Raw genomic sequence first — 230,686 nt, 5'->3', positions numbered from 1 at the left:
GGCAATAATTGTTTCAACCCCTGAGCGGGTGGCTATATCGGCAGCGGTAATTTTGGTACTCATTCCTCCAGTACCTAAGCCTGTTGAACTACCTCCGGCAATTTGGCGGATTTCAGGGGTGATTTTTTCAACCACCGAGAGCAATTTTGCATCAGGATTAGAGCGGGGGTCGGCACTAAATAAGCCTTCTTGGTCAGTTAATAAATAGAGTTGATCTGCTTGTGCCAGAATCGCAACAAGGGCGGAGAGGTTGTCGTTATCGCCAACTTTAAACTCTTCGGTAGCGACCGCATCGTTTTCATTAATCACAGGGATAATTTTTTGAGCGAGTAGGGCGTCTAGTGTATCGCGGGCATTTAAAAAACGCTCACGATCGTCCAGATCTGCTCGGGTGAGCAACATCTGCCCAATGTGAATATTATAAATATCAAATAAATTTTCCCAAACTCGAATTAACTGACTTTGCCCAACAGCCGCTAACATTTGCTTTGAGGCAAGTGTTTTAGGCAATTCAGGGTGCCCTAAATAATCACGACCAGCGGCGGCGGCTCCCGATGTTACTACGATCACTCGGTGGTATTTGTGTAGTTCGGCAATCTGTTTCACTAATTCTAACATATACGGACGGCTTAAACTTTTTGTGCCGTGGGTAAGTGTGCTGGTTCCAAATTTAATCACAATCGTTTTTGACATAATCCATTCACTTTCATCTAAAAAAATAATGCTATCAAAATTATCATTTTTAAGGTGTAAAATCACGTTTAATTTGATATAAAATGAAGCCAATACGCCATAAAATGGAGATAAAATGAAAATTAGTGTTATTGTGGCAAGAACGCAAAATAAGGTTATTGGTAAAGATAACCAAATGCCGTGGCATTTACCGGTAGATTTAGCATGGTTTCGTCAAAATACAGTCGGTAAGCCGGTGATTATGGGGAGAAAAACTTATGAGTCTATTGGACGTTTATTGCCGAAACGCCCGAATATTATTCTTTCCCGTTCAGATTTTGCAGTAGAAGGTGCTTATACGGCAAAGTCTATTGAACAAGCGGTCGAATTAGCAAAAAGTTTTGCAAATAGTGAAGAAATTGTGATTATCGGCGGCGGCGAATTGTTCAAACAAGCAATGCCAACGGCAGACACCCTTTATTTGACTGAAATTCAAGCAGAGATTGAGGGTGATACCTTCTTTGAATTTGATGAAGAAAATTGGCAACCGGTTAAAGAAATATGGTCAGAAGTAGATGAAAATAACCCTTATCGTTGCCATTTTATGTTGTTAAAAAGGAAATAGTGTTCAATTACTCAGCAATTAAAAACAAAAATGTGAACGCAAACCTTTGCTATTTTTTAGCCTAGATACAAACTGAGAAGGAATCTTTAAAATATAGAGAGTTTAATTTTATAATTTAAGGAGACCCTATGGATTATGTTGAAATTTTAGGTTACGTTGCAATGGTATTAGTGGCGATTTCCTTTTTATTAAAGGATGTGATTAAGCTACGTTTGGTTAATTCCCTCGGTTGTGCCTGCTTTGTAATTTATGGATTATTAATTGGCTCTATTCCGGTTACAGGATTAAATGCGTTAGTCGTTTGTATCAATCTATACTATATTTTCAAAAGCAGTCGCTCAAATAGCATTGTAAATTCGTAAATTTTCTATAAAAAAATACCGCTTGTACCTTGTAAATCTAGGGTAAGCGGTATTTTTTATGCTTTTTAGAGATTGCCTAAAATATCTAATGCATCACTAAGTTTTTTCACGGTGAATACTTCCATATCTTTAATCGGTTTTTTTGGGGCATTGCCGTAAGGAATAATTGCTCGTCTAAAACCGTGTTTGGCTGCTTCGCTGATTCGTTCTTGTCCGCTGGTAACCGGACGAATTTCCCCAGCCAGCCCCACTTCACCAAATATAACTAAATCTTGGGGCAACGGGCGATTGCGGAAGCTGGAGATTAAAGCTAAGATCAATGCCAGATCTGCACTGGTTTCTGTTACTTTCACACCTCCAACCACATTGACAAACACATCTTGATCCGACATTTGCAACCCGCCGTGGCGGTGTAAAACGGCAAGTAAAAGTGATAGGCGGTTATGATCTAACCCAACTGCCACGCGTCGAGGGTTAGCCAGCATTGAGTGATCAACAAGTGCTTGAATTTCCACTAACAATGGTCGAGTACCTTCCCATAATACCATGACCGAGCTGCCCGGAGTCTGTTCTTCGCTGCGGCTTAAGAAAATAGCAGAGGGGTTTTTTACTTCTCGTAAGCCTTGTTCTGTCATCGCAAAAACACCAAGTTCATTAACTGCGCCAAAACGGTTTTTTTGGCTACGCAAAGTACGGAATCGGGAATCAGCTTCACCTTCTAATAGCAAAGAGGCATCAATTGCATGCTCCAACACTTTTGGACCGGCAAGTGTGCCGTCTTTTGTCACATGACCTACCATAATAATAGCAACTTGGCGGGTTTTCGCATAACGAGTCAGAAAGGCGGCGCATTCACGTACTTGAGAAACGCTACCGGGAGAGGATTGAATATCGGCAAGGTGCATAACTTGAATTGAGTCAATTACCATAATCTTTGGCTTTTCTTGATCGGCAATATTACAAATATGCTCAACAGAGGTTTCAGATAACATTTTAAGATTTGCTGTCGGCAAACCTAAACGATTAGCCCGCATAGCGACCTGCTGTAGAGATTCTTCCCCTGTTACATAAAGAGTCGGGATTTGTTGTGCTAATCCACACATCATTTGCAGTAAAAGGGTACTTTTCCCTGCACCCGGATGACCACCGATAAGAATAGCAGAGCCGGGAACAATTCCTCCTCCTAACACTCGGTCAAGTTCATTAAAGCCACTGCTAAAACGTGGTACTTCTTGTAAACTAATATCGGCAAGGGTTTGTACTTTACCTGAGGTTTCACCTGCATATCCGCTAAAGCGGTCAGATTTAGTTGATTCTTTGCTCGAAATTAAGCGGACTTCGCTGATTGTATTCCAAGATTTACACTCTCGACATTGTCCCATCCAACGAGAGTACTCTGCACCGCAATCATTACATACATAAGCCGTTTTAGGTGCTTTTGCCATTTTTTAATCCTCAATCTTTCAAATTTTCCAAAATTCTAGCAAATAAAACTGTATGGATAAACAGAAGGAAATATTATTTTTTCGATCTGCATCGAAAAATTAAATTTTGCTACTCGAAACTGATGAGAAAAGTTTGCACACTCTGGTTGCCACAATATGTTGGTTCGATTAATAGGGAACTTATTATGCAAAAAATGACATTTTTTCGACCGCTTCAACCTGCGTTTACTTTAATTGAATTGATGATCGTCATTGTGATTATTGCCATGTTAGCAACTATTGCCATTCCGTCATACAATTCATATACACAAAAGGCCGCGTTATCTGAATTATTGCAGGCTTCAGCTTCATATAAATCTGATGTTGAATTCTGTATTTATAACACAGGAGCATTGACTAACTGCTCGGGCGGTTCAAATGGTATTCAAGCGAATAAAACTGCCATCAGTGAAACTAAATATTTGAATTCTATTAGTGTAACTAATGGAGTCATTACAGTAACAGGAAAAGGAGCAGTAAATGGATATGGTTATAGTTTAACGCCGAGTTACAGTAATAATACGATTAGTTGGTCTGCAAGTTGTTCGGGTAAAGATACCGGCTTATTTCCTGCTAATTTCTGTTCTGCTAAGCCACAAACTACACCAAATGGCTAGTTGAATCATTGAGGAAATTGAGATGGAATATGTTGTAACCGATTTAAATAGCCAAGTGTTATTTGAAATCTCAGCAGAACAATGGCAGAAAAACTGCAATGATAAGCAAATTTTATTGCGATATTTAGCTGTGCCTTTGCGGGAAGATGAAAATATATTATGGCTGGCAATTGATGATATGCAAAATCTTAGCGCTTGTGAGATCTTCGCTTTTATTGCACATAAACAAATTGAACCTGTTTTGATTTCCTCTGATGAATTAAAATTTTTACTTAATGCGCTTTCTCCTGAGCAGAATATGCAACACGGAGAAATGTATGAGGAAAAAGCAGGGTATTACAGCTCAAATGAAAATGAGCAACACGATATTCATGACCCGATCATCCAAATTTTAGATACCCTTTTTAAATTCTGTTTACAGAAAAATGCCTCAGATATTCATTTAGAGCCACAAAAAGAGAAATTACGTGTACGACTGCGTATTGATGGAGTTTTGCATCTGTATAAGACTTTTTCACAAAGTTTATCCAGCCGCATTATTTCACGTATTAAATTATTGGCAAAATTAGATATCAGTGAAAGCAGACTGCCACAAGACGGACAATTTCATTTTAAAACACAGTTGGCAGAAACCTTAGATTTTCGTGTTTCCACACTACCTACTCATTGGGGTGAAAAAATCGTACTCAGATTACAGAAAAATCAACCTACTCATTTTGATTTTCTGGATCTCGGTTTTAGCGAAAGTCAAAAAAACACCTTACTGAACGCATTGCAGCAGCCACAAGGCTTAATTTTAGTTACCGGCCCAACGGGGAGTGGTAAAAGTATCACACTTTATAGTGCGTTGAGCTATTTAAACAGTAATGAAAAACATATTTTAACGGCAGAAGATCCGATTGAAATTGAAATCGAGGGGATTATTCAGACCCAAGTTAATCGTGGGATTGAGCTGGATTTCAGCCAGCTTTTACGCACATTTCTCCGGCAAGATCCGGATGTCATTATGTTAGGAGAAATTCGAGATGAGGAGAGTGCAGAAATTGCTCTCAGAGCAGCACAAACGGGGCATTTAGTGCTTTCAACCTTACATACCAATGATGCTCCTTCTGCCTTTGAGCGTTTATTGCAATTAGGTATAAAAGAGTATGAATTAGAAAATTCACTTTTGTTAGTGGTGGCACAACGTTTATTACGGCGACTTTGTGTGAAATGTGGCGGAGCGGGCTGTGAGCATTGTTATCAAGGATATAAAGGCAGAATTGGCGTTTATCAACTATTTAGTCGAACAGCAAAAAATTTTGAAAAAATGACCGCTTGTTTAGATTTCGAAAGTTTGCAGGAAAGTGCAAAGGAGAAATTAGCAGCAGGAAAGACCAATCAAGCTGAAATTTTAAGGGTATTAGGGAATGCTTAAAATTTATGAATACCACTGGAAAGCCGTTGATCGTTTTCAGCAAAAACGTTACGGCAAGCAGCTGGCAGGTAGTCGGATAGCACTAGAAAATAGCCTGATTGCTAAGGGATATCATCAAATTCGTATCAGTCGTAATTTTGTGCTGTCGCAAAATCCAAAAAAGGAAGAGGTAAATCAGTTTCTATCGCAACTTGCCTTATTGGTTAATTCAGCAATTCCGTTTAAACAAGCGTTATCGATGATTTTACAAAATTGCCATAATATTCGACTTTATCAATGGCTGGCTGAGCTAATTCAATTGATTGAACATGGCTATACTTTTTCACAATCGCTGCAAAAGTTGGATAAATTTATTACGAATCAAGAAATCCAATTGATAAGAATGGGGGAACAGAGTGGGAAGCTAGGTATAATTTTGACAAATTTAGCTAAAAGCCGAATGAAATCAGAAAAGCTTGCGAAAAAAGTGAAGAAAATTTTATTTTATCCTGTGATTGTATTATTGATTTCACTCGCACTTTCTATCGGTTTATTGGTGTTTATCGTTCCTCAATTTGCCGAGCTTTACGGCTCAAAAGCAAAAAGCTTACCTTTTATTACAGATGTGCTATTTGGGCTTTCCCGTTTTTTGCTGGAACAGAAAATAAGTTTACTGGTTCTGCTGCTACTAGCGGTTATTTTTTTCCTGTTTTTTGCAAATAAACTTAAATTCTTGCGGCTGCTAAAAATGCGATTACTGTCTAATATGCCTGTATTTAGCAAGATTATTGCGCATTCCCGCATTGTATTTTTCAGCCAAAATCTCTCTCTAATGCTCAATGCTCATATTCCGTTGGAAATGGCATTAAATTCATTTTTATCTGAAAAGAGTGATGATCCGATTTTACAATATGAAGTTCAATGTATGCTGGATTTATTAAAGCAAGGTTATCGATTTTCAGAAGGTATAAACCCAACAGTGTTTGGCTCGGATTTGGTTCAAATGATGGATATTGGTGAGAAAAGCGGTAATTTAGCAAAAATGGGCGAGCATATTAGCGAGATTTATCAGCATAAACTAGATTACCAAATAGATATTCTCTCCCAATTGTTAGAGCCTGTGCTGATGTTAATTATGGGAATAATTGTTGGCACTATTATTATTGGTCTGTATCTACCAATTTTTGATATGGGCAACCTGATGGAGTAGAAAATGTGGGTGATTTTCTCAATTTTTGCCGCATTTTATCTGAAAGCGGAAATTCCCAAATTTACAAAGCGAACCAATCAACAGATTTATCAAGATACCGCTTCGTTAGTTAATCTTGATTTTTCAGAACAGCACTTTTTAGCAAAATCAAAGCTTCGGCCCAAACAAAGCCAATGGGCGAATCTCTTTTTTGTGCTTTTCCCGTTGATAACTTTGTTTTCCGAAAGCCCGATGGTGGTTGGCATTTTTATTTTGCTTTGTTTTTTATCGCTACTGGATATCTGCTATTACCTTGCCGATCTGCGCGCGATTATTTTGATCTTCCTACTGGTTTTAGTAGAAACGCTAACTAACTTTCATAATGAAACCCTGCTTTTTACCCTCTTATTTTGCATCTTTATCACCATTTTTTCGCAAATTATGTTTAAAAAAGAAACCTTCGGCTCAGGTGATATGCTACTGTTATGTGCGTTATCTCCCCTGTTTGAGTCGGAAAAAATGCTATTACTGATGCTAATTGCAAGCCTGCTTGGGATTTTTACTTATGGGCTTTATTGGCGATGGCATAAGAGAAAACTCGAAAAACTGCCTTTTATTCCTTTTATAAGTATTGCAACAGCGATTGTATATTTAACTTGAAAATATAATTTATGACTTATAAAATTGAGGGGTTAATGCTTCTCTTAGCTGAGTAAGAATTTAAAACTTATGTGAATAAGTTGGAGAGTGAAAATGAGTAAACTAACAACTTTAGATGGATTTATTGCCGAATTACCAAAAGAAAGGCAAGACAAAATTCATCAAATGACTGAAGAACTAATTTTAGAAGCCGGACTTTCTATGCTGCGTGAAGATCTGGACATTTCCCAAAAAGAGCTGGCTAAAGCATTGGGCGTTTCTCAGCCTGCAGTTGTTCAGATGGAACAGCGAGGTAATGATATTAAACTTTCTACCTTAAAGCGTTATGTGGAAGCAATGGGTGGCAAGTTAAGCCTTGCGGTGCAAATGCCGACAGGTAACAGCCGAATTTTCAGAATTTAAGGACAAGCGATGACTTATGTTGTAGGGCTAACAGGTGGAATCGGCAGTGGTAAAACTACAGTTTCTAATCTCTTTGCCGAGCTAGGTGTGGAAATTATTGATGCGGATATTGTCGCCCGCCAAGTGGTAGAAAAAGGCTCGCCACTATTAGAAAAAATCGCTGAGCGTTTTGGAGAGTCCATTTTAACTGCTGAAAAAGAGCTAGACCGCAATGCACTTCGCCAAATTGTATTTAACAATGAAGTGGAAAAAGATTGGCTGAATAATTTGCTTCATCCAGCTATTCGAGAAGAAATGGTAAAAAAATTGGCAGAATCGACCGCTTGTTATGTGATTTGGGTTGTGCCACTTTTAATTGAAAACAAACTTACTGAATTTTGCGACCGTATTTTAGTTGTCGATGTACTTCCTAAAATTCAGTTAGAGCGAGCAGCCAAGCGCGATCAAAATAAGGTAGAGACCATTCAAAAAATTATTGCAGCCCAAGTTAGTCGAGAAGAACGATTAAGCTATGCCGATGATATTATTGAAAATAATGAATCACTCGAACAAGGTTTAGCAAAAATTCAGCAAAAAGTTAATGCATTACATCAGCAATATTTAGAATTCGCTAAAAATAAGGAACCTCAATGTCAGAAACTATCGTAAATTGCCCAACTTGTGAAAAAGAAGTAGTATGGAATAAAGAAAGTAAATACCGCCCGTTTTGTAGTGAGCGTTGCCAACTCATTGATTTGGGTGATTGGGCAGCGGAAAAACACTCTATTGCCAGTGTTGAAAATGAGGTATTTAGTGAGGAATTGGAACGTTACTAGGCTAAGCAAAGTTAGCAGAAAAACGGGCTAATTCTTGCCAAATTTCATCACTAAATTCTTGTTTTACTTTACGCTCAAGTTCAGCTAATTGTTGGATAAGGGCGTAAAGTTTTTTATAGCTTAAGCGTTGGACAACTTGAGTGTAGAAAGGGCGGCGGTTTTGCCAAATTTTCAAGCGGTCAAATTCTTGGCGTAAATTACCACTAAATAACGGCTGATTGCTTGAGCTTATTGGTGTTGGAGAGCGTGTGATTTCAAGTAAAATCATTAGCTCTTTTTGCACAATTCTTAATAAAACCACTGCTTGCACATCTTCATTTTGGAGATGTTGCAAGATGCGTTGAGCTCTCCCGATTTTTCCTTCAAATAAAGCATCTATCCATTGAAACGGGGTAAATTGTGCTGAGTGTTCAACAATTTCTTGCGCGCGGTTTAGGCTGATTTTCCCATCTGGAAAGCGTAATTGAAGCAGTTGCAATGCTTGCTTTAAGGCTAGTAAATTCCCCTCATAGCTGTAGCAAAGAAGTTGATTAGCTTCATTTTCGAGGCTTAAATTCATTGCTTTTGAGCGGTTAGAGAGCCATTGAGGTAATTTTCCGATTTCCGGTGTTTGGCAGTTTATCTGGATTAGCTGTGGCTCAATTTGGCTAAACCAAGCCTGCTTTTCCATTGTTTTGGAAAATTTAGGTAAATGAATGATCAAAATTAGATCACTATGGCTTAAAGCACAGAACTCCGCAAGTTGTTTAAATTGTGTGGAAGTAGGAGATTCCGGGAAATTAAATACGATGATTTGACGTGTAAAAAATAGCCCGATAGATTGTGCTGATTCAAAAAGAGTTTCCCAGTTAGTTTCATTATTAATGCTAACTTCTTGTTTTTCATCAAACCCTTGAGCGCGAGCGGCGTGTACGATGAGATCTTTTGATTCATTGACTAAAAGGAGATCACTGCCTGTAAGTAAATAAAAGGGCTGTAATCCTTTCTCTAGTGTGAATTGAATAGTTTCCGGGAAAATCTTTTGCATGACAGGCTCTAAAGAACCCCTCTTTCTTGAAGAGGGGATAAAATTATCTCGCTTGTGAAAGTGCTTTTTTTAAGCTCGCCATTTTGATGATCAATTGGCGAGAGGCTTGTTCATACATGTCTTTCATAATCATCTCTTTTTCTGCTGATTTTGCCAGCGCTGCTCGAGAGTCATCAAAGAATGTACGATGCACAGAAACTTCTAGTGGGTATTGCCCTTTATTTGGAATATCCGCAATGGCTTCGACATTTAGAGTCAAGATTTTTTCCGCTTCACGAGCTTGTTTAAACACAGAGACCACTTTGCTGTCTGTTGATGTTGAAACAAGACGGAGCTTTGTAATGTTGGCATTACTTGGCACTAATTTTACATCACTGAGCTGGAGCTGCGTGCGTAAAATACGAGACATTTCGCTATGCTGGTCGGCACTTTCAAATGTCAGTGTTCTGAGCGATTCAGGTAACACTTCATTATTTTTGAAATGCCATCCGCAGGCACTTAGTGCTAAAGCGGATACAAGAATAAGTTTTTTAAACATAGGGTTTCCCTTTTATCAATCTTCTCTCCCATAAAGGGAGAGGAGATTTATTATGCTTTAACCGCAAAGCTTAACATTTTAAATGGAATGTAGATTTCTTTCACGATTTCTTGACCGTCTAAGAATTTTGCCACATTCGCATCGGCTTTTGCGATTGCTTTGACTTCATCTTCGGTTGCAGTAGCAGAAACGGTAATCTTACCGCGTACTTTGCCGTTTACTTGCACTACAACGAGTTTTTCATCTTCAATCATTGCAGCTTCATCCGCTTGAACCCAAGGAGCGAAGTCAATGGTTTTTTCGTTACCAAGTGCTTGCCATAGTTCAAAACAGATATGTGGTGTAATTGGATAGAGCATACGCACAACCGCACTTAAAGCTTCTGACATTACCGCTTTATCTTGATCTGATTCAAGAGGTGCTTTAGTTAGCTTGTTCATTAATTCCATCACTGCAGCAATAGCTGTGTTGAATGTTTGGCGGCGACCAATATCATCAGACACTTTAGCAATGGTTTTATGCACATCACGGCGTAGCTCTTTTTGTGTTTTGCTTAACGCATTTACATCCAATGCAGCAGTTGCCGGATTTTGAGTGTATTCATACACTAAATTCCAAACACGCCCTAGGAAACGTTTTGCACCTTCCACACCAGACTCTTGCCATTCAAGCGTCATTTCTGCAGGAGAAGCGAACATCATAAATAAGCGAACTGTATCAGCACCGTATTTTTCCACCATTTCTTGTGGGTCAATACCGTTATTTTTCGATTTTGACATCTTCGTCATGCCGCTATGAACTAATTCACGGCCTTCCGGATCAGTTGCTTTAATAATGCGTCCTTTCTCATCACGCTCTAAAGTTACTTGCGTTGGGCTTACCCAAATACGCTCGTTCGTTGGGCTAGTGTAGTAGAACGCATCGGCAAGCACCATACCTTGGCAAAGCAGCTTGGTTGCCGGTTCGTCAGAATTTAAAATACCTGCATCACGCAATAATTTGTGGAAGAAACGGAAGTAGAGCAAGTGCATAGTCGCATGCTCAATACCGCCGATATATTGATCGACCGGCAACCAATAGTTCGCTTCATCTGAATCTAACATTCCTTCATGATATTGCGGGCAAGTGTAGCGTGCATAATACCAAGAAGATTCCATAAAGGTGTCGAAAGTATCGGTTTCTTTTAACGCAGGTTTGCCGTTATAAGTGGTTTTCGCCCATTGTGGATCAGCTTTAATCGGGCTTTGTACGCCGTTCATCACCACATCTTCCGGCAGAATTACCGGTAAATCTTGTAGTGGAACAGTGACGACTTCACCCTCTTCGGTCGTCATCATTGGGATTGGTGCGCCCCAATAACGTTGGCGAGAAACGCCCCAATCACGCAAACGGAAGTTGACTTGGCGTTTGCCCACACCCATTGCTTCTAATTTATCGGCAATTGCATTGAATGCCGCATCAAATTCTAAACCGTCAAATTCAGCAGAATTGACTAATTTACCATGTTCGGTAAAGGCAGCTTTGCTAAAGTCCCATTCTGAGCCATCAAGCGGTCGAATTACTTGATTAATTTGCAAATTGTATTTTTGAGCGAACTCAAAGTCACGTTCATCGTGAGCCGGCACCGCCATTACCGCACCTGTTCCGTAGTGCATTAACACAAAGTTAGCCACCCAAACCGGGACTTCTTTACCGGTTAATGGATGGATAGCGAACAAGCCGGTCGCCATGCCTTTTTTCTCCATGGTGGCAAGTTCAGCTTCTGCCACTTTGGTATTTTTCGCATCACGAATAAATTCGGCTAATTCAGGATTGTTCTCCGCTGCCAGTTCTGCTAATGGGTGAGCCGCTGCTACAGCTACATAGCTCACGCCAAAGAAGGTGTCTGGACGAGTGGTGTAAACAGGTAGAGTTGCATTTGAACCTGCGATTTTAAAGGTGATTTCTACCCCCTCAGAACGCCCGATCCAGTTGCGTTGCATAGTTTTAACTTGATCCGGCCATTGCGGTAGGTTATCTAAACAATTTAATAATTCTTCAGCGTAGTCGGTGATTTTGATAAACCATTGCGGAATTTCACGCTGTTCCACAGGCGTATCACAACGCCAGCAACAGCCTTCGTGAACCTGCTCGTTTGCAAGCACGGTTTCATCGTTCGGACACCAGTTTACCGTTGAGGTTTTTTTATACACTAAACCTTTTTTATAAAGTTCGGTGAAGAACCACTGCTCCCATTTGTAGTATCCGGGGCGGCAGGTAGTGACTTCACGATCCCAATCGTACGAAAAGCCCAACATTTTGAGCTGACCTTTCATATATTCGATATTTTCATACGTCCATTTTGCCGGTGCGGTATTGTTTTTCACCGCAGCCCCTTCTGCCGGTAAGCCGAACGCATCCCAACCCATTGGTTGTAAAACGTTTTTGCCGATCATACGCTGATAGCGAGACACTACATCACCAATCGTATAGTTACGCACGTGTCCCATATGTAATTTACCTGACGGATACGGCAACATAGAAAGGCAATAATATTTCTCTTTGTTTACGTCTTTGACTGCTTTAAAAACTTTGTTTTCTGCCCAATAGTGCTGAACTTTCGATTCAATTTCACTTGGGTTGTATTGTTGTTGCATAAAATCTAACCTTGCTTTGAATTAGTTAAAAAATTGCTGTGATGATACCGCAAAAACGTGTTTTTTTGAATGGTAAGCGGTCGAATTTACAAGGTTTTTTGCATATTTTTGCGATCTGCTTCGAAAAATCAATGAATGATAAATGAGAAAGAATGGAACTTTAGTTATCATAGTTTGAAGTATTTTTGTAACAACAAAAAATATTGATTTGGTTGAATGATGATGCTATAAGTGACGAGGTTCATCACAAATGAAATTGGAATATGATGAGCAAAAAAGTATAAAAATGCTTTAGAAAGAGAGCTGCCTTTTTCAATGGTGAAGGATTTTGAATTTGATACGGCATTTATTAAACAAGATTTACGCAATGAATATAGTGAGATCAGATACCAAGCTTTAGGGTTAATTGGAACTTGATTGTACGCATTAGTGTTTTGTTTGAGAAATGATTGTTGTTAGAGTCATTAGTTTTAGAAAAGCAAATTCAATAGAGAGCGCAATTTATGAGAAAAACAGAAAACCAGATTATAGATAATGAAAATCCACAATGGACACAGGTTGATATTGATAATTCTCTGACCTTTCAAGAAATGCTGGCCGATTTGCAAGCATTGGTAATACAATCACAAATCAAAAAAAGAGGCAGACCGTTAAGCCAAAATAAAAAGGTGAGTGTGACGATTCGTTATTCATCAAATGTTATTGATGCTTTTAAAGCAACAGGTAAGGGCTGGCAAAGTAGAATGAATAAGGTGTTGGAAGATTATATTGCTCAGCATTAATTTATAGAAAAAGCGAATCCATTAGGATTCGCTTTTTTATGGTAATTTATTTGCAATTATTTAATTAAGCCGCAATCACTTCCAAACCACCCATATATGGTCTTAACACCTCTGGCACAGTAATTGAACCATCAGCATTTTGGTAGTTTTCTAAAACTGCCACAAGTGTACGTCCTACCGCTAAACCTGAACCGTTTAAAGTATGCACTAAGCGGGTTTTCTTATCGCCTTTAGCTTTGCTGCGGGCGGACATTCGGCGGGCTTGGAAATCCCACATATTTGAGCAAGAAGAAATTTCACGGTAAGTGTTTTGCGCCGGTAACCAAACTTCTAAATCGTAGGTTTTAGTTGAACCAAAGCTCATATCACCAGAGCAGAGTAGCATTTTGCGGTATGGTAAGCCTAAAAGTTGTAACACTTTTTCAGCGTGGCCGGTTAATTCTTCCAATGCTTCCATTGATTTTTCAGGAGCTACAATTTGCACTAGTTCCACTTTTTCAAATTGGTGCATACGGATTAAACCACGTGTATCACGTCCGTAAGAACCGGCTTCTGCTCGGAAGCACGGCGTGTGGGCGGTGTAGCGTAGTGGCAATGTGTCTTCATCAATAATTTCATCACGCACTAAGTTCGTTACCGGTACTTCAGCGGTTGGAATTAAACCAAATGGGCGTTGCACTTCGTTTGGATCTTGTCCGGTTAATGGTTGTGTATGGAATAAGTCTTCACCAAATTTTGGTAATTGACCTGTGCCGTAAAGGGTGTCGTGATTGACTAAAAACGGCACGTTAGTTTCTACATAACCGTGTTGCTCGGTGTGTAGATCTAACATAAATTGGGATAATGCACGGTGTAAGCGAGCTAATTTACCTTTCATCACCACAAAACGGCTAGCGGTTAATTTTACGCCGGCAGCAAAATCTAAGCCGTTTAAGTTTTCGCCAAGAGCAACATGATCTTTCACTTCAAAATCAAATTGACGAGGCTCACCCCAGCGGGCAACCTCTAAGTTTTCGCTATCATCTTTGCCGATTGGCACTTCCTCTGCCGGTAAGTTTGGTACAGATAAAAGCAAATCGCGGATTTCATTTTGTACTTTGTCTAATTCAGCTTTGGTACTATCTAACTCATTACCCATTGAATCTACTTCGGCTAATAGGGCTGAAATATCTTCACCACGTGCTTTTGCCGCACCGATATTTTTCGAACGAGCATTACGCTCTGCCTGCAATGTTTCGGTTTTCACTTGCAAGATTTTACGTTGGTCTTCAAGGTTTTTTACGCGTTCTACATCTAAAATAAAGTTACGTTTAATTTTGAGAGTTTGGGCAACTTCTTCTAGGTTTGTACGGAGCAGATTTTGGTCGATCATTTTATGTTCCTTAATTTAGAAAATTGGGTTTTATTTACACTCTTCCACAAAGGGAAGAAGGGTATTTACCCACGATTTGCATTTTTCATAATACGTTGTTTAGCGACTTGCCATTCGCGGTCTTTTATATCCTCGCGTTTATCGTGCAATTTTTTACCTTTAGCTAAGCCGATTTTAACTTTCACCCAGGCATTTTTCCAATACATCGATGTTGCTACTATGGTATAGCCTTCACGGTTTACTTTACCGAATAGGGAGTCTAATTCGCGTTTATTGAGCAACAGTTTGCGGGTCCGGGTTGGATCTGAAACAATATGGGTAGATGCCATATTCAATGGTGTAATCATCGCCCCGAATAAAAAAGCTTCTCCGTTGCGGAAAATGACATAGCTATCGCCGATATTCACTTTACCTGCACGTATCGCTTTAACTTCCCAGCCTTGTAGTTCAAGTCCTGCTTCAATTTCATCTTCAATAAAATATTCGTGTCTGGCACGCTTATTTAGTGCAATCGTATTGGATGCTACTTTTGGTTTTTTTGCCATAATCTTTAAAATTGTCAGAAAAATTCTTTAGATTCTACCTCAAACCGCTTGAACAGTGAACCACAAAACCACTGCAAGCGGTTGATTTTAGCGAAAGATTTGCAAATTTTTAGCAAAACTTCACCGCTTGTCATCTAAAATTGCTATTCAAATCGATCTGCCAATAAAAATTGTAAGACCGAATCTATGCGTAAATGGGGAATAGATTGATTAAATTCCAACGGTTTAGGTTCAAATTGGTCGAATTCAAAACGGTTAAATTGCCAGTAGTTTTTATCCGGTAAGCGGCTTGGTACTGAGCCGGGGTAGAGAGTCACTTGTTTTTTATCGCTGGAACGAATACCTCGGATCGCTTTAATTGTTTTACCATTTTGAGTCACGTTCACTGCATCTGTTGCTTGAATGGCGGAAATCGCTAAATAGCCGGTTTCAATGCCATCAAATTCAGCGTGTCGACCGCCTTCTTGCACTAATTGTCGCATCAGGCTTTCCAAATTCGGTAGTTGGTCGCTCGTAATGTGGTCTGCTTTGGTTGCAATAAAGAGCAGTTTATCTATATTGGATGAAAATAGACGGTGGAACAGAGAGCGGTTGCCGTAATGAAAATGTTTGAAAAGCTGCTGTAAGCCTAGTTTCATTTCCATAAATTCATGATAGCCATAGTTTAACGGGGTTAAGCAATCGGCAAGAATCACTTGTCGGTCAAATTGTGAAAAATAGTCCTCATAAAAAGGTTTCACAATTTTTTGCTGATAATGTTGATAGCGTTTTTTCAAGGTGTGGAATGTGCTGTTTCGATCGCTTTGTTCTAATTTTTCCCATTCCGATTCGTTTAAATTCAGCAGCGGAAAAAATTGGAATACCGGTGCTCCTTTGGCATGTTCGGTTGGCAGCACAAAACGCCCCGGTTGAATATATTGCATTCCACGGGCTTTGCATTCAAGCAAATAGCTGGTGTAGGCTTGGCTCAGTTCAGCAAGCTGATTTTCATCGGCTTTTGCAAAAAGATCGAGATTTTTGACCGCTTGTAGCCACGGTTGAGCAAGTTCTGCACGTTCCTCTTTATGCACGCTTTGTTGGGTTTGCGACCACTCTTTAAATGAGAGCGAAAGCAGTGGTAAATCAAGTAACCATTCTCCGGGGTAGTCAAAAATATCTAAATAAAGCGTACCGGTTTCTTTAATGTGACGAAGTAGAGAATGTTGGCGTTGGTAGCGAATGGCAAGGCGAATTTCGCTAATACCTGTGGTGGAATCGGGCCAGCGTGGAGGTTGGTTTTCTAAACATTGACGATTTTTATCGTACTCAAAGCGAGGAATGGTTAAATCGCCCTGTTCGACTCGTTTGACAGACAGAATCTGTCCTTGTCTAGCGGGAGCAAACAGATTTAAATGCGGGGTGCCGTCTTTGCCGATATGTAAAAGTTGATCGACAAAGCTGGTAATAAAAGCGGTTTTCCCACTGCGGCTTAAACCTGTTACCGCAAGGCGTAAATGGTTATCTAGCCCGCGTTGGACAAAGTTATTGAGTTTATGTTGAATTTTAGAAAACATTTTGCAAAATTTATTGATAAAATAACCGCTTGATTATACAACGTTGTGATGTGGTGTGAAATGAAAAACCAAAATCAAGCTGAAATTGAGCTAAAAATCATGCTGGATCAGCAAAATGTACCGCTAATTGAAAATTGGCTGAAAACGGTAACTGACTTTCCGTGTCTTTCTCATAGAACCGATTTACTCGGCAATACTTACTATGATACACCGAAGCTGTTTTTTGCCTCACAGAAAATGGGCTTGCGTGTGCGAACGCAAAATCGTGAATTTGAGATAACGCTAAAAACTAAAGGAAATATTGTGGGGGGCTTGCACATTCGCCCGGAATATAATTTGTCTTTGCCGAATAATCAGCCCGATTTTCTGGCATTGGTTGAAAAGTTTGATTTACCGTTTGAGAATGCAGATGAAATTGCTCAAAACTTACAAGCGATTTTTAGTACCGATTTCACTCGTCAAACTTGGTTATTCCAAGTGGGCGCATCTCAAATTGAAGTTGCTCTTGATCAAGGATTAATCCAAAATCAATCCGCACAAGAGCCTATTTGTGAACTGGAGTTTGAAATCAAACAAGGTGAACTGGCGGATCTTTTTGCTTTGGTGGAAGCAATACCGAAAGCAGATGGTATGTGGCTAAGTAATTTAAGCAAAGCCCAGCGTGGCTATTTGAGTGGACAAGCGGTTAAATTTGAGCAAGAAATGGCAAAAGCCTTACAAGGTGAAAATAGCAAGAAATTAGAACAATTATTGGCTGATTTTATCCGTATAGCGGATGAAAAAGCAGATATTCTTGAACGTTTTAATCAATGTACTCATCAAAATTTAATCTCTTGGAAGCATGCTAGAGAATGGGTGAAAAGTAAAAACTACCTGATTTCCGGTTTAGCGGATTTAAAGACTATAATTTAGCATAAAGCCACAGATTGATGTCTGTGGCTTTGTCTTATTTTACAATTTCAAATTCTAGACCTTTAAAAATGTAGTCATTAATTTGAACTTCCATTTTATATTTACCAATTGGGTCAGTTTTATCAAAACCCCAGCAGCGGTTTATGTTTTGGTTCCCCATATTATTGATTTCAGTCACAATAGTGTGATTCTTTTTATCTGGAGATGAGTCAATTTTTGAGCCCGGTGAAACTAAAGTTAAGGTATTAGGTGCATAGAAAGCTTCAACTACCATAGTTTTATTTTGCACAGGCAGATTGACGCTACTCCAACAAAGTCTACTCTGTTTTTTGCTGATAGAAAGTGTGTTGCCGGTAATTGGTCTGGCAATTTGACCGCTGACATCGAAAACTTGTAATACAACACTCGGTTTACCCTCAAACGGTTTAGGCTCGGTTACTTTTTTTTCTGCCGCGGCTGTACTGTAATTAGCTGCAATCGCTAATGTAAGTGCTATCCATAATTTATTCATTTTTTGTCTCCGGGGTTTGATACTGTTGGCGTAATTTATTGGCGATAAGCTGAATTGCCTCTCCGGCACTTACACCTTCTGCCATCAGTTTTTGAATTTCTTCCACAGCAGCTTGTTGCTGTTCGTGCGTGAGTGATAGAAGTGAATTATCCATACAATCCTCGTTTTTGTCTAATAGTATTGCGTAAAGTTCCAGTCAAAAAATGTAAAGAGTCGCTGCCATTGCTCATCAAGCGGTGCAATTATCTCAATTTTTTGCAAAGTTTTTGGATGCTGAAAGTGCAAGCTGTATGCATGCAACATCAAGCGATTGACATTCGCTTTTTCTGATAAGGCCCGATTTTGGTGCAAGTCTCCATATTTTGAATCCCCTATAATCGGGTGGAACAAATGTTTCAGATGGCGACGAAGCTGATGTTTTCGCCCTGTTTGTGGGAAAAGTGCCACCAAGCTATAACGAGCGGTTTGATGTTTTCCTGCCGGATAAGGCATTTCAACGGTGGCTAAGCCTTTGTAATCGGTAATTGCTTCTTGGGCTTCTTTTTCTTGCGAAAATTTATCTGCGATTTTATCTAAAATCACCTTTAGCGGATAATCAATGCGAGCCTCGCCTTGCAAATACCCCCGTACGATAGCTAAATAGCTTTTCTGTACTTTATGCTGCTCAAATTGCTCACTCATTAAACGTGCAGTTTCGCTGTTTAAGGCAAAAAGCAGAACGCCTGAGGTGGGACGATCTAAGCGATGAACGGGGAAAACATGTTGTCCGATTTGATCTCGCAAGGTTTGCATCGCAAATACCGTTTCGTGTTTATCTAACCAAGAGCGGTGGACTAACATACCTGCAGGCTTGTTGATGGCGATCAGTTCATTGTCGTGGTATAAAATCTCTAATGTCATAATATGTTAAGTATAAGCGTAATTTATCAAATCTCCCCTTCCCCTCTTTAGCAAAGAGGGGAAGGGGAGATTTGGCAGAATAAATTGGCGAAGTGAGGGATAAATTAATCTTTCAGCAATATTTCTAATTTTAATATAGGCCCACAAATCGCTTGCAAATATGCTTCATTTTTCAACGCTTCTTCCAAATAAGGCGTTATCGCAAAATTACGCGGTAATTCGGCATTAGCATCTAAAAGTGCTTGCATTCTTGGAATAAAAATCCATTGTAGCCATTGGGTAGGGCTTAAGGTTTCTACACAGAAAGGTTGCGGATTTGCCATCGCTTCTAAACTTGGCGGTGCACTTTCCCATAGATTATGCAAACGCATGGCAATCTCTAAATCAGATAAATATTGTTTAACTTGGGATTTCATCTTAGTTTCGTCTTGTTAAATTTTGTTTTTTGGGTTAAAACTATGGCTATTTAAAAGAGCGGATTCTACCACTCAATCTTATTTCTCTCTAGGAATTTATATGCAAAACATAAAAGATAGCCAACCGACTATTCTACAAAAAATCGTACAAGATAAAGCCATTTGGGTCGCACAAAAACAGCGAGATTTTCCGTTAACTGAATTTCAACAAAAAATTACACAAAGCGATCGAGATTTTTATGCCGCATTAGCGAAAGGAACTCACCAAGTACCGGCCTATATTTTAGAATGCAAAAAAGCCTCACCATCGAAAGGTTTAATCCGTTCGGATTTCAATTTAGATCCCATCGCACAGATTTATTCAAAATATGCCGCTGCAATTTCAGTGCTGACTGATGAGCAATATTTCCAAGGGGATTTCCGCTATATCGACCAAGTCAAACGCCAGACTACGCAGCCGATTTTGTGTAAAGATTTTATGATTTCATCCTATCAAGTCTATCTTGCTCGTTTTTATAATGCGGATGCGATTTTATTAATGCTTTCGGTGGTAGATGATGAAACTTACCGTGAACTGGCAGACCTGGCACATTCTCTCGATATGGGCGTATTGACTGAAACCAGTACCGAGTCGGAATTTGAGCGGGCGTTGGCATTGGGGGCGAAAGTGATTGGCGTGAATAACCGTGATTTGCACACGCTCACCATTGATATGAACCGCATTATTCGTTTGGTGGAAAAATATCAAAGCCAAATTCCGTCCGATGTTTGTTTGATTTCCGAATCGGGTATTAGCGATCACTATCAAGTGAAGAAAATCAAACCTTACGCCCACGCCTTTTTGATCGGCAGTAGCTTAATGAGCAATACGGATTTAGAGAATGCGGTGCGTGCAGTGATTTTCGGGGAAAATAAAGTGTGCGGTTTAACTCGTGTGCAAGATATTCAGGCTGCTTATGCACAAGGGGCGTTATATGGTGGTTTAATTTTTGCCGAAGGCTCACCACGCCAGCTTTCGTTACGTCAAGCACAGGAATTAGTGGTGAATGCACCGCTGCGTTATGTGGGCGTTTTCCAAGATCAAGCGGTCGAATTTGTTGAAAAAATTGCAAAACAGTTAGGTTTATTTGCAGTTCAATTACACGGTTCGGAAGATGAGTCTTACATTGCTTCGCTTTCTGAAAAATTAGGCGAAGGTATTCAAATCTGGAAAGCACTATCGATAGATATTGAGGCTGAAACTTTTGCTTTTAATGATAATGCTAAAGTAAGCCGTTATGTGTTAGACAGTAAAAATGGCTCGCAACAAGGCGGTACAGGCAAAACTTTTGATTGGTCGCTTATCCCTCAACAACTCAAGCAAAAAGCGTTATTAGCGGGTGGAATTAAGCTAGAGAATATTGAAACAGCACTAGCACAAGGCTGCTTAGGACTGGATTTAAATTCCGGTGTAGAAAGTGCCAAAGGTGTAAAAGATTTGACAAAATTGACCGCTTGTTTTGAGAAAATTATTCGAGCCTAGTTTTTCAAATTGAATTACTTTATGCTAGAATTGTGTTGGCATAAACCATTTACTAACAATAAACGAGGATTAAGTATGGGAACTTTTGGTTATTCAATGATGACAGTTGTAGGCGCTCTCGGTATGATCGTATTCATTGCCTATAATATTTTCTAATATTTATGTTATTGATTTAAAGCACGGAAAATCTTCAGGTTTTCCGTGTTTTGTTTTGGGGGATATGATGACTAAATTAACTTTTGCTTCACTTGCTTTTAATGGGACTGATACACCGATTTCCGAGCAGTTTGATGATATTTATTTTTCTACCCAAGATGGATTGGCAGAGAGTCAATATGTATTCCAACAAGGAAATCAACTTTGGGAAAAGTGGCAAACCCATCCAAGAGAAGCCTTTGTTATTGCTGAAACCGGTTTTGGCACCGGCTTGAATTTTTTGGCGGTGGCAGAGAAATTCCAACAATTTAGAACTGAGTTTCCGCACAGTATCCTGCAACGCCTTTATTTTATTTCTTTTGAAAAATACCCTTTAAAAGCGGTGCAATTGCAACATCTTCATCAAAATTACCCACAATTTGCAAAAAATTCACAAATTTTGACCGCTTGCTGGCAGCCTCGTCAAGTTGGGTGTCAGCGTTATCATTTTGAACATATCTATCTGGATATTTGGTTTGGCGATATGGCGGATAATTTACCGCAATTAGGTGATCTTTATAACAATAGTATTGATGCTTGGTTTTTAGACGGCTTCTCACCGGATAAAAACCCTGAAATGTGGAGCGAAAATTTGTATCAGCAGATGTTTCGTTTAAGTTGTAACGGCGGCAGCTTTGCCACTTTTACTGCCGCAAGTGCGGTGCGGAAAGGCTTGCAAGCAGCTGGATTTCATGTTTATAAGCGAAAAGGATTTGGTAAAAAACGGGAAATGCTTTGGGGCGAAAAACCGCTGGAAAGTGTAAGCGTTCCGCCCAAATATCCTTATTTTTATGGAAAAAATGAGTGCGAGCAAAATGATATTGCCATTGTTGGTGGTGGGGTGGCGAGCTTTTTTGTGGCATTGTCTTTATTGGAAAAAGGCAAAAAGGTAACGCTTTATTGTCAAGATGAAGCTTTGGCAATGAATGCTTCGGGAAATTTACAAGGGGCGATTTATCCACAGTTAAGCGATGATGATGAACGCAATGTGCGTTTTTATATCCACAGTTTTGATTATGCTTTGCAACGATTAGCTCAATTAGAAAATTTGATTGAGTTTGAGCATGATCTTACTGGTGTGGTGCTGTATGCCTATAATGAGAAAACCGCGAAAAAATTAGAAAAAATGGCTGAGCAGACAGCAGATGACACACTGTTAAAATTGTGTACTGCAGAAGAACTGAGCGAAAAATTAGGTTTAACGGTACCAAACGGTGGGGCATTTATTCCTCAAGGCGGCTGGTTATCGCCGGTGCAATTTGTGCGTGCCGGTTTTGCTTTATTAGCAAGAAGAGGCTTGAAGATTGTATTAAACCACAAGGTGGAAAATTTAACCTTTGATGAAGGTAAATGGCATTGGACTACCCATAGCGAAAATTTCTGCCATCAAACGCTGGTCTTGGCAAATGGGCATACCTTAAATGAATTTAATCAAGCAAACGGTATTCCGCTCTATCCGGTACGAGGGCAGGTAAGCCATATTCCAACCAATAGCCGGTTGCAAAAATTAAAATGTGTTATTTGCTATGACGGTTATCTAACGCCTATGTCGAAAGCAGGGAGCCATTGCATTGGAGCAAGCCACTTGCGTGATAATTCAGAAACTCATTTTAGTATGGTGGAGCATCAGGAAAATATTGCAAAACTTCAGCAAAATTTGACCGCTTGTGAATGGACACAAGGCATTGATTTATCTCAACATTCAGCTAAAGTTGGTATCCGGGCATCATTGAGGGACCGTGTGCCGATGGTCGGTGTTGTACATCATTTTGAGCAGCAAAAATTACAATATGCTAATTTGTATAATCAATTAAGACGAAAACAAGCAGTCGAAAATGCGGAAATTTTTGCAAATTTATATATGGTCAATGGGTTGGCTTCTCGTGGGTTAACAACAGCACCATTATTAGGCGAATTGCTGGCAAGTCTAATTGCTAACGAGCCTGTGCCAATAAGTGAAGAGATTTGGCATAATTTAAGCCCGAATCGTACTTGGCTAAGAAAATTACTGAAAGGATCAAACGTTGATTAAAAAGAACCCCGAGATAATCGGGGTTTCGTTTTAGCGGATAATACCACGTGTTGAGCGTTTGAAAAATTGCAAGAAAATCGCAACTGCCGGCTCGGTAGCAGCAAGTTGCTCGATTTCTGTCAAGCACTCTTCTAATGTTTTACCGCTAGAATAAATCAGTTTGTAGGCTTTACGAATAGCATGGAGCGTTGGTTTATCAAACCCTCTGCGTTTTAAGCCTTCAAGGTTAATACCAAATGGGCGGGCATGGTTGCCCTGTGCCATTACATAGGGTGGTACATCTTGACTAACCATTGAGCCACCGCCAAGCATAACGTGTGAACCTACCACTACGAATTGGTGGATAGCAGACATTCCACCGACAATGACGAAATCATCTAGCGTTACATGACCGGCAAGGGTACCGTTATTGGCAATAATACAACGATTACCGATAGAGCAGTCGTGAGCAATGTGGGTATTGATCATAAATAAGTTATCATCCCCGATTTTAGTCACTCCACCACCTTGAACGGTACCACGGTGGATGGTTACGCTCTCGCGGATACGATTACGATTTCCGATCACCACTTTGGTCGGCTCACCTTGGTATTTTAAATCTTGATTAATTTCACCAATGCTGGCGAATTGGAAAATATGGTTATCTTCACCAATTTCAGTTACACCGTTGATCACTACATGTGAGTGAATTTTCGTTTTTGCTCCAATTTTGACATCTTTGCCAATCACAGAAAATGGACCGATCTCAACTTGAGCACCAATTTGGGCACCATCTTCAACAATAGCAAATGGGCTGATTTTAGCAGTTGAATCAATTAGACGCATAGCTTGCTTGCTCCCTTAGGCTGAAATAAATTATTTACGACGAGCACACATTAAGTCTGCTTCGCAAACTAATTTGCCATCAACAAATGCTTTACCGGTAAATTTAGTAATGCCACGTACTTCTTTTAAAAACTCAACTTCAAGTTCTAGTCTGTCTCCCGGTACAACCGGACGTTTAAAGCGGGCATTATCAATAGCAGCAAAATAATAAAGCTCATCTTCACTTAATTTTCCGTAAGTTGCAACGGCTAATACTCCTGTCGCTTGTGCCATTGCCTCAAGAATTAATACACCCGGGAAAATCGGTGCATGTGGGAAGTGACCCGTAAAGCAAGGCTCATTAAAACTCACGTTTTTGATTGCTTTTAGCCATTTCCCCGGTTCGTAGTCTGTTACACGATCTACTAATAGGAATGGATAACGGTGAGGTAACATATCCATAATTTCAGTTACTTCAATAATTCTTGCTTCACGATTTTCGGTTGTAATTTCTGTCACTTTAAAGACCTCTAAGTAAAAACTAATCGTTAAAACGTTTTTCTAACGATTTTAAGCGTTTGTTCATTTCATCAATATTCATTACTAAAGCAGCTGTTTTTCGCCATTCTTTATTGGTTTGTAATGGAATACCTGATGAGTAAATTCCTTTTTCTGTAATTGGACGCATCACCATTCCCATGCCGGTAATAATGGCTCCATCACAGATCTCCATATGTCCGTTGATAACACTTGCACCACCAATTTGGCAGAAACGACCAACTTTTAAACTTCCTGCCATAATTACACCACCGGCAACAGCTGTACCAAAGCCGATGTGAACATTGTGTGCAATTTGGCAAAGATTATCAATAATTACATTATCTTCGATTACAGTTGGATCTAATGCCCCGCGGTCAATACAGGTACAAGAGCCGATTTCCACCCGATTACCGATAATCACACCACCTGTTTGTGGTATTTTAATCCATTGTCCTTTATCGTTAGCGTAACCAAAACCATCGCTACCGATAACTGCAGAAGATTGAATTAAACAGTCTGAACCGATTTGTACGTTGTGGTAGATAGAAACATTTGCCCAAAGTTGGGTTCTTGCTCCAATTTTACTGTTTTTACCAACAAAGCAGCCTGCACCAATGATAACATCATCGCCTAATTCCACCCCACTTTCAATGACAGCATTAGCAGCGATAGAGACATTATTACCTAATTTTGCCTCCGGAGAAATAACAGCATTCGGATGAATTCCGTTTGCAGCTTTAGGAGTAGAATCCATATATTGTGCTAGTTTAGCATAAGCTACATAAGGATTATCTACAATAATCAGATTTTGATCTTCACGGCAAAATTCAACATCAGCCGGGCTTACAATAATGGCTGCTGCATTACAAGCGGTCAAATTTTCCCGATATTTTACATTTGAAATAAAGGTAATTTGCGAGCTGCCAGCTTTATCTAAAGCAGCAATACTTTGAATAGCCAAATCGGCGTTACCCTTAAGAGTACCGCCGATATGCTCCGCCAAATCAATTAAACGGAAATTTGCCATTATTTTTTCACTTCTTCTGGTTTAGATTCTTCCGCCTTTGCTTCAGCCGGTTTTTCTGTTGCAGGTTGTGCTTCAGGTGCCGGTTTCTCGATTTTAATTTCAGGGTGTTTTTTAACGATCGCGTCAAGCACCGCTTCGGTGATGTCTTTGCTTTCATCTTCAGCGTATAACGCTACTTGTGGTTGAAGCACTAAAGTGTAACCTTTAGATTTTGCAATTTCTTTGATAGTTGCATTAACTTCATCTACTGCTTGTTTTTGCGCATCTTGTGGATTTACGCCACCATTTTCTTTGTTAGCTTGCTCAATTTTCTTTTGGAATTCATCAGCACGCTTTTGGAATGCTTCCGCTTTTTTAGCGAAATCGGCTTCACGTTTTTGGATAGCAGAGACTTTATTTTGGAACGCATCTGCTTCTTTTTGGATAGCAGTTTGACGAGCTTGAATCTCTTTTGAGCGTAAACGTGGGGCTTCTTTTTCCAATGCCGCTACTTTTTTCTTGATAGAGGCTTCTACTGTTTTTTGTTCATTTTGTAGCTTTTGTGCATCCGCATTGATTTTGTCTCGTTCTGCGGTTAAGGTTTTATTTTCTTCTGCTAATTTTTTATCTTCTTCAGCAAATTTTACTTGGCTTTCTTTCATGAATTTATCAAATTTTGCAGAGGCATCTAATAATACCGGGTGGTTTTGTAATACATATGCAGGGTCAACAAAGCCGATTGTATCAGCTGCAGTTGCCATACCTGTTGCAGTGCTTAAAGCGGCAGTTAACGTTGCAATTTTAAATAGTTTCTTCATGTTTTTTCCTTAATTTACCTTTAATAGAAGCGGTTAAATTTTGGCAAAATTTTACAATTTAACCGCTATGATTAATTTAGAATGAGCTACCAATGTTAAATTGGAATTGCTCAATTTCATCACCTTCATATTTACGAATTGGTTTCGCGTAAGAGAAAGAAAGCGGACCAATTGGAGACATCCATTGGAATGCTATACCTGCAGAGGCTCTAACACGTTTGAAATCACCGTAGTTAGGAAGCATTGGATATTCATCTTTTTTCCATTTGGTATTCCAAGCACTTGCTGCATCAACAAATAGAGATGTTCTGACGTGATGTTGATATTTTTCACTCACAAATGGAGTTGGAGTGATTAATTCTAAGCTTGCTGTCGCTAAAGCATTACCACCGATGACATCGCCATTTCTATTACTGAATGAACCATCTTTATAATAAATAGCTTGAGGTCCAATCGCACCGTAAGCAAATCCTCTTAATGTGCCGATACCGCCTGCTGAGTAAAGCTGATAGAATGGCACTTCTTTACCGCCGAACCCGTTAGTGTAGGCAATACCGGCCTTACTTGAAATTACCCATTTATGCTCGCGGTTTAACGGGAAGTAATTTCTGAAATCAGCACTGACTCGGTAATACTTATTGTCAGAACCCGGAATCGTAATTTTACCATTAATACTTGCAGTTGAGCCTTCTGTTGGGAAATAACCTCTATTTAAGTTGTTATAGTTCCAGCCTAATGAAAAATCAAAATCATCTGCTTTGATTTTTTTGTAATAGTTAGTATTAGGATCAATCTCGAAATTCATTGATTTTACATATTTTTCTCGAGTGTATTCACGTGACGCATTTTTAATTTTGTCATGTGTATAACCTAAACCTAAATAATAGGAGTTGTTTTCATTCACAGGGAAACCAAGTGTACCATTAATACCATAGGTTTGACGTTTATATGAAGCAACATTTTCATTTTTAGAATTATCGTAATCTTCATAGAAGATGTTACCGCCTAAACTTACACCATCTTTTGTGAAGTAAGGCTCGGTATAGCCTAGGTTGACACTTGTACCGTAGTCATTTCGAGTACCGTTTAAGCTAATAGTAGACCCCATACCTAAGAAATTTTCTTGTTTGATTCCTGCTTGGTAGCTGATACCACTTTCGGTGCCGTAACCAATACCAAAGTTAATGCTACCTGTGTTACGTTCTTTGATTTTATAAACAACATCTACTTGGTCTGTTGTATTTTCTACATTTGGCATTGACATTTCAACGCTTTCATAGAAGCCGGTTCTCTCTAGACGAGCTTTACCTAAAGAGACTTTATTGGTAGAAAGCCACGCACCTTCTTGCTGACGCATTTCACGGCGTAGAGTAGAGTCTGCGGTTACATCGTTACCTTCAAAGCGAATTTTACGTACATAGATGCGACGGCCGGCATCAACCACGAAGCTAATTTTAACGCTGTTTTCGGCATCATTAAACTGCGGATAAATATCCACTTTTGCAGAGCCATAGCCGGCGTCACCTAAAATTTGCTTAATTTCTTCTTCAATATGAGTTAAGTCGGACTTACGGAATAATTGCCCCGGTTTAAAATCTTTGAGCAATTTATTCATTTCGGAATCCATATTGGCAGTATTACCAACGATACGCATTTCGCTGACATGATATGGTGAGCCTTCATTTAATTTATAGGTTAAATAGACTTCGGTTTTATTATCATTGAATTGTACATCAGTATCTTGGAGAGCAAATTTTGCATAACCACGATTTAAATAGAAATCTCTTAATGTTTCTAAATCTTTTTGGTGAGCAGTTTGTTCAAATTTGCTACTTTCAAAAATATTCCACCATGACACATCCGGTTGGATAGATAAATGATCTAATAGCTCATTTTCAGAGAAAGCTTGATTACCTTCAAACTTGATTGTCTTCGCTTTCGCAACCTCACCTTCATCAATCACTAATTTTACATTAACGCCACCCTCATTATTGTTGGTGACAACGGTGTCTATTTTTGCTTCATAACGTCCGGCAGAACGGTAATAGTCAAGTAAACTTTGTTTGAAAGCCTCTAATTTAGCTGCATCAAAAATTTCACCTTGATTGATAAGATTTGCTTTTAAGTTTTGTTCTAAAGCATCTTTAGGAACTGCTTTATTACCTTCAATGTCCAGTTTGCCAATAATCGGTTTTTCTGCCACTTTAATAACAAGTGTATTACCTTCGCGGCTTGCACGTACATCGGCAAAACGTTGTTGGTTGAATAAATGACGAACGACATTAGATACATCGGTATCTGTTGCAGTTTGACCGACTCTTACCGGAATGGAAGATATGATAGCTGCACCGGTTGTCGGCTGTACACCTTCAACACGAATATCTTTTACAACAAAAGGTGCAGCAACTACACCGTTTGCAATTAAAAGCGAAGAAAGTAATAATTTTTTCATTGAAATTATCCTATGGAGTTTGCAAGGTTGTTTGCGAAATTGTTTACAATCTGCATCGCAGATTGCTTATTAAAAATGAATCAGATCATTTACAAAGGCAAATAACATTAAACTGATTACAAGTGCAATACCGATTTGTTGAAATCTGAATTGTACTTTTTCAGATAATGCTTTGCCTCGAACAGCTTCAATTGCCAATAAAACCAGTTGTCCACCATCTAAAGGTAATATAGGGAATAAGTTCATTACCCCTAGATTAACACTGATTAAAGCCATAAAACTTAAGTAGTAAATCCAACCGATTTCGGCTGTCGCACCTGCTCCTTTTGCCATTGAAATCGGACCACCTAAATTTTTAATCGATAAATCACCGGTAATTAAATTGCCGATAAACTGAAGTATGGTTTGGATTAAAGACCATACTTTTTCAATACTTTTATAAAATGCACTAAGAATATCATATTTTAATTCGGTACGATATTTATCTGCAAGCGCTTCGTATGTTGGCACAATACCGATAATATACCGTTCATCTCGTTTTTCAGGCTGAAGCATTAGAGTTTTGATTTCTCCTTTTTGTTCAACTTGAAGTTCAAGTAAATTTCCTGTTTGTACCAGTTCAACTAATGTTTGCCAATTAAAAGGTTGTTGGTTCACAAGAAGAATATGATCGCCACTTTGCAACCCTGCTTTGCTGGCCGGGGATGCTTCAACAACTTGTTTAATCTCGGCACTAACTTTAGCACTTTTCGGTCGAATACCAAGAGTTGTTAGTGGATTTTCTTTTGCACCATCTACATTCCAATTGGAGAGGTCTAGCTGGAAAGAGCGTGTTTCATTGCTGTCAATTAAACTTCCTTCCAAAACGACATTTTTATTACCTACATTCCCTACTAATGCTAATCCGGCACTTTCCCAATCTTGAATATTTTGATTGCCGATTTTAGTAATTTCTAATTCGGGAATCAGTTTTGCTTCTGCTGCGATACTATTTGGTAAAATTTCCCCAATCACAGGTTTAATGGTTGGAATACCGGAAACGAATACCGCCCAATAGGCAAGTATTGCAAAAATAAAATTAGCAGCAGGTCCCGCAAAAATAATAAATGTACGCTGCAAAACCGATTTATTTGCTAAAGATTGTTCTGCTGGGGCGACGATATCTTCTTCCCCATTCCACATCTGTACATAGCCACCTAGAGGAATCAAGGAAAAAGCAAATTCAGTACCATGTTTATCTCGTTTTTTAAATAAAACCTTGCCAAAACCAATTGAAAAACGAATAACTTTCACACCACATCGGCGTGCAGCCCAGAAGTGTCCATATTCATGAACAAAAACCAGAACACAGATTAGAATAAAAAATGCAATCGTTGAAGTCATAGCTTAAAGTACAAAAAAGAAAAGAGTTGCAAAAAAAGGAATAGCTGCAGTTAAACTATCAATACGATCTAAGATGCCGCCATGTCCTGGTATTAAGTTACTGCTGTCTTTAATGCCTGCTTGACGTTTAAACATACTTTCAGCAAGATCGCCCAATACGGAAATTGCGACTGTTGCTACTGAAACTAAAATAAATGGCCCGGTTGATAATTCACGACCAAAAACGTTATTTGGGGTAAGTTGTAAGAAAACAAAGGCAATAATGCCGGATGTAAATAATCCTCCTATAACGCCTTCCCAAGACTTACCCGGAGAAACTTTCGGTGCTAATTTACGTTTACCAAATGCACGACCGAAGAAATAGGCGCCGGAATCCGCTCCCCACACTAATAAGCAAACATAGAGGAATAAATAAGTACCTTGGTATGGATTAAACGAATAGTTGTAAAAGCGTAATGCTAAAACACCAATTAAAAAAGGGATCAATGTTGCGAAACCAAATAGGAATTTGGCAACGACTGATTTTGCCCAAATATTGGCAGATTTCGGATAGCTAACTACAAGAAGCAAGGCGATAAACCACCAAATACAGCCCAAAAAGAGTAATGGGGTAGTTTCATCAGTTAAGAAACGGGCTGCACGAATGTAGTCTGTATTAGCGAAAATAAGAAAGAGTAACAGACAGATGCTTACCATAGCGACTATTGCTCGAGGAACGGGGCGTTTAATGCCTGCAAATTGTGCCCATTCCCACATTGCAGCAACAATAATAGCAGCTAATACTAATGTAAGTGGAAGAGGCGAAAGCCAAAAAATAGCAGCCAAAACGGCAAAAATCATTAAAATTGCTGAAAGTACACGTTCTTTTAACATCTTAATTTTATTTCCTTTTATTTGAACTAACAGCTACCAAAACGGCGTTCACGTTGTTGGTAAGACAAAATCGCTTGACTAAAGGTTTCATCATCAAAATCGGGCCATAATACAGGTGTAAAAAATAGCTCAGCATAAGCAATCTGCCATAATAAAAAATTGCTGATTCGCTGCTCGCCACTGGTACGAATTAATAAATCCACTTCAGGCTGATTTCCTGTAGATAATTGCTGTTGAAATAATTCCGGGGTAATTTGTTCAATAGTTAATTGATTTTTCTTCACTTGAGCAGCAACTTTTTGAGCCGCTTGAACAATATCCCTATAACCGCCATAGTTTGCAGCAATATTTAAAATTAATCCCGTATTGTTTTCGGTTAATTTTTCTGATTCCGCAATACGTTTTTGTAAGTTTTCACTAAAGGCAGATTTATCGCCAATAATATTTAAGCGAATATTGTTTTTATGTAATTTTTTTACCTCAGAATCCAAAGCTCGCATAAAAAGCGACATTAAGGCTGAGACTTCAGTTTCCGGTCTGCTCCAGTTTTCACTACTGAAAGCATAAAGTGTAAGCACTTTAATTTGATGTTTAGCTGCAAAACTTACCGCAGAACGAACCGCTTTCACACCGTTTTGATGACCAAAAATGCGTAATTTCCCTTTCTGCTTAGCCCAGCGACCATTGCCATCCATAATAATTGCGACGTGTCGGGGCATATTTTGAGGATCAAAGTTCACAGAATTTACTCGCTAAATAGATAAATAAAATAGGCATAACTATACCACAGGATGAGTCATAGTGGAATTGGCAAGCAATATTTGAAAAGGTTTTATCTCTCGATAGGCCTTAAGACGTTAAACAACAAATCGTTTTAAGGCTTATTTAAGTAAAAATAACAGGTTAAAAATTATCCTTTTGTTGGCGAAGTGCAATAAATTCAGCTAAATCGACCGCTTGCATAAAGGGGTTTACCTTCATTTCTTGCCCGATTGTGGTAGGCAAGGTCGGTTTATCTTGGGAGCGAAGAGTCTCAACATAATCCTGATATTCGCTTAATGCACAGCTTTGCGGCAGAACGACTGTTGCAAATTTCAAGTTGCTTTGGGTATATTCGTGAGCAGGATAGACTTTTACCGAATCAGGCAAGGCTTTAAAACGTTGTAGGGCTTCAAATTGAGCTTGATAATCGCCGGTGAATACCCGACCGCAGCCACCGGAAAAAAGTGAATCGCCACAAAACAGATAATCATAACCGAACAAATAGCTGATATGCCCAGCAGTATGACCGGCACTTTCCATCACTGTCACTTCATAGCTAAACAGCTTGAGGCTCTCGTTTGGGGCAACAATATTATTGGCAAATTCCGCTACTTCTGCCGGCCCGTAAACAGGCAGGTTAGGGTAATGTTGCAGGATCTCCGGCACGCCATCGGTGTGATCGTGATGGTTATGGGTCAGCAAACAAGCGGTCAAATTTAACGAATTTTTTGCAATAAAATCTAATACCGGTTTAGCTTCCGAAGGATCGACAATAATCAAATCTTGGTGTTGGATAATCGCCCAAATGTAATTATCAGACAGGGCAGGAATAGGAATAATCCGAAGCATAACATTCTCCTTATAAAAGAGAGTTCAGATAAAAGGGTGGGGCGTTACCAGCCACCCTCGGCACACGGAAATTTCAACCCAGACTGCTTTCTTCCGAACCTGATCAAGTAAGCTGAACACCATTGCGAGGAACCAATAACGCCCCATAGAATTACGCCTTAAGGCGTAAGGGTTTTTATTATAGATAAATTTTAAAATAAGACAAGACTGAATTTTACAAGCGGTCATTTTCTGGCGAAATTTTGCAAGATTTTGCTTAAAAATAACCGCTTGTAAGATAAATTAAACTTTGACTAACAATGCAACCGCTTCACAAGCAATGCCTTCTCCTCTGCCGGTAAAGCCTAATTTTTCGGTAGTAGTAGCTTTCACATTCACTTGAGCGATATCGCATTTCAAATCTTCAGCGATGGTTTGACGCATTTTATCAATATGCGGACGCATTTTCGGGGCTTGTGCGATAATAGTGACATCCACATTGCCCACTTTATAACCTTGTTCTTGTACTTGGCGATAGGCTTCAATCAATAAATCACGACTGTCGGCATTTTTATATTGCATATCGGTATCGGGGAAGAGCTTGCCAATGTCGCCTAACGCTACTGCACCTAATAGGGCATCGGTGAGAGCGTGTAGAGCGACATCACCATCGCTGTGGGCGATAAAGCCGGTGTGGTAAGGCACTTCAACGCCGGCAATCATCAATGGGCGGTTTTCGCCAAAGGCATGAACATCAAAACCGTGTCCGATACGAATCATATTATTTCTCCAAATGATGTGTTAAATAAAATTCCGCTAAGGCTAAATCTTCCGGGCGGGTAATTTTCAAATTATCGCTTCTGCCGGCAACTAATTCCGGTTGATAGCCGCTGAGTTCCATCGCTGAGGCTTCATCGGTCACACTTTGTTTTTTCGCAAAAGCAGAGGCTAGAGCCTCTCTTAAAATTTTTGCCGGGAAAAATTGTGGAGTTAACGCATGCCATAAGGTTGAACGGTCTTCTGTATGCAGAATGTGCGAACCCTCGGCACGTTTCATCGTATCCACCGCAGGGGTAGCAAGAATGCCTCCCTGTTTATTTTCGATTTGCAAAATTTTGTCTAAATCTGACCGCTTGAGACAAGGGCGGGCGGCATCATGCACTAATGCCCAAGCGCTGTCTTCAATGTGTTGTAGCGCGTTAAAGACAGAATCTGCACGAGTTGCACCACCAAAAACAATTTGTACTTTTGTCGAGTTCAGCAGATCAATATGGGCATAGAAAGGATCATCTTTTGCAACTGCGACAATCACTTTTTCAATTAAAGGATGTTCAAGAAAAAGGGAAACCGTATGTTCTAAAATCGTTTTCCCTTGTAGTTTTAGATATTGTTTCGGTTTTTCAGCCATCATTCGGCTACCAACACCTGAAGCCGGAATGACCGCAATAATCTTTCGAGTCATGGGGTTCCTTACTGCTTAGTTTTTGGCACAATACGGTAAAATACTTCGTTTTCTTTTACCATTTCACGTTCAAGTCTGGCTCGTTCTTCCAAGGCATCTACGCCGTTTTTTAAATCGTAAATTTCAGCTTCAATCAGTTTATTACGAGCAGTTAATTTCGCATTCTCTTCTTTTAGTAATGTGACTTCATGTTGAACATCTTGATAGTCACTCCAGCCGTTTTTACCGAACCAGAATGTATATTGGGAGAGCCCGAGCAGTAATGCAAAAAAAATAATCAATAAACGCATCTATTTTCTCTTGTGTGAAGTTATCTCAATGGTAAGCGGTCTGATTTTACCCTGAATTTGCAAAAAATCCTAACAAAACGTATTGTGTGTTGAGGCTGGAGTTTTAATGTGTAATCGCAATGATCTGTGATTTTATAAGCAAAATTTTACTGCCTATAATGAAATTTTTGGTTTAGCAAGTCAAAATAACTTTTAAATTTTGATGTAAGACAAATAAGCATAGATATTTTACAAATTTTTGTAATGAATTTTCAAAAATTTGAAGTATGTAACATTTTTTTTTTTAAATTTTCGTATAATGAACCCAATTTGATTTTATAACTATTATGAGGTAACCACTATGTTAAATCGTATTGAACAAGAACTTGCAGTTTTAGGTATTACAAATGTAAAAGAAATCGTTCGTAACCCTAGCTATGAGCAACTGTTTGAAGAGGAGATGAAACCCGATCTTCAAGGTTATGAAAAAGGTGTATTAACAAATTTAGGTGCGGTAGCAGTAGATACAGGTATATTTACAGGTCGTTCTCCTAAAGATAAATATATTGTGTTAGATGAAACTACAAAAGATACAATTTGGTGGACATCAGAAGCTGCTAAAAATGATAATAAGCCGATGAACCAATCTACATGGCAGAGCTTAAAAGGTTTAGTAACCGATGAACTTTCAAATAAACGTTTATTCATTATTGATGCGTTTTGTGGTGCAAGTCCGGAACATCGTATCAATGTACGCATTATTACTCAAGTTGCTTGGCAAGCGCATTTTGTGAAGAATATGTTTATTCGCCCGACAGAAGAAGAATTAAAAGATTTCAAACCTGATTTCGTGGTAATGAATGGCTCTAAAGTAACTAACCCAAATTGGAAAGAGCAAGGACTAAATTCTGAAAACTTTGTAGCATTTAACGTAACTGAAGGTGTTCAAATCATTGGTGGTACTTGGTACGGTGGTGAAATGAAAAAAGGTATGTTCTCAATGATGAACTACTTCTTACCACTTAAAGGTGTTGCTTCAATGCACTGTTCAGCAAATGTAGGTGAAGAAGGCGATGTAGCCGTGTTCTTTGGTTTATCAGGAACAGGTAAAACAACCTTATCAACTGATCCAAAACGTAAACTAATTGGTGATGATGAACATGGCTGGGATGAAAATGGCGTATTTAACTATGAAGGTGGTTGTTATGCGAAAACCATTAATCTCTCTATCGAAAATGAACCGGATATTTATCGAGCTATCCGCCGGGATGCACTATTAGAAAATGTGGTCGTGCGTGAAGATGGTACTATTGATTTTGATGATAAATCGAAAACAGAAAATACGCGTGTAAGTTACCCTATTTACCATATTGATAATATTGCAGTTCCATCGAAAGCCGGCCATGCTAAGAAAGTAATTTTCTTGACTGCGGACGCATTTGGGGTACTACCTCCGGTATCGAAATTAACGCCGGAGCAAACTAAATATTACTTCTTATCCGGTTTTACTGCGAAATTAGCGGGTACAGAACGTGGAATTACCGAGCCAACTCCAACATTCTCAGCTTGTTTCGGTGCAGCGTTTTTATCTCTACACCCAACGCAATATGCAGAAGTATTAGTCAAACGTATGGAAGCGGCTGGGGCAGAAGCATACTTAGTGAATACAGGTTGGAATGGCACAGGCAAACGTATTTCAATTAAAGATACTCGTGGTATTATTGATGCAATTTTAGACGGTTCAATCGATAAAGCGAAAATGGGTAAATTACCAATCTTTGATTTAGCGATTCCAACTGAATTACCGGGTGTGGATACAGCGATCTTAGATCCGCGTAATACCTACGCAGACCAATCACAATGGCAAGCAAAAGCGGAAGACTTAGCGGGCAGATTTGTGAAAAACTTTGAAAAATATGCGACAAACGATGAAGGCAAAGCATTAATTTCAGCTGGTCCGAAGTTATAAATCGGTAATTGTAAGTTATAATATATCTAAATCAATTTAGGACTAAACCTTGAATTAGGTTTAGTCCTTTGTCTATAGGTATAAAGGAGAAGAGAAGCAGTGACTACCTTTCAACTAAAGCTCAAGGCAAAAGATGAATTAACGCCGCATCCTACGGCACAATATTGGAGGAAATGCCAAGTAGAAGAACTATTTGATATGCCGTTTATGGATTTGGTATTTAAAGCGGCACAAATTCATCGTGAAAATTTTGATTCTAACGCGATTCAGCTTTCTACGTTACTTTCAATTAAAACCGGAGGCTGTGCGGAAGACTGTGAATATTGTCCACAATCGGCCCGTTATGATACCGGCTTAGAAAAGCAGACCATGCTTGATATTGAAACTATAGTTAACAAAGCTAAAATTGCCAAAGAAAGAGGGGCGAGCCGCTTTTGTATGGGGGCTGCATGGCGAGGGCCAAAGCCAAAGGATATTAAAGTGGTGTCTGAAATTATCAATGCGGTGAAATCGTTGGGTTTAGAAACTTGTGGCACTTTTGGTATGTTAGAAGAAGGCATGGCAGAAGAATTAAAAGATGCTGGCTTAGATTACTACAATCACAATTTAGATACGGATCCGGAACGTTACAATAAAATTATCCACACTCGTAATCATGATGATAGAATGGACACCCTCGGTAAAGTGCGTAATGCAGGGCTTAAGGTATGCTGTGGTGGTATTGTAGGCATGAATGAAACCCGTCCTGAACGTGCAGGCTTGATTGCAAGTCTTGCCAATCTTGACCCGCAACCTGAAAGTGTGCCAATTAACCAACTTATTAAAGTAGAAGGTACACCACTGGCGAATGCAGAAGATTTGGATTGGACGGAATTTGTTCGTACTATTGCTGTTGCCAGAATTACCATGCCTCGCAGTTTTGTTCGCCTTTCTGCCGGCAGAACAGCTATGCCGGAAGCAATGCAAGCACTTTGTTTTATGGCTGGGGCAAACTCAATTTTCTACGGAGATAAACTTCTCACCACTGAAAACCCGGAAGAAGATCACGATAGGCACTTAATGGATAAACTGAATTTATATCCATTGAAATATGAGTGCGATGCTTAATTGCAAGCGGTTAAAAAAGCTAATTTTTTTGCAAACAAAAAGCCTTAGCTCAAAACTAAGGCTTATTTGATATAGGGAAGGATGAAAAATTTTTCGTCCTATTATTTGTTTGCTTGTTTTAAACATTGGCCAGAATCACAGCCCGCTTCGGGGCAGGGTAGCCTTCAATGGTTTTGCTCTGATCGTTTGGATCTAAAAAATCCACCAAACTCTCATTTTCCAACCAATCGGTTTTACGCTGTTCTTCAAGGGTAGTTACTGCTTCATCTACACAACGCACATTTTTAAAACCAACTTTTTCCAACCAATTAATAAGAGCCGGCACAGACGGAATAAAATAGACGTTTTTCATTTTTGCGTAGCGATCAGCCGGTACGAGAACATCATTCACACCACCATCAATCACTAAGGTTTCCAATACTAATTCTCCACCTTTCACAAGCTGAGCTTTGAGCTGAGAGAGGTGATCAAGTGGCGATTTGCGATGATACAGCACGCCCATAGAAAAGACGGTATCAAAGGCCGCAAGCGGTTGCATTTGCTCAATGCCTAAAGGAATTAAATTTGCTCTGCGGTCGTTGCCCAGCATTTTTCTCACAGCTTCAAATTGACAGAGAAAAAGCTCGGTAGGGTCGATACCCACCACCATTTTTGCCCCTTCGCCGACCATTCGCCACATATGATAACCACTGCCACAGCCGACATCTAAAATCGTTCTACCTGCTAATGGAGATAAGTGCGGCAGTACGCGATCCCATTTGAAATCAGAACGCCATTCAGTGTCGATATGAATACCGTGCAGATGATAAGGCCCTTTACGCCAAGGCATCAGTTGTTTGAGATGATGCACAATTTGTTTGGTTTCCCCGGCGGATAAGGGATCGTTTGGAATGGATTCCACCTTATCTTTTAGGTTGATACAAGCGGTCGAATTTGGTAAAAAATCTGCAATTTTTGCCCATTTGGCATAATCTGCGTGGGTAGTTTTCTCCCATTGTTTTAACTGCAAAGGAAGTGTTTCCAACCAAGCCGAGAGGTTAGTGGTGGCAATTTGTTGATAAAAAAGACGGAAGTCGATCATAGCGTAAAATAAAATGTCAAAATAAAAGCGTTAAGCCTGAACCAAAGCACAACGGTTTTCCTTTATTAGGCTTAGCCTAAAAGCAAGGAAAACCGTATTACGAAAACGCTATTATAACAGATTAACCGGCAAGTTCAGCTCTAATAATTGCAGCTCCTTGGCTGAGCGCTTGTAATTTGCCACGAGCGACTTGGCGTGAAAGCGGTGCCATTCCGCAGTTGGTACAAGGGTAGAGTTTGTCTGCATCAACAAATTGCAACGCTTTGCGTAGGGTTTCTGCCACTTGTTCCGGCGTTTCGATGATGTTGGTTGCCACATCAATCGCACCGAGCATTACTTTTTTGCCACGCACTAACTCGATTAAATCCATTGGCACACGAGAGTTTTGGCACTCAAGCGAGATAATGTCGATTTTCGATTGTTGCAGTTTCGGGAAGCTCTCTTCGTATTGACGCCATTCGTTGCCGAGGGTTTGCTTCCAGTCGGTGTTCGCTTTGATGCCGTAGCCGTAGCAGATATGCACAGCGGTTTCGCATTTTAAGCCTTCTGCGGCACGTTCTAAGGCTGCCACGCCCCAGTCGTTCAGCTCGTCAAAGAAGACGTTAAACGCCGGTTCATCAAATTGAATGATGTCCACGCCAGCCGCTTCCAGCTCTTTGGCTTCTTCGTTGAGGATTTTGGCAAATTCCCACGCCAGTTTTTCACGGCTTTTGTAGTGGGCATCGTAGAGGGTGTCGATCATCGTCATTGGCCCCGGTAACGCCCATTTGATCGGCTTGTCGGTGTGAGCACGCAGGAATTTTGCATCTTCGACAAATACCGATTTCGGGCGAGAAACCGCACCGACTACCGTTGGCACGCTCGCATCGTAACGGTTACGGATACGCACAGTTTCACGTTTATTGAAATCCACGCCGTCTAAATGTTCGATGAAGGTGGTCACGAAATGCTGACGGGTCTGCTCGCCGTCGCTGACAATATCAATCCCTGTGGCAACTTGCTCGGCAAGGGAAACTAACAGGGCATCACGTTTGGCTTGGAGAAGTTCATCGCCTTGGAATTTCCATTCAGACCAGAGTTTTTCAGGCTCAGCAAGCCAAGCGGGTTTTGGCAGGCTACCAGCGGTGGAAGTTGGGAGAAGGATTTTGCTCATTTTTGTTTTCCTGTAAAAAAGTCGGGTGGGCGTAAGCCCACCATTGGTTATATTTCATTTGTGTGGTGGGCTTACGCCCACCCTGCATTATTTTTCGTTTAACCAAGCCTCTAAAATCGCTTTGTACGGATTGATAAAATGCGCTTCGGCATATTTACCTTGCTTGATCGCCAGTTGAGTACGCTCCACACGGTCGTATTCCACTTTGGTAACAGAGTAGTCTTGGTAGGTTAGGCTACCTTTGTACACCTGTCCCGCCACCGAGTTCGCATTGTAAATCTCCGGACGGTAGATTTTTTGGAACGCTTCCATCGTGGCAATTGTGCTGATTAGCTCTAAGTTAGTGTAATCATTGAGCAAGTCGGCATTCTCATCAAAGTAGAACGCATACGGTGCAACGGATTTTGGCGGCATAAAGTAACGCACTTTTAAGCCCATTTTCGCAAAATACGCATCGGTTAATGAATAGCTATCTTGAAGATACTCCACGCCCAAAATCGGGTGAACGTTGGTGGTTCTGGTGTAGGTGCGGGTGGTCGCTACGCTTAAACAGATCACCGGCGGTTTGCTGTATTTTGCTTTGTAGGCAGGTGATGCCAATAAATGTTTGAACAGCTTGCCGTGTAACTCGCCGTAGCCTTCCGGCACGGTAAATTCCGGTTTGTCTTTGTTGTGATCGAGCAGCAGAACGCTAAAATCGTAGTCACGCACGAACGAAGAGAAGTTGTTACCCACAATGCCGTCAATGGTTTTGCCGGTTTGGTGATCGACTACATAGGTTTTAAGCCATTCAAGTGCTGGGAAAAACTCGCCTTTGCCCTCAACGTCAATGTCCATTGAAACAATGTCTAATTTGACGGAATAACGATCCGACGTTGGGTTATCCCAATCCGCCAAATCATTGAAACGCTTATTGATCATCGCAATCGCATTTTGTAGGTTTTCTTTACGGTTTTCGCCACGGGCAAGGTTAGCAAAGTTAGTGGTTAAACGGGTGCTTTGTGCTTCCGGTTGGTAGTTTTCATCAAATTCAAGTGTGTGCACACGGCATTCAAAATTGGTTGTCATTTTTCACCTTCTTATTTTTATGTTTGTTTCTAAAGATGATTCATTGAACCATAAATTTTTGTTGAATAAAAATGATATATTTTTGAAAGGAATATGAAATAAATTCATATTCTAGGTGTGAGAATAAATTTAAGGGGCTAAGCCCCCTTGTATTTTCGCGATTATCTTGCAATCGGGTTTACTTTCGCTTTTTGCAGTTTGCGGTAAGCATTGAGTAATTTTTGATGTGCTGCCATATTTTCTAGGCTTTCATCAGAGGCGGTTAAGCCGACAAACGGATTACCGCCGGTGATTGCCGACCAAGCGGATTCCACCGCTTGAGTACCGTACATTTTCTCAAAGACACGACGATATTGCTCAGGCTCGCGGCTTTCATCTAAGAATAATTCGATAGATTGAATTAAGCAACGATAGTAGTTGTTACGTTCAGCGGTAAAGACACTTGCGTTCATATTTGCCGTCCAGTTCGCCCAGTCTAATGCTTGCTCTAAGTTGCCTAATGCAAGGTGAAGCATTGATTTTAATTCACCAATACGCAAGGTTTGCAATGCTGACCCTTTTTCAGCCACCACACCGATAAATTCACGCACACGGGTTAAATCATCAATGCCTTGCTCGTCTAGTTCATCTAATAACTCTTGATAAGTCTCAGCATCATGGTGGAAATGTGGCAGATCCAATAAAATCTCACGCCAATCCATACCCATATTGTTGTTAGCGTAAATTAAATCATCGCTTGGGTAAATGTTAGACATTCCCGGTGCTAAAATACGGCAGGCATACACGCCTAAATGCTCGTAATCCATAATATACACAGGCTGATTATGCTTATTGAAAATTGCCATCATACTATTAAATTCTTCTTCGGTGGTGCCGGAGAAATCCCAGTGTACAAATGGATAGTCTGCATCACGTTTGAAAAGATCCCAAGAAATTAGACCGCTTGAATCAATAAAATGAGTTTCAAGGTTGGCGTGATCGGCAACATCTTCATTATTAAACGATGGCGGAGCAAATACATCTAAATCTTTTAAGCTACGCCCTTGTAATAATTCGGTGACAGTACGCTCAAATGCCACTTGGAAATTCGGGTGAGCACCAAACGAGGCAAAGCAGGTGCCGTTTTGCGGATTAAATAAAATCACACAAATTACCGGGAATTCGCCACCTAACGAAGCATCGTAACAAAGAATCGGGAAGCCTTCTTGCTCTAATTTTTCAATCGAAGCCTTGATAGTTGGGTAGCCGTCAATCACCTTTTGTGGAATTTCCGGCAGGCTAATTGCTTCAGTAATAATGCGGTTTTTCACAAAACGCTCGAATACTTCGGATAAGCCTTGTACACGAGCTTCATTTTTGCTGTTACCCGCCGACATACCGTTAGATACAAACAAGTTGCCGATAATGCTCTGCGGAATATAAACAGTTTGATTATCAGATTGGCGAACATAAGGCAGAGTCACAATACCACGATCATAATTGCCTGATTGCAAATCAACTAATAATTCAGGCATTAGCTCACCGTTGGGATCAAAATATTCCCACAGGAATTCGTCCATCATCTCCGGTGGTGGAATTTCTTCATCTTCAATCGGGAACCATTTTTCGGTTGGATAATGCACGAAATCAGCATTAGCTAATTCCTGCCCTAAATAGAAATCTGCCCAGAAATAGTTGCTGGATAAACGCTCAAAATATTCGCCTAATGCTGAGGCAAGAGCCGCTTTCTTGCTCGCTCCTTTACCGTTGGTGAAACATTGTGGGCAATCCACATCACGAATATGCACCGACCATACATTCGGCACAGGGTTTAACCAAGAAGCTTCCTCAATGTTAAAGCCTAATGTTTTTAATTTATGTTGGAAAGTGGAGATACTGTCTTCAAGTGCAGCATCTTTACCGGTAATAAAGGTTTGTTCAGTCATCATTTACCTTAAAATGGATGTTTAAAAATGCGGTATTCTAACAAAAAATGAAGAGAAAAGGAGAAGTTAATTTATAAGAATTAGTTATAGGTTATTAGCTCAAAGTTTTTATATGAAGTTTGATATAAATTAATATTCTTAAGGAATATGCTATTTAATTTTTTGTATGAATGAAAGTATAATTCTATAGCTTTTATATCAATGATTAATAGGTGGCTGAATGAATTTAAAAATCTACTACGCCCACTCAACTCAAAATAATGACTATTCAAAATGGCAAACCCTCAAAAGCCACACTGAAAATGTCGGCTCTTTAGCAGCAGGCTTTGCTCAATTTTTCGGTGCTCAAGAAATGGCTTATCACACCGGGATTTTGCATGATTTGGGCAAATACAGCGAGGCGTTTGATAAACGCTTACACGGTGGGAAATCGGTGGATCATGCCACGGCCGGTGCGAAAATTGCAGAGGAGCAGTGGGGCATGGTGGGTAAACTGATGGCGTATTGCATTGCAGGGCATCATGCGGGTTTGGCCAACGGTGCGGGCGAGGGCGACAATCGGCGCACTTTAAAGCAGCGGCTGGCTTTGCAATTTTCCGATGAAATTCCACCGCTTGATGAGGTTTGGCAGCAAGAAATTCCCCTTCCTTCTCAACTTCCCTCCCCGCCGCTCAAAGCCGATTCCCATCACCCTTATTTCTCTTATGCGTTTTTCACGCGCATGCTCTATTCTTGTTTGGTAGATGCCGATTATTTGGACACCGAATCTTTCTATGCGGCAGCAGAAAATAAGCCGATTGAGCGTGGTGCTTATCCTGATTTGAACACCCTACAACAAGCCTTTCAGGATTTTCTTACGTCATTCAGACGGCCTGCCGATACGCCGCAAACCGAATCCGAAAAACGCCGTGCCAAGCTCAATCAATTACGCAGTGAAATTCTTGATTACGCCGTGGGCCAAGCGGGGCAAGAAAAAGGCTTGTTCAGCCTAACCGTGCCAACGGGCGGCGGTAAAACCTTTACTTCGATGGCATTTGCTTTGGAACACGCCAAATTGCACGGCATGCGGCGCGTGATTTATGTAATTCCCTTCACCAGCATTATTGAACAAAACGCTGCTGAGTTCCGTAAAGCTTTTGGAGAGTTTGGTGAAAGTGCAGTATTGGAGCATCACAGTACTTTTGACGACAGCAAACTAAAAGACCAAACCAGTAAAGACAAATTACGCTTGGCTTCGGAAAATTGGGATATGCCGATTGTTGTAACCACCGCAGTGCAGTTTTTTGAATCTTTATTTGCCGACCGCTCCTCACGCTGCCGCAAATTACACAACATCACAGGCAGCGTGATTATTCTTGATGAAGCACAAATGTTACCGCTCAAATTATTGCTGCCGATTATGCAGGCGATTAAAGAATTGGCACAAAATTATCATTGCTCCATCGTGTTATGCACCGCCACACAGCCAGCGGTGCAAGCCGAGCACGGTTTTTATCGCGGCTTGGAAAATGTGCGCGAAATTGCCCCCAATCCCACCGCGCTTTTTGAGGCTTTGCATCGAACCACAGTGCAGCATATCGGCAAACAAAGCGATGCCGATTTGCTTACCAAAATCACAGACCATCCGCAACTGCTGATTATCGTCAATAACCGCCGCCATGCCCGCAGTTTGTATGATGATGCCAAGCATTTGGACGGTGTGTTTCATCTAACGACCTTAATGTGTGCCAAACACCGCAGCCAAGTGCTGGCAACCATCAAAGGCCGTCTGAAAAACGGTGAGCCTTGCCGTGTGATTGCCACTTCCTTAATTGAAGCCGGCGTGGATGTGGACTTCCCATTGGTGATGCGTGCCGAAGCCGGGCTTGATTCTGTTGCCCAAGCCGCGGGGCGCTGCAACCGTGAAGGAAAAAGGTCACCTGAAGAGAGTTTTGTCTGGGTATTCCAAGCCGAAGAACAGTGGAAAATGCCGCCCGAATTGGACTTACTTTCGTCGGCCATGCGTTCGGTTGTACGGCACTATGCCGATGATTTGCTCTCGATTGAAGCCATGACGAAATATTTTTCAGAAGTGTATGAGCAAAAAGGAAAAGAATTGGACGGCAAAAACATTTTGACCATGCACCACAAAGCAGGCAACAGCTTGGATTTTCCGTTCCAAACCATCGCCAAAGAATTTCAAATGATTGAAAGCCATATGCAGCCGCTGCTGATTCCGTTTAACAAAGAAGCCGAAAGCCTGATTGAAACCTTGCACCACGCCGACCAAATCGGCGGCTTACTGCGAAAATTACAGCCTTATACGGTGCAAATTCCAAAAAGTGCGATGGATAAGCTCTATAAAGAACACAGAATCGAGCTGATTAACGCCACCACTTTTGGCGAACAGTTTTATGCGCTGATTGGCATGGATTTGTATGATGAAGTGGCGGGGTTTAGTTGGGGGGATCTGGGGTTTTTGAGGGTAGAGGGATTGATTATGTAATACAGTAAACAGACTTAACTTTTAAACACTTTCCATTAACTATTTCTTATATGAGGAATACTATTATGAGTAGATCACATCTTGTACGTATGCACATTGAAAATATTGGTTGTATTGGCAATGAAGGAGTAACAATAGAGTTGGATGATATTGTATGCCTAGTTGGTGCAAACAATGCGGGTAAAACCACTGTTTTGAGGGCCTATGAATTAGCTATTTTACAGGAGAAGTTGAATATTGAAGATTTTAATCACAATTCTAATGGGAAGCCTGCAATAGTAGAGTTATGGGTGCATATACCGGAAAATGCAGCAAATGTTGATGAAAAATGGAAAGAAAAAACTGCTGATGGATTATTGCTTGTTCGATCGAAATGGTAATGGCCAATTGAGGGAGGCAAGCCAACAAGATATACATGGGATCCTATAAAACAGGAATATTCAGAAGATGGTAAAGCAGCAGGCTTGGATAACGTATTTAATAGTCGTCTGCCTAAACCATTTAGAATAGGATCTCTGGATAATCCGCAGGAGGAGCATAAGAAATTATTGACGTTAGTTTTAGAACCAATAATTAATAAATATAGAGAGGTTATGAAGGATAAAAATTCTGAATTAAGTTCCAAGATTAGAGAGCTAACGGAATTAGCTTGTAAGCCTATATCAGATATGAGTGAAGATATTGATAAAATACAAAAAGAGATTACTAAATCATATAGTAAAGTTTTTAGTAATTCTGGTATTAATCTTAATATTGGTATAAGTGATATTGGTTTTGACCCAGAAAAATTATTATTATCAGGGTCTAGAATTGATGTTACTGAAAGTAGTAGTTCTGTTCGCTGGGATCAGCAAGGTACTGGGTCACAAAGAGCACTTTTTTGGTCTATTCTTCAGGTGAGATCTGTTCTTAACCAGATTTCAGATATTCGGAAAGAACTACAAAAGTTAAAAGCTAAAAAATCTCTCAATGCAAAAGATAACGAGAGAATGGTTATTCTTGAAAATAAGTTATCTCAGAATGTTTCAGATGAAACTTTTTTGCCTGGATATATGCTATTAATTGATGAGCCTGAGACAGCCTTACATCCTTCAGCCGTCCGTGCGGCTAAAGAGTATTTATATGGATTGGCAAATGAGGCTGGTTGGCAAGTTATGCTTAGCATACACCACCCAGCATTTGTAGATCCATTAAAAGATCATACGACCATTGTTAGGTTACATCATCTAAATAAACACGTATCCCCTAATATTTATAAATCAGATAAAATGGATTTTAATAATGAAGAAAAGGACAACTTAAAAGCATTGATGGTTTTTGATTCAAATGTTTCTGAGATCTTTTTTGGAAATAAAGTAGTTATAGTTGAAGGGGATACGGAATTTGCTTCATTTCATGAAGTGATGAATATAAATTTTGAAAAATATCCAACAGAGCAGAGACCTCTTATTATTAGGGCTAGGGGAAAGGCAACGATAGCAATTTTAGTAAAAATCTTAACCCATTTTAAAATTAGTTTTTCTGTATTGCATGATATAGATTCTCCTAAAACTGGAAGTGGAGATAGACATAACCCAGCATATTCAATTAATCAAAACATTGCTAGTGCTGTTGAAAATGCTCGAAAAGAAGGGGTTGTAGTGACTTATCGTTGTTCTTGTCCAAATTTCGAAGAACATCATAATATGAAGCTTCCAAGCAAAGACAAGCCATTTGAAAGCTGGAAGGCTGTTAAAAATGATGAAAGTATCCGAACTAGCGTAGAAAACTTGCTACAAGATTTACTAGCTGAGAATCTTAATATTCCAGAAAATGATGGTTCTAAGTACGATCAAATTTTAAGAGAATGGCTTGAGAAAAATCATAAAACGGAACCTTGTTATAAATTTGATTAGCTAGATTTATTAATTATAAATATTCACCTCCCTTCGGGGAGGTGTGGGTTAACAAAATCATAGGAGAACAAAAAATGAATCGGGTACGCCTCCATATTTGGGCAGATTATGCCTGTTTTACTCGTCCTGAAATGAAGGTGGAGCGGGTGTCTTATGATGTCATCACGCCTTCTGCGGCGCGGGGGATTGTGTCGGCAATTCACTGGAAGCCGGCCATTCGCTGGGTAATTGATAAAATTTATGTGCTCAAGCCGATTCAATTTGAATCGGTGCGGCGCAATGAATTGGGCGGGAAAATTTCCGCTTCTAAAATCAGTGGTGCGATGAAGCGTAAAAATACGCAGGAGCTTTATACATTAATTGAAGAAGACCGCCAGCAACGCGCGGCAACGGTATTAAAAAATGTGGCGTATGTGATTGAAGCGCATTGTGTTTTGACGGATAAAGCCGGCGCGGAAGACAACATAACCAAGCATATTGAGATGTTCAAACGCCGTGCAGCAAAAGGGCAGTGTTTTCAGCAACCTTGCATGGGCGTGCGTGAATTTCCTGCCCTTTTTGCTTTGGTGGATGACGATGAGCCTTTGCCATTGTGTGAATTAAGCGATGCCGAGCGCAATCGTGATTTGGGTTGGATGTTGCACGATATTGATTTTGACAATGGGCATACACCGCACTTTTTCCGCGCAGAATTAAAAGATGGCGTGATTGATGTGCCGCCGTTTTATGCAGAGGAGGTCAAAAAATGATTTTATCTGCATTGGCGCGTTATTACTCGCGTTTGGCGGCTGAAAACGATCAGATGGGCAATCCCAAAGTGCCGTCTTATGGATTCAGTGAAGAAAAAATCGGCTGGGTATTGGTGCTGAATGCAAAGGGTGAGTTGGTGGATGTAGTACCAAACTTAACCGATGCTAAAAAGCTGCAGCCGAAATTAATGAGTGTGCCCAGAATAGGAGGTTCCGACAGCAATAGTATCAAGCCAAGATTTTTATGGGGGAATAGTCAGTACTTATTGGGTGTAACCGCTAAAGAGACAAAAAATCCCGATAGAACCGCTCAATGCTATAAGGCTTTTCGGGATTATCATGAAGCTTTATTGAAGCAAACTGAAGATGAAGGTTTGGTTGCGTTAAGAAAGTTTTTAGAGTTATGGCAACCAGAGATGTTTGATAATGCGCCATGCAAAAAGGACATGTTAGATGCTAACTTGGTTTTTAAACTGGATGGCGAATCTGGATATATTCATCAACGAAAAGAGTCTTTGAGGCTATGGAATCAGCAAATAGAAGGCGAAGAAATTCCAGATGGTTTTTGTTTGCTTACAGGGCAATTCTCCAAAGTTGCAGAAAAGCACCCTGTAATTAAAAATGTAGACGGTGGAAAAGCAGAGAAAATGATTGTTTCGTTTAACAAAGAAGCATTTTCTTCATTCGGAAAAGAGCAGGGTGCAAATGCCCCTGTATCGGAAATTTCCGCGTTTGCTTACACCACTGCGCTTAATTATTTGCTACGCCGTGAGAATGGGCATTGCCTGATGATTGGCGATACCAGCACAGTTTTTTGGGCTGAAGCGGCAGAAAACGCGACACAAGCGGTCAATTCTGAAGACTTTTTTGCAAAAGTACTCACGCCGCCTGATGACGAGCAAGAAGCAGAAAAGGTCTTTCATGTATTGGAACAACTGGCAAAAGGTCGCCCGTTACAAGAAATCGCCCCCGAGTTATCGCCCGATACCCGTTTTTATGTGTTGGGTTTGGCACCGAATGCCGCGCGGATTTCCATTCGTTTTTGGCTCGATACTACCTTCGGGCAGTTGGCAGAGAATTTGGCTAAATATTGGGAAGATTTAATAATTGAGCCTAAGGCTTGGAAATCTAAGCCACCATCAGTTTGGTGCATCCTTTTGGAAACTGCACCAAAACGAAAAGATGCGAATGGCCGTCTGAAAAAATCAGATAGCAAAGATATTCCTCCGCAGTTGGCTGGAGAATATACACGAGCGATTTTAACAGGTTGTTTTTATCCTAAAACAATGCTGACAAGAATGATTGGTCGTATCCGTTCAGACGGATATATCTCTGGATTGCGTGTCGCAGTAATTAAAGCAGTAATTAACCGTAACAGTTTGTACAAAGAGGAGCTTAAAATGGGATTAAATGAAGAAACCCACGATATTCCTTATCGCTTAGGACGTTTGTTTGCCATTCTTGAATTGGCACAATCTTCAGCGTTGGGTGAATTGAATGCAGGTGTTAGAGACAAATTTTATGGTGGAGCATCCAGTTCGCCGCACAGCACTTTTCCATTATTATTGGACAACTACCGTACTCATATTTCTAGCCTAAGAAAAGGCAAAAAAGCCAAATGGGTAAAAGGAGATTCTAAAAAACTAGCAAATTGGCTTGAGGGAAAGGTGGGGGAAATTATAGGTGTTTTTGATGCTGAAACTCCGTTTCCTCGCCATTTGTCTTTAGAAGAGCAAGGGCGATTTGTAGTTGGATATTATCAACAAAGATTTAAAAAATACAGCAAGCAGGAAGATAAAAATATTCCTGATGATATTGAGCAAGCTAATTACTTGAGTGATGACGGAAATACTGAAGACGATGAAAGTTAAGGAGAAAATTATGTCCATCCAAAACCGCTATGAATTTGTTTATTTGTTTGACGTGAAAAACGGTAATCCCAACGGCGACCCGGACGCAGGCAATATGCCGCGCCTTGACCCGGAATCCAGCAAAGGCTTGGTAACCGATGTGTGCTTGAAACGCAAAATCCGCAATTTCATTGAAATCAGCAGCGAAAACCAAGCGGGCTATGAAATTTACGTTAAAGAAAAAAGCGTATTAAACCTGCAAAACAAACGTGCTTATGAAGCCTTAGGCATTGAATCAGAAGCCAAAAAATTGCCCAAAGACGAAGCCAAAGCCCGCGACATCACTGCGTGGATGTGCAAAAACTTCTTTGACATTCGCACCTTTGGCGCGGTGATGACCACCGAAGTTAATAGCGGACAAGTGCGCGGCCCTGTACAACTGGCATTCGCCCAATCCATCGACCCGATTATTCCGCTCGAAGTTTCCATCACCCGCATGGCGGTAACCAACGAAAAAGACTTGGAAAAAGAACGCACGATGGGGCGCAAATACATCGTGCCTTACGCACTCTACCGCGTGCATGGCTTTATTTCTGCCAACCTTGCAGGCAAAACAGGCTTTTCCGATGAAGACGTGGCAAAACTGTGGCAAGCCCTGCAACTGATGTTCGAACACGACCGCTCTGCCGCGCGTGGCGAAATGGCGGCACGCAAACTGATTGTGTTCAAACACCAAAGCCCTTTGGGCAATGAGCCTGCCCATAAATTGTTTGAACGCGTGAAAGTCGAGCGCGTCAATGGCGAAAGCGGCACACCGGCAACCGAATTTGGCGACTACACCATCAGCATTGATTCAGACGGCCTAAACGGCGTGGAAATTCAAGAGCTGCTGTAATGCCAAATTTGCAAAAAACCGAGCAAAACCGACCGCTTGTGGCGGAAAGCGAAGCTTTCATCGTTTCCCTTTCCGCCCTGCAACACCACGCCTTCTGCCCGCGTCAATGTGCGTTGATACACAACGAACAGGCGTGGGCAGAAAACTATCTCACCGCCCAAGGCCGCGTGTTGCATGAACGCGTTGATGGCGGCGAACCCGAAACCCGCAAAGGCGTGCGCTATGAACGCAGCGTGCATCTCTCCGCCGAACGCTTGGGGCTCACAGGCATTGCCGATATGGTCGAACACGACTTAAAAACAGGCCGTCTGAAACCTGTGGAATACAAACGCGGCAAGCCCAAACCCACCGCCATCGACGAAATCCAACTCTGCGCCCAAGCACTGTGTTTGGAAGAAATGACGGGGCAAACCATCGAAGAAGGCGCACTGTGGTATATGCAAACCCGCCATCGCGTGCGGGTGGTGTTTTCAGACGGCCTGAGAAAACAAACGCTGGACACCATTGCCCAAGTCCGCGAACTGTTAAAGAGTGGTAAAACCCCACCACCCGAATACGGCAAACATTGCAAAGCCTGCTCGCTCTTGGAGATTTGCCAGCCGAAGTTGTTGGAGAAAGATAGGTCGGTGGGGTATGTGGAGAGATTATTTGAATAAATCAGGTATTCATCTTATTTAATCATTTAATACAGGGAATTGGGCTATGCATTGGTTTGAATGCTTAATGAATAATTTAAACGAGGTAGAGCGTGAAAAGAGGACGTTTATCTTATCACTTATTAATAACCCTATTGGAATCTCGGAAACAGATATTAAAAAATACCTCCCAATCGACTTGGGAAGAAATTTATGTATGCTTAAAAAATATACTTTATCTAGTTTAAGAGATAGAAAATGTTTTGTTAGTAGGCAGATAGAAAGATTTGGAATAAATTCATATGTATTAAATAGTGAGGGGAAAGAACAAATCATTGATAATTACAAATTTATAGAAAATGATTATCGTGAAAGAATAAAGGAGGATTTGGTTAAAAACAATCTTCCTGGCTGGGATAAATTATCATATCAAAATTTAGTTAGCCTTTATGCTTTTTATGCTTTCAGTGAATTTGTTTTCTATGTTTTGTTGGGAGCTATAGAAAAATCTGGTAATAGAAAGTATAAAATAAATGAAGAATACCTAGATTCTTATAAAATGGTTTGGTTTTCTCGATACTTTGCCCAACAAAGTCATTTTTCTGATTTAATTTTTAGAAAAGAAATTAGTGGGATTGTAACCTCAAGAAATTCTGATTTATTTCATAATTTTATAGATGTGATTTTAGATAAATACATAAGTTTTCATCCGGATTATATAGAATATTTGGATTATAACGATAGTAAAATTTTTTCAGATATGAGAAGTTTGGTCGAGATAGTTTCTTTTTTATCTTTTCAACATGGTATTGATCAACATAGTGTTGAGACTATACATAACCAGAAGTTAACTATTGATAAATGTAAGTTAAGTAAATTTGGGTTTTATGAAAATGAGATTAAGCTGCTTTTTAAAGTTATGAATGATTTAGGAGTGTGTGAACATGATCGAATAGCAACGGAATTAGACAACGGCCTGATAAAAATAAATGATATTAATTTAAAGTTTGCAATTAAAACAGTTTCATCTGGTTATTTAACCAATATGAAGAAAGTGGGTAAATGGTTTGAGAATGGGTATGTTCTAAAGTATTTGAAAGATAAACTCAGTAGTGATCGATTTGTGGTAACAGATGGTGTAAATGATCCTAAAGAGAAATATGATGCAGATGTTATTATTTACGATAAGATATCTAATCTAATTTATTTTTGTCAAATTAAGCATAGAATAACTACGATACATACTTTTTTTAGAGATGAATTTAATGAGTATTGCAGAAATGAATCATTAAATCATGGCGTAGAGCAATTATGCTCATTAAGGTCAAAAATATTAACAGTAAAAGTTAGGGAACGTCTTATATCAAGGCTTGGGAAAAAAATTATTGGCAAGCTAAATATAGAAAGAAATTGTAGATTTATTCTACTACATTCTATTGAGAATCTGGATATGTGTACTAAAAATGGTATATCAATGTATGAATGGAATACTTTCAGAAACCTGCTTCAAGGGAGAATATCCTATTTTAAGAATAAAGATTTTTATAATATGGATTATAACAATGCCTTAATTGATTTTTCAGATATAAAAAATGTTCAAGATTATTTAATTAAAGAAATCCAGAAATCTTCTGATAATCTAGGCAGCACCCTTGGTCCAGCGAAAGAGTGGGAAATGTTAAATGGTGCAAGAGTTTCATTCATGTTTAATACATCTATTCGTTGTATGAATAGATCTTTCTTTACATCGAAATGGACATTTTGGGATACTCCACTAATCATTTAATATTTAGAATATTTGTACGCAAGTCACTATTTTAGTGGAGTATCAACTAAACGCAAAAGTGCGGTCAAAATCAAAGGAGTTTTCCAACCATGCGCAAGCTGCAAAATACCCTCTACATCACTACCCAAGGCAGTTATCTCCACAAAGAACGCGAAACTTTGGTGGTGGAGCAAGAGCGCAAAAAAGTGGCGCAGTTGCCGGTGCATTCGATGGGGCATATTTTCTGTTTTGGTAATGTGCTGGTATCGCTGTTTTTATTGGGGTTTTGTGGGGAAAATAACGTCAATGTCGCGTTTTTTAGCGAAAATGGCCGCTTTTTAGCCCGCTTGCAAGGGCGGCAGAGTGGAAATGTGCTTTTGCGGCGGGCGCAGTATAGACGCTCAGAAGAAACCCCGATTTCGATTGCCCGCAACATTATTGCGGCGAAAATCCAAGCATCAAAACGCGTGTTGCAACGCCGCTTGCGTAATCATGGAGACTGTGAACCCGTAGAAAATGCAATTAGCGCATTGAATATCAGCCTCAAGCAGCTGCAAAAAGCGGATAATTTAGATCTGATTCGGGGTATTGAAGGCGAAGCAGCTTCCCGATATTTTGGTGTGTTCCATCATCTTTTAAGTGATCAGTGTGGTTTTACGTTTGATGGGAGAAATCGTCGTCCTCCTCGTGATGGCGTCAATGCGCTTTTGTCATTCCTATACAGTGTTTTAGGCAAAGATATCAGTGGGGCATTGCAAGGTGTGGGGTTGGATCCGCAAGTCGGTTTTCTACATGCCGATCGACCGGGCCGAGACAGTTTGGCGCAGGATATTTTGGAAGAATTCCGCGCGTGGTGGGTGGATAGAATGGTGCTGTCGCTGATTAACCGCCGCCAAATCAAACCAGATGATTTTATTTATGAAGCTGGCGGTGCGGTGATTTTAAAACCCGAAGCACGCAAATTGATTTTTCAAGCGTGGCAAACCAAAAAGCAGGAAAAAATCATGCATCCTTATTTACAAGAAGAGGTAGAAATCGGTTTGCTCCCATATATTCAAGCGATGTTGCTTGCTCGACATTTACGCGGAGATTTGGCAGAGTATCCCCCGTTTTTAATCCGATAAGTTGTAAAAAAATCTTCAAAATTGCCCGCTTGTATTAGAGAGAATACCGCTATGATGATGCTAATTACCTACGATATTTCGTTTGACGACCCCGAAGGTCAAAAACGCCTGCGGCACATCGCCAAACATTGCCTTGATTACGGCGTACGCGCGCAATATTCGGTGTTTGAATGCGAAGTGACGCCCGACCAATGGGTCAAACTTAAACAAAAACTGCTGGCAACTTATAACCCTGAATGTGACAGCCTGCGGTTTTATCATCTAGGCAGCAAATGGCGCAATAAAGTGGAACACCACGGCGCGAAAAGGTCTGTGGATATTTTTAAAGATACGCTGATTTTATAGTATTTTTGCGATCGCTAACGGGTGGTTCTCATTAAAATGCCGTGAGGTTAGCGATTTTTATTGTTCTTTAATAATCAAAGAGTTATAAATTTTTCGTGGCACGAAAGATATTATGCTACACTTAAATAACTCCTTAGCGTTCAGGTTGGCGAATACCAGGCTCCAAAGCCTTGTAGAATAATGCTTTGAACTATAGGGAGCAGCCACCTTCGCGTGGCTGTGAGTTGAAACAGTTGGTAGATGAAAACGGCAATTTACCGTATGTGCAGCCACCTTCGCGTGGCTGTGAGTTGAAACCTAATTCATACCAATTTTCAGGGTATTCAAAACTTGGCAGCCACCTTCGCGTGGCTGTGAGTTGAAACATTTCAGAAGAACAAGACGCAATGAAAACTAATTGCAGCCACCTTCGCGTGGCTGTGAGTTGAAACCACGCAAAAAAAGCGAGGGTGGCGGTGGCGATGGTGCAGCCACCTTCGCGTGGCTGTGAGTTGAAACAGGGTTTAGTCTTTTACCAACCATTTGATTTTCAAAGCAGCCACCTTCGCGTGGCTGTGAGTTGAAACGCCATAAATCGTTTGAGGTTTAGGGTCAAAGTGTGGCAGCCACCTTCGCGTGGCTGTGAGTTGAAACCTTTATTTTAATTTACCAATTCTAACTGCCTCAACGCAGCCACCTTCGCGTGGCTGTGAGTTGAAACGTTTAATTCAAAACCTTTCTGTTGGAGTTTGAGTTGCAGCCACCTTCGCGTGGCTGTGAGTTGAAACTTGTGATCAGATTTTTGTTAGACCTTTTAAAGCTCGCAGCCACCTTCGCGTGGCTGTGAGTTGAAACCTGACGCTGTGCTTAACAAGTTGCGTAAAACAAACAGCAGCCACCTTCGCGTGGCTGTGAGTTGAAACGTTAAAGTTAATTGCAAGTCATAATTTGCTTTCTTGCAGCCACCTTCGCGTGGCTGTGAGTTGAAACACTACGTTGGGTCTTGTAGAGGGCGAATGGATTTTGCAGCCACCTTCGCGTGGCTGTGAGTTGAAACCATTTAATAGAGTTAAAAAATATACAGATTATTTGCAGCCACCTTCGCGTGGCTGTGAGTTGAAACATCTAAAACAGGCTCGAATTTTTGAGAAATAAACCGCAGCCACCTTCGCGTGGCTGTGAGTTGAAACATCAAACGAGATGAACACGGTAAAGCCGATTATACGCAGCCACCTTCGCGTGGCTGTGAGTTGAAACATTATAAACAGTATTTTGACCTAGATATGTATTGGCAGCCACCTTCGCGTGGCTGTGAGTTGAAACAGATGATTGCTCACAACGTGCCTGAGGCTAAAACGCAGCCACCTTCGCGTGGCTGTGAGTTGAAACGTTGATTCACAAATTGGGTAATCAGCAAAACCAGCGCAGCCACCTTCGCGTGGCTGTGAGTTGAAACTATGATACAAAGTGTTTCAAAATTCTGGTTACATATGCAGCCACCTTCGCGTGGCTGTGAGTTGAAACTTGTGATCAGATTTTTGTTAGACCTTTTAAAGCTCGCAGCCACCTTCGCGTGGCTGTGAGTTGAAACCTGACGCTGTGCTTAACAAGTTGCGTAAAACAAACAGCAGCCACCTTCGCGTGGCTGTGAGTTGAAACGTTAAAGTTAATTGCAAGTCATAATTTGCTTTCTTGCAGCCACCTTCGCGTGGCTGTGAGTTGAAACGTGCTAAGGAATTGACAGCAGTAGCAAACGAAGTTGCAGCCACCTTCGCGTGGCTGTGAGTTGAAACATCTACTGAATATGTGTTCCACTCATCATAAAGACAGCAGCCACCTTCGCGTGGCTGTGAGTTGAAATACGTCTCACCACTACAGATTGAGCAAGAGGGCTATGCAGCCACCTTCGCGCGGCTGTGAGTTGAAACCCGACTCAAGGCGATAAATTGCGTGCAGCGATTGGGCAGCCGCCTTCACGCAGCTGTGAGTTGAAACCACAAAAAAGGCGATACCGGCGTATCTTTAAAAGGGCTGTCGCCTTCGCACGGCTGTGAGTTGAAACAGTGTAATGGTTGTAGCAATAAATATAAAAAACGGCAGCCGCCTTCGCGCGGCTGTGAATTGAAACCTGTAGCGGACGCAGGCAGTTCAATGATTACTTTGCAGCCGCCTTCGCACGGCTGTGAGTTGAAACTGTTCCTTTCTTTTTATTTATAAAAAAATGGACGAAACTATTTTGCATTATTTTTTGTAGCAGCTTTTAGTATGGATTTCAAGATTCGGTAAGCGGTTAAATTTTTGCAAAAGTTTGTAAATCTGTTATACTTCTCTTGAGTTGGTTAGGCAATCGCTGGTTTATTGAAGCCCTTAGTGCTGTAAAGTAAAAGCCCGAAACGGGTGATAAGTGGGACAAATAAACGAGAGGAAAGTCCGAGCTACATAGGGCAGAGTGCCAGATAACGTCTGGGAGGCGTGAGCCTACGACTAGTGCAACAGAGAGCAAACCGCCGATGTACGTAAGTGCAGGTAAGGGTGAAAGGGTGCGGTAAGAGCGCACCGCGTGGGTGGCAACATTCCACGGCACGGTAAACTCCACTCGTAGCAAGACCAAATAGGAACTCAATCGGTGGCCCGCCGAGAGTTCGGGTAGGTTGCTTGAGCGTATGTGTGAATATACGCCTAGATGAATGATTGTCCGCGACAGAACTCGGCTTATCGACCAACTCACTGAATTTTGACATAGCGAACAGGGTAACTTGTTCGCTTTTTATTTTTATATGGCTGGAAAAATGAAATTAGTAAAAATATTTATTGTTGCTTGTGTTTCTTTATATGTTTCTCAAGCACTTGCTCATCCGCATTCGTTTGTTGATCTTAAAAACCGGATTATAGTAGAAGATAGTCTGTTAAAGTCTTTCCAAATGGAATGGATGTTAGATGAAATCAGTTCTTCAGAGCTGATTTACGAACTTCAAAACAGCGTAGATAAAGAGAAAACAAAAAAAGATATTACCGCTGAAATGGTGCAATCTGCTGTACAAAATCACTATTTCAGCACTTTGTATGATAGTAAAAACCAGCCGATTAAATTTACAACTAAGCCGACAGAGACCCGTTTTGATATAAAAGGAAATCGGGTTGTGTTTTATATTACCTTTCACCTAAGCAAACCTTATAATTTAAAGCAGAATCAAGCTCGCTTTTATACCTATGAGCCGAGCTATTATATTTCGATGGAATACAATAGCGCTAAGGATGTTAGCATTTCAAATACTGTCTGTAAGGCAAAATTAGTATTGCCGCAAGTTGATAGTAAACTGCGTCTTTATGCTTCAGGTTTAGACAAAAATCAATCACCGGATATACCTGAAAATGTAGATTACTCATTAGGGGCTCAATTTGCACAAAAAGTGGAGATAATATGCGAATAAATGCTAAATTTTTAGGGTGGGTAGCGGCTGGTTTATTGGCTTTTTTTGCAATTTATCAACTCTATCCGCTCATGTTATTTAAAGTGATGGAATGGCAAAAATCGTTTAATTTGCAACTTGCCAGCTCAATGAATGAATTGGGGGAAAATCAAAACAGGGCAGGTATCACCTTAGTTTTGGTTAGCTTTTTATATGGTGTCTTTCATGCGGTAGGTCCGGGGCATGGGAAATTTATTTTAAGTAGTTATCTCTCTTTTGAAAAAACAAAGCTAAACCAAGCCATGAAAATTACTTTTGCTTCTGCTTTAGTACAAGGTTTGGTTGCAATTTCACTGGTGACGGTTATCGTGGTAATTTTCACTCTGTCTCGTCAATATTTTAATGTGACGTTGAAATGGGTGGAAAGAGCCAGCTTTAGTATGATGATATTATTCGGCCTTTACTGGTGCTACCAAGTGTTTAGAGGAGTACGAAAATCAGATAAGCCGATGATTAGATCCCTTCGTCTTTCGCAAAATTCAACTAAAAAATTACCGCTTGTAACACCGAAACACCATGTACACAATGAGCATTGTGGCTGTGGACATAAACATTTACCCACTACTGATGAAATGAAAAAAGCTTCAGATTGGAAATCTCAATTAATGCTTATTTTCAGCATCGGTGCCAGACCATGTTCCGGTGCAATTTTGGTGCTTTTTCTCTCTTATACACTAAATCTCTATTTATGGGGCGTGATTGCTGCTATTACCATGGCAATAGGCACTGGTTCTACATTAACTCTGTTTGCTTATTTGGTTATTGTGGCAAGAAATAAGGCTTTTCAAATAAGCCGTTGGTATTTTTCTGCACAGATGAATCAAACATTAGTTTTATTACTGAAATTAATAATAGGTATGGCGTTAATTTTGTTAGGAGCTAGCTTATTTCATGGCAGCTTTATTGAAACTGAAAGTGGAGGCAGTTTATTTAGACGTTAATTTTTTATAGAAAAAATTAATAAAAACCATTAAAAAATCTTTTCAAAAATTGGAAACTCGCTAAAATACAACCATTTTTATTCTATTAAGAGGTCTTCATGGATTCTATTATTTCATTATTTGAAAGTATCCTTACTTGGATTGTTAATACAATTGACGGTCCGCTTTGGGATATTACAATTCTGCTGTTATTAGGTGCAGGTCTATTTTTTACTATCACAACAGGCTTTGTACAACTACGTCTTTTTCTGCAAAGTTTACGTGAAATGTGGGGTGGACGTTCTGCAGATGGTGCTTCATTAACACCATTCCAAGCATTTACAACAGGTCTTGCAAGCCGTGTAGGTGTCGGTAATATCGGTGGTGTTGCTACCGCTATTGCTTTAGGTGGGCCGGGTGCTGTTTTCTGGATGTGGTTAACAGCATTGATGGGAATGAGTTCTGCCTTTGCTGAGTCTTCATTAGCACAGTTATATAAAACGCGTGACCCAAATGGCATGTTCCGTGGTGGACCTGCTTACTATATTACTCGTGGTTTAAAATTGCCTCCATTAGCAATTGCTTTTGCTATAACGCTTATTTTTACTTTTGGCTTTGCTTTTAATGCCGTACAAGCAAACTCAATTGTAGAGGCAACACGTAACGCTTGGGAGTGGGATCCTATTTATGTGGGGATCGCATTAGTCGTAATTACAGGCATTATTATTGCCGGTGGGGTAAAACGTATTGGTCAGGTTTCTGCTCAAGTCGTTCCGATGATGGCGCTATTTTACTTAATTATTGCTGTGATTATTCTAGGTATGAACATTGAGCGAGTACCAAGTATTATTGGTTTAATTATTGAGAGTGCTTTTGATTTCTCTGCAGCAGCAGGTGGAATGTTTGGTGCTTTAGTATCAAAAACAATGTTAATGGGGATCAAACGCGGTTTATTCTCAAACGAAGCAGGTATGGGTTCTGCGCCAAACTCAGCGGCCACTTCTGATGCTAAGCACCCTGCAAGCCAAGGTTTAATCCAGATGTTAGGGGTATTCGTCGATACGATAGTAGTCTGTACTTGTACTGCGGTTATTATTTTAATGTCAGATAACTACGGTGGTGAGAGTTTAAGAGGTATCTCACTTACTCAGACTGCATTGCAATTCCACTTAGGTGAATTTGGCCTGCATTTCTTAGCCTTTATTATTTTGTTGTTCTGCTTTACTTCAATTATCGGTAACTATGCTTATGCAGAAACAAATATTCGCTACATTAAAAACAAAGCATGGTTTGTTTGGGGCTTTAGAGCGATTGTATTGTTCTTTGTGTACTTCGGTGCGGTTAGAGATGGTGGTATCGTCTGGGCGTTTGCTGATACAGTGATGGCATCAATGGCAGTAATCAACCTTGTGGCGATTTTAATTCTTGCTCCAATCGTTTGGATTATTATGAAAGACTATATCCGTCAATTAAAAGCTGGCAAAGAGCCGGTGTTTAAAATTGAAGACCACCCTGAACTTATCCGAAAAGGTGTAGATCCATTAATTTGGAGATCCAAAGAGTAAGATAAAAGGCCAAAACAAGCGGTCTAATTTGTAAAAAATATTGCAAATTAGACCGCTTGAGTTTTTAGGTATTATTTAGAAGCTCCAAACGTACCACCCCAAGAATTTTTGTTATCGAAGAATAGTCCGCCTAACTCTTTAGCATTTTCACCATAGAATTTTCCTTCTAATTCAGCGGTTGTATTGAAGTCTTTTGAAGTTGCAGAACCATTAAAACTGTTTCCGTTAATTGTTGCGCGTACACTAATAGGTTCGATTCTAGCTTCATGTAATGTACCAGAAAGTTTTTTGCTTGCAAAATCAACATCGAATGTTGCAGTACCTTTGATGTAGTCATCTTCCCATTTTTTAACATTGAGTTTGGTCTGCACCTCAGGATATACTTCATCGTCAAAATCTATAAATGAATGACCTGTATAATGTGCAGTTCCACTGGTAGGCATATTTGGAGTTGGATTCCCATTATAGAAGAAGTAATCTTTTTCTGATGGACCGCTACTTTCCTTAAGGCCAAAACGAACATCCGTATATTTACCACAGCAGGTATGTAAACGCTCATCATCTTGCCAAGTATCGGCAGGTTTCTTGGCAATTGGAATAGACTGTCCATCAACAATAATTACATTTAAGTCAGTTGCAGTAGTGAGTGCCTTTTTATGTACTTTTTCATCGAATACAAGAACTCGACCTGTACTATTATCTTTTTCTGTCGGGATAGATGCTTGGTTTGTATGCCCACTATTTTATAGATTGTCTGCATTACTGCTACCACTGCTTCCACAGGCAGAAATGATTAGGCAAGCTAAGGTTGTAACTCCGATTTTTGTGATGTTTCCCATAGGATGATACTCCGTTTGATTATAAATATAATAAGTGGTCTAATTTAAACTTATATTCCATTATAGTAAATAAAATATTAGTGTAAAAAATTTACAAAATCAGACCGCTTGATGGTTGAAGAGATAAATTAGCCTTAGCCTAAAATTTTACGCAATGCGGAACCAATCTCTGCAAGGCTTATGACAGTAGTTACGCCCGCATCTTCTAAGGCTTTGAATTTTTCATCTGCTGTGCCTTTGCCGCCGCTGATAATTGCACCTGCATGCCCCATTCGTTTACCTTTTGGTGCTGTAACGCCTGCGATGTAGCTGACAACAGGTTTGGTCACATTCGCTTTAATGAAGGCTGCCGCTTCTTCTTCCGCTGAGCCACCGATTTCACCAATCATCACAATTGCATCGGTTTCTGGATCGTTTTGGAACAATTTTAGAATATCAATAAAGTTTGAGCCGGGGATTGGGTCGCCACCGATACCAACACAGGTAGATTGTCCAAAACCTTCATCTGTAGTTTGTTTGACCGCCTCATAGGTAAGCGTACCCGAGCGGGAAACAATACCGATTCTGCCTTTTTTATGGATATTGCCCGGCATAATCCCGATTTTACATTCATCAGGGGTAATTACGCCCGGGCAGTTCGGTCCGATCATTCGCACACCACTTTCATTTAAGCGTTGCTTAACTTGCAGCATATCGAGGGTTGGAATCCCTTCGGTGATACAAACGATTAACTGAATACCGGCATCAATCGCTTCTAAAATCGCATCTTTACAGCCCGGTGCAGGTACGTAAATGACCGTTGCGGTTGCTCCTGTGGCGTTCACGGCATCTTTTACCGTATCAAACACCGGTAAGCCTAAATGGGTTGTGCCGCCTTTGTTAGGAGAAACGCCGCCCACTAATTGTGTGCCGTAAGCTAGGGCCTGTTCACTGTGGAATGTGCCTTGTCCGCCGGTAAAACCTTGGCAAATGACTTTTGTATTTTTATCAATTAAAATCGACATTGTTCCTCCTAATTTGCAGATTTTACCGCTAATTCAGCCGCTTGTTTTAATGATGCTGCCGCTAAAATACTTAAGCCGCTGTTGGATAAGATTTCACGTCCTTTTTCAGCATTGGTGCCTTCTAAACGCACAATCACCGGCACATTCACGCCTACTTCATTGACGGCTGCAATCACACCTTCAGCAATCAAATCGCAGCGAACGATACCGCCGAAAATGTTTACTAACACCGCTTTTACATTCGGGTCGGATAAAATCAACTTAAATGCCGCTGCCACACGCTCTTTGGTTGCACCACCGCCTACATCGAGGAAGTTTGCCGGCTTACCGCCATAGAGTTTTACAATATCCATCGTACCCATTGCTAAGCCTGCACCATTGACCATGCAGCCGATATTGCCGTCTAACGCTACATAGTTCAGGCTCCACTTTTCTGCCTCGGCTTCACGCTCATCATCTTGGCTTAAATCTTGTAAAGCTTTTAAATCAGGGTGGCGATAAAGGGCGTTACTGTCAATAGACATTTTCGCGTCTAAGCAGAGGAGTTGTCCTTCTTTTGTGACCACAAGTGGATTAACTTCCAATAGGGCTAAATCTTTTTCCACAAACAAGGTAGCGAGTTTCACAAAAATATCTGCGAACTGTTTTACTTCATCGCCTTTTAAGCCTAATTTAAAGGCAAGTTCACGCCCTTGGAATGACTGACCGCCAGTGAGTGGGTCGATGATCGTTTTGTGAATTAGCTCTGGTGTGTCGTGGGCGACATCTTCAATATTCATCCCGCCTGCACTCGATGCCATAAACACCACTTTTTGTGCAGAACGATCTATTACCGCCCCTAAATAAAGCTCTCTGTCAATATTGCAGGTTTCTTCCACATAAATCACATTCACCGGCTGCCCGAGGCTATCGGTTTGGAAAGTGACTAAGCGATTCCCCAACCATTTTTCAGCAAAGGCTTTCACTTCATCGGCATTGCGAACTAATTTCACCCCACCGGCTTTGCCACGTCCACCTGCGTGAACTTGGCATTTCACCGCCCATTGCTCACCTTGAAGCTTGCTAATTGCAGCCATTGCTTCCTCTGCGGAAGTACAAGCAATCCCTTGGCTAACAGGCAATCCATATTGTTTAAATATTTGTTTTGCTTGATATTCGTGTAGATTCATAGAGATTCCTCTTAGTTTATTCTGCTATTATTTAATAGCCGAATCTATCGTGTTTGCAAAATTTCAGTAAAGACTGACCGCTTGTAATATTACAAGCGGTCAAATTTTTGTATTAAATTTCAAGTAATAAACGAGTCGGATCTTCCAATAACTCTTTAACGGTCACTAAGAAGCCAACGGACTCTTTGCCGTCAATTAAGCGGTGGTCGTAGCTGAGTGCTAAATACATCATCGGGCGGATAACGACTTGTCCATCAACTGCCACCGGGCGATCTTTAATGGCGTGCATGCCTAAAATCGCACTTTGCGGTGGGTTGATAATCGGGGTGGACATTAGCGAGCCGAATACGCCGCCGTTGGTGATGGTGAAATTACCACCGGTGAGATCTTCTACCGTTAATTTACCATCACGCCCTTTTTCAGCAAGCTCTTTAATTTTTTTCTCAATGTCTGCCATGCTCATTTTATCGCAATCACGCAGAACCGGAGTCACTAAGCCACGCGGGGTGGAAACTGCAATGCTGATATCAAAATAATTGTGGTAAATGACATCATCACCGTCAATTGATGCGTTGATTTCAGGATAGCGTTTTAACGCTTCCACCACGGCTTTGATGTAGAAAGACATAAAGCCTAGGCGTACACCATGTTGTTTTTCAAATTTTTCACCATAGGTTTTGCGCAGGTTCATAATCGGCTGCATATCTAGCTCATTGAATGTAGTCAGCATTGCCGTGGTATTTTTCGCTTCGAGCAGGCGTTCTGCAATGCGTTTGCGTAAACGTGTCATTGGTACACGTTTTTCGCTGCGACTATTAAATGCGACAGTACTTACTGTATTTTGTGTAGTTGCAACTTGAGTAGCTTGAGCAAGCTGAACACGTTTTGCAATCTCTTTTTCAATATCCTCACGAGTGATTCTTCCGCCCACTCCACTGCCTACTATCTCTGAAGCTTGTAAGTCGTGCTCGGCTAATAAGCGGCGAATTGCAGGGCTTTGGTCATCGGCATTTGTATGGCTGTGTTCAATTGCGGCATATTTGCGATCAGCCGGGGTCGCTTCTGTTTGTTGTTCGATTTTTTCTTGAGTGATATCACCGGCTTGTGCGGTATTTATTTTACCTAGTAATTGCTTTGACACCACTGTCGCCCCTTGTTCTTGGCAGATTTCTGCAAGAACACCATCGTTAGAAGCCGGCACTTCTAAAACGACTTTATCAGTTTCAATTTCGACTAGAATTTCATCACGTTTTACAGTATCACCTACTTTTTTATGCCAAGTAGCGACTGTTGCATCCGCAACAGATTCTGGTAAATCAGGAGTTAAAATTTCGATTGTCATTGTTTTCTTCCTTTTCTTCGTTTTTTCTTATCTTTTCGACAAAAGAAGGCATTTTTAGAGTGTTAATGCATCTTCAACGAGTTGTTTTTGCTGTTTAGCGTGTAGAGATGGATAACCTACAGCCGGTGAAGCTGAAGCAGGTCTGCCCGCATAAGTTAATTTTGCGCCTTCCGGAATAGAGGCTTCAAAATTATGCTTACTGCAATACCATGCGCCTTGGTTAAGCGGTTCTTCTTGACACCAGACAAAATCTTTTACGTGAGCGTAAGGCTCAAGAATTTGTTTCATTTCCTCATAAGGGAATGGGTAAAGCTGTTCGATACGAATAATCGCAATATCCGTCTGATTATTTTGACGGCGTTGCTCCAGTAAATCGTAATACACTTTACCCGAACACATCACCACACGTTTGACTTGTTTTGGATCGATACTATCTACTTCGTCAATCACATTTAGGAATGTACCGTTTACCAATTCATCTAATGATGATACCGCAAGCGGATGGCGTAATAAAGATTTCGGGGTAATTGCGACGAGTGGACGACGCATTTTACGGATCGCTTGACGACGTAACATGTGATAAACCTGAGCCGGTGTTGATGGCACACAGACTTGCATATTCTGTTGTGCACAAAGCTGTAAATAGCGTTCAAGTCGGGCAGAGGAGTGTTCCGGGCCTTGCCCTTCATAGCCGTGAGGGAGCAACATAGCCAAGCCACACATTCTGCCCCATTTTTGCTCACCGGAGCTGATAAATTGGTCTATTACAATTTGTGCACCGTTGGCGAAATCACCAAATTGTGCTTCCCAAATGGTTAATGTTTTAGGGTCGGTTGTTGCAAAGCCATATTCAAAGGCCAATACTGCTTCTTCAGACAGTACGGAGTCCCATACTTGGAAGCGACCTTGATTGGCATGTAAATTAGTCAGTGGAACATAGCCTGTACCATCATTTTGGTTATGGATTACTGCATGGCGATGGAAGAATGTACCACGACCGGCATCTTCGCCGGATAAACGTACGTGTGTGCCATCATCAAGTAGAGTTGCATAAGCCATTGTTTCAGCCATACCCCAGTCGAATAATTTTTTGCCTTCATACATTTCTTTACGATCAGCGTAAATTTTTTCCACACGAGAGTGAGCTTTGAGAGATTGCGGATATTCACAGACACGTTTGGCAATCGTTAAGAAACGCTCTAACGGGAATTTACTTTCATACGGCTCGGTCCAATCGTAGTTGAGGTATTGCAACCAATCGACAGCCGCCATATTCATTTCACGCCATTCAGGTACAACTCGGTCACCATTATCTAGGGCATCACGATACAGATTGAGCATTTCAATTTCTTGCTCATTGGTTAATACACCTTCGGCAATTAAGCGATCTGCATATACCTTACGAGGTGTAGGGTGCTTTTTGATAATGCTGTACATCATCGGTTGAGTTGCTAATGGCTCATCGGCTTCGTTGTGGCCATGGCGACGATAAGAAATCAGATCAATAAAAATATCGCGTTTGAATTTTGTACGATATTCCACCGCCATTCTTGCTGCGAAAGCCACTGCTTCAGGGTCATCACCATTTACGTGAATAATCGGTGCTTGGATCATTTTCGCGATATCGGTACAGAACTCTGTTGAGCGAGTGTCGTTCGGATTAGAAGTCGTGAAACCGATTTGGTTATTGATAACAATGCGGATTGTACCACCTACTTTATAACCACGTGCATTTGCCATGTTGAGTGTTTCTTGCACAACACCTTGCCCCGCCACTGCAGAGTCACCATGCACGGTTACTGCAAGCACTTTTTCATGTGCGGTATCACGCATACGTTCTTGTCTTGCACGCACAGAGCCAATCACCACCGGACTTACAATTTCTAAGTGGGATGGGTTGAATGCAAGGGTTAAATGCACATTTTTATCGTCAACAGCAAAGTTAGATGAGAAACCTTGGTGATATTTTACATCCCCTGTACGGCTTTCATCGGCGTGTTTGCCGGCAAACTCATCAAATAATTCTGCAGGGCGTTTACCGAATACATTTACCAACATATTTAAGCGCCCACGGTGTGCCATACCTAATACCACGTCTGTCATACCTTGGCGGGCAGAGTGACGGATGATCTCTTTCATCATTGGAATGAATGCATCGCTTCCCTCAAGCGAGAATCGTTTTGCGCCGGGGAATTTCGCCCCTAAGTACCGCTCTAAACCATCTGCGGCGGTGAGTTCACTTAATAAATTGAGTTTCTCTTCTTTCGTAAAAAGTGGTTTGTTCAATACACTCTCAATTTTTTCTTGCAACCAATTACGTTGCTCAATATCTTGAACATGCATAAATTCTAAGCCGATAGGGCCAAGATAGGTTTCTTTAAGAGCATGATTTAATTCGCTTAGTTTCATCGTTTCTTTGCCGTAAACATAGCGACCTACGGTAAAAGTTTCGTCTAAGTCGGCTTCGGTAAAACCATGATATTTGTAATCTAATTCAGGTACACTAGAGGTTTTCCAGCGATAATAATTGATAGGGTCAAGCTGTGCTTCTAAATAACCACGGAAACGATGTGCATTAATCCATTGCAATAAACGAACTTGTTTGGCACTGGCTTTTGGATCGATAACGGTAATGGATTGAGGCTGTTGTTCTCGTGCTAATTTACGAAAATAATAACGGATTTGGGAATGTGATTGTTCAACTTGATTGGTATCGTGTGTCGGAAATGAATCAAATATAGCTTTCCAGCTAGCATCAACACTCTGTGGATTTACTAAATATTGTTCATAAATTTCTTCAACATAAGATTGGCTTGAGCCGCCAAATGGCGATGACTTAATCCAATCATCAAAATTGTTATATTGCATATAGACCTTACCTGATATTGGTTTGAACTTCATGCTATTATACTCCAAATTCTGATAAGAAAATGTGAACTAAGTCAGATTTTTAGACAATAATTTGCAGACAAGCGGTCATTTTTAGCAAAAAATTTACAAATTTTAAACAACTCACTGAGGCGTGTGTTTACAGTTGCACTGCTCCGGGCAGATATCACCGTGCAAATTGTGATGGTGATTATGATTATGTGAATAAAATGCAACATTTCGAGCAAATTGATCACCAAAGAAATGGATGAAACTTGGGTCATTTGTAATCACTTCAGGTGTGCCGGCACAACAGATATGTTTGTTGACACAAAGCACTTCATCAGTATTTGCCATCACGATATTGAGATCGTGTGATACCATTAAAATAGCACAATTAAGTAAAGCGCGTGTTTTATTTAATAGTTGATAGAGTTCGGTTTGACCTGTAATATCCACCCCTTGCATTGGCTCATCTAAAACGAGCAATTGCGGCCGGTTTAACACAGCTCTAGCAAGTAGTACACGTTGAAGCTCCCCACCCGATAATTTTTGCATACTGTTTTGGGCTAGATGTGTGATTGAAAATAACGATAATGCTTCTTCAATCATTTTTTTATCCGTATTGGGTTTCAGTGCTAAGAAATGAGCTACTGTAATTGGCATAGAAGGGTCTAGATGCAGTTTTTGCGGGACATAGCCAATTTTTAAGTCTTTTTGGTGAAAGACTTTTCCTTTATTTGGGGTGATTAATTTTAGCAACACTTTCAATAGTGTTGATTTGCCTCCACCGTTAGGTCCGACAATAGTAGTAATAGAATTAGGATAGATCGAAAGATTAATATTTTGTAACGCTTTTTGATCATTGAAAGAAACATCAATCTTTTCAAGAGAAACTAATGGTCTAATAGGCTTAATAGGTGAAAACGGATTAAGTTTTTGCGTTTGTGTCAGTTGATTAATTTTCATTAATATAAAAAATTTATGGATATTGAGCTAAAATTAGCTGATTTTTCATATTATGACAATAGATTAAATGAATTTTTTCTTGGTAAAATGGTCTATCAATAGATTATGTAAATTTTAGTAAATAAAAAATAGGCGAGATATATTTTGCAACACGTTATTTTAGCGAGAGATCGTAAAAAACATAAGCAACATATCAAAATAACGGTGTTTTTATTAGCTGTAGTGAGTTTGCTGGTGGGCATTGTTCTGGCATTAAAGGAACAGCCGTCGGTTGAGAGTAAAACCCAGCGCGAAAATACCCTTATTTTGGATGAGCAGGACATAAAGCACGAAGATGAAGTTGAATTAAATGTAATTGATTTACCGAAATCGGAAAATGAAGTGGGTTTTATCAGCCGTATTACCGATTTGCTTACTGAATCTGCATTAGTATCAGACGGTGAAGAACAGATTATAGATGACCAAACAGCGACATCCTATGAAGATGAGTTAATCGGTCCGGATGATGAAGTTGAAGAGAGTATTGATACGGCGGCTAAAAAAGAGCTTGAAGAAACATTGCCACAAGAGGCTGAGCAAGCTATTGGTGATTTGTTGGAAGTTGCTGATCAAGCTTTAAGAATCCAAGACCAATTTAGTTATACTGTTGCCCGTGGTGATAAATTAAAAGATGTACTGGAACAATCCGGTCTTGGGCCGAGTGTTGCTAAAGAGCTGATTAAGCAATATCCTGCATTGGCACAATTACAACCGGGTCAGCAATTTTATTGGATATTGGACAATGATGGCGAATTAGAATACATGAACTGGCTTGTTTCTGAAAAACAAGAGCGGGTTTATGAACGTAAAGCGAACGGAAAATTTGCCTATCAAGAATTTGAGAAGAAAGGTGAATGGAAATTAGATGTCGTTCGTGGCACTATCCAAGGTAGTTTTGCATCCAGCCTAAAGGCAGTTGATTTATCGGATCGTCAAATTAATCAGCTCGCGGTTGGATTACAATCACAAATTGCAACGAATAAACTTAAAAAAGGTGATAAGTTTGCAATTTTAGTTAAGCGAGAATACATTAACGGTAAAGTAACAGACTTAGGTAATGTGGAAGGTATCCATGTTATTAGCGGTAATAAAAGCTACTATGCAATTCAAGCAGAGAATGGGCGCTACTATAGTAAATATGGCGAAACGTTAAGTGGTGGTTTTGCTCGCCATCCATTGTTGTATGCCGCTCGGGTGACTTCTTCGTTTAATCCTAAACGTAGGCACCCAATTACAGGTCGTATTAGCCCTCATAAAGGAGTAGATTACGGTATTCCGGTTGGAACACCGATTATCGCACCAAGTGATGGAGTGGTTGAGCATGTTGCCTACCAAGCTAGAGGAGCCGGGCGTTATATTCGAATAAAGCACGGGCACATTACAACAGTATATATGCACCTTAGTAAACCGTTAGTGAAGCCGGGGCAAAGTGTGAAAAAAGGTGAACGTATTGCCTTATCCGGCAATACCGGTGGTTCGACCGGACCTCATTTACACTATGAGTTTCATATTAACGGAAGACCGGTAAATCCAATTACAGTAAAATTGCCTGGCTCTAGTTCGGGTATGAGTAGTAAAGAACGCCAAACATTCTTAAACAAATCTAAGTATGTAGAGGCAAAATTAAAAATGTAAGGATTCTAAATGAAGAAAAATTTTACCATGCTAGGATTAGCTTGTTTATCGACAGCGGTATTAGCATCAGATGCAAATTTAAAAAAACAACTTGAAAAAATGGGAGCAACAGAGGTTAATATTTCAGATTCCCCTTTATCTGGATTTAAAATGGCTACATCTAATGAAGGCGTGGTTTATATTAGTGAAGATGGACGTTATGTAATCCAAGGTAAAATTTTTGAGTTAAAAAACGGTAAAGCAGTAGATATTACAAACCAAGCGTTATTAGCGGAATTGAACTCTTACCATAATGAAATGATTGTTTATCCGGCTAAAAACGAAAAACATGTGATTACTGTGTTTATGGATATTACTTGCCATTACTGTCATTTGTTACATGAACGGATCAAAGAATATAACGATTTGGGGATCACTATTCGTTATTTAGCTTTCCCTCGTGGTGGTATGAATACACAAACAGCAAAACAGATGGAAGCGATTTGGACCTCTTCTGATAAAATTAATGCACTCAATGAGGCTGAAAAAGGCAATTTACCAACACAGCTTAAAACACCGAATATTGTGAAAAAACACTACCAACTCGGCGTTAAATTTGGCGTAACAGGCACGCCGAATATGCTAACCTCTAATGGTGAGCTGATTGCAGGTTATGTAGAACCAAAAGAATTGGCAAAAATGCTTGCAGAATAAGCATTACTGATTTGAAAACAAGCGGTCTGATTTTGTAAATATTTTGCAAAACGGACCGTTTTTATTATCACAAGCGGTCAATTTTTATAAATTTATTGCAATGAAATAACAAAATGGCTTAATTTGATTTTTAGTTGAGTGTCGATAAGCAACATTATTTTGAAACTTAGTCATCTTTTTTCTGCCTAAAGCGAAGTAACGAGGAGTCATATATGTGGAAAAAAACAGTGCTAGCATTATTGCTGGCAAGTAGTTATGGATGGGCAGTAGAAGCAGCAGGTAGAGAGTCTGTTAGAACGTATAATGAAAAAGAGTTAGCACAATTAAAAACAGATTGGCTGGCAGTTTATCAAAAAGAAATAGAACATGCGAAGCAGTTACGCCTTAAACAGAGAGCAAATTTTCAACAACTTAATTATTTAATTGAGAATGCTGTACTGCAAAAGAATTTATCTGCTTCTGGTGAGCAAATTATTCTGCGATTATTGGCAACATTATCCGGCTATCCATTGGAAATGGAGGCAAATTGGATGTTGTTGAATGCTAAAATAATGTTAAAACAGGCAAAAGAGAGTGATATTCATGCATTTATGCATAAATATCCTAATTCGGTCTATCAAAAAACATTACAGCAACTTAGATTTGAGCTGCTGTATCAGCAACAAAACTTTGAGGAGCTGGTGGAATATGCTAAGAGTGTCAAGCCTATCAGTCTAGCCGACCAGTGTCGTTTACTGTCAGCTCGTTATGAGCTTGCAGCCAGCAAAGCGGAAATAAATCCTGAAGTGAGCAAAGTAACTGAGAAAAATACAAAAAATACCGATCTGCTCGCTTTAGCAAATGAATTTGAACAGCTTTGGTTTGCAACGCCTAAATTAACTTCTGATTGTGCTAATTTAGAAAGCTATTGGCAAGATCAGGGCTTTAAAACAGATGAAAAAGTACGTTTGAAAGCAATTGAATTAATCAAACAAGGTGCGAATGCTGAAATTGCGAATTTAGCAGCGAATAGCACGGATGAAAATTTAAAAGCGTGGTTAACCGAGGTTTCAGCTATTGCCAATAATCCTCAAGATTTGCAAAAATTTATTGAAAATCAACCGCTTGAGGTTGCCGCTCGTGCAGAAAATAAAGCGGTAATTTTGCAGCTATTCCCTAAATATATAAAAACGCTCTCTGAAAAGTTAGAAAATCCAACATTTGAAGCATATCAGGCATGGGCAGAAAAATATCAGCTTACAGAAGCAGAAATCAAAGAATGGAAAACCGCGTTTATTAGCCGATTATTTGATAACGTAGAGCCGACTTTTCAATTATGGAGAGATGAACAAATCAAAACCTTAAATGTTGATAGTTTAACCGAACGTCGCTTGCGGATGGCGATTTGGCAACACTCTGATTTAAATGAGTGGTTATCTGTGCTTTCAAATGACGGTCAATCAAAAGCTGAGTGGCGTTATTGGTTGGCAAAAACGGAGAAAAATGAAGTTAAACGTAAGTCAATATTTGAAAAGTTAGCCCAAGAACGTGGTTTTTACCCTATGCTTGCGGCTCAGCAGCTAGGGATTGCCTATCAATTTCCTATTATAGATACGCCGAATTTGACTTCAGCAGAGCTTGATTTATATCAATCGGAATTTGAGAGGATAAGAGAATTACGCCAATTAGAGCGCTTTGAGCAGGCAAGAAATATTTGGACTTACTTCATTAAAAGCCTTTCAACTCAGTCACAACAGTTGTCGGTAATTAAATATGCTTCAGCCCAAAATTGGTATGATTTGGCGGTAGAAGGGACCATTCAAATAAAGGCATTCGAGAATATTGATTTAAGATTACCTAATGCGTATTCAGATTGGTATGATTTGGCATTAGCAGATAAAAAAATCAGCAAAACCTTTGCCCAAGCAATCGCCCGTCAGGAAAGTGCTTGGAATTTTCAGGCAAGATCGCATGCTAATGCAAGAGGTCTAATGCAAATGTTGCCGGCTACGGCAGAAAAAACGGCAAAAGACAACGGTTTGCCGTTTAAAGGTGGTGGTGATTTATTTAGGCCGTTTAACAATATAATGCTAGGGACCACCCATTTATCTGAATTAAATGAAAAATATCCCAATAATCGTATTTTAATTGCAGCAGCCTATAATGCGGGGGGAGGAAGAGTCGAACAATGGTTAAAACGTGCTAATGGTAAATTAGCCATGGATGAATTTATTGCGACTATACCTTTTTATGAAACCCGTGGTTATGTGCAAAACGTGTTAGCCTATGACTACTATTATCAAATGCTCTATACTTCAGATTCCTCTACTAAAAATGGCTTAAAAATGTTCTATAAAGAGGAGTTAGAGCAAAAATATTAAAAAAGTGCTTGCATTATTGAATGAAATATCTATAATACAGCCCATCAGACGCGGGGTGGAGCAGCTTGGTAGCTCGTCGGGCTCATAACCCGAAGGTCGTTGGTTCAAATCCAGCCCCCGCAACCAGTTTTAAGCTCACAGCTTTGGTTAAAGTTGTGAGTTTTGTTTTATAGGGTGTATGATAAATTTTGCAATTGCAAAAAAATCATAAAAACAGACCGCTTGTTACGGTTGGATGTTTTCTCACCGAGAAACAAATCGCTTAAAGCCCCACGGTTTCCCGTCTGGGGCTTTTTTGCGGAAATTGGTACAGATTTAACGTATCAAGAGCTGGTAATATACCGGCTTTTTTTGTATTTGGAGAGTTTTAATTGGCAACATTAGAGCAAAAATTAGAAGATTTAGTGTTAGATTCAATCGAAGCATTAGGTTTTGAGTTAGTTGGCATTGAATGCCAACGAGTAGGGCGTTTTTTAACAGTTCGCCTGTATATTGATAAAGAAGGTGGCGTAACGATTGATGATTGTAGTGATGTGAGCCGTCAAGTAAGTGCGATTTTTGATGTTGAAGATCCTATTGCAGATAAATATAACCTAGAGGTTTCTTCACCAGGGCTAGACCGTCCATTATTTACGACAGCCCATTATGAACGTTTTATCGGACGTGATGTGGTGATTCATTTGCGAATTCCGATGTTCGATCGCCGTAAATGGCAAGGCAAGATTAAAGAAGTCGATGGTGATTTAATTACTTTAACTGTAGAAAATGAAGATCGCCAATTCGCATTTGGTAACATTCAAAAAGCGAATTTAGTCCCCGTTTTTAATTTTTAAATTAATAAGGCAAACTAGCAATGAGTAAAGAGATTTTATTAGCTGCAGAAGCAGTATCAAACGAGAAACAATTACCAAAAGAAGCCATTTTTGAAGCTTTAGAAACGGCATTAACGATTGCAACTAAAAAAAGTCGCGATTTAGATATTGATGTTCGCGTTGTTGTTGACCGTAAAACCGGTGATTTCCAAACATTCCGTCGTTGGACTGTTGTTGAGAATGTCAATAATATGACTCGTGAGATTAGTTTAGAGGCCGCACAGTTTGAAGATCCGAATGTACAATTAGGTGATTTCATTGAAGATGAAGTTGAATCTATCGAATTTGGTCGAGTGGCTATTCAAACCTTTGGTCAAGTGATTAAAACAAAAATCCGTGAAGCGGAGAAAACTAAAATCATTGATGAGTTCCGTGCTGATTTAGGTAAGATTATTATTGCAACTGTTAAAAAAGTGACTCGTGATAATATTTTCCTTGAGTTAGTAGGAAAATCAGAAGATATCAAAGGCGAGGCGGTAATTGTACGTGAAGATATGATTCCACGTGAGAATTTCCGTCCGGGCGACCGTGTGCGTGGGGTATTATATGAGATCAAACCTGAATCAAAAGGCCCTCAATTATTTGTTACCCGAGCAAAACCGGCGATGCTTGAAGAATTATTTAAGTTAGAAGTGCCGGAAATTGGTGAAGAGGTAATCGAAATCAAAGGCGCAGCCCGTGATGCAGGTTCTCGTGCCAAAATTGCAGTAAAAACTCATGATAAACGTATCGACCCGGTCGGTGCTTGCGTTGGTATGCGTGGTGCACGTGTACAGGCTATCAGCAGCGAATTAGGTGGTGAACGCGTAGATATCGTGCTTTGGGATGATAATCCGGCACAGTTTGTTATTAATGCTATGGCGCCGGCAGATGTGAGCTCTATTGTAATCAATGATGAAGCTCACTCTATGGATATTGCCGTTGAATCTAAAAATTTAGCGCAAGCTATCGGTCGTAACGGACAAAATGTGCGTTTAGCTACACAATTAACCGGTTGGGCGTTAAATGTGATGACGGTTGAAGAGTTAACCAAGAAAAATGAAGAGGAAGATGGCAAGGTCATCAATTTATTAACCTCTGCATTAGAAATTGATGAAGAATTTGCTCAAGTATTGATTGAAGAAGGCTTTACTTCGTTAGAAGCTGTTGCTTATGTACCGGTAAGTACATTAACTGCAATCGATGGCTTAGAAGATGAAGACTTAGTTGAAGAGTTACAATCACGTGCTAAAAATGCGATTACGAAGAAAGCATTAGCAGAAGAACAAGCTTTAAAATCAGCTCAAATTGAAGAGAGGCTGTTAGCTCTGGATGGAATGGAGCGCCATATTGCATTTAAATTAGCCGAAAAACAAATTACAACCCTTGAAGAGCTTGCTGAACAAGGCGTAGATGATTTAGCAGATATTGAAGAGTTATCGGCAGAGAAAGCAGGTGAGCTCATTATGGCTGCCCGTCAAATTTGTTGGTTTAACTAATCACAGGCAAAGAGGATAAAACAATGACTGAAGAGAAAAAAACACTTTCGCTTGGTGGTGCTCGTAAAGCGAGCAAAGTTAATGCTACGACAACCAGCGGTAAAGTAAAAGCGGTTGAAGTAAAAGAGAAAAAACCGAAAATTGATGCTAAAGCGTTACAGGAAAAAGCAGAAAGAGAAGCTCTTGCAGCAAAAGCAAGAGAGGAAAAAGAAGCAGCAGAGAAATTAGCCAAAGAAAAAGCTGAAGCAGAAGCTAAAGAAAAAGCGATGCAAGAAGAAACTGCAAAAAAAACAGCAGAATCGACCGCTAGTAAAGCCCAAACTGTACTGGTAATGCCAAATACTAAGGCAAAAGAAGATAAGCCGAAAGCGACAGTTCAATCTCAGCCAAAACAAGAAAAAGCACTCGATCCTGAAAAAGAGGCGAAGCGTAAAGAAGAAGCTGAATTACGCCGTAAACAAGAAGAGCTGGCTCGTCAAAAAGCAGAAATGGAAGCAAAACGTGCAGCAGAAAATGCCCGTCGTTTAGCTGAAATCGAACGTGAAGAGACCAGTGAAAGTACGAATGAAGATTTTGATGATGATCGTTTTACTTCTTCTTATGCTCGTGAAGCAGATAGAGATAATGATCGTCGCAGCGAAAATCGTGGGCGTAACAATAAAGCTGGTGTAGCTAAGGCGAAAAAGGGCGGTCGTGAAGATGATAAAAACGAGCGTAATGCTGATCGCCGCAATCAAAAAGAAGTTAAAGGCAAAGGTAAGCATGGCAAAAAAGGTGCTGCATTACAACAAGCCTTTACCAAACCTGCACAAGTTGTAAAGGCTGATGTAGTAATTGGTGAAACCATTACGGTTGCCGAGCTCGCTAACAAAATGGCGGTAAAAGCAACTGAAATTATCAAGATGATGATGAAAATGGGTGAAATGGTAACGATTAACCAAGTTATCGACCAAGAAACAGCACAATTAGTGGCAGAAGAATTAGGCCACAAAGTTATTTTGCGTAAAGAAAATGAATTAGAAGAAGCGGTATTGGAAGACCGTGATACTGATGCGGAAAAAGTAACCCGAGCTCCGGTTGTTACTATTATGGGTCACGTTGACCATGGTAAAACCTCGTTACTCGACTATATTCGTAAAGCGAAAGTGGCAGCAGGCGAAGCAGGTGGTATTACTCAGCACATTGGTGCATACCATGTAGAAACCGATGATGGTAAGATGATCACCTTCCTAGATACCCCGGGACACGCAGCCTTTACTTCTATGCGTGCGCGTGGTGCGAAAGCGACTGACATCGTCGTTCTTGTGGTTGCAGCGGATGATGGTGTGATGCCACAAACTATTGAAGCGATCCAGCACGCAAAAGCGGCAGGTGCACCATTAGTTGTTGCGGTAAACAAAATTGATAAACCGGAAGCTAACCCAGATCTTGTAGAACAAGAATTGTTACAACACGATGTTATCTCTGAGAAATTCGGTGGTGATGTACAATTCGTACCGGTTTCAGCGAAAAAAGGGATGGGTATTGATGACTTGTTAGAAGCGATTATCTTGCAATCAGAAGTGCTTGAATTGACTGCAGTGAAAGATGGTATGGCAAGCGGTGTGGTAATTGAATCATACCTAGATAAAGGTCGTGGTCCGGTGGCGACTATTCTTGTTCAATCTGGTACACTGAACAAAGGCGATATCGTACTTTGTGGCTTTGAATACGGTCGTGTGCGTGCAATGCGTGATGAAAACGGTAAAGATATTGAATCCGCAGGCCCGTCGATTCCCGTGGAAGTGTTAGGTCTTTCGGGCGTACCGGCAGCAGGTGATGAGGCAACAGTTGTGCGCGATGAGAAAAAAGCGCGTGAGGTAGCACTTTACCGTCAAGGCAAATTCCGCGAGGTGAAACTTGCTCGTCAGCAAAAAGCGAAATTAGAAAATATGTTCAGCAACATGACTGCGGGTGATGTAGCAGAGTTGAACATTATTGTGAAAGCAGACGTACAGGGTTCTGTTGAAGCTATCAGTCAATCATTAATGGAACTTTCAACATCTGAAGTGAAAGTAAAAATTGTGGGTTCCGGCGTAGGTGGTATTACTGAAACCGATGCGACTTTAGCTGCAGCCTCTAATGCTATTATGGTTGGTTTCAATGTGCGTGCAGATGCATCGGCTCGTCGTATTATTGAAACAGAAAGCATTGATTTACGTTACTATTCTATCATTTATGAATTGTTGAATGATGTGAAAGCAGCAATGAGTGGTATGCTACAACCTGAATTTAAACAAGAAATTATTGGCTTGGCAGAAGTGCGCGATGTATTCCGTCATCCGAAATTTGGTGCAATCGCAGGCTGTATGGTAACAGAAGGTGTGGTGAAACGTAACAACCCAATCCGTGTATTGCGTGATAATGTGGTTATCTTTGAAGGTGAGTTGGAATCACTTCGCCGCTTCAAAGACGACGTATCTGAAGTACGCAACGGTATGGAATGTGGTATCGGCGTTAAGAACTATAATGATGTAAAAGTTGGTGACCAAATCGAGGTGTTTGAAATCGTTGAGATTAAACGCTCAATCTAATAAAATTAAGCCAATTTCAATGTAGGGGCGTACTATGTGCGTATGCAAGCGGTTGAATTTTTGCTAAGATTTGCAAATAAGAAACCTCAAGGACGTATATAGTACGTCCCTACTTTTTGGAGAAAAAATGTCTAGAGAATTTAAACGTAGCGACCGTGTCGCACAAGAATTACAAAAAGAGATTGCAGTTATTTTACAGCGAGAAGTCAAAGATCCTCGTGTAGGGATGGTAACCGTTTCAGATGTTGAAGTCTCAAGAGATTTAGCATACGCGAAAGTATTTGTAACCTTCTTATTTGATAACGATCCTGAGGCTATTGCACAAGGTATGCAAGGTTTAGAAAAAGCAAGTCCTTATATTCGAACTCTACTCGGTAAAGCTATGCGCTTACGTATTGTGCCGGAGTTACGTTTTATTTACGATGAATCTTTGGTAGAGGGTATGCGTATGTCTAACCTAGTCTCTAATGTGATCAAAAATGATGAAGAAAAGCATAGAGAGGACTAATAGTGTCTAGACCTCGTAAACGTGGGCGTGATGTGCATGGTGTTTTCTTATTAGATAAGCCACAAGGTATGTCATCTAATGATGTTTTGCAAAAAGTAAAACGGATTTTCCAAGCAAACAAAGCCGGACACACAGGTGCTTTAGATCCTTTAGCAACGGGTATGCTTCCGATTTGTTTGGGCGAAGCGACAAAATTTTCACAATTTTTGTTAGATTCGGATAAGCGCTATTTAGTTACCGCAAAATTAGGTGAACGTACTGATACCTCAGATGCTGAAGGGCAAGTAGTGGAAAGCAAAACCGTAAATGTAACAGAAGCGGAAATTCTAGCTCATTTAGAGCCGTTTCGCGGTGATATTTTACAAGTTCCAACGATGTTTTCCGCATTAAAACATAATGGTAAGCCGTTGTATGAGTACGCCCGAGCGGGGATTACTGTTGATCGTGAGGCCCGCCCGATTACTATTTTTGAGTTAAATTTTATTGAGTATCAAGCCCCTTATTTAACTCTTGAAGTCCATTGCTCTAAGGGAACTTATATTCGCACTTTGGTGGATGACTTAGGTGAAGCACTTGGCTGCGGAGCACACGTAACAATGTTACGCCGCACGGCAGTTGCAAGTTATCCAATTGAGGCGATGATGAGCTTGGAAAATTTGCAAAAAATTGCTGAAAATCGACCGCTTGAAGAGCTAGATAGTCATCTGTTGCCATTAGATACAGCAGTGTCAAATGTCGCTAAAATAAATTTGACTGCCGAGCAAACTAAAGCGGTAGGTTTCGGTCAAAGAGTTAAATACGAAAACCCAAATAAGATTTATGGCTTAGTACGTCTGTTTTCAGATAATGGACAGTTTTTAGGAGTGGCAGAAATCACCGATGATAATGTGATTCGCCCTAGCCGAATGATTAATTTAGCAGAATAGAAGATGAAATTGAAAATTTTTACTTTGCCGTTAACGATCATAACCTTTGCTTTGGCAGGGTGTTCTAATGATAAAGGCAGCTATTCAACTTTAGATTTGGATGCCAAATACACTAAATCACGTTCTGTGAATAATTTTAATGATTATGTGCATTTTTTGAAACAGAAAGCCGCTGGCGCGGGTGTATCGGCAAAAACTTTAAATGCTCAAAAATTTATTAATTATAATGCACGAGCCATCCAGTTAGATAAACAGCAATCTGCTCGCAAACGTGATCCAAACTCACCATTGCCTCTAGCCAATCCGAATGGGGTAACTAATTACTTAAATAAAGTGTTAACTCAAGCAAAAGTGGATCAGGCGGCAGAGCGTTGGTATGAACATAATGCACCGTTAACCCGTGCAAGCCAGAAATACGGTGTTCAGAAAGAATACATTATGGCATTATGGGGAATGGAGAGCAGCTTTGGTCGTTATCAAGGGGATTTTGATGTGCTTTCTGTTTTGGCAACTCTAGCATTTGATGGTCGTCGTGAAACGTTATTCACCAAAGAATTTGTAAACGCAATGAAGATGCTTGATGATGGAACGATTAAGCGTTACGAATTATTGGGGTCTTGGGCAGGTGCTATGGGGCAAACCCAATTTATGCCAAGCTCTTATCTCACTTATGCGGCAGATGGTGACTCTGATGGCAAAAAAGATATTTGGGATAATGAAGCAGATGCCTTTGCATCTATTGCTAAATATCTTTCCACTGTTGGTTGGGACAATCAATTACCTTGGGGGGTTGAGGTGAAATTATCTGCCCCAATGGATCTCAGTTTTTCCGGTATTGAATCCAAGAAAGCGAAAACTTTAGGTGAATGGCAAGGTTTAGGTGTTTATTTGGCTTATCCGAATGGGCAAGAATCGGCAAAATTAGCTAAGCTTAATGGCCATAAATTATGGCTGATTCGCCCTGATAAGGAAGCCGGACGAGCATTTTTGGTGTCAAATAATTTCCGTACGTTGATGGATTGGAATAAATCCAACAATTTTGGTATCAGTATCGGTAAATTTGCAGATAGAATTTTATCCGCCGTTGGGCAATAAGCTAAAAGCGAATAAATGAAAAGCATAGTAAATAAAAATTTACTATGCTTTTTTGTTTTAGTTGTTTTTTCTATAAGTCTTTTGATTTTTGTTCCAAACGACGTTTTTTAAAAAACTTGCTGATTTTTTGGCTACATTCTTTGCCAAGCACATTACCCTGAATCTCTAAAAAATGATTCATTTTATAATCTTCAAATAAATGATAGCGGGAACCTACAGCCCCTGTTTTATAGTCACAGGCCCCAAAGACCAAACGACCAATACGGCTGTGTAAAATTGCTCCGGCACACATAGGGCAAGGTTCAAGAGTCACATAAAGGGTGCAATCTAGTAGGCGATAATTTTCTAAGGTTTGTCCGGCTTGACGGATGGCTTGCATTTCAGCGTGAGCAGACGGGTCGCAAAGTTGGATAGTCTGATTCCAACCTCTGCCGATGATATTGTGATTTTTATCGACCAACACAGCACCAACGGGTATCTCTCCTCTGGCTTCGGCTAAATCAGCTAAATCTAATGCATATTGCATAAAAGCGATATCTTGCTCGGAAACATCAGTTCGGCAAGTTGTTTGAGTAGGTTTAATAAACATAGTTGCAAAAAATAAAGTTTTTTTGACCGCTAGTAAAATGCCCCAACGGATGGGGCATTATGATTTGAGGCTATTTAGTCACGGCGAAAGCGACCTTTATCATTAAAGCGTCTCTCTTTAAAACCGCCTTTACGATCTTTATTGAAGCCATTATCTCTTGAATCACGGCGACCGCCACGTTCATTACGATCACCTCTACGCTCGCCACCACGACGACCACGAGCATCATACGGATGTTCATTACCGCTGTTTGTAGTGCCGATAAGTGACATCTGCATTTGTTTATTCAACACGCGCGCTTTGTGAGCGAAATGTTGGACTAAATGATTTGGCATACCTTGTGGTAATTCAATGGTTGAGTAGGTATCATAGAGTTTAATATGACCAATATAGCGGCTGCTGATATCACCTTCGTTAGCAATTGCGCCTACAATATGGCGAACTTCTACACCATCTTCACGACCTAGTTCAATACGGTATAAATCCATCGCAACACCGTTATTTTCACGATGTTCACGACCATTACGGCGGTCGTTTCTATCGTTACGATCGCGTCCACGTTCTGAACGTGCAGCGCGGACTACAGGGTCTGGTGGAAGAATTAATTTTTGTTTTTCTTGTAGTAACATCATCATTGCCGCTGCCAGTTCTTCATGATCTTGATCAGCAGTAAATAAGTCTTCCAATAACTCACGGTATTTTTCTAAATCATGGTGTTCTAATTGCTTAGAAATACGTGCTTTGAATTTTTCACGGCGTTTTTCCATTAAAATTTCATGGTTTGGGATAGCCACTTCTTCAATTGGTTTTTTGATGAGATTTTCGATATTACGCAGCAAACGGCGTTCACGTGGCTCAACGAATAATAACGCACGACCTGAACGACCGGCACGACCGGTACGACCAATACGGTGAACATAAGATTCTTCTTCTAACGGAATATCGTAGTTTACAACTAGGCTAATACGTTCAATATCAATACCACGGGCAGCAACATCAGTTGCAACCAAAATGTCTAAACGCCCTGAGCGTAATTTTTCTAAGGTTTGCTCACGAGCTTGTTGGGTCATATCACCATTTAACGCTGCAGTACGATAGCCGTTACGTTCGCACAATTCGGTAATATCAATTGTGCCTGTTTTGGTGCGGGTGAATATGATGGCTGCATCAAATTCTTCCACTTCTAAGAAACGTAATAACGCATCATTTTTACGGAAACCGTTAACTAACCAGTAGCGTTGTTCGATATCTGGAGCAGAGCGTTCTGTCGCTTTAATTTTAACCTCTTGCGGATCTTTCATAAAACGACGGGTAATACGACGAATCGGTTCCGGCATTGTGGCTGAGAATAACGCAGTTTGGTGATTTTCCGGTAATTCTGCCATAACGGTTTCAACATCATCAATAAAGCCCATACGGAGCATTTCATCGGCTTCGTCTAATACGATAAATTTTAGTTCGGATAAGTCTAAAGTGCCGCGACGAATATGGTCAAGAATACGACCAGGTGTGCCGACAACCACTTGTGAGCCCTGTTTTAAAGCTCGTAATTGAATGTCGTAACGCTGTCCACCGTAAACGGTCACAACACGTATGCCTTTCATGTTTTTGCTAAATTGTTCGCAAGCATCAGCTACTTGAATAGCTAGCTCACGAGTTGGAGCCATTACCAACATTTGTGGATGGCGTTGAGAAGGATCAATTTGAGCGAGTAAAGGTAGTGAGAAAGCTGCTGTTTTACCGCTACCTGTTTGTGCCATACCGAGAACATCACGGCCGGAAAGTAAGTGAGGAATACATTCTTGTTGGATAGGAGAGGGGGTTAAAAAACCCATCTCATTTACTGCATCAAGGATAGGTTGAGGTAAGCCTAAATCGGCAAATGTTAAAGATTCAGTTGTCATAAAAAACCATTAATTGGTGGACAGCAAAACAAAAAGCAGAAAATAAACACTATTTTCTGTTTGCATATCCAAATAAATATTATATTGTTGAATTATTTAGTAGGAAGAAAAATGAAATAACAAAGCAAAATAAATGCTTTAACAATCCCCTGAGTACAAGCGGTGAAATTTGCAAATTTTTTTGCAAAATTGACCGCTTAATCTTGTCCTAATCTTTCCCTATTCTTTATCAACAACGGGAGTTGTTTGAGCTAATGAACGCAATTGTCCAAGTTCAAACAGGGCAAAACGATACTCAACGAAGTTAAACACTTGATTTGCAAGAGCAAGTCGGAAAAGGCTGATGGCCTCATCTTTACGATCTAATTTGAGTTGTTGTTTTGCTAAATAGAAATACGTCTCTGTGAGTATTTCTGCGTATTGTGAGCTGTTTTCTTTAGCTTCGGAATCTATTTTAGCACGAAGTTGGGCTAAAGATAAGTCCCCTAAGAAATAATTCACAATATTTGTTCCCCAGAAATTAGGGGAGAGTAATGCTACTCGTGCTTGTAAATTTTTCTTGGCTTCTAATGGGATAAATTCTAACTCATTAAAATAAAGCCATAAAACACGGTAGGGATCTCTTTTATCTTCTTCGTAAAAACGTAAAAGATCACGCTCAGCTTCGGAGTATCGACCACTATAATAGAAGGCTAAGCCTCGATTGAGATAAGTATAGCTATATTCACGATCTAACTCTAATACTGCATTAAAAGCATCAATAGAGCTATCATAATCACCTTCTAGTAGTAGATACAATCCCATATAATTGTAAGCTGCCGCCATTCGCTGGTTAAGTGAAATAGCTTGAGCAAAATCATAACGGGCAAGAGACCATAATCCTAAGCTGTCGTAAATTACCCCTCTTTCAAAGTAGAGATCGGCTTGTTCAGATGAGTTTAATTTCGCTTCTTCTAATACTTGATTTATACGGACAACCATCGCTTCTTGTTCAAAGCGAAGTTGTGGATTTAATTCAGCTAAAGCTAAATTTTTAATTGAAACTAAATCTGAATAGCGATTGCTACAGCCCGTTAATACTAAAACAGAGATTAAATTAAGTAAAAAGAACTGAATTCGAAACAATTTAAACAGCTGTACCATTACTAAATTGCCTTTAAATAATGAACTACAAAATAGAATAACGGACAGTTAAATAGTCCGTTATTCACGATTTATGAAGAATTAGATATTCTCTTGTTCTTCAAAAACAGCTTCTTCCGCTACAGTTTCAGTAGCATTGTCGGTGCTATTAAGATCTTTCATCGTTAAGCGGATACGGTTTTGGCGGTCAATTTCAACCACTTTTACTTGTACTTCTTGACCGACAGATAAGTAATCAGCAACACGATCAACACGTTCGCTGGTAATTTGGGAAATATGGACTAAACCTTCTTTACCACCTAAAATTGACACGAATGCGCCGAAATCAACAACACGGGTTACTTTACCTGTGTAAACAGCGTTCACTTCAACTTCAGCAACGATATCTTCAATACGAGCCATGACCGCTTTCGCTGCATTATTATCAGTTGCGGCAATTTTTACTGTACCGTCATCATCAATATCAATTGAAGTACCTGTTTCTTCAGTTAACGCACGAATGACCGCACCGCCTTTACCAATCACATCTTTGATTTTCTTCGGATCAATTTTCATTGTGTGAATACGTGGTGCGAAGTCTGAAATATCCGCACGAGGTGCAGGAATTGCTTGTTCCATCACGTTTAAAATGTGCATACGTGCACCTTTTGCTTGATTTAATGCGATCTGCATAATTTCCGGTGTAATACCTTCAATTTTAATATCCATTTGTAATGCAGTTACCCCTTCACGAGTACCGGCTACTTTAAAGTCCATATCGCCTAAGTGGTCTTCATCACCTAAAATATCTGAAAGAACAACAAATTTTTCTTCTTCTTTTACTAAGCCCATTGCGATACCCGCAACTGCTGCTTTAATTGGTACGCCCGCATCCATTAACGCCAAAGATGCACCACATACAGAAGCCATTGAAGATGAACCGTTAGATTCAGTGATTTCAGACACTACACGCACCACATAAGGGAATTCTTCCGCAGTTGGCATAACAGCTAACACTCCACGTTTTGCTAAACGACCATGACCGATTTCACGACGTTTTGGCGAGCCGATACGACCTGTTTCACCTACAGAGAACGGAGGGAAGTTATAGTGGAATAAGAAGCGGTCTGACTTTTCACCTGTCAGTTCATCAATAATTTGAGCATCACGCTCTGTCCCCAGCGTTGCGACCGCTAATGCTTGAGTTTCGCCACGGGTAAAGATAGCAGAACCGTGAGTACGTGGTAAGACGCCTGTGCAAATATCTAATGCACGCACGGTATCCACGGTACGACCGTCAATACGCGGCTCACCGGCGATAATACGGCTACGCACTACAGAGCTTTCTAATGAAGTGATGATATCAACGATAGCACCTTCGTTTACGGTTTCATCTTCTGCTGTTAATTGTGCAATAACTTCTGCTTTGATTGCATCAATTTGCTCATAACGTGCTTGTTTTTCAGTAATACGATAAGCATCGCCGATACGGCTTTCTGCTAAGGCTTTCACTTTATTGATTAAATCTGTATTTGGCTCTGGAGCAACCCAATCCCAACGTGGTTTACCTGCTTCTTTTACAAATTCTTTGATATTTTCAATTACAACTTGTTGTTGCTGATGGCCGAATACCACTGCTGAAAGCATTTGTTCTTCAGTTAAAATATCTGCTTCAGATTCTACCATTAATACAGCTTTATCTGTACCTGCAACTACTAAATCTAAACGGCTGATTTTTTGCTCAGATGTTGTTGGGTTTAATACAAATTGATCATTAATGAAACCAACACGTGCTGCACCGATAGGACCGTTAAACGGTACGCCTGATAATGACAAGGCCGCTGATGCACCAATCATTGCTACTAAGTCTGGGCTGATTTGTGGATTGACAGAAACAACCGTTGCAATCACTTGAATTTCATTGAAGAAACCTTCAGGGAAAAGAGGACGCACAGGGCGGTCAATTAAGCGGGCAACTAAGGTTTCACCTTCAGAAGGACGACCTTCACGTTTGAAGAATCCACCCGGAATACGACCTGCTGCGTAAGTACGTTCTTGGTAATCTACGGTTAATGGGAAGAAATCTTGGCCTTCTTTAACATCTTTTTTCGCAACCACAGTTACAAAAACGGTGGTGTCATCCATACTTGCCATTACCGCAGCTGTTGCTTGACGCGCGATAGCACCTGTTTCTAAAGTTACGGTGTGCTGACCGTATTTAAATTGTCTTACGATTGGATTCATTCTGTTTTCCTTTATTAAACGAATTAAAGTTAAGTTTCGTTTTATTTTTTTAAATTGCGACTAGCAAAAATACTCGTGTTATTACAAAAGAATTTTTGATAGCCGCCTCTCAAAGTAAAAAATAAAACTCATCCATTATACAGAGATTTTCATAAAAAATCGCCTATTATTTTTGCTTTTACAAGCGGTCGTTTTTGTGAAGAATTTTGCAAAAAACAATGCTTTTATCACCGCTTGTCTTTCAGGCTAGACTAAAAGAGCTAAATCGTAGAAAATAGCTCTCATTTTTACATTATCTAAAACATAAAAAAATGACGACTGAAATCAATTATGAAGGCATTGAACAAATGCCGATTAAGCGTTTTACCGAAGATGCTTATCTCAATTATTCTATGTACGTAATTATGGACAGGGCATTACCCTTTATCGGTGATGGCTTAAAACCTGTACAACGCCGTATTATTTATGCGATGTCGGAATTGGGCTTAAATGCCTCGGCAAAATATAAAAAATCTGCCAGAACGGTGGGGGATGTGCTAGGTAAATTCCATCCTCATGGAGACAGTGCCTGTTATGAAGCGATGGTGTTAATGGCTCAGCCATTCTCTTACCGCTATCCGCTTGTGGATGGGCAAGGGAACTGGGGAGCTCCGGACGATCCTAAATCCTTCGCAGCAATGCGTTATACCGAATCAAAACTATCTAAAATTGCAGAAGTGTTACTTGGGGAATTAGGACAAGGCACAGTCGATTATCAGCCGAATTTTGACGGTTCACTTGAAGAGCCAAAATATCTACCTGCTCGTTTACCGCACATTTTGCTCAACGGCACAATGGGGATTGCAGTTGGGATGGCAACCGATATTCCACCACATAATATCAACGAGTTGGCCGATGCCAGCGTGATGTTATTGGATAACCCTAAAGCTTCGCTAGACGAAATTCTAACCGTCGTTCAAGGACCGGATTATCCAACCGAGGCAGAAATTATTACACCAAAAGCAGAAATTGCCAAAATGTATGAGCAAGGCCGTGGTTCGATTAAAATGCGTGCGGTATGGAAAAAAGAAGACGGCGAAATTGTAATTTCTGCCTTACCTCACCAAGCTTCACCGTCAAAGATTATTGAGCAAATCGCCACTCAAATGCGGAATAAAAAATTACCGATGGTAGATGATATTCGTGACGAATCCGATCACGAAAATCCAATTCGGATTGTGATTGTGCCACGCTCAAGTCGTATTGATTTCGAAGCGTTAATGGATCACCTTTTTGCCACGACCGATCTGGAGAAAAGCTACCGAGTCAATATGAATATGATTGGCTTAGACGGCAAACCGGCGGTGAAAAATTTACTGACGATTTTAACGGAATGGCTCATATTCCGCCGTACGACGGTAACTCGCCGCTTAAATTATCGTTTGGATAAAATTTTAAGCCGCTTACATATTTTAGACGGCTTAATGATTGCCTTCTTAAATATTGATGAGGTGATAGAAATTATCCGTAACGAAGACGAGCCAAAAGCGGAATTAATGGCACGTTTTAACCTGACTGATATTCAAGCAGAAGCGATTCTCAATTTACGTTTACGCCATTTAGCTAAATTGGAAGAACACCAATTACAAGCAGAAAAATCAGAGCTTGAAAAAGAGCGTGATGAGCTGCAACTGATTTTAGGCTCGGAACGCCGTTTAAACAGCTTAATTAAAAAAGAGATTCAGGCAGATGCAAAAACCTTTGCCAGCTCTCGCCGTTCGCCATTAGTAGAACGTGCGGAATCGAAAGCGATTGCCGAAAGTGATTTAACCCCAACCGAAGATGTGACGGTGATCCTCTCCGAAAAAGGCTGGGTACGTTGTGCTAAAGGACATGATATTGATGTAGAAGGACTAAGCTACCGTGCGGGCGATGGTTATCTCGCTCACGCACGTGGCAGAAGTAATCAACCAGTGGTCTTTTTAGACAGCACAGGGCGAGCCTATGCGCTAGATCCTACCTCATTGCCATCTGCACGTTCACAAGGTGAACCGCTTACCGGCAAAATCACCTTACCGGAAGGCGCAACCATTCAGCAAGTTTTAATGGCAAACTCAGATACCAAAGTACTAATGGCATCTGATTCCGGCTATGGTTTTATTTGTACCTTTGAAGATTTGGTTTCCCGTAATAAAGCCGGCAAAGCGGTTATTTCTTTAACAGAAAATGCAAAAGTATTACCGCCTCAGTTACTTGAAAATGATGAGAACTTATCATTAGTGGCCATGAGCAATGTAGGCAGAATGTTAGTGTTCCCGGTTAGCGAATTACCGGAGTTATCAAAAGGTAAAGGTAATAAGATCATCAATATTTCCGCTGCTGCGGCAAAATCAGGGGATGAGTACCTTGCTCGCTTATTGGTCATCAAACCAACACAATCGCTCGTGTTTGTTTCTGGCAAACGTAAAATTACGCTAAAACCAAGCGATATCGACAACTACCGCGGCGAACGTGCAAGAAAAGGCTCACAATTAGTGAGAGGCTTAAGTACCAATTCTACGGTGGAGATTGTGGAGTAGATTTAGGAATTCAAGCGGTGAACTTTGCAAAAAAATTTACAAAGTTCACCGCTTGTATTTTATGACAATATTTCATGAATGATTAAGATAAAGTGCTTTCTCTACGATAGGAATACCAGTTATGTATCTCTGCATAAAACGTTCATATCCTTCAGTTATTGCTTTATCTGGTTGAATAAGATTCAGATTGGTGGTATTGAATATCTGTTTGTCTAGATAATTCTCCAAATTATAGCTATCAGAAACTTCTAGGAAGTTTGCAAGCAACGCAATCCCCCAAGCTCCTCCATTTGAGGCAGTGCTTGCTGTTGCAAGTGGTATATTCAGGGCAGATGCTAAGATTTTTTGTGCAACACCTTCGGTTTTGAAAATACCACCATGCCCTAAAATACGAGAAATTTCTACTTTCTCTTGATTGATCAAAATATCCATCCCCAACTTCATTGCTCCGAATGAAGTATAGAGGTGAACTCGCATAAAGTTAGCTAAATTGAAATGGGATTTTGTTGGATGTAAGAATATAGGACAACCTTCAGATAAACCGACATTATGTTCTCCAGAGTGAAAACCATAGGAGAGTAGCCCTCCACAATCAGCATCACCTTGTAATGCCTGTAGGAATAACATCTCATATAATTCTTCTGTATATATATTGACTCCAAAAGTCTCTAAGCACTCTCCAAATAATTTAACCCAAGCATTAATGTCAGATGTACAGTTATTGGCGTGTGCCATAGCAACCAATTTTCCTGCGGGAGTTGTAACAATATCTAACTCTGAATAAACTTTTGACAGCATTTTTTCTAGCACTATCATTGCAAATGCAGATGTTCCTGCTGAAATATTTCCCGTTTTTTCTTTAATACAATTAGTTGCAATCATACCTGTACCAGCATCTCCCTCTGGAGGACATAGAGGGATTCCTGCTTGTAAATTGCCACTTGGATCAAGTAATCTAGCTCCTTTTTCGGTTAATTTGCCAGCAAACTCACCTGCAACTAACACTTTGGGTAGGATCTCTTCCAGCTGCCAAGGCATATTAAATTGAGAAATATATTGTGAAAACTGAGAAAGCATCTTTTTGTTGTAGGAGAGAGAATTTGTATCAATCGGAAACATTCCTGAGGCATCACCAATTCCTAATACTTTTTCTCCAGTGAGTTGCCAGTGAACGTAACCAGATAATGTAGTGATATGATTAACCTCATTTAAATGCGGTTCATTGTTTAATAGAGCTTGATACAAATGAGCAATACTCCAACGTTGAGGAATTGGATATTGGAAAAGCTCCGTTAATTTTTCAGATGCTTCTAAGGTAATGTTATTTCGCCAAGTTCTAAAAGGAACGAGCTGTTTTCCTTGTTTATCAAAAGGCAAATAGCCATGCATCATTGCACTAATTCCTAATGCTTTTGCATTACGAATAATAGCATGGTATTTTTCTTTCACTGTTTTGGTTAAATCTATATACGCTGCTTGGAGTTTCTCCCATACTTCGTGTTGATGGTATGTCCAAACTCCGTCAATCAGCCGATTTTCCCAATCGGCGCCGCCAGTTGCTAAAATTGTACCATCTGGACCAATCAATACAGCTTTGACACGAGTTGATCCTAATTCAATTCCAATGACTATATTACCTTGTTCAATTAGTTGTTTTTCATTTTGCATAATTTACTCCTGTTAATGTTTTAATAGGAAAATATGATTTTTTTGTAAGAAGATAAACAGTAGCAATAGACTGCCCCACAAGATCATTGTAATGTAACTGCTAATACCAAGCATATTTAATCCACTTTCAATGACTTGAAGTAAGATAAGAGCTAGCATAATCCCTATGAGCTTTCCTTTGCCACCATCTGGATTTATGCCACCTAGTACAGCGGCAAGAATAGAGATCAGTAAGTAAGAATCACCATAAGAGGCTTTTGCTGAATTGAGTTTTGACATCATTAGAATAGCAGCAAATACACAAAGTACAGATGAGATAATATAGACTAAAATGAGTACCTTTTTCGTATTAATACCTGAGTAATAGGTCGCTTTCTCATTATTGCCAATGAAATAGATCGCTTTGCCAATAGATGTTTTTTCTAGGAAACACCATATAAGTCCTGCAAGCACTAAAAATACTAAAATAGGTGTAGGAATCCATAGAAATGTAGACGCACCAATATTTAAGATACTGTCAGGAAAATTTGCAATTGTAGAGCCATTTGTTACTAATATATTAATTCCGTTAATTAATGTCATTGTACCTAATGTGGCTAAAATCGGTGAAACTCGAATAATAGCAATCAGTGTGCCATTAAGTAAACCGATAACTAATGCACATAATAGGCTTAAGATAACCGACATAACTAACCAAGAAATACCGTTATGCTGCGTAATAAAATAAGCAATAATTAGCGAACAAGCATTCATACTGGCAATAATAGAAAGATTTATTCCACCTGTTAGCATTGGTAATGCCATTGCAAGTGTTAGAATACCTAGTATAGGGATTTGAGATGCCATTGACTGGAAATTACTGACAGACCAGAAGATCTCTGGAATTAAAAGACTAAAAATAATCACAGCAATAGTAAAAAGAGCCAATAGATAAAAAATAGTGTGATCAATTTTTCTTTTCATCGTTATACTCCTTGTTTTTTTAATTGCCCTAATGCAGTAGCACTAATACTCAAGATAATAATGATACCGGTAATGATTGTTTGCCAATAGGAGGAAACATTCATTAAATTTAAGCCATTTTGAATGATTGCTAGCAGCATTACTCCCATAACTGTTCCTAATAATGTTCCTTTTCCCCCTGATAAGCTTGCTCCACCTAAAACGACAGCTGCAAGTACGGTTAACTCATAACCTAGGAGAGAGTCAGGGGCAACGGATTGTACGGTATAAGATTGTACAATACCTGCTATTCCGGCCATAAACCCCATATAACCATAAGCAAATAAATGTAGAAACAGAATATTAAACCCAATTCGAGATGTAGCATCTTGATTCCCACCAAGTGCATAAATTCTTCTACCTATAGTTAATTTATGGGTAATTAACCAAGTCAATAATACTGATGAAATAGCTATAATTGCTTGGAATGAAAGACCAAACTCAAATCCATCTTGAGAGATTTGTTTGAAAAATAGTACTTCTTGTGTAAACCATTCAGGATAATCGTATAGCCATACCCCTTTTGTGAAATACAGCAGCCCTCCATAAAAGATATTCAATGTTGAAATGGTAATAATAATGGAAGGTACATTCATCTTATTAACAAACAGGGCATTGATAAAGCCTAATAGAATACCTATGAAAGATGAGATAATAAATATACCTAAAAAACCAATATCATATTTTCCTATCATTGTTACCATAACATATTGTGAAATGATAGTTATGGCGGGAAATGAAATATCAATTCCTCCTGAAATAAGGACAACAAGTAACCCACAGGCTAAAATCATTAGTATTGAATAGTTATTAACCACATCATAGATGTTTTCAATAGTTGCAAAGTCATTGGTAAAGAATGCAAGCAAAATTACTAAAACGAGTATAGTTGCAGAAAGAATATGATTATTAGTGATTTTCATAGATGGCCTCCGCAATCAATTTTTCTGTTGCATTAATAGGTAAAAGTTCGTTCGCTATCTTACCTTTTTTCATTACAAGTACCCTATGGCTGTTGTAATATGCTTCTTCCACTTCATCAGTAACAAAGATAACAGCGATACCTTTCTGTGCTAGTGATTTAATGATATTGAATATCCCCTCTTTATTAGCAATATCTACGCCAATTGTTGGAGAATCTAAAATGATAATTTTAGGATCAATTGCCAGCCATTTTGCAATAGAAACCCGTTGAGCGTTTCCCCCTGAAAGGGTATTTACCGGCAAATCAGAATCCGCCACTTTAATTTTTAGTGAGTCAATCAGATCTTGACTATGTCGATACGCCGTTGGGGATTTAATAATATTAAACCTACCACAGATCTTATGAAAAATAGTAGATATGATATTGTGATGAATGGATTCTGCCATTATTAAGCCGGTTGTCATTCTATCTTCCGACACATAAGCAATCCCATTTTTGATTGCATCACGATTCGTTTTAAATATGACTTTTTCTCCATTTAATAAGATTTCACCAGATTTAGGCTGAGTAATCCCGAATAAGCTAAGGCATAGTTCCGTACGCCCTGACCCTAGTAAGCCGGTTAAAGCAATAATTTCCCCCTCTCGTAATGCAAAATTTATATTTTCATATTGGCGAGATAATGTTAAGTTACGTACTTCCAGTACAGTTTTTCTTTGCGAAAGATCGGGCAAATCTAACCGCTTGTATTCGATTTCTAATCCGGTCATTAAGAATCCTAAATGTTTCTCATCCATCTCGCTAATAGGATATTGACCAATCATATTGCCGTTTTTAAGTACTAAAACGGCATCAGATACACCCATTACTTCTTGTAATTTATGGCTGATAAAAATAATACTAATACCTTTGCTCTTTAACTTGAGTACGACTTTTAGTAGATCTTGCACTTCTTTAGCAGTAAGAGATGCTGTCGGCTCATCCATAATCAATAAACGAGCGTTTTGTGCCAATGCACGACAAATAGCGACTAATTGTTGCTGTGCGATGGGTATATCTTCTAAAACTGCATTAAGATCTAAATCTGCATTAATACTCTGAATAGCATTTAAGGCCACCTTGTGAATCTCTTCCTGGCTTACCCAGCCAAACTTGCGGTGTGAGTTTATTGCTATATTTTCTGCGACTGTTAAATTGGGAAATAGAGCTAGATCTTGATAGATAACTTGAATCCCTTTTGCAATGGATTCTTGCGGCGTTAATTTAGAATATGTGGCCGCACCAATTTTGATTTCAGCTCCTTTATCAGGTTGATAGACGCCGGAAAGGATTTTGATTAGCGTTGATTTTCCACAACCATTTTGACCGGCAAGGCAGAGAGCTTCTCCATAGTCTAAAGAGAGGTTCACTTGATTTAATGCCTTTATACCGTGGAATGTTTTGCTTATATTCGCCATGGAAATAAATGCCATAATGCCTCCTCAGAGAAATATGGGTTCATAAAGAACCCATATTTATTGCAGATTAATATAAGTTGTCGATATTATCTTTAGTTACTTTAAGTACATTGTGGAATTGGAGTAATTTTTTCTCTGTATCCACTTTAGCTTTACCGACATTAGGGATTTCTAAGCCATCTTCGATTTTTTCGCCTTTTAATACTTTTGCTGCAACAGCGGCAAGGGCATAACCTGCATTAGCAGGATCATAGGTAATTCCCATTGTAATATCGCCACTTCTAATTAAATTAGCAGCTTGAGATGGGATCATCATACCGAAAACACTTAATTTATTTTTCAGGCGTTTTTCTTTAACTGCTAACCCTGCACCGATAGGGCCTTGTGAGCCAAAAGACACAACAGCTTTTAGGTCTGTGTGGGCTTTCACTAAATCAATTGTGGTACGGCGAGCATCATTGATATTTTCCGCAACCGGCATTCTACTGGTAACTTCAAACATATTTGGATAATGTTCTTTTTGGTATTTAACAAATAGATCCGCCCATAAATTATGTTGAGGAACCGTCAAACCTCCAACATAAATAACATATCCGCCTTTACCTTCCATTGTTTTGGCAACTTCTTCAACATAATCAGCAGCAAATTGAGCATTATCGATAATCTCGATATCCCAATCTGCACTTGGTTGACCAACAGACTCATTTGTTAAAACAACAATGCCATTTTGTTTTGCTTTTTTCAGTACTGGCTCTAGAGCGTTCGCATCATTTGGAACGATGGAAATCGCACTGACTTTTTTAGCGATTAAGTCCTCAATTAATTTCACTTGCTGTGGTGCATCTGTGTTGGAAGGACCAACTTGATAGGCATTGATATTGTTATCTTTACCTGCTTGGAGAACCCCCTCAGCCATTCTATTAAACCAAGGCATACCGTCAATTTTAGAAATATTGACTACATCATTTGCAAGTGCTGAGCTATAGCAACTTAATGCTAAGATACTGGAAAATAATGCGTGTTTTAATGTTGGTTTTTTCATTGTTCTTCCCTCATAAATTAAGAAGTCATTACATTGTATACCTGCTCCAACAGCAGGTTATTTTTACTTTAATAGGAACAGCACAATTAAAGTTGTCTTAATCTTATGCTTTAAACAGAGGAGGGAACAGGTAAATTTTTGTTATAGATATGGAAAATTCTGCTACGAAAAGCGAAGTGAGATCTAGATCACACTTCGTTATCTTTACGTCTTTCGATAGTTCTAAATTCAGAGGGGGATAATCCGGTATGCTTTTTGAAGATCTTAGAAAAATACAAAGGGTCTTCATAACCCAATGATTTAGCTATATTTAATATTGAAATGTTGGAGAAATATAATAGTTTTTTTGATTCTGCAATCCGCTGCAGTTCTCTCCATTGCACTAAACTAATACCTAAAGAATCTTTAAACAAGTGCGATAACCGAGAGGAGGATAAAAATACTTTCTCTGCTATGTATTCTATACTGTCATTCCGAGCTAAATTGGATAGAATTAAATCACAAACATTAAGAATACGTTGATCGATTGCCGGTATAATCTCAATTTTCTCTGCAAAAATACACTTCATCAATAAATATTCCAACAGAGTAGTAGCCAAGTCTTCTTTAAAAAAATGGCTGGACTTTAATTCGAGATTAATTTTAGAGAAGAGCTGACTGATTTCTTGGAAATATCGATTATCATTAATTTTTATGCGACCAATCCCTGCTTCTCTATTAGACCAATTTAACCATTTATTCCATTTAGGATTCGGTAAAAAATAGATCCACTTATAGTGCCAATATGAAGCCTCAGAATGGCGTTGGTAATTCTGAATCACATTCGGAGAAAAGAGAAGAAGTTGTCCACGGTCCACATTAAATGTATTTTTGCCGTCATAAATTGTACCACTACCAAAAGTTGTCAGTTGCAACATATAGCCTTTCATACCTTGCTTATTGACAACAGAATCAAGATAATTCCCTTTTTCGCATTGAGTCAATCCAGAGACTAACTCGAAGTCAAATGAGGGACTTGGAGAGAGTAGAGAAAGATTCTTGTACATAGTAGTGGTTTCAAAGTGCTCTAATCTAAAATTATTGCAGATAATTCTACTCTGTAACAATAGAAAATTGAATGTTTATATAATTAGTAAATAAAAGTATTAGTTCAAATTTACAAAAAAGTTGAATTACCCCTTAAGTACTTTTTGATAAAAATGGAAAAGTCAGTTGATGTATAATCAAGACTTTTCCGACCAAAGAGAAGTAAAGATGTATAATTAACTGGCTTATGAAGAACGATTCTACATTGAAACCGCCTTAAAACACAAGTCTATTAGATAGATTACCACTGCATTAAATCGGGCAATATCAACGATTCGATAGGAAATCCGGCGTAACCGTACAAAATCTGGCGAATATATTGCCCGACACATCCAACAGTTTTATAACCAATGGCAAAAAGCAAAGCCTTGCCAAGTCAAAATCACTCCGGCATTATGGCAATGCATTGAAATCAAACTCAAGGTGTATTGAAGTCCGGGGCAAATTGTGCATAGTTTGATGTTACCGATATCGGTTAAATCGATTTATGCCTATTTACACCATCATTTCAAACGAAAAGCCCCATATGGCGGTGCTTACAGCGTGGAGAGAAGCGTTATATTAAACGCAATGAAAAGTTATACCGCCGCCGATGTCGGATTGCTGATGCGGCATATATCCACCACAGACCGCAAGAGATAGAGCTGAAGTATTGAGTGGGAGATTGAGAGGTTGATACGATGTTGGGCAAAGGGCATTTTACCGCCTTGGCGACGGTGGTCGAATGAAAGACGAAGTATAGCCGAATCGTGAAATTATCGGGTAAAGATGCCGATGATTTAGCAGAGAAAGTGATTTTGGCGATGCTACCGCTGAAAGCCCATATCCACACCTTAACCTTTGATAACGAGACGGAATTTGCGGCACACAAGAAGTGGGCAGAAGCATTGGATTGCGAAACCTATTTTTCGGATGTGAGAAGTCCCTGGCAAAGAGGGTTGAATGAAAATACGAACGGGCTTATCCGTCAGTATTTTCCGAAAGGGAGTGATTTGCGGGAGATAACACAAGAGGAAGTTGACAATGTTGAGCGGGCATTAAATACCCGTCCAAGAAAAACACTCTCTTATCAAACCCTGCTATTACTGTTTAGTGCAGTTAGGTTGATCGTGTAGAAACTGCGTTGAGCAAAGCGTTGCAATAACGGCTGACGACCTTCCGAGCCGGCAAAGGTTACCAGCAGTTGGTTGGCTTTAGTGCCTAAATCGGGCTTTTTCGGGTTGATTGGATCTTGCAGGTTACGAATGGCTTTCAAGCCCCCACTTCGCCCTCGCAGAACAGGTTGCCGCCATTGACGACTTCTTCCACCAACTGCTCAAAGCTGATGGTCTGCCACTTGCCTTCGCCACGCTTCAACGGCTGAGTAATGCGGTACGGGCTATTGATACTATCCAAAAATGCCGCACCACGGGTACAGGCGGTCGAACGGTTTTCGATCCCGCTTTCGCCCGCCAGCAACACTTCCGCCTTGGCAATCGGCATCCCAAAACGGCAGGGTTTTGTCGCTGGATAGCGGGTGGTACGGGTTGCCCGAAATGCGGATCACTTGGTTGGTCTTCAAATCGACCCTCGCCCCAAACGCCGTCGCACCACTGAGAGCGAGACCGCCTTTTAATAAATTCCGCCGTTTATTATTCATTTTATTCCCTACATGCAAAGCTCAAATTCGATGTAGTTATTGTAAAAACGGGCGGATTGGGTGGGTATTGTGGTTTTCCACATATCAAGGGGAAGTTTGATTTGGGTCAAGGGAGAGGGAACAAGCGGTCAAATAACAGTGGGAATTTGCAAAGTGTTGAGGGGATTTGACCGCTTGTAGAGTTTAAGTTTAACTAGATAAATCAAGCACAAATAGATCTATTTTATTTCTTAACTCTTCAGATATCTTTTCATATACTTCCCAATATAATTCCTGAGCATTATTGATGCCATGATGTTTAACACCAGCAACTTTTTCATCTGGACCGAACCATAATACTAAATAAATACCTTGTCCATCAGAATCTGGATGAATCGAATATAACCTATTTAATTGATTCTCAAATGCTGAGTAAACCTCAGAGTGCCATTGACCTTTAACTTCGATAGGAACAATCTTTCTATTACCTTCAATAAGTTTAGATAGAACAATATCACATCGTTTGTCATCTTTCATATAGTGTTCACGAGAAACTATAATTTGTCTATTTTCTAGTCTTCTCAGTCTCTCAGCAATATATTGTGTAGCCGTATTTTCATCTACTCGATTAGCAAGTACCATATTACCATTATAAAAGATAGATTTAGTAGTTATATCATGCCCATTCAAATCATCTTGGTAAGATTGAAGCTCTTCAATAATAACTGCACGCAAATTTTCTATACTAATAATTTCATCTCGTTCAATTAAATTTACTATTTGCTCTGGTTTAGGTGCTTGAAAACTTTGTATAGCGATTTTCTTTAAATAATTAAATCTAATACTTCTTAAATCTGAATGAAGGTTTATATACGTTGGGTTATTTAGCAATCTATCAATAACGGGAATTGTATTATCTGATTCATTTTTTCCTAAGAAAAAAATCACATTCGTTAAAAAACGATAAGCTTTTTCATCATCAGGACTTTCAGAGCCATAAATATCTGATAATTCAACTTTTGGATATTCTTGCCAAAATGTGTCTAAAATTAACTCAACTTTTTCAGGGGATAGTGCCAACCAATCTTTATAATCGCCAAATATACCTAAATCCTTTTCTAAAATGAATATAGAATTTCGATCTTTGGTTAATTCTTTCCAATAGGACTCATAATCTTGATCTAGTAAATAGAAAGCATGAATATACCAAAAGTTTCTTTGTGTTTTTTGATCTCCTTTTTGTTGATTGTTTTCAGCAGATACTAATTCATCGCAACGTTTTGCAAGTAATAATTTCAAACTATCTCTATTGCTAGATTGAATTGCCATAGACATTAATTTCTCTAACTCTGGTAGTTTTAAATGAGAGTATTTACTTAACCATTCTAGAGCGTACTTTTTCTGAAATTGTTTGAATAAATCTTTTTCTAACCAGTAAACAGGATGATTCTTGTAATTGGTATTGGAAAGCTGAGGTTCTATATAGTCATTTATAAATTTTTCTATTGTTTCTACATTATTAAACAATAGGCTTTCTACCTCATCTTTTAATTGCTTCCTAATACAATCATCTATTTCTGTCCAATGAACAGATAAATGAGTGTATAATGCTTCTAGAACATTCTGTTGTAATGCTTTTAATGATCTGTCTCTTGTAAAAATTTCTATACAAGAAGCATAAAGAATAATTTCAATATTTAAAGCTGAAGAGTCAGAATGCAGTTTAGCCAAATCAGTTAAATTGGGTATGTCCAACTGAATGTAGTTAATACAGTTATATAATGCATTTCTAACTAATTGTTCATCACCAAATTTCTCTGCTATTTTTTCTGGCTCTCGCAGAAAAGTATAGGAAAAGGTTAATAGGCTATTCCTATGACTACCACTTTCTATTAACACTCTATTTTCTTGAATATATTTAATATTTCTTGCATGAGATTTACGCTGTTTTCTATTGATATTTCTAATACTCTTTTTACGGTTATATTTAAGAGTATTTCTCTGATAGAATTCCTTCGTTTCTTGATTTATTCTATACCAAGCCATTAAGAAAGCTGGTTTTTGTAAAGCCTGATTTCGCATATGTCTTCTCAGTAAATTAGGCTTTTTCTCTTTGCTGTAAAAATCATGATGAGATATAAAATATTTCCATAGTGCAATATTATCAGTTCCGAAGGCAAAATCTATAATAAATCTTAGATCTTTAGATTGGAAATTTAATCCTGAGTGAGAATTCCATTCAAAGTGATAGCATTTCATATTATGAATTTCTTCTCTAGTACATAGATTCTCAAATACCAACTTAATTATGTCCTGCCTTAATTCATCATTCTCTGATAAGATTTTTACAGATAAACTTTGTTCTTTTGATACTCCATTCTGAAAGTATAAATCTTTAATCCATGTCCAAATTTTAGATGTACTGAATGTTGAAGATAGTTCAAAATAACGATCTAATAGCATGCTAATGATTTTACTAATGCCTATCCGGCATTTGCAATCATATTTCTCTTGGCAAGTGCAAACTAGGTTATTGGATAGTGAGTCTAGTAATCTTATTGTTAAATCTAGATCTAGTTCTTGAATAAATAATCTAATGAAGTAACGTTTTCCGAAAACTCTTTCTATTTCATAACTGGTTGGATATAGCTCAGCACATATGTTAAGAAAATAAATATAATCATTTAGCTCAAAGTAACTTCTGTCAGATAAATTCATTATTTCACTAGCAATAGATAGTGAAACACTATCTATTTCAGAGACTAGCTGTACCCAAACATCTTTAATTGGATAATCTTTCACTTTAAGCAGACATTCTCCTGCTAGTCTACGAATAGATAATTCTTTATATTTTGGATTAGTATCACAAATGATTGTTCTTAACTCATCAACTACTTTAGAAACTACTGACGACTCAAGTAATAGTTTTAATAGTACCCGTTGTAAATTCCCACTTCTATATTTTTCCGATAGCAATTCTTTTAATTCATCTATCATATCATCAGAAAAAAATCAGAAATACTAAAGTTTCTCCATATATCATGACGAGTAAAATACGGATCCTCTTGATTTAAGTCTTTTAATCTTGATAATAGTGTTCTTTTTGAACCAGGAAGAAGTAAGGATGGATCTCCATTTGCTAAAATAGCATAAGGATCTAAGTTTATTAGTCTCTTCTGAATTTGTTGATTCTCTGATAGTACAGCTATCCACGCAAATAAACCACGTAATTCATCTCTGACAACATTATTAGGCGCAATAATAGATAAAATCTTATTCAATGATAAACGATTCGTCATTGCTGTAAGCCTCTTCGCGAGATAGTTGCCCGCACAATATTCTGCAACAATTCTATGAACAGGTCTATGCTGTCCAGTAGCCTCCCCAGGAATAAAAAATTGTGTAGATAAAATTTGTGTGATATTTAGATCTTTATTTAAATCCTTTAAATTTGGAAAAAATAAATTAGATGATATATCGTCAACACCAATACCTTCTGAGCCAGATAGCATTAATTTACAAAAAATATCTTCAACTAAATCAATTTTTCTTGTAGAAGATAATGTAGAGGAATAACTTGGATTAGCTTCCTTTGCTAATCCTTCAATAGAAAGTTTAAAGGCAGAATATCTACTTTCAAAGTGTTGATTATTCTCAATATAAGCTTTAGCGAATAGTTTTAAAAATAATGGATTGGATAATAGGGGCGTTAATTCAATCTTTTGTGATTCCTGTAAAAATTTTTCTGCATTTTCTTTTGGATAGCATGAACTAAAAATTTCTTTTTGTTCTTGTTGGTTAAGTGGCTTTAAATAAAGTATTAAAGGTTCTTCCCCGAAAAGAGTTTTACAAGTTCTAGTATAGCTTTCAGACCATTCACTAGAGCGACTAGAAAAAATAATTCTGTCAGCTGATGTATTTTTTGCCATAACAAGCACTTTAGTTGCAGCAGATTGATCAACTTTAACTAATTCATCAAATGCATCAATAACAATACAAGAGCTTTTTTCTGGGTTTAAATGAATAAATATATTTGCGGTACTTTTCTGAACACCTAAGGATGTTGCTAATTTCTCCAGCAAGCAACTTTTTCCAGCACCTGGTTCAGCAAGCACTATGATCACTTTTTGATTGAGTGATAATAATTCAGTTTCTGTGAATTCTTTATTCTCTGTATGTAAAATTCTAGAAATATAGTTCATTATAAATTCTCTTGCATAAAAAATCACTAATCAAAGAATTCTCTATCCACCCAATTCTCTTGCCACAATTCATCCATAGTAATCATATATTTCGGATAATTATTTGCAATCTCTTGCAACGGTGAAAACTCTCGTTTAACGGTTTCTTCACTTTCTAATTTGTAGGCAACTTGAATATAGATTTTTTCATTCTGTTTTTGGGCGAAGAAATCCATTTCTTGTTGCCTTTTAAATCGAACTACTCGACACAGTGTAAGATGAAAGCGGAGTTCTAGGGCTTTCGGATGATTATAAATGCTCTTTAAATCGGCTTTGCGTTGTTGACTTTTAAAATAATCGGCGACATTTTACCCGGGTGCCCAAAATCGAGACAATCCCTGATCCGCTATTGAGCACTAACCAATCAAAATGGTAAGGGTTTTCACATATCAACGGTATCACAGGAGCAGATTTATATAACTATAATAATCTCTCTTTAGCTAGAACTTATTTAAGGATTTATCATCAATTTTAAAATCTTTAATCTCTAACTTATCTAAAATCACGGGTAGAACTTGATGAATTAATCGCATTCCGACGAGTAATTCATTCATATAGATGTCAGGATGTAGTCTGTCATCATTAATTCCTAAACATTCTTTTTCAGCTTCAACGCCTAGACTATCGTGTTCATCATCTATTAAGTGCATTAATTCAGCTCTTAATGGAATATTAGATTTAAATGCATATAATTTGAGTTGATGAATCCACTCTTTATAATCTTTCTCTATATCCAGTCTGAATCTCTGAAATTTATTTAGCTGCTGTAAGTTTGTATCTGCTTTAACAATAGCTAAACTTAATAACCTTGTTTCTATATTTATGATTAACTCATCAAAATCATCTATAGAAGATTGGGAATAGAGTTCGGTAATATAAGCAGCATAAAAACTGTATATATCAACAAAAGAGCGGAAAATATCATATATTAATGAACAAAATTCATTATTATAAATTTCTTCAATAAATTCATCACTCCAATCAAGGTAATTTTCATCTTTATTTTCTAATTCCGATGGAAAAGAGAGAGGGAATGAATATTCAAGCTCTTTTAGTGAATTCACTAAATTAGATAATACAAGGTCTGGCTCGTCAACTAATGGTGCTATATAAAAGCCGGTTTCTCCATTATCATTAGCTGATTCAGCTAAGTAAGCTAAGTAAGCAATAATTCCTTGCCATTTCTTTGCATTTTCTATGGAACCAAAGGCTAAAATAACATCAGGATCCAAGCTCCCAATGTCCAGTAATTCCCTTACCTTATTTTCCATTTCAAATGACATATATTCCCCTTTCTTCCATTTCGTTATTTGGGTAGGAGAAACAGATAACTTGCTTGCAAGCTCTTTTTGGGAACATGATAAGATTTGCATTGCTAATTCGATCATTGCTAAGCTCATAAAGACCTCTATTTAGTAAAAAGAATGATTATTTACTAAATAATATGGCCTTTTTACTAAAAAGCAAGATGGTAATGTAAAAATTTACTAAATCGGTCTATTTCTGCTCAGAGTGAATAAGTGATTCTCGTATTATTTCTTCTCTATTTTTCATTCATTCTCCCTTCAGCATTGCTGCTGTCATCAAACGGTAAAATTTGTCTCTATATGAGGAAATTGGATGAAATACTGTTGCTGTTTGGTAATTCAGAGGGGTTGTTTCCGGATTACAAAAATAATCTCCTTTTTGACTGCTTATAGTAGTACTCTGACGATAAATTTCCCCGTAGGTTACACAATTAATTTCACATATTTTTGCTTGGAGTTGGGAAGAATGTTGGCCGATAAGTGGCTGTTGGCCATAAGGAATAGTCAGCCATTCTTAATTACAACCTCAATACAAAAAAGAGAAATTGAACATGAATTTTTTAAACCAATGTATTACTATAACTTCATTGACTAACCCAATCTGCTCAAAATGAAATATCTATTTCTCCTCCTTCTATTGCTTTCTCCACCGTTTGGGAGGAAAACCTGGCAAATCTGCATTCTCGCCCAGCGTGGAGAAGCCTACACTCGAACCCATTGGCAGCCGTGGGTGGAGTGCTTGAACGGGCAGTTTCCGGAGGAGTGGTTTGAGTTTGTGCCGTTGGGGTTGGGAGAGGCGAACAGTTGGGCGGAGTTGGATCTTTTGTTGGCTAACCAAGCCCAGTTTTTCTATTTAAGTCGGCAGAATGTTCGTTGGTTGGCGATACTCAACAGCCCTCATTTGGCAGACGGAGGATCGGTCGGTAGTAGCACTTGGATGCGTGCTGACCGCCCTTATCAACGCCTTGCCGTTCTGAAAGGTAAAACACGGAGTTCGGTGGATAGCACCTTGTTTTTATTGGCATAAAATCAGATTGAGGTGGCAATTGCACCCGTTGGTTTGGAAAACGAGGGTAAGATCAAGCGGTCAGATTTCCGCCTAATTTTGCAAAATCCGTTGTACTGCACAGTTGACAATTTCATCAAGTAACACAATAAAGGCTTTGAGCAAATTCAGGTCGAGTTTTTTATATTTGTCATGCTTATATTCCATAATCAGAATAATCAATTTGCAATAATAGTATCACGCTTTTAGGATAAGCTGAAAATGGATAAAACTATCTTCCCTTAATCTTGCTCCACTGCGAGAAGGGCAAACACAAACAGGAGACTGAAGCTATGGTGCGGCTGGCAAAACATTTAGACGGCCTTGATTTTATCCGATTTTGGATTGCCGAACACCACAATATGCCGCATTTGGCGAGTTCTGCTACGCAAATTTTGATTGCCCACACCCTGTCGCACACGCAGAATATCTGTGTCGGCAGCGGTGGGGTGATGCTGCCGAATCACAGCCAATTACAAGTCGCCGAGCAATACGGTATGCTACACACACTCTATCTAAACCGTGTCGATTTAGATCACCCGGCACTATCCTGATGAGCGTACTGGCACTACGCCGTGGGCAACGAGATGTGTCGCAAGAATTTGAGCGGGATATTCTCTAACTGCAACGCTATTTTGGTGATGCCCAAGATCAAGGCGAAGTGTGAACCTACCCAGCCTTAGGCTTGAACATCCCTCTTTATATCTTAGGTTCAAGCACCGAAAGTGCCTTTCTTGCCGGACGTTTAGGCTTGCTGCATGCCTTTGCCGCCCATTTTGCCCCGAGAATGTTGGATATAGCGGTTGGAGATTTACCGAAATGAATTTAAGCCCTCTGTCGTGTTGGATCAGCCTTATGTGATGATTTGTAACAATGTGTTGGTGGCGAACAGCCAAGAAGAAGCCTACTTTCTAGCCACCACCCAACAGCAACTGTTTTGGGATTTAGTCCGTGGTGTCTCTCGTGTATGCAGCCACTCGTGCCGGATATGGACGCCCTTTGGACAATTCAAGATAAATATGCAGCAAATGTGATGATGAATGCCTCTTTAATAGGCGACAAGGCAAGTATAAAATCCCAACTAATTGATTTCCAAGCAAAATATCAAGCCGATGAGCTGATTGCGATTAACTATATTTTTGATGAAGCGAAGTAGTTGCGATCGTATTCTTTGCTTAAAGAGGTGGTGGAGGGTCTTTAAGAGACCTTGAGGGTATTAACAAGAGGTCAATATCTGCTCGAAATTTACAAAATTTGCCAATTCGTTAAAGCAGATAATAGGAGCTCTTCAATAAAAGTTTCATTGTTGGTTAATAAAACATTAGGGGGATGCTCCTAATTGTTTTGTTTAGATTGCAAACAAGGATAATTGGGAAGCTTCATAGATGGGTATAGGTCTGAGTTATGATTAGATTTTATAAATCATAAACCTGATAGTGATTAAATATTTTTAGAAACAAGATTGAATAAATTCTGTTTAAGATTGTTTTCAGCTTCTAAATTATTCATACCCCAAATATCCGCTAACATTGAAACGGCAATATCAACATTCCAAGGATATAAAATTTGTTCTTGAAAAGTGCCAAAAGGCCCATCTGTTTCAATTAATATCTTTTCTTTTGGTATTACTTGAACCAATTCATAACCCTTTTTACCTCTTAACATTGCAGGTCCTACAGAAAAATAGCACCCCATTTCAATCGCTCGTTTTAACTGCTGTTTGGTGCCTGAAAACCAATGAAGAATTGGTAAGTTATCATTTATTTGACTTAATTCATCTAGTACAGTATTTGTACTCATTCTAGAATGTACACTTAATATTTTTCCACCAGCTTTTGCCGAGCTTCTTAAAATATGGCGAAAAACCTTTAATTGAGTTTCCCAATATGCCTTAAACTCTTTTCCTCCATCTAAACCAATTTCACCTACATAGCGAGTTTGGTTTAATAAGGAATCAAACAATTCCAACTCCTGCCAACGCTCATGAGCCAATTGTGGGTGTAATCCCAAAGCCGTACGAATACGAGGGCAATCTTTCGCCAATAAACTTGTGCCATACCATGCTTTGGGTGTAGTTGTAACAGATAAGACATAAAGATTTTCATCTTGGCATCGTTTCACAACATATTGTGGATTGGTGTATAAATCCAAATGACAATGCATATCCATCATAATATTTGATTCACTATTAAAAGTTGTTCCACTTCATTTAAGCCATTCCTAAAAACATCTGCAAACTGATTTAATTGTTGAGCAGGTAATGAGCCACTTTGTAAAACCCATTGATTTATATTACGATGTTTTTTTGACCAATAGCGCTCATTAAAGCAAATAAATCATCTTTTCTATCCTGATGTGTCAAGATTTGCCGAATGTCATTGAACTCATATTCAGCATCATTGGTGATGCCAGCATAATGCAATGACGCTCTACGAATCAGGCAAGGAACACAAACTCCGCATTGTTGGTTTTTGCGTTTCCAATGACTACACGAAACAGTATCGGGGATAATTTGTTGTAATAATGGTAAATTTGCACATTCTGCTATCATTTGTCCTTTGGTTTTAAATTGATAAGGATTTTTTAAAGTAAAAGGAATATTGACTGCAGTGAACAATTTTTGTAATTCTTGAATAAAATAAGGGTGCGTAGTACGAGTACTCAAAGTACCTACTCTGCGTGGCGTTAAAGGTGCATTGATTGAAATCACTCCATTTTCAGGCACGAAAATATCAATCTCTTCTTGCACAACTTCCTGTAATGCATAAGCTGATACAACTGCAAATGCCAAGAAATTTAAACTTCTGGTTCGCATTGTGATTTCAGTCGTCCTACCATTGTTTAAATGTGGCTGTGCAATTGCATTAAGTTGAGAAAATTGATTGGCATAACGACTTTGATTAAATTTTTCAACAATCATTTGTTGGCGTGATTTGTCGCCTTTATAAGAGTGACTAACCAAAACAGGTGAATAACCCTGCTCTAATAAATCAATTGCTCCAATTGCCGAATCCAAACCACCTGAAAACAAACAAACGCAGTCTTTATTTCTCAAATCCACCAATTTAGCTCTGCTACTTAATTTATAGGGCTGTGGCGGTAATTGCTCGCCTGCCTGAAAATTAAATTGCCAAATATCGCCACTCAAAAAGTGTAAAATTTGCTCTAAATGGGTTTTGTTTGCTTGCCAAATATCAGGCTGACACAAAGGTAAAGTAATGGAAAAAGAACGACACCAACCATTTGCGGTATCTTTTCGTAAAACAAAAGTATCCGCTGCGGTAACTGCCAAAGCAATCGTCAAAAAATCCATTACGGTATTACTGGGCTCAATACCTAATCTTTTTACTTTATCCAAAACCGCATTACCGATATAGGCAATTTGTAGATTTTTATCGCCCATTTCATACAGCCGAACAGGTATTGCACCATTTGGTAGATTTTTTAATTGTTCAATATCGTGATGAAAAACTAATTGAGTCATCAATAATTCTCCCATTCTTCCCAAATTTCCAAAATGGCTTGATTTTGAATTTCTTGCATTTGTTCGGTTGTTAGCTGGCAAATATCATCTGTAACCTTGGGAGCAAGCGTAATATCAACCACTTCACGAATGAGTTGTCGTAAAGCATTTTCCGCTTCGGCAATTTGCACAGGACTATCACCTTTTTTCCAAGCCTTGCCCGCATCGTGTACAATTTGCAGAAAAATGCTTTCAGTTAAATAACAAACCATCATTTTACCAATGACTTCAACAGTAATACTATTTTCATCAAAAGTCGTCATTCCTTCTAATGCTTCTGATAACGCCACATTTATCGCAGAACGAATTTTGTCTGAATCTCCGTGATGTCCAGCCAAAAGTTCGGTAATTTGATTGATAACTGCATCGCAAGGCTGACCATTTAAACTATTTAAATTAACCGAATATTCTTGCTGCTGGCTGCCTGAAAAAATACCAAATAAGCCCGAACCTGCTTGGGTAATTTTTCCCAGCTTTTGTACGGCTGTATGTTTACCACCACTGGCTTTTTGAGCGTAATGACCGAGCGCTTTACGCACATCCTCACGCCCACCGCCTTGTACAGCCCTACCTATTGCTTGGCGGAAGCCTTTTAATCGTTGCGGTTCTGATGTTTGTGGCAATGCTTGGCTGTCATCAACCCAAGCAGGTAATAGAGGGGAACGACCATTTGGTCCTACGCTAGATTGTGAAGTACCCATTGATTACTCCTGATACCAAGTTTTGCTTTTTAATCTTTTGTTTAACCACGGATAGTTAATGCCTTTATTTTTCAATCCAACAATAAAACGGTTTAAAATTTTTGCACCATCTTCTGAATTTTCCGCCAACAAACAAGCCCCTGTAAAACCATTTGGACTTTTATCCCAATTATCCACTTTTCTTAATTGTTCAATTAAGGATTCCATAACAGAGATTTGTTCATCTGTCGTTAATTGTTGAATGGCATTTTGGGTATATTGAGAACCTGTTATTGTTGTGGTTGTAAGTAAAATGCTTAAAGCATCTTGGGCTTTTTGAGAAAGTTGAGCAGTATAAGTATTTAGCGGTATGGTTTCTCTGGATAAATAAATTGCCGCTCGCAAATCAAGATCAGATAATTTGGGCTCTAATTTTACCCATTCTTTGATAAATGTTTGAATGGGTTTATTTTCAGAGAGTATTGATAAATTTTGCTCATTGTTATTTTCCAGCTCTTTTAATAATTCAGGTTTGCCCTCTTTTTCATTGATAAGCTGATAAAATTTTATTACTGTATCAGAATCCACACATCGCTCAAAAATTACCAATTTGGTAATAATCGCTTCATCTAATGGCATTTGACGCTTATCTGAAATTTTGGCTCGCATTTTAATAGTATTTAAAATTCGTTTTACAATTCTAGGATTACCGTGAATGTTTGGCGAATTTGCCAATAAAGGGGCTATTCTGTTCGCTCGCTCAAAATCTGCCAATAGAGCTTGATTATTTTGCTCTCCAATAGTTTCAGCTACTTGTTCTGGCTTTAAGGATTGATTTTGCCAAGATTGTTGCAAATGGTTTTCTAAAAATTGGCGTAAGTTTTCTAATGTTTCGGTAGATAATTTTTGATGAATGGCGTGTAGCATATACAAATACGCGCGAATCTCAAGAACACCAGCTTTCGGTACACGAATAGGAATCTGAATGAGTTTGTCCAAATAATCAATTTGATGACTATAAGACAAATCTTTGTAATGTTCCGCAACTGAATGGCGAATCATTTCCTCATCAGCCGCAATAATAAAAGCGGTACGATTTAAAAATAAGAATAAGCGAATGGCTTCCAATGTTTGAATGGCATTAGCAGGCAGACAACGGTCAAGGTTATCAATAACAATAACCAGCTTTTTACCTAAATCCTGTAATATTTCGCCATATTCTTTTCTAAACGCATTGATTTGTTGTGGTGGTGTTTGTTTCTCCTTTGGCTTGATAAGATTTTTTCCTGAATCAATAATCTCTTTTCCTGTTTCTATAGCTTGTTTACTTTCTGCTTCATCTTGAATACCATCCAATGAATTTTGGGCTGTTTCAAATGTTCTGGAAATTAAACCAAAAGTTGGTATTCCTGCTGCTAAAGCAGCCCCATCAGCCATTAAACCAAACAAACGCAATCCATCAATTCTTGCAAATAAATTTTTAGATTTTTTCCAAATGGTTTCGTCATCTTTGGCAGCCTGAATCAAATGACTAGCAATCACTTCTAAAAGTGCTGCCCTGGCATCGTCAAATCCTTGATAAAGCCAAGCATCAAATTTAATCACAATCCACTCATCGGGCTTGATTTGTTGCTCAATTAAATTTAACAGGGAAGACTTGCCTGCACCCCAGTTACCAAAAATACCTATTGAAACTGGTAACATAGCTTCAGTTTCCAATATTTCAGTAACGATTTGAGACACTTCGCCAAAATTGAGATAGTCCTCTTTAGATTCAGTATCTGACCACATAAATTACTCTCATTTATGTAAAAATATTAGCTTTCCTATTTTAACATATTTCTAACTGAAAAATTTTAAATATTTTAATAATAAAGCATGGATAAGATTAGAGTAAAGCCCTACTTTCTCCAAAACAGTATTACTCACTCCTTTATAGCTAAATTACCCTTTCAAACTCCCCTCAATCACAAACCGATATTTCACATCGGATTTTTGCATACGTTCGTAGGCGGTGTTGATCTCACTCATTGCAATCATCTCTACATCTGCCACGATGTTATGATCGGCACAGAAATCCAGCATTTCTTGGGTTTCTTTAATCCTGCCAATCACCGATGCCGAAATGCTACGGCGTCCCATAATCATTGGTACGGTGTTAATCGTCTGTTCTAATTCACCGATCAGCCCGACCAGCACTAATGAGCCGTTTAGTGTGAGCGTTGGGATATAGGCTTTCAGGTCGTGGGTGTATGGCACGGTGTCGATAATCAGATCAAAGGTATTGGCTGCCTCGCTCATCTGCTCGTCATCAGTGGAAAGCACCACAAGGCTTGCACCTAGGCGGAATGCGTCAAAACTGGGATTTTGAGATGTGGTTTTCTGGCTTCCCGGTGGATAATACCTTGTTATTTGCAGAAAATCAGATTGAGGCGGTGAAGCCGAATGTGCCGAAGCCCTTGCCGCCTAAATTTTGGATGCACTTTTGGCAGAGCCAATTGTCCGATTAAACCTGGTAAAACAGAGTGGAATTTATTGAGCAGGCGATTTGCCCCAACTCGGTGCGGTGTTGCTCAATATTCGTGTGTCGCTGCTGGACGGTCAACAAGTGTATCAAAAATTACGCTAAACTTACCAGAAAAGAGCGGAATTTGGTGCTCTAGATTAGCAAAGCATCACCAACAAGCAGATGGATGATCAGCTTGCTGTGTCGGTGTGCACAGTGGAAGTACACCGCTCAAGTGTGATGGAAAAAATGCAGGCGGAGAGCTTAGCAGGGCTGGTACAGAAAATTAGTGATTTGCAAAAAATTGAGAGAATATAACCGTTTGTGTATTTGAAGATAAGTGTGAAATTGCTGAAAAAGTGTTATAAATAGTTAGGGTAGTTTATAAAAATTACTGTTTGTATTTTATCCTTCCATTCCCATTTTCCTCTCGTTCAGTTACAATAAAGACTATTTTTCTATTTTATACTAAATCAAAGATTGAGCCCGTATGCAAAACGAATTGGCACAGACTATTCCAGAACTCATTTCGTGGACGAAAGATCGTGAATTTTCTCTTTCACTTTCTTCTGACCGCTTAGCTTTTTTACTTGCTATCTCTATTTATAATCAAGAACAGACAGATGGTGAACTGTTAGAAAGTGATCTAATCGATCTTTTTCGCCATGTTTCAAATTCGTTTGAGCAATCAGATGCGACTTTTACACAGCGTGCCAATAATGCGATTAATGACCTAGTTAGACAACGTTTGTTAAATCGTTTTAGTAGTGAATTTACAGAAGGTTTGGCAATTTATCGGGTAACACCGTTGGGTGTCGGGATTTCAAACTACTATGTTCGTCAGCGCGAATTTTCAACGCTTCGCCTTTCAATTCAGCTTTCTATTGTGGCAGATGAAATTCAGCGGGCTTCTGTTGCTGCTGAAGAAGGTACAGAAGCGTCAAAAGATGAACGGTTTTGGCGGAATAATGTATTTGCGCCGCTAAAATATTCGGTCGCAGAAATTTTTGATAGTATCGATCTTTCCCAACGCATAATGGATGAAAACCAGCACCAAATTCGTGAGCGAATTGCTGAGCTACTTAGCCAAAATTGGCACGAAGCGATTATGAGCTGTGAGCAGTTATTAGATGAAACTTCAGGCAATTTGAGAGAGCTGCAAGATACCTTAAATGCAGCAGGCGATAAGCTACAGGCTCAATTATTGCGCATTCAAAGTTGCTTAATTGCACGTGATGATTTGGATTTTATTGATCAGCTTATCATCAATCTACAAAATAAACTTGACCGCATTATCAGTTGGGGACAACAGGCAATCGATCTTTGGATCGGCTACGATCGTCACGTGCATAAATTTATTCGTACAGCTATTGATATGGATAAAAATCGAGTGTTTGGGCAGCGTTTGCGCCAATCTATTCAGGATTACTACAATTCCCCTTGGTTGCTTTATACCGCAAAAGCAGACGCTTTGTTGGATTTGCGCGATGATGAAGCTGTGTTGAATGAAGCAGAGTCGGTCGGAGAGCTGCCAAGTGAATTGGAATATGAGGCCCTTTCTGACGTGCAAGAACAAATTGTATCGGCAATGCAAGCTCATTTGGCGCCATTCCGAGCAGAAAGTAAGCCGATAGATTTAGGTGTGATTTTACGAGAGCAACTTGCTCGATTCCCGGAATCTCGTCATTTTGATGTGGCTAGAATTATTGTTGACCAAGCAGTTAAACTTGGTATGGCAAGCCAAGACAGTCAGGCTGTTTATCCACAATGGCAGCCGATTAACGATCAGGGTGCGGAAGTGCAAGCTAATGTGATTGACCAATATAATAAGTAACAAGCGGTTGTTTTTTATAAAAGTTTTGCAAATTAAGAGAGATATAACATGACAGATAATATCCAAGAGATGATTTCCCCAAAATTGGCGTTGGCGATTGCTAATTCAATTTTCCCACAGCTTGACAGCCAACTACGTGCCGGTCGCCATATTAGTATAGAATCCCTTGATGAACACGCTTTTTTGATGGATTTTCAAACGGAATTAGAAGAGTTTTACCGCCGTTACCATGTAGAATTAATTCGCGCACCTGAGGGCTTTTTCTACTTACGTCCTAAAGCATCCACTTTGATTAACCGTTCGGCAATGTCTGAAATGGAAATGTTGGTTGGAAAAGTATTGTGTTATCTCTACTTAAGCCCGGAGCGTTTGGCGCAACAAGGTATTTTTAGCCAAGATGATGTGTATGAAGAATTGCTGAGCCTTGCGGATGAAAGCAAATTATTAAAGGCGGTAAATCCACGTTCGACAGGTTCTGATTTAGATCGTGCTAAGTTAGCGGAAAAAGTTGGTGGTGCGTTACGTCGTCTCGCACGTATCGGTATTATTACCCGTGTGGGTGAGCAAAATAGTAAAAAATTTGTGATTTCAGAATCGGTATTCCGTTTTGGTGCGGATGTGAGGACAGGAGACGATCCTCGAGAAGCGCAATTGCGTTTGATTCGTGATGGTGAGGCAACTACACCGTCACTTCTAGCCGAACAAGCGGTTGAATTAGATGAAAATCTTGCAAATGAGTTAGATGATACTGAAGTGGCTGATGAGGAATAATAAGTAATGGAAAATATTGAATTATTAGAACAAAATGCAATTGAACAAACAACAGTTCTTGCACCTGTCATGCCTCGTCACGAAGGTTTAAAACGCGGTAAGTTCCACTCTTTAACTCTAATCAATTGGAATGGTTTTTTTGCTCGTACTTTTGATTTAGATGAACTGGTTACAACCCTTTCGGGCGGTAACGGTGCGGGTAAATCGACCACTATGGCGGGTTTTGTGACCGCATTAATTCCTGATTTAACCTTACTGAATTTCCGTAATACGACAGAGGCCGGCTCGACTGCTGGTTCTCGTGATAGAGGTTTATACGGTAAATTAAAAGCCGGTGTCTGTTATGCGGTGTTGGAATCGCTGAACTCTCGTGGGCAACGTATTATTACCGGTGTGCGTTTACAACAAATTGTTGGTCGTGATAAGAAAGTGGATATCCGTTCATTCTCGGTACAAAATATTCCGCTCGATCAAACTATTATCGGACTTTTAACTGAACAAGTGGGTAATAAAGCTCGAGTACTTCCACTTAATGAACTTAAAGATAAATTCGAGGGTAGTGAAGTACAGTTCAAACAATATCACTCAATTACCGACTATCACAGCTTTATGTTTGACTTAGGCGTGATTCCAAAACGTTTACGTTCAGCGGCTGATCGCAGCAAATTCTATAAATTAATTGAAGCATCACTTTACGGTGGTATTTCAAGCGTGATCACCAAATCCTTGCGTGATTATTTATTGCCGGAAAATACAGGTGTTCGTCAAGCGTTTCAAGATATGGAATCGGCTTTGCGTGAAAACCGAATGACCCTAGAAGCGATTAAGGTTACACAATCTGATCGTGATATGTTCAAACGCTTGATTACGGAATCGACCAATTATGTGTCGGCAGATTATATGCGCAATGCCAACGAACGCCGTAGTAACGTGTTGCAAGCGTTAGAGCAACGTAAAGAGTGGTATGCGGCGAAGTCTAAGATTTTAGTTGAGCAGCAACGTTTTGTGGAATTTAGCCGTGAAACGGTGGATATTGCCGAAACCGAAAATGCGTTAGAGGCGGAATACAATAGCGCGAATGATCATCTAAATTTAGTGATGAACGCCTTACGCCATCAAGAAAAGATCGAACGCTATCAAGATGAAGTGGAAGAGCTGAATATCAAGCTTGAAGAGCAACAGGAAGCGTTGGAAGAAATTGCGGATGTGGCGGAAAATGCGCAAGCTCGAGCGGATCAAGCAGATGACCACGTTGAAGAACTTCGCTCGCAAATGGCGGATTATCAACAAGCCTTAGATGCTCAGCAAACCCGAGCATTACAATACCAGCAGGCGGTGAATGCGTTAGAAAAAGCGAAGCAATTAACCGGCTTGGTAAATTTAGATTTAAATAATATCGAAGATTACCATGCTGAATTTGAAGCTCAAGCAGAAGATCTAACGGATAAAGTATTTGAGCTGGAGCAACGCTTAAGCGTATCAGATATGGCGAAAACCCAGTTTGAGAAAGCTTTTGAATTAGTTTGCAAAATTTCCGGTGAAATTGACCGCTTGCAAGCTTGGGAAGAGGCTCGAACATTATTATCTGCCTTCCCTGAGCAGAAAATGCAGGCACAGCAAGCAATTAGCTTACGCCAAAAATTAAACGATTTAGAACAGCGCTTGCAGCAACAGCAAAATGCGCAGCGCTTACTTGCAGAATTTAACCAAAAATCGCAGCAACAGCTAAATTCATCAGAAGCCTTAGAAGATTATTTTGATGAGCAACAAGCGCGACTAGAAGATTTAGAGGCAGAATTATCCGATTTTGTTGAGCAGCGTTCTACCCAGCGTCAACAACGTGAACAGCTTAATCAACAATATCAACAACTAGCGAAAAATGCTCCTGCTTGGCATACAGCACAGTCTGCATTAGCCCGTTTGGAAGAGCAATGCGGTGAGAAGTTTGAAGCCGGTCAATCAGTTATGCAGTTTATGCAAACGATGTTGAGTAAAGAACGTGAAGCTACTCTTGCGCGTGATGAATTAGCTCGCCAAGAGCAGTTACTTGATGAGAAAATTACTCGATTAAGCCAACCGGACGGCTCGGAAGATGCCCGTCTAAATCACTTGGCAGAGCGTTTTGGTGGTGTGTTGCTATCAGAATTATATGATGATGTATCTATTGAAGATGCACCTTATTTCTCGGCCTTATATGGTGAGGCTCGCCACGCTATCGTAGTGCGTGATTTAGAAGCAACCAAGGCACAGCTTGAAAAATTAGATGATTGTCCAAGCGATCTTTATTTGATAGAGGGGGATCCATCTGCCTTTGACGATGCGGTATTCAGTGCCGAAGAGTTAAGCGAAGGTGTGGTGGTGAAAGTCTCTGAGCGTCAATGGCGTTACTCGAAATTCCCGGATGTTCCGCTATTTGGTCGTGCTGCCCGCGAAAAACATTTAGAAACTTTAAAAGCTGAACGTGATGAAATTTCTGAAAAGCATGCTGAACGTGCGTTTGATGTACAGAAATGCCAACGTTTACACCAACATTTAAGTCAGTTTGTAGGTACGCATCTTAATTTAGCATTCCAAGAAAATCCGGAGACTTTAATGCAAGAAATTGCAGCCAAGCGAGCGGAAATTGAACGTGAATTGGCTCAATCCAGTGGTAATGAGCAGCAATTACGTCATCAATTAGAGAGCGTAAAAGCCCAGTTGCAAATTTTAAATAAAATTCTACCGCTTGCGAACCTATTAGCGGATGAAACATTAGCCGAACGTGCGCAAGAGTGCCGTGAACAATTGGAATTAGCTGAAGAGGATGAAATATTTATCCGTCAGTTTGGTACGACGTTAAGTCAGTTAGAGCCAATCGCAGCAGCATTAAAAAGTGATCCGGCTTTATTTGAGCAATTGGAAGCGGATTACAGCCGTTCTGTGGCAGAGCAAAAAGTGTTGCAGCAAAAAGTATTTAGCCTTGCTGATGTGATAAACCGTCGCCTACACTTTAGTTATGAAGAAACGGTTGGCACAGAAGGCTCGGCATTAACTGAGCAACTTCGCCAGCGTTTAGAAAATGCGCAACGTGAACGTGAGCAAGCCCGTGAACAGTTACGCCAAGCACAGTCACAGCTTTCGCAATATAACCAAGTTCTGACAGGTTTACGCAGCTCCTATGATGCAAAAAACCAAATGCTACAAGAGTTGATTCGTGAAATTGATGACTTGGGCGTGCGTGGCGACACCGGTGCCGAAGAGCGTGCAAGATTCCGCCGTGATGAATTGCAACAACGTTTAAGCCAACAACGCTCACGCAAAGGATATTTGGATAAACAAATCGCTGTGATCGAAGCAGAAATGGACAATCTTAACCGCACATTACGCAAAGCAGAGCGTGATTATAAAGCCCAGCGCGAGTTAGTTGTTCAGGCAAAAGCCAGTTGGTGTATTGTGCAACGTTTATCTCGCAACAGTGATGTAGAAAAACGTTTAAATCGTCGTGAATTGGCTTATCAATCAGTGGAAGAGCTACGTTCTATTTCCGATAAAGCCTTAGGGGCGTTGCGTACTGCGGTAGCTGATAATGAGTACTTACGTGACAGCTTGCGTGCCTCTGAAGACAGCCGTAAGCCGGAAAACAAAGTGGCGTTCTTTATTGCGGTTTATCAACATCTGCGTGAGCGTATTCGTCAAGATATTATCAAAACAGACGATCCGATTGATGCAATCGAGCAAATGGAAATTGAATTATCTCGTTTAACCAATGAGCTGACCGGTCGTGAGAAAAAATTGGCAATTAGTGTAGAGAGTGTAGCAAATATTTTACGCAAAACCATTCAACGTGAGCAGCACCGTATTTTGCAACTCAACCAAGGTTTGCAAAATATTGCCTTTGGTCAGGTAAAAGGGGTGCGTTTAGTGGTGAATATTCGCGATACTCATGCGATTTTACTCAATGCGTTATCCAATAATCGTGAAGAACATAAGGATCTATTTGACAGCCAAAAACTAAGCTTCTCGGAAGCGTTAGCAATGTTGTATAAACGTGTGAATCCACACATTGAAATGGGGCAACGTACACCACAAACTATTGGTGAAGAGTTGTTGGATTACCGCAACTACCTTGATTTAGAAGTGGAAACTTTCCGTGGTGCAGACGGTTGGATGCGTGCAGAAAGTAGTGCGTTATCAACCGGTGAAGCAATCGGTACGGGGATGTCAATTCTCTTGATGGTGGTTCAAAGCTGGGAAGAGGAGGCACGCCGTATGCGTGCTAAAGATATTCTTCCGGCACGTTTACTCTTCTTAGATGAAGCGGCTCGTTTAGATGCAACATCAATTAATACGCTATTTGAATTATGTGAGCGTTTGGACATGCAGTTATTAATTGCTGCCCCTGAAAATATCAGCCCTGAGCGGGGTACAACTTATAAATTGGTACGTAAAATTACCAATAACCAAGAGTATGTACATGTTGTAGGGTTAAAAGGGTTTGGGCAGAAGTAGTAGTTATTCTGTAAGATAATAAAAACGGTCAAGTTGAATAAACTTGACCGTTTTTGTAAGAGCTGGTAATTAAGTATTAATTATTCAAATAAAGCTTTGTGAAGTGAGCGAACTACTTCATCTGCTTCTTCGTTTTTCACTAAGGTACAAACGTTATTTGAGCTTGCACCATAGCTAATTAAACGAATATTATGGTTTTCAATTGTTTGGAATAAACGTTTTGCAACACCGGATTGTGTATGTAAGTTATTACCAATAATGGCTACTAATGCAAGGTCGGTTTCTACTTGAACATTGCAACAATTGTTTAACTCATCTAATAACTCAGGAGAGAGCATATCTGCACCTGATGAAGCAGATCCTGTTTTATCTAATGTTAATGCAACGCTTACCTCTGAAGTAGTAATTACATCTACTGAAATTTTATGTTTTGCTAAAATTGCAAACACATTGGCTAAGAAGCCTTGAGCATGTAGCATGGAAAGGCTTGAGAGCGTTAATAAAATCTGGTTACGACGTAACGCAAGAGCACGGAAAGTCGGACGAGGTTGCGGATCACGTGTTACCCAAGTTCCCCCTTGTTCAGGCGCTTTACTTGAACCTACATAAACAGGGATATTGCTGCGAACTGCCGGTAATAAGGTGGCCGGATGTAATACTTTTGCCCCAAAAGTTGCCATTTCAGCAGCTTCATTAAATGCCATAGTATCAATACGTTGTGCATTTGGTACAACGCGAGGATCTGTAGTGTAAATACCCGGAACATCAGTCCAAATTAATACATCATTGGCTCCTAACACTTCAGCTAGCAATGCAGCAGAGTAGTCAGAACCGCCACGGCCAAGGGTGGTCGTTTTACCTTCATCGTCACGACCGATAAAGCCTTGGGTAATCACAATTTTACCTGACTGAATAAGTGGCTTAATCACATTGTCAGATTGTTGTTGGGTTTTTTCGTCATTAGGTGCGGCTTTTCCGTAATGGCTGTTTGTGGCTACAACATCACGTACATCTACCCATACGGCAGGGTGTCCACGTTCAATTAATAATTGCGTGAAAATCTTAGTGGACATCATTTCCCCATGGCTAATTAATTCATCGCTTAACGCTGCAGAGGTTGCAAGACTTGCTGATTCAGCTAATGCTTCAATATGCTCCAATAATTCATCAATTTCGGCACGAACAGCATCTTGAGATTGTAATTTTTCGATGATGTTGTATTGAATTTGACGAACTGCTGCAATAACTTCATCTCGATGTGTTTTCTCACAACCATTTGCAAGTTCAACCAAATAATTTGTTACCCCGGCAGAGGCAGAAAGTACAACAACGCGGGTATTGTTATCTGCAATCACAATATTTGCCGATGAAGTCATTGCATCAAAATTTGCAACGCTAGTACCACCAAATTTAGCCACAGAAAGATTAGACATAATAAAAATTTCCTTAAAACAAAATAGATAAATGTTGTATTAGGGGATATTCGGAAAGGAAATTTGAGTAGATTATACGGTTTGATTTGAGAACCTATTAATCAGAGCACTCCATTTAATATCATATCAAATATTAAATGACAGCTGATAGGATTCAACCTGCTCAGCCGATGTTAATTCCAGTCTAGTGAATTCACACCTCGGCAATCACTCCCATCACATAATTTTCAAACGGCCCTAGTTGCCTCGAATTAAGTTGCCTGAGTGTTGCACCTCTCCCGCAATGGTAAGCCCATTACTATTTTTCAACGCTTGAAAAACCTGTATAGAAATACCTTTTTATTAGGATTTTGTCAATGAATATTTAGTTTTTGAATGAAAAATTAAATACTTAAACTAAAAAACAAGCGGTTAATTTTTGCAAAATTTTGTAGGAAATTAACCGCTTGTATACTTATGATTTTTTATTGGTAGGTGATTGTTTATGCGATGCCATTTTTTGACGGATTTCGCGACGCTGTTTTGAAAGTTCTGCATTGCGAATCATGTAATCATCAACACGGTTTTCATAATCATCACGCATATTTGAAATAATTGCACGCACATCATTAATAGACATTTCATCTGTAATATATTGTGTGAGATTATCAAGTAGTAATACGCGTTTTTGGTTATCACGAATTTTGCGATCGTTATCCGCTGTTTCACGGTGTAATTTATTTTTTAGGCGATAAAGATGCACATAATCAAGCATATCTTGGAATGATTTATTTACTTCAGACATAGAACTTCCTCTTAGTTAGGTTTAATTTAGATTTTAGTAAGTGAATCCTAGTCTTTTTCCAACAATTCGTCAAAAAATTTTGCTAAATTTTATGATTTAAGACTATTATGTCTAAATAAAGTCGAATTTTTATAGTATGACTAGTGATATAGCTGCTTTAAAAATGGTAATATCTTTGACTATTATGGTTAGTACAGGATTTTATATATGTCATCTCAAAATATTGCTCCTCGTGAATTTGCTGCGATTGATTTAGGGTCGAATAGCTTTCATATGATCGTTGCCCGTATTGTGAATGGCTCTATTCAAGTCCTTTCACGTATTAAACGCCGTGTCCGTTTGGCTGACGGGCTAGATGAGAATTTAGTGCTAAGCCAAGAAGCGATTGAGCGGGGTGTGGCCTGTTTGGCTTTATTTGCCAAACGCCTACAAGGCTTTTCTGAGGAAAATGTTAAAGTTGTAGGCACCTATACGTTACGTCGAGCAATCAATAAGCAAGACTTTTTAGATCAGGCAAAAGCGGTTTTTCCCTATTCTATTTCGATTATTTCAGGTCAAGAAGAAGCAAGGTTAATTTATTCAGGTGTGAGCCATACCCAGCCGGAAAAAGGCCGTAAATTGGTAGTTGATATCGGCGGAGGTTCAACAGAAATCACTATTGGCGATAATTTTACCCCGATTCGGGCAGAAAGCCGCCACATGGGCTGTGTCAGTTTTGCAAAACGTTTTTTTCCTAATGGTGAGTTAACGATTGAACGCTTTGATAGTGCTTACCAGTTAGCGATGGAAAAAATTGAAGATTTGATGTGGGAGTATCAAGAATTAGGCTGGGAACACGCATTAGGCTCTTCCGGCACGATTAAAACCGTTCATCAAGTACTTATAGCAAATGGCTATAGAGATGGTCTTATCACCGAGCAACGTTTGCAAAAACTGATTGATATTTGCTTGGAATTTAAATCGCTAAATGAAATTAAAATGCGGGGATTATTAGAGGAACGAGCTGATGTATTAGTGCCGGGACTTGCGATTTTGCTGGCATTATTTCATACATTTAGAATTGAGGTGTTGCGTTATTCAAACGGAGCATTGCGGGAAGGGGTAATGTATGGGTTGGAAAAAAGCTTCCAAGTAGGAGATATCAGACAACGTACAGCACAGGCGTTAGTAGAGCAATTCGATTTAGATCAGCTGCAAGCCAGCCGAGTTGAACATACGGCCTTAATTTTATTTGATCAAATAAAAAATTGGCGAAACCGCCGCCAAGTTCAAGATCTACGTTCTATGTTGAAATGGGCAAGTTTATTGCATGAAATTGGCATTGTAGTTAATCATAACAATGTACATCGTCATTCTGCCTATTTAATTTCCAACCGAGATTTACCGGGTTTTGATTTTGAGCAACAAACACTTCTCTCTGTATTAATGCGTTTTCATTTGAAAAATTTTAAACGCTCCGACATTCGCAGTATTAATCGCTATCAATGTCGAGATGTATTAACGTTGGTTCGGGTATTCCGCTTGGCAGTATTACTCAATCGTTCAAGACAGGCGACAGTCGAGCCTGAAAAATTAACGCTTACTATTGAAAATAATCACTGGCACTTACAATTTAATCAACACTTTTTAAATCATAATCCGTTGGTTTTAGCTGATTTGGAAGATGAACAAAAAATGCTATCATTGACAGAATTAAGTTTAACTATTTCTTAACATAAAGGAGGCAGAATACCTCCTTTATGCAATTCCCCTACAAGCGGTAAGATTTCATCAATTATTTGCTAAGAGTTTGCAAATAAAAATTTGATCTAGTTCGCATTTTTTCATTTTCCCTATTGAGATTCTTCGCTTTACAAATTATTCTACTTTTATTGGAGCATATCTTCATATATGAATAATCTTATGGAGTGCTTAGGATAGATAAATAATTTAAGGAGCCTTATATGTTACTAGCGGATTTATCAAGAGAGGATTATGCAAAATCTCTTCCACCTGTATTTGCTCGTCTTTGTGCAAAACTAAAAGCATTAGACTTATCTGCATTAGAACTAGGCTGGCAAGATCTTGAAGATGGGATTCGCATGAATGTAATGTCATTTGAAACTAGCCCTGCCGAAGGTAAAAAAGCAGAAATGCATCGTAAATTCGTGGATATTCAATTATTAATTGAAGGTGAAGAGATGATTGAATACGGCTTAAGCCAACCGGATTTAACAAAATATGATGAATATCGTGATGAAGATGACTATCAATTAACCGAGGCTATTGATGATAAAAATGAAGTTATTCTAAAACCGAATATGTTTGCGATTTTTCTACCTTATGAGCCACACAAACCAGGTAATTCAGTAAATGGTAACAAAACATTGAAGAAATTAGTGGTGAAAGTTCCGGCTGAATTGCTATAGGAGTCAGCCATGTCTGCTCGAGGAAAAATTCTAAATACGATCAGCTCGCTTCAAAATAGCCTGACTAAAACTGAAAAGAAAATAGCGGCAGCCATTTTATCGCAGCCGGAATTACTTAATCAATGTTCATTGTCGGATGTTGCTAAACAGTTAGATGTTGGTGAAGCAACGTTTATCCGTTTTTGTCGTACTTTAGGTTTTAAAGGTTATACCGATTTTAAATTAGAGTTAGCGATCGAATTGGCAACTCAAAATCAAGATAACCGAGTTTTGCTGGATACGGATGTTTCAGAAACGGATACTGCACGGGATATTGCAGATAAATTAAAGATAAGTTTAGATAGTGCTATTGGTGAGACCATCAATTTACTGGATTTTGATGTATTAGAAAAAGTGGTACAAGAATTGCGCCAAGCAAAACGTATATTTTTATTTGGTGTAGGCTCATCAGGCATAACTGCAGAAGATGCTAAACACAAATTAATGCGTATTGGTTTACAAACCGATGCGGTCACGAATAATCACTTTATGTATATGCAAGCGGCATTGGTAAAAGAGGGAGACTTAGTCATCGGAATCAGCCATTCTGGCTATTCGGAAGAGATTGTAAAATCGCTTCGTTTTTCTCGGGCAAATAAAGCGACCACAGTAGCTATTACCCATAATTTACGTTCCCCGGTAACGGAAGAGGCAAATTATGTTCTCATCAACGGCAACCGACAAGGGCATATGCAAGGTGACTCTATCGGGACTAAAATGTCGCAACTTTTTGTGCTTGATTTAATTTATACACTACTGGTAAAAGCTGAGCCTGAAACTGCATTGAAGCAAAAACAAAAAACGCTTAATGTGATTTTAGAGCAACGTGTTAAAAGCTAAAGTACTAAATCTGTTACAAAAAACCTTTGAAAGGCGCACTTTCAAAGGTTTTGTACTTTTAGACGATTAAATTGCAGCCTACAAGCGGTCTATTTTTTCTGAAATTTTACTAATCTGAGAGCGATACTTGCCCCTAAAATCACAATAAAGGCAAAAACAATCTGCATTAAGGAGATATGCTCGCCAAGTATGAGATAAGCCATAATCGCGGTTGAAACGGGCATAAGTAGCTCAAGTACTTGGTAAGTGACTAATCCTTGAGTCTGGATGATGTGGAAAGTTAATACCATTCCAACCAGAATAGCGTAAATACCGACTGCGATTAAACAGAACATTAGCCAGCTTGGAGTGGTAAAAATTTCATCGAATTTACCCGCTTGTTGGCTCAGTAACAAGCTGGAAAAAGAGGTGGTGAGAGAGGTTACACAACTTAGAGTAAAGACATTCAGCCCTTTACTAAATTTAACCATTAAATTTTGGATATTTCGAATAACAATCGACAGAAAGAGAAAAAATGAACCAAGCAGAAATCCCTCTTCAATCGCGAGTGTTTTGCCATACCAGACAAAGCCAAGTGATCCGATAATAGTAAGTAATGAACCGAACCAAAAGGCTTTGTATTTTATTTTTTGTCGTTCATCTTGAAAGAAGATTGCTGCGATAATTACGCCAAAAGGCATAGCCAGCACTCCGAAAATGGAGGCTGTGACGGCATTGGTAATTTTTACACCTTTCAACCAAAAATACATATTGGCTGACATCATTAACCCTACAAACAGAGTAATAGCAATTAATTTAGGGCTACGGGCAAGCTGGATAAGTGATGAGCGAAATCGCCATAAAATAAGGAGCAATAAAACCACACTGCCGGCTAAAAAACGCACACCATTATTATTAAGTGGATCAAAATGTAGACTTAAAAAACGTAGAAAAACAATATTTAGTCCGATACCGAAAACATAAAGAAGATTAATGAAAATAAAATGACTGAACAAAGACATAGCTTAGATATAAAAAGTGTTCGACATAGACTATGTCGAACAACAGTTAAAGAAATGCGATTAGAATAGCAATAAATTTTTCAGTGATACAGCATTTTATGATGCTTTTTCATCAACCGGGAGAATATTCGCAGCAGATGCACCACGTTCTCCTTGAACTAATTCAAATTGTACTTTTTGTCCAACTTTTAATGATCGATATCCTTCGGTTTTAATTTCAGAAAAATGAGCAAAAATATCGCTTTCGCATACTTCTGATGTAATAAAACCAAATCCTTTTACGTTGTTAAACCATTTAACAATACCGATATCCATACAAATCTCCAAAATAACTGAATGACGATAAGCGGATTGTAAATAAAACGATCAAAATCTCAACCGTTAAAGTTTGAAAATTAGACAAAGATCACAAAATTATTTAAAAAATAGTCGTTTCTAATTTGATACTTCCATTTTCGACCACGATAGCTTTACCGAATTTTTTTACCATCGCTTCTTGAGCTTTACTTTCATCTAATGTATAGACTGGATTGTTACTGAGGAAGCTATTTAGACCATCGACTAAGACCGGTAAGAACATTTGCAGTTCGCTTTGGTATTTTGACGGCGTTGCAGACCAATTAAGTAATCTAATATCTTTCAGAAATAATGCGCCTTTTTGTGAATCATAATAGGGAGTCGTATCCATATTCAAAGTAATAGAGGCATCATATTTTTTCCCTCTGGCTTTTAATATCCCATCAACTACACCGGAAATAGCTACTTTTTTATCCTCTGTTCTACCAATTTGGCTTGAGAGAGAGTGAAGGTGGTAATCCAATTCAAATAATTGGGGGATTCCAACTTTGTCTTTTAATGGCACTTTTTCAGCGAGCTTAGTTGCTAAATAATTATTAACTTCTTGTTCACTTATGCGAAGTAAATCGGCTTTAGCGTTAAGCATTGCAGTTGAAGAAAGTAATAAAATAGTCAGTTTACGTAAAATTTTCATAATTTACCCTTTAAAATTAGGTTTAATCATCTAAACAGGTTAAAATACGTTTGGGCTATCATCATAGTCCCTCTTTTTCTTTTAGGACAGGAAAAAATGAAAAAATTCTTATTATGCGTTAGCATTTTGACTTTAATTGCTTGCTCATCAACCGGTATGGGCGGAAGCATAGGAGCCGGTGGTGGCTCAAATGGTGTTGGAATCGGTTTAGGCATAGGCACAGGCTTTAGATTCTAATTAGTAAAATTTTGGCGGTTTTTGACCGCTTTCACGAACTGTTTATTTGTGGAATAAAAAATGAAGTATGAATTAAAAAAAACAAGCGGCAATGCACGCCGTGGACGCTTAACATTCTCTCGCCCTAAAGGCGAATATCATGTTGAAACCCCAGCCTTTATGCCGGTGGGTACTTATGGTACGGTTAAAGGTATGACCCCTGAAGAGGTGGCTGCAACAGGTGCTCAAATTTTACTGGGTAATACTTTCCACCTTTGGCTTCGTCCGGGGCAAGAAGTAATGAGAATGCACGGTGATTTACATGATTTTATGCAATGGCACGGTCCAATTTTGACCGACTCCGGTGGATTCCAAGTATTTAGTTTAGGCAAATTACGCAAAATTAAAGAAGAAGGGGTAACTTTCCAAAACCCAATTAGTGGGGAGAAAATTTTCCTTTCACCTGAAAAATCAATGGAAATTCAGTATGATCTCGGTTCTGATATTGTGATGATTTTTGATGAATGTACCCCTTATCCGGCAACCTTTGATTATGCAAAAAAATCAATGGAAATGTCGTTACGTTGGGCGAAACGTTCACGCGACCGCTTTGATGAATTAGAAAATCCAAATGCGCTGTTTGGTATTATTCAAGGTGGAATTTACGAAGAACTACGTAAGGTTTCGGTGGAAAAATTAGTCGAGATCGGCTTTGATGGCTATGCGGTCGGTGGTTTAGCCGTTGGTGAGCCAAAAGAAGATATGCACCGTATTTTAGAATACGTTTGCCCGCAAATTCCGGTAGATAAGCCCCGTTACTTAATGGGGGTTGGCAAGCCGGAAGATTTAGTGGAAGGTGTTCGCCGTGGCATTGATATGTTTGACTGCGTAATGCCAACCCGTAACGCACGTAACGGCCACTTATTTGTGACCAATGGTATTGTGAAAATTCGTAATGCAAAATACCGTAATGACACGGCACCACTTGATCCGGAATGTGATTGCTATACCTGTAAAAATTACACCAAAGCTTATTTATATCATTTAGATAAATGTGGTGAAATTTTAGGGGCGAGATTAAACACTATTCACAATTTACGTTATTACCAACGCTTAATGGCAGAAATTCGCCAAGCAATTGAAGATGATCGTTTTGATGATTTTGTGATTGAGTTCTATGCTCGAATCGGTAAAGAGGTGCCACCGTTACAGTCTGAAATTAACAAATAACAGAGGTTATATGCAACAACTCGAACCACAAGCATTTGCAAGCTGGGCTGAGCCGATTGATATGCTTTATGCTTGTCACGGTAAAGTAAAAAGCTTCTGCAAACAGCTTCAAATTTTGCCTGATTATCTTGAGAAAAACGGCGTGAACCAAGCAGTGAAAAATGATGTTCAGCAAATCCTGAACTATTTTAATATTTCAGCTCCGCTTCATCATGCTGATGAAGAAGATGATTTTTTCCCTGAACTTATCAAAGTTCAGCCGCAAGCAAAAGCAGATGTGGATGAATTAGAGCGTCAGCACGAGCATTTGCACAAAAATTGGGACGATTTATCTGAACAGTTGAGAGAGTTACTAGCAGGTACGCGTGAAAATGTGGATCGTGCTTTGATTGCTCGTTTTGTTGCAGGCTACGATGAACACATCGCCATTGAAGAACCGTTATTTGAGCTTGGGCGTGAGCATTTAGAGCAAGATAAACTATCGGCAATGGGTAAAGTGATGGCAGAACGCCGTAAACTATAACTTTAATTTAAGGTGGACGATATCTCATATTGGTTCGTCCACCTGAAACCTTTCGGGGCATTTTATGAAAAAAATTCTTTTTTCTTCTCTTTTCTTAATTTCAGAGATGGTTAATTCGCAAATGGTAATGGCAAATGTAAATGTACCTTCTGGGGCATTACATCAAGATCCAAGTCTATGCTCTTATGGTTATAATACTAACTGCAATTCAAGCTCCTCATCTCAACAAAATCAATCTAATTCTAATAGATACTATCAATATCCTTATGACGATTACTGTGAAGCTCGTCCGAAAGGAGGAAAAATCTGCCAACATAATTACCGTGGAATGCAACATATCCACCATATTGCTGAATATGATGTTAAAGGTAATGTGATTTATCATCGTGGTTATTATTTCGATGGAATGACAGTTAAATTTGAAGCAAACTATGATTCAAAAGGAAATAGACAAGGCATATATAAACGCTATCACGAAAATGGACAGCTAGAGGGTAGTGGTAATTATGTTAATGATGAATTACACGGTGAATACCGTAATTTTGACAAGAATGGACGACTTATTCGAATTGAAAAATATAATCATGGTATTTTAGAGTCAGCTACCGATTATAGTAATAAATAAAGGACAGTAGAGTTAATTATTATTGCTGAGTACCGGTATTTCTAATTATGCAGTATTCCTTGAATTTAACAGGCTATTCCTGCCCATTGCCATTATTTATGGCTAAAAAAGCGATGACCGATCTTAAAAAAGGTGACAGCTTGGAGGTTGTACTTAATCAGCAGAGTAGCCTTGCTGATTTTGAATTACTTGCCAAAGAGCAAGGTTGGCTTTGTGAGATACAAGCGGTTGAAAATCGGATGATTTTTGCAATTCCTTAGAAAGAATGTTGGCAAGCCTCTTTCCCTAATAAAGCTTTTAATCCATCACTAATTAATCCTTGCCACGCTAAATAGCCATGGGAAGTGGATTGTTCCATATAAGTAACAGGGTAGCCCTTTGCCAGTAAAACATCTTTTAAATGGCGAGAGGTTTCCAATATATTAGCTCTTCCACTTTCATAAAATCCGGCACTGATAAAAAAGCAAACAGGCAATTTTTCTTTTATCGCAAATTGGTGTGCGATGTAGTGACTATTTTCACTCAGTGTATTTTTAGGTTTCCACCAAAATGAACACTGATAAAATCAGTGCTTTGTTAAATATATGAGAATAATTTAGCACTGTATAAGCCGAAGATAATCCGCCGTAGCTAGAACCGCTGATAATCCGCTCTTTTGCTTTCACACCAATGGATTTTTCGGCAAAGGGGACAATTTCTTCCGCTAATATTTTGGTAAAAATTGGGTTGGCCGGTAGCTCAATGCGTCTTGATTCACTCGATGGGTTTTCAATAAAAACTGCCACTGTAGGCGGAATCACTTTCTGAGCGATCATATTATCTAAAATAGTTTTAGTTGGCACACGTTCGGTGTATTCTACACCATCAAACAGGTAGAGAACCGGATAGGTGTTTTCAACACTAAAATTCGCTGGCAAATAGGCAAATAATCGGCGTTTATTTCCAAGTTTTGCACTATCGAAAACCAATTCTTGCATTGTGCCTTTTGCGGTATTTGACTCCTCAAGCAGATAAGACTGTGTTGGGGCTTTTGCTAATTTAACAAGAGAATAGTAGTTAAACTTATCTGTATTTTGTAGATTTTGCCCAATTTTCTCAAAGTAAGGTATTTTGTTTAGCGGATCGGCTTGTGCTGTTGCAAGCAAGGCTCTTCGTTGGGTATATTCATCCACAGGTAAGGTTGGAATATCTGGCGAAAGGCGATATTCAACCAAAGTGTCATTAGGCACGACATAGCTTTTATACCATAAATCGGTTTCGCCAAAGCGCTCCATAAAATCGTGTTCGGTTGAAACACCACCCCAAATACGAACATTTTGTTTTGCTCCACGCCATAAAAAGGTTACTCGGCTTTGCTGTTCGTCCAATGGTTCAATCAGTGGCGTACCAACTTGTTTTACTTTGTCCCAAAAATCGTTAATTAAAGCGGTCTGTTTTTCAGGATTTTCTACAATTTTTTGTCTGAGTTCTTCAAGCTGTGTATTTTCAATCACTTTAGGTGGAGCAATTTGTGCCGAGATTGGGATATGACGTTCAATCGTTAATGTGAAATCTTGGTCTGAAACAGTTGAGCCATTACCTAAAATAGAAAAAGTAGCAATACCGTTTTGTTCGGATTTAAACATAAAATCTTGTTCGCCAAAGACATTTTTAGCTAGCAGGCGAGAGCTTTTATCAGGAAAAACAATAGATAATGAAAGAGGCTGCTCAGCCTTCTGAATTAATTTTCCTTGAACAAAATCGTTTTGTTTAAGCTCAATTGTCATATTGTTCGCATAAAGCACAGATGAAACTAAGAAACTAATAATACAAGCGGTCGTTTTTTTCATATTTTTTGCAGAAGTTTAAGCCCTCATTTGAAGGCTGTTAAAGATTAAAAATGATAGTTTAAGGTTGCACTTAAATTGCGATCTTTTCCATAGAAACAGGAAAAATTATTGGCACAACTTGCGACATATTTTTTATTAGTCAGATTTTGAGCGTTGAGCTGTAAGTTCAAATTAGGCATAAAATCATAAGCCAGTGACATATCGTAAAGTGTGTATGCCGGTACAGTAAAATTATTTTGGTTATTACCAAAAGTCGTTCCCATATAGCGTACACCTACACCGGCGGTTAGCTTATCAAAGAATTTATATTTTGCCCAAAGTGATGCTTGATGGCGAGGAACTCCCCATTGTGTTTTTCCAATCGTAGTACCATCATTATCTGCAGTAATTTCTTTTTTCAAGTAAGCATAAGAAGCCGCTATTGAAAATTTATCGGATAATTGCTGATTTAAACTCACTTCAATTCCTTTGGTTTCTACTTCACCAATTTGTTCGTAAGAGCGAGTTTGCCATTGATAATTTGCTAAATCTTTTTGTGTAATTTTAAATCCTGCCAAGGTGAGCAAGGTGTCTTGGGTTGGTTGGTATTTCATTCCCACTTCCCATTGCCCTGCAGTAGTTGGTTTTAAGAAATTTCCTTGAACATCTTTTTCGGCTGATGGTACAAAAGAGGTACTATAGCTGATATACGGGGCAATACCGTTTTCAAAGTTGTAAACTAACCCGGTACGCCAAGTAAATTTGCCTTCTTTGTTATTCGTTGTTTTATTGTTCAGACGATCTTGATTGCTATTTTTTGCTTGATCGTAACGACCACCTAATAGGAAGTCAAAGTTGCCAATTTCCATTTGATCTTGTAGATAAACGCCAAGTTGTTTTAAATGCTTTACTTCACTTGAAAATAAGCTAGGCTCTGCAATAGTCACGCCATAAACTGGGTTCTGCCAATCAAAATCAGGAGCAATCCCCATATAGTTATCAAGATCTTCACGTACTCGTTTATAATCAATGCCGGATAACAAGGTATGATTTATATTTGCAGTGTTAAATATAAATTCTAATTGGTTATCTAAGCTGACTTCTTGGGTTTTTACATCCCAACGGCGAGCTCTACGCTCTAAAACTGAGCTGGTATCACCCCAATACACTAAATTTTTAAAATTCTCTTCCCCATTATGGTAACTTGTATTCTGACGGAACGTCAGGTTTGGTGAGAATTTATGTGACAAATTGTAGCCCACTTGCATTTGCTCTGATTTTAAACCGTGATAGTTCAGATCGCTTAGGAACATATCATAGGGGAGCTTTTTCCCGTTTACGCTATTAATCGTCCCTTCTTTTGGTAAGAAATTACGATCGCCTGCTTTTGGTTTTTTCGCATAGTAAGCATAAACATTAAGTTCTGTATTTGTAGTTGGTTTCCATAAAAGGCTTGGAGCAAAGGCTCCACCTTTTTCTTTTACAAATTGTGTATTCCAATTTGCTCTTTCCAATTGACCAATTAAACGAGCGGATAGCGTTTCAGAAAGATTTTGTTCTACATCAAGCCCTACTTGGTAGCGGTTATGATTGCCAACAATAAATTGTAAATGGCGATGCGGATTGCCACTCGCTCTTTTGGTGATAATATCCATTACACCACCGGGATTAGCTTGCCCGTATAAAATGGAATTTGGACCTTTAATCACATTGATACTTTCTAAGAAGAACGGATCAATTTCAAATGCGGTTTGGTAGCGAGAACCATTTAAATAGGTAGGGATTGTACCACCATCACTTTTATTACCAATGCCACGAATAGATATTTCGATAAGAGCATTGTTACCACGATAACCCCCCATCATACCGGAGGTATAAGCCACAGCATCAGTAACAGAACGAACAGCTTGATCATTCATTAAATCATCAGAGATAACGTTGATACTAAAGGGTGTGCGAGCCAAAGAGGTCAATGTTTTAGTTGCTACATTAGTATAAACAGGAATATAACCGGTAGTAGCAGCTAACTTTTCTTTGACATCAATAGCATCTAATTCTGCTTCAGATACTGTTTGTGCTAATACTTGAGGGGCTACAATAGCTAAAGTGATTAAAGAGAGTGAATATTTTGTTATTTTCATTATGTTTATCCTTAAATAAGAATGATTATTGAATATAATAATATCTTGTTTTTATGCAAAAAACCTTTGTAAAATAAAATTTTTACTGTGAGAAAAAAAGTTTTTAATTTTATGAAAACAATATTGATTGATGAAGCCAACAGAATGAAAGGTTTTGCACATTTATACCGACTGCGTTCAGATCTTATGCTCAAATATACAGAGGTTTTAGTAACCGAAACACTAGAACAAGAATACGCAGAATTTGAAGCAGGGCTAAGATTGGTTATATTATTGAGTGGGCGCTCGGAAATTGATTTTAATTCGGAAGTATTTGAATTAGATGCAAGTTTAAAACCTCAAGCAGCATTTTTATCTCTAAATAGAGCTGAAATGGTGCGTAAAATTTTTAGGAAAGGGCAACTTCAAAAAGAGCTTGTTATCTTTCTATACCCTAAATGGATAATAGAAAGTCAGTTGAATTTAGCTAGCTATCACCACTTTAAACAGCATTTAAAAGCTCACCAAATTATTTTGACTCAGAGTATGTTAAAGCTTATTCACGATATTGTGTCAGAACAGGAAATACAACCATTTGGGCTACTTGAGAAAGAAGGGAAATTATTAGCTTTATTAGCTAGTGCTTTTTCGCAGCTAACGCAAGCTCCCCAGGTAAAAAAAGATCGAGTACAACAACTAACGGAATCATTAGAAAACGGTAAATTTGACGGTTGGAATTTGAAGCAGATCGCAATGTATTTCCATACCAATGTAACAACATTACAAAATGAATTTCAGCATTACCACAAAACGTCTATTTTTGCCTATTTAAGACGTTCTAAATTAGAACAGGCTTATAAATTATTATTACAAGGATTGAGTGTTACACAAGCGGCTGAATTTGCCGGATATTCAAATTCGGAGAATTTTTCAACGGCATTTAAGCGAACTTTTGGGATAACACCGAGCCAGATTAAACGTGATAGAGCTAGAGGGAGTATTTGAATCTCAGGTTTTATGTTTTTCCCAAATCGTCTTTTTCGCAAATATGATTTTATTGCTGGTATGTTTAATTGTATTAAAAGAAAGCTCCCACACATCACTTGGTTTTAAACGTGCAAGCGGGTGTTTTTCGTAATAAATTTGCAAAGCGATATTTCTTGCTTGTTCATCTTCCAAATAGCTTGCAATAGCAGAAAACTGCACGCCTTCAATTTCACTGATGTTTTCTACTTGATCGCAAATCGTGCCGACAATATGCGGATTCTCTAACATCAACATAGCGTGTCGGGTCGTTTTGGCGGTTAAAATAATCAAGCGGGTATTTGGGGCATCAAAAGCGTAAAAACAGCTTGCCGACCAAAAATCAGTTTGGTTATGAGTCGCAAAATTCACAACGTGATGAGATTGAATAAATTCAACAATATTTTGGGGAAGATGGAGCATTTCATTCCCCCCAATGTGGAATATTAGGAATTTCAATGTCTAACAGCGAAAGAGCGTGAGCAACGCTATGCGTTACCATTTCATCAAGACTGGTTGGTTTTTGGTAAAATGCAGGAATTGGCGGGAAGACAATACCGCCCATTTCGGTTACTTTTCGCATATTCTCAATATGAGCGAGATTGAGTGGGGCTTCTCTTATCATCAAGACTAACTTGCGGCGTTCTTTCAGTACCACATCTGCTGCGCGGGTAAGGAGATTATCACTAAATCCATGAGCGATGGACGATAAAGTTCGCATAGAACAAGGAGCGATAATCATCCCTGCGGTTTTAAAGGAGCCGCTGGCGATGCTGGCTCCAATATTTTGAATGGAATGGACTTCATCGGCTAATGCAAGGATTTCTTCTCGGGTGTAGCAGGTTTCTAAACTGCGCGTCATTTCTGCCCCTTTTGTAATTACTAAATGGGTTTCAATGTTTGCGAAAGGCTTGAGTAGCTCTAAGGCTTTATAGCCGTATTGAAAGCCACTTGCCCCGCTTATCCCTACAATAATCCGTTGTTTTGTCATTTAATAAAATATTCCCATAAATAAGAAATCGGCATTGCTAAAAGTAGTGCCGGTAGCATATTAGCAACCGGGAACATTTTAATGCCACAAATGCGAAAACCGGTAGCAAAGAGTAGTAAGCCACCCACTGCCGAGAAATCTGCCATCATATTTGCCGTAGTAAGTGGCATAATCACGGTTGCTAATAATACTAAAATTCCTTGAATAAGGACTAGTGGGATAGCAATAGTTGTGACTGCATAACCTAGTGTAGCTGCAAAAATCATTGCGGTGAAGAAATCTAAAATAGATTTGATGTAAAGGATAGTAGGATCGCCTGTCATTCCTTCTTTCATTGCACCAAAAATGCCGGTGCCACTCACACAAAACAGTACAAGAATCGCAATAAATTTTTCCAAAAATTCCTCTTGCGAAATATTATGGACAGGTGGAAGAAATCTATCAATTAATCCTCGCACAGATCCAGCTGCATTTCCAATCAGTTTTTCTAGGTAAATTAACTCGCCGATAATAGTTCCGGTAATCAAGGCAAGCACCACTGCTGACATATTTTGGACTGCGTTGGTCAGCATTATGCCTAAGCCAAAACAGCATAAGCCAAAAATTAAGGGCAGAGTAGTACGCAGTCTTTCTGGTAGTCGGCTGCCTAAATAGGCGCCTAAAATACCACCTAAAATCACAGCACCGGCGTTCACAAAAGGACCAATCATATTTACCTTTAGTGAAGTGTGGCTGTAAGCATTACGAGCATAAAAGAGACTACCGCAAGCAAGTAATGTTTTAAGGAAAAGGCTTGTCCTTTTTTAAATGCTTTAGTAGCGAAAACTACATACAGCACAATAAACAATAATTTAGGTAATAACCAACTGAATTGCTCTAAGGTGAAAAATTCATAGGAAAGAAAAATACCGACAATAGCAAAACCGCTCAGTAATAAAAACGTATCCACCATATGAGGAGCAATACGCAAGATTTTATATTGTCGCCAATCGACCATTTTGGCAGATAGCGCCCCACGAGTTAATAGTAACACTAAACTAATATAAGCTAAGCCGAAATGGGCTTTAATAATGGTTGATAGGTAATCCATAGTCATCACTCTGCAATTTCTGTTTTTAAATATTGATAAATTTCACGATAATTTTTTGCCGGTTTATTGGCTTCACGTTCTTTTACTGCACCACGAATTAAGTTGCGTAAATGCTGGCGATCTAATTGTGGGTATTCTTCCAATAAATGATTTAATGAAGCATCGCCCATGGTAATTAATTGATCCCGAACTAATTCTAACTTATGTAATAAAGCTTGTTGTTGATTGTGGCGGTTTTTCACTTTATCCAACGCTTCTTGAATGGGCTCAGGATCGCGGTTTCTCAGTAACTTGCCAATAAATTGAATTTGGCGGCGGCGGGCTTCTAATTTAAAGCCTTGAGCCTGTTTGATAGCCTCTTTGAGATCATCGTCTAATGGGATCTTTTCTAAATTTTGTGGGGTTAATTCAATTAATTCTGCTCCCACTTTTTTTAGCTGCTCGGAATCACGCTTGATTTCACTTTTACTGACCCAGATGATTTCTTCTTCCTCATCTGTCCAATCGATCTCATTTTTACTACGTTTTTTAGCCATTATTTATCCTTTATAATTTTATTCGATAAAAAATGCCCTATTCTAACAGAAATTTGAGTTAGAATATATTCCAACAGTTTTGAAATCACTAAAGTGGAAAAAGAATGTCAATTACAAACAAGCAAGAACTTCAACAGCAAGAAATAGAATTAAGGCAAGCGGTCGAATTTGCGTTAAATTTTGCAAAAAAATTTGGGGCGGAAGCGGAAGTTGGCGTGACTAAAGTAGCAGGTCTTTCTGTATCAAGCCGTTTGGAGCAAGTGGAAAATATTGAGTTTAATAATGACGGTTCTCTCGGTATTTCTGTTTATTTGGGAAAGCGTAAAGGGAATGCCTCTACCTCTGATTTACAGCCGGAGTCTATTCAAAAAACGGTAGAGTCTGCCTTGGCTATTGCAAAATATACTTCAGAAGATAATTGCTCAGGGCTGGCGGATAAAGAGATTATGGCATTTACTGCACCGGATTTAGATCTTTATCACCAAGCGGATATTTCAGTTGATCAAGCTGTGCAACTTGCGGTTGAGACAGAGCATTATTCGTTAAATGCAGATGAAAATATCGTCAATAGCGAGGGGGCTACCTTTAATTCTCATAGTGGAATTCGGGTTTACGGTAATACCCATGGCATGTTGCAAAGCTACCTTTCAAGCCGTTATTCACTTTCTTGCAGTGTGATTTCTGCCTATGAAGATCAGCTTGAACGTGACTATGAATATACAATTTCCCGAGAGTTTGATAAGTTACAATCAGCAAAATGGGTGGGGCAACAAGCAGCAATTAAAGCAGTTGATCGCCTAAATCCTCAGCGTATTAAAACCGCGAAAATGCCGGTGATTTTTTATAATGATGTGGCAACTGGTTTAGTTGGGCATTTAGCCGGAGCGATTAGTGGTGGTGCTTTATACCGCAAATCCAGTTTTTTATTAGATAAATTAGGCGAGCAGATTTTACCTAAGTGGTTTGAGATTTCAGAACGTCCGCATTTATTACGTCAGTTGGCTTCATCGGCGTTTGATAGCGAAGGGGTTATCACTCAAGATCGTGAAATCATTACCGATGGCGTGCTACAAACCTATTTAATGACCAGCTATTCCGGCAGAAAAATGGGACTTAAAAGCACCGGCCATGCAGGTGGAATTCATAACTGGTTAGTCAAACCAAGCTGCACAGGTGGTTTAAATACACTCTTAAAAGAAATGGGAACAGGTTTATTAGTAACGGAAATGCTAGGTTCGGCAATTAATAGTGTAACAGGGGAATATTCTCGAGGAGCTGCGGGCTTCTGGGTAGAAAATGGTGAAATTCAATATCCGGTCGCAGAAATTACCATTGCAGGGCAATTACAAGAAATGTATAAAAATATCGTTGCAGTGGGAGATGATATCGAACATCGTTCTAATATTCAGACGGGCTCGATTTTATTAGAGAACATGAAAGTATCGGGAGAATAAATCTTTTCCCATTATTATGCAAAAAAATCGTAAATTATTACCGCTTGTAATCAAAATTATTTGGAGGCATCAATGAAAAAACATCATATTGACATTCTACATTCAAAAGACGAAGTGCTAAATCGTATTGAAGAATTAGCGAAAGAGATCAACCGTCACTATCAACAAAATGATTGTAAAAATCTGGTTGTAGTTGGCTTACTTCGAGGATCTTTTATGTTTATGGCAGATTTAGTGAGGCTTTTAGACTTACCGGTGGAAGTAGATTTTTTAACTGCCTCTAGCTATGGAAACAGCACTGAGTCCAGCCGTGATGTAAAAATCTTAAAAGATTTAGATGGGGAAATTTGTGGTAAAGATGTATTAATTGTAGAAGATATTATTGATACCGGATTTACCTTAGGAAAGGTAGGGGAAATTCTCAAACTACGTGAACCGAATTCATTAGCGATTTGTACCTTATTGGATAAACCCTCTCGCCGTGAAGTTGATGTGCCTGTAAAATGGGTCGGTTTTGAAATTCCAGATGAGTTTGTTGTAGGTTATGGCATTGATTATGCGCAAAAATACCGTCATTTAGATTACATTGGTAAAGTGGTAATTGATGAATAAATAGAAAAATAAAGCCTAGTGTAGGTAAGCTGCTTTTTTCTGAAATAAGCAGCTTATTGCAATAAAATCGATATAAAAAAGCGTTAGGGCTTTGGCTTAAAAGGTTTTAACGGACTTTATGATCCCTATTTTTTCCCATTTTCAAAATAGGGATCATTTTAGGGAGCACAAAGAGTAAGACTGACTACAACCAAAAGAGACAATAAAAGACTATAAAATGATGTAACTCATTGATTTAATAATGAGTTTGCGACAATGTAAGACAATAAGAAATGCTTGAATGGTCCCCCCAGCCGGACTTGAACCAGCGACCAAGCGATTATGAGTCGCCTGCTCTAACCACTGAGCTATGGGGGGAGAAAAAGTGGATTGGATTATAGAGAAAAACCGAGTATTCGTCTAGTGTTAGATGATTACTCGGCTAATTATTGAACGAGAATGGGGCGTTATTCCTCTCGCCAAATGAGGCTTGCCATCCGTCCTGTCTGTTTATCTCGGCGGTAAGAGAAAAATTGTTCTTTTTCGGTGTAAGTGCAATGTTCTCCTCCCCAAATATTGATAATGCCGAGTTTGTTTAATCGCTGTTTTGCGATTTGGTAAAGATTTCCTAAAAACTTACCGCTTGTAGAGGTATCTTTAATAAAGGCTTCTTTTGCATCTGGATCAAAGGCACAAAATTGTTCAATTACATCGATTCCAACCTGAAAGGCGTTTGGCCCGATAGCCGGTCCTAACCAAACAGAAATATTAGTGGGCTTGCAGGCAAATTCTGCAACAGTTGCCTCTAGCACGCCATCACATAAACCACGCCAGCCTGCGTGAGCGGCTGCGATTTCTTTACCGTCTTCGCTCACGAATAACGCCGGTAAGCAATCTGCCGTCATAATTAGGCAGACTTGGTTTGGCTGATTGGTATAAACAGCATCTGCTTCAAGGTCATTGCCTGAATAGGGTAATCGAATCACTCTGGTACTATGCGTTTGTGTTAAAAACAGCGGCATGTGAGGTAATTGAAATTTCTCTACCAACAGTTTGCGGTTTTGTAGCACGTCATTAATATTATCATTAACGTGGCTACCTAAGTTGAAACTGTCGAAAGGGGCTTTGCTGACACCACCGTTTCTGACTGTAGTGAACGCCTGAATGCGTTGAGGGGCGGTCCAATTAGGAATAATTTTGTCCATTTGCAAAAAATCTCAACAAAATGACCGCTTGTTATAAGCGAGCAGCAATCGCTTCAATTTCTATCCCAACATCTTTAGGTAAGCGAGCGACTTCTACACAAGAGCGAGCTGGGAAGGCTGGGTGGCCATTTTCACGGAAAAAAGCTTCATATTCAGCATTAACGGTTGCAAAAGCGTTGAGATCTTTAACAAATACAGTGGTTTTTACAATATCTGCAACAGTAAGACCTGCTTGCTCAATAATGGCTTTCACATTCTCTAGTGATTGACGGGTTTGCTGTGCAATATCAGTTGGGATCTCACCTGTTTGGGGATTGACCGGGATTTGTCCGGAAGTTAGCACCATATTGCCTAAATCAACTGCTTGTACATAAGGACCGATTGCTGCAGGGGCGTTTTCGGTGTGGATAGTTGTCATCTGTTACTCCTATTAATGAAAAATAAGTGGATTAATGATAATATCTTTTCCTATGATTTGGAATAAAGGAATAGCATAAATGAGCATTAATGTTTCAGAAATTGTATTACATCAACTACAAAAAACAGATGGGGAGTCCCCGGAATTAAAGACCTTGTTACGTGAGAATTTATTAGATATTTCAGCTGAGGTTGATCAAATGATGTTGCAATTACATCAAGCCTATCAAACCAAAGCGAAAGCATACGGTTTATTTAAGCCCGAATCTGTATTTGCTCAGCAACTTAATCGTTTATTAGAGAAGGAAATTGATTTTTTACCTTTTAGCCACAGTTGTGCCAAAATGTTGGCGGCAGAGTTAATTAAATACCCTTTTGCAGATGGTGGTACCTTTATTCTTTGCCGCTATACATTTTTAGCAACCGAATATTTATTTATCGCTTTAATTGATAGTCGTAGCTCAATGTTGGTTGATGATCAGTTAGAAGTAAAACGTACTCAATATTTAGAAATTTCGCAATATGATATTGCCTGCCGTATTAATTTAACCGAGCTGAAAATTGATTCACAATCTAATCGTTATTTAACCTTTGTGAAAGGGCGGGTAGGTCGTAGAATTGCTGATTTCTTTATGGACTTTTTAAGTGCGGAAGAAGGGTTTAATCCTCAAGTTCAAAATCAAACTTTATTACAAGCAGTCAATGATTATTGTGAGCAAGGTGAATTATCTGCTCCACAAACAAGGGAAGTGAAAAAGCAAGTCTTTGATTATTGCAAGGAGCAGATCAATAGCGGCGAAGAAATTGCTTTAAATGAGATTTCACAGGTGCTTCCTACTTTAAATGAAGTGGAGTTTGTTCAATTTACCCAAAATGAAGCTTATGGCTTAGAGGAAAGTATTCCACCAATGCGTAGTACTTTAAAAGCATTAACTAAATATTCGGGTTCAGGCAAAGGGGTTACAATTAGCTTTGATGCTCAATTATTGGGTGAGCGATTGATTTGGGATGAACTAAACGATACTTTGACAATCAAAGGATTACCTGCAAATTTACGTGATCAGCTTGAGCGTAATAAATAATGGAAAATTTTTATTAGTTTAGGTATTATTCAAATATCTACATTGATATAGTCAAAAGGTTAATATATGAAAATGAAATCTCTTTTAGCAGCAATGTTCGTTGCAATGAGTATTACTGCTTGCTCAACGGTTGAGAAAGTGGTGTATCGTATTGATGTGCCACAAGGTAACTATTTAGAGCAAGATAAAATTGATCAATTACGTGTTGGTATGACTTCTGAGCAAGTGGAGTATTTACTTGGTACACCAATGCTTAAAAATATTTTTGATACTCATCGTTGGGATTATGTTTTTATCAAGCGTGAAGGTTATAAAGAACCTGAACAACGTAATTTGTTTGTCTATTTTGATACGAAAGGGCTAGTTTCAAAAATTGATGATAGTAAAGCGAAACAGTAGTAATTAAGCATGAATTTATTCTCAAACCCACTTCCAAAAGAGGTGGGTTTTCTGTTTTTTGTATAATAATTAAGCTTTTGACTTGATTTTTCTTATTTTTGGATAAATTTTTCTAATTTATTCTTTTAAAATTTCTAATAGCTTGCTAGACTTACACCATCTTAAATACACAACATCAAAATAAAATCAGGAGTCTAGAATGAGCGATTTAAACGCACTTTTCCAAAAAATCAAACAACGTGATCCTAACCAAGCACCTTTCCATCAAGCAGTTGAAGAAGTATTTGGTTCTTTAGGTCCATTCTTAGCAAAAAATCCAAAATACACTCAACAAGGTTTATTGGAACGTATTGTTGAACCAGAGCGCGTAATCAGCTTCCGCGTGACTTGGGTGGACGATAAAGGTCAAGTGCAAGTAAACCGTGGTTATCGTGTACAAATGAGTTCAGCGATCGGTCCATACAAAGGCGGTATCCGTTTCCACCCAACTGTGGATTTAGGTGTATTAAAATTCTTAGCCTTTGAACAAGTATTCAAAAATGCATTAACAACATTACCTATGGGTGGTGGTAAAGGTGGTTCGGATTTCGATCCTAAAGGTAAATCAGATGCGGAAGTGATGCGTTTTTGCCAAGCATTTATGAGCGAATTATTCCGTCACATCGGCGCAGACACCGACGTGCCGGCAGGCGATATCGGCGTAGGTGGTCGTGAAATCGGCTATATGTATGGTCAATACAAAAAATTGCGTAATGAATTTACCTCTGTTTTAACCGGTAAATCTTTAACTTGGGGTGGTAGCTTAATTCGTCCGGAAGCGACAGGTTATGGTGCAGTTTACTTTGCCGAGTCAATGCTAGCGACAAGAGGACAATCTGTTGAAGGTAAACGTGTTGTGATTTCCGGTTCAGGTAACGTAGCTCAATATGCAGCAGAAAAAGTTATTCAAAAAGGTGGTAAAGTCTTAACTGTTTCTGATTCTAACGGCTATGTGTTATTCCCGGATTCAGGTATGACAGAAGCACAACTCAACGCATTATTAGTGCTTAAAAATGAGCGTCGTGAACGTTTATCTGTTTATGCGAAGGAAGAAGGTTTGCAATACTTTGACGGCCAAAAACCATGGGGTGTGGCGTGTGATATTGCATTACCTTGTGCAACCCAAAACGAATTAGATACTGAAGATGCAAAAGAGTTAGTGAAAAACGGCTGTGTTTGTGTATCTGAAGGTGCGAACATGCCAACAACTTTAGGCGGTGTTGAAGTGTTTATTGGCGCAAAAATCCTTTATGCACCGGGTAAAGCAGCGAATGCCGGTGGTGTTGCGACATCTGGTTTAGAAATGAGCCAAAATGCGATCCGTTTATCATGGAGTAGAGAAGAAGTTGATCAACGTTTATTCAATATTATGAAATCTATCCACGAAAACTGTGTAGAAAACGGTACTGAAGCAGACGGTTATATCAACTATGTAAATGGTGCAAATATCGCAGGCTTCAAAAAAGTAGCAAATGCGATGTTAGAACAAGGCATTGTTTAATTTTTAGGTATATATTTTTTAGCCCTCATTCTATGAGGGCTTTTTATTTTTTGAGTTTTGTTATCAAAAAATATGACACAGATCACAAATTTAAACATTGGTTGATATTTCAAGTAAATTCTATTTGAAACAAAAGTTAAATTCGCTTACTCTTAAGCCAACAAAAATAAGTGTTGTACTTAGCAACCTGACACATAAATTTGCTTTCCGAGTGGCCCCAATTACTGGGGCTTTTTTTATGTTTGGATTGCTTAAATCAAGTGCAAAAAAATACCGGCATTATTTAATCTGCCGGTATTGTAAATTCAAAATTTGTTCTAATGCTAGAAAGCAACACTTTCCTTCAAGCTTACTGTTAAGTTGAACACGAGGTTATCGGCTGAGCCATCTTTACTATCTAAGCAATAATAGCCTTCACGCTCAAATTGATAGCCCTGTTCTGCTTTAGCATTGACTAAACTCGGCTCAACAAAACCGTGTTTCACTACTAAAGATTCCGGGTTTAGTACCGCATTAATATCTTCAGCAGCTCCTGGGTTAGCAACAGTAAATAAACGATCGTAAATGCGGAATTCTGCGGGTTTGTTATCTTCCGCTGATACCCAGTGAATTACCCCTTTTACTTTACGTCCATCAGCCGGATTTTTGCCTAATGTTTCAGGGTCATAGGTGCAAAAAATCGTAGAAATTCGACCGCTTGCATCTTTTTCCACACGTTCTGCTTTAATCACATAAGCATTACGCAAACGCACTTCTTTACCTAACACTAAGCGTTTATATTGTTTATTCGCTTCTTCACGGAAGTCTGCCTCATCGATATAAAGTTCACGAGTAAACGGTAAATCACGCTCACCTAATTCAGGGCGATTTGGGTGATTAGGTGCTTTTAAGATTTCTTTTTCACCAAAGTTTTCAATCACAACACGAACAGGGTTGATCACTGCCATTGCACGTGGTGCGTTTTCGTTTAAATCTTCACGAATACAAGCTTCTAGAGCAGAGTATTCTACCACGTTATCTTGTTTCGTTACCCCAATGCGGCGGCAGAATTCACGTAATGAAGCAGGGGTATAACCACGGCGGCGTAAGCCGGAAATAGTTGGCATACGCGGGTCATTCCAACCGTCCACTATGCCATCTGTCACTAATTTCAATAGCTTACGTTTAGAAGTTAAAGTACCTTCTAAATTAAGTCGTGAAAATTCATATTGATGCGGTAAGGGGCGCTCAATTGAAATATTTTCCAATACCCAATCATATAAACGGCGATTATCTTGGAATTCTAAGGTACAGATAGAGTGGGTGATTCGCTCAATCGCATCAGAAATACAGTGGGTAAAATCGTACATTGGATAAATGCACCATTTATCGCCGGTTTGGTGGTGCGAGGCAAATTTTACGCGGTAAAGAACCGGATCTCGCATTACGATAAACGGCGATGCCATATCAATTTTAGCACGCAAGCAAGCCTTGCCTTCTTCAAACTCACCATTTTTCATTTTTTCAAATAGGGCTAAGTTTTCTTCAACAGAACGATCACGGTAAGGGCTATTTTTACCCGGTTCGGTTAATGTACCGCGATATTCACGCATTTCATCTGGTGATAATTCGCATACATAAGCTAAGCCTTTATTGATTAATTCAACGGCGTAAGTATAAAGTTGGTCGAAGTAATCTGAGGCATAGCGTGGTTCGCCTTCCCATTTAAAGCCCAACCATTCCACATCTTGTTTAATGGAATCCACATATTCCACATCTTCTTTTACCGGGTTGGTGTCATCAAAACGTAAGTTACATTTGCCTTTGTACTCTTGAGCGATACCAAAGTTTAAGCAAATCGATTTTGCATGACCAATGTGTAAATAGCCGTTTGGCTCAGGCGGGAAACGGGTGTAAACGTTATTATGCTTACCGCTTGCTAAATCTTCATCAATAATATGGGTAATAAAATTGGCTCGAGTTTCTGTTTCAGCCGTTAAAATGTCTTCGCTCATAATTTTCTCTAGTTTTTGAATAAAATAACAATAAATTCTACACGTTTTGAGTTGCCAGCTCAAGCAGTTAGATGTTGGCAGTAATTTGCAAATATTTAAGAAAAAATAACCGCTTTTCTTTTAATGCTAGATTTTCTTCGGATGTTTAAATTGGATTAAATAATCTTAATTTTAATATGGGTATTGAGTCTGCTACAATATATTTTTTAAAAGGAGTCTTTCAATGAATTATTCAAATAAATCAAGATTAAATTTAGCTGATTTTATCGTGTTATCAGTCTTGTTTTTCGGCTATTTCTCTGCGGTGTCGATATGGGGATATTTTTATGCACCTGTACTTGACCCAATTTCTGCGTCTTCATTTTCCGATGAAGCTAACTGGTTTACGATCACTATAGAATTATGTGTGTTAATTGTCGCATTTATCTACCTTTATTTAAGACGGTTTGATTTTTCTCTTATTCCGATATCAGTAGGAAAAAGTACCTTGCCTTGGGCATTAGGCTTAGTGCTCTTAGGCGCATTACTCAGTGATACTCTGCTTTACGGTGGTTATTGGCTTATCAGTGGGGAAAATCCTTTCCTAGGCGTTGCTAAAGTTGAATCGTTTGTTTCTCATATTAGTATAGGTTTACTGGTGTTTGCTTTCGTTAATGGATTTTACGAAGAGCTGTTTTTTATGGGATTGGCATTCGCGGTTAAGCCGGAACATACTCAAAAGGCGCTGGTTTTAAGTGTATTTGTACGGTTTATTTTCCATATTTACCAAGGGTTAGCTTCCGCTTTTGCCATAGTATTAACCGGTGTTGCCTTTATTTTATTGCGTAAAAAAGTCGATTCTATCGTACCGTTTATTTTAGCTCACGCTGTTTTTGACCTGTTTGGTGCGGGGATTATTGGCTTATTGTTAAGCTTATAGCCGCAATATATCCTTCTTGAAGCAGTAACTTGAGGCAGGTTCTGCTTCAAAAGCATATCCGACAGGTGTTTTAGCTGAGGCTAATAACAACACAAGCGGTCAAATTCTTTGTAAAATTTGCAAGAAATTTGACCGCTTGTTACTACTAAATTTCTCGAGTCTCACTAATCATAAAATTCGCAATCCGTTTAGCAATCAACCATTTTCCATCTTGTTTTACATAAGTATCGGCGTAACGCACGCTATGGTCGTGTAAGATTTCTTTACCGTCTTTGGTTTCAACCAGTTTCACCGCACAATAGTTAATCGCAGTGGAGTTATTTTCATCAACAAGGGTAACGGTATGCTGACCGTTTAGATGATAAACACTGTGAAATTGCGTTAAAAAAAGGTAGTGAAGACCTCTTCGATTTGTGTCACGCCTGCCATTTCAAACACCAATTTGCCACCTATATAAGTATTGACAATAGCATCTTTAGTGAAAAGAGGCATCTGCTCGGCAACTTTTTTCTCATCAGCAAGATTGGAAAAAGTATCGACTAAATCTTTTAAAGCTAAACGATCTTGGATTTGTTGTAAGTTCATCATAGATTACTCCTGTTTAAAATAGTGTTATTAATAAAAAGTTTTTGCATATTTCCTTCAATTTTTAACCGCTTGTTTAGCTTGCAATGCCGACACTTTGGCGAATTTCGCTATTTTCACGCAAAATTTTTGCGACAAAATCAGCAATAGATTTGCGAGACACGCTTTGTCCTTTAAATAGTTCACCTTTATGGGTCAATTGATACTGAATTTCCGAACCGTTGGTAAACCATGCAGGGCGGATAACGGTATAATCCAAATCACTGGTTTCAATGATTGCTGCCGATTGGCGATAAGGCTCCAAAATTGTCCCGTGATCTTCGCCGGTTTCGCCGTAAATGCCCATTGAGCTAATCCACACCAAGCGTTTCACCTTCTCTATATCCATTGCTTTGACCACATTTTCTGCCATCGGTTTTAAGTTGCCGGCAAGCCCTGCATAGACTGCATCGATACCTCGCATGGCTTGAGTTAATGTGGCTAAGTCCAATACATCATCGCCTTGCATAACTTTCACGCGGGTATTCTCAAATTTCGCTACTGATTTAGGTCGGCGGGCAAATAGTGTTAATTGCACATTGTCATCTTTCAGTAGCTCAGGAATAACGCTGGTGGCAAGGCTGCCGCTTGCGCCTAAAATCAGAATGTTTTTCATCTTTATTCTCCAGTTAATAGATGAAATAAGTATAACCGGGTAGATTGTGTTTGATTATTGGGATAAAATGGATTGAAGTTATGAAATAAATTCATTAATTAAGGGGTAATATGAAAGAAAACCTCAACGATTTAAGAGCCTTTTTACTGGTAGCTCAAACGGGCAGTTTTACCAAAGCGGCCGCACAAATGGGGGTATCACAGTCGGCATTATCGCACAGCATTAGAGGAATTGAAGAACGGCTGCAAATTAAGCTGTTTCATCGTACTACACGCAGTATTTCTACCACTGAGGCTGGCGAGCAATTGTATCAACGGTTGTTACCACTGTTTGATGAGATAGACCAAGAAATTAATGGGCTAAGCGAGTTTCGTAATGTGGTGAAAGGTACACTACGTATTAATGGAAATGAGCATGCCTTTCGTTATGTATTAGCAGAAAAATTTGCTGATTTTGCTCAGCAATACCCTGAAGTTGAGCTGGAACTGGTGGCTGAAGATAGGTTTGTTGATATTGTTGCCGAGCGCTTTGATGCCGGTATTCGTCTCGGGGCGGATGTCGCCAAAGATATGATCGCACTACGTATTTCACCTGACTTAAAAATGGTGACTGCCGCCAGCCCTGATTATCTTGCCCGATACGGTACACCGAAAACGCCATTTGATTTAACCGAACATCGCTGTTTAAAACATCGTCTTGCAACACTTGGAGGGATTTTAGCGTGGGAGTTTCGCGATCCGCTCACTAAGAAAATTGTCAAATTCCAACCGCAGAGTAGCCTCACAGCCAACAACGGCTTTCTGCTCCAAAAATACGCTCTACAAGGATTAGGTATTCTTTGGTCACCGCAAGATAGCGTTCAAGCCGAACTCGACAACGGCAAACTTGTACCGATTTTAACCGATTGGACAATGCAGTATGACGGTTATCATCTATATTATCCCGACCGTAGGCAAAATTCACCGTTGTTGAAGGCGTTAGTAGCGGTGTTACGACGCTAGCATGCAATATGTTCTTTGAGGTAAAGACTACAAATAACAGCACAGATGTTCTGCAAATGCCATTAGATCCTGTTCAATGGTCGGGTTTTTCACGACATCATAACAAGCAAAGCTCGGTAGGGCTTCCATCGCAAAGAAACGGTAGTTGCAGTGGATTGGGAAGAGTAAATCGTCCAAGCCTTTGCCTTGAAAGAGGTATTCCTGCGGATTATCAAAGGCCTCTTTCGGGGCATTGAACGTCACGGAGAGCAGGTATTTTTTGCCTTTCATTTTGCCACCCGTGCCGTAATTGGCTTTCGGATTTTGCGAAGAACGCCCGTCTGTGTCGCACAGCACGCCCATCATACCGGCAGTGAATACATCGTCCATATATTTTTTGCACGACCACGGGATTGTCATCCAGTTACTTGGAAACTGCAAAATCACAGCATCTGCCCACTGATGTTTTTCCAATTCGTCTGCTACATCATACTCCACCACATTAGAATGTTTTACCGCATAGCCTTTTGCCAGTAAGGTTTCGCTGGCAACGTCAATCAGCGATTGTGTGAGTTTGCCCTCTGAAAATGGATAGGGCTGATGACCGTTGATGATTAAGATATTTTTCATTGTTGTTCCTTGTGTTAAAAACGATAGTACTGCATCATACCGCAAGCGGTCGGTTTTTTGTAGAATTTTGCTAAAAATAGACCGCTTGTACTATTTGTCGGCAATTAGAGCTTGCCGTTCGGGGAGAGGAGTTTCAGCAGTTTGTCATCGTGATGATGAACTTGTTTGACGTCGTTATCGAAAATCATCGTTGTCCCATTTTGCGGTGTGTAAGCGTCCCATTGCGGTAAATCGCCGCCGTTCGGGTTGCCGGTTTTGGCGAAGTTCGCCCACGCCGTACTCATTGTTTGAGCCAATTTTTTCGCCTGCTCACCGCCGCCTGTGGCGTGTTGGGCTTTGTCAATCGCATTCATCACAAACGGAATTTCAGCCGTATGGTAGCTCATCGGCACGCTGCCAAACAGTGGGGTATCCCACGTGAACAGATAGTTATACACCGGTGCAGGTTGGGCGGCTTTCAGGCGTGCGGTTTTAAGCGCCGGCACACGCAAGAAAGTATCAACATACAACGCATCGGCGAGGTTGCGATTTGGGTACGCCTGTTTGAATGCTTCGATAATGTCTGCCGTTTTGTCGCCAAAGCGAGCGGTGAGTTTCTGCTGTATCTGTTCGTCCGTCCACGTGTTGCGGTTATCGCTTTGGGTTTTCGCTAAATCCAGTTGCAGCGGGAAGCTCATCCATTCGGTTAAATTAGAACCGATCAGCAGCGGAATGTTTTTGGCGATTTCAGGGTATTTTTCGCCCACTGCCTCGTGTGGTAAAAAGGCTGTGCCGGAAACAGGCGTCCACAGTAAACCGTATTTATTGCCTAACACGGCCGGAATTTTCAGCTCATCGGCGGTTTGTTGCAGGGCTTGACGGCTGGCTGCTTCTAATTCCTTATAAGGAATGGTTTTGAGTTTATCGACCTCCTGTGCGGTTAAACCGAGATTTTTCAAGGTATATTCCGCCACTTTACGGCTTTCTGCCTTAGTGGTGTTGGTCATTCCACTGCGTTCTACCGCACCGCTTTGCACAATCGCTTTATTAAACACCCCTTGTGCCGATGGGCTTGCCATTAATACTAATGATTTTGCACCACCGCCGCTCTCCCCAAAAATGGTGACATTATTCGGATCGCCGCCGAATTGGGCGATATTCTCTTTCACCCATTCAAGAGCGGCAACCAGATCCATCATGCCCACATTGGCGGAATCTTTATACTCTTCACTGTAAGCGGATAAATTCAAAAAGCCCATTACATTTAAGCGATGATTGACCGACACCACCACAACATCTTGGCTGCGGGCGAGGTTTTCGCCGTGATAGGTGTCGCTCTCCATTGAGCTACCGGCTTGGAAGCCCCCACCGTGAATCCACACCATGACCGCCCGTTTTTTATTGTCTAACGCCGGTGTCCAGATATTTAGGTTTTGGCAATCTTCACTTTGGGTGAATTTTCCGCCCGAGAAAAGTGCGGTATCCATTGGGTTATTGCCGAGTTGTGGGCAGATATTGCCGTATTTCATCGCAAGGCGAGTATCGTCCCATTTCGCCACTTTTTGTGGTGCTTTAAAGCGTTCCGCAGTGGCGTAGGGAATGCCTTTGTAGGTATAAATGCCGTCTTGGATATAACCTTGAATCTTGCCCTGCGTGCTTTGCACAACGGCAACTTCCGCACCGGCTTGAATTTCAGCCTGAGCAACAGACGAAAGAAGCGTGAGGGTGAGTAAGCTGACAGAAAAACGTTTGAACATCGTTGGTTTCCTTGTAAAAAAATCTCAAAAAATGACTGCTTGTTTAGCGTGGAAAACAGTATAGCAAGCAATGATTTATGTGATTAGATAGGATAAACTTGATGAAGTTGTGAATTTAATTCAATAATGTACACTTATACCGACAACGCTAGTGCGTAATCGGTTACAGCTTTTCAGGGGTTTTGCCCCTGTTTATAAGTTTCGAGAGAAATAAGCTTCGTCAACATATAGCCCGTTTTCGACCATAAGTTGTTTTATTTCATCTACAAAGCCGAGCTGTTTGTGGTGAGATTTTTGGTGCTTAATATAGTTGGCAATCTTGGCTTTTTCTTGTTCGTTGTAAGTCAAAGCACAATAGCCTTTCGACCAAGCAAAGAAATCGGGAAAGAGTGCGTGGCTCTGTTCTATAAAAAGATGCGTTGCATTTTTAAGCTGCTGGACAAAGTCGGACACGGCAATGGTTGGCGGTAGCCCAACTAAAAGATGAAGATGATCGGGCATTCCGTTAATTTGATATAACTTCGCTTTTCTTGATGATACATAGCCGTTTATATAACGATAAAGGCTGGTTTCGTGTTGTTCTGAAATCGTTGGCGTACCGTATTTTGTTCTAAATACGATGTGATAGATTAAACGTGTATAGCTCATATTTCCTCCGAGCAGCAACGCTGCTCAATAACAATAACCGATTGCGGCACTGCCGCTGTCGGTAACAATAATGGAAGATACATAGCCGTTTATATAACGATAAAGGCTGGTTTCGTGTTGTTCTGAAATCGTTGGCGTACCGTATTTTGTTCTAAATACGATGTGATAGATTAAACGTGTATAGCTTATATTTCCTCCGAGCAGCAACGCTGCTCAATAGCAATAACCGATTGCGGCATAGCCGCTGTCGGCAACAATAATGGAAAACGCTCAATATGCTAGTCGTATTGTTTGATTTTTCGATGGAGATCACAAAAATGCAAAACCTCAACGATCTGCGTGCTTTTGTGCTGGTGGCTCAAACCCAGAGTTTTACCAAAGCGGGGGCGTTGCTCGGCGTGTCGGCATCGGCATTAAGCCATACGATTAAAAATCTGGAAGTGCGGCTGAAAACGACCCTGCTAAACCGTACAACCCGCAGTATTTCCACCACCGAAGCGGGTGAGCAGCTTTACCGCCAGTTATTGCCGTTGCTGGGCGATATTGAACAGTGCGTGAACGATTTAAGCCGCTTTCGGGATACATTGCAGGGGCGGCTGAGAATTAATGCGAATGATCACGCTTTTATTTTTGCCTTGTGGGATAAGTTCCAACATTTTATGAGCCAGTATCCTGAAGTAGAATTGGAATTAATTAGCGATCATAAATTTACTGATATTGTTGCTGAAGGATTTGATGCAGGTATCCGATTAGGTAGTGATGTGGCAAAAGACATGATTGCAGTGCCAATTTCGACTGATATGAAGATGTGTGTGGTAGGTTCGCCCGACTATTTTGCTCGATATGGAATGCCACAAACACCTGCTGAGTTGGTTGAGCATCATTGCATTCGTTTTCGTTTGCCAACATCAGGGGGTATTATGGATTGGGAATTTAAAATGGCGGATAGCAAAATCTATAAAATCCAACCATATAGTCATTTAATTGTCAGCAGTAGCCAATTGATGAAACATGCTTGTCTTAACGGACAAGGATTAAATTGGATGCCACAAGATAGCGTTGCTCAAGAAATTTCTGATGGGAGGTTGGTGGAAGTACTTAGTGATTATTCCATCAGCTATGAGGGATATCATCTTTACTATCCAAACCGCAGACAAGGTTCCCCGCTGTTTCGGGCGCTGGTAGATATTTTAAAAGGGTAGGCAGGTATTATTATCTCATATGGCAAGCGGTCAAATTCTTTGCAAAATTTGCAAGAAATTTGACCGCTTATAAAAATTATTAATCTTTTTGATTATTTCACACGTGAAACATATTCGCCTGAACGAGTATCCACACGGATAACTTCACCGATTTGAACGAATAATGGCACGTTTACTACCGCACCGGTGCTTAATGTGGCCGGTTTGCCGCCGGTACCTGCAGTGTCGCCTTTTAAGCCCGGATCGGTTTCAACGATCTCAAGTTCAACGAAGTTTGGTGGCGTTACCGCGATTGCAGAGCCGTTCCATAACGTGACGATACATTCAGCGTTATCAACCAACCATTTTACGTTATCGCCTAATGCTTTTTCATCTACAGAGATTTGTTCAAACGTTTCAGGGTGCATAAAGTACCAGAAATCACCATCGTTGTAAGAGTAGTTGTAGTTAGAATCAACAACATCAGCAGCTTCAACAGTTGAGCCTGATTTAAAGTTGATTTCTAATACTTTACCGGAAATTAATTTACGGATTTTAGTACGGGTAAATGCTTGGCCTTTCCCCGGTTTTACGAATTCGTTTTCAACGATAACACAAGGTTCACCATCTTGGATAAATTTTAAACCTTTTTTAAAGTCGTTAGTGCTGTAATTAGCCATTGGTTCCTCAATTATTTAAATAAATAACAATAAATTAACAAATTTTGAACCTAACCCTATTGGGTTTGTCAAAAAGAGCCATATAATAACCTAAATTCATAAAATTAGCGAAAAATCTCTGTAATTTTTTGCTATAATTTTTAAAATTTCATAAGAAGGAATGTAAATGAAAAGATTTATTACTCTCTCAACTATTCTAGCGTTATCTGTAGCAACTGTGGCTGAAGCCAAAGGCGGGCGTTCGGGCGGTTTGCGTTCAATGAGTTCGTCAAAAGCAGTAGCAACTAAGCCTGTAATGAGACAGCAAAAAGATGCAACTTTTGCAAATACACCAAATGCAGTAGCTCAGCCGCAAGTGCGTAATGGTAGCACACTGGCGAATGTTGCAATGGGTGCTGCGGCAGGTTATGTGTTAGGTGATATGCTTTCATCAACGGCGCAGGCTAATCAATCAGCAGATGTAAATGCACAGCAAGCGGTTAATTCTTCGCAAAATGTTGCAAATGTGTCTTCGGCTGTTGCTGAGTTTAAGAGTATTGGTGGACAAATCGATCCGTTCCTTGTTGAAAAAACAGATGGTTACCGCCGTTATTGCATTGCAGGTGTTCAGTATTTAGCTGCAGCACAAAGCGGACAAACGCCTCCGGTTGTGATGGTAAATCCAAATGGTTCGCCATTACAATGTAATTTAATTCCTTAATTTTTAAGAATCTTAAAGAAAATCGTAGGGGAGGGGTTTAACCCTCCATTATTTTATAATTAAGCTCGGGCAGGTTAAAACCTGCCTCTACAACGTTAAATGCAACCTATTCAAATAAAACCTCTTTGGCTTACTGAACTTGCCCAAGCTTTCAATAATCCTGTCGATTTACTGCAATTTATTAAACTTAATCCAGCAGATTTTGAGCAAGATATTGTTGCTCGAAAACTATTTCCTTTGCGAGTGCCAAGAGCCTTTGCGGAAAAAATTGAAAAAGGTAATCCGAACGATCCGCTCTTTTTGCAAGCGATGTCATCACAGGCTGAATTTATTGAGTCAGAGGGTTTTGTTGTCGATCCGTTGGAAGAGCAGGAAAGTCCTGCTCCGAATATTTTGCATAAATACCATAACCGCTTGTTATTTATGGTAAAAAACAGCTGTGCGATTAACTGCCGCTACTGTTTTCGCCGACATTTTCCGTATGATGAAGTGAAAAGTGGTAAAGCTGTTTGGGCGGAAAGTTTGGAATATATTGCACAGCACCCAGAGTTGGATGAGGTGATTTTTTCCGGTGGCGATCCTTTAATGGCTAAAGATCAAGAGTTGGATTGGTTGATTACACATTTAGAACAAGTTCCGCATATCAAAACTCTACGGATTCATTCTCGACTACCGGTTGTGATTCCAAACCGTATTACCGAAGAATTTTGTGAGCGATTAGCAAAATCAAGGCTAAATATAGTTTTGGTTATGCATATTAACCATGCCAATGAGATTGACGATATTTTTGCGACAAAAATGAAAATGCTAAAACAAGCAGGTGTAGTATTACTGAATCAATCGGTTATGCTAAAAGGGGTGAATGATAACGCCCAAACCTTAAAAGCCTTGAGCGATAAGCTGTTTAGCTACGGTATTTTACCGTATTATCTGCACCTTTTTGATAAAGTAGCGGGAGCCAGTCATTTTTATCTTGTAGATGAAAAGGCGATTGAAATTTACCGAGAGTTACAAAAAATCACCTCCGGCTATCTTGTGCCGAAATTGGCTCGAGAAATCGCAAAAGAGCCCAATAAAACCTTAAAAAGCTAAAACAAAAGGCGAAAATCGTAAAATTTTCGCCTTTTTCGACCGCTTGCAAGCGGTAAGATTTATCTTGTTTTTTGCAAATTAGAAGTTTGCATTGCGTGGTGCACGTGGGAATGGGATTACATCACGAATATTTTGTAAGCCTGTTACATACACGATTAAACGCTCGAAACCTAAACCGAAACCAGAGTGCGGCACAGTACCATATTTGCGTAAATCACGATACCACCAGTAATCTTCAGGGTTTAAGCCCATTTCAACCATACGTTTATCTAATACATCTAAACGCTCTTCGCGTTGTGAACCACCGATAATTTCACCGATTCCCGGCGCTAACACGTCCATTGCTGCAACGGTTTTACCATCATCATTTAAACGCATATAGAATGCTTTAATATCTTTCGGATAGTTTTTTACCACCACAGGTGATTTAAAGTGTTCTTCTGCTAAGAAACGCTCGTGTTCGGAAGAAAGGTCAATCCCCCAAGATACAGGGAATTCAAACTCTTTGCCGGATTGTAATAAAATCTCAATGGCATCGGTATAATCCACTTGAGCGAACGGTGAGTTAATAAAGTTTTCTAAACGGCTGATTGCGTCTTTATCAACGTGTTTGGTAAAGAATTCCATATCATCTTTGCGTTCTTCAAGCACTGCGCGGAAAACGTATTTCAACATATCTTCCGCTAATTTAGCGTTGTCGTTTAAGTCTGCAAATGCCACTTCAGGCTCCATCATCCAGAATTCGGCTAAGTGGCGAGTAGTGTTTGAATTTTCTGCACGGAAAGTCGGACCAAAGGTATAAACTTTACTTAATGCGCAAGCATAGGTTTCGGCATTTAGCTGCCCCGATACAGTTAAGAATGACTCTTTACCAAAGAAATCTTGGTTAAAATCCACCTTGCCGGTCTCAGTACGAGGTAGGTTTTCTAAATCTAAGGTAGAAACACGGAACATTTCACCCGCACCTTCCGTATCCGATGCAGTAATCAAAGGCGTAGCCACCCAATAGAAGCCTTGTTCGTGGAAGAAACGGTGAATCGCTTGAGCTAAACAGTGGCGAACACGAGCTACCGCACCAATTAAGTTTGTGCGAGGGCGTAAGTGGGCAACTTCACGCAGATATTCGATAGAATGGCGTTTTGCTGCCATTGGGTACGTATCAGGATCTTCAACCCAACCAACCACTTCAACTGCAGATGCTTGTAATTCTACGGCTTGCCCTTCTGCCGGTGATTCTACTACTTTACCTCTTACGACAACAGAACAGCCGGCCGTTAGACGTAAAACTTCACTATTATAATTTGGTAAATCGTTATTAATAATGGCTTGAATTGGGTCAAAACAAGAACCGTCGTACACGCTTAAAAATGATAAACCTGCTTTTGAATCGCGACGGGTACGTACCCAGCCACGTACGGCAACTTCTTCGCCTACGGCAACTTTGCCGTAAAGGACCTCAGAAACTGTTGGGAATTTAGACATTGAATACCTCAAATTTTTATTGTGGTTTTTTAAGAAAATAAACGTTCAATATTTTACAAGAAAATCGTTAAAAATATAATAAGTTTACGGAATTATTTAAAAATTTGTTGGTCTATATAAGCAATTGCAAGTAGTTGAATCTGACTTTGCTTAGGTTTTAAAAAATTTTTTATTTTTTATGAACTTTTATTTAGCTCACAAGTCTGAGTATATGTAACAGATTTATGCAAGTTTTTTTCATTAATTTCCTTAGGTAAGACCTCCGCCCCATTTCGTTGTTTTGATTTGGGGCTTTTTTTATTTTATCTTTTGGCTAGTTATTGCTTTATTTTCAATAAGTTATAAATATTCTTTTTGTATTTGTTGTTTTCTCTCACGGTTACAATTTGATTGTTATTTGTCCTTTTCGTCTGTAATTCCGGGTGAATTACGACAAATCTACACCAAATTTACACCAAAAACAGATATGCTGAATTGTTATTTTTTGCTAAAAATTAACCGCTTGTATTTCCCCTCATTTTTTCGTTATCTATGCTACAATCGGGATAATTTTTTCTGAGTAATTGAACTAATGAACAAGATATTCTCTTTTTTCTTTTATGACTACGAAAGCTTTGGTGTAAGCCCGGCTCAAGATCGTCCGGCACAGTTTGCGGGTATTCGCACCGATGAAGATTTTAATATCATTGGTGAGCCGGTAATGTTTTTTTGTAAGCAAACACCTGATTATCTACCGAGTCCTGAAGCGGTAATGGTAACAGGCATTACACCGCAACAATGTAACGCTGAAGGTATATCTGAGCCTGAATTTGCCGCGCGTATTCATGCCGAATTCAGCCAACCGAATACCTGCATCATCGGTTATAACAATATTCGTTATGATGATGAAATGACCCGCTATACCTTTTTTCGCAATTTTTATGATCCGTATGAATATAGCTGGAAAAACGGTAATTCCCGTTGGGATTTATTAGATTTAGTGCGGGCTTGCTATGCGTTGCGTCCGGAAGGAATTTCTTGGCCGAAAGATGAAAATGATATGCCAAGTTTTAAGTTGGAAAACCTCACCAAAGCCAATGGTATTGCCCACGAAAATGCACATGATGCGATGTCGGATGTGTACGCTACCATTGCTATGGCGAAATTAATTAAGGAAAAACAGCCAAAATTATTTCAATTTTTCTTTAATCTTCGCACCAAAAAAGAGGTGGAAAAGCTGATTGATACGGGCGAAATGACACCGCTCGTTCACGTTTCGGGAATGTTAGGCAATTATCGTGGCAATACTGCTTGGATTGTGCCTTTAGCGTGGCATCCAACTAATCAAAATGCGGTGATTGTTTGCGATTTGTCGGGCGATATAAATGGTTTGCTTGCAGAAAATGCAGAAATATTACGTCAGCGTTTATACACTAAGCGAGATGAATTAGCGGAAAATGAGCTGCCTGTGCCGTTGAAATTAGTACATATCAATAAATGCCCGATTTTAGCCCCGGCAAAAACGCTACTGCCTGAAAATGCCGAGCGATTAGGTATTAACCGTGAACAATGTTTACAAAATTTAGCGGCATTAAAAGCTCAAAAATCGCTGGTGCGGGAAAAAGTGATTGAAATTTTCACCGACGAAAGGAGTTTTGAGCCATCTGCCAATGTGGAAACCACCTTATATGAAGGCTTCTTCTCGCCGGCAGATAAAAATAATATGGCAATTTTACGCAGCTTACCGCCGGAAAATTTAGCGAATCACGGCTTGGAATTTGAAGATCCGCGTGTTGAGCCATTGTTATTTCATTATCGAGCAAGGCATTATCCACACACTTTAAGTCGTGCCGAACAAGTGAAATGGCAGAAATATTGTAGCCAACAAATTGATAGCAAGGCAGAGCAGTTTGCAAAGTCGATTGATGATTTGTTTCAGCAACATCATGATAATGCTGAAATAGTAAAATTATTGGAAAATTTGACCGCTTACGCTGAACAGATTTCGCAACAGCAAGCGGTCATTTATGCGAAAAATTTTGCAAAAGATGAAAAAATTTTGGATGAGCTCAACAAAGTTGCCGAGCAAAATCTGGATAAAGTAGAAAAATTAAAAATGTTAAAGGCACTGATTAAATAATGGTAGAAAATCAACTTCTGGAACATCACCCTTTTGAGCCAATTTTGCCGAAAAAGGCGACAGTTGCGATGATTGGCACTTTTCCACCCACAAGCGAAAAACGCTGTATGGAATTTCATTACCCAAATTTTCAAAACGATATGTGGCGAATTATGGGGGCCGTGTTTTATGATGACCCCAATTATTTTCGTGTTAACGATGAAAAGCGTTTTGACCCGATACGTATTGAAGCTTTTTTAAGAGAAAAAGGCATTGCGTTATGTTCTTCGGCCAAAACCGCCATTCGTTTGAAAGGCAATGCTTCGGATAAAGATTTAAAAATTATTGAGCCTATTGATATGGATGAACTTTTAATCAGTTTACCTAAAGTGAGATGGCTCTTTACTACAGGTGGTTTGGCTGCTGATACCTTGCTTAACTTATTGTCTGAAAAAGTGAAAACGCCAAAAACGAATGAGTGGATTGAATACTCTTATTCAACAGAACGTGAGCTGTTTTTATATCGTTTGCCTTCGACCTCGAGGGCTTATCCATTAAGTCTAGCGAAAAAGACCGAGGCGTATCGCCAATTTTTTATTAAAGCAGGGATAATTAAGGATTAATTAAATGAAATATGATTTACATTCCCATAGCACCGCCTCAGATGGAGTGCTTTCGCCAACTGAATTGGTGCAACGTGCGGTAGAGCAAAATGTACAAATGTTAGCCTTAACCGATCACGATACGATTTCAGGAATCAAAGAGGCGAAAGAATTCGCTCAAAGTCAACCGCTTGAGTTTATTTCAGGGGTGGAAATTTCGATTTTATGGGAAGAGAAAAGTATTCATCTTGCGGCACTAAATATTGATGAAAATAATGATGAATTAGTTCAGTTTCTTGATAATCAAGCTAAGTTACGTGAAGAGCGAGCGGTCGAAATCGGAGAAAAATTAGCAAAAGCCGGCATTACTAATGCTTATGAAGGGGCAAAGGCCTTAGCCACCGGGGAAGTGACTCGAGCGCATTATGGGCGTTTTTTATACGATCAAGGATATGTACGTAACATTGAACACGCATTCAAACGTTATTTAGGCATGGGGAAGCCGGCTTACGTTAAGCCGAAGTGGAGCAGTTTAGAAGAGGCAGTTAGGGTAACACATAATGCCGGTGGAGTGATTACAGTTGCCCACCCGTTACGTTATAAAATGACAGCTCGCTGGATTCGTCGCTTAATTGCCGATTTCAAATTAGCCGGTGGTGACGGCATTGAAATTTCAGGCTGTGGACAAACACCCGACCAACGTCAATTACTTAGCCGTTGGGCAAAAGAGTTTGATTTACACGGCTCGGTCGGCTCCGATTTCCATTATCCGACAGGCTGGATCGAGTTGGGTAGAGGCTTAGAATTACCCAAAGAGTGTAAACCGATTTGGGAACTGTTTAACTAGAAGTTTTTATGGGATGCTAAGCATCCCATAATTTTTATTATTTAATCTTAAATTGATTAAAATCTGCCATTAATTTACCTAATTCAGCGACCCGTTCTTCAATTTTATCAAGTGGCGGATTTTCTTCTTTCAGGTTAATTCTCAGCAAACCTAGTATTCTTTCAAATTGACCATAATGCTTTAAGCTGATTTCTCTCACTGCCTTTTCTTGCTTAACCCAATTCAAACCGACTTCTCGATAGGCGAGCTTAATTTTCCAAATATCTTTAGATTTTACTGCTGTATCAAGTTCAGTATAAAGCGGATTCATTTTAGTGAGAAAATCTTGATGTTTGGCATGATGATCAACAGGGTTTTGTTCTTTTTCAAAGGCATATAAAGCTTTTGCCAAGCTTTCCAAATGTTTGGCATTCGGATCAGCGATAGCGTTCTGGATAGCACCTTCCACTTGTTCATCTTTGAGTGAGTATTGCTCGCCAATCTTCGTAAAATCCTGCTGTAAAGCGGTCAAAATTTGGCTGGATTTTGCAAATTTACCTTGTTTACTTTCAGCCATAGCATCAGAAAGTTGAACAAATAACGGACTAACGTCCACCTTTGCCCAAAGCGTTGGGGCAGAAAGTAGGGCAGTTGCTAACACTAAAGTTTTAAATCGCATATCTATTCCTAAATTAGGTCAAATAGGGCTTTGCCCAAATAATCATTTTCATCTTTTACCCCGGCAAAGCAAGCAAATAAGCCGCTACCGATATGAGTGATGTATTCGTTCATTTTATCAATATTGCCTAATTTATTTTGGATTTTGATAAATTGTTGCGGACTTTGTTGGAATGAAACAAAGAGTAAACCCGAATCGAACTGTCCTTTATCATCAATGCCACTGGCGTAGGAAAACGAACGACGAAGTATTTTAATGCCGGTTTGATGAGCGAGGTGAGTATGTGAAATTTCAGGCACAATCGGGTTTCCTTTTTCATCTTTTTTGCTCAGATCTAACTTTTCAAATTCCGTTTTATGACCTAATGCAGCACCGGAATCACGGTGGCGACCAAAGGTTTCTTCTTGGGATTTTAAGTGTGTGCGATCCCAAGTTTCCAAAAACATTTTCACACGACGAACTGCTAGATAAGAACCGCCTTTAAGCCAGCCTTCTTGTTGCACCCAAACCACATTATCTTGATCTTTCAAGCTATCTGCATTGGCGGTCCCGTCTTTAAAGCCAAATAAATTACGTGGAGTATCGGCATTTAAAAATGAGTTAAAGCCCATTTGTGACCATTTCATTTTGATTTCACCACGTGCAACACGCACTAAATTACGCACGGCGTGGAAAGCCACTTGCGGATCGTCCGCACAGGCTTGAATACAAATATCACCGCCGGTGTATTCGGCTTGTAACTGATCGCGAGGGAAGTGCGGTAAATCTTGTAATTCGGCCGGCTTTAATTTTTCAATGCCTAATTTGCTGAAGAAACTTGGAGCAATGCCAAAAGTGAGGGTAAGATTTTGACTGTCTAAACTATCTACTTCACCGGTGTCTGTTGGTGGCACATAGGCGTTATCAACATAAGGTTTTACATTTTTTCCTAGAGTTAAATTGCGGCTGTAGCTTGTCCAGTTTTTAAAAATTTCTTTAACTTTAGCGACATCGTTCGTGTCTAAATCCAACACTAAAAAGTAGATATGTTTTTGTGCCGGGGTAACGATGCCGGCTTGGTGCTTGCCGTAAAAGTCATATTGATTTTTAGATTTTTCAGGTGTTTGTCGTGATTCTAAAGCGAAAGCAGGAGCAGACAATAAGCCTGCTCCTACTAATGCGGTATGCTTTAAAAAATCACGGCGAGAAGTGATTTCTGCCATAATTTACTCCTACCTCTTATTTATTTAAAAGTACGCCTAACTGAGCTAAGGGTTCACCTAATTTATTAACTGCTTCCGCTAATGCTTTAATCTCATCTTTAGAGAGTTTATTATAAGCAACATAATCATAGCCTGTTTTTGATTTATTATGTTTTGCCAATAATGTATTCACGGCTTCAAAACGGCTCGCAATTTCAGCTGACAGTTTTGCATCTACTTTTTCTAATTGCGGTTTGAAAATCTCATAAATTTTTTCTGCACCTTCAATATTAGCTTTGAAATCATACAGGTCGGTTTTCGAGAAAATTTCTTCTTCACCGGTCACTTTAGTGGTGGAAACTTCATTTAGTAAATCCACTGCACCGGTAATCATTAATTCAGGAGTGACTTCTGCAGTTGGAATTTTTGCGCGCAGCTCTTTTACATCTTTTAATAGCTGATCAGCTGTAGCTTTTGTGCCTTTTGTAGTGTTTTTCTCCCACAATACTTTTTCGATTTTATGGAAGCCGGACCAATCTTTTTCTGTTTTACCTTCTTCGGCTAAATCGGCAAGGCGTGCATCAATGCGAGGGTCTAAATCACCAAAACTTTCTGCAATCGGCTCGGAACGCTCAAAATACATACGTGCAAGCGGGTAAATTTGCTTCGCTTTTTGCACATCACCTTTGTGTAAATAACCAACAAATTTTTCTGTGTCAGCAACTAGTTGATCGATCTGCTCAACTACAAACTGTTTATAAGTTTCAGTTTCTTTTGAAAGGTCTAGTGCAGCAGCGTGAGTTGCAATCATCATCCCAGATAAAGCTAAAGCAAGTTTAGTTAAACGCATATTAAATTCCTTATGAAAAAAATGACGGTGCAATCATATTCTTATTGCGAATTGTTCGCAAAAAGAAAGTGTTGGTTTTGTGATCTACTTCACATTTTGTTTTGCAAAAATCCGCTAAAAATAGACCGCTTGCTTATGCTAAAATGCAAAGAACTTTTTAAGACAGGATTTTATATGAGCAAGCAAGGCAAACCTTTTATTCTTCACAGCCCATTTAAGCCTTCCGGCGATCAGCCGACCGCAATCGCTAAATTGACGGAAGGCTTAAATGACGGCTTGGCACATCAAACCTTACTTGGCGTAACCGGTTCGGGCAAAACCTTCACGATTGCGAATGTGATCGAACAGCTCAACCGTCCGGCGATGTTGCTTGCCCCGAACAAAACCCTTGCCGCCCAGCTCTATGCCGAGATGAAAGCCTTTTTCCCCGAAAATGCGGTGGAGTATTTCGTTTCCTACTACGACTACTACCAGCCCGAAGCCTATGTGCCGTCGAGCGATACCTTTATTGAGAAAGATGCGTCGATTAACGAGCAGATCGAGCAGATGCGACTTTCAGCGACCAAATCCTTTTTGGAGCGGCGAGATACCATTGTGGTTGCTTCTGTTTCTGCCATTTACGGCTTGGGCGATGTTGATGCCTATATGCAGATGATGTTGCATTTGCAGGTCGGGGCGATGATTGGGCAGCGTGAAATTTTAAGCCGCCTTGCCGAACTGCAATACACCCGCAACGATCAGGCGTTTCAGCGTTCGACTTTCCGCGTACGGGGCGAGGTGATCGATATTTTCCCAGCCGAGAGTGATGAAGTAGCGTTGCGGGTTGAGCTGTTTGATGACGAAATCGAAAATCTATCGCTGTTCGATCCGCTCACGGGGCATAGCCTCGGCAAAGTGCCACGCTACACCATTTACCCGAAAACCCACTACGTCACCCCACGAGAGCGGATTTTGGCGGCGATTGAGCATATCAAAGAAGAACTTGCCGAGCGTCGGACTTATTTTATCAAGGAAAATAAACTGCTGGAAGAGCAACGCCTTGCTCAACGTACGCAATTTGACATCGAAATGATGAACGAACTCGGCTACTGCTCGGGGATTGAAAACTACTCACGCTATCTTTCGGGCAGAAAAGCAGGCGATCCGCCGCCAACCCTGTTCGACTATATGCCGGCAGACGGTATTTTAGTGATTGATGAAAGCCACGTTACCGTGCCACAAATTGGCGGTATGTATCGGGGCGACCGTGCGAGAAAAGAGACGCTGGTGCAGTACGGCTTCCGCTTACCGTCCGCTCTCGATAACCGCCCGTTGCGTTTTGAAGAATTTGAAGCCCTTTCGCCACAGACGATCTACGTTTCCGCTACGCCCGGGGCGTATGAGTTAGAGAAAAATCCTGACGTAGTCGATCAGGTCGTCCGCCCAACGGGCTTGCTTGACCCGATTATCGAAGTTCGCCCCGTTGCCACACAGGTGGACGATTTGCTGTCTGAAATCCACAAAAGGGTGGCGGTGGACGAGCGAGTTCTCGTCACCACACTCACCAAAAAAATGGCGGAAGATCTCACCGATTATTTAGATGAACACGGCGTGCGAGTGCGTTATCTGCACAGTGACATCGACACGGTCGAGCGGGTGGAAATTATCCACGATTTACGAATGGGGATGTTTGACGTGCTGGTTGGCATCAACTTACTGCGTGAGGGCTTGGATATGCCTGAAGTGTCGCTCGTGGCGATTTTAGATGCGGACAAAGAGGGCTTCCTACGTTCCGAACGCTCGCTTATTCAGACCATTGGACGCGCTGCCCGAAACCTCAACGGCAAAGCGATTCTCTATGGCGACCGTATTACCAACTCCATGCAAAAAGCGATTACCGAAACCGAACGCCGCCGTGAGAAACAGCAAAAATACAACGAAGAAAACGGTATTACGCCGCAAGCATTGAACAAAAAAGTGGGCGAATTGCTCGACATCGGCCAAACCGATAAGCCAAGAAAAGGCAAACAAGCGGTCAAAAAAGTCGAAAATTCTGCAAACGACTACAAACCGAAATCTCGCAAGGAATTAGAAAAAGAGCTGAAAGTGTTGGAGCAACAGATGCGAGAATTTGCGGCAAGTTTGGAGTTTGAGAAAGCCGCGGCAACGAGGGATAAGTTGCAGCAGTTGAAGGTATATTTATTGGAAGTTTAATAGAAAGCCCGAATAATCGGGCTTTAATTTTTATTATTTGACTTTTCTTTTTATCATATTATAAGCATCTCTAGCATTAGCTAAGTTAAATAGATAGTTAATAAAGATATATAAAACCATTGTTAATATAGATATAAAATAACGAAAGAATATATGTTGCTCTCTTAATAGGTTGGCTAAAAAATTTTGATCTTCTTTGCTAATAAATAAATTACAAATGGTTTTTAGGTCATCTTTAGGTATTTTGCTTGTAATTTCTATTTTATCTTCTTTACAACTATAAACAGTTATTTCATCTTTTTTATTACCAGGAGATATAGAATATCTCTGAATAACTAAACTCTCTCACCTTGTCATGACTTACCCAATAAGTTTTACTACTACCTTTAAACTCTAACAAAGCATAATTCCCAATAGATAAATTTATTAATATGGGGAGAACAACTAGAAAGCATATAAAAACAATGCTAAATACTATTATTTTACTTAATAATTTTTCTTTACTTGGCACATTACGAATGCTCAGTGTTTCAATATCAAATGCTCCTTGAAGCTTAGATAGTAATCTATAATCTAATTCATATTTTCTTACCCATTTTTCAAACTCTTGCTTATGTCTTAGACTTATTGCATTAGTTTTATAATAAAAATTAAACTCTTCAATTTCTATTATGTCATTAATTAAAGAATTTTTGTTGTTATTTTTATCTTTTCCTGTGATGAATATAAGCAATCTATGTATAATGGAAAATGCTGACTTTGCTCTGGATTTATAATACAAAATAATTAGCAAGATTATAATTGGAGTAAGAATATAATAAATTATATTTGAATATTTTTGAAATAAAGCAAAAGTCATTTCAATATTTTGCATAAAAAGCTCCTTATTAAAAATTGGATGTTAAAAGTAGCATTTTTAGTTTATTTAATCTCATCTATCCATACAAGTCTTAGTTTTCAAAAATCTTTAATAAAGCTTTGATAGGTTTGCTCTCTTGATTTGAGCTTTTTTGATTTAAGATATATAGGAGTGTTATTGAAAGGAAGTTTTATCTTGGGTTTTTCTCTCTCTGATTTTCGCAAAGCTGTTACTTTGCTCAAATTTGTCTTTCTCCCACAAAGGGCTAGAGTTGCTTAATAAGCGGTCAAATTTCTTAAATTTTTTGCAAAAAATCACTTAAAAGTAACCGCTTGGTAATAAAAGCCAGATAATGTTATTGACCTAAGCAAGCTAAAATTCCTTCGCTTTTCATTTTCTAAACCTACCTAAATTTCCTATTTGTTGCTAAATAAAACAATCAATTTTATCCCACTATAAAAATATGGTTATTTATAAATAAGTTAGCATCTGTCAAGAGAAAAAGTAAAAATTTATTGGTTGATGTTTAGCTTTAAACACATTATCTTGTGTTTGCTTTCGATAAAAACACAATATGTAGTGTTTTGCTAAGGTATTTTTGTAAAGGGTTTAATTATGAATAAAAGTTTAATGGTAACAAAGCGTGATGGCAGACTTGAACAGCTCAATCTGGATAAAATCCACCGTGTGATTACTTGGGCTGCGGAGGGGTTAGATAATGTCTCCGTTTCGCAAGTGGAACTGCGTTCACAGATCCAATTTTATGAGGGCATTCGAACTGCCGATATTCACGAAACAATTATTAAGGCAGCAGCCGATTTAATCAGCAAGGAAACGCCAGACTATCAATATTTGGCAGCACGGTTGGCGATTTTTCATCTACGCAAAAAAGCTTATGGGCAGTTTGAACCACCGCATTTATATGTGCATGTTAAAAAGTTAGTTGCGCTTGGCAAATACGATGCGGATTTGCTGACGGCCTATAGCATGGAAGAGTGGGAGGCGATGAATGGCTTTATTGACCACTGGCGAGATATGACTTTTTCGTATGCAGCGGTAAAACAGTTGGAAGGGAAGTATTTGGTTCAGAACCGAGTTACTGGGGAGATTTATGAGTCGGCTCAGTTCTTGTATCTGTTAGTCGCAGCCTGTTTATTTTCTAAATATCCACCAAAACGCCGTTTAGATTATATTCGTCGTTTTTATGATGCGACTTCCACTTTTAAAATTTCTCTGCCAACGCCGATTATGTCAGGAGTAAGAACGCCTACCCGTCAATTTAGTTCCTGTGTGTTGATTGAGTGTGATGATAGCCTAGATTCTATCAATGCGACTTCTGCAGCAATTATAAAATATGTTTCTCAGCGGGCCGGTATCGGCATTAATGCCGGAGCAATTCGGGCATTAGGTAGTCCAATCCGTGCAGGGGAGGCATTTCATACAGGCTGTATTCCATTCTATAAACATTTTCAAACAGCGGTAAAGTCTTGCTCTCAAGGTGGTGTGCGAGGTGGAGCTGCCACAGTTTATTTTCCGATATGGCATTTAGAAGCGGAAAGCTTGATGGTATTGAAAAATAACCGTGGTGTGGAAGAAAACCGTGCCCGCCATATGGATTACGGGGTGCAGATTAATAAAATGATGTACCAGCGTTTAATTAAAGGTGGCGAGATTACTCTATTCAGCCCGTCAGATGTACCAGGGTTATATCAAGCATTTTTTGCTGATCAAGCCAAGTTCGAACAGCTTTATTTACAATATGAGCAAGACTCCAGCATTCGTAAACGCAAGGTAAAAGCGGTGGAACTATTTTCATTATTAATGCAAGAAAGGGCTTCAACCGGGCGGATTTACATTCAAAATGTCGATCACTGTAATACACATAGCCCGTTTGATCCTCGTGTTGCACCGATACGTCAATCTAATCTTTGTTTGGAAATTGCCTTGCCAACCAAACCGCTGGCACATTTTTATGATGAGCAGGGGGAGATTGCATTATGTACCTTATCCGCTTTTAATTTAGGTGCATTGAGCGATTTAGATGAATTGGAAGAATTAGCAGATTTAGTTGTGCGCGCTTTAGATGCGTTGCTGGATTATCAGGATTATCCGGTATTAGCTGCTCGTAACAGCTCATTAAACCGCCGCTCGCTAGGTGTTGGGGTTATTAACTACGCCTACTATTTAGCTAAAAATCAGGTGCGTTATTCCGATGGCAGTGCCAATAATTTAACTCACCGCACTTTTGAAGCTATTCAATATTATTTATTAAAAGCTTCAATGAATTTAGCCAAAGAACGGGGGCGTTGTAGCTATTTTGACCAAACCACCTACGCCAAAGGGCTGTTACCTATTGATACTTATAAGAAAGAGCTAGATGAATTAACCCGAGAGCCGCTACATTATGATTGGGAGCAGCTGCGCCAAGATATTGTGCAATTTGGCTTGCGTAATTCAACTTTAACTGCCTTAATGCCATCGGAAACTTCCTCGCAAATTTCAAATGCCACCAACGGGATTGAGCCACCTCGAGGCTATATTAGTGTTAAAGCTTCAAAAGACGGAATTTTAAAACAAGTAGTGCCGGAGTATGAACGTTTGAAAACACATTATGAACTGCTTTGGGATATTCCAAATATGGATGGCTATTTACATTTGGTTGGTATTATGCAGAAATTTGTCGATCAGGCGATTTCTGCGAATACTAATTATGACCCAACCCGTTTTGCAGATGGCAAAGTGCCGATGAAGGTATTATTAAAAGATCTATTAACAGCGTATAAATATGGGTTAAAAACCCTTTACTACCAAAATACCCGTGATGGTGCTGAAGATGCTCAAGACGATCTAGATGAAGGCTGTGCCGGCGGGGCTTGTAAAATTTAATAATACGAACAATGAATAAAGGAGAATAACATGGCATATACTACGTTTTCACAAAATAAAAATGACCAGCTAAAAGAACCAATGTTCTTTGGGCAAAATGTGAATGTTGCGCGTTATGATCAACAAAAATATGAAATTTTTGAAAAACTGATTGAGAAACAGCTTTCATTTTTTTGGCGCCCGGAAGAAGTGGATGTTTCACAGGATCGCATTGATTATGCGCAACTGCCTGAGCATGAAAAACATATTTTTATCAGTAATTTGAAATACCAAACATTGCTGGATTCCATTCAAGGAAGAAGCCCGAATGTGGCGCTTTTGCCGTTAGTTTCTATTCCTGAGCTGGAAACTTGGATTGAAACTTGGACATTTAGCGAAACAATTCACAGCCGTTCTTATACTCATATTATCCGCAATATTGTAAATGACCCTTCGATAGTGTTTGATGATATTGTCACCAATGAAGAAATTATTAAGCGTGCGAAGGATATTTCTGCGTATTATGATGATTTGATTCGTGACAGCCAACTCTATAGCCTATATGGTGAAGGCCGTTATGAAGTAGATGGTAAAACTTGCGAGGTAAGTTTACGCAGCCTAAAAAAACAGCTTTATCTTTGTATGATGAGCGTGAATGCACTTGAAGCAATTCGTTTTTATGTCTCTTTTGCTTGCTCATTTGCCTTTGCAGAACGGCAATTAATGGAAGGGAATGCTAAAATTATCAAGTTTATCGCGCGTGATGAAGCTTTACATCTTACCGGTACGCAGCATATTTTAAATATTATGACGTATGGAAATGATGATCCGGAAATGGCAGAAATTGCACGCGAGTGCCGACAAGAGGCCTATGAGCTGTTTTTAAGCGCTGCAGAGCAAGAAAAAGCTTGGGCAGATTATCTGTTTAAAGATGGCTCGATGATTGGGCTAAATCGCGATATTTTGGTGCAATATGTTGAATATATCACCAATATTCGAATGCAAGCTGTTGGGCTACCGTTGCCATTTAAAGCACGCTCTAACCCCATTCCGTGGATTAATGCATGGCTGGTTTCAGACAATGTACAAGTTGCGCCACAAGAAGTGGAGGTGAGTTCATATTTGGTCGGGCAGATTGATGCTAAAGTCGATAGCAGTGATTTTGGTGAATTTGAGTTATAGTTTGTGAATGATAACAAGCGGTTAAATTCTTCCGATTTTTTGCAAATTGCAAAATTCTCAGAAAATTTAACCGCTTGTATTTATAGAGATTAGGCCGGATTGTCAATATCGATAAACTCAACCTCTAAGCCGTATTCCTGCGCTAGCCATTCGCCTAGGGCTTTTACGCCGCCGCGTTCGGTGGCGTGGTGGCCGCAGGCGAAGTAGTAAATGCCTTGTTCGCGGGCAGAATGGGTGGTTTGTTCGGAAATTTCACCACTGATGAAGGCATCACAGCCTTTTTCAAAAGCTAAATCAATATAGCCTTGTCCGCCGCCAGAACAGATGCCGACTTTTTTAATCGTTTTTTGTGGAGTGGATACAAACTCATTACACAAAATAACGGTGCGTTGTAACGCTTTTTCAAGGCGTTGTTTTAGTTCTTCTGCAGAAATAGGAGTTTCAAATTCGCCAAACATCGGAATCGAATTCGGGTGGTCTTCCAAACCTTGTAGATTGGTTACGCCTAACTGTTTGGCTAGTTGAGCATTGTTACCTAATTCGGGGTGAATATCTAAAGGTAAATGGTAGCCGAACAAATTGATGTCGTTAGTTAACAACTGCTTGATTCTTCGGCCTTTCATACCACGAATACACGGATTCTCACTTTTCCAAAAATAGCCATGATGAACTAAAATTGCATCCGCTTTTTTCTCGATCGCTTTTTCAATTAATGGTAGGCTTGCAGTAACACCGGTAATGATTTTGCAGATTTTAGTTTTGCCTTCCACTTGCAGACCGTTTGGGGCATAGTCATTAATCGCCAGACTGTTTAATTTATTATTAAGAATTTGTTCTAGTTCTAAATTGGTTATTGGCATTTTTCTTCCTTATTTATCAGAGACAAGCGGTTAAATTTCCGTGATTTTTTGCAAAAATCTTTCAGAATCTCACCGCTTGTAGTGTTATTCTTGAGCTAAGGCATTAATCGGATTCAGTCGAGAGGCATTTCGTGCAGGTAGATAGCCGAAAATAATGCCGATAAGTGTAGAGCAAAGAACAGCCACTACAACCGACTGCACAGATAATATCATTTTGAAATTCTCACCTAAAGTGTTGAATGTAGTAATAATAGCTATGGCGAATAAAATACCGATTAATCCGCCAATCAGACAGATAAGAATGGCTTCAATAAGAAATTGTTGCAAAATATTATGCTGTTTAGCGCCGATCGCCATTCGAACACCGATTTCTTTAGTACGCTCTGTTACCGAGACCAACATAATATTCATTACACCGATTCCTCCTACTATTAATGAAATTAAAGCGATGGATGAAATGAGCAATGTCATTGTGTTGGTCGTGCTGGTAATGGTTTGTTTAATGGTATCGCTGTTAATAATAAAAAAGTCTTTTTTTCCGTGTTTGGCGGTTAAAAGCTCTGTAATGCTTTTTTCTGCAGTTTGACTTTCTACGTTATCTTTAATTTTAACCGTTAGAGCGTCAATCTGTTTTGCCCCTGAAATACGTTGCATAGTGGTAGTGTAAGGAGCCCAAAGAGTAAGGCTGCTTTGGTTCATATTATTAGATTGCTGAGCCACGCCAATAATACGTAATGGTTTTTTATCTACTAAAATAATATTGCCTTCCACAGGGGAATTTATACCTAATTCTTTTTGTGTGTTAGGATCGATGACAATAACCTGTGCAATCTCTTTAACTTCATCAGCAGTAAAAAATCGACCTGAAACCAACTTTAAGCCTTTCACATTAATAAATTGCTCACCTACACCGCGTACAGATCCGGTTACTGTCGTATTGCCATATATTAATGTTGCACTAATATTGCTTGATGGGGTAGTGCTTTCAACATAATTTTGCTGCTCTAGCATAGTGGCATCGCTAATGGTGAGATTTTTTGTTAAATTTGCCCGCCTATCTCCAAAGCCTGTGCCGTTCATAATATCCATTGTATTTGTGCCTAAACTATTGATATTAGCAAGAATTTGCTGTTGCGATCCTTGTCCTAAAGCGACTACCGAAATTACAGACGCAATTCCGATAATAATACCGAGCATAGTTAAAATAGCACGCATTTTATGAGCTATAATGGCGTTAAGTGCCATTTTAAACGATTCAGATAATTGATCGAAAAAACGCGGTTTTTTATGTGAGGAATCGAAAGGGCCTATCTGCTCTACATAGGGTTTTAAGCGTTCATCTTGAATAATCTCACCATCTTTAATTTCAATAATACGTGATGCTTTTGCTGCAATTTTCGGGTCATGAGTGACCATAATAATGGTATGACCTTCTTGGTGTAAGGTTTGTAGAATTTCTAATACAGTTTCACCGCTTTTGGAGTCTAATGCTCCGGTTGGTTCATCTGCTAAAATAATTTCGCCGCCGTTCATTAAGGCGCGCGCAATGCTAACGCGTTGTTGTTGTCCACCGGATAATTCATTTGGACGATTTTGTGTTTTATCCGATAACCCAAGCTTATCCAATAAAAACTCTGCACGCATTTTTCGGGATAGGTTGTCTATACCGGCATAAATTGCCGGTAAGGCGACATTTTCATTAGCAGTTAAAGCAGGAAGCAGATTATAGCGTTGGAAAATAAAACCAAATTTGCGTTGACGGAGATCAGATAGCTCATCAGATGTCATTTTCTGAGTATCTTTTCCACTGATTTTGCAACTGCCGGAGCTGGCGGTATCTAAACAACCGATAATATTCATCAAGGTAGATTTACCGGAGCCGGAAGCACCGATAATCGCGACGAAATCTCCTTGTCTAATGCTGAGATTAATATTTTTTAGTACATGAGTTTGGTTATCTGGTGAACCAAAATACTTATTGAGGTTTTCTATTTCAATCAGTTTCATTACAAGCGGTTATTTTTTCCTGTTTTTTTGCAAATGACTTTATTCTTTGTGTGTCCAAAGTGGGATTTGTAACTTAACTTTTAAACCACCCATCTCACTTTTACTTACTTGAATATGTCCTTGATGTTGTTGAACGGCATTCTGTACAATTGCCAAACCTAGACCGGTGCCACCGGTTTCTCTCGCTCTTGCTTCATCTACGCGGTAAAACGGTTTGAAAATATTTTCATACTCATGTTCGGGAACACCGTTACCATCATCTTCAACCACTAAAACTAAATTTTCATCTTGGATATCTATAGAAACTGAAAGCAGTTGTTTGGCGTATTTTTGTCCATTACGAATTAAGTTTTCCAACGCACTGGTTAATGAGTTAACCGCGCCGTTAATAGAATATTGAGCAGGGTATTTAATATTCTGCTTGATGATTAGTACAATATTATTTTGTGAGGTTTCAAATTTAGCATCTTCTAGAACATTTACCCAAATTTCATCAATGGTGAAAATAGTTTTTTGGATTTGATAATTAAGTTGCTGACGCGAAATGACTAATAAGTCTTTAACCATTTGGTCTAACTTACCAATTTCTGCTTCAATGCGCTGGATTTCTGCAACTTCTCCCGTTTTACGACGCAAAATTGCCAGCGCTAGTTGCAAGCGTGCTAATGGTGTTTTTAGCTCATGTGAAATATCGGAGATGATTCGTTGTTGATGTTGAGTCAAGAGCTTTAAACTGGTAACCATGTGGTTAAAGCTTTTACCTACCTCTCTAATTTCATAAATTCCCTCAGTTTCTAATTTCGGATTGGTTTCCAGTTGGCCACTGGCCACAGCATTTGCTGAGATGGTCAGATTCTGGACCGGTTGGGTAATTTTAAAAGACATCCACCATAAAAGAGGCATACCTAAGAACATCAGTATAAGCACCATGAGGATAGGGGTATCTAAAATAGTGTTAATCCACTCTTCTTGTGCGTCTACTGCTTTAATAAAATATTGGTTATAAGTATTTGTTTCAGATATAACTGAAAACGGACCATAGATTTCACTATTTTCAAAACGGCGTTGTTGAGGCTCATCCATTTGGGATGTTTCGTAGATAAAAGATTGTAATGCTTTGATATTACTTTGATTTACCCCACTTAAAGTGCCGGTTTTTTTATCTTGCAAAATAACATCAAATCCGTTTGCCGTTTCAACCGATAAATTATTTTCAAAAATTTCATCAAGGTTTAAACTTTCTTGAGTATGAATACTTTCATTTTTGAAGTAGGTTTGATCTTTTACTGAAAGGGATGAAAAGTTACGGGCATCAAATTTATTGAAGTTAAATGCTATCGTAACTAATGTAATAAGTAAGAAACCGTAATAAGTAATCAGTTTATAAGCTAAACGTTTTCTAAAATTTAAGAATTTTTTTAATAATGACATAGTGTAAAAATACAAAAATCCCTAAAATTAGAGCATCTAGGGATTTGGTTAGATTATTTTTCAGTTACAAGTAAGTAACCTCTACCTCTTAACGTTTTAAACCAGGGGAGACCATCTTCACGTTCCGGCAGTTTTTTACGAAGGTTAGAAATATGCATATCGATAGCACGATCATAAGGTGTTAAGTTTTTACCTAAAATCTCCATGCTGAGTAATTCTCGAGATAATATTTCACCAGGGCTACGGACTAAAATTTTGAGAAGAGCAAATTCAGTACCGGTTAAATCTAAATCTTTTCCTTGATAGGAGGCTTGCTGGCGACCTGAATGTAATTCTACACCTGCAAAATGCATTAATTTAGATGAGTTTTCATCGATACCCTGTAGTGATGCGCCATCTTTTTCTGTAGATTTTATCGTTGAGGCAGTTCTACGTAAAATTGCCTTCATTCGTGCGACCAATTCACGGTCATTAAATGGTTTTGGTAAATAATCATCAGCACCTAATTCTAATCCTAGAATACGATCGATTTCATCATCTCTGGCACTCAGCATTAGCACGGGTAACGAATATTTTTGCCTTATTTGTTTTAAGGTTTCAATACCATTAAGCACAGGCATCATTACATCAAGTAGAATTAAGTCATAATTGCTATTTGATTTTAATATGTCTAATCCGGCTTGACCGTTATGAACGACAGTCATGTCGAATCCTTCTAATGATAATAGTTCGGTCAATAATTCAGTAAATTCAATATCATCATCTATTAATAAGATTTTTGACATAGTATATTTCCTATAGAATTTATGTATGTTAGCTATTTTTTATTTTCTAAATAAAACTTACAAGCTGCTCATATTATAACAAGCAAAATGAATTATTCTACCCTTTTTATTTTGTGCCAAATTTCATCTAATTCTGCTAATTTACACTCTTTTACTGTTTTTCCTGATTTCTTTACGATTTTTTCCACTTTCCTAAAACGACCTTCGAATTTGGCATTCGCGTTACGTAAATTTTCTTCAGCATCAGTATGGTAATGACGACACAAATTTACAGTTGCAAATAATAGATCGCCTAATTCTTCTGCAAGTTCTGCTGCCCGTTTTGGAAATTGGGCCATTTCCACTTTCACTTCCTCTAGTTCCTCTTCCACTTTGGCTAACACATCTTGCGGATTATCCCAATCAAATCCGACCTTAGCACACCGTTTTTGCAATTTATTGGCACGAGTAAGAGCGGGTAGGGCAAAGGGTAAATCATCTAAAATTGAGTCTTGTTGTTGATGTTTTACATCGTTCGCTTTTTGTGTTTCCCAGCTTTTTAACGCTTCTTCACTGTTAGCGGCTTTTACATCGCCAAAAACGTGGGGGTGGCGATAAATCAATTTATCGTGAATATCATTTACCACGTCCTCAAAACTAAAAAATCCTTCTTCTTTCGCTAACTGGCTTAAAAATACCACTTGTAGCAATAAATCGCCTAGTTCTTCACGTAAAGCAGAGCGGTCTTGGGTATGAATGGCTTCAGCAACTTCATAAGTTTCCTCCAGCAAGTGGGGAAGCATAGTGTCAAAATTCTGTTTTAAATCCCATGGACAGCCGTTTTCCGGGTGGCGAAGTTGTGCCACTATATCAAGAAATTGTTCGATATTTGCCATATTTTTTCCTTTTACAAGCGGTCATTTTTTTCTGAAATTTTGCGAATTCTAGCATATGAGAAGGGTTTTCGCTTATAATAAGCCAATTTTAAACACAAACGGAAAAGAAATGGCGGCTGAAAAGTTAACTAAAAAACGCTTAATTCAAATTATTGTGATGTTAGTCATTCTGTTAATTGCGTTTTTTTACCGGACTTATACGCACGCTTAGTGATCTGATATGTCAATAAAACGTATCAAAAAATACTAAATTGTGCTTTAATAGACGGAATTTTTGTTATCCCCACAACTCAATCCAAAAGGAATAAAAATGAGCTGGTTAGAAAGAATTTTAGGTAGAGATTCATCTTCATCAAGTAGTGCAAAATCGAAAGTCCCGGAAGGTGTTTGGACAAAATGTACAAGTTGCGAACAAGTATTATATAGCGAAGAATTACAGCGTAATCAGTATGTTTGCCCGAAATGCGATCACCACATGCGTATTGATGCACGTACACGTTTATTAAATCTCTTAGATAAAGATACTGCTGTAGAAATTGCGGCGGATTTAGAACCGCAAGATGTACTGAAATTTAAAGATCTGAAAAAATATAAAGATCGTTTAACTGCTGCGCAAAAACAAACCGGCGAGAAAGATTCTTTTATTGTACTAGCCGGTAAATTATATGATATGCCGGTAGTGACTGCTTCATTTAATTTTGAGTTTATGGGCGGCTCAATGGGTTCTGTGGTCGGCGCTAAATTTGTAAAAGCCGCAGAAAAAGCCTTAGCAGAAAAAATTCCGTTTATCTGCTTCTCCGCATCAGGCGGGGCTCGTATGCAAGAGGCGTTATTCTCTTTAATGCAAATGGCAAAAACCAGTGCGATTTTAGCTAAAATGAAAGAGCAGGGCGTGCCTTTTATTTCAGTATTAACTGACCCAACTTTAGGCGGTGTTTCAGCGAGCCTTGCGATGTTGGGCGATATTAATATTGCTGAACCTAAAGCATTAATCGGTTTTGCCGGCCCTCGTGTTATTGAGCAAACCGTGCGCGAAAAATTGCCGGAAGGCTTCCAGCGTGCTGAATTTTTATTAGAACATGGGGCAATTGATATGATCGTACCTCGTAAAGAAATGCGTGATGCTCTTGCCCGCATTTGTGCAAAATTAACCAATCAACCAACGCCGTTTAAAGTGGCTGAATTGGTTGTAGAAGACGTTGAATAAACCGATTATCTTAATGAATACATTAATTATGCCTAAAGCCACGGATTCTCTGGAAACGTGGCTTTCCTATTTAGAGCAAGCGCACAGCAAACCCATTGATATGGGTTTAGAACGCATTACTTCTGTGGCTGAAGGCTTGGATTTACTCACCCCGGCTCCTTATGTGATTACTGTTGGCGGTACGAACGGTAAAGGTTCTACTTGTTGTTTGTTGGAAGTTGCTTTGCTAAAAGCCGGTTTTCGTGTGGGCGTTTATTCCTCTCCGCATCTGATTCGCTATAATGAACGCGTGAGAATTAACGGCGAGTTATTGCCCGATAGTGAGCATATCCAAGCATTTGCAGAGATTTATGCAAAAAAGACCGCTTCACTTACTTATTTTGAGTTTAGTACGCTCTCAGCTTTGCTGCTTTTTAAGCAGCATAAAGTTGATATTGCTATTTTAGAAGTAGGCTTAGGTGGGCGTTTAGATGCAACCAATATTGTTTCACCAAACATGGCGATTATTACTTCTATTGATATCGACCACGTTGCCTTTTTAGGCGATAACAGAGAAGATATCGGGCGTGAAAAAGCAGGCATTTTCCGTGAAAATATACCTGTGATTATCGGTGAGCCGGATTGTCCTAATTCCATTAGAGAAATTGAAAAATCGTTAAATTGTAACGCTTTTTATCGAAATCAAGATTGGCAGTTTGAAATTAAAAACAATCTATTTCATTGGTATTCTAAAGAAAGATCCTTTAAAGATTTACCTCTACCATTAATTCCAATTCCAAATGCAGGCACGGCATTAGCTGCACTAAATCAGCTGCCGTTTGAAATTGATGAGCAAATTATCCGAGAAGCCTTTCTTGAAGCTCAAATGACAGGGCGTTTTCAGCTTTTAACGGTTCAAGATTTTGCAAAATTTTCAAAAAAGCAACCTCTTGCACAAGTGATTATTGATGTAGGGCATAATCCGCACGCCGCTCGTTATTTGGCGGAACGACTTCAAGCGTTAAAGCAATCGAATCAGAAAGTTTATGCGGTATTCAGTGCGTTGGAAGATAAAGATTTATCCGGCATTGTTGAGCCGCTAGATAATGTGATTGATGAATGGCATTGTGCGGGCTTAGATTGCTGGCGTGGGCAAAGTGGCGAAGCCGTGCTTGAAAAACTTGCAAAAGTTTTGCCAAATTCGATCGCTTGTAGTCATCAAACTGTGCCTGAAGCCAGTCTTATGTTATTTAAAAAAGCGAAAGGCGAGGATATTATATTGGTATTCGGTTCATTCCATACTGTTGCAGACTTTATGCTTTGGTTAGATAAATAGCAGAACCAACTCAAAATAAAGGCGAACGGTGATGTTCGCCTTTTGTGCTTTTTCTAGTCTTTAGCTTAAAGCACTTTTACGATTGCTTCTGCTAATTTATCAATATTTTTGCTGGTGATTCCCGCCACGTTAATACGACCTGAACGTACAGCATAAATTGCAAAGTCATCTTTTAATTTATCGACTTGCTCCGGCGTTAAACCGCTAAATGAGAACATACCGTTTTGTTCGGTGATGAAAGAGAAATCTTGGGTTGCCCCTTTTTCTTTCAATAATTGAACAAGTTGATTACGCATATCTTTAATACGGTTACGCATCTCATCTAATTCTTCAATCCATAATGCTTTAAGTGCCGGATCAGCTAATGCTACCGCAACAGCACTTGCACCATGAGCAGATGGGTTAGAGTAAAGCACACGAATAATTGATTTAATTTGAGTGAATGCACGATTTGCGTCATCTGCGTTATCTGCAATTAAAGTGAATGCACCAACACGCTCGTTATATAAACCGAAGTTTTTAGAGAATGAGCTTGCAACCAATAATTCACGGTTGTTTTTCGCAAAAGCACGTAAACCGTAAGCATCTTCTTCTAAGCCGTTGGCAAAACCTTGGTAAGCAAAGTCAAATAACGGTAACCAGCCTTTTTCTGCTGATAATGCTGCTAATTGTTCCCATTGTGCCGGCGTTGGGTCAATGCCGGTTGGATTGTGGCAGCAACCGTGTAGTAACACCACATCGCCCGCTTCTGCTTGGCTTAAATCAGCCAGTAAATTATCCCAATCTAAACCGTTAGTGTCTTTGTTGTAGTAACGGTAACCTTTAATGTTGATGCCAACTGCTTCGAAAATTGCGTTGTGGTTTGGCCAAGTTGGGGTAGAGATCCACACATTTTTAGCCGAGGTCTGACGTTTGATAAATTCCGCCGCAATACGTAATGCCCCTGTACCACCTAAACTTTGAGCGGTTTTCGCACGACCTGAGGTAATGACTTCTGCATTTTCACCAAATAATAAGGCTTGAGTCTGAGCATTGAAAGCTTGCACACCATCAATGGTAAGATAAGTTTTGCTGGTTTCGGTATCTAATAAACGTTTTTCTGCTTCTTTTATTGCTTTTACAATCGGTGTTTTGCCTTCATCGGTCATATAAACGCCGATACCAAGGTTGATTTTGCCGGGGCGAGTTTCTGCTTTAAATGCCTCCCCTAAGCCTAAAATCGGGTCTGCCGGAGCTGCTTGAATATGACTAAACATTGACATTGGAAATCCTCTTACAATTAAAAAAATAAACAGTGAATTTATACGGCGAAATTGAAAAATTAGCAAGGGGAAAGAATAAAAAAATTAAGCTAATCCATAAATTATTTTAATGATTTACACTTGTTAAGTATGTTTTCACAATTCCCCGATACTTTTCAATTTCTACTTTTGAATATTTTTTCTGATGTTCGTTAAAAACAGCAAGAGAGTTCAGCGTTTGCGGAGCAGATAAATATAAACGTTTTAAGCTAACATAAACAGCAGGCAAGGCTCGCTTTCCATTTGCAAATGCGGTTAAATTTTGCCAGTCTCGTTTGTCTAAATTTCTCTCTGCAAGCGGTTGGAATTGCTCGAAATTTTGCAATTCCTCACAAATTTCCGTGAAAAACGGTTGAAGAGCGAAATCTCTGGCAAAGGCTTGGGTAGCTTGTTGGCTAAATTGTTTGCCTTGGTCCGAAATCGGGTAAATCATCATTGCACTGCGATAGCCACTACTGGCTTCTTTATTTGGGGTAATTTGAACGAGCTTGAAGCCACAAGCAGACCAAAAACGGTAAAGTGGTTCGGTAAGTCCAAAGCTGACAGACATAAAATCAAGTGGTTGATGGTGGTTTTTTGTTTGTAAAATAAAGTCAGAAATTAACCGCTTGCCAATGCCTTGATTTTGCCATTCAGGCTTAACCGCAATACGGGAAATTCGCACAGAATGCAACTGACAAGCCAGCGGCAAATTGCCCTGAAAGCAAAGATACTGAGCGGCCAAATTACCTTGCGGTCGGCGTTTGCCTTGCCAAATGGCTTGTGTTAAATCTTCATCTAAGCCACCTTCATTCACTGCCCAAATGCCTCCAACAAGCTGATTTTCGATAAATTTTGGATGCAATATTTGTTGTTCGCCATCAAACAAACGGCGTAAATCGGTTGGCGTGGTTTTGTAATGAGCATGGGCGAGCAGATGATAAAAATCCGTTAAATCGCTATCTTGCTTTGATTCCTCAAGCAAAAGCAATTCATTCACAAATTGTTCCAACGGATCATTTTCTGTCCAACGAAATGGTTTGGTGAGCTGCCAATGTTTATTTGAACGGCTAAGTTGCGGTAAAAACTTAAGAGAAAAACCCCGCCCTGTGCCTTCGTAATTGTAGGTTGTGGTAGTTAGCACCACTTTATCAAAATACTGACAAAGTCGGTTGAGCATAGGCAAAGGCAGGCTTGCTGCTTCGTCCACAAAAAGCCATTGGTGGCGGCAAATTTTGAGTTGCTGAATCTGTGCTAATAAATTATCCGGAGCAAAAAAGAGTATTTCCTTGTTTGCTAACGAACGTAAAAAACTTGGCAAGACTGTTAAAGAACGGGCGGTAATTAGCACTTTATATTGTTTTGCCAATTCATTTGCAAGCAAGCCGGCAAGGGTGGATTTCCCTCGACCACGTGGGGCGGTAATCAAATGAATATCGGCAAGATCAAGAGGTAGATTTTGCAAAATTTTTTGCTGTTCTTGCGTTAAATCGACATTGCAAGATTTTGCTGAAAAATCACCGCTTGTTGTGAGTTCTATCGAGCTTGTTTGTATTTGAAAACCAAATTTCTCAACGAGTTTTTTAAAATGTTGATAGAAATTCGGGCAGGCAATAGCTTGATTTTCGTTCCAACGTAACGCATCAAAATCTTTTGCTTGCTCTAATTTATCCCATTTAGGGCAGAGTAAAAATAAAGTGCCGTTTTCTTGAATAGTACCGGCAAGAATAGCAAATGCTTCAAGATTAAAATTTACGCCATTTTCGGCACGCATATCATAAATGGCGAAAGGGTATTCTCTACCTAAAATGGCTTTGGCATTGCTAAAAGGAAATGCTTTAAGTTGTTGATTGATATCAGGAATATAAAAACAGCCCCCTTGAGCATTTAACTCAATAGGGAGCTTTTTATGGTCGGTCACAATAACTAAAGCACGCATGATAAAATTATTCTTTTTCTGAAATATAAGGATCTTCGTACCCTAAACTTTGCATAATCTCCGTTTCTAAGTTTTCCATTTCTTCGGCTTCTTCATCGGTTAAATGATCGTAACCGAGTAGGTGAAGGGTGCCGTGAATCGCTAAATGTGCCCAGTGGGATTCAAGCGAAATCGCTTGTTCTACAGCCTCTTTTTCCACAACTTGACGACAAATTACCAAGTCGCCTAATAATGGCATTTCAATACCTTCAGGTACTTCAAAAGGGAAAGAAAGCACGTTAGTCGGTTTATCTTTGCCTCGGTAAGTAAGATTGAGTTCGTGGCTTTCTGCCTCATCTACAATGCGAATAGTTAACTCGGTTTCAGGAAAATTTTCTGTTTGAGCTTCAATGCTTAATGCCTTTGTTACCCAAAGGGTAAATTGTTCAAATGTAGGTAAATTATCTTGGTTTTCGCTGGCAATTTGTAGATCGATGATAGGTGTTGTCATTTTATCCATTCCATAAATAGATTGCGGGCGGGTTTTAACCCGCCCCCACAAAATTTCTGATGATTATAGCAGATTATTTCCATTTTTCCGCCTCAAACTGATCGCTTTCTCGCCCTTCAATCCAACGCTCGCCATTTTGGGTCTGTTCGCGTTTCCAAAAAGGTGCTTTGGTTTTGAGGTAATCCATAATAAATTCATTGGCGTGGTAGGCATCGCCTCGGTGGGCAGAACTTACGCCTACCAACACAATTTCATCGCCGGTGTGGAGTTGTCCGATGCGGTGAATAACCGCAACACGTTGAATATCCCAACGGGTGCGAGCTTCATCCACAATTTCTTGTAGGGCCTTTTTCGTCATTGCAGGGTAGTGTTCAAGAAATAAACCTGAAACATTATCGCCCAAATTCATTTCACGCACTTTGCCGATAAAAAGTGTGGTTGCCCCAACAGAATGATGTTCGCTTAACCAACGGTAAATCTGGTTTTGGTCAAATTCGCTTTCTTGTACTTCAATTAAGGTGGAATTCATTTAGCCCCCTGTTACCGGTGGGAAAAAGGCAACTTCATCACCATCTTTAATCGGGCTATCTAATGGCGAAATGGTTTGATTGATTGCCACTAATAATTTACCTTTTTCTAACGCAAGTTGCCATTTTTGGCCTTGCTGGCTTAAATGTTCACGCAGTTCTTCTGCTGTAGTGAAATTGGCTTGCACTTCTAACATATCGGTTGCGACAAGTTCACGCACTTGAGCGAAAAATAATACTTTAATCAACGTTGAAATCTCCTGATTTGCCGCCGCTTTTATGTAATAGGCGGATATTTTCAATTACCATATCTTTTTGTACTGCCTTGCACATATCGTAAATAGTCAGTGCAGCAACGCTTGCCGCGGTTAGGGCTTCCATTTCTACACCGGTTTTGCCACTCAATTTACAAAGCGATTCAATACGTACTTGGTTGGCTTCCGGTAACGCTTCAAGCTGAACTTCTACTTTTGAAAGAAGTAATGGATGACAAAGTGGAATGAGTTCCCAAGTTCTTTTCGCTGCTTGAATGCCGGCGATACGGGCGGTAGCAAAAACATCGCCTTTATGATGATTGCCACTAATGATCATTTGTAATGTTTCCGAATTCATTCGCACGAAGGCTTCTGCACGGGCAACTCGAACCGTTTCTTGTTTCATCGAAACATCGACCATATTGGCTTCGCCGTTTTGGTTGATGTGGGTGAAGTTGTTCATTTATTTTGTCTCTTTAAATTTAGTTTTGAAATTAATATCGCGGGTTTTATGTTACTTTCTTTGCTTGTGCAAAGAAAGTAACCAAAGAAAGCACACCCTACTTCACCGCTGTCTTCGCTTTATTTGAATTTGCTTGACGGAAAAATTTAAAACTCGCCAACTTCGTTGGCTCAGACACTAAATTTTTCCTACAAATTCAAAGTCGCTCAGGCGGTTCAGAAGGGGATAACTAGGCATTACAAGTAACTGGTTTTAACTAAAATTTTGCAAAAGAATTCCAAAATAATGCTCTTTATTGCCCCTATTTTCCGCCGTAGCGGTTGCGTAAACTTTTGAGGATAACTTTTCGTGTTTGAGCTTGCAAAGCAAGCGATAGTTTGAAAAGTTAGTCCCAAAAGTTAGCGTTTACCCTCCAATAGAAGAAAGATTATTCCTCACTCCGCTATCCCCAATATGCAAATAGTGGTGTTTTCGTTTGCCTTGTAAAGCCGATTTCAAGCGAGTCTCAAGCTGTAATTGTTGATCGTCTGACTGCAATAAATCCCGAATATCAATGCCTTCTTCGCCAAATAAGCAGAGGTGTAATTTGCCTAAGGCAGACACTCTCAGGCGGTTGCAAGAGGCACAGAAATTCTTTTCATAAGGCATAATCAAACCGATTTCGCCTTGGTAATCAGGGTGAGAAAGTACTTTGGCAGGCCCGTCTGACATTGCTTTAGGTTGTAACTGCCAACCTTCTCTTAATAAACGCTCCATCACAGATTGTCCGGAAAGATGTTGGGCTTTGAAAAAGCTATCTATTTCTCCGGTTTCCATCAGTTCGATAAAACGCATTTGAATCGGTTTATCTTTAATCCAAGCAAGGAATCTATCCAGTTCAGGAGCGGTATATTGTTTCATCAAAACTGCATTAACTTTGATTTTTTTATAGCCAAGTTCAAAGGCTTTATCGATCCCTTTCAGAATGGATTGCAGCTTGTTTTCACCCGTGATTAATTGGAATTGACGGGTGTCTAAACTATCGACACTTACATTAATGTCGGTAATTCCTGCTTGCTGCCAAAGAGCAACATCACGCTCCATTCGGTAGCCGTTAGTGGTTAAGGCGACTTTGCGGATGCCGGCAGTTTGTGAAAGGGTATGAGCAATTTCAGCAAAATCTTTGCGTAAAGTCGGCTCGCCACCGGTGATACGGATTTTTTCCGTCCCTAAATTAGCAAAGGCTTTAGCGATACGTTGGATTTCGTCCACTTTCAGAAATGTCTGCTTATGCGAAGGTGGCTGATAGCCGTTAGGCAAGCAGTAATTACAACGGAAGTTACAAACATCGGTAACGGATAATCTCAAATAGGTGTATTGACGCTGAAAGCGATCAACAAGCCCGGAAATATCATTACCCACATTTTTAGTTGGGATAATAGATTGCATTTGACACCTTTCTAAACACGAGAGGACAACCCATTTCTAAGTTATCCTTTGAACAGCTTTCACTGTTACTGGCATAAATTCCATATCAAAAATTGGTCTTTAATTTTTAGAATTAGGTAACTATGCTCGGAGTCGTAAATTAAAATTTAACTTTATTGTAGGGGGATAAAAATAATTAGGCAAGAGGTAGAATTTAAATAGTTGATTCAAGCGCTCAAACATTCTAACCGGTGTTTGATTTATATCATAGGAAACCACGGATAATTTTGTTATTTTAAGTGAAATTTTTTATTTGAGGTCAACATGACTTATCGTAATCAGTGGGCTTGTTTAGTGGATAAACAAGGTGACGTCTTTGAGTGGGAAGATAAAGCCGGTGCAGAATATTTTAGGCAACGGAAGCAGATTTGCCATTATGCGCAGGCGTTGCTTTATTCTGATAAAATAGCTTTGCAATTTTACTATTGTTTACCGGACCATCTTTGGCTTAAAGTGAATTTGAAGCGCTACCAAGCATTTGCCTTGATTCAGGCAGAGCAAACCGAATTACCTTTTGAATTAAGTAAGCGTGAACTTGAGTTGCTTACTTTAGTCAGTAGCGGGTTAAGCAATGAAGAAATTGCTAAAACACTCAATATCAGTAAGCGCACTGTTGATAAACATATTGAGAATATTTTTGCTAAAACCCAAACTGAAAGTCGGACTTTATTAGCTATTTTTGCTGTTAGTGAACATCTTATTTGTTTGCCTACACCGGGGCAGTTAGAAAAATCGATTCTTGCCAGCTTTAAAATCGAACAAATCGCTTTGCAAATTATTGCCGAAAAACAACCGCTTGCAGGTAAAGAGAGTCACTTGTTTGCTATCAATAATTATCATAGTCGCCCGATTATTATTGGCGTGCCTTATGTTGAAAAAGGCATTGGCGAAATTGATACCAAAGAACTACTTAACGGTACGCAGCTTGCGGTGGAAATGATTAATCGCCAAGGTGGTATTAACGGACGAAAGTTGCAAATGGCCACAGCCGGTTTTTGTGTAGAAGACAAATCTAGCATTCTCAATGCTTATAACCATTTATTCGATCAAGATGTAGATGCTATATCTACTGCTTATGCCTGCTATTTGCCCGAAGTCCACGAATTGATTGCTACAGAAGGAATTCCTTATCTGCATATTGCCACCCATAGTGGTTCTAATAAACTTGCACAAAATTTACAGAACAAACGAATTGAAAATATGTTCCAAGTCTGTGCCAGTGACGTAACTTACAACTCTGGTGTTTGCCAATTTTTAGACTATTACCGTTACCATTATGCCCATTTGGTACAAAATAAAACAGTGATGGTGGTCTCGGTTAAATGGCAAAAAGTGGATATTGGCATTGAAAACCTCACGCTTAATTTACGTGTTCAGGGGTGGCGTGTGGACCATATTGAGCTGGTACAAGAGCCAAATGCGTATGATAACTTGATGAAGCACGTACATAATTTATCGCCTTCTATTATTGTGCTGGCTTCGTATTTTGCCGAAGATATTGTGAATTTCCACCAAGCATTTATCCAAAATCCGACTAATGCAATTATTTACAGTATCTATGCCCCTTCTACCTTTTTACCGCACGAGCAGCCTTGCGAGGGAGTATTATGGAGTACCAATAGCGGATTAAGCCAAAACTATTTAGGCAAGCAATTTAGCCAGCATTACGAAAATTTCTTTGGTCGTAAACCAACCTATTCGCAAGCCAGCATTGCTTATGATCAAACGAATATTTTAGCAGTGGCGTGGAAGCAAAGCGTTTCTCCTCGCCATTTCAAGGCAGTATCTAACGCCATTCGTACTCTGCCACATCATGGAGTGAATGGTACTTATTATTTTAATACTGATAGTCAAATTGGGTTAACTTATCTGGAAACAAAGGATCTATCAATCAGTCTGCCGCAACTGATTTATCAGATACAGCAAGGCAGAAGTGCAGTGATTGCGCCAGATTTATTTGCTGATTCGCAATTTGTCCTTCCTCCTTGGTTTTTATTTAAAGCCTAATCTAACAAGGTGTATTGAATTTCAATCCACCTTATTTTTGCCTGTTTTTTGTTTTAGATCAAATTCATCTAACTCTAATGAGTTAATACGTATTTTTACTTATTGCTTATACCTCTTGAGAGTTAATAAAATTTCCTTGTCTTTAATTTTTAGTTTTTAAGTGGGGGAGTTTTATGTCTAAGTTGAAAAAAACAGCCATTTTTGTCGGCATTATGGCATTAGGTGCTGCTATTTGGGGTGGTAGCCAATATGCGATGAAAGCAACTAATTCAACAGAGTTTTGTGTTACCTGCCATTCAATGACTCACCCACAAGCTGAGTGGGAAGGTAGCGTGCATTTCTCTAACCGCAAAGGAATCCGTGCTGAATGTTCTGATTGCTATGTTTCACAAGATGGCTTGCATTATTTTAAAGCGAAAGTCATTGCCTTAAAAGATGTTTGGCATACCTTTATTACCAATAAATTACCCGATCAAGAAGCCTATGAAGCCCATCGTTTAGAAATGGCGCAAAAAGTGTGGGCGGATATGAAAGCGAACGATTCTGCCACCTGCCGTTCGTGCCACAGCTTTGAGGCAATGGTGCTTTCAGATCAAAAAGAAGCTGCTCAAAAAATGCATAAATTAGCCCAAGAAACTAACCAAACCTGTATTGATTGTCACAAAGGAATCGTCCACTTTATGCCAGAAATGCCGGTAGATAACGCCGCTGCTGCCGGTGAGTTAGCCAAACACGGGGCGGAATTTACGAGCAGTGATAAAACCCTTTACGCTCTTGCGATGACAACCATGCAGTTTACCGAAGGCGGCGAAGCTCGTTTAATGCCATTTGCTGAATTAACCGATTGGCGTGATGAAAACGGAAAAGTGAAAGCCACTGTCAAAGGCTGGCAGCAAGCCGGTGCAGAAAGCGTGGTGTATGCCGGAATAGGGCAACGCATTATGGTGGCACTGCTTGGCGATGAAGAGCAGAAAAAAGTCACTATTAAACAGACCGTACACGATAAAGTGACTGACTCTGATTGGAAAGAGATCAGCTTTGAGGTGATTGCGGATAAAAATAGCGTAACGGCAAACATCGATGCACTCAATGCGTTCGGCAATAACTTAAACCAAACCCATTGTAGCGGCTGCCATGCCGCAATCGGGGCGGATCACTACACCGCAAACCAATGGATCGGCGTAGTGAACTCGATGAAAGACCGTACTTCAATGACGGCGGACGATGTGCGTGCAGTCACCATTTATCTGCAACGTAACGCCAAAGATGTGAAAGGCAGCAGCCATTAAACTCGATTTACTTTAAACTTCCCCGACTCCGAGCCTGTTACCCTAAGTCGCAAGATATGGATGCAGTGCCTGTAATTCACATTACACATGGTTAATTTGGAAACGGATTAGCCACTCCCCTTAGAAAGGTGTCGTATTTTCAACTTTCACAATGTTTTGTGGAATGTCATTTCCCCTCCTCCGCTTGCGGGGGAGGGTTAGGGAGGGGGGAGCAAATCTACGATTTGCTTATTCTTGCAACTTCGTTGCAATCCCCTCCCCCTAGCCCCCTCCCGTAAACGGGAGGGGGGAATGGCTAACAAGCGGTATCTTTTCCTCTTTTTTCTGCAAAATCTGCGTGAACCAATCTCAAACGAGGTGAACAATGAAAAAACAAGACCAAATCAACGCAAGTCGTCGTGGTTTTCTAAAAAATTCATCATTAGGTTTAGTTGCGGGTGCGGGTTTAGCGACTAGTACCACAGGTGTGGTCGGTGCGTTAGCATCTACCAGTGCTAAAGCGGCTGAAATGACAACGGTAATGACTGCTGCGCACTGGGGGCCGATCGGGGTCGTGGTGGAAAACGGTAAAGCGGTGAAATCTGGTGCGGCAATCCCGATGACGATTGAAAATGAATTACAAAATGTCGTGCCTGAGCAGCTTTATTCTGAAGCCCGAGTGAAATACCCGATGGTGCGTAAAGGCTATTTAGAAGGTAATAAAGATACCACTTTGCGTGGACGTGACGAGTGGGTACGTGTCTCTTGGGATAAAGCCTTAGATTTAGTCGCAGGTGAAGTGAAACGTGTGACCGATGCTCACGGTGCGAGTGGGATTTTTGCCGGTTCTTACGGCTGGTATAGCTCTGGGGCATTACATGCTGCCCGTACCTTATTACACCGTTACTTAAACTTAACCGGTGATTTCGTAGGCGTAAAAGGCGACCTTTCAACCGGTGCTGCTCAAGTGATTATGCCACACGTTTTAGGTACGATTGAAGTTTACGAACAGCAAACCAGCTGGGAAGTGGTGTTAGAAAACAGTGAAATTGTGGTGTTCTGGGCGGCAAACCCAATACTCACTTTACGCAATGCGTGGACATCCAGCGATCAACACGGTATCGAATACTTAACCAAACTCAAAGCCAGTGGCAAACGTGTGATCTGTATCGACCCAGTGAAAAGCGAAACCTGCCAATTCTTAGGGGCAGAGTGGATTCCAACCAATACCGCAACGGACGTGGCGTTGATGATGGGTATCGCCCACACTTTAGTCACCCAAGACAAACACGATCAAGCCTTCCTGAAAAAATACACCAAAGGCTTCGAGCAGTTTGAAACTTACTTATTAGGTAAAGAAGATTATCAGCCGAAAGATGCCGAATGGGCGGCAAAAATTACCGGTGTGCCGGCAGAAACCATTAAACAATTAGCGGCAGATTTCTCCTCTAAACGAACGATGTTCATGGGCGGTTGGGGGATGCAACGCCAACGTCATGGCGAACAAACTCACTGGATGTTAGTCACCCTTGCCTCAATGCTCGGTCAAATCGGTTTACCGGGTGGCGGTTTCGGTTTCAGCTATCACTATGCCAACGGCGGTGTGCCAAGTGCAACAGGTGGTATCATCGGCTCCATCACCGCAACCGCAGCGGAAGCGGGCGAAAAATCGTGGTTAGACGATGCGTCTAAATTCTCTTTCCCTGTGGCACGTGTGGCCGATGCGTTGCTTTACCCGGGCAAAACCATCAAATTCAATGGCACGGAAATTACTTACCCGGACATTAAATTAGTTTATTGGGCGGGCGGTAACCCGTTCACGCACTTGCAAGATACCAACAAACAAGTGAAAGCGTGGCAGAAGCCTGAAACCATTATCGTCAATGAAGTGAACTGGACACCAACCGCACGTATGGCGGATATTGTGCTACCTGTTACCACCAGCTATGAACGCAACGATATCACAATGTCGGGTGACTACTCCATGATGTACATCTTCCCGATGAAGCAGGTCGTTGAGCCGCAATTTGAGGCGAAAAGTGATTATGATATTTTCACCGAATTAGCTAAACGTGCCGGCGTGGCAGATAAATTCACCGAAGGCAAAACGGAAATGGATTGGTTAAAAGGCTTCTACCAAACCGCCTTTGATGCCGCCCGTAAAAACCGTGTGATTATGCCGAACTTCGATAAGTTTTGGTCAGAAAACAAACCTGTTACCTTTAAAGCGACGGATAAAGCGAAAAAATGGGTACGCTACGAAGAGTTCCGTAACGATCCATTGCTGAATCCATTAGGCACGCCATCAGGTAAAATTGAGATCTTCTCGGATGTGGTCGCGAAAATGAACTACGATGACTGTAAAGGTCACCCAACGTGGTTTGTGCCGGATGAGTTTGCGGGTAATGTGACAGCCGAAGCCCCGCTTGCGTTAGTCACCCCACACCCATACTACCGTTTACACAGTCAACTTTGCCATACTTCACTGCGTGAGAAATACACCGTGGCAGGTCGTGAGCCGATGTTAATTCATACCGAAGATGCCAAGGCTCGAGGCATTGCAAGCGGTGATGTTGTGCGGATTTTTAACAAACGTGGACAAGTCTTGGCCGGTGCGGTCGTGACAGACGGCATTGTCAAAGGCACGGTCTGCTTGCACGAAGGCGCGTGGTACGATCCACAAGATTTAGGCCAATCCGAACAACCATTGTGTAAATTCGGCAACCCGAACGTGCTAACCCGTGATGAAGCAAGTTCCAACCTTGCCCAAGCGAACTCACCAAATACGGCGATAGTACAAGTTGAAAAATTTACAGGCGAAGCACCAGAGGTAACCGTCTTTAAGGAGCCTAAATATACAGAAGCTTAGTAAAGCATAAAAGCGCAGAATTTCACATTCTGTGCTTTTTTCTTACAAGCGGTTATATTTATTCAATTTTTTGCAAAATTTTCTATTTTTTTAACCGCTTGTTACAGTTACAATAATGCATTTTTATTTTTCAGGTGCATTTTATGACAACCCTTACTTGGTACGGCAAAGAAGAAGCCGTAAAAAAAGCCAAACAAACCCCATATTGTCTATTGCGTGAGTTGCCGGATTTTTCGCATAATATTGCCCGACAGCCGACAGCCGACAGCCGACAGCCGACAGCCGACAGCCGACAGCCGACAGCCGACAGCTCAGCTTCTGCTGAAACCTTATCTAATGTCAAGCAAAATTTGATTATTCAAGGCGATAATTTATCAGCCCTAAAATCCCTTTTGCCCTTTTATGCGGGGCAAGTCAAATGTATTTTTATTGATCCTCCCTATAATACAAAATCTGCCTTTAGCCACTACGATGATAATTTAGAGCATTCCGTTTGGCTTTCAATGATGTATCCACGTCTTGAAATTTTACGGGAATTGCTTGCTGAAGATGGTTCAATTTGGATCACGCTTGATGATAACGAAAGCCACTATTTAAAAATTATGCTTGATGAAATTTTTGGGCGGAAGAACTTTGTAGCAAATGTGGTGTGGAGAGCCAGCGATAATAGTAATAATGATGCGAAAGCGTTTTCTGCTGACCACAATCATTTGATCGTTTATTCAAAAAGTAGTGGTTGGATTTCTAATAAATTAAACGCAGAGGAAAAAAGAAGTCATTTCAAAAATCCAGATAATGATCCTAAAGGGGCTTGGTTTGATGGAAATCCATTAAACTCACCTAAGCCAAGAGAAAATCTAATGTATGACATCGTAGCACCTAATGGAAATATTATTAATCATCCTAAAAATGGCTGGCGTTGGGAAAAAGAAACATTAGATGAAAAAATTAAATCAGGGGAAATTCGTTTTAATGAATATATGACTTCTATAAAAAGAAGAACTTATTTATCAGAAATGAAAGGGTTACCACCATCTTCTTTATGGATTGATTTATTCAAAACTGGGCATAACAGACAAGCTAAAAGCGAGCAAAAATCGTTAATGGGGGAAAATATTTTCGATACGCCGAAACCAGAACGCTTAATTCAGCAAGTTTTACAAATTGCCACATCAGAAAACGATCTTATCCTCGATAGTTTTCTTGGCTCAGGCACAACCGCAGCGGTTGCTCATAAAATGAACCGTCGTTATATCGGCATTGAGATTGGCGAACACGCTAAAACCCACGTAGTACCTCGTTTGAAAAAAGTGATTGAGGGAGAACAAGGCGGTATTTCAAAAGCGGTAGGTTGGCAAGGTGGCGGATCGTTTCGCTTTTGTGAATTAGGCGAGGAAGTATTTGACGCATTCGGTGCACTTAATCCGAATATTCGTTTTGACGATTTAGCCGCTCATATTTGGTATTTGGAAAATCATTTCCCTTTGCAAAAAAATATCGAAAAATCACCGCTTGTCGGTACTTTCAACGGCAAAGCCTACTATTTGTTATATAACGGAATTTTAGGCGATAAACGTCCGCAGGGCGGTAATGTACTGACGCGAAGATTAATGGCAGAGTTGCCATACTTTGTTGAATTTATTCAACAGGGAATGGACATTGTGGTATATGGCGAAGCCTGTCGTTTAGGAGAGGCACAGTTAGCTGAAAAGAAAATTACATTTAAACAAATTCCGTATGATGTAACTGCACGTTAATAGTGGGAGAAAAAATGAAATTAAAAAATTACCAAAATGAGGCATTAAACCGTGTCAGCCACTATTTTTCGGCTTGCTTGCAATCTGATGCAAACACCGCTTTTAGCCAAATTCAACCTGAATATAGTTACAAGATCCCAAGTGAACACAGTAATTTGCGTGATGTGCCTTATGTTTGTGTACGAATTCCAACGGGGGGCGGTAAAACGTTGTTAGCCTCGCATAGTATTGTTCGTATTGCAAAGCAGTATTTGGATTGTGATTTCCCTGTTACTTTGTGGCTAGTGCCTTCTCGTACAATTAAAGCCCAAACCGCAGAAGCGTTGAAAAATCCACAACACCCTTACCGTGCGGCACTTGATAAAACCTTTAACCGAGAAGTAATGGTTATTGAGTCTGAAGATTTTGATTTACTTCGCCCACAAGACTTTGGCAATAAGGCGATTGTAATCGTTTCTACTATTCAAAACTTTCGGGTAGAAAATCAAGATGGGCGAAAAATTTATGCCTTTAATGAAAAATTAACGGCTCATTTTGAGCGTTTACCAATCCATATTCAGACAAATTTAGAAAAAATTTCAATAACAGATCTACAAGAAAACGGTTTAACTGCCAAACAAGCGGGCAAAATTAAGTGTTCTTTTGCAAATTTGTTGCGAGCTTATCAACCTTTGGTCATTGTTGATGAAGCTCATAACGCTCGAACCTCACTCTCTTTTGATGTGTTATCTCAACTTTCCCCGGCGGCTATTTTAGAATTTACTGCTACACCAAACACGGATAGAAAAACAGGGAGTAATGTGTTGTATCACGTTTCGGCAAGTCATCTAAAATCAGAAGAGATGATCAAATTACCGATTGTGCTGACCGAACATCACAACTGGCAGCAAGCAATAGATGGCGCAGTAATTAACAGAGGAGCATTAGCACAAAAAGCACAGTATGAGAGCGATTATGTTCGTCCGCTTGTGTTGTTCCAAGCTGAGCCGAAAAACGGCAAAGTAACAGTAGAAGTCTTAAAACAGTATTTAATTGATGAATTAAAAATTGATGAAGAAGAGATTGCCATTGTTACGGGTAATCAGCACGAATTAGATAATATCGATTTATTTAATCCACAATGTAAGATCAATTACATCATCACGGTTGAGGCATTGAAAGAAGGGTGGGATTGCCCGTTTGCCTATATTTTTTGCTCGGTGCAAAATGTTTCCTCAAGTAAGGAAGCGGAGCAGTTGTTAGGGCGAGTATTGCGAATGCCTTATGCTAAACGCCGTCAAATTGAAGATTTAAATCGTGCTTATGCTCATCTTTCCTCTAAATCGTTCGGCGAAACGGCTCGTAATTTACAAGATAAATTGATTGGAATGGGATTTGAAGCATTAGAAGTAGCTGAAATGCTCCGCATTCCACAACAAGAGAATTGGATTAGTGAGAATGAAGGGGATTTATTCTATACGCCGACAACGGTTTTAGCATTAACGCAATTCCCTGAAATGACGGATTTAAGCGAAGCAGAACGATCTCAACTTAAAATTACTGAGCAAGAAGGTAGCATTTTAGTGCAAGTAAAAGGTAATTTAAGTGAAAAGCTAGAAAAAGCCTTGCTCCGGACTGCAACAGGTAAGAAAAAAGAACAAATTGAGCAACAATTACAAATTCACCAAAATAGAGTTGAAATATTGGCTTCTCCTGCCGAAAAAGGTGAAATATTTAAAGTAATACCTCAACTCTGTATGAATATTCAAGGCGAATTAGACTTAGCGGATTCACAAGTTCTATTAGATTATCAAAGTTGGAATCTATTGGATTACCCTGCCAAACTTGATGGTTTTAGATTACACGAAAATAGCCAAAGTTTTGAAATTGATGTGGAAGATAAACGGGTTTCTTACCATTTTAATCAACAACAACTTAGCTTTTCTGATGATTGGCTAGAACTAACCGAGCAAGATTTTATCCGTTGGTTAGACAAGCAAGTGCGTTTAACTGACATTCCTCAACCTATAATGTTAAGGTTTTTGCAATTATTGATTTCAGATTTACTGAAAAATGTAGGAATAACCTTAACTCGGTTAGTTCAACATAAATTTGCACTGGCTCGAGCTATTTCAGATTTGATTAACCGTTATCGGGTATTAGCTCAAAAAAATTGCTATCAACAAGCACTATTTGGGGGTAATGAAGAAGTAGAAATCTGCCTAAATGAGCAGTATCAATTTAGTTTTACACCAGAAAAACTAGCACCACAACCGCCTTTTTATGTAGGACGTTACAAATTCAACAAACACTATTTTGCTCAAATTGAAGAGTTGAAAGCAAGCGGAGAAGAATTTGACTGTGCCGTTGCGATTGATTCATTGCCTCAAGTGAAATATTGGGTAAGAAATCCTGTAAAAAGAGGGTTTGCTTTACCATTAGCTCATCAGAATTTTTACCCTGATTTTATTGTAGAACTTATTGATGGTCGGATTTTAATTGTGGAATATAAAGGGGAGCAATTAAAAAGTAATGAAGATTCTAAAGAAAAAGCCTTAATTGGCAATCTTTGGGAGAAGTTAAGTCAAGGAAAAGGCTTATTTATGATGGCGGTAAAATGCGATGAAAATGGTCAAGATGTTAGAACGCAACTGCTAAATAAATTAGCCTGATTTGCAAATTTTATGCGAAATTTAACCGCTTGTAGAAACAAGCGGTTGAATTTTTTCGATTTTTTGCAAGTTATGCTTTATCCATTGGCTCAAAATCACGTTTGGTTTCGCCTGTATAGATTTGGCGAGGGCGGACGATTTTGATATTGCCTTGTAGGTACATCTCTTTCCAGTGGGCAATCCAACCCACAGTTCTGGCTAAAGCGAACATCACGGTAAACATCGAAGTCGGAATACCAATCGCTTTAAGCACGATACCGGAGTAGAAGTCTACATTTGGGTAAAGTTTATGCTCAATGAAATAAGGATCACTTAACGCAATACGTTCTAATTCTAATGCAACTTCAAATAACGGGTTGTCAATATTGAGTTCTTTCAATACTTCGTGGCAGGTTTCACGCATTACCTTCGCTCGTGGATCGTAGTTTTTATATACGCGATGCCCGAAGCCCATTAAACGGAATGGATCGTTTTTATCTTTCGCACGGGCAATAAATTCCGGAATGCGATCAACAGTCCCTATTTCTTCTAACATATTGATACAAGCTTCATTCGCTCCACCGTGTGCAGGCCCCCACAATGAAGCAATACCTGCTGCAATACAGGCAAATGGGTTCGCACCGGAAGAAGCCGCAGTACGTACTGTGGAGGTTGATGCATTTTGTTCGTGGTCTGCGTGTAAAATAAAGATTCTATCTAATGCGCGCTCTAATACAGGGTTTACTTCATAAGGTTCACAAGGGGTTGCAAACATCATATATAAAAAGTTGCCTGCATAAGATAAATGATTTTGTGGGAACATAAACGGCTGACCGATAGAGTATTTATAACACATCGCAGCAAGGGTTGGTATTTTGGCTAAAAGACGAATGGCGGTAAGTTCACGGTGGGCTTGATTATTAACGTCAATTGAATCGTGGTAGAAAGCGGCTAATGCACCACTTACCCCACACATTACCGCCATTGGGTGGGAGTCTCGGCGGAACCCGGAGAAGAATTTAGTGAGCTGTTCATGCACAAGGGTATGTTTTTTGATTAGTTGCACAAAATCTTTATATTCTTCTTTAGTTGGACGTTCGCCGAATAGAAGAGTATATCCAACTTCTAAGTAATCGGCATTATTCGCAAGCTGGTCAATAGGGTAGCCACGATGCAGTAGAATACCTTCATCCCCATCCACATAAGTGATAGCAGATTCACAGACTGCAGTTGAAACCAAGCCGGGATCATAGGAGAAAAGTTTGTGCTTCATAAAAGGCTGTATATCAATATTTTGATAACCTAAACTGCCTTTTTTTATATTGAGATCGAGTTGTTCACCGTTCTCGAGAGTTAATGTTGCTTTTGACATAGGTCACTCCTTTTATTTTGATGTTTGCTCATTAAACTTAAATTATTTTTAGACTAAGAACAACCCCTTTTTAGAAGAAATTTAAAAAAATGTTAATCAAATTTAAATATTTTTTCTCTTTGTTTACATTTCTTAATTTACTGTTTATAGTTAATTGATTTTATCTATTTTTTCGTCAATACAGGAGCAAAAAATGCAAACACAAGTCCAAATTCCCCAAGGCGAAACCATTCAACTTAATCAAGACGGTTCGTTACAAGTACCAAACAATCCAATTATTCCCTTTATTGAAGGTGATGGTATCGGTGTTGATGTTACACCAGCCATGCAAGCGGTTTTAGATGCCGCGGTTGAAAAAGCCTACCAAGGAAAACGCAAAATTGCTTGGATGGAAATCTATGCAGGCGAAAAAGCTAACGAAATTTATGGCGAAAATACTTGGCTACCTGATGAAACCTTAGAGTTGATTCGTCAATACCACGTGGCAATTAAAGGCCCATTAATGACACCGGTCGGTGGTGGGATTCGTTCGCTGAATGTAGCAATGCGTCAAGGTTTAGATTTATACAACTGCTTGCGTCCGATTCGCTATTATGACGGTACACCAAGTCCGGTAAAACATCCGGAATTAGTCGATATGGTGATTTTCCGTGAAAATTCCGAAGATATTTATGCAGGTGTGGAGTGGGTTGCCGGCTCGCCTGAAGCGAATAAAGTGATTCAATTCCTACAACAAGAAATGGGCGTGAAAAAAATCCGCTTTACCGAAGATTGTGGGATCGGTATTAAACCTGTTTCCAAACAAGGTACCCAACGCTTAGTGCGTGCGGCCTTACAATATGCGATTGATAACAATCGCAAATCGCTCACTTTGGTGCATAAAGGTAATATTATGAAATTTACCGAAGGGGCATTTAAAGAATGGGGCTACCAAGTTGCGGAAGAATTCGGGGCTAAATTAATAGATAAAGGTCCTTGGATGAGTTTAACCAATCCAAAAACAGGCGAAGAGATCATTATTAAAGACAGTATTGCCGATGCGTTCTTACAAGAAATCTTATTACACCCGACAGAGTATGATGTAATCGCAACACTTAACTTAAACGGTGATTACATTTCCGATGCACTTGCAGCTCAAGTAGGCGGTATTGGGATTTCACCAGGGGCAAATATTGGTTTTGATGCGGCAATTTTTGAAGCAACTCATGGTACAGCCCCTAAAATTGCAGGTCAAAATAAGGGCAATCCGGGTTCTTTAATTTTAAGTGGGGAAATGATGTTACGTCATTTAGGCTGGACTGAAGCTGCAGATTTAGTGGTAAAAGCAGTGTCTAAAACAATTGCGAATAAAACGGTCACTTTTGACTTCGCTGAAATGTTAGAAGGGGCAACTTTGCGTTCAACCTCAGAATTTGCACAAGACATCATTAAAAATATGTAATTAAAAAAGAGAGTGAATTATGGCAAATTTTATCGAAAACTATCAACAACATGTTGATGAGCGTGCGAAACTTGGAGTCGTACCTCAGCCATTAAACGCGGAACAAACCGCTCAGCTGGTTGAATTATTAAAAAATCCTCCTGCCGAACAAGCGGTCTTTTTATTAGATCTTTTTACAAATCGCATTCCAGCCGGCGTAGATGAAGCTGCCTATGTTAAAGCCGCCTTTCTAGCCGATATTGTAAAAGGGACAACTTCATCGTCGCTTATTTCACCCGAGCACGCGGTGAAATTATTAGGCACAATGCAGGGTGGTTATAATATTGAAACCTTGCTACTGGCATTAGATAAACCGGAGCTTGCCCCTATTGCGGTAGAAGCCTTATCCAAAACATTATTGATGTTTGATAATTTCCACGATGTAAAAGAACGTGCAGAACAAGGCAATCAATTTGCAAAACAAGTGTTAGTGTCTTGGGCTAATGCCGATTGGTTCACTTCTCGCCCAAAACTCGCCGAAAAACTGACTGTTACCGTATTTAAAGTAACAGGTGAAACAAATACTGACGATCTTTCCCCAGCCCAAGATGCTTGGTCTCGCCCTGATATTCCACTTCACGCTTTAGCAATGCTGAAAAATGAGCGTGATGGCATTTTCCCTGATGACAATGGCCACACCGGCCCGATTAAACAGTTAGAAGCCTTAAAAGAAAAAGGTTTCCCGCTGGCTTATGTGGGCGATGTAGTGGGAACAGGCTCTTCTCGTAAATCCGCAACCAACTCAGTGCTTTGGTTTATGGGGGAAGATATTCCTTATATTCCAAACAAGCGTGCTGGCGGAATTGTGCTAGGCGGTAAAATAGCCCCGATTTTCTTTAATACTCTTGAAGATGCCGGCTCGTTACCGATTGAAGTGGATGTTACAAACCTGAATATGGGCGATGTGATTGATATTTACCCTTATCAGGGCAAAATTTGTAAACACAATTCCGATGAAGTGTTAGCAGAATTTAGCTTAAAAACCGATGTGTTATTAGATGAAGTGCGTGCCGGTGGGCGTATTCCGCTGATTATCGGGCGTGGCTTAACTCACAAAGCAAGAGTGGCACTTGGTTTGCCGGAAAGCGATATTTTTGTAAAACCGCAATCTGTTTCACAAAGTAACAAAGGTTACACATTAGCCCAAAAAATGGTAGGGCGTGCGTGTGGTGTGGAAGGCATCCGTCCGGGGCAATATTGCGAACCTCGAATGACCTCAGTCGGCTCACAAGACACCACCGGCCCAATGACTCGAGATGAGCTGAAAGATCTCGCGTGCTTAGGATTCTCCGCAGACCTTGTTATGCAGTCTTTCTGCCACACCGCCGCTTATCCGAAACCGGTCGATGTAGTTACTCACCACACACTACCTGATTTTATTATGAACCGTGGCGGGATTTCACTACGCCCGGGTGATGGAGTAATTCACTCTTGGTTAAACCGTATGTTGTTACCTGATACAGTCGGTACAGGTGGTGATTCACACACCCGTTTCCCAATTGGTATCTCTTTCCCTGCAGGTTCGGGCTTAGTGGCGTTTGCCGCGGCAACAGGTGTTATGCCATTGGATATGCCGGAATCGGTATTAGTGCGTTTTTCTGGCACAATGCAGCCGGGCATTACGCTACGTGATTTAGTGCACGCTATTCCTTACTATGCGATTCAACAAGGCTTACTGACCGTTGAGAAAAAAGGCAAGAAAAATATTTTCTCGGGTCGTATTTTAGAGATTGAGGGTTTGGAGGATCTGAAAATCGAACAAGCCTTTGAGCTTTCAGACGCTTCAGCAGAACGTTCAGCGGCCGCTTGTACTATCAAGCTTAACAAAGAGCCGATTATGGAATATCTGAACTCTAACATTACGCTTTTAAAATGGATGATTGCCGAAGGTTATGACGACAAACGCACCCTTGAACGCCGTATTGCTAATATGCAGGCATGGTTAGCTAATCCAGAATTATTAGAAGCCGATGAAAATGCAGAATATGCGGCGATTATCGAGATCAATCTAGATGAAATCAAAGAGCCGATTGTGTGTGTGCCGAACGACCCTGACGATGCACGTCTACTTTCGCAAGTGCAAGGCGATAAAATTGATGAAGTCTTTATCGGTTCTTGTATGACGAATATCGGGCATTTCCGTGCAGCAGGAAAATTGTTAAGCCAAGCACAGGGGGAATTACCGACAAAACTTTGGATTGCTCCACCGACAAAAATGGATGCAGGCTTGTTGACTGAAGAAGGCTATTACAGCATTTACGGTAAAAGCGGGGCTAGAGTTGAAATGCCGGGCTGCTCACTTTGTATGGGTAACCAAGCACGAGTGGCGAATAATGCCAACGTGGTTTCAACTTCAACCCGAAACTTCCCGAACCGTTTAGGGCAAGGGGCAAATGTTTATTTAGCCTCTGCGGAGCTGGCTGCAGTTTCAGCGTTATTAGGTAAATTACCAACGCCGGAAGAGTATCTTGGTTATGTGAATGACCTACAAAAAGACAAAGATGACATTTACCGCTATATGAATTTTGACCAAATCAATAGTTATGTGAAAAAAGCGGATAATGTGATTGTTCAAGTAGCATTATAATCATCAATTTTAACCCACCGTTTGGTGGGTTTTGTTTTGCAAAATTCCCATAAAAAACGACCGCTTGTATTGCAACTTCGAGTTCATTGAAGTAAATTCTCTCGTAAACTTCAATTACAACAAACAGAAAAGCAGCAGACAGAAAATATGGCAAATCAATTAGAAAATGGGCGATTTATCGCCTTAGACAAACCCGTAAACACCATTACTACAGCAGCTCATTGGGGGGCTTTAAATGTCACCGTTGAAAACGGCAGAGTAGTTAAATCAGAAGGTTATTTACCTAAAAATCATCAGAATGAATTACAAGATGTTGTAGCAGATCAGCTCTATAGTCCTGTTCGTGTGAAATACCCGATGGTACGTAAAGGCTATTTGGAAAGTAACAAAGACACCACATTGCGTGGATGTGATGAATGGGTGCGTGTGTCTTGGGATAAAGCCTTTGATTTAGTTGCAGGGGAAATACAACGTGTTCGCCAACAATACGGCAGCGAATCGATTTTTGGTAGCTCTTATGGTTGGTATAGTTGCGGTTTTTTACATGCTTCTCGCACACTTTTACAACGCTATTTGAACGTAACAGGTGGCTTTGTGAATAGCCGAGGCGATTATTCCACCGGTGCGGTACAAGTGATTATGCCACATGTTTTAGGTAATATTGAAGTTTACGCCCAACAAACCAGCTGGCACACTATTGTTGAAAGCACCGAATTATTGGTGATTTGGTCTTCTAATCCACTCAACACCTTACGCATTGCGTGGACATCTGCCGAGCCTGAAGGTATTGATTACCTTGCTAAAATTAAAGCCAGTGGTAAACGAGTGATTTGTATCGACCCAGTCCGCAGCGAAACCTGTCAATTTTTAGAAGCCGAATGGCTGCCGATTAACACCGGCACAGATGTAGCATTAATGTTGGGCATCGCCCATACATTAATTAGCGAAAACCTGCACGATCACGCATTTTTAGCGAAATATACCGTTGGTTTCGAGCAATTTAGCGACTATGTGCTAGGCAAAACTGATAATCAGCCGAAAACTGCGGAATGGGCAAGCCAAATTTGTGGCATTTCTGCCGAAACCATCAAAGAATTAGCTCACGCTTTTGTGGCAAATCGCACCATGTTAATGTCCGGCTGGGGCTTGCAACGCCTACAACACGGTGAGCAAAGCCATTGGATGCTAGTCACCCTTGCCTCAATGCTCGGGCAAATTGGCTTACCGGGCGGTGGGTTTGGCTTAAATTATCGCTATTCAACCAACGGTTTAAGTAATGATTCGGGTATCCGCCTAGGGGCAATTAACGCAGGCAAGCCGAATCCGCAAATGCCGTTTTTCCCGGTTGCCCGCATTGCCGATGCCTTGCTAAACCCCAATCAACCTTTTGATTTTAATGGGAAAACCTTCACTTATCCGAACATTAAATTAGTCTATTGGGCGGGTGGAAATCCGTTTGCACATCACCCAGACACCAACTATTTAGTGAAAGCGTGGCAGCAGCCGGAAACCGTTATCGTCAATGAGTGTTTTTGGACGCCTACTGCTCGAATGGCGGATATTGTCTTACCGGCAACGACTAGTTATGAGCGTAATGATTTAACGGTGGCGGGCGATTATGTAGTGAAACATATTATTCCAATGAAACAAGTTCTTCCACCGCAATTTGAGGCAAAAAACGACTACGATATTTTTGCCGAACTTGCCAAACGAGCGGGCAAAGAGCTGGAATTTACCGAAGGCAAAAATGAAATGCAATGGCTGGCAGAATTCTACCAAATGGCGTTTGATGCTGCACAAAAAGCGGAAAGACCGCTGCCAAATTTCGATGCTTTCTGGGCTGAAAATAAGGTGTTCTCGTTTGAATCCGAACAAAATGGCAACTCATTTGTTCGCTATCAAGATTACAGGGAAGATCCGATTACTCATAAATTAGCGACACCTTCAGGCAAAATCGAGATTTTCTCACAAACCGTGGCGAATATGGGCTATGACGATTGCCAAGGCCACCCAATGTGGTTGGAACACGAGGAATATTCGGGAAAAACGACAGAAAGTGAGCCGCTGGCATTGGTTACGCCACATATTAAATACCGCCTACACAGCCAACTGGCTTATTCTTCACTTCGCCGATATTATGAAGTAAATGGGCGAGAGCCTGTGCTAATTCACACAGCAGATGCGCACGAACGTGGCATTACAAGCGGTGATATTGTGCGAATTTTTAACAAACGTGGGCAGGTGCTGGCTGGAGCAGTGGTAACAGATGGCATTATCAAAGGTACTGTCGCCCTTTACGAAGGCGGTTGGTACGACCCTGAGGATTTAAGCCAACCAAACGCGTTATGCCGAAACGGCAATCCGAACGTTCTTACTCGTAATGAAGGCTCCTCAAAACTCGGGCAGGGCAATGCTCCCAATACGGCAACGGTGCAAGTGGAGAAGTTTGTGGGAGAAGCACCACAAGTGACGGTGTTTGAAGAACCTCAATTCAGAGAGTAATCAGCCAACAAGCGGTGATTTTTTGTGAAAAATTTGCAAAATTTCACCGCTTTTCTATTATGAGAATATGATATAGTAACACTTTCGTTATTATTCATGAAACACTATGAAAAACAAATTTCTTACCATTGCCGCCCTTAGCGGCTTTTTTACCGTAGCTTTTGGGGCCTTTGCCAGCCATGGATTATCGCCACATTTAGAGCCTAAAGCCTTAGGCTGGATTGATACAGGCATTAAATATCAAATGTTTCATACCGTGGCAATTCTAGCTTTGGGTTTATTCCAAATTGCAAATTTTTCGCAAAATCCGCCCGCTTGTAGAGCGAAAGCCTTGAATATTATCGGTGGCGGCTGGGCATTAGGGATTTTACTTTTCAGCGGAAATCTTTATCTGCGAGCATTAGATATTCCAACTATTCATTGGCTAACGCCGATCGGTGGTCTGTGCTTTATGCTTGGCTGGGCTGCATTAATTTATGTGAGTGTGAGAAGTTATGCTAAATAAATCAGGGTTTAATAAATTAGCCCTTTATTGCCGCCCGGGTTTTGAAAAAGAGGTGGCAGGGGAGATCAGCGACAAAGCGGCTCAACTGGGTGTTTTCGGCTTCGCTAACCTTAAAGAAAGCAGTGGTTATGTGGTTTTTGAGTGCTATCAAGTAGGAGAGGCTGATCGGTTAGCTCAAGAGTTGAAATTTGAGCAGCTTATTTTTGTTCGGCAAATGGTTGTAGTGAGTGATTTGTTGCAAAACTTACCCGAAAATGACCGAATTTCGCCGATTTTAAGCCAATATACTGAATTAAACCCTCGTAACAGTTCAGATATTTTTGTGGAAACACCGGACACCAATGAAGCCAAAGAGTTATTAACTTTTTGCCGTAAATTTACCGTACCGCTGCGTTCTGCATTGAAAAAACAAGGCTGGCTAACCAAATCAGATAACGCGAAGGGGAGTATCAGTCTGCATATTCTGTTTATCCGTTCGGGGGCGTGCTATGTAGGCTATGCCTATAATCACAATAAATCGTCGTTTTTTATGGGGATCCCTCGCTTAAAATTCCCGGCTGAGGCGCCAAGTCGTTCTACTTTAAAATTAGAAGAAGCGATTTTAACCTTTATTCCGCAAGCAGAAGAGAAAAAACGTTTTAACGATACCATGATAGGTGTTGATCTCGGCGCTTGCCCGGGCGGTTGGACATATCAATTAGTTAAGCGTGGCGTGTTTGTTTATGCGGTCGATCATGGAAAAATGGCTGCCAGTTTACATGAAACGGGGCGAATTGAGCATTGCCCTGAAGATGGCTTTAAGTTTCAACCTCCAAAACGTAAGCAAATTGATTGGTTGGTGTGTGATATGGTTGAACAACCGATGCGTATCGCCAAATTAATGGCAAAATGGCTGATTAACGGTTGGTGTCGTGAAACGATTTTCAACCTAAAATTACCCATGAAAAAACGCTATCAAGAGGTGCAACTTTGCTTACAATTTTTGGAAGATGAACTGGTAAAACAAGGATTTTGGTTCAAAATTCAAGCAAAACATCTGTATCACGACCGTGAAGAAATCACCGTACATATTATGGTAATGGGGAAATCGGAAAAATAGCCAACAAGCGGTAAAAATTTCACAAAATTTTGCAAAATTCTTGTAAAATCAAACCGCTTGTAACACAACAAAAAGGAAAGAATATGACATTAAAAATCGGAATTGTCGGTGCGGGTGGGCGAATGGGGCGTAACCTGATCACTGCAGTGCAAAATGCTGAAGGAGTAGAATTAGGTGCAGCCTTTGAGCGTAAAGGTTCATCTTTAGTGGGAGCCGATGCAGGGGAGTTAGTCGGCATTGGCACATTAGGCGTGGTAGTGTCAGATGATGTGGCAAAAAATGCCGATAAATTTGATTTATTAATTGATTTCACCCGTCCGGAAGGTACCTTAGAGCATATCGCCATTTGTGTAGAAAATAATAAAAAAATGGTGATTGGTACAACAGGGTTTGACGATGCAGGAAAAGCTACGATTCAAGTAGCTTCGGAAAAAATAGGCATTGTATTTGCTTCAAACTATAGCGTGGGCGTGAATTTAGTATTCAAACTGTTAGAAAAAGCCGCAAAAGTGATGGGTGATTATTGCGATATCGAAGTGATTGAAGCCCACCATCGCCATAAAGTGGATGCTCCATCAGGCACGGCATTATCAATGGGTGAACATATCGCAAAAAACCTCGGCCGTGATTTAAAAACGCATGGCGTATTTGAGCGTAACGGCATTACAGGCGAACGCAAGCGTGATGAAATCGGCTTTGCGACTATTCGTGCCGGTGATGTAATCGGTGAACACTCTGTATGGTTTGCCGATGAAGGTGAACGTGTAGAAATTGCTCACAAAGCTTCCAGCAGAATGACCTTCGCCAATGGTGCTGTACGTGCTGCAAAATGGTTACATACCAAACAAAACGGGCTGTTTGATATGACAGGCGTGTTAGATTTAAATAATCTATAAACTTGAAGGATAATAACAATGACAAAATTCAACAACATCGAAACCACTTTAGTACAAATTGGCAACAGAACCGACCCTCGTACCGGTGCGGTGGCAATGCCGATTATTCTTTCCACCGCTTATGGCCGTGATGGCTTGGGCGAATCTACAGGCTGGGATTACACCCGCACTAAAAACCCAACCCGCGCGGTGTTAGAGCAGGGGATTGCCGATTTAGAAGGCGGTGATGCAGGCTTTGCTATGGCTTCCGGTATGGCTGCAATTCAGTTGGTGATGTCGCTTTTCAAAGCACCGGATGAATGGATTATTTCAAGCGATGTTTATGGTGGTTCTTACCGTTTATTCGATTTTAGCCATAAAAATCACGGCACTTTAAAGCCTGTTTATGTGAATACCGCAGATTTAGCCGCAATTGAATCAGCAATTACTCCTAATACCAAAGCCATTTTTGTGGAAACGCCGTCCAATCCGTTAATGGAGGAGTGTGATGTTGCAGCCATCTCTAAAATTGCTAAAAAGCATAATTTGATGCTGATTGTAGATAATACTTTCTTAACACCGGCATTATTCCGCCCGATTGAACACGGTGCAGATATTGTAATTCATAGTGCCACCAAATATTTATCTGGGCATAACGATGTATTAGCAGGCTTAATTGTCGCAAAAGATTCAGAAGCGACGAAAGTAAACGGACAAAACTTAAGCGAACGTTTATTCTATTTCCAAAACTGTGCCGGGGCGGTGCTTTCGCCATTTGATTCCTATCTTACGGTGCGTGGTATGAAAACCTTAGCATTGCGTATGGAACGCCATCAACACAATGCTACTGAAATTGCTAAATTTTTAGCAGAGCAGCCTGAAATTGACAGCGTACTTTATTCAGGCAAAAGTGGAATGGTTTCTTTCCGTTTACAAAAAGAAGAATGGGTACCTAAATTCCTTAAAGCGATTAACTTGATTACCTTTGCAGAAAGTTTAGGTGGTGCAGAAAGTTTTATTACTTACCCGGCAACACAAACGCATATGGATATTCCAGAAGCAGAACGTATCGCACGTGGTATTACGAATAATTTACTTCGTTTCTCTGTAGGCTTAGAGCATCTGGAAGATATTAAAGCAGACTTATTGCAAGCTTTTAAGCAATTAAAGTAATTTAAAATCACAAACTGACAAGCGGTCATATTTTTTGTATTTTTTGCAAAAGAAATGACCGCTTGTTTTTTTGATATATGAGAGTTTAATGATTTGAGAGGGAAAATGGTTATCAATTCATAGACTTTACTATTTTAATCCATTATTTAACATAATATACGTTATGCGAATTTTAATAACATAAGTCATTGATTTATAAGGATATTTTGTGATTTATTCCGCTGGTGTAAGAATAATATCACCCACTTGTAAATCAAAATAAGCACTGGTTTTAAATGATTGAGGATGAACATAATAATGGCCGGGCCCATAAGGCACTTGGTCTTTTTGAAGTGGGATTTTCACTTGCACAGGAAATTGACTAGAATAAGTCATTATGCGAATTTATGTTATTATGAGATTTATCTATAAATCCATTATTTTGTAATAAATACTTTTCATTTTTTATTTATCATGTTAGTCTGATATAAATATTAATTGTAAAGGATTTCATTAAATTGTATATTTCAGACTTTAAAAGAATAAATGCAACCTCAATTCCTTTGTTGCTTTGTGATTTTTATAAAACATCTCATCGCATCCAATATCCGGAAGGTTCTCAAGTGCTGTATAGTACATTTACTCCAAGAAGTAATGTTTATGCTCCATTTTTAACAAGGGCGGTTTCGTTTGGATTTCAAGCCTTCATTGTTAAATATTTGGTACATTATTTTGAAGATAATTTTTTTGCACGCCCTCAATCTGATGTCGTTTTAGAATATACACAGTTTATCAAAAATACTTTAAATATGGATGATGCTGGTGAACATATTGCTCAATTGCATAGCTTAGGTTACTTGCCTATCAGAATTAAAGCAATTCCTGAAGGGCAATCTGTATCCATAAAAGTACCAATGATGACAATTGAAAATACACATCCAGACTTCTTTTGGTTAACGAACTATCTGGAAACTTTAATTAACCTTTCATTGTGGCAGCCGATAACCTCAGCATCTATTGCTTTTGCATATCGGTTAGAATTAACGAAATTTGCTCATCAAACTTGTGATAACAACGCTCACCTGCTCTATCAGTCTCATGATTTTTCAATGCGGGGAATGAGTTCTTTAGAGTCAGCCGAGAGTTCGGGAGCGGGTCATTTAACCTCCTTTTTAGGTACAGATACGATTCCTGCGATCACCTTTATAGAGTGTTATTATGGTTCTAAAAATTTAATTGGTACCTCTATTCCGGCCTCAGAGCATTCAGTAATGAGCTCGCACGGTGTAGATGAGCTACCAACATTTCGTTATTTAATGCAAAAATATCCAAATAATATGTTGTCTATTGTGGCTGATACCACTGACTTTTGGCATAACATTACGGTGAATCTTCCTATACTTAAAGAAGAAATTTTAGCTCGCCCTGAGAATGCTAAGATTGTTATTCGTCCTGATAGCGGTGATTTTTTTGCAATTATTTGCGGAGATCTGACTTTAAACACAGAACATGAACGCAAAGGGCTAATTGAATGTTTGTGGGATATTTTTGGAGGAACCATTAACAAGAAAGGATATAAGGTACTTAATCCATGTATTGGTGCGATTTATGGGGATGGTGTTACTTACGAGAAAATGGTTAAAATCCTTGAGGGATTAAAAGCCAAAGGGTTCGCCTCTAGTAATATTGTGTTTGGTGTTGGCGCTCAAACATACCAAAACAATACTCGGGATACTCTAGGTTTTGCAACTAAGGCAACATCTATCACGATTAACGGCATTGAAAAAGCGATTTTTAAAGCACCTAAAACAGATAACGGATTGAAAAAATCGCAAAAAGGTAGAGTTAAAGTCATCACTTTTGAGCATTATATTGATAATTTAAAAGCGCAGGATGATTTCTCAGACGATCTTTTAGAGGTGATTTTTGAGAATGGGAAGTTAGTGAAACAGACCAATTTTGATGAAATCCGCCAAAACATCAGCAATCAAATCAATGCTATGCTTTAAACGCAGCTACTCTATCAAAAACAAGCGGTCAAATTTGTAAAATTTTTTGCAAATTTGACCGCTTTCAATGAGTTATATGCTAAGGATTATTTGCTTAAATCCACTCGATAGACGGCAAAACCGGTTTCATCATTTTCAATATATTCCATTGGATATTGAGCATTAGACTGAATGAAAGCTTTTGCCTTTTCGGTCGGCGAAGTTTCAAAACGAATATCTAACTTAACATGAGATGAAATAGGTGCAATTCGCCAGTTATTATCCGCTTTCGGGCTAACTTGCCCATGCGTTTTACTTTCCGTTGAAATGTAATTCGCTAAAATTTGACGGTTTTCATCCGGTGCTGAAAAGACAATATGACTATCGCCTGTACCCGGGAATTTTCCGCCATAAGCTCGGTAATTGTTGGTCGCAATCAAGAATTCTTGTTTATCGTCTACAGGTTTACCATTAAAGCTTAAATTAATAACGCGATGAGCATTTTCATTGATTAATTTACATTCACTGTCATAACGAGCAGGTTGAGTTAAATCAAATTGGTAATTCACCCCATCAATCACATCATAATTATAGGTTCTAAAGCCTGTCCAATCGAGTAAAGACTGAGGTTTATCGCTAGATACATCAATTTGTTTAAACATCCCTGCACTACATTCTAACCACTCTTTTAATTCTGCCCCTGTTGCTTTAACCACCACTAAAGTGTTTGGATATAAATATAAATCGGCAGCATTTCGGAAGGTTAATTCCCCTTTATCTACTTCTGTATAGCCTGTTGGATCGTTTTTACGACCACCTACTTTAAATGGCGCTCCCGCACTTAAAATAGGGAGTCCGGCAAGTTCCGGTAGGCCTTTGACTACATTCTCAACGTAAGCTTTTTGTGCTTGGTTTACAATTTGAATAGTTGGGTCATCTTGAACTAAAGCAAGATAACTGTACATATTGTCAGTTGCTCTACCAATCGGTTGAGATACAAATTTACGGGTTTCTTCGTGGGTATCTTTTAATAATGCTACAATTTCAGGGTGATTTTCTACGGTTGCTTTTTTCTTTTCAGCATCATAAATTGGACGCAACGCTGCTCTACCATCTACAACAGCCCATTTCCCATTGTTTTCGGCTAATGTTAAGTCAATCACACTAATGTGGTTACCCCAATAACCGGCCATACTTTCCGGAACTCCTTTCATGGTTCCTTTTTCAATATCGGCGTTTGGTGAAGTAGCAAATTCTTTATTTGGGAATAAGCGATGTGAATGACCAAAAATAACGGCATCAATACCTTTTATATCCGCAAGATAGAATGCCGCGTTTTCAGCACCTTCTTGATACGGTTCATCAGATGGTCCTGTGTGTGCTAATGCGACAATAATATCCGCTCCGGCTTTTTTAATAATAGGAATATATTTTTCAGCTGTTTTTACAATATCACGAGCCTCGACTTTGCCTTCTAAATTGGCTTTGTCCCAAATCATGACTTGTGGTGGCACAAAACCGATATAGCCAATTTTGACTGTCGATTTTTTGCCTTTTTCATCTACAATTTCTTTTTCTTGAATAAAATAAGGTTTGAAAACCGGCTCGTCAGATTTCGGTTTTACAATATTGGCATTAATAATCGGGAATTTAGCTTGTTTGATGGCGTTATCTAAATAGGTTAATCCATAGTTGAATTCGTGATTACCTAAAGTACCTACATCATATTGCATTGCATTTAATGCCATAATGGATGGATCGGCCTTTCCTTCTTTTGCACCTTTGGTTGATTGATAATCTGAAATAGGGTTACCTTGAATTAAATCCCCATTATCTACAAGTACACTGTTTTTAGCTTCTGCTCTTGCCTGCTTGATAAGCGTTGCTGTGCGGGTGAAACCAAATTTTTCGGTCGGTGCATCTTTATAGTAGTCAAAGTCAGTTAAAAAGCCGTGAATATCGGTTGTGGCGATTACCCGTAATTCTGCTTTTTTTGCATTTTGCGCGAATGCTAGAGGTTGAGCCCCTAATACAAGCATTGCGCTTGCTCCGATTTGGATGAATTTTCTTCGATTTAGCATGAAATCACTCCTTTTTATTATGAAGAAATTGCAAAATATTCTAAAAAAATAACCGCTTGATATCTAGACTTTTTTGCGTTTATTGCCGCTTATATCAAATTTTAGTTACATTTTTACGTTTTTTTATTTCAAGCATTTATTTTAGTGTCTGAAAGGTGTATCCTTTACAAGTATAAACGCACTGAAAAAAGTGGGTTTTATTTATACTTTTTCTAAAAAATAAGGTAATTTGACAATGTCTAACAACTTAATCTTAATCCTTAACTGTGGTAGTTCATCTTTAAAATTTGCTATTTTAGATCCTGTAACAGGTGCTGAAAAATTATCAGGCCTTGCAGAAGCATTTAATTTAGAGGATGCTCGTATTAAATGGAAATTAAATGGTGAGAAGGGTAACGCAGATTTAGGTGCAGGTGCTGCTCATAGCGAAGCACTGACTTTTATCGCTGAAAAATTATTATCTGATGAATTAAAAGCAGGTATTGGTGCAATTGGACACCGTATTGTTCACGGAGGTGAGAAATTTACCTCATCTGTTGTGATTACAGATGAAGTTATTAAAGGTATTGAAGATGCAATTCAATTTGCTCCATTACACAACCCGGCACACTTAATTGGTATTAAAGAAGCATTCCGTATTTTCCCTGAATTAAAAGAAAAAAACGTCGCAGTATTTGATACAGCATTCCATCAAACTATGCCGGAGCATGCATATTTATATGCTCTTCCATATAAATTCTACAAAGAACATGGTATTCGTCGCTATGGTTTCCACGGCACAAGCCATTTCTACCTCACATCACAAATTGCTGAATTGTCCGGCAAATCGGTTGAGCAAACTAATGCAATTATCTGTCACTTAGGTAATGGTGGCTCAGTTTCTGTTGTTCGCAATGGTAAATGTATTGATACTTCAATGGGTTTAACTCCATTAGAAGGTTTAGTCATGGGTACACGTTGTGGTGATATCGATCCTGCTATCATCTCTTTCTTATATAACAACTTAGGCATGTCAATGGATGAAATTGACACTACCCTTGTGAAAAAATCGGGCCTTATGGGTTTAACTGAAGTGACTAGCGATTGCCGTTACGCAGAAGATAACTACAATGATGCTTCTAAACCTGAAGCAAAACGTGCTTTAGATGTTTATAGCTATCGTTTAGCAAAATATATTGGTTCTTATATGGCAATTTTAGGTGCAGATCATTTAGACGCAATTGCATTTACCGGCGGTATTGGTGAAAACTCCGGACTTGTTCGCGAATTAACCTTAAATCACTTAAAATTATTTGGCATTAAAGTTGATCACGAGCGTAACTTGGCTGCTCGTTTTGGTAAAGACGGCGTTATTACAAGTGATGACTCAGCATTTAAAGCAGTGGTCATCCCAACCAACGAAGAGCTTGTGATTGCACAAGATACAGCTAAATTAGCATTATAATAATAGGGGCAGATATTCTGCCCTTTCACTTTCTTAAAATTGGAAATTATCATGTCTAGAACAATTATTCTTATTCCTATTTCAACCGGTGTGGGTTTAACCAGTGTGAGTTTAGGTTTAGTTCATGCATTAGAACAAAAAGGTTCCAAAGTTGGTTTTTTAAAACCAATTTCTCAACCTATTAGCGGTGAAGATACTTTAGACCGCTCTACTACGATTATCCGAGCAGATCAAACCACAGAGGTGGGTGAACCATTTATGCTAAGTGAGGCTGAGACGTTAATCGGTCAAAACCAAACTGATGTATTATTGGAAAAAATTGTAGAACGTCATCAAAAACTTTCAAAAAATAATGAAATTGTCATTATTGAAGGTTTAATTCCAACCCGGAAAAATTCTTATGCCAACAGCATTAACTATGAGATGGCTCAAGCACTTGATGCTGAATTGGTATTAGTTGCAGCTCCTGCATCAGATACACCTGCTCAATTAAAGGAACGAATTGAAGCCGCAGCGTCAGAGTTTGGTGGGCGTAGCAACCCGAATTTACTCGGTGTTATTATTAATAAATTCAATGCTCCGGTTGATGAGTCAGGTCGTACCCGTCCGGATTTAACTGAAATTTTTGATTCTTTCCAACATTCTAGCAATAAGATTTCTGAAGTTGAAAATTTATTTGCTAAAAGTCCAATTAAATTACTCGGTTGTATTGAGTGGAAAGCTGAATTAATTGCAACTCGTGCAATTGATGTAGCAAAACATTTAGGTGCATCAATCTTACATGAAGGGGAAATTAGAACTCGTCGTATTCGCGGTGTTACTTTCTGTGCTCGCAGCTTAACTCATATGGTTGACCACTTCAAAGCAGGCAGTTTATTGGTTACTTCTGCAGACAGACCGGAAGTTTTAGTTGCAGCATCATTGGCTGTTATGAATGGTGTTGAAATCGGTGCTATTTTATTAACCGGTGGTTATAAAATTGAGACTTCTATCTCTAAACTTTGTCAACAAGCATTTGAAACCGGCGTTCCTGTATTCCGTATTGAAGGAAATACATGGCAAACTGCACTTAGCTTACAGAGCTTTAGTTTAGAAGTGCCTGTTGATGATAAAGAACGTATTGCTGAAATTAAAGAATATATGGCAAGTCAATTTAATGCTGGCTTTGTGGATGAAGTATCTAAAGCTGCAACACGTGCTCGTCGTTTATCGCCTGCGGCATTCCGTTATCAGTTAACCGAATATGCGCGCCAAGCGAAAAAACGCATTGTATTACCGGAAGGTGATGAGCCTCGTACTGTAAAAGCGGCTGCGCTTTGTGCTGAACGTGGTATTGCAGAATGTGTATTACTAGCTAAACCAACAGATGTACAGCGTGTAGCTGAAGCACAAGGTGTTAAATTAGGTGCAGGTATCACGATTATTGATCCTGAAAGCGTAAGCGAAAACTATGTTGCACGTTTAGTTGAGTTACGTAAAGCAAAAGGTATGACAGAAGTTGTTGCTCGTGAGCAATTATTGGATACTGTTGTATTAGGTACGATGATGCTAGAAGCCGGAGAAGTAGACGGTTTAGTATCTGGTGCAGTTCATACTACAGCAAATACTATCCGCCCACCAATGCAAATTATTAAAACTGCACCAGGAAGCTCAATTGTATCGTCAATCTTCTTTATGTTATTACCGGACCAAGTGCTTGTTTACGGCGACTGTGCGGTAAACCCAGACCCAACGGCGGAGCAATTAGCAGAAATCGCAATTCAATCTGCAGAATCTGCTAAAGCATTTGGTATTGAGCCACGTGTTGCCATGATCTCCTACTCTACCGGAACATCCGGTTCCGGAGCTGATGTTGAGAAAGTTAAAGAAGCAACTCGTATCGCACAAGAAAAACGTCCGGATTTAATCATTGACGGCCCATTACAATATGATGCAGCAGTAATGGAAGATGTTGCACGTTCTAAAGCGCCGAATTCACCGGTAGCCGGTAAAGCAACAGTCTTTGTATTCCCGGATTTAAATACTGGTAATACCACATACAAAGCTGTACAGCGTTCAGCAGATTTAGTCTCTATCGGACCAATGCTACAAGGTATGCGTAAACCGGTAAATGACTTGTCGCGTGGGGCATTAGTTGATGATATTGTTTATACAATTGCATTAACAGCTATCCAAGCAACACAATAATCGCATATAAAATAAGTTGAAAAATGCCCTTAAACTTCTAAGGGCATTTTTATTTTTACTACCCTAGCACTGCATTTAATCATATAATCAATAGCTACTTTTCGTTAAAAGGAGAATTTATGGAAAGAATTGAGCGTTTGTTTGCTAACAATCATGCTTGGGCAACTAAGATGAAGGATGAACAATCAGACTATTTTAAAGAGTTAGCTGAGCATCAAAAGCCTACTTACTTATGGATTGGTTGTTCTGATAGCCGCGTGCCTGCTGAAAAGCTAACAGGGCTGGGCCCCGGCGAACTGTTTGTACACCGTAATGTAGCAAATATGGTTATTCATACTGATCTGAATTGTTTATCGGTTGTGCAATATGCAGTAGATGTTCTTGAAATTGAACATATCATCATTTGTGGCCATACTAATTGTGGTGGTATTAACGCCGCTATTGCTCAAAAAGAGCTAGGCTTAATTAATAACTGGTTATTACATATTCACGATATTTGGTTTAAACATAGTTATTTATTAGGCAAACTACCTTATGAAGAACGCTCAAATGTCCTTACCCGTCTTAATGTTGCGGAACAAGTTTATAATTTAGGTCGCTCCTCTATTGTAAAGGCTGCTTGGGAACAAGGTAAAAAGCTCTCTTTACATGGCTGGGTATATGATGTGAAAGATGGCTTCTTAATTGATCAAGGTGTGATAGCAACCAGCCGAGAAACTTTAGAAATCACTTATCGCAATGCAATAGCGAAAATTACAACAGATGCAAATGATCTGATCGAGTCAAAGGCTGACGAATAATTTTAGTACTTTTAGCAAGCGGTTAAATTTGATTATTTTTTTGCAAAAAATGAGAAAAATTTAACCGCTTTTCTTTTCTGTTTTTCTTATGAATTAAAAAAAGTTTTAAATTTCGCCAGAAGAATAAAATATAGAACTTTAAATTAAAAAAGCTCAAATAAGCCGAATTAGTTTTATTTAAAACTTTTATTTTTGGTTTTTTAGTTTTAAAAACCAATATTATGGCTATCATTTCATAAAAATGATACTAGACAGCTAATCTGTTTTACTGCACAATTCAAACATATCAAAAAGCAAACATAACATTTTATTTTGTTGGAGGATTCAATGAAAAAACTTTCCGGTGCAGAAATGATAGTACAGTCCCTAAAGGACGAAGGCGTAGAATACGTTTTCGGCTATCCAGGCGGTTCGGTACTTGATATTTATGATGCTATCCATACTCATGGTTTTTTAAACCATGTTTTAGTTCGCCATGAGCAAGGTGCTGTACACATGGCAGATGGTTATGCTCGCTCTACAGGTAAGGTTGGTTGCGTATTAGTTACTTCCGGCCCAGGGGCAACGAATACGATTACCGGGATTTTAACCGCATACACAGACTCTGTACCACTTGTGATTTTATCCGGTCAGGTGCCTTCAAGCCTTATTGGAAGTGATGCTTTTCAAGAGTGCGATATGATTGGTATTTCTCGTCCGGTAGTTAAACACAGTTTCTTGGTAAAAAATCCTGAAGAAATTCCGCATATTATTAAAAAAGCGTTTTATATTGCCTCAACAGGACGCCCGGGACCAGTGGTGATTGATATTCCTAAAGATGTAGTCAACCCTCTTAATAAATATCCGTATGAGTATCCGCAGGCAATTTCAATGCGTTCATACAGCCCAACGGTTTATGGTCATAAAGGTCAGATCAAAAAAGCATTAAAAGCCTTATTAGTGGCAAAACGCCCTATTCTTTATATTGGTGGTGGTGTAATTAGTGCTGAATGTTCAGCAGAAGTGACCGAATTTGCACAAAAATTAAATCTTCCGGTAACAGCCTCTTTAATGGGTTTAGGTGCCTACCCTGCTTCCGATAAGCAATTTTTAGGTATGTTAGGGATGCACGGTACTTTTGAAGCGAATAACGCAATGCACGAAAGCGACTTGATTCTAGGAGTTGGTGTGCGTTTTGATGATCGTACCACCAATAATTTAGCGAGATATTGCCCAAATGCAAAAGTGATTCATGTGGATATTGATCCGGCCTCCATTTCTAAAACAGTCCAAGCTTATATTCCAATTGTAGGCAGTGCGAAAAATGTAATGGATGAATTTCTTTCCTTGTTAGAAGAAGAAAATCTTGCAAAAAATCAGGCAGATTTGACCGCTTGGTGGAGCCAAATTGACGAATGGAAAGCACGGGACTGCCTTGCATTTGAAGAAAGTACAGAGGTAATCAAGCCACAGCAAGTGATTAAGATGATTCATAAATTAACAAATGGAGAAGCTTACGTTGCTTCAGATGTAGGTCAGCACCAAATGTTCGCTGCTTTGCACTACGGCTTTGACAAACCACGCCGTTGGATCAACTCCGGTGGTGCCGGCACCATGGGCTTTGGTTTGCCTGCAGCAATGGGGGTGAAATTTGCCCATCCAAACGCAACGGTAGTGTGTGTAACCGGTGATGGAAGTATTCAGATGAATATCCAAGAGCTTTCAACGGCTAAACAATATGATACGCCAATTGTAATTGTTAGCCTCAATAACCGTTTCTTAGGTATGGTGAAACAGTGGCAAGATATTATTTACTCCGGCCGCCACTCTCAGGTGTATATGAACTCGCTGCCAAACTTTGCGAAACTAGCCGAAGCTTACGGACATGTCGGGATTCAAATTGACCACCCTTCTGAGCTGGAAGCAAAATTAACAGAAGCATTTTCAATTAAAGATAAATTAGTATTCGTTGATGTACGTGTTGATGAAACAGAACATGTTTACCCGATGCAAGTTCGTGGTGGGGCAATGAATGAAATGATGTTAAGTAAAACGGAGAGAACAGATGCGTAGAACATTAGCGGTATTATTAGAGAATGAATCAGGTGCCTTATCTCGAGTAGTAGCACTTTTCTCACAACGTGGTTTTAACATTGAAAGTTTAACGGTAGCACCTACTGATGACCCGAGTCTTTCTCGTATGACAATTGTTGCTCAAGGCGATGAGCACGTGTTAGAACAAATTGAAAAACAATTACACAAGTTAGTTGATGTGTTTAAAGTGAGCAATTTAAGTGCTTACGAACACGTTGAGCGTGAAGTGTTATTGGTAAAAGTGCGTGCAACGGGTTCATCTCGTGATGAATTAAAGCGTATGGTCGATATTTATCGTGGGCAAATTGTCGATTTAACCCCAAAACTGTATACTATTCAACTATCGGGTACCACCGAAAAGCTGAATGCTTTTGTTGAGGCCGTAAAAGAAGAAACCTCTATTGTGGAAATTGTTCGCTCAGGGGTGATTAGCTTATCACGTGGCGATAAAAATGCCCTGTAAGCGGTCGAATTTAGGCTAAAATATGCAAATCCCTTTATCAAATTGATAAGGGGATTTTTTATGCAATTGGCTGATTTATAAGTAACGGCTTTACTTTTTGCTTTGTTGGCTTTCTACATGGGTAATGTAAATTGTCGCTGCAATAATAATGGCGGCTCCAAGCCATAATTTACCGGGCGGAACCCAGTGAAATACGAGCCAGCCGGCTAATACATTTAACGGTAATTTAATAAAATCAAAAGGTTGGATGTAAGACGCATCTGCTATGCTGTAAGCCTTAGCAACAGCTAATTGGGCTAATGCAGTAAAAAAGCCGAGTAAAATCAAAAAGCCAAAATCGCTCCACGAAGGCAAGCTAAATCCGCTTGGACTAAGATTGGTAAGTGCAATCAGCAGATTAAACGGGGTAATCAGAATAAACAAATAAGCCACCATTGTAGTTGGGCTGTCATAATAAGAGAGCTTTTTTACCATTAACGAATAACCTGCCCAGAAAAATGCTGCTGCAAGGGGTAATAACGTAATAAGATTAAAATTATCACCCCAAGGTTCTAAAATAATCATCGCGCCAATAAAGCCCATTGCAGTGGCAAACCAGCGTTTTTTATCCACATTTTCTTTTAAAAATAGTCCCGAGCCGATAGTCACAAATAATGGTGAAGTCATCAGCAAAGCGATTCCTTGCCAAATTGGTAATTGGTTGGCAAGAGCCAGTGTCCAGCATTGAATACCAATTGCTGACAAAAAAATACGGAAGCAATGCTGCCCAAAGTGAGCAGTTTTGAGTGAAGAAAAGAAGCCGATATTACTCATACTTGGCAAAAGAAAAACAAATGCCACGAGATATTGCACCAAAGCAATTACACTGGAATCAATGGGCGAGATGGAGGTTAATTTAGGGATTAAGGTATTAATGCAAGCAAATAGTACCCCTGCGGTAATAATAGCTATCGCCCCTTTAATTGGTTGATATTTTTTCATGGTTTTTTGCTAAACAAGCGGTTATTTTTTTGGAAAAATTTGCAAATCCCTTTACCCAGAGCATGAATAAAGGGATTTTGTTAGAGTGGTAATATTAACACTTTAGAACGGCGTTGGTAATTGTAATTTTCTCGTTTGTAACGTGGTAAATCTTGTGCATCTGCTAATCTAAAGCCACGTTCTTGAAACCATTGGGTCGTACGAGTGGTGAGCACAAACAGTTTTTCGATGCCCATCTGTTCTGAACGTTTATGGATGTTTTCCAATAGCACATCGCCTCGGGAAGAGTCACGGTAATCAGGATGTACCGCCACACACGCCATTTCCGCCATTTTTTCTTCCGGATAAGGATTCAATGCAGCACAGGCAATCACCACGCCATCACGCTCAATAATAGTATAGTTGGCAATCTCCATTTCAAGCTGCTCACGAGACCGTTTTACCAAAATGCCTTGTTGTTCAAGCGGTCGAATTAAATCCAACAAGCCTGGAATATCGCGAGAGTTGGCAATTCGTACATTCTCCGAATTTTCCATTGAGAACTGCGTACCGATACCATCACGGGAGAAAAGTTCTTGGAGCAATGAACCATCTTCTTTATAACTTAATAAATGTGAGCGTTTCACACCTTCTCTGCAAACACTAATCGCAGCTTGCAAAAAGCGAGCTTTTGCCGTGTGATATTTTCCTTCTTCAACCAAACGATTTAAGTGCTTTTCTGCATCTTGCGGCAGAATATCAGGAATGACCTGCCCTACTTCATTTAAAATCCCTTGTTCTTCACAAAAACCGATTAATTTATCTGCACGAAGCTTGATGGCCACCTGAGTGGCAATATCTTCAAAGGGTAAATTAAACATTTCACCTGTTACTGAAGGTGCAATAGGTCCAAGTAATACAATAGAATTTTGTGAAAGTTGCTGCTTAATGCTATCGATATTAATACGGCGTATTCTGCCACTTAAAGCATAATCTACCCCATCAACTACGCCAAGAGGCTGAGCTAAAATCATATTACCGCTCACCACATTAATGACTTCCGAATGTGGTAAACGTAACGATAGACGGGCAAATAAATCATAATGCACTTTACCTACGGCTTGCTTAACATACTCTAGAGATTGAGCATTAGTCACCCGAATATTATGGTAGTATTCAGGTTCAATTTGCTGTTCGGCTAATAATCTATTAATCTGTGGTCTGGCGCCAAAAACAATCACCAGCTTAATATTCAAGCTATGCAATAAGCTAATATCATTGATAATATTGACAAAATTTGGGCTTTCAATCACATCTCCGTCAAGCATAATTACAAAGGTTTTACCTCTGTGCATATTGACATAGGGTGTGGATTGTCTAAACCACTGGGCTAAAGCCAATTCGGTGTTGTGCATACATTTCCTCTTTATAATATATCGCTATATTATCTTTTTTAGAAAAATCTGCAATCTTTAAATTGAATAACTAGTCATATTTTTTGCATAATTAACAAAGATAAGCCCCGGTGAAAAACACGAGGGCTTAATAAATTATGCTTCTGCTTTAGTTAAATCTTTTACTTCTGTTTCAGAGGTGACTTTTTTAACCGCCTCAATGCCTTTTTGACAGCCTTGCTTAGTTGTATATGCTTGGCTGGTTGCGATAACTTCGTGGTTACCGGCTTTTAAACGCCAGCGGAATTCTTCTTTTGCATCTTTATAAATTTCAAAATACATTTTTACACTCCTTATGTGCTACCCAAACAGAATGTTTGGCTGAATAAGATTACGCCAAATTAATGTATATTTCAAAGCAAGCGGTTATTTTTTACAAAAAATTTACGCTGGCAGGTGTTAAGCAGATTGCATTAATTGCTCAATATCGGCAATCTCTTTTGGACAACCGCTGGTTAAATTTTTATTGCCGTATTCTGTAATCAATAAATTATCTTCAATTCGAATACCAATGCCCTTATATTGTTCGGGTACATCTGCCTCTTTGCTGATATAAATACCCGGTTCAACAGTTAAAACCATACCGATTTGGAGCGGACGATCGCGCTCACTACCATAATCGCCGACATCGTGTACATCCAGTCCTAACCAATGCCCTAAGCCGTGCATATAAAATTGACGATAGGCTTTTTCGGCGATTAAGGTTTCTATCTCCCCTTTTAAAATTCCTAAACGCACTAAGCCTTCGGTGAGAATTTGCACCGCTTTATCGTTTGCTGCTTTTATTGAACTATTTGGTATCAGTAGTTGCGTTGCCTCATTTAACATTGTTAATGTTAATTCATACAGTGCTTTTTGTGGTTCAGAAAACTTACCGTTAATCGGAAATGTGCGGGTAATATCACCAGCGTAGTAGGCAAATTCAGCACCGGCATCAATGAGCAATAAATCGCCATCTTTTAATGCTTGATCGTTTTCATTGTAATGAAGAATACAGGCATTCTCGCCCCCTGCTACAATCGAGTTATAAGCAGGAAATCTTGCTCCAAAACGGGTAAATTCGTGCTGAATTTCCCCCTCAATTTCCATTTCATAACGGTTTGGTCGGGTTTGCTTCATTGCCCTGATATGAGCCATTGCGGAAATATGGCATGCTTGCTGAATTAAGGCGATTTCTAAATCGGATTTAATTAATCGCATCTCAGACAGCATCGGTTTCCAATCAATCAGATCGCAAGGTTTGTCCATTTTCTTACATGCGGAAAAAATCAGCTTATCTCCCCATTCTTGTAGCCCTTCTGCATAATAACAAGCGGTCAAATTTTCCAATTTTTCTGCAAGTATATTTTCGATATTTTCAATATCAAACGCAGCGTTAAACTGTAACGAACTTGGAGCATTTTCAATACCTAAACGTCTGCCGTTCCAGGTTTCCATCAGTGGGTCTTTTTTACGAACAAAAATAATGCTCTCTGTTTGACCTGCTTTTTTAATCAGCAATGCTGCTGATTTAGGTTCAGCAAAACCGGTTAAATACCAAAAGTAGCTATCCGGTCTGAATAAATACTCAGAATCATTATTACGGCGTTTTTCCGTTTCAGTAAAAATCAATAATGCCGAATTGTCTTGCATTTGTGCAAAGACTCTTTCGCGGCGAGCAGTAAATTCTTGCTGAGGCATTTTGGCTAAATAGGTGAGATCCATAACTTCTTTTTATCCTTTCAATTGTTCAATATCAATGAGACTAGTTTATCACAAACCTTCTCCCATTTTTAGTTAAGCTTGTTTTTGCAAAGGGTTATATTTGAGCTATTGATTTGCCATTTAAAACAAAGTAAGATTAAATTTAATCTTTTGCTGGATTTGTGTTCCATATTTGAAACGCAAATTCCAAAAATGGAATCAAAAAGCTTAAATATAAAATCAGGCAGGATGATGAAAATTTCCATAGAACTACAAAATCAGATAAATCAGTTGAATCAACTCAGAAAGCTAGCCTTAAAGCAAGAGCAGGAAGAACAGAAATTATTTGAAAAAAACAAGCTGGATAATTTAGAAAAATTTGGGCAGCAGCTAAATGCACAACGAAAAGCATTAGGTATTGAACTCGCCACATTAGAAATGCAAACCGGGATTTCGATTTCTACCCTCAAGCGTTTGTTTAAAGATCCAAGCCAGGTGAAATTTCAAACTATTTGTACGGTGGCGGAAACATTGGGTTTTAACTTATGTGCTATTAATACGCAAAGCGAAGAATAAGCGCAACAATGTCACGAAAAATGAGTTAAAAAATCGGGCAAATGCCCGATTTAATTTAGGAATGATTCATTATAAATCCATTAGTGACAAGAGTTCGTTATCTTTACGATCAACATAGTGGTAGGATTGAATTTTACGAATAGTACGGGAACGCCCGCGAATTAACAAGGTTTCTGTACTGGCAATACTTCCCTTACGGCTGATACCTTTTAATAAATCGCCGGAAGTAATGCCTGTTGCAACAAATACAATATTATCATCTCGCACTAAATCCTCTAATTTTAGCACGGTGCTTACCGGCACATTCATTTCATGACAGCGATAAAGTTCTTTTTCCGTTGCAGTTAAATGCTCAGAGCTATTACCTTTGACTTGATTGCGTGGAATTAAACGTGCATTCATATCACCTCCTAATGCACGTACTGCCGCGCCGGCAACAACGCCCTCAGGTGCACCGCCAATGCCGTACAATAAATCAAGTTCATAATCAGGTAAGCAGCATTGCACCGCAGCGGCCACATCACCATCTGGAATTGCAATAACTCTTACTCCTAATTTTTGCACATCAGCAATAATCTGTTCGTGGCGAGGTTTCGCTAAAATGGCAATGGTGAGTTGTGAAAGTAATTTGCCTTTTTTTGAAGCGACTCGGCGAAGATTTTGCTCAAGAGGAAGATTTAAATCAATCATCCCCTTTCCTTCAGGGCCGACTACCAATTTTTCCATATACATATCAGGTGCTTTTAAGAAAGTTTCCTTGCCGCCGGCAGCAAGCACTGATAATGCATTTGCTTGCCCCATTGCCGTCATTCGAGTCCCGTCAATCGGGTCTACTGCAATAGAAATTTCATCATCTTCAGGACGAGATAAACCAACTTTTTCACCGATATATAACATTGGTGCCTCATCAATTTCACCTTCGCCAATTACTACTTCACCACGTATTTCCATTTGGTTTAACATAAAACGCATTGCTTTCACAGCAGCTTCATCTGCGGCATTTTTATTACCACGACCAAGCCAAGAATAAGCAGCAAGTGCCGCAGCTTCAGTTACACGGGAAAATCCAAAAGAGAGAGTTCGTTTCATTTTTATTCCTTAGTTTCTTGAAAGAAAAACTTTAAAAGAAGAGAGCCTTTATTTTATCAATATCTGAACGAGTTCGTTACTAAAAAATCACCATTTGAATAAAAATATCGGAATAACCAAACTTTTTTATGAAAAGCGAGTCAGATTTAGAGTATAATCCTTACAACATTCATACTTATTTTTAGAGGTAATTAACTATGTCTTTATCCGTATTAGACCAATTAGAAGAAAAAATTAAACAAGCTGTTGAAACTATCCAATTACTTCAATTAGAAGTTGAAGAGTTAAAAGGCAAAAATGATGCAGCGAAACAAGAAAATGAATCACTTCGTGCAGAACACGAACAGTTAAAAGTAGAACAACAAAATTTCCAAGATCGTTTACGTTCACTTTTAGGTCAAATCGACAACGTTTAATTTTTCAACGCAAACGGCTAACTCTTAGCCGTTTTTTTATTGACTTTTAATATGGCAAAGCTCTATTTTTACTACTCATCAATGAATGCAGGAAAATCAACTACTCTGCTTCAATCCTCCTATAACTATCAAGAACGTGGAATGAATACCCTTGTTTATACTGCTGCGATTGATGATCGTTTTGGTGTTGGCAAAGTAAGTTCACGCATAGGAATTTCTCAAGTCGCAAGTTTGTTTAATGCTGAAACCGATTTATTTGCAGAGATCGAAATTAAACATGCTGAAAATATATTACATTGTATTTTAATTGATGAAGCCCAGTTTCTGACGAAAAATCAGGTCTATCAATTAACGGATGTGGTTGATAAACTGAAAATCCCTGTGCTGTGTTATGGGCTGAGAACTGACTTTCAGGCTGAGTTATTTGAAGGCAGCCAATACCTTCTCGCCTGGGCAGATGAATTGGAAGAATTAAAAACGATCTGTGACTGTGGTAGAAAAGCCCATTTTGTGGTGCGACTAAACGAACAGGGCGAAGCCATTAAAGAAGGGGCGCAGATTCAAATCGGAGGTAACGACAAATATCTCTCCGTCTGCCGTTACCACTACAAACAGAAACTCGGTAAGTTATAGATACAAGCGGTTAAGTTTTTCTAAGCATTTGCAAATATGAAAAGAAACTTAACCGCTTATTTTATCTTTTATTTGGCAATTTTTCCCAAGTTACTTCGTTACGCAAATAAACAGGTTCGATCTCATAAGCAGAAGTAGTATTGCCTTTTTTAATTTCAATCTTTGCAATTGAAAGCATATATTCTGCGGATGGTAAAGTAATCTCACTGATTACAAGCGGTAGATTTTGCTCGGAAAATTGCGAATAAGCAGCCCAGCCGGTACCGACAACCACTGTTTTTTCATCTGCCTGCATTTGACTGAGTGCTTGTTCCGGTGAGCAAACTTGTTCCGCTACAGTTTCTATCCACTCATCACCATTTTTGGCAAATTGAGCAAAATAAACCTCATTCATTCTCGCATCAATTAACGCAATTACCTTATCTGCGTTTAGCTTTTGGTAGGCTTCTTCTGCCATTGCTTTTAAATTAGAAACGGCAACTACAGGCAAATTTGCCCCCATTGCTAAACCTTGAGCAACGCTTACTCCGACTCTAACACCGGTAAAGCTGCCCGGTCCCCGTCCGAAAACTAAAAAATCCACATCATTGATTTGAATATCTGATTTTTTCAGTAGTTCATCTACCATCGGTAAAATGCGTTGTGTGTGGGTTCTTGGGCTGATTTCATTTAAAGTAGAAACAGCCTCATTATGTAATAAAGCCACGGAGCAGGCCTCGGTGGCAGTATCTAAAGCGAGAATTGTTTGGGTCATATTGTATATAAAAAAGTAAAGGCATACGCGTTAACGTACGCCATTTAAGATTTTGAAATTATTATGGGCGATTTTTTCGGCGTTGCTCAACTGCATCGGCTAAATCAAATAACGCTTTTTCACTGTCTGCCCAACCTATACAAGCATCAGTAATACTTTGTCCGTACACCAATGCTTCTAAGCCTTTACCATCAATTAAATCTTGGCGACCTTCAACCAAATGGCTTTCAATCATTACCCCTGAAATAAGATCAGAACCACCGGCAATTTGGCTGCATACATCAGCACATACATCCATTTGGCGTTTAAACTGTTTTTGGCTGTTAGCATGGCTAAAATCAACCATCACGTGAGGACGATTGCCGGCTTTTTCAATTGCTGCACAAGCTTCGGCAACTGAAGCTGCATCGTAGTTAGTCCCCTTATCACCACCGCGTAAAATAATATGACAGTCTGGATTGCCGGCGGTAGAAACAATTGCTGAATGACCAAATTTAGTTACCGATAAGAAATGATGTGGTGCTTTTGCTGAAGAAATCGCATCTAATGCAATTTTTACCCCACCATTTGTGCCATTTTTAAAACCAACTGCACAAGATAAGCCAGAGGCTAATTCACGATGAACTTGCGACTCGGTTGTTCTTGCCCCAATTGCTCCCCAGCTCATAAAATCTGCCATATATTGTGGTGTAATCATATCTAAAAATTCACCGGCCGCAGGAACAGTTAAGTCATTGATATCAGATAATACTTTTCGTGCTATGCGTAATCCGTCATTTAATGCATAGCTTTCATTTAAGTATGGATCATTAATTAACCCTTTCCAGCCAACAGTTGTGCGCGGTTTTTCAAAATAAACCCGCATAACGACTTCTAAGTTTTGGTTAATTTTAGGATTAGCTCGCATTGCTTTAATTTTCTCTGCATATTCCAAAGCCGCTTTTGGATCGTGAATTGAGCAAGGACCGATAACGACCAATAAGCGATCATCTGCACCATGTAAAATTTTATGAATCGCTTGACGTGTTTTTTCAACGGTTTCAGCTGCAATATCACTTGCCGGAAAACGCTCTAATAAAGCAACAGGTGGCAATAATTCTTCTATATTTGTAATTCTAACATCATCATTTTTTGTATAAGACATTTGCTTTCACTCTCTGAAAAAATAAGTATAAATAAATTAGTCCAATCTAGGTAAGTTGTCAATAAAAACGTACTATCTTAATAGTACGTTAGTATATTTATTTTTTGTTTGCTTAAAAAAGATACTAAGCGAGCATCAAAAAGTATGACAAACCGCCGGATTTCCAGAGGATAATCCTTTTCTAAACCAAGCTAAACGTTCTGCAGATGAACCATGTGTAAAACTATCCGGTACAACATAGCCACGACTTTTTTGTTGTAATCGATCGTCACCTACTGCTTGTGCGGCAGTAAAAGCTTCTTCAACATCACCTTGTTCTAATCGCCCTGCTTTGGCAAATTGATACCCCCACACACCGGCAAAGCAATCTGCTTGCAATTCTACATTAACTGAAATCTTATTTGCCTCAGCTTGTGAAGCTGCTTTCATTTGTGCTCGTTGGGTTTTCGCCGTAATGCCTAATAAATTTTGTACATGGTGACCAACTTCATGAGCGATTACATAAGAAAAGGCGAAATCTCCCGATGCTCTTAGCTGTTTACGCATATCGTCATAAAACGATAAATCTAAATACACTTTTTGATCAACCGGGCAATAAAACGGCCCCATTGCCGATTGTCCTGTACCGCAGGCAGTTGAAGTAGCATTACGATAAAGCACTAATGTCGGTTGTTTGTAAGTCATCCCATTTTGCTTGAAATAAGCTCCCCAAATATCTTCGGTGCTGGCTAATACTTTGGAGGATAATTCTTCTAATTGGGTTTCTTCGGCATTATTTAAGCTAGAAGTTTGTTGATAGCCTTGGGAACCACCACCCATTAATCCACTTAAATCAACACCGTAATATGCTCCAACAAGGACAATAATAAATGTCAGAATACCGCCTTTACCACGTCCAACAGGAGGTCTGCTTCCGCTGGATCTTCTGTCTTCCACATTTTTGCTTCGTCTTAAGTCATCTAAACGCATTTTTCAAATCCTGTTAAATATAAAAATTAAGCTAATTCTAGCCCAAAGATGATTATTCTACTATGATTAATTTCATTTAAATAAAAAACAAGCGGTGGGATTTTTATCAAAATTTGCAAAACTTCAATAAAATCTTACCGCTTGTAAAATTGCCAAAACCAAGTTATCTAGCCAGAACTTCTCTTTTGCCACCTTTACCCGGCTCAGAGACAATGCCATGGGCTTCCATTTGGTCCACAATTCGACCTGCTCGATTAAAGCCAAGTGAGAATCGACGCTGAATATTACTGATGGATACCGAGCCGGTTTCAATCGTATATTCTACTACTTCATCAAATAAGGGATCTAAATCTCCGGATGAGCCTTCATTTTTACCTTCTGACTCCTCTACTTTAGATTCGACAATACTGTCTAAATAGTTCGGTTTGCCTCTTGCACGCCAGTTATCTGCTACACGTTGTACTTCATCATCTTTCATAAAAGCCCCGTGGATTCGTAGAATATCCGGGCTGCCCGAAGCAGAATAAAGCATATCACCCCGTCCTAATAAAGCTTCTGCCCCGCCTGCATCCAAAATAGTTCTTGAATCAATTTGGCTGGCGACAGTAAAGGCAATTCGGCTTGGAATATTTGCTTTAATTACGCCGGTAATCACATCAGTTGATGGTCGTTGTGTCGCAAGAATTAAGTGAATTCCTACCGCTCGTGCTTTTTGTGCAATTCGCATGATATATTCTTCCACCTCTTTACCTGCTGACATCATCAGATCGGCAAATTCATCCACAATTAGCACAATGTAGCTGAGTTTTTGTAGCGGAGGAGGAAGTTTATCCATTGAATCGCCCGGGCGCCAAGTCGGGTCAGGAATCGGCAAATTCATTACCGCTGCTTGGTCAATTTTAGCGTTGTATCCTTCAATATTACGTACTTGCAAATGGCTTACTAATAAATAGCGACGCTCCATTTCTTCCACCGCCCAACGTAGCGCATTTGCCGCTTTTTTCATATCGGTAACCACCGGCGTTAAAAGGTGCGGAATATCATTATAAATTGAGAGTTCCACGACTTTGGGGTCGATCATAATAAAGCGAACTTGTTCCGGTGATAGCTTGAACAATAAGCTTAAAATCATCGTATTTACCCCGACCGATTTACCACCGCCGGTTTGCCCGGCTACCAATAAATGTGGCATTTTTGCCATATCCACTACAATAGGCTCACCACTAATATCTTTACCCAATGCCATAGGTAAAATAGCCTCTGTATATCGGAATGCATCGCTATCTAATACATCTCGAAGCCATACGGTTTCACGATGTTTATTGGGTGTTTCAATTCCCATATAAGGTTTATTCGGAATTACCTCGGTAATACGAATAGCCTTGAACATTAAACCACGAGCAATATCACTGGCTAAATTAGTAATTTTAGAAGCTTTAACGCCCGCTGCCGGTTGAATTTCATAACGGGTAACTACTGGACCCACCAACACATCTTCCACTGTTGCTTTCACACCGAAGTTAGCTAATTCAGCCTCCAAACGTACCGAAGTTTCGCGAATTTCCTGTTCGGTAATTTGTTGTGTTTGTGCCGGAGCCTTATCTAATAAGTCTAAGGTTGGCAATGGTGTAGTTGGCTTCTCTGTTGTGACTTTCCGTTGTAATAGCGGATGAATTAAAGTGTCTCCATATCCTTTCGGGTAGTTTGGAGATTGTTCTTTTACATCTTCTATCACTTTAGGCGGTGTTACCATAAACTCCGGTGCAATTTCCCGTCTGTCATTAATTTGTGCATCAATGCTGCCTTTATCTTCTGCTTCAAGGTCTTCTAAATGAATTCGAGTAGCCGGGTTTTCCGGTATTGCATTCAATTCAGAACTAAGTGAAGGGGGGCAAATGCTATTTCTTGCTCTGTTGCTGAATTTAAGCGAATAGTTGGCAATGACAATTCATGATTTGCAGCAGAAGGAGGATATTCAGGTTGTTCTATAGCAATTTCAGCCATACCTTGAGTCGGTTCTTCAAATTGAGAGGCGATATTTACCTTTGGCAGAGGTAAATTCGGCTCAATATTATACATTTCCGGATTGTCTGCATTGACGGCGTCAGTGAATTTTTCTGCATCAGAAGTTTGTTTTAATCCACTAATATTGGGGCGTTTAAAGGCAGAAATATCGGTTAGTTTTGAAGACTGGGCTAATTCATTATTTTCTTTAGCCTCTCCCTCTTCTACAAGCGGTTGATTTTCCACTAAATTTTGCATGTTTACGGTTGGTGTAGATGCTTCTTTAGACTCTTCTGTTTTTGCCATGACCCATTCATAAAATTGAGCTAATATCGGCCACAGAGAGTGGACAGAGCAAAAATATAAGCCTACTACGGTAAAAATCATTGCAATCAGTAACGCACCGAATTGTCCTAAACTGTCTGCCAAAATCGTTTGCCAAACACCACCAATAAAACCACCGGAGAGGTAATAAGCTGAATTAGAGAGAAGCACACTAAACAGGCCTGCCAACCCAAGCATCAATAATAAAAAGCTAGCAAATCTAAATAGAAATATCTTCCATGTTATCTCATTGCTTAGCCCCATACCCAGCATATAAATTGAAGAAATAATAAGAGAAAACGGAATCACAACTGCCGCTTTACCAAACATGGCATAGAGCATGTCAATACTCCATGCCCCAAAACTTCCAGCCTTATTCAGTACATCTGTAGTTACACTGCTTGCACTACTCCAACTATTATCTAGTGGGCTGTAACTTGCCCAAGCAATAAGTAAATAAATGCCAAAACAACAGGTTAGTATCAGCATAAGTTTGATCAGATTTTCTTTGCCTTTTAGGTGTGGTTTGAGTTGTTCGATCACCTAATTCTCCTTACTTCAACAATAAATAGTTGGTTTGTTTGACTTCTTCCATCACCACATAGGTTCGAGTATCATTCACTCCCGGCAATCTTAATAAAGTGGTACCGAGTAGTTTTCGATAAGCTGCCATGTCGGCCACACGTGTTTTCAGTAAATAGTCAAAATCCCCAGAGACCAAGTGACATTCTTGAATCTCCTCTAGTTGTTGAATTGCTTTGTTAAACTCCTCAAATACATCTGGTTTGCCTCGAACCAATGTAATTTCAACAATCACTAATAATGGTGCTTCTAGCAATTCTGGGTTAAGTAGTGCCTTGTACCCCATAATCACGTTGTTTTTTTCAAGACGTTTAACCCTTTCTAAGCAAGGGGTTGGAGAAAGCCCAACCCGCTTAGATAATTCAATATTAGAAATTTTTCCGTTACGTTGTAGTTCGTTTAAAATTTTTAAATCAATCGCATCTAATGCTTTAGGTGGTTTTTTATTTTCCATATAAGCTCCTTTTTAGACAATTATACTGTGTATAATGGTCTCATCCTAATAAATTTTTTAAGATAGCACGGTTAATAAGGCTTGACCAAAGGGTTTTCGCCAGCCTGTAAGTAGTTCCGGTATTTTTTCTTTTGGTTTTCCATCAATAAACCATTTAAAAAGTTGGTTTAATTGCCGCTTGCTGGCAATAAGTTCAGCGTTGAGATCAAGCGGTTGAATTTCAGTTAATTTTTGCAACATTGCCTGTAAATTATATTTATACCCTTTTTCGTCAACCAAACGGGTAATCGGTTTTGGATAATTCTCTGGGAGAAACGCCCTG

General features: G+C 39.6%; 199 protein-coding genes, 2 tRNA genes, 2 other RNA genes, 5 pseudogenes, 1 CRISPR repeat array and 3 riboswitches (2 of these 212 cut by a window edge). Of the genes and pseudogenes, 97 read left to right on the top strand and 111 right to left on the bottom strand.

Annotation, left to right across the window (positions count from 1 at the left end; genetic code table 11):
• Positions 1-693, bottom strand: partial view of a glutamate 5-kinase gene (gene proB, locus A6B41_RS06700; protein ID WP_027074411.1) — the 5' portion only. It extends 399 nt beyond the left edge of the window; only the first 693 of its 1,092 coding nucleotides appear in the window; its start codon is at positions 691-693; the stop codon falls past the left edge of the window.
• 115 nt (positions 694-808) lie between these two features.
• On the opposite strand from proB, the gene A6B41_RS06695 reads away from it, so the two are divergent.
• Both A6B41_RS06695 and A6B41_RS06690 read left to right on the top strand, forming a co-directional pair.
• On the top strand, positions 809-1,297 hold the full coding sequence (locus A6B41_RS06695; RefSeq protein WP_027074412.1) for a dihydrofolate reductase: 489 nt from the start codon (positions 809-811) through the stop codon (positions 1,295-1,297).
• A gap of 128 nt (positions 1,298-1,425) precedes the next feature.
• Positions 1,426-1,659 carry a YgjV family protein gene (locus A6B41_RS06690; RefSeq protein ID WP_027074413.1) on the top strand — a complete coding sequence of 78 codons (234 nt, stop codon included), beginning with the start codon at positions 1,426-1,428 and terminating at the stop codon, positions 1,657-1,659.
• A gap of 65 nt (positions 1,660-1,724) precedes the next feature.
• Here the strand turns inward: A6B41_RS06690 and radA are convergent, their stop codons facing one another.
• Positions 1,725-3,104 carry a DNA repair protein RadA gene (radA, locus tag A6B41_RS06685; RefSeq protein ID WP_027074414.1) on the bottom strand — a complete coding sequence of 460 codons (1,380 nt, stop codon included), beginning with the start codon at positions 3,102-3,104 and terminating at the stop codon, positions 1,725-1,727.
• 185 nt (positions 3,105-3,289) lie between these two features.
• Here radA and A6B41_RS06680 point away from each other — a divergent pair, with 185 nt between their 5' ends.
• From A6B41_RS06680 to yacG, 7 genes are all read left to right on the top strand, one after another.
• Positions 3,290-3,760: a pilin gene (locus A6B41_RS06680; protein ID WP_027074415.1), complete on the top strand. Its 471-nt coding sequence runs from the start codon at positions 3,290-3,292 to the stop codon at positions 3,758-3,760.
• Between the two features lie 22 nt (positions 3,761-3,782).
• Positions 3,783-5,177 (top strand): GspE/PulE family protein, encoded by a 1,395-nt coding sequence (locus A6B41_RS06675; RefSeq protein ID WP_027074416.1) that lies wholly within the window; start codon positions 3,783-3,785, stop codon positions 5,175-5,177.
• The gene (locus A6B41_RS06670; RefSeq protein ID WP_027074417.1) at positions 5,170-6,366 is read left to right on the top strand and encodes a type II secretion system F family protein; all 1,197 of its coding nucleotides are present in this window, start codon (positions 5,170-5,172) and stop codon (positions 6,364-6,366) included. The genes A6B41_RS06675 and A6B41_RS06670 overlap by 8 nt, the downstream gene beginning before the upstream one ends.
• A gap of 3 nt (positions 6,367-6,369) precedes the next feature.
• Complete coding sequence (locus tag A6B41_RS06665) at positions 6,370-7,005, top strand: prepilin peptidase (RefSeq protein WP_027074418.1); 636 nt, start codon at positions 6,370-6,372, stop codon at positions 7,003-7,005.
• Between the two features lie 93 nt (positions 7,006-7,098).
• Complete coding sequence (locus A6B41_RS06660) at positions 7,099-7,407, top strand: helix-turn-helix domain-containing protein (protein ID WP_032847428.1); 309 nt, start codon at positions 7,099-7,101, stop codon at positions 7,405-7,407.
• A gap of 9 nt (positions 7,408-7,416) precedes the next feature.
• On the top strand, positions 7,417-8,055 hold the full coding sequence (gene coaE, locus A6B41_RS06655) for a dephospho-CoA kinase (RefSeq protein ID WP_027074420.1): 639 nt from the start codon (positions 7,417-7,419) through the stop codon (positions 8,053-8,055).
• Positions 8,037-8,222 (top strand): DNA gyrase inhibitor YacG, encoded by a 186-nt coding sequence (gene yacG / locus A6B41_RS06650; RefSeq protein WP_027074421.1) that lies wholly within the window; start codon positions 8,037-8,039, stop codon positions 8,220-8,222. The genes coaE and yacG overlap by 19 nt, the downstream gene beginning before the upstream one ends.
• Position 8,223: 1 nt before the next feature.
• On the opposite strand, the gene holA is transcribed toward yacG, so the two are convergent.
• Genes holA through leuS form a run of 3 tightly spaced genes read right to left on the bottom strand, consistent with a single transcriptional unit; the run spans position 8,224 to position 12,423 of the window.
• Positions 8,224-9,249 (bottom strand): DNA polymerase III subunit delta, encoded by a 1,026-nt coding sequence (holA, locus tag A6B41_RS06645; RefSeq protein WP_027074422.1) that lies wholly within the window; start codon positions 9,247-9,249, stop codon positions 8,224-8,226.
• Between the two features lie 43 nt (positions 9,250-9,292).
• Entirely contained in the window at positions 9,293-9,787 is a 495-nt protein-coding gene (locus A6B41_RS06640) for an LPS-assembly lipoprotein LptE (protein WP_027074423.1), read from the bottom strand.
• Between the two features lie 50 nt (positions 9,788-9,837).
• A complete protein-coding gene (gene leuS, locus A6B41_RS06635) occupies positions 9,838-12,423 on the bottom strand; it encodes a leucine--tRNA ligase (protein ID WP_027074424.1) in 2,586 nt (861 codons plus the stop codon).
• A 503-nt stretch (positions 12,424-12,926) separates the two neighbouring features.
• Between leuS and A6B41_RS06630 the strand changes: the two genes are divergently transcribed.
• A complete protein-coding gene (locus A6B41_RS06630) occupies positions 12,927-13,205 on the top strand; it encodes a BrnA antitoxin family protein (protein ID WP_027074425.1) in 279 nt (92 codons plus the stop codon).
• A 64-nt stretch (positions 13,206-13,269) separates the two neighbouring features.
• On the opposite strand, the gene serS is transcribed toward A6B41_RS06630, so the two are convergent.
• The 3 genes from serS to A6B41_RS06615 all read right to left on the bottom strand — a co-directional run bounded on the left by serS (position 13,270) and on the right by A6B41_RS06615 (position 16,675).
• Positions 13,270-14,577, bottom strand: coding sequence for a serine--tRNA ligase (serS, locus tag A6B41_RS06625; protein ID WP_027074426.1), 1,308 nt, complete (start codon positions 14,575-14,577; stop codon positions 13,270-13,272).
• A 65-nt stretch (positions 14,578-14,642) separates the two neighbouring features.
• The gene (smpB, locus tag A6B41_RS06620; protein WP_027074427.1) at positions 14,643-15,122 is read right to left on the bottom strand and encodes an SsrA-binding protein SmpB; all 480 of its coding nucleotides are present in this window, start codon (positions 15,120-15,122) and stop codon (positions 14,643-14,645) included.
• Between the two features lie 143 nt (positions 15,123-15,265).
• Positions 15,266-16,675, bottom strand: coding sequence for a YcjX family GTP-binding protein (locus A6B41_RS06615; RefSeq protein WP_027074428.1), 1,410 nt, complete (start codon positions 16,673-16,675; stop codon positions 15,266-15,268).
• Positions 16,676-16,735: 60 nt separating this feature from the next.
• On the opposite strand from A6B41_RS06615, the gene A6B41_RS06610 reads away from it, so the two are divergent.
• Complete coding sequence (locus A6B41_RS06610) at positions 16,736-17,587, top strand: CYTH domain-containing protein (protein ID WP_027074429.1); 852 nt, start codon at positions 16,736-16,738, stop codon at positions 17,585-17,587.
• A 34-nt stretch (positions 17,588-17,621) separates the two neighbouring features.
• Here A6B41_RS06610 and A6B41_RS06605 read toward each other — a convergent pair whose 3' ends face one another.
• The 4 genes from A6B41_RS06605 to A6B41_RS06590 all read right to left on the bottom strand — a co-directional run bounded on the left by A6B41_RS06605 (position 17,622) and on the right by A6B41_RS06590 (position 19,414).
• Positions 17,622-18,098, bottom strand: coding sequence for a hypothetical protein (locus A6B41_RS06605; RefSeq protein WP_027074430.1), 477 nt, complete (start codon positions 18,096-18,098; stop codon positions 17,622-17,624).
• Complete coding sequence (locus tag A6B41_RS06600) at positions 18,091-18,252, bottom strand: YoaH family protein (RefSeq protein WP_080686597.1); 162 nt, start codon at positions 18,250-18,252, stop codon at positions 18,091-18,093. The genes A6B41_RS06605 and A6B41_RS06600 overlap by 8 nt, the downstream gene beginning before the upstream one ends.
• Positions 18,253-18,269: 17 nt before the next feature.
• On the bottom strand, positions 18,270-18,998 hold the full coding sequence (gene truC / locus A6B41_RS06595; RefSeq protein WP_027074431.1) for a tRNA pseudouridine(65) synthase TruC: 729 nt from the start codon (positions 18,996-18,998) through the stop codon (positions 18,270-18,272).
• A gap of 104 nt (positions 18,999-19,102) precedes the next feature.
• Entirely contained in the window at positions 19,103-19,414 is a 312-nt protein-coding gene (locus A6B41_RS06590) for a YqcC family protein (RefSeq protein ID WP_027074432.1), read from the bottom strand.
• Positions 19,415-19,514: 100 nt separating this feature from the next.
• Here A6B41_RS06590 and trpCF point away from each other — a divergent pair, with 100 nt between their 5' ends.
• From trpCF to mnmC, 3 genes are all read left to right on the top strand, one after another.
• A complete protein-coding gene (gene trpCF, locus A6B41_RS06585; protein ID WP_027074433.1) occupies positions 19,515-20,936 on the top strand; it encodes a bifunctional indole-3-glycerol-phosphate synthase TrpC/phosphoribosylanthranilate isomerase TrpF in 1,422 nt (473 codons plus the stop codon).
• 21 nt (positions 20,937-20,957) lie between these two features.
• Positions 20,958-21,092, top strand: a complete 135-nt coding sequence (locus tag A6B41_RS11260) for a hypothetical protein (protein WP_257792915.1) — start codon at positions 20,958-20,960, stop codon at positions 21,090-21,092.
• Positions 21,093-21,159: 67 nt separating this feature from the next.
• On the top strand, positions 21,160-23,163 hold the full coding sequence (mnmC, locus tag A6B41_RS06580; RefSeq protein WP_027074434.1) for a bifunctional tRNA (5-methylaminomethyl-2-thiouridine)(34)-methyltransferase MnmC2/FAD-dependent 5-carboxymethylaminomethyl-2-thiouridine(34) oxidoreductase MnmC1: 2,004 nt from the start codon (positions 21,160-21,162) through the stop codon (positions 23,161-23,163).
• 30 nt (positions 23,164-23,193) lie between these two features.
• Here mnmC and lpxA read toward each other — a convergent pair whose 3' ends face one another.
• From lpxA to ftsB, 13 genes are all read right to left on the bottom strand, one after another.
• The gene (gene lpxA / locus A6B41_RS06575; protein ID WP_027074435.1) at positions 23,194-23,988 is read right to left on the bottom strand and encodes an acyl-ACP--UDP-N-acetylglucosamine O-acyltransferase; all 795 of its coding nucleotides are present in this window, start codon (positions 23,986-23,988) and stop codon (positions 23,194-23,196) included.
• A 30-nt stretch (positions 23,989-24,018) separates the two neighbouring features.
• Positions 24,019-24,486 carry a 3-hydroxyacyl-ACP dehydratase FabZ gene (fabZ, locus tag A6B41_RS06570; RefSeq protein WP_374936524.1) on the bottom strand — a complete coding sequence of 156 codons (468 nt, stop codon included), beginning with the start codon at positions 24,484-24,486 and terminating at the stop codon, positions 24,019-24,021.
• Positions 24,487-24,508: 22 nt separating this feature from the next.
• Positions 24,509-25,534 carry a UDP-3-O-(3-hydroxymyristoyl)glucosamine N-acyltransferase gene (gene lpxD / locus A6B41_RS06565; protein ID WP_027074437.1) on the bottom strand — a complete coding sequence of 342 codons (1,026 nt, stop codon included), beginning with the start codon at positions 25,532-25,534 and terminating at the stop codon, positions 24,509-24,511.
• On the bottom strand, positions 25,534-26,331 hold the full coding sequence (locus A6B41_RS06560; protein WP_027074438.1) for an OmpH/Skp family outer membrane protein: 798 nt from the start codon (positions 26,329-26,331) through the stop codon (positions 25,534-25,536). Before A6B41_RS06560 ends, lpxD begins: the two co-directional genes overlap by 1 nt.
• Positions 26,332-26,407: 76 nt before the next feature.
• Entirely contained in the window at positions 26,408-28,783 is a 2,376-nt protein-coding gene (bamA, locus tag A6B41_RS06555) for an outer membrane protein assembly factor BamA (protein ID WP_027074439.1), read from the bottom strand.
• 69 nt (positions 28,784-28,852) lie between these two features.
• Positions 28,853-30,166, bottom strand: coding sequence for an RIP metalloprotease RseP (gene rseP / locus A6B41_RS06550; protein ID WP_027074440.1), 1,314 nt, complete (start codon positions 30,164-30,166; stop codon positions 28,853-28,855).
• A 3-nt stretch (positions 30,167-30,169) separates the two neighbouring features.
• Entirely contained in the window at positions 30,170-31,039 is an 870-nt protein-coding gene (locus A6B41_RS06545; RefSeq protein WP_027074441.1) for a phosphatidate cytidylyltransferase, read from the bottom strand.
• Between the two features lie 26 nt (positions 31,040-31,065).
• Entirely contained in the window at positions 31,066-31,779 is a 714-nt protein-coding gene (locus tag A6B41_RS06540) for an isoprenyl transferase (protein WP_027074442.1), read from the bottom strand.
• Positions 31,780-31,942: 163 nt separating this feature from the next.
• The gene (gene gloB, locus A6B41_RS06535) at positions 31,943-32,650 is read right to left on the bottom strand and encodes a hydroxyacylglutathione hydrolase (protein ID WP_027074443.1); all 708 of its coding nucleotides are present in this window, start codon (positions 32,648-32,650) and stop codon (positions 31,943-31,945) included.
• A gap of 41 nt (positions 32,651-32,691) precedes the next feature.
• Positions 32,692-32,789: signal recognition particle sRNA small type (gene ffs / locus A6B41_RS06530), an RNA gene on the bottom strand.
• Between the two features lie 143 nt (positions 32,790-32,932).
• Positions 32,933-33,409, bottom strand: coding sequence for a 2-C-methyl-D-erythritol 2,4-cyclodiphosphate synthase (gene ispF / locus A6B41_RS06525; protein WP_027074444.1), 477 nt, complete (start codon positions 33,407-33,409; stop codon positions 32,933-32,935).
• Position 33,410: 1 nt separating this feature from the next.
• Positions 33,411-34,091: a 2-C-methyl-D-erythritol 4-phosphate cytidylyltransferase gene (ispD, locus tag A6B41_RS06520; RefSeq protein WP_027074445.1), complete on the bottom strand. Its 681-nt coding sequence runs from the start codon at positions 34,089-34,091 to the stop codon at positions 33,411-33,413.
• 8 nt (positions 34,092-34,099) lie between these two features.
• Positions 34,100-34,381: a cell division protein FtsB gene (gene ftsB, locus A6B41_RS06515; RefSeq protein ID WP_027074446.1), complete on the bottom strand. Its 282-nt coding sequence runs from the start codon at positions 34,379-34,381 to the stop codon at positions 34,100-34,102.
• Between the two features lie 340 nt (positions 34,382-34,721).
• Between ftsB and pckA the strand changes: the two genes are divergently transcribed.
• Both pckA and bioB read left to right on the top strand, forming a co-directional pair.
• Complete coding sequence (gene pckA, locus A6B41_RS06510) at positions 34,722-36,329, top strand: phosphoenolpyruvate carboxykinase (ATP) (protein ID WP_027074447.1); 1,608 nt, start codon at positions 34,722-34,724, stop codon at positions 36,327-36,329.
• Positions 36,330-36,428: 99 nt separating this feature from the next.
• Entirely contained in the window at positions 36,429-37,436 is a 1,008-nt protein-coding gene (gene bioB, locus A6B41_RS06505) for a biotin synthase BioB (protein WP_027074448.1), read from the top strand.
• Between the two features lie 118 nt (positions 37,437-37,554).
• On the opposite strand, the gene cmoB is transcribed toward bioB, so the two are convergent.
• From cmoB to ycaO, 4 genes are all read right to left on the bottom strand, one after another.
• Positions 37,555-38,517: a tRNA 5-methoxyuridine(34)/uridine 5-oxyacetic acid(34) synthase CmoB gene (cmoB, locus tag A6B41_RS06500; RefSeq protein WP_027074449.1), complete on the bottom strand. Its 963-nt coding sequence runs from the start codon at positions 38,515-38,517 to the stop codon at positions 37,555-37,557.
• 121 nt (positions 38,518-38,638) lie between these two features.
• A complete protein-coding gene (locus A6B41_RS06495) occupies positions 38,639-39,670 on the bottom strand; it encodes a methionine synthase (protein WP_027074450.1) in 1,032 nt (343 codons plus the stop codon).
• Between the two features lie 87 nt (positions 39,671-39,757).
• Positions 39,758-40,738, bottom strand: coding sequence for a putative oxygenase MesX (locus A6B41_RS06490; protein ID WP_027074451.1), 981 nt, complete (start codon positions 40,736-40,738; stop codon positions 39,758-39,760).
• Between the two features lie 161 nt (positions 40,739-40,899).
• Positions 40,900-42,663 (bottom strand): 30S ribosomal protein S12 methylthiotransferase accessory factor YcaO, encoded by a 1,764-nt coding sequence (gene ycaO, locus A6B41_RS06485; RefSeq protein WP_027074452.1) that lies wholly within the window; start codon positions 42,661-42,663, stop codon positions 40,900-40,902.
• A 220-nt stretch (positions 42,664-42,883) separates the two neighbouring features.
• Between ycaO and A6B41_RS06480 the strand changes: the two genes are divergently transcribed.
• From A6B41_RS06480 to A6B41_RS06415, 14 genes are all read left to right on the top strand, one after another.
• Positions 42,884-45,148, top strand: coding sequence for a CRISPR-associated helicase/endonuclease Cas3 (locus tag A6B41_RS06480; protein WP_027074453.1), 2,265 nt, complete (start codon positions 42,884-42,886; stop codon positions 45,146-45,148).
• Positions 45,149-45,213: 65 nt separating this feature from the next.
• The gene (locus tag A6B41_RS06475) at positions 45,214-45,528 is read left to right on the top strand and encodes an AAA family ATPase (RefSeq protein ID WP_027074454.1); all 315 of its coding nucleotides are present in this window, start codon (positions 45,214-45,216) and stop codon (positions 45,526-45,528) included.
• Between the two features lie 84 nt (positions 45,529-45,612).
• Positions 45,613-47,043: an ATP-dependent nuclease gene (locus tag A6B41_RS06470; protein ID WP_027074455.1), complete on the top strand. Its 1,431-nt coding sequence runs from the start codon at positions 45,613-45,615 to the stop codon at positions 47,041-47,043.
• A gap of 74 nt (positions 47,044-47,117) precedes the next feature.
• Entirely contained in the window at positions 47,118-47,792 is a 675-nt protein-coding gene (cas5c, locus tag A6B41_RS06465) for a type I-C CRISPR-associated protein Cas5c (RefSeq protein ID WP_027074456.1), read from the top strand.
• Positions 47,789-49,663, top strand: coding sequence for a type I-C CRISPR-associated protein Cas8c/Csd1 (gene cas8c, locus A6B41_RS06460; RefSeq protein ID WP_027074457.1), 1,875 nt, complete (start codon positions 47,789-47,791; stop codon positions 49,661-49,663). The genes cas5c and cas8c overlap by 4 nt, the downstream gene beginning before the upstream one ends.
• Positions 49,664-49,673: 10 nt before the next feature.
• Positions 49,674-50,537: a type I-C CRISPR-associated protein Cas7/Csd2 gene (gene cas7c / locus A6B41_RS06455; protein WP_032847434.1), complete on the top strand. Its 864-nt coding sequence runs from the start codon at positions 49,674-49,676 to the stop codon at positions 50,535-50,537.
• A complete protein-coding gene (gene cas4 / locus A6B41_RS06450; protein ID WP_050436783.1) occupies positions 50,537-51,193 on the top strand; it encodes a CRISPR-associated protein Cas4 in 657 nt (218 codons plus the stop codon). Before cas7c ends, cas4 begins: the two co-directional genes overlap by 1 nt.
• A 67-nt stretch (positions 51,194-51,260) precedes the next feature.
• Positions 51,261-52,958, top strand: a complete 1,698-nt coding sequence (locus tag A6B41_RS06445; RefSeq protein WP_167325178.1) for a hypothetical protein — start codon at positions 51,261-51,263, stop codon at positions 52,956-52,958.
• Between the two features lie 89 nt (positions 52,959-53,047).
• Positions 53,048-54,061: a type I-C CRISPR-associated endonuclease Cas1c gene (gene cas1c, locus A6B41_RS06440; protein ID WP_027074461.1), complete on the top strand. Its 1,014-nt coding sequence runs from the start codon at positions 53,048-53,050 to the stop codon at positions 54,059-54,061.
• 51 nt (positions 54,062-54,112) lie between these two features.
• The gene (gene cas2 / locus A6B41_RS06435; RefSeq protein ID WP_027074462.1) at positions 54,113-54,406 is read left to right on the top strand and encodes a CRISPR-associated endonuclease Cas2; all 294 of its coding nucleotides are present in this window, start codon (positions 54,113-54,115) and stop codon (positions 54,404-54,406) included.
• A gap of 199 nt (positions 54,407-54,605) precedes the next feature.
• A CRISPR array of direct repeats spans positions 54,606-56,579; the repeat unit is 32 nt; unit sequence GCAGCCACCTTCGCGTGGCTGTGAGTTGAAAC.
• A gap of 137 nt (positions 56,580-56,716) precedes the next feature.
• Positions 56,717-57,116: RNase P RNA component class A (gene rnpB, locus A6B41_RS06430), an RNA gene on the top strand.
• 58 nt (positions 57,117-57,174) lie between these two features.
• Positions 57,175-57,816 carry a DUF1007 family protein gene (locus A6B41_RS06425; RefSeq protein WP_027074463.1) on the top strand — a complete coding sequence of 214 codons (642 nt, stop codon included), beginning with the start codon at positions 57,175-57,177 and terminating at the stop codon, positions 57,814-57,816.
• Positions 57,807-58,796: a nickel/cobalt transporter gene (locus tag A6B41_RS06420; RefSeq protein ID WP_027074464.1), complete on the top strand. Its 990-nt coding sequence runs from the start codon at positions 57,807-57,809 to the stop codon at positions 58,794-58,796. The genes A6B41_RS06425 and A6B41_RS06420 overlap by 10 nt, the downstream gene beginning before the upstream one ends.
• Positions 58,797-58,894: 98 nt before the next feature.
• A complete protein-coding gene (locus tag A6B41_RS06415) occupies positions 58,895-60,340 on the top strand; it encodes an alanine/glycine:cation symporter family protein (protein WP_027074465.1) in 1,446 nt (481 codons plus the stop codon).
• Positions 60,341-60,411: 71 nt separating this feature from the next.
• Here the strand turns inward: A6B41_RS06415 and A6B41_RS06410 are convergent, their stop codons facing one another.
• From A6B41_RS06410 to znuC, 6 genes are all read right to left on the bottom strand, one after another.
• Positions 60,412-60,933, bottom strand: coding sequence for a Slam-dependent surface lipoprotein (locus tag A6B41_RS06410; protein WP_336214341.1), 522 nt, complete (start codon positions 60,931-60,933; stop codon positions 60,412-60,414).
• 380 nt (positions 60,934-61,313) lie between these two features.
• A complete protein-coding gene (gene sucD, locus A6B41_RS06405) occupies positions 61,314-62,183 on the bottom strand; it encodes a succinate--CoA ligase subunit alpha (protein WP_027074466.1) in 870 nt (289 codons plus the stop codon).
• Positions 62,184-62,191: 8 nt separating this feature from the next.
• Entirely contained in the window at positions 62,192-63,352 is a 1,161-nt protein-coding gene (gene sucC / locus A6B41_RS06400) for an ADP-forming succinate--CoA ligase subunit beta (RefSeq protein ID WP_027074467.1), read from the bottom strand.
• A 112-nt stretch (positions 63,353-63,464) separates the two neighbouring features.
• Positions 63,465-64,694, bottom strand: coding sequence for a 2-oxoglutarate dehydrogenase complex dihydrolipoyllysine-residue succinyltransferase (gene odhB / locus A6B41_RS06395; protein ID WP_027074468.1), 1,230 nt, complete (start codon positions 64,692-64,694; stop codon positions 63,465-63,467).
• Positions 64,695-64,748: 54 nt separating this feature from the next.
• Positions 64,749-67,562 carry a 2-oxoglutarate dehydrogenase E1 component gene (gene sucA / locus A6B41_RS06390; RefSeq protein ID WP_027074469.1) on the bottom strand — a complete coding sequence of 938 codons (2,814 nt, stop codon included), beginning with the start codon at positions 67,560-67,562 and terminating at the stop codon, positions 64,749-64,751.
• A gap of 144 nt (positions 67,563-67,706) precedes the next feature.
• Positions 67,707-68,531 carry a zinc ABC transporter ATP-binding protein ZnuC gene (gene znuC / locus A6B41_RS06385; RefSeq protein WP_027074470.1) on the bottom strand — a complete coding sequence of 275 codons (825 nt, stop codon included), beginning with the start codon at positions 68,529-68,531 and terminating at the stop codon, positions 67,707-67,709.
• 144 nt (positions 68,532-68,675) lie between these two features.
• Here znuC and mepM point away from each other — a divergent pair, with 144 nt between their 5' ends.
• The 10 genes from mepM to A6B41_RS06335 all read left to right on the top strand — a co-directional run bounded on the left by mepM (position 68,676) and on the right by A6B41_RS06335 (position 80,710).
• Positions 68,676-70,205, top strand: a complete 1,530-nt coding sequence (gene mepM / locus A6B41_RS06380; protein ID WP_027074471.1) for a murein DD-endopeptidase MepM — start codon at positions 68,676-68,678, stop codon at positions 70,203-70,205.
• Between the two features lie 9 nt (positions 70,206-70,214).
• Entirely contained in the window at positions 70,215-70,898 is a 684-nt protein-coding gene (gene dsbC / locus A6B41_RS06375; protein WP_027074472.1) for a bifunctional protein-disulfide isomerase/oxidoreductase DsbC, read from the top strand.
• 212 nt (positions 70,899-71,110) lie between these two features.
• Positions 71,111-73,258, top strand: a complete 2,148-nt coding sequence (locus A6B41_RS06370) for a transglycosylase SLT domain-containing protein (RefSeq protein ID WP_027074473.1) — start codon at positions 71,111-71,113, stop codon at positions 73,256-73,258.
• 49 nt (positions 73,259-73,307) lie between these two features.
• A tRNA-Met gene (locus A6B41_RS06365) sits at positions 73,308-73,384 on the top strand.
• A gap of 245 nt (positions 73,385-73,629) precedes the next feature.
• Positions 73,630-74,091, top strand: a complete 462-nt coding sequence (rimP, locus tag A6B41_RS06360; RefSeq protein WP_027074474.1) for a ribosome maturation factor RimP — start codon at positions 73,630-73,632, stop codon at positions 74,089-74,091.
• Positions 74,092-74,111: 20 nt separating this feature from the next.
• A complete protein-coding gene (nusA, locus tag A6B41_RS06355) occupies positions 74,112-75,608 on the top strand; it encodes a transcription termination factor NusA (protein WP_027074475.1) in 1,497 nt (498 codons plus the stop codon).
• A 23-nt stretch (positions 75,609-75,631) separates the two neighbouring features.
• Positions 75,632-78,181, top strand: coding sequence for a translation initiation factor IF-2 (gene infB, locus A6B41_RS06350; RefSeq protein WP_027074476.1), 2,550 nt, complete (start codon positions 75,632-75,634; stop codon positions 78,179-78,181).
• Between the two features lie 127 nt (positions 78,182-78,308).
• On the top strand, positions 78,309-78,689 hold the full coding sequence (rbfA, locus tag A6B41_RS06345) for a 30S ribosome-binding factor RbfA (protein ID WP_027074477.1): 381 nt from the start codon (positions 78,309-78,311) through the stop codon (positions 78,687-78,689).
• 2 nt (positions 78,690-78,691) lie between these two features.
• A complete protein-coding gene (gene truB / locus A6B41_RS06340) occupies positions 78,692-79,615 on the top strand; it encodes a tRNA pseudouridine(55) synthase TruB (RefSeq protein ID WP_027074478.1) in 924 nt (307 codons plus the stop codon).
• A gap of 3 nt (positions 79,616-79,618) precedes the next feature.
• Positions 79,619-80,710, top strand: a complete 1,092-nt coding sequence (locus A6B41_RS06335; RefSeq protein ID WP_027074479.1) for a lytic murein transglycosylase — start codon at positions 79,619-79,621, stop codon at positions 80,708-80,710.
• A 70-nt stretch (positions 80,711-80,780) separates the two neighbouring features.
• Here A6B41_RS06335 and tadA read toward each other — a convergent pair whose 3' ends face one another.
• From tadA to pnp, 4 genes are all read right to left on the bottom strand, one after another.
• The gene (gene tadA / locus A6B41_RS06330; protein WP_050436785.1) at positions 80,781-81,299 is read right to left on the bottom strand and encodes a tRNA adenosine(34) deaminase TadA; all 519 of its coding nucleotides are present in this window, start codon (positions 81,297-81,299) and stop codon (positions 80,781-80,783) included.
• Between the two features lie 74 nt (positions 81,300-81,373).
• Positions 81,374-83,203 (bottom strand): DEAD/DEAH box helicase, encoded by a 1,830-nt coding sequence (locus tag A6B41_RS06325; RefSeq protein ID WP_027074481.1) that lies wholly within the window; start codon positions 83,201-83,203, stop codon positions 81,374-81,376.
• Between the two features lie 219 nt (positions 83,204-83,422).
• Positions 83,423-84,346, bottom strand: coding sequence for a lipoprotein NlpI (nlpI, locus tag A6B41_RS06320; RefSeq protein WP_027074482.1), 924 nt, complete (start codon positions 84,344-84,346; stop codon positions 83,423-83,425).
• Positions 84,347-84,427: 81 nt separating this feature from the next.
• Complete coding sequence (gene pnp / locus A6B41_RS06315; RefSeq protein WP_027074483.1) at positions 84,428-86,569, bottom strand: polyribonucleotide nucleotidyltransferase; 2,142 nt, start codon at positions 86,567-86,569, stop codon at positions 84,428-84,430.
• Positions 86,570-86,880: 311 nt separating this feature from the next.
• Between pnp and parC the strand changes: the two genes are divergently transcribed.
• Complete coding sequence (parC, locus tag A6B41_RS06310) at positions 86,881-89,127, top strand: DNA topoisomerase IV subunit A (protein ID WP_027074484.1); 2,247 nt, start codon at positions 86,881-86,883, stop codon at positions 89,125-89,127.
• Positions 89,128-89,199: 72 nt separating this feature from the next.
• Here the strand turns inward: parC and A6B41_RS06305 are convergent, their stop codons facing one another.
• From A6B41_RS06305 to araC, 6 genes are all read right to left on the bottom strand, one after another.
• Positions 89,200-90,795 carry a xylulokinase gene (locus A6B41_RS06305; protein ID WP_027074485.1) on the bottom strand — a complete coding sequence of 532 codons (1,596 nt, stop codon included), beginning with the start codon at positions 90,793-90,795 and terminating at the stop codon, positions 89,200-89,202.
• A gap of 12 nt (positions 90,796-90,807) precedes the next feature.
• Positions 90,808-91,758: an ABC transporter permease gene (locus A6B41_RS06300; protein ID WP_027074486.1), complete on the bottom strand. Its 951-nt coding sequence runs from the start codon at positions 91,756-91,758 to the stop codon at positions 90,808-90,810.
• Positions 91,759-91,760: 2 nt separating this feature from the next.
• Positions 91,761-92,720, bottom strand: a complete 960-nt coding sequence (locus A6B41_RS06295; protein ID WP_027074487.1) for an ABC transporter permease — start codon at positions 92,718-92,720, stop codon at positions 91,761-91,763.
• Positions 92,707-94,194 (bottom strand): sugar ABC transporter ATP-binding protein, encoded by a 1,488-nt coding sequence (locus A6B41_RS06290; RefSeq protein WP_027074488.1) that lies wholly within the window; start codon positions 94,192-94,194, stop codon positions 92,707-92,709. The genes A6B41_RS06295 and A6B41_RS06290 overlap by 14 nt, the downstream gene beginning before the upstream one ends.
• Before the next feature lie 52 nt (positions 94,195-94,246).
• A complete protein-coding gene (locus tag A6B41_RS06285) occupies positions 94,247-95,221 on the bottom strand; it encodes a substrate-binding domain-containing protein (RefSeq protein WP_027074489.1) in 975 nt (324 codons plus the stop codon).
• A gap of 188 nt (positions 95,222-95,409) precedes the next feature.
• Positions 95,410-96,267 (bottom strand): arabinose operon transcriptional regulator AraC, encoded by an 858-nt coding sequence (gene araC / locus A6B41_RS06280; protein WP_027074490.1) that lies wholly within the window; start codon positions 96,265-96,267, stop codon positions 95,410-95,412.
• 780 nt (positions 96,268-97,047) lie between these two features.
• On the opposite strand from araC, the pseudogene A6B41_RS06275 reads away from it, so the two are divergent.
• Positions 97,048-97,422 (top strand): annotated as a pseudogene (locus tag A6B41_RS06275) (IS30 family transposase); the annotation flags it as partial.
• Here the strand turns inward: A6B41_RS06275 and A6B41_RS06270 are convergent.
• From A6B41_RS06270 to A6B41_RS06250, 5 genes and pseudogenes are all read right to left on the bottom strand, one after another.
• Positions 97,392-97,946: pseudogene (locus A6B41_RS06270) on the bottom strand (tetrathionate reductase subunit TtrA); the annotation flags it as partial. The pseudogenes A6B41_RS06275 and A6B41_RS06270 overlap by 31 nt on opposite strands.
• A 189-nt stretch (positions 97,947-98,135) precedes the next feature.
• Positions 98,136-100,922, bottom strand: coding sequence for a hypothetical protein (locus tag A6B41_RS06265; protein ID WP_050436787.1), 2,787 nt, complete (start codon positions 100,920-100,922; stop codon positions 98,136-98,138).
• A complete protein-coding gene (locus A6B41_RS06260; protein WP_050436788.1) occupies positions 100,919-102,127 on the bottom strand; it encodes an NACHT domain-containing protein in 1,209 nt (402 codons plus the stop codon). The genes A6B41_RS06265 and A6B41_RS06260 overlap by 4 nt, the downstream gene beginning before the upstream one ends.
• Positions 102,128-102,153: 26 nt before the next feature.
• Positions 102,154-102,342 (bottom strand): hypothetical protein, encoded by a 189-nt coding sequence (locus A6B41_RS11180; protein ID WP_027074492.1) that lies wholly within the window; start codon positions 102,340-102,342, stop codon positions 102,154-102,156.
• Between the two features lie 264 nt (positions 102,343-102,606).
• The gene (locus A6B41_RS06250) at positions 102,607-103,554 is read right to left on the bottom strand and encodes a hypothetical protein (protein ID WP_027074493.1); all 948 of its coding nucleotides are present in this window, start codon (positions 103,552-103,554) and stop codon (positions 102,607-102,609) included.
• 529 nt (positions 103,555-104,083) lie between these two features.
• On the opposite strand from A6B41_RS06250, the gene A6B41_RS06245 reads away from it, so the two are divergent.
• Both A6B41_RS06245 and A6B41_RS11300 read left to right on the top strand, forming a co-directional pair.
• The gene (locus tag A6B41_RS06245; RefSeq protein WP_027074494.1) at positions 104,084-104,500 is read left to right on the top strand and encodes a substrate-binding domain-containing protein; all 417 of its coding nucleotides are present in this window, start codon (positions 104,084-104,086) and stop codon (positions 104,498-104,500) included.
• Positions 104,501-104,744: 244 nt separating this feature from the next.
• Positions 104,745-105,674: pseudogene (locus A6B41_RS11300) on the top strand (LLM class flavin-dependent oxidoreductase).
• Between the two features lie 284 nt (positions 105,675-105,958).
• Here A6B41_RS11300 and qatD read toward each other — a convergent pair.
• The 5 genes from qatD to A6B41_RS06215 form a co-directional block, all read right to left on the bottom strand.
• Positions 105,959-106,690 (bottom strand): Qat anti-phage system TatD family nuclease QatD, encoded by a 732-nt coding sequence (gene qatD / locus A6B41_RS06235; protein WP_032847448.1) that lies wholly within the window; start codon positions 106,688-106,690, stop codon positions 105,959-105,961.
• 115 nt (positions 106,691-106,805) lie between these two features.
• On the bottom strand, positions 106,806-108,002 hold the full coding sequence (gene qatC, locus A6B41_RS06230) for a Qat anti-phage system QueC-like protein QatC (protein ID WP_237052456.1): 1,197 nt from the start codon (positions 108,000-108,002) through the stop codon (positions 106,806-106,808).
• Entirely contained in the window at positions 108,002-108,742 is a 741-nt protein-coding gene (locus tag A6B41_RS06225; RefSeq protein ID WP_005759403.1) for a hypothetical protein, read from the bottom strand. The genes qatC and A6B41_RS06225 overlap by 1 nt, the downstream gene beginning before the upstream one ends.
• 3 nt (positions 108,743-108,745) lie before the next feature.
• On the bottom strand, positions 108,746-110,512 hold the full coding sequence (locus A6B41_RS06220; RefSeq protein ID WP_027074497.1) for a KAP family P-loop NTPase fold protein: 1,767 nt from the start codon (positions 110,510-110,512) through the stop codon (positions 108,746-108,748).
• 153 nt (positions 110,513-110,665) lie between these two features.
• Positions 110,666-111,133 (bottom strand): zinc-binding dehydrogenase, encoded by a 468-nt coding sequence (locus tag A6B41_RS06215; RefSeq protein WP_418887736.1) that lies wholly within the window; start codon positions 111,131-111,133, stop codon positions 110,666-110,668.
• On the opposite strand from A6B41_RS06215, the gene A6B41_RS06210 reads away from it, so the two are divergent.
• From A6B41_RS06210 to mukB, 5 genes are all read left to right on the top strand, one after another.
• Positions 111,070-111,231: a hypothetical protein gene (locus tag A6B41_RS06210; RefSeq protein ID WP_156930224.1), complete on the top strand. Its 162-nt coding sequence runs from the start codon at positions 111,070-111,072 to the stop codon at positions 111,229-111,231. The genes A6B41_RS06215 and A6B41_RS06210 overlap by 64 nt on opposite strands.
• A gap of 179 nt (positions 111,232-111,410) precedes the next feature.
• On the top strand, positions 111,411-111,545 hold the full coding sequence (locus A6B41_RS11160; protein WP_237052454.1) for a LuxR C-terminal-related transcriptional regulator: 135 nt from the start codon (positions 111,411-111,413) through the stop codon (positions 111,543-111,545).
• 172 nt (positions 111,546-111,717) lie between these two features.
• Positions 111,718-113,061: a chromosome partition protein MukF gene (gene mukF, locus A6B41_RS06200; protein WP_027074499.1), complete on the top strand. Its 1,344-nt coding sequence runs from the start codon at positions 111,718-111,720 to the stop codon at positions 113,059-113,061.
• Positions 113,062-113,109: 48 nt separating this feature from the next.
• The gene (gene mukE, locus A6B41_RS06195; RefSeq protein ID WP_027074500.1) at positions 113,110-113,832 is read left to right on the top strand and encodes a chromosome partition protein MukE; all 723 of its coding nucleotides are present in this window, start codon (positions 113,110-113,112) and stop codon (positions 113,830-113,832) included.
• Positions 113,833-113,901: 69 nt separating this feature from the next.
• Positions 113,902-118,320: a chromosome partition protein MukB gene (gene mukB / locus A6B41_RS06190; RefSeq protein WP_237052511.1), complete on the top strand. Its 4,419-nt coding sequence runs from the start codon at positions 113,902-113,904 to the stop codon at positions 118,318-118,320.
• A gap of 80 nt (positions 118,321-118,400) precedes the next feature.
• Here the strand turns inward: mukB and lysC are convergent, their stop codons facing one another.
• Together lysC and A6B41_RS06180 are read right to left on the bottom strand one after the other, a co-directional pair.
• The gene (gene lysC / locus A6B41_RS06185; RefSeq protein WP_027074502.1) at positions 118,401-119,753 is read right to left on the bottom strand and encodes a lysine-sensitive aspartokinase 3; all 1,353 of its coding nucleotides are present in this window, start codon (positions 119,751-119,753) and stop codon (positions 118,401-118,403) included.
• 96 nt (positions 119,754-119,849) lie between these two features.
• Positions 119,850-120,039, bottom strand: a riboswitch (Lysine riboswitch).
• A gap of 168 nt (positions 120,040-120,207) precedes the next feature.
• Complete coding sequence (locus tag A6B41_RS06180; protein ID WP_027074503.1) at positions 120,208-120,537, bottom strand: DUF496 family protein; 330 nt, start codon at positions 120,535-120,537, stop codon at positions 120,208-120,210.
• A 207-nt stretch (positions 120,538-120,744) separates the two neighbouring features.
• Here A6B41_RS06180 and ppx point away from each other — a divergent pair, with 207 nt between their 5' ends.
• From ppx to A6B41_RS06165, 3 genes are all read left to right on the top strand, one after another.
• A complete protein-coding gene (ppx, locus tag A6B41_RS06175; protein WP_027074504.1) occupies positions 120,745-122,250 on the top strand; it encodes an exopolyphosphatase in 1,506 nt (501 codons plus the stop codon).
• Between the two features lie 230 nt (positions 122,251-122,480).
• Positions 122,481-122,945 (top strand): N-acetylneuraminate anomerase, encoded by a 465-nt coding sequence (nanQ, locus tag A6B41_RS06170; RefSeq protein ID WP_027074505.1) that lies wholly within the window; start codon positions 122,481-122,483, stop codon positions 122,943-122,945.
• A gap of 9 nt (positions 122,946-122,954) precedes the next feature.
• Positions 122,955-123,824 carry a MurR/RpiR family transcriptional regulator gene (locus tag A6B41_RS06165; RefSeq protein ID WP_027074506.1) on the top strand — a complete coding sequence of 290 codons (870 nt, stop codon included), beginning with the start codon at positions 122,955-122,957 and terminating at the stop codon, positions 123,822-123,824.
• A gap of 89 nt (positions 123,825-123,913) precedes the next feature.
• Here A6B41_RS06165 and A6B41_RS06160 read toward each other — a convergent pair whose 3' ends face one another.
• The 3 genes from A6B41_RS06160 to A6B41_RS06150 all read right to left on the bottom strand — a co-directional run bounded on the left by A6B41_RS06160 (position 123,914) and on the right by A6B41_RS06150 (position 125,816).
• Entirely contained in the window at positions 123,914-124,819 is a 906-nt protein-coding gene (locus A6B41_RS06160) for a DMT family transporter (protein ID WP_237052453.1), read from the bottom strand.
• Between the two features lie 102 nt (positions 124,820-124,921).
• A complete protein-coding gene (gene cspD / locus A6B41_RS06155; RefSeq protein ID WP_027074508.1) occupies positions 124,922-125,140 on the bottom strand; it encodes a cold shock domain-containing protein CspD in 219 nt (72 codons plus the stop codon).
• A gap of 103 nt (positions 125,141-125,243) precedes the next feature.
• Positions 125,244-125,816, bottom strand: coding sequence for a YceB family lipoprotein (locus A6B41_RS06150; protein ID WP_027074509.1), 573 nt, complete (start codon positions 125,814-125,816; stop codon positions 125,244-125,246).
• A gap of 96 nt (positions 125,817-125,912) precedes the next feature.
• Between A6B41_RS06150 and A6B41_RS06145 the strand changes: the two genes are divergently transcribed.
• From A6B41_RS06145 to A6B41_RS06125, 5 genes are all read left to right on the top strand, one after another.
• A complete protein-coding gene (locus tag A6B41_RS06145) occupies positions 125,913-126,053 on the top strand; it encodes a hypothetical protein (protein ID WP_165888922.1) in 141 nt (46 codons plus the stop codon).
• A 60-nt stretch (positions 126,054-126,113) separates the two neighbouring features.
• Positions 126,114-127,262 carry a tRNA guanosine(34) transglycosylase Tgt gene (tgt, locus tag A6B41_RS06140; protein WP_027074510.1) on the top strand — a complete coding sequence of 383 codons (1,149 nt, stop codon included), beginning with the start codon at positions 126,114-126,116 and terminating at the stop codon, positions 127,260-127,262.
• Between the two features lie 10 nt (positions 127,263-127,272).
• Positions 127,273-127,785, top strand: a complete 513-nt coding sequence (locus tag A6B41_RS06135; protein ID WP_027074511.1) for a hemerythrin domain-containing protein — start codon at positions 127,273-127,275, stop codon at positions 127,783-127,785.
• A gap of 64 nt (positions 127,786-127,849) precedes the next feature.
• Entirely contained in the window at positions 127,850-128,410 is a 561-nt protein-coding gene (locus A6B41_RS06130; protein WP_027074512.1) for a toxin-antitoxin system YwqK family antitoxin, read from the top strand.
• Positions 128,411-128,457: 47 nt separating this feature from the next.
• The gene (locus A6B41_RS06125) at positions 128,458-128,670 is read left to right on the top strand and encodes a sulfurtransferase TusA family protein (RefSeq protein WP_027074513.1); all 213 of its coding nucleotides are present in this window, start codon (positions 128,458-128,460) and stop codon (positions 128,668-128,670) included.
• Here A6B41_RS06125 and A6B41_RS11155 read toward each other — a convergent pair.
• The 3 genes from A6B41_RS11155 to A6B41_RS06115 all read right to left on the bottom strand — a co-directional run bounded on the left by A6B41_RS11155 (position 128,667) and on the right by A6B41_RS06115 (position 132,359).
• Positions 128,667-128,828 carry a hypothetical protein gene (locus tag A6B41_RS11155; RefSeq protein WP_237052452.1) on the bottom strand — a complete coding sequence of 54 codons (162 nt, stop codon included), beginning with the start codon at positions 128,826-128,828 and terminating at the stop codon, positions 128,667-128,669. The two genes, A6B41_RS06125 and A6B41_RS11155, sit on opposite strands and share 4 nt — an antisense overlap.
• A 115-nt stretch (positions 128,829-128,943) precedes the next feature.
• On the bottom strand, positions 128,944-130,239 hold the full coding sequence (locus tag A6B41_RS06120; protein WP_237052451.1) for an alpha/beta hydrolase-fold protein: 1,296 nt from the start codon (positions 130,237-130,239) through the stop codon (positions 128,944-128,946).
• 44 nt (positions 130,240-130,283) lie between these two features.
• Entirely contained in the window at positions 130,284-132,359 is a 2,076-nt protein-coding gene (locus A6B41_RS06115; RefSeq protein ID WP_027074514.1) for a TonB-dependent siderophore receptor, read from the bottom strand.
• A 123-nt stretch (positions 132,360-132,482) separates the two neighbouring features.
• Here A6B41_RS06115 and A6B41_RS06110 point away from each other — a divergent pair, with 123 nt between their 5' ends.
• Positions 132,483-133,343 carry a helix-turn-helix transcriptional regulator gene (locus A6B41_RS06110; RefSeq protein WP_237052449.1) on the top strand — a complete coding sequence of 287 codons (861 nt, stop codon included), beginning with the start codon at positions 132,483-132,485 and terminating at the stop codon, positions 133,341-133,343.
• Positions 133,344-133,346: 3 nt separating this feature from the next.
• On the opposite strand, the gene A6B41_RS06105 is transcribed toward A6B41_RS06110, so the two are convergent.
• From A6B41_RS06105 to yjgA, 5 genes are read right to left on the bottom strand one after another with little or no spacing between them, the layout of a single operon-like run.
• On the bottom strand, positions 133,347-133,784 hold the full coding sequence (locus A6B41_RS06105) for a PNPOx family protein (protein WP_027074516.1): 438 nt from the start codon (positions 133,782-133,784) through the stop codon (positions 133,347-133,349).
• A 1-nt stretch (position 133,785) separates the two neighbouring features.
• Positions 133,786-134,352 carry a UbiX family flavin prenyltransferase gene (locus A6B41_RS06100; RefSeq protein WP_027074517.1) on the bottom strand — a complete coding sequence of 189 codons (567 nt, stop codon included), beginning with the start codon at positions 134,350-134,352 and terminating at the stop codon, positions 133,786-133,788.
• Entirely contained in the window at positions 134,349-135,062 is a 714-nt protein-coding gene (locus A6B41_RS06095) for a DUF554 domain-containing protein (protein ID WP_027074518.1), read from the bottom strand. The genes A6B41_RS06100 and A6B41_RS06095 overlap by 4 nt, the downstream gene beginning before the upstream one ends.
• 8 nt (positions 135,063-135,070) lie before the next feature.
• Entirely contained in the window at positions 135,071-135,442 is a 372-nt protein-coding gene (locus A6B41_RS06090) for a SirB2 family protein (protein ID WP_027074519.1), read from the bottom strand.
• A 5-nt stretch (positions 135,443-135,447) separates the two neighbouring features.
• Complete coding sequence (gene yjgA, locus A6B41_RS06085; protein ID WP_027074520.1) at positions 135,448-135,978, bottom strand: ribosome biogenesis factor YjgA; 531 nt, start codon at positions 135,976-135,978, stop codon at positions 135,448-135,450.
• A gap of 104 nt (positions 135,979-136,082) precedes the next feature.
• Here yjgA and pmbA point away from each other — a divergent pair, with 104 nt between their 5' ends.
• Together pmbA and hpt are read left to right on the top strand one after the other, a co-directional pair.
• The gene (gene pmbA / locus A6B41_RS06080; protein ID WP_027074521.1) at positions 136,083-137,432 is read left to right on the top strand and encodes a metalloprotease PmbA; all 1,350 of its coding nucleotides are present in this window, start codon (positions 136,083-136,085) and stop codon (positions 137,430-137,432) included.
• Between the two features lie 72 nt (positions 137,433-137,504).
• Positions 137,505-138,044 carry a hypoxanthine phosphoribosyltransferase gene (gene hpt / locus A6B41_RS06075; RefSeq protein ID WP_027074522.1) on the top strand — a complete coding sequence of 180 codons (540 nt, stop codon included), beginning with the start codon at positions 137,505-137,507 and terminating at the stop codon, positions 138,042-138,044.
• Positions 138,045-138,325: 281 nt separating this feature from the next.
• Here hpt and A6B41_RS06070 read toward each other — a convergent pair.
• The 3 genes from A6B41_RS06070 to A6B41_RS06060 all read right to left on the bottom strand — a co-directional run bounded on the left by A6B41_RS06070 (position 138,326) and on the right by A6B41_RS06060 (position 139,646).
• A tRNA-Ile gene (locus A6B41_RS06070) sits at positions 138,326-138,401 on the bottom strand.
• An 89-nt stretch (positions 138,402-138,490) separates the two neighbouring features.
• Positions 138,491-139,228 carry a peptidoglycan editing factor PgeF gene (gene pgeF / locus A6B41_RS06065; protein ID WP_027074523.1) on the bottom strand — a complete coding sequence of 246 codons (738 nt, stop codon included), beginning with the start codon at positions 139,226-139,228 and terminating at the stop codon, positions 138,491-138,493.
• 31 nt (positions 139,229-139,259) lie between these two features.
• Positions 139,260-139,646: a RidA family protein gene (locus A6B41_RS06060; RefSeq protein WP_027074524.1), complete on the bottom strand. Its 387-nt coding sequence runs from the start codon at positions 139,644-139,646 to the stop codon at positions 139,260-139,262.
• Between the two features lie 79 nt (positions 139,647-139,725).
• On the opposite strand from A6B41_RS06060, the gene yejK reads away from it, so the two are divergent.
• The 3 genes from yejK (at position 139,726) to gdhA (ending at position 142,666) form a co-directional block, all read left to right on the top strand.
• Complete coding sequence (yejK, locus tag A6B41_RS06055; protein ID WP_027074525.1) at positions 139,726-140,727, top strand: nucleoid-associated protein YejK; 1,002 nt, start codon at positions 139,726-139,728, stop codon at positions 140,725-140,727.
• A gap of 66 nt (positions 140,728-140,793) precedes the next feature.
• Positions 140,794-141,126 (top strand): outer membrane protein assembly factor BamE, encoded by a 333-nt coding sequence (bamE, locus tag A6B41_RS06050; protein WP_027074526.1) that lies wholly within the window; start codon positions 140,794-140,796, stop codon positions 141,124-141,126.
• Positions 141,127-141,325: 199 nt separating this feature from the next.
• Positions 141,326-142,666: an NADP-specific glutamate dehydrogenase gene (gene gdhA / locus A6B41_RS06045; RefSeq protein WP_027074527.1), complete on the top strand. Its 1,341-nt coding sequence runs from the start codon at positions 141,326-141,328 to the stop codon at positions 142,664-142,666.
• A 323-nt stretch (positions 142,667-142,989) separates the two neighbouring features.
• Here gdhA and glnS read toward each other — a convergent pair whose 3' ends face one another.
• On the bottom strand, positions 142,990-144,660 hold the full coding sequence (gene glnS / locus A6B41_RS06040; RefSeq protein WP_027074528.1) for a glutamine--tRNA ligase: 1,671 nt from the start codon (positions 144,658-144,660) through the stop codon (positions 142,990-142,992).
• A 223-nt stretch (positions 144,661-144,883) separates the two neighbouring features.
• Here glnS and A6B41_RS06035 point away from each other — a divergent pair, with 223 nt between their 5' ends.
• Positions 144,884-145,579 carry a CPBP family intramembrane glutamic endopeptidase gene (locus A6B41_RS06035; protein ID WP_027074529.1) on the top strand — a complete coding sequence of 232 codons (696 nt, stop codon included), beginning with the start codon at positions 144,884-144,886 and terminating at the stop codon, positions 145,577-145,579.
• A 145-nt stretch (positions 145,580-145,724) separates the two neighbouring features.
• On the opposite strand, the pseudogene A6B41_RS11275 reads toward A6B41_RS06035, so the two are convergent.
• Together A6B41_RS11275 and A6B41_RS06025 are read right to left on the bottom strand one after the other, a co-directional pair.
• Positions 145,725-146,164, bottom strand: a pseudogene (locus tag A6B41_RS11275) (nuclear transport factor 2 family protein).
• A gap of 76 nt (positions 146,165-146,240) precedes the next feature.
• Positions 146,241-146,819 (bottom strand): NAD(P)H-binding protein, encoded by a 579-nt coding sequence (locus A6B41_RS06025; protein ID WP_027074530.1) that lies wholly within the window; start codon positions 146,817-146,819, stop codon positions 146,241-146,243.
• Between the two features lie 110 nt (positions 146,820-146,929).
• On the opposite strand from A6B41_RS06025, the gene A6B41_RS06020 reads away from it, so the two are divergent.
• Positions 146,930-147,820, top strand: a complete 891-nt coding sequence (locus A6B41_RS06020) for a LysR family transcriptional regulator (protein ID WP_027074531.1) — start codon at positions 146,930-146,932, stop codon at positions 147,818-147,820.
• 27 nt (positions 147,821-147,847) lie between these two features.
• On the opposite strand, the gene A6B41_RS06015 is transcribed toward A6B41_RS06020, so the two are convergent.
• The 4 genes from A6B41_RS06015 to A6B41_RS11150 form a co-directional block, all read right to left on the bottom strand.
• Positions 147,848-148,429 (bottom strand): NAD(P)H-dependent oxidoreductase, encoded by a 582-nt coding sequence (locus A6B41_RS06015; RefSeq protein WP_027074532.1) that lies wholly within the window; start codon positions 148,427-148,429, stop codon positions 147,848-147,850.
• 104 nt (positions 148,430-148,533) lie between these two features.
• Positions 148,534-150,165: a carboxylesterase/lipase family protein gene (locus A6B41_RS06010; protein WP_027074533.1), complete on the bottom strand. Its 1,632-nt coding sequence runs from the start codon at positions 150,163-150,165 to the stop codon at positions 148,534-148,536.
• Between the two features lie 192 nt (positions 150,166-150,357).
• Entirely contained in the window at positions 150,358-150,813 is a 456-nt protein-coding gene (gene tnpA, locus A6B41_RS06005) for an IS200/IS605 family transposase (protein WP_027074534.1), read from the bottom strand.
• Positions 150,814-150,837: 24 nt separating this feature from the next.
• The gene (locus tag A6B41_RS11150) at positions 150,838-151,020 is read right to left on the bottom strand and encodes a hypothetical protein (protein ID WP_237052447.1); all 183 of its coding nucleotides are present in this window, start codon (positions 151,018-151,020) and stop codon (positions 150,838-150,840) included.
• 110 nt (positions 151,021-151,130) lie between these two features.
• Between A6B41_RS11150 and A6B41_RS05995 the strand changes: the two genes are divergently transcribed.
• Positions 151,131-152,015 (top strand): LysR family transcriptional regulator, encoded by an 885-nt coding sequence (locus A6B41_RS05995; RefSeq protein ID WP_027074535.1) that lies wholly within the window; start codon positions 151,131-151,133, stop codon positions 152,013-152,015.
• A 92-nt stretch (positions 152,016-152,107) separates the two neighbouring features.
• On the opposite strand, the gene efp is transcribed toward A6B41_RS05995, so the two are convergent.
• Positions 152,108-152,674, bottom strand: a complete 567-nt coding sequence (efp, locus tag A6B41_RS05990; protein ID WP_027074536.1) for an elongation factor P — start codon at positions 152,672-152,674, stop codon at positions 152,108-152,110.
• A 166-nt stretch (positions 152,675-152,840) separates the two neighbouring features.
• Here efp and A6B41_RS05985 point away from each other — a divergent pair, with 166 nt between their 5' ends.
• Entirely contained in the window at positions 152,841-153,374 is a 534-nt protein-coding gene (locus A6B41_RS05985) for a hypothetical protein (RefSeq protein ID WP_027074537.1), read from the top strand.
• Positions 153,375-153,473: 99 nt separating this feature from the next.
• Complete coding sequence (epmB, locus tag A6B41_RS05980; protein WP_027074538.1) at positions 153,474-154,466, top strand: EF-P beta-lysylation protein EpmB; 993 nt, start codon at positions 153,474-153,476, stop codon at positions 154,464-154,466.
• 78 nt (positions 154,467-154,544) lie between these two features.
• Here the strand turns inward: epmB and asnS are convergent, their stop codons facing one another.
• Positions 154,545-155,948: an asparagine--tRNA ligase gene (gene asnS, locus A6B41_RS05975; RefSeq protein ID WP_027074539.1), complete on the bottom strand. Its 1,404-nt coding sequence runs from the start codon at positions 155,946-155,948 to the stop codon at positions 154,545-154,547.
• 571 nt (positions 155,949-156,519) lie between these two features.
• Here asnS and sbcB point away from each other — a divergent pair.
• From sbcB to A6B41_RS05960, 3 genes are read left to right on the top strand one after another with little or no spacing between them, the layout of a single operon-like run.
• On the top strand, positions 156,520-158,067 hold the full coding sequence (gene sbcB, locus A6B41_RS05970; protein WP_027074540.1) for an exodeoxyribonuclease I: 1,548 nt from the start codon (positions 156,520-156,522) through the stop codon (positions 158,065-158,067).
• Positions 158,067-158,669 (top strand): DNA glycosylase, encoded by a 603-nt coding sequence (locus A6B41_RS05965; protein WP_032847458.1) that lies wholly within the window; start codon positions 158,067-158,069, stop codon positions 158,667-158,669. The genes sbcB and A6B41_RS05965 overlap by 1 nt, the downstream gene beginning before the upstream one ends.
• A gap of 4 nt (positions 158,670-158,673) precedes the next feature.
• A complete protein-coding gene (locus tag A6B41_RS05960) occupies positions 158,674-159,495 on the top strand; it encodes a PHP domain-containing protein (RefSeq protein WP_027074542.1) in 822 nt (273 codons plus the stop codon).
• 37 nt (positions 159,496-159,532) lie between these two features.
• Here A6B41_RS05960 and A6B41_RS05955 read toward each other — a convergent pair whose 3' ends face one another.
• Genes A6B41_RS05955 through efeO form a run of 3 tightly spaced genes read right to left on the bottom strand, consistent with a single transcriptional unit; the run spans position 159,533 to position 162,184 of the window.
• Positions 159,533-160,153: a hypothetical protein gene (locus A6B41_RS05955; protein WP_027074543.1), complete on the bottom strand. Its 621-nt coding sequence runs from the start codon at positions 160,151-160,153 to the stop codon at positions 159,533-159,535.
• A gap of 8 nt (positions 160,154-160,161) precedes the next feature.
• Positions 160,162-161,355, bottom strand: coding sequence for an iron uptake transporter deferrochelatase/peroxidase subunit (efeB, locus tag A6B41_RS05950; RefSeq protein WP_032847459.1), 1,194 nt, complete (start codon positions 161,353-161,355; stop codon positions 160,162-160,164).
• Positions 161,356-161,371: 16 nt separating this feature from the next.
• Positions 161,372-162,184, bottom strand: coding sequence for an iron uptake system protein EfeO (gene efeO / locus A6B41_RS05945; RefSeq protein WP_027074545.1), 813 nt, complete (start codon positions 162,182-162,184; stop codon positions 161,372-161,374).
• Positions 162,185-162,358: 174 nt separating this feature from the next.
• Between efeO and uvrB the strand changes: the two genes are divergently transcribed.
• Positions 162,359-164,377: an excinuclease ABC subunit UvrB gene (uvrB, locus tag A6B41_RS05940; RefSeq protein ID WP_027074546.1), complete on the top strand. Its 2,019-nt coding sequence runs from the start codon at positions 162,359-162,361 to the stop codon at positions 164,375-164,377.
• 33 nt (positions 164,378-164,410) lie between these two features.
• Here uvrB and A6B41_RS11230 read toward each other — a convergent pair whose 3' ends face one another.
• Both A6B41_RS11230 and A6B41_RS05935 read right to left on the bottom strand, forming a co-directional pair.
• On the bottom strand, positions 164,411-164,632 hold the full coding sequence (locus tag A6B41_RS11230) for a DUF6216 family protein (protein WP_472850256.1): 222 nt from the start codon (positions 164,630-164,632) through the stop codon (positions 164,411-164,413).
• A 49-nt stretch (positions 164,633-164,681) separates the two neighbouring features.
• On the bottom strand, positions 164,682-165,251 hold the full coding sequence (locus A6B41_RS05935; RefSeq protein ID WP_237052445.1) for a DUF6216 family protein: 570 nt from the start codon (positions 165,249-165,251) through the stop codon (positions 164,682-164,684).
• A gap of 600 nt (positions 165,252-165,851) precedes the next feature.
• Between A6B41_RS05935 and nrdA the strand changes: the two genes are divergently transcribed.
• Positions 165,852-168,122, top strand: coding sequence for a class 1a ribonucleoside-diphosphate reductase subunit alpha (gene nrdA, locus A6B41_RS05930; protein WP_027074547.1), 2,271 nt, complete (start codon positions 165,852-165,854; stop codon positions 168,120-168,122).
• 30 nt (positions 168,123-168,152) lie between these two features.
• A complete protein-coding gene (gene nrdB, locus A6B41_RS05925; protein ID WP_027074548.1) occupies positions 168,153-169,283 on the top strand; it encodes a class Ia ribonucleoside-diphosphate reductase subunit beta in 1,131 nt (376 codons plus the stop codon).
• An 89-nt stretch (positions 169,284-169,372) separates the two neighbouring features.
• Here nrdB and A6B41_RS05920 read toward each other — a convergent pair whose 3' ends face one another.
• From A6B41_RS05920 to mazG, 5 genes are all read right to left on the bottom strand, one after another.
• Positions 169,373-170,143: a Nif3-like dinuclear metal center hexameric protein gene (locus A6B41_RS05920; protein WP_027074549.1), complete on the bottom strand. Its 771-nt coding sequence runs from the start codon at positions 170,141-170,143 to the stop codon at positions 169,373-169,375.
• Positions 170,144-170,227: 84 nt separating this feature from the next.
• Positions 170,228-172,150, bottom strand: a complete 1,923-nt coding sequence (locus A6B41_RS05915; RefSeq protein ID WP_027074550.1) for a MacB family efflux pump subunit — start codon at positions 172,148-172,150, stop codon at positions 170,228-170,230.
• Positions 172,151-172,189: 39 nt separating this feature from the next.
• Positions 172,190-173,581 (bottom strand): envelope stress sensor histidine kinase CpxA, encoded by a 1,392-nt coding sequence (gene cpxA / locus A6B41_RS05910; protein WP_027074551.1) that lies wholly within the window; start codon positions 173,579-173,581, stop codon positions 172,190-172,192.
• Positions 173,582-173,634: 53 nt separating this feature from the next.
• The gene (locus A6B41_RS05905) at positions 173,635-174,366 is read right to left on the bottom strand and encodes a response regulator (RefSeq protein ID WP_027074552.1); all 732 of its coding nucleotides are present in this window, start codon (positions 174,364-174,366) and stop codon (positions 173,635-173,637) included.
• Positions 174,367-174,458: 92 nt separating this feature from the next.
• Positions 174,459-175,241 (bottom strand): nucleoside triphosphate pyrophosphohydrolase, encoded by a 783-nt coding sequence (gene mazG / locus A6B41_RS05900; RefSeq protein ID WP_027074553.1) that lies wholly within the window; start codon positions 175,239-175,241, stop codon positions 174,459-174,461.
• A gap of 310 nt (positions 175,242-175,551) precedes the next feature.
• On the opposite strand from mazG, the gene accD reads away from it, so the two are divergent.
• Entirely contained in the window at positions 175,552-176,448 is an 897-nt protein-coding gene (gene accD / locus A6B41_RS05895; RefSeq protein ID WP_027074554.1) for an acetyl-CoA carboxylase, carboxyltransferase subunit beta, read from the top strand.
• 13 nt (positions 176,449-176,461) lie between these two features.
• Positions 176,462-177,763 (top strand): bifunctional tetrahydrofolate synthase/dihydrofolate synthase, encoded by a 1,302-nt coding sequence (gene folC / locus A6B41_RS05890; RefSeq protein WP_027074555.1) that lies wholly within the window; start codon positions 176,462-176,464, stop codon positions 177,761-177,763.
• Positions 177,764-177,828: 65 nt separating this feature from the next.
• On the opposite strand, the gene A6B41_RS05885 is transcribed toward folC, so the two are convergent.
• The 7 genes from A6B41_RS05885 to moaA form a co-directional block, all read right to left on the bottom strand.
• Positions 177,829-179,025, bottom strand: coding sequence for an amino acid aminotransferase (locus tag A6B41_RS05885; protein ID WP_027074556.1), 1,197 nt, complete (start codon positions 179,023-179,025; stop codon positions 177,829-177,831).
• A gap of 106 nt (positions 179,026-179,131) precedes the next feature.
• The gene (locus A6B41_RS05880; protein ID WP_027074557.1) at positions 179,132-180,982 is read right to left on the bottom strand and encodes a tRNA(Met) cytidine acetyltransferase TmcA domain-containing protein; all 1,851 of its coding nucleotides are present in this window, start codon (positions 180,980-180,982) and stop codon (positions 179,132-179,134) included.
• Between the two features lie 7 nt (positions 180,983-180,989).
• Positions 180,990-181,472 (bottom strand): rRNA maturation RNase YbeY, encoded by a 483-nt coding sequence (gene ybeY / locus A6B41_RS05875; RefSeq protein ID WP_027074558.1) that lies wholly within the window; start codon positions 181,470-181,472, stop codon positions 180,990-180,992.
• 73 nt (positions 181,473-181,545) lie between these two features.
• Complete coding sequence (gene moaE, locus A6B41_RS05870) at positions 181,546-182,001, bottom strand: molybdopterin synthase catalytic subunit MoaE (protein WP_027074559.1); 456 nt, start codon at positions 181,999-182,001, stop codon at positions 181,546-181,548.
• The gene (gene moaD, locus A6B41_RS05865) at positions 182,002-182,247 is read right to left on the bottom strand and encodes a molybdopterin synthase sulfur carrier subunit (RefSeq protein ID WP_027074560.1); all 246 of its coding nucleotides are present in this window, start codon (positions 182,245-182,247) and stop codon (positions 182,002-182,004) included. It abuts the gene before it with no gap.
• Entirely contained in the window at positions 182,240-182,716 is a 477-nt protein-coding gene (gene moaC, locus A6B41_RS05860) for a cyclic pyranopterin monophosphate synthase MoaC (protein ID WP_027074561.1), read from the bottom strand. The genes moaD and moaC overlap by 8 nt, the downstream gene beginning before the upstream one ends.
• Positions 182,717-183,121: 405 nt before the next feature.
• Positions 183,122-184,144 (bottom strand): GTP 3',8-cyclase MoaA, encoded by a 1,023-nt coding sequence (moaA, locus tag A6B41_RS05855; protein WP_027074562.1) that lies wholly within the window; start codon positions 184,142-184,144, stop codon positions 183,122-183,124.
• Positions 184,133-184,288: riboswitch (molybdenum cofactor riboswitch) on the bottom strand. (Overlaps the previous gene by 12 nt.)
• 159 nt (positions 184,289-184,447) lie before the next feature.
• On the opposite strand from moaA, the gene A6B41_RS05850 reads away from it, so the two are divergent.
• The 5 genes from A6B41_RS05850 to A6B41_RS11145 all read left to right on the top strand — a co-directional run bounded on the left by A6B41_RS05850 (position 184,448) and on the right by A6B41_RS11145 (position 194,735).
• The gene (locus A6B41_RS05850; RefSeq protein WP_027074563.1) at positions 184,448-186,190 is read left to right on the top strand and encodes a LuxR C-terminal-related transcriptional regulator; all 1,743 of its coding nucleotides are present in this window, start codon (positions 184,448-184,450) and stop codon (positions 186,188-186,190) included.
• Positions 186,191-186,363: 173 nt separating this feature from the next.
• Positions 186,364-187,479, top strand: coding sequence for a NapC/NirT family cytochrome c (locus tag A6B41_RS05845; protein WP_027074564.1), 1,116 nt, complete (start codon positions 186,364-186,366; stop codon positions 187,477-187,479).
• Between the two features lie 14 nt (positions 187,480-187,493).
• Positions 187,494-187,626: riboswitch (molybdenum cofactor riboswitch) on the top strand.
• A 217-nt stretch (positions 187,627-187,843) separates the two neighbouring features.
• A complete protein-coding gene (gene torA, locus A6B41_RS05840) occupies positions 187,844-190,327 on the top strand; it encodes a trimethylamine-N-oxide reductase TorA (RefSeq protein WP_027074565.1) in 2,484 nt (827 codons plus the stop codon).
• 143 nt (positions 190,328-190,470) lie between these two features.
• Positions 190,471-192,084: a site-specific DNA-methyltransferase gene (locus A6B41_RS05835; protein WP_176673421.1), complete on the top strand. Its 1,614-nt coding sequence runs from the start codon at positions 190,471-190,473 to the stop codon at positions 192,082-192,084.
• A 14-nt stretch (positions 192,085-192,098) separates the two neighbouring features.
• A complete protein-coding gene (locus tag A6B41_RS11145; RefSeq protein ID WP_032847461.1) occupies positions 192,099-194,735 on the top strand; it encodes a DEAD/DEAH box helicase in 2,637 nt (878 codons plus the stop codon).
• 70 nt (positions 194,736-194,805) lie between these two features.
• Here the strand turns inward: A6B41_RS11145 and A6B41_RS05825 are convergent, their stop codons facing one another.
• Positions 194,806-196,086 (bottom strand): citrate synthase, encoded by a 1,281-nt coding sequence (locus tag A6B41_RS05825; RefSeq protein WP_027074567.1) that lies wholly within the window; start codon positions 196,084-196,086, stop codon positions 194,806-194,808.
• A gap of 193 nt (positions 196,087-196,279) precedes the next feature.
• Between A6B41_RS05825 and icd the strand changes: the two genes are divergently transcribed.
• The 7 genes from icd (at position 196,280) to A6B41_RS05790 (ending at position 206,307) form a co-directional block, all read left to right on the top strand.
• A complete protein-coding gene (gene icd, locus A6B41_RS05820) occupies positions 196,280-197,527 on the top strand; it encodes an NADP-dependent isocitrate dehydrogenase (RefSeq protein WP_027074568.1) in 1,248 nt (415 codons plus the stop codon).
• Between the two features lie 19 nt (positions 197,528-197,546).
• Complete coding sequence (acnB, locus tag A6B41_RS05815; protein WP_027074569.1) at positions 197,547-200,153, top strand: bifunctional aconitate hydratase 2/2-methylisocitrate dehydratase; 2,607 nt, start codon at positions 197,547-197,549, stop codon at positions 200,151-200,153.
• 147 nt (positions 200,154-200,300) lie between these two features.
• On the top strand, positions 200,301-202,655 hold the full coding sequence (locus tag A6B41_RS05810; protein WP_027074570.1) for a molybdopterin guanine dinucleotide-containing S/N-oxide reductase: 2,355 nt from the start codon (positions 200,301-200,303) through the stop codon (positions 202,653-202,655).
• A gap of 106 nt (positions 202,656-202,761) precedes the next feature.
• Positions 202,762-203,160 (top strand): DUF423 domain-containing protein, encoded by a 399-nt coding sequence (locus A6B41_RS05805; RefSeq protein ID WP_027074997.1) that lies wholly within the window; start codon positions 202,762-202,764, stop codon positions 203,158-203,160.
• Positions 203,150-204,259, top strand: a complete 1,110-nt coding sequence (rlmM, locus tag A6B41_RS05800) for a 23S rRNA (cytidine(2498)-2'-O)-methyltransferase RlmM (RefSeq protein ID WP_027074571.1) — start codon at positions 203,150-203,152, stop codon at positions 204,257-204,259. Before A6B41_RS05805 ends, rlmM begins: the two co-directional genes overlap by 11 nt.
• Before the next feature lie 83 nt (positions 204,260-204,342).
• Positions 204,343-205,155: a 4-hydroxy-tetrahydrodipicolinate reductase gene (gene dapB / locus A6B41_RS05795; protein ID WP_027074572.1), complete on the top strand. Its 813-nt coding sequence runs from the start codon at positions 204,343-204,345 to the stop codon at positions 205,153-205,155.
• Positions 205,156-205,173: 18 nt separating this feature from the next.
• The gene (locus tag A6B41_RS05790; protein WP_027074573.1) at positions 205,174-206,307 is read left to right on the top strand and encodes a methionine biosynthesis PLP-dependent protein; all 1,134 of its coding nucleotides are present in this window, start codon (positions 205,174-205,176) and stop codon (positions 206,305-206,307) included.
• A gap of 213 nt (positions 206,308-206,520) precedes the next feature.
• On the opposite strand, the gene A6B41_RS05785 is transcribed toward A6B41_RS05790, so the two are convergent.
• Positions 206,521-206,682 carry a single-stranded DNA-binding protein gene (locus A6B41_RS05785; RefSeq protein WP_084493758.1) on the bottom strand — a complete coding sequence of 54 codons (162 nt, stop codon included), beginning with the start codon at positions 206,680-206,682 and terminating at the stop codon, positions 206,521-206,523.
• A 122-nt stretch (positions 206,683-206,804) separates the two neighbouring features.
• Between A6B41_RS05785 and A6B41_RS05780 the strand changes: the two genes are divergently transcribed.
• A complete protein-coding gene (locus A6B41_RS05780; RefSeq protein ID WP_050436789.1) occupies positions 206,805-208,295 on the top strand; it encodes a nicotinate phosphoribosyltransferase in 1,491 nt (496 codons plus the stop codon).
• Positions 208,296-208,381: 86 nt separating this feature from the next.
• On the opposite strand, the gene cpdB is transcribed toward A6B41_RS05780, so the two are convergent.
• On the bottom strand, positions 208,382-210,355 hold the full coding sequence (gene cpdB, locus A6B41_RS05775) for a 2',3'-cyclic-nucleotide 2'-phosphodiesterase (RefSeq protein WP_027074575.1): 1,974 nt from the start codon (positions 210,353-210,355) through the stop codon (positions 208,382-208,384).
• Between the two features lie 235 nt (positions 210,356-210,590).
• Here cpdB and A6B41_RS05770 point away from each other — a divergent pair, with 235 nt between their 5' ends.
• From A6B41_RS05770 to ilvN, 5 genes are all read left to right on the top strand, one after another.
• On the top strand, positions 210,591-211,799 hold the full coding sequence (locus tag A6B41_RS05770) for an acetate kinase (protein ID WP_027074576.1): 1,209 nt from the start codon (positions 210,591-210,593) through the stop codon (positions 211,797-211,799).
• A 51-nt stretch (positions 211,800-211,850) separates the two neighbouring features.
• Complete coding sequence (gene pta, locus A6B41_RS05765; protein ID WP_027074577.1) at positions 211,851-213,986, top strand: phosphate acetyltransferase; 2,136 nt, start codon at positions 211,851-211,853, stop codon at positions 213,984-213,986.
• A gap of 119 nt (positions 213,987-214,105) precedes the next feature.
• Entirely contained in the window at positions 214,106-214,786 is a 681-nt protein-coding gene (gene can, locus A6B41_RS05760) for a carbonate dehydratase (protein ID WP_027074578.1), read from the top strand.
• Positions 214,787-215,113: 327 nt separating this feature from the next.
• The gene (locus A6B41_RS05755; RefSeq protein WP_027074579.1) at positions 215,114-216,838 is read left to right on the top strand and encodes an acetolactate synthase 3 large subunit; all 1,725 of its coding nucleotides are present in this window, start codon (positions 215,114-215,116) and stop codon (positions 216,836-216,838) included.
• Complete coding sequence (gene ilvN, locus A6B41_RS05750) at positions 216,831-217,322, top strand: acetolactate synthase small subunit (protein ID WP_027074580.1); 492 nt, start codon at positions 216,831-216,833, stop codon at positions 217,320-217,322. Before A6B41_RS05755 ends, ilvN begins: the two co-directional genes overlap by 8 nt.
• 90 nt (positions 217,323-217,412) lie before the next feature.
• On the opposite strand, the gene A6B41_RS05745 is transcribed toward ilvN, so the two are convergent.
• The 4 genes from A6B41_RS05745 to pepP form a co-directional block, all read right to left on the bottom strand.
• Positions 217,413-218,303: a DMT family transporter gene (locus tag A6B41_RS05745; RefSeq protein WP_027074581.1), complete on the bottom strand. Its 891-nt coding sequence runs from the start codon at positions 218,301-218,303 to the stop codon at positions 217,413-217,415.
• A gap of 80 nt (positions 218,304-218,383) precedes the next feature.
• Complete coding sequence (gene argA, locus A6B41_RS05740) at positions 218,384-219,697, bottom strand: amino-acid N-acetyltransferase (RefSeq protein WP_027074582.1); 1,314 nt, start codon at positions 219,695-219,697, stop codon at positions 218,384-218,386.
• 135 nt (positions 219,698-219,832) lie between these two features.
• Positions 219,833-220,018, bottom strand: a complete 186-nt coding sequence (locus tag A6B41_RS05735) for a YegP family protein (RefSeq protein WP_027074583.1) — start codon at positions 220,016-220,018, stop codon at positions 219,833-219,835.
• 117 nt (positions 220,019-220,135) lie between these two features.
• Entirely contained in the window at positions 220,136-221,440 is a 1,305-nt protein-coding gene (gene pepP, locus A6B41_RS05730) for a Xaa-Pro aminopeptidase (protein WP_027074584.1), read from the bottom strand.
• A gap of 231 nt (positions 221,441-221,671) precedes the next feature.
• Between pepP and A6B41_RS05725 the strand changes: the two genes are divergently transcribed.
• Positions 221,672-221,995 (top strand): helix-turn-helix domain-containing protein, encoded by a 324-nt coding sequence (locus tag A6B41_RS05725; protein WP_050436790.1) that lies wholly within the window; start codon positions 221,672-221,674, stop codon positions 221,993-221,995.
• Between the two features lie 69 nt (positions 221,996-222,064).
• Here the strand turns inward: A6B41_RS05725 and glpX are convergent, their stop codons facing one another.
• Positions 222,065-223,084, bottom strand: a complete 1,020-nt coding sequence (glpX, locus tag A6B41_RS05720; RefSeq protein ID WP_027074586.1) for a class II fructose-bisphosphatase — start codon at positions 223,082-223,084, stop codon at positions 222,065-222,067.
• 197 nt (positions 223,085-223,281) lie between these two features.
• On the opposite strand from glpX, the gene zapB reads away from it, so the two are divergent.
• Positions 223,282-223,500, top strand: coding sequence for a cell division protein ZapB (gene zapB, locus A6B41_RS05715; protein ID WP_027074587.1), 219 nt, complete (start codon positions 223,282-223,284; stop codon positions 223,498-223,500).
• 51 nt (positions 223,501-223,551) lie between these two features.
• Positions 223,552-224,133, top strand: coding sequence for a thymidine kinase (locus A6B41_RS05710; RefSeq protein ID WP_027074588.1), 582 nt, complete (start codon positions 223,552-223,554; stop codon positions 224,131-224,133).
• Positions 224,134-224,194: 61 nt separating this feature from the next.
• Here the strand turns inward: A6B41_RS05710 and tsaB are convergent, their stop codons facing one another.
• The 6 genes and pseudogenes from tsaB to rnd all read right to left on the bottom strand — a co-directional run.
• Positions 224,195-224,887 carry a tRNA (adenosine(37)-N6)-threonylcarbamoyltransferase complex dimerization subunit type 1 TsaB gene (tsaB, locus tag A6B41_RS05705; RefSeq protein ID WP_027074589.1) on the bottom strand — a complete coding sequence of 231 codons (693 nt, stop codon included), beginning with the start codon at positions 224,885-224,887 and terminating at the stop codon, positions 224,195-224,197.
• Between the two features lie 61 nt (positions 224,888-224,948).
• The gene (gene aroG / locus A6B41_RS05700; RefSeq protein ID WP_027074590.1) at positions 224,949-226,031 is read right to left on the bottom strand and encodes a 3-deoxy-7-phosphoheptulonate synthase AroG; all 1,083 of its coding nucleotides are present in this window, start codon (positions 226,029-226,031) and stop codon (positions 224,949-224,951) included.
• 135 nt (positions 226,032-226,166) lie between these two features.
• Positions 226,167-227,000 carry a KPN_02809 family neutral zinc metallopeptidase gene (gene ypfJ, locus A6B41_RS05695; protein WP_027074591.1) on the bottom strand — a complete coding sequence of 278 codons (834 nt, stop codon included), beginning with the start codon at positions 226,998-227,000 and terminating at the stop codon, positions 226,167-226,169.
• A gap of 163 nt (positions 227,001-227,163) precedes the next feature.
• Positions 227,164-229,871: pseudogene (locus A6B41_RS11270) on the bottom strand (DNA translocase FtsK).
• A gap of 10 nt (positions 229,872-229,881) precedes the next feature.
• Positions 229,882-230,364: a leucine-responsive transcriptional regulator Lrp gene (lrp, locus tag A6B41_RS05685; RefSeq protein ID WP_027074593.1), complete on the bottom strand. Its 483-nt coding sequence runs from the start codon at positions 230,362-230,364 to the stop codon at positions 229,882-229,884.
• A 57-nt stretch (positions 230,365-230,421) separates the two neighbouring features.
• Positions 230,422-230,686 carry the 3' portion of a ribonuclease D gene (gene rnd / locus A6B41_RS05680; RefSeq protein ID WP_027074594.1) on the bottom strand. It continues 854 nt past the right edge of the window, so only the last 265 of its 1,119 coding nucleotides appear in the window; its start codon lies off the right edge, out of view — the gene reads right to left on this strand; it ends in the stop codon at positions 230,422-230,424.

It is taken from the genome of Mannheimia granulomatis (assembly GCF_013377255.1).
Lineage (GTDB): Bacteria > Pseudomonadota > Gammaproteobacteria > Enterobacterales > Pasteurellaceae > Mannheimia > Mannheimia granulomatis.
The sequence above is the reverse complement of the archived record's forward strand: the minus strand, read 5'-3'. Positions and strand labels throughout refer to the sequence as shown.

What these genes read in the sequence shown, in the direction of transcription:
- A6B41_RS06695 (WP_027074412.1), top strand. Translation starts at nt 809, where the DNA reads ATGAAAATTAGTGTTATTGTGGCAAGAACGCAAAATAAGGTTATTGGT.
- A6B41_RS06690 (WP_027074413.1), top strand. Translation starts at nt 1,426, where the DNA reads ATGGATTATGTTGAAATTTTAGGTTACGTTGCAATGGTATTAGTGGCG.
- radA (WP_027074414.1), bottom strand. Translation starts at nt 3,104, where the DNA reads ATGGCAAAAGCACCTAAAACGGCTTATGTATGTAATGATTGCGGTGCA.
- A6B41_RS06680 (WP_027074415.1), top strand. Translation starts at nt 3,290, where the DNA reads ATGCAAAAAATGACATTTTTTCGACCGCTTCAACCTGCGTTTACTTTA.
- A6B41_RS06675 (WP_027074416.1), top strand. Translation starts at nt 3,783, where the DNA reads ATGGAATATGTTGTAACCGATTTAAATAGCCAAGTGTTATTTGAAATC.
- A6B41_RS06670 (WP_027074417.1), top strand. Translation starts at nt 5,170, where the DNA reads ATGCTTAAAATTTATGAATACCACTGGAAAGCCGTTGATCGTTTTCAG.
- A6B41_RS06665 (WP_027074418.1), top strand. Translation starts at nt 6,370, where the DNA reads ATGTGGGTGATTTTCTCAATTTTTGCCGCATTTTATCTGAAAGCGGAA.
- A6B41_RS06660 (WP_032847428.1), top strand. Translation starts at nt 7,099, where the DNA reads ATGAGTAAACTAACAACTTTAGATGGATTTATTGCCGAATTACCAAAA.
- coaE (WP_027074420.1), top strand. Translation starts at nt 7,417, where the DNA reads ATGACTTATGTTGTAGGGCTAACAGGTGGAATCGGCAGTGGTAAAACT.
- yacG (WP_027074421.1), top strand. Translation starts at nt 8,037, where the DNA reads ATGTCAGAAACTATCGTAAATTGCCCAACTTGTGAAAAAGAAGTAGTA.
- holA (WP_027074422.1), bottom strand. Translation starts at nt 9,249, where the DNA reads ATGCAAAAGATTTTCCCGGAAACTATTCAATTCACACTAGAGAAAGGA.
- A6B41_RS06640 (WP_027074423.1), bottom strand. Translation starts at nt 9,787, where the DNA reads ATGTTTAAAAAACTTATTCTTGTATCCGCTTTAGCACTAAGTGCCTGC.
- leuS (WP_027074424.1), bottom strand. Translation starts at nt 12,423, where the DNA reads ATGCAACAACAATACAACCCAAGTGAAATTGAATCGAAAGTTCAGCAC.
- A6B41_RS06630 (WP_027074425.1), top strand. Translation starts at nt 12,927, where the DNA reads ATGAGAAAAACAGAAAACCAGATTATAGATAATGAAAATCCACAATGG.
- serS (WP_027074426.1), bottom strand. Translation starts at nt 14,577, where the DNA reads ATGATCGACCAAAATCTGCTCCGTACAAACCTAGAAGAAGTTGCCCAA.
- smpB (WP_027074427.1), bottom strand. Translation starts at nt 15,122, where the DNA reads ATGGCAAAAAAACCAAAAGTAGCATCCAATACGATTGCACTAAATAAG.
- A6B41_RS06615 (WP_027074428.1), bottom strand. Translation starts at nt 16,675, where the DNA reads ATGTTTTCTAAAATTCAACATAAACTCAATAACTTTGTCCAACGCGGG.
- A6B41_RS06610 (WP_027074429.1), top strand. Translation starts at nt 16,736, where the DNA reads ATGAAAAACCAAAATCAAGCTGAAATTGAGCTAAAAATCATGCTGGAT.
- A6B41_RS06605 (WP_027074430.1), bottom strand. Translation starts at nt 18,098, where the DNA reads ATGAATAAATTATGGATAGCACTTACATTAGCGATTGCAGCTAATTAC.
- A6B41_RS06600 (WP_080686597.1), bottom strand. Translation starts at nt 18,252, where the DNA reads ATGGATAATTCACTTCTATCACTCACGCACGAACAGCAACAAGCTGCT.
- truC (WP_027074431.1), bottom strand. Translation starts at nt 18,998, where the DNA reads ATGACATTAGAGATTTTATACCACGACAATGAACTGATCGCCATCAAC.
- A6B41_RS06590 (WP_027074432.1), bottom strand. Translation starts at nt 19,414, where the DNA reads ATGAAATCCCAAGTTAAACAATATTTATCTGATTTAGAGATTGCCATG.
- trpCF (WP_027074433.1), top strand. Translation starts at nt 19,515, where the DNA reads ATGCAAAACATAAAAGATAGCCAACCGACTATTCTACAAAAAATCGTA.
- A6B41_RS11260 (WP_257792915.1), top strand. Translation starts at nt 20,958, where the DNA reads ATGCTAGAATTGTGTTGGCATAAACCATTTACTAACAATAAACGAGGA.
- mnmC (WP_027074434.1), top strand. Translation starts at nt 21,160, where the DNA reads ATGACTAAATTAACTTTTGCTTCACTTGCTTTTAATGGGACTGATACA.
- lpxA (WP_027074435.1), bottom strand. Translation starts at nt 23,988, where the DNA reads ATGCGTCTAATTGATTCAACTGCTAAAATCAGCCCATTTGCTATTGTT.
- lpxD (WP_027074437.1), bottom strand. Translation starts at nt 25,534, where the DNA reads ATGGCAAATTTCCGTTTAATTGATTTGGCGGAGCATATCGGCGGTACT.
- A6B41_RS06560 (WP_027074438.1), bottom strand. Translation starts at nt 26,331, where the DNA reads ATGAAGAAACTATTTAAAATTGCAACGTTAACTGCCGCTTTAAGCACT.
- bamA (WP_027074439.1), bottom strand. Translation starts at nt 28,783, where the DNA reads ATGAAAAAATTATTACTTTCTTCGCTTTTAATTGCAAACGGTGTAGTT.
- rseP (WP_027074440.1), bottom strand. Translation starts at nt 30,166, where the DNA reads ATGACTTCAACGATTGCATTTTTTATTCTAATCTGTGTTCTGGTTTTT.
- A6B41_RS06545 (WP_027074441.1), bottom strand. Translation starts at nt 31,039, where the DNA reads ATGTTAAAAGAACGTGTACTTTCAGCAATTTTAATGATTTTTGCCGTT.
- gloB (WP_027074443.1), bottom strand. Translation starts at nt 32,650, where the DNA reads ATGCTTCGGATTATTCCTATTCCTGCCCTGTCTGATAATTACATTTGG.
- ispF (WP_027074444.1), bottom strand. Translation starts at nt 33,409, where the DNA reads ATGATTCGTATCGGACACGGTTTTGATGTTCATGCCTTTGGCGAAAAC.
- ispD (WP_027074445.1), bottom strand. Translation starts at nt 34,091, where the DNA reads ATGACTCGAAAGATTATTGCGGTCATTCCGGCTTCAGGTGTTGGTAGC.
- ftsB (WP_027074446.1), bottom strand. Translation starts at nt 34,381, where the DNA reads ATGCGTTTATTGATTATTTTTTTTGCATTACTGCTCGGGCTCTCCCAA.
- pckA (WP_027074447.1), top strand. Translation starts at nt 34,722, where the DNA reads ATGTTAAATCGTATTGAACAAGAACTTGCAGTTTTAGGTATTACAAAT.
- cmoB (WP_027074449.1), bottom strand. Translation starts at nt 38,517, where the DNA reads ATGATCGACTTCCGTCTTTTTTATCAACAAATTGCCACCACTAACCTC.
- A6B41_RS06495 (WP_027074450.1), bottom strand. Translation starts at nt 39,670, where the DNA reads ATGAGCAAAATCCTTCTCCCAACTTCCACCGCTGGTAGCCTGCCAAAA.
- A6B41_RS06490 (WP_027074451.1), bottom strand. Translation starts at nt 40,738, where the DNA reads ATGACAACCAATTTTGAATGCCGTGTGCACACACTTGAATTTGATGAA.
- ycaO (WP_027074452.1), bottom strand. Translation starts at nt 42,663, where the DNA reads ATGACTGAACAAACCTTTATTACCGGTAAAGATGCTGCACTTGAAGAC.
- A6B41_RS06480 (WP_027074453.1), top strand. Translation starts at nt 42,884, where the DNA reads ATGAATTTAAAAATCTACTACGCCCACTCAACTCAAAATAATGACTAT.
- A6B41_RS06475 (WP_027074454.1), top strand. Translation starts at nt 45,214, where the DNA reads ATGAGTAGATCACATCTTGTACGTATGCACATTGAAAATATTGGTTGT.
- cas5c (WP_027074456.1), top strand. Translation starts at nt 47,118, where the DNA reads ATGAATCGGGTACGCCTCCATATTTGGGCAGATTATGCCTGTTTTACT.
- cas8c (WP_027074457.1), top strand. Translation starts at nt 47,789, where the DNA reads ATGATTTTATCTGCATTGGCGCGTTATTACTCGCGTTTGGCGGCTGAA.
- cas7c (WP_032847434.1), top strand. Translation starts at nt 49,674, where the DNA reads ATGTCCATCCAAAACCGCTATGAATTTGTTTATTTGTTTGACGTGAAA.
- cas4 (WP_050436783.1), top strand. Translation starts at nt 50,537, where the DNA reads ATGCCAAATTTGCAAAAAACCGAGCAAAACCGACCGCTTGTGGCGGAA.
- A6B41_RS06445 (WP_167325178.1), top strand. Translation starts at nt 51,261, where the DNA reads ATGAATAATTTAAACGAGGTAGAGCGTGAAAAGAGGACGTTTATCTTA.
- cas1c (WP_027074461.1), top strand. Translation starts at nt 53,048, where the DNA reads ATGCGCAAGCTGCAAAATACCCTCTACATCACTACCCAAGGCAGTTAT.
- cas2 (WP_027074462.1), top strand. Translation starts at nt 54,113, where the DNA reads ATGATGATGCTAATTACCTACGATATTTCGTTTGACGACCCCGAAGGT.
- A6B41_RS06425 (WP_027074463.1), top strand. Translation starts at nt 57,175, where the DNA reads ATGAAATTAGTAAAAATATTTATTGTTGCTTGTGTTTCTTTATATGTT.
- A6B41_RS06420 (WP_027074464.1), top strand. Translation starts at nt 57,807, where the DNA reads ATGCGAATAAATGCTAAATTTTTAGGGTGGGTAGCGGCTGGTTTATTG.
- A6B41_RS06415 (WP_027074465.1), top strand. Translation starts at nt 58,895, where the DNA reads ATGGATTCTATTATTTCATTATTTGAAAGTATCCTTACTTGGATTGTT.
- sucD (WP_027074466.1), bottom strand. Translation starts at nt 62,183, where the DNA reads ATGTCGATTTTAATTGATAAAAATACAAAAGTCATTTGCCAAGGTTTT.
- sucC (WP_027074467.1), bottom strand. Translation starts at nt 63,352, where the DNA reads ATGAATCTACACGAATATCAAGCAAAACAAATATTTAAACAATATGGA.
- odhB (WP_027074468.1), bottom strand. Translation starts at nt 64,694, where the DNA reads ATGACAATCGAAATTTTAACTCCTGATTTACCAGAATCTGTTGCGGAT.
- sucA (WP_027074469.1), bottom strand. Translation starts at nt 67,562, where the DNA reads ATGCAATATAACAATTTTGATGATTGGATTAAGTCATCGCCATTTGGC.
- znuC (WP_027074470.1), bottom strand. Translation starts at nt 68,531, where the DNA reads ATGAAAATTAATCAACTGACACAAACGCAAAAACTTAATCCGTTTTCA.
- dsbC (WP_027074472.1), top strand. Translation starts at nt 70,215, where the DNA reads ATGAAGAAAAATTTTACCATGCTAGGATTAGCTTGTTTATCGACAGCG.
- A6B41_RS06370 (WP_027074473.1), top strand. Translation starts at nt 71,111, where the DNA reads ATGTGGAAAAAAACAGTGCTAGCATTATTGCTGGCAAGTAGTTATGGA.
- nusA (WP_027074475.1), top strand. Translation starts at nt 74,112, where the DNA reads ATGAGTAAAGAGATTTTATTAGCTGCAGAAGCAGTATCAAACGAGAAA.
- infB (WP_027074476.1), top strand. Translation starts at nt 75,632, where the DNA reads ATGACTGAAGAGAAAAAAACACTTTCGCTTGGTGGTGCTCGTAAAGCG.
- rbfA (WP_027074477.1), top strand. Translation starts at nt 78,309, where the DNA reads ATGTCTAGAGAATTTAAACGTAGCGACCGTGTCGCACAAGAATTACAA.
- A6B41_RS06335 (WP_027074479.1), top strand. Translation starts at nt 79,619, where the DNA reads ATGAAATTGAAAATTTTTACTTTGCCGTTAACGATCATAACCTTTGCT.
- tadA (WP_050436785.1), bottom strand. Translation starts at nt 81,299, where the DNA reads ATGTTTATTAAACCTACTCAAACAACTTGCCGAACTGATGTTTCCGAG.
- A6B41_RS06325 (WP_027074481.1), bottom strand. Translation starts at nt 83,203, where the DNA reads ATGACAACTGAATCTTTAACATTTGCCGATTTAGGCTTACCTCAACCT.
- nlpI (WP_027074482.1), bottom strand. Translation starts at nt 84,346, where the DNA reads ATGGTACAGCTGTTTAAATTGTTTCGAATTCAGTTCTTTTTACTTAAT.
- pnp (WP_027074483.1), bottom strand. Translation starts at nt 86,569, where the DNA reads ATGAATCCAATCGTAAGACAATTTAAATACGGTCAGCACACCGTAACT.
- parC (WP_027074484.1), top strand. Translation starts at nt 86,881, where the DNA reads ATGACGACTGAAATCAATTATGAAGGCATTGAACAAATGCCGATTAAG.
- A6B41_RS06305 (WP_027074485.1), bottom strand. Translation starts at nt 90,795, where the DNA reads ATGCAAAATGAAAAACAACTAATTGAACAAGGTAATATAGTCATTGGA.
- A6B41_RS06300 (WP_027074486.1), bottom strand. Translation starts at nt 91,758, where the DNA reads ATGAAAAGAAAAATTGATCACACTATTTTTTATCTATTGGCTCTTTTT.
- A6B41_RS06295 (WP_027074487.1), bottom strand. Translation starts at nt 92,720, where the DNA reads ATGAAAATCACTAATAATCATATTCTTTCTGCAACTATACTCGTTTTA.
- A6B41_RS06290 (WP_027074488.1), bottom strand. Translation starts at nt 94,194, where the DNA reads ATGGCATTTATTTCCATGGCGAATATAAGCAAAACATTCCACGGTATA.
- A6B41_RS06285 (WP_027074489.1), bottom strand. Translation starts at nt 95,221, where the DNA reads ATGAAAAAACCAACATTAAAACACGCATTATTTTCCAGTATCTTAGCA.
- araC (WP_027074490.1), bottom strand. Translation starts at nt 96,267, where the DNA reads ATGTACAAGAATCTTTCTCTACTCTCTCCAAGTCCCTCATTTGACTTC.
- A6B41_RS06265 (WP_050436787.1), bottom strand. Translation starts at nt 100,922, where the DNA reads ATGATAGATGAATTAAAAGAATTGCTATCGGAAAAATATAGAAGTGGG.
- A6B41_RS06260 (WP_050436788.1), bottom strand. Translation starts at nt 102,127, where the DNA reads ATGAACTATATTTCTAGAATTTTACATACAGAGAATAAAGAATTCACA.
- A6B41_RS11180 (WP_027074492.1), bottom strand. Translation starts at nt 102,342, where the DNA reads ATGGATTTCTTCGCCCAAAAACAGAATGAAAAAATCTATATTCAAGTT.
- A6B41_RS06250 (WP_027074493.1), bottom strand. Translation starts at nt 103,554, where the DNA reads ATGATCGAATTAGCAATGCAAATCTTATCATGTTCCCAAAAAGAGCTT.
- A6B41_RS06245 (WP_027074494.1), top strand. Translation starts at nt 104,084, where the DNA reads ATGAAATATCTATTTCTCCTCCTTCTATTGCTTTCTCCACCGTTTGGG.
- qatD (WP_032847448.1), bottom strand. Translation starts at nt 106,690, where the DNA reads ATGATGGATATGCATTGTCATTTGGATTTATACACCAATCCACAATAT.
- qatC (WP_237052456.1), bottom strand. Translation starts at nt 108,002, where the DNA reads ATGACTCAATTAGTTTTTCATCACGATATTGAACAATTAAAAAATCTA.
- A6B41_RS06225 (WP_005759403.1), bottom strand. Translation starts at nt 108,742, where the DNA reads ATGGGTACTTCACAATCTAGCGTAGGACCAAATGGTCGTTCCCCTCTA.
- A6B41_RS06220 (WP_027074497.1), bottom strand. Translation starts at nt 110,512, where the DNA reads ATGTGGTCAGATACTGAATCTAAAGAGGACTATCTCAATTTTGGCGAA.
- A6B41_RS06210 (WP_156930224.1), top strand. Translation starts at nt 111,070, where the DNA reads ATGCGTCAAAACTGGGATTTTGAGATGTGGTTTTCTGGCTTCCCGGTG.
- A6B41_RS11160 (WP_237052454.1), top strand. Translation starts at nt 111,411, where the DNA reads ATGGATGATCAGCTTGCTGTGTCGGTGTGCACAGTGGAAGTACACCGC.
- mukF (WP_027074499.1), top strand. Translation starts at nt 111,718, where the DNA reads ATGCAAAACGAATTGGCACAGACTATTCCAGAACTCATTTCGTGGACG.
- mukE (WP_027074500.1), top strand. Translation starts at nt 113,110, where the DNA reads ATGACAGATAATATCCAAGAGATGATTTCCCCAAAATTGGCGTTGGCG.
- mukB (WP_237052511.1), top strand. Translation starts at nt 113,902, where the DNA reads ATGCCTCGTCACGAAGGTTTAAAACGCGGTAAGTTCCACTCTTTAACT.
- lysC (WP_027074502.1), bottom strand. Translation starts at nt 119,753, where the DNA reads ATGTCTAATCTTTCTGTGGCTAAATTTGGTGGTACTAGCGTTGCAAAT.
- A6B41_RS06180 (WP_027074503.1), bottom strand. Translation starts at nt 120,537, where the DNA reads ATGTCTGAAGTAAATAAATCATTCCAAGATATGCTTGATTATGTGCAT.
- ppx (WP_027074504.1), top strand. Translation starts at nt 120,745, where the DNA reads ATGTCATCTCAAAATATTGCTCCTCGTGAATTTGCTGCGATTGATTTA.
- nanQ (WP_027074505.1), top strand. Translation starts at nt 122,481, where the DNA reads ATGTTACTAGCGGATTTATCAAGAGAGGATTATGCAAAATCTCTTCCA.
- A6B41_RS06165 (WP_027074506.1), top strand. Translation starts at nt 122,955, where the DNA reads ATGTCTGCTCGAGGAAAAATTCTAAATACGATCAGCTCGCTTCAAAAT.
- cspD (WP_027074508.1), bottom strand. Translation starts at nt 125,140, where the DNA reads ATGGATATCGGTATTGTTAAATGGTTTAACAACGTAAAAGGATTTGGT.
- A6B41_RS06150 (WP_027074509.1), bottom strand. Translation starts at nt 125,816, where the DNA reads ATGAAAATTTTACGTAAACTGACTATTTTATTACTTTCTTCAACTGCA.
- A6B41_RS06145 (WP_165888922.1), top strand. Translation starts at nt 125,913, where the DNA reads ATGAAAAAATTCTTATTATGCGTTAGCATTTTGACTTTAATTGCTTGC.
- tgt (WP_027074510.1), top strand. Translation starts at nt 126,114, where the DNA reads ATGAAGTATGAATTAAAAAAAACAAGCGGCAATGCACGCCGTGGACGC.
- A6B41_RS06135 (WP_027074511.1), top strand. Translation starts at nt 127,273, where the DNA reads ATGCAACAACTCGAACCACAAGCATTTGCAAGCTGGGCTGAGCCGATT.
- A6B41_RS06130 (WP_027074512.1), top strand. Translation starts at nt 127,850, where the DNA reads ATGAAAAAAATTCTTTTTTCTTCTCTTTTCTTAATTTCAGAGATGGTT.
- A6B41_RS06125 (WP_027074513.1), top strand. Translation starts at nt 128,458, where the DNA reads ATGCAGTATTCCTTGAATTTAACAGGCTATTCCTGCCCATTGCCATTA.
- A6B41_RS06120 (WP_237052451.1), bottom strand. Translation starts at nt 130,239, where the DNA reads ATGAAAAAAACGACCGCTTGTATTATTAGTTTCTTAGTTTCATCTGTG.
- A6B41_RS06115 (WP_027074514.1), bottom strand. Translation starts at nt 132,359, where the DNA reads ATGAAAATAACAAAATATTCACTCTCTTTAATCACTTTAGCTATTGTA.
- A6B41_RS06105 (WP_027074516.1), bottom strand. Translation starts at nt 133,784, where the DNA reads ATGCTCCATCTTCCCCAAAATATTGTTGAATTTATTCAATCTCATCAC.
- A6B41_RS06100 (WP_027074517.1), bottom strand. Translation starts at nt 134,352, where the DNA reads ATGACAAAACAACGGATTATTGTAGGGATAAGCGGGGCAAGTGGCTTT.
- A6B41_RS06095 (WP_027074518.1), bottom strand. Translation starts at nt 135,062, where the DNA reads ATGATTGGTCCTTTTGTGAACGCCGGTGCTGTGATTTTAGGTGGTATT.
- A6B41_RS06090 (WP_027074519.1), bottom strand. Translation starts at nt 135,442, where the DNA reads ATGGATTACCTATCAACCATTATTAAAGCCCATTTCGGCTTAGCTTAT.
- yjgA (WP_027074520.1), bottom strand. Translation starts at nt 135,978, where the DNA reads ATGGCTAAAAAACGTAGTAAAAATGAGATCGATTGGACAGATGAGGAA.
- pmbA (WP_027074521.1), top strand. Translation starts at nt 136,083, where the DNA reads ATGTCAATTACAAACAAGCAAGAACTTCAACAGCAAGAAATAGAATTA.
- hpt (WP_027074522.1), top strand. Translation starts at nt 137,505, where the DNA reads ATGAAAAAACATCATATTGACATTCTACATTCAAAAGACGAAGTGCTA.
- pgeF (WP_027074523.1), bottom strand. Translation starts at nt 139,228, where the DNA reads ATGGACAAAATTATTCCTAATTGGACCGCCCCTCAACGCATTCAGGCG.
- A6B41_RS06060 (WP_027074524.1), bottom strand. Translation starts at nt 139,646, where the DNA reads ATGACAACTATCCACACCGAAAACGCCCCTGCAGCAATCGGTCCTTAT.
- yejK (WP_027074525.1), top strand. Translation starts at nt 139,726, where the DNA reads ATGAGCATTAATGTTTCAGAAATTGTATTACATCAACTACAAAAAACA.
- bamE (WP_027074526.1), top strand. Translation starts at nt 140,794, where the DNA reads ATGAAAATGAAATCTCTTTTAGCAGCAATGTTCGTTGCAATGAGTATT.
- gdhA (WP_027074527.1), top strand. Translation starts at nt 141,326, where the DNA reads ATGAGCGATTTAAACGCACTTTTCCAAAAAATCAAACAACGTGATCCT.
- glnS (WP_027074528.1), bottom strand. Translation starts at nt 144,660, where the DNA reads ATGAGCGAAGACATTTTAACGGCTGAAACAGAAACTCGAGCCAATTTT.
- A6B41_RS06035 (WP_027074529.1), top strand. Translation starts at nt 144,884, where the DNA reads ATGAATTATTCAAATAAATCAAGATTAAATTTAGCTGATTTTATCGTG.
- A6B41_RS06025 (WP_027074530.1), bottom strand. Translation starts at nt 146,819, where the DNA reads ATGAAAAACATTCTGATTTTAGGCGCAAGCGGCAGCCTTGCCACCAGC.
- A6B41_RS06020 (WP_027074531.1), top strand. Translation starts at nt 146,930, where the DNA reads ATGAAAGAAAACCTCAACGATTTAAGAGCCTTTTTACTGGTAGCTCAA.
- A6B41_RS06015 (WP_027074532.1), bottom strand. Translation starts at nt 148,429, where the DNA reads ATGAAAAATATCTTAATCATCAACGGTCATCAGCCCTATCCATTTTCA.
- A6B41_RS06010 (WP_027074533.1), bottom strand. Translation starts at nt 150,165, where the DNA reads ATGTTCAAACGTTTTTCTGTCAGCTTACTCACCCTCACGCTTCTTTCG.
- tnpA (WP_027074534.1), bottom strand. Translation starts at nt 150,813, where the DNA reads ATGAGCTATACACGTTTAATCTATCACATCGTATTTAGAACAAAATAC.
- A6B41_RS05995 (WP_027074535.1), top strand. Translation starts at nt 151,131, where the DNA reads ATGCAAAACCTCAACGATCTGCGTGCTTTTGTGCTGGTGGCTCAAACC.
- efp (WP_027074536.1), bottom strand. Translation starts at nt 152,674, where the DNA reads ATGGCTAATTACAGCACTAACGACTTTAAAAAAGGTTTAAAATTTATC.
- A6B41_RS05985 (WP_027074537.1), top strand. Translation starts at nt 152,841, where the DNA reads ATGAAAAGATTTATTACTCTCTCAACTATTCTAGCGTTATCTGTAGCA.
- epmB (WP_027074538.1), top strand. Translation starts at nt 153,474, where the DNA reads ATGCAACCTATTCAAATAAAACCTCTTTGGCTTACTGAACTTGCCCAA.
- asnS (WP_027074539.1), bottom strand. Translation starts at nt 155,948, where the DNA reads ATGTCTAAATTCCCAACAGTTTCTGAGGTCCTTTACGGCAAAGTTGCC.
- sbcB (WP_027074540.1), top strand. Translation starts at nt 156,520, where the DNA reads ATGAACAAGATATTCTCTTTTTTCTTTTATGACTACGAAAGCTTTGGT.
- A6B41_RS05965 (WP_032847458.1), top strand. Translation starts at nt 158,067, where the DNA reads ATGGTAGAAAATCAACTTCTGGAACATCACCCTTTTGAGCCAATTTTG.
- A6B41_RS05960 (WP_027074542.1), top strand. Translation starts at nt 158,674, where the DNA reads ATGAAATATGATTTACATTCCCATAGCACCGCCTCAGATGGAGTGCTT.
- A6B41_RS05955 (WP_027074543.1), bottom strand. Translation starts at nt 160,153, where the DNA reads ATGCGATTTAAAACTTTAGTGTTAGCAACTGCCCTACTTTCTGCCCCA.
- efeB (WP_032847459.1), bottom strand. Translation starts at nt 161,355, where the DNA reads ATGGCAGAAATCACTTCTCGCCGTGATTTTTTAAAGCATACCGCATTA.
- efeO (WP_027074545.1), bottom strand. Translation starts at nt 162,184, where the DNA reads ATGCGTTTAACTAAACTTGCTTTAGCTTTATCTGGGATGATGATTGCA.
- uvrB (WP_027074546.1), top strand. Translation starts at nt 162,359, where the DNA reads ATGAGCAAGCAAGGCAAACCTTTTATTCTTCACAGCCCATTTAAGCCT.
- A6B41_RS05935 (WP_237052445.1), bottom strand. Translation starts at nt 165,251, where the DNA reads ATGCAAAATATTGAAATGACTTTTGCTTTATTTCAAAAATATTCAAAT.
- nrdA (WP_027074547.1), top strand. Translation starts at nt 165,852, where the DNA reads ATGAATAAAAGTTTAATGGTAACAAAGCGTGATGGCAGACTTGAACAG.
- nrdB (WP_027074548.1), top strand. Translation starts at nt 168,153, where the DNA reads ATGGCATATACTACGTTTTCACAAAATAAAAATGACCAGCTAAAAGAA.
- A6B41_RS05920 (WP_027074549.1), bottom strand. Translation starts at nt 170,143, where the DNA reads ATGCCAATAACCAATTTAGAACTAGAACAAATTCTTAATAATAAATTA.
- A6B41_RS05915 (WP_027074550.1), bottom strand. Translation starts at nt 172,150, where the DNA reads ATGAAACTGATTGAAATAGAAAACCTCAATAAGTATTTTGGTTCACCA.
- cpxA (WP_027074551.1), bottom strand. Translation starts at nt 173,581, where the DNA reads ATGTCATTATTAAAAAAATTCTTAAATTTTAGAAAACGTTTAGCTTAT.
- A6B41_RS05905 (WP_027074552.1), bottom strand. Translation starts at nt 174,366, where the DNA reads ATGTCAAAAATCTTATTAATAGATGATGATATTGAATTTACTGAATTA.
- mazG (WP_027074553.1), bottom strand. Translation starts at nt 175,241, where the DNA reads ATGGCAAATATCGAACAATTTCTTGATATAGTGGCACAACTTCGCCAC.
- accD (WP_027074554.1), top strand. Translation starts at nt 175,552, where the DNA reads ATGAGCTGGTTAGAAAGAATTTTAGGTAGAGATTCATCTTCATCAAGT.
- folC (WP_027074555.1), top strand. Translation starts at nt 176,462, where the DNA reads ATGAATACATTAATTATGCCTAAAGCCACGGATTCTCTGGAAACGTGG.
- A6B41_RS05885 (WP_027074556.1), bottom strand. Translation starts at nt 179,025, where the DNA reads ATGTCAATGTTTAGTCATATTCAAGCAGCTCCGGCAGACCCGATTTTA.
- A6B41_RS05880 (WP_027074557.1), bottom strand. Translation starts at nt 180,982, where the DNA reads ATGCGTGCTTTAGTTATTGTGACCGACCATAAAAAGCTCCCTATTGAG.
- ybeY (WP_027074558.1), bottom strand. Translation starts at nt 181,472, where the DNA reads ATGACAACACCTATCATCGATCTACAAATTGCCAGCGAAAACCAAGAT.
- moaE (WP_027074559.1), bottom strand. Translation starts at nt 182,001, where the DNA reads ATGAATTCCACCTTAATTGAAGTACAAGAAAGCGAATTTGACCAAAAC.
- moaC (WP_027074561.1), bottom strand. Translation starts at nt 182,716, where the DNA reads ATGAACAACTTCACCCACATCAACCAAAACGGCGAAGCCAATATGGTC.
- moaA (WP_027074562.1), bottom strand. Translation starts at nt 184,144, where the DNA reads ATGCAATCTATTATCCCAACTAAAAATGTGGGTAATGATATTTCCGGG.
- A6B41_RS05850 (WP_027074563.1), top strand. Translation starts at nt 184,448, where the DNA reads ATGACTTATCGTAATCAGTGGGCTTGTTTAGTGGATAAACAAGGTGAC.
- A6B41_RS05845 (WP_027074564.1), top strand. Translation starts at nt 186,364, where the DNA reads ATGTCTAAGTTGAAAAAAACAGCCATTTTTGTCGGCATTATGGCATTA.
- torA (WP_027074565.1), top strand. Translation starts at nt 187,844, where the DNA reads ATGAAAAAACAAGACCAAATCAACGCAAGTCGTCGTGGTTTTCTAAAA.
- A6B41_RS05835 (WP_176673421.1), top strand. Translation starts at nt 190,471, where the DNA reads ATGACAACCCTTACTTGGTACGGCAAAGAAGAAGCCGTAAAAAAAGCC.
- A6B41_RS11145 (WP_032847461.1), top strand. Translation starts at nt 192,099, where the DNA reads ATGAAATTAAAAAATTACCAAAATGAGGCATTAAACCGTGTCAGCCAC.
- A6B41_RS05825 (WP_027074567.1), bottom strand. Translation starts at nt 196,086, where the DNA reads ATGTCAAAAGCAACATTAACTCTCGAGAACGGTGAACAACTCGATCTC.
- icd (WP_027074568.1), top strand. Translation starts at nt 196,280, where the DNA reads ATGCAAACACAAGTCCAAATTCCCCAAGGCGAAACCATTCAACTTAAT.
- acnB (WP_027074569.1), top strand. Translation starts at nt 197,547, where the DNA reads ATGGCAAATTTTATCGAAAACTATCAACAACATGTTGATGAGCGTGCG.
- A6B41_RS05810 (WP_027074570.1), top strand. Translation starts at nt 200,301, where the DNA reads ATGGCAAATCAATTAGAAAATGGGCGATTTATCGCCTTAGACAAACCC.
- A6B41_RS05805 (WP_027074997.1), top strand. Translation starts at nt 202,762, where the DNA reads ATGAAAAACAAATTTCTTACCATTGCCGCCCTTAGCGGCTTTTTTACC.
- rlmM (WP_027074571.1), top strand. Translation starts at nt 203,150, where the DNA reads ATGCTAAATAAATCAGGGTTTAATAAATTAGCCCTTTATTGCCGCCCG.
- dapB (WP_027074572.1), top strand. Translation starts at nt 204,343, where the DNA reads ATGACATTAAAAATCGGAATTGTCGGTGCGGGTGGGCGAATGGGGCGT.
- A6B41_RS05790 (WP_027074573.1), top strand. Translation starts at nt 205,174, where the DNA reads ATGACAAAATTCAACAACATCGAAACCACTTTAGTACAAATTGGCAAC.
- A6B41_RS05785 (WP_084493758.1), bottom strand. Translation starts at nt 206,682, where the DNA reads ATGACTTATTCTAGTCAATTTCCTGTGCAAGTGAAAATCCCACTTCAA.
- cpdB (WP_027074575.1), bottom strand. Translation starts at nt 210,355, where the DNA reads ATGCTAAATCGAAGAAAATTCATCCAAATCGGAGCAAGCGCAATGCTT.
- A6B41_RS05770 (WP_027074576.1), top strand. Translation starts at nt 210,591, where the DNA reads ATGTCTAACAACTTAATCTTAATCCTTAACTGTGGTAGTTCATCTTTA.
- pta (WP_027074577.1), top strand. Translation starts at nt 211,851, where the DNA reads ATGTCTAGAACAATTATTCTTATTCCTATTTCAACCGGTGTGGGTTTA.
- can (WP_027074578.1), top strand. Translation starts at nt 214,106, where the DNA reads ATGGAAAGAATTGAGCGTTTGTTTGCTAACAATCATGCTTGGGCAACT.
- A6B41_RS05755 (WP_027074579.1), top strand. Translation starts at nt 215,114, where the DNA reads ATGAAAAAACTTTCCGGTGCAGAAATGATAGTACAGTCCCTAAAGGAC.
- ilvN (WP_027074580.1), top strand. Translation starts at nt 216,831, where the DNA reads ATGCGTAGAACATTAGCGGTATTATTAGAGAATGAATCAGGTGCCTTA.
- A6B41_RS05745 (WP_027074581.1), bottom strand. Translation starts at nt 218,303, where the DNA reads ATGAAAAAATATCAACCAATTAAAGGGGCGATAGCTATTATTACCGCA.
- argA (WP_027074582.1), bottom strand. Translation starts at nt 219,697, where the DNA reads ATGCACAACACCGAATTGGCTTTAGCCCAGTGGTTTAGACAATCCACA.
- A6B41_RS05735 (WP_027074583.1), bottom strand. Translation starts at nt 220,018, where the DNA reads ATGTATTTTGAAATTTATAAAGATGCAAAAGAAGAATTCCGCTGGCGT.
- pepP (WP_027074584.1), bottom strand. Translation starts at nt 221,440, where the DNA reads ATGGATCTCACCTATTTAGCCAAAATGCCTCAGCAAGAATTTACTGCT.
- A6B41_RS05725 (WP_050436790.1), top strand. Translation starts at nt 221,672, where the DNA reads ATGAAAATTTCCATAGAACTACAAAATCAGATAAATCAGTTGAATCAA.
- glpX (WP_027074586.1), bottom strand. Translation starts at nt 223,084, where the DNA reads ATGAAACGAACTCTCTCTTTTGGATTTTCCCGTGTAACTGAAGCTGCG.
- zapB (WP_027074587.1), top strand. Translation starts at nt 223,282, where the DNA reads ATGTCTTTATCCGTATTAGACCAATTAGAAGAAAAAATTAAACAAGCT.
- A6B41_RS05710 (WP_027074588.1), top strand. Translation starts at nt 223,552, where the DNA reads ATGGCAAAGCTCTATTTTTACTACTCATCAATGAATGCAGGAAAATCA.
- tsaB (WP_027074589.1), bottom strand. Translation starts at nt 224,887, where the DNA reads ATGACCCAAACAATTCTCGCTTTAGATACTGCCACCGAGGCCTGCTCC.
- aroG (WP_027074590.1), bottom strand. Translation starts at nt 226,031, where the DNA reads ATGTCTTATACAAAAAATGATGATGTTAGAATTACAAATATAGAAGAA.
- ypfJ (WP_027074591.1), bottom strand. Translation starts at nt 227,000, where the DNA reads ATGCGTTTAGATGACTTAAGACGAAGCAAAAATGTGGAAGACAGAAGA.
- lrp (WP_027074593.1), bottom strand. Translation starts at nt 230,364, where the DNA reads ATGGAAAATAAAAAACCACCTAAAGCATTAGATGCGATTGATTTAAAA.